The 230686-nt window shown below is 64.0% G+C and carries 210 protein-coding genes, 5 tRNA genes and 1 pseudogene (1 of these 216 cut by a window edge); 94 read left to right on the top strand and 122 right to left on the bottom strand.

What is annotated here, in order from left to right; translation table 11 throughout:
• On the bottom strand, nt 1-137 hold the start of the coding sequence (locus tag F0A17_RS04585; RefSeq protein WP_228716808.1) for a paraquat-inducible protein A. The gene continues 1210 nt to the left of window position 1, outside the view; the window shows 137 of its 1347 coding nt (coding positions 1-137); the start codon lies at nt 135-137; the stop codon falls past the left edge of the window.
• A 144-nt stretch (nt 138-281) separates the two neighbouring features.
• On the opposite strand from F0A17_RS04585, the gene F0A17_RS04580 reads away from it, so the two are divergent.
• The 6 genes from F0A17_RS04580 to F0A17_RS04555 all read left to right on the top strand — a co-directional run bounded on the left by F0A17_RS04580 (nt 282) and on the right by F0A17_RS04555 (nt 8404).
• Entirely contained in the window at nt 282-1268 is a 987-nt protein-coding gene (locus tag F0A17_RS04580) for a calcium/sodium antiporter (RefSeq protein WP_149327182.1), read from the top strand.
• Nucleotides 1269-1545: 277 nt separating this feature from the next.
• Nucleotides 1546-2958, top strand: a complete 1413-nt coding sequence (locus F0A17_RS04575; RefSeq protein WP_149327181.1) for a cytochrome ubiquinol oxidase subunit I — start codon at nt 1546-1548, stop codon at nt 2956-2958.
• Nucleotides 2959-2960: 2 nt separating this feature from the next.
• Nucleotides 2961-3971: a cytochrome d ubiquinol oxidase subunit II gene (cydB, locus tag F0A17_RS04570; protein WP_149327180.1), complete on the top strand. Its 1011-nt coding sequence runs from the start codon at nt 2961-2963 to the stop codon at nt 3969-3971.
• A gap of 3 nt (nt 3972-3974) precedes the next feature.
• Complete coding sequence (gene cydD, locus F0A17_RS04565) at nt 3975-5654, top strand: thiol reductant ABC exporter subunit CydD (RefSeq protein ID WP_149327179.1); 1680 nt, start codon at nt 3975-3977, stop codon at nt 5652-5654.
• A complete protein-coding gene (gene cydC, locus F0A17_RS04560; protein ID WP_149327178.1) occupies nt 5647-7380 on the top strand; it encodes a thiol reductant ABC exporter subunit CydC in 1734 nt (577 codons plus the stop codon). The genes cydD and cydC overlap by 8 nt, the downstream gene beginning before the upstream one ends.
• A 28-nt stretch (nt 7381-7408) precedes the next feature.
• Nucleotides 7409-8404: an adenosine deaminase gene (locus F0A17_RS04555; protein WP_149327177.1), complete on the top strand. Its 996-nt coding sequence runs from the start codon at nt 7409-7411 to the stop codon at nt 8402-8404.
• A gap of 39 nt (nt 8405-8443) precedes the next feature.
• Here the strand turns inward: F0A17_RS04555 and F0A17_RS04550 are convergent, their stop codons facing one another.
• On the bottom strand, nt 8444-9445 hold the full coding sequence (locus F0A17_RS04550) for a cytochrome-c peroxidase (protein ID WP_149327176.1): 1002 nt from the start codon (nt 9443-9445) through the stop codon (nt 8444-8446).
• Between the two features lie 220 nt (nt 9446-9665).
• On the opposite strand from F0A17_RS04550, the gene msrP reads away from it, so the two are divergent.
• Nucleotides 9666-10631 carry a protein-methionine-sulfoxide reductase catalytic subunit MsrP gene (msrP, locus tag F0A17_RS04545; protein WP_149327175.1) on the top strand — a complete coding sequence of 322 codons (966 nt, stop codon included), beginning with the start codon at nt 9666-9668 and terminating at the stop codon, nt 10629-10631.
• A gap of 40 nt (nt 10632-10671) precedes the next feature.
• A complete protein-coding gene (locus F0A17_RS04540) occupies nt 10672-11268 on the top strand; it encodes a protein-methionine-sulfoxide reductase heme-binding subunit MsrQ (protein WP_149327174.1) in 597 nt (198 codons plus the stop codon).
• A 48-nt stretch (nt 11269-11316) separates the two neighbouring features.
• On the opposite strand, the gene F0A17_RS04535 is transcribed toward F0A17_RS04540, so the two are convergent.
• Nucleotides 11317-12696 carry an NCS2 family permease gene (locus F0A17_RS04535; protein WP_149327173.1) on the bottom strand — a complete coding sequence of 460 codons (1380 nt, stop codon included), beginning with the start codon at nt 12694-12696 and terminating at the stop codon, nt 11317-11319.
• 287 nt (nt 12697-12983) lie between these two features.
• Between F0A17_RS04535 and F0A17_RS04530 the strand changes: the two genes are divergently transcribed.
• Nucleotides 12984-13121, top strand: a complete 138-nt coding sequence (locus F0A17_RS04530; protein ID WP_228716807.1) for a DUF1304 family protein — start codon at nt 12984-12986, stop codon at nt 13119-13121.
• Between the two features lie 125 nt (nt 13122-13246).
• Here F0A17_RS04530 and guaD read toward each other — a convergent pair whose 3' ends face one another.
• The 4 genes from guaD to xdhA all read right to left on the bottom strand — a co-directional run bounded on the left by guaD (nt 13247) and on the right by xdhA (nt 19581).
• Nucleotides 13247-14569 (bottom strand): guanine deaminase, encoded by a 1323-nt coding sequence (guaD, locus tag F0A17_RS04525; RefSeq protein WP_149327172.1) that lies wholly within the window; start codon nt 14567-14569, stop codon nt 13247-13249.
• A 176-nt stretch (nt 14570-14745) separates the two neighbouring features.
• Nucleotides 14746-15597, bottom strand: a complete 852-nt coding sequence (xdhC, locus tag F0A17_RS04520) for a xanthine dehydrogenase accessory protein XdhC (RefSeq protein WP_149327171.1) — start codon at nt 15595-15597, stop codon at nt 14746-14748.
• Complete coding sequence (xdhB, locus tag F0A17_RS04515) at nt 15597-18119, bottom strand: xanthine dehydrogenase molybdopterin binding subunit (protein WP_228716806.1); 2523 nt, start codon at nt 18117-18119, stop codon at nt 15597-15599. The genes xdhC and xdhB overlap by 1 nt, the downstream gene beginning before the upstream one ends.
• Nucleotides 18103-19581, bottom strand: a complete 1479-nt coding sequence (gene xdhA, locus F0A17_RS04510) for a xanthine dehydrogenase small subunit (RefSeq protein ID WP_149327170.1) — start codon at nt 19579-19581, stop codon at nt 18103-18105. Before xdhA ends, xdhB begins: the two co-directional genes overlap by 17 nt.
• A gap of 316 nt (nt 19582-19897) precedes the next feature.
• Between xdhA and F0A17_RS04505 the strand changes: the two genes are divergently transcribed.
• Nucleotides 19898-20566, top strand: a complete 669-nt coding sequence (locus F0A17_RS04505; protein WP_149327169.1) for a TetR/AcrR family transcriptional regulator — start codon at nt 19898-19900, stop codon at nt 20564-20566.
• Nucleotides 20567-20611: 45 nt separating this feature from the next.
• Here F0A17_RS04505 and arsJ read toward each other — a convergent pair whose 3' ends face one another.
• Together arsJ and F0A17_RS04495 are read right to left on the bottom strand one after the other, a co-directional pair.
• On the bottom strand, nt 20612-21817 hold the full coding sequence (gene arsJ / locus F0A17_RS04500; RefSeq protein ID WP_149327168.1) for an organoarsenical effux MFS transporter ArsJ: 1206 nt from the start codon (nt 21815-21817) through the stop codon (nt 20612-20614).
• Nucleotides 21814-22128 carry a glyceraldehyde 3-phosphate dehydrogenase NAD-binding domain-containing protein gene (locus F0A17_RS04495; RefSeq protein ID WP_149327167.1) on the bottom strand — a complete coding sequence of 105 codons (315 nt, stop codon included), beginning with the start codon at nt 22126-22128 and terminating at the stop codon, nt 21814-21816. Before F0A17_RS04495 ends, arsJ begins: the two co-directional genes overlap by 4 nt.
• Before the next feature lie 81 nt (nt 22129-22209).
• On the opposite strand from F0A17_RS04495, the gene hrpB reads away from it, so the two are divergent.
• Nucleotides 22210-24705 carry an ATP-dependent helicase HrpB gene (hrpB, locus tag F0A17_RS04490; RefSeq protein ID WP_149327166.1) on the top strand — a complete coding sequence of 832 codons (2496 nt, stop codon included), beginning with the start codon at nt 22210-22212 and terminating at the stop codon, nt 24703-24705.
• Here hrpB and F0A17_RS04485 read toward each other — a convergent pair whose 3' ends face one another.
• Both F0A17_RS04485 and F0A17_RS04480 read right to left on the bottom strand, forming a co-directional pair.
• Nucleotides 24706-27534, bottom strand: coding sequence for a cation-translocating P-type ATPase (locus F0A17_RS04485; RefSeq protein WP_149327165.1), 2829 nt, complete (start codon nt 27532-27534; stop codon nt 24706-24708).
• An 84-nt stretch (nt 27535-27618) separates the two neighbouring features.
• On the bottom strand, nt 27619-30378 hold the full coding sequence (locus F0A17_RS04480) for an HAD-IC family P-type ATPase (protein ID WP_149327164.1): 2760 nt from the start codon (nt 30376-30378) through the stop codon (nt 27619-27621).
• A gap of 163 nt (nt 30379-30541) precedes the next feature.
• On the opposite strand from F0A17_RS04480, the pseudogene F0A17_RS20985 reads away from it, so the two are divergent.
• A pseudogene (locus tag F0A17_RS20985) lies at nt 30542-30607 on the top strand (hypothetical protein); the annotation flags it as partial.
• A 60-nt stretch (nt 30608-30667) separates the two neighbouring features.
• Nucleotides 30668-31018: a YchJ family protein gene (locus tag F0A17_RS04475; RefSeq protein ID WP_422670426.1), complete on the top strand. Its 351-nt coding sequence runs from the start codon at nt 30668-30670 to the stop codon at nt 31016-31018.
• Between the two features lie 15 nt (nt 31019-31033).
• Here F0A17_RS04475 and F0A17_RS04470 read toward each other — a convergent pair whose 3' ends face one another.
• The 7 genes from F0A17_RS04470 to hutI all read right to left on the bottom strand — a co-directional run bounded on the left by F0A17_RS04470 (nt 31034) and on the right by hutI (nt 41226).
• Nucleotides 31034-32380, bottom strand: a complete 1347-nt coding sequence (locus F0A17_RS04470; protein ID WP_149327162.1) for a Na+/H+ antiporter family protein — start codon at nt 32378-32380, stop codon at nt 31034-31036.
• Nucleotides 32381-32487: 107 nt separating this feature from the next.
• Nucleotides 32488-34035: a histidine ammonia-lyase gene (hutH, locus tag F0A17_RS04465; RefSeq protein ID WP_149327161.1), complete on the bottom strand. Its 1548-nt coding sequence runs from the start codon at nt 34033-34035 to the stop codon at nt 32488-32490.
• On the bottom strand, nt 34002-35585 hold the full coding sequence (locus F0A17_RS04460; RefSeq protein ID WP_149327160.1) for an HAL/PAL/TAL family ammonia-lyase: 1584 nt from the start codon (nt 35583-35585) through the stop codon (nt 34002-34004). Before F0A17_RS04460 ends, hutH begins: the two co-directional genes overlap by 34 nt.
• Nucleotides 35578-37209, bottom strand: coding sequence for a BCCT family transporter (locus F0A17_RS04455; RefSeq protein ID WP_228716805.1), 1632 nt, complete (start codon nt 37207-37209; stop codon nt 35578-35580). The genes F0A17_RS04460 and F0A17_RS04455 overlap by 8 nt, the downstream gene beginning before the upstream one ends.
• A gap of 72 nt (nt 37210-37281) precedes the next feature.
• Nucleotides 37282-38973: a urocanate hydratase gene (hutU, locus tag F0A17_RS04450; RefSeq protein ID WP_149327159.1), complete on the bottom strand. Its 1692-nt coding sequence runs from the start codon at nt 38971-38973 to the stop codon at nt 37282-37284.
• 30 nt (nt 38974-39003) lie between these two features.
• Nucleotides 39004-39981: a formimidoylglutamase gene (hutG, locus tag F0A17_RS04445; protein ID WP_187774626.1), complete on the bottom strand. Its 978-nt coding sequence runs from the start codon at nt 39979-39981 to the stop codon at nt 39004-39006.
• A gap of 3 nt (nt 39982-39984) precedes the next feature.
• Complete coding sequence (hutI, locus tag F0A17_RS04440) at nt 39985-41226, bottom strand: imidazolonepropionase (RefSeq protein ID WP_149327158.1); 1242 nt, start codon at nt 41224-41226, stop codon at nt 39985-39987.
• A 306-nt stretch (nt 41227-41532) separates the two neighbouring features.
• Here hutI and F0A17_RS04435 point away from each other — a divergent pair, with 306 nt between their 5' ends.
• Nucleotides 41533-42864: a YjiH family protein gene (locus tag F0A17_RS04435; protein ID WP_149327157.1), complete on the top strand. Its 1332-nt coding sequence runs from the start codon at nt 41533-41535 to the stop codon at nt 42862-42864.
• 54 nt (nt 42865-42918) lie between these two features.
• On the opposite strand, the gene hutC is transcribed toward F0A17_RS04435, so the two are convergent.
• The 3 genes from hutC to F0A17_RS04420 form a co-directional block, all read right to left on the bottom strand.
• On the bottom strand, nt 42919-43635 hold the full coding sequence (gene hutC / locus F0A17_RS04430; protein WP_149327156.1) for a histidine utilization repressor: 717 nt from the start codon (nt 43633-43635) through the stop codon (nt 42919-42921).
• Nucleotides 43636-43742: 107 nt separating this feature from the next.
• On the bottom strand, nt 43743-45236 hold the full coding sequence (locus F0A17_RS04425) for a GGDEF domain-containing protein (RefSeq protein WP_149327155.1): 1494 nt from the start codon (nt 45234-45236) through the stop codon (nt 43743-43745).
• 359 nt (nt 45237-45595) lie between these two features.
• Nucleotides 45596-45847, bottom strand: coding sequence for a hypothetical protein (locus F0A17_RS04420; RefSeq protein ID WP_149327154.1), 252 nt, complete (start codon nt 45845-45847; stop codon nt 45596-45598).
• Nucleotides 45848-46004: 157 nt separating this feature from the next.
• Between F0A17_RS04420 and F0A17_RS20555 the strand changes: the two genes are divergently transcribed.
• Together F0A17_RS20555 and F0A17_RS04415 are read left to right on the top strand one after the other, a co-directional pair.
• Nucleotides 46005-46145, top strand: a complete 141-nt coding sequence (locus F0A17_RS20555; RefSeq protein ID WP_187774625.1) for a hypothetical protein — start codon at nt 46005-46007, stop codon at nt 46143-46145.
• A gap of 47 nt (nt 46146-46192) precedes the next feature.
• Complete coding sequence (locus F0A17_RS04415) at nt 46193-46804, top strand: DUF938 domain-containing protein (protein ID WP_223111499.1); 612 nt, start codon at nt 46193-46195, stop codon at nt 46802-46804.
• Nucleotides 46805-46811: 7 nt separating this feature from the next.
• Here F0A17_RS04415 and F0A17_RS04410 read toward each other — a convergent pair whose 3' ends face one another.
• The 9 genes from F0A17_RS04410 to speB form a co-directional block, all read right to left on the bottom strand.
• Nucleotides 46812-47024 (bottom strand): hypothetical protein, encoded by a 213-nt coding sequence (locus F0A17_RS04410; protein ID WP_149327152.1) that lies wholly within the window; start codon nt 47022-47024, stop codon nt 46812-46814.
• Nucleotides 47025-47112: 88 nt separating this feature from the next.
• On the bottom strand, nt 47113-48372 hold the full coding sequence (locus tag F0A17_RS04405) for a TRAP transporter large permease (protein WP_149327151.1): 1260 nt from the start codon (nt 48370-48372) through the stop codon (nt 47113-47115).
• A complete protein-coding gene (locus tag F0A17_RS04400) occupies nt 48369-48911 on the bottom strand; it encodes a TRAP transporter small permease (RefSeq protein WP_228716804.1) in 543 nt (180 codons plus the stop codon). Before F0A17_RS04400 ends, F0A17_RS04405 begins: the two co-directional genes overlap by 4 nt.
• Nucleotides 48912-49907: a TRAP transporter substrate-binding protein gene (locus F0A17_RS04395; RefSeq protein WP_149327150.1), complete on the bottom strand. Its 996-nt coding sequence runs from the start codon at nt 49905-49907 to the stop codon at nt 48912-48914. It abuts the gene before it with no gap.
• 152 nt (nt 49908-50059) lie between these two features.
• A complete protein-coding gene (locus F0A17_RS04390) occupies nt 50060-50548 on the bottom strand; it encodes a GNAT family N-acetyltransferase (protein ID WP_149327149.1) in 489 nt (162 codons plus the stop codon).
• 72 nt (nt 50549-50620) lie between these two features.
• A complete protein-coding gene (locus tag F0A17_RS04385; protein ID WP_149327148.1) occupies nt 50621-52066 on the bottom strand; it encodes an aldehyde dehydrogenase family protein in 1446 nt (481 codons plus the stop codon).
• 30 nt (nt 52067-52096) lie between these two features.
• Nucleotides 52097-53710, bottom strand: a complete 1614-nt coding sequence (locus F0A17_RS04380) for a 5-guanidino-2-oxopentanoate decarboxylase (RefSeq protein WP_149327147.1) — start codon at nt 53708-53710, stop codon at nt 52097-52099.
• A gap of 12 nt (nt 53711-53722) precedes the next feature.
• Complete coding sequence (locus F0A17_RS04375; RefSeq protein WP_149327146.1) at nt 53723-55105, bottom strand: YjiH family protein; 1383 nt, start codon at nt 55103-55105, stop codon at nt 53723-53725.
• A 53-nt stretch (nt 55106-55158) separates the two neighbouring features.
• Nucleotides 55159-56109, bottom strand: a complete 951-nt coding sequence (gene speB, locus F0A17_RS04370; protein ID WP_149327145.1) for an agmatinase — start codon at nt 56107-56109, stop codon at nt 55159-55161.
• A gap of 221 nt (nt 56110-56330) precedes the next feature.
• On the opposite strand from speB, the gene F0A17_RS04365 reads away from it, so the two are divergent.
• The gene (locus F0A17_RS04365; protein WP_149327144.1) at nt 56331-57746 is read left to right on the top strand and encodes a sigma-54 interaction domain-containing protein; all 1416 of its coding nucleotides are present in this window, start codon (nt 56331-56333) and stop codon (nt 57744-57746) included.
• On the opposite strand, the gene F0A17_RS04360 is transcribed toward F0A17_RS04365, so the two are convergent.
• The 7 genes from F0A17_RS04360 to F0A17_RS04330 all read right to left on the bottom strand — a co-directional run bounded on the left by F0A17_RS04360 (nt 57743) and on the right by F0A17_RS04330 (nt 66326).
• Entirely contained in the window at nt 57743-58855 is a 1113-nt protein-coding gene (locus F0A17_RS04360) for a pyridoxal phosphate-dependent aminotransferase (RefSeq protein ID WP_149327143.1), read from the bottom strand. The genes F0A17_RS04365 and F0A17_RS04360 overlap by 4 nt on opposite strands.
• 52 nt (nt 58856-58907) lie before the next feature.
• Nucleotides 58908-59831: a DMT family transporter gene (locus F0A17_RS04355; protein WP_149327142.1), complete on the bottom strand. Its 924-nt coding sequence runs from the start codon at nt 59829-59831 to the stop codon at nt 58908-58910.
• A gap of 5 nt (nt 59832-59836) precedes the next feature.
• Complete coding sequence (locus F0A17_RS04350; protein WP_149327141.1) at nt 59837-61228, bottom strand: FAD-binding oxidoreductase; 1392 nt, start codon at nt 61226-61228, stop codon at nt 59837-59839.
• Between the two features lie 25 nt (nt 61229-61253).
• A complete protein-coding gene (locus F0A17_RS04345) occupies nt 61254-62876 on the bottom strand; it encodes an ABC transporter ATP-binding protein (RefSeq protein ID WP_149327140.1) in 1623 nt (540 codons plus the stop codon).
• 11 nt (nt 62877-62887) lie between these two features.
• Nucleotides 62888-63724, bottom strand: coding sequence for an ABC transporter permease (locus F0A17_RS04340; RefSeq protein WP_149327139.1), 837 nt, complete (start codon nt 63722-63724; stop codon nt 62888-62890).
• Nucleotides 63721-64698, bottom strand: a complete 978-nt coding sequence (locus tag F0A17_RS04335; RefSeq protein ID WP_149327138.1) for an ABC transporter permease — start codon at nt 64696-64698, stop codon at nt 63721-63723. Before F0A17_RS04335 ends, F0A17_RS04340 begins: the two co-directional genes overlap by 4 nt.
• Before the next feature lie 71 nt (nt 64699-64769).
• Nucleotides 64770-66326 (bottom strand): ABC transporter substrate-binding protein, encoded by a 1557-nt coding sequence (locus F0A17_RS04330; RefSeq protein ID WP_149327137.1) that lies wholly within the window; start codon nt 66324-66326, stop codon nt 64770-64772.
• A gap of 173 nt (nt 66327-66499) precedes the next feature.
• Here F0A17_RS04330 and F0A17_RS04325 point away from each other — a divergent pair, with 173 nt between their 5' ends.
• The 3 genes from F0A17_RS04325 (at nt 66500) to F0A17_RS04315 (ending at nt 69120) form a co-directional block, all read left to right on the top strand.
• A complete protein-coding gene (locus tag F0A17_RS04325) occupies nt 66500-67186 on the top strand; it encodes a GntR family transcriptional regulator (RefSeq protein WP_228716803.1) in 687 nt (228 codons plus the stop codon).
• A 102-nt stretch (nt 67187-67288) separates the two neighbouring features.
• The gene (locus F0A17_RS04320; protein ID WP_149327135.1) at nt 67289-67744 is read left to right on the top strand and encodes a tellurite resistance TerB family protein; all 456 of its coding nucleotides are present in this window, start codon (nt 67289-67291) and stop codon (nt 67742-67744) included.
• 131 nt (nt 67745-67875) lie between these two features.
• Entirely contained in the window at nt 67876-69120 is a 1245-nt protein-coding gene (locus F0A17_RS04315; protein ID WP_149327134.1) for an NAD(P)/FAD-dependent oxidoreductase, read from the top strand.
• Between the two features lie 50 nt (nt 69121-69170).
• Here F0A17_RS04315 and F0A17_RS04310 read toward each other — a convergent pair whose 3' ends face one another.
• Nucleotides 69171-69599 carry a hypothetical protein gene (locus F0A17_RS04310; protein WP_149327133.1) on the bottom strand — a complete coding sequence of 143 codons (429 nt, stop codon included), beginning with the start codon at nt 69597-69599 and terminating at the stop codon, nt 69171-69173.
• A gap of 198 nt (nt 69600-69797) precedes the next feature.
• Between F0A17_RS04310 and pyrC the strand changes: the two genes are divergently transcribed.
• On the top strand, nt 69798-70844 hold the full coding sequence (gene pyrC, locus F0A17_RS04305; RefSeq protein ID WP_149327132.1) for a dihydroorotase: 1047 nt from the start codon (nt 69798-69800) through the stop codon (nt 70842-70844).
• Nucleotides 70845-70923: 79 nt separating this feature from the next.
• On the opposite strand, the gene mtnN is transcribed toward pyrC, so the two are convergent.
• The 3 genes from mtnN to folD form a co-directional block, all read right to left on the bottom strand.
• Nucleotides 70924-71664: a 5'-methylthioadenosine/S-adenosylhomocysteine nucleosidase gene (gene mtnN / locus F0A17_RS04300; protein ID WP_149327131.1), complete on the bottom strand. Its 741-nt coding sequence runs from the start codon at nt 71662-71664 to the stop codon at nt 70924-70926.
• A 46-nt stretch (nt 71665-71710) separates the two neighbouring features.
• Nucleotides 71711-72184, bottom strand: a complete 474-nt coding sequence (locus F0A17_RS04295) for an S-ribosylhomocysteine lyase (RefSeq protein WP_149327130.1) — start codon at nt 72182-72184, stop codon at nt 71711-71713.
• A gap of 76 nt (nt 72185-72260) precedes the next feature.
• Nucleotides 72261-73136 (bottom strand): bifunctional methylenetetrahydrofolate dehydrogenase/methenyltetrahydrofolate cyclohydrolase FolD, encoded by an 876-nt coding sequence (gene folD, locus F0A17_RS04290; RefSeq protein ID WP_149327129.1) that lies wholly within the window; start codon nt 73134-73136, stop codon nt 72261-72263.
• Between the two features lie 217 nt (nt 73137-73353).
• Here folD and F0A17_RS04285 point away from each other — a divergent pair.
• The 11 genes from F0A17_RS04285 (at nt 73354) to F0A17_RS04235 (ending at nt 83786) form a co-directional block, all read left to right on the top strand.
• A tRNA-Pro gene (locus tag F0A17_RS04285) sits at nt 73354-73430 on the top strand.
• Between the two features lie 67 nt (nt 73431-73497).
• Nucleotides 73498-73574, top strand: a tRNA-Arg gene (locus F0A17_RS04280).
• A 38-nt stretch (nt 73575-73612) separates the two neighbouring features.
• Nucleotides 73613-73687 (top strand) — tRNA-His (locus tag F0A17_RS04275).
• A gap of 61 nt (nt 73688-73748) precedes the next feature.
• Nucleotides 73749-73823, top strand: a tRNA-His gene (locus tag F0A17_RS04270).
• Nucleotides 73824-74106: 283 nt separating this feature from the next.
• Nucleotides 74107-75468 carry a trigger factor gene (tig, locus tag F0A17_RS04265; protein WP_149327128.1) on the top strand — a complete coding sequence of 454 codons (1362 nt, stop codon included), beginning with the start codon at nt 74107-74109 and terminating at the stop codon, nt 75466-75468.
• 88 nt (nt 75469-75556) lie between these two features.
• Complete coding sequence (clpP, locus tag F0A17_RS04260; RefSeq protein WP_149327127.1) at nt 75557-76177, top strand: ATP-dependent Clp endopeptidase proteolytic subunit ClpP; 621 nt, start codon at nt 75557-75559, stop codon at nt 76175-76177.
• 78 nt (nt 76178-76255) lie between these two features.
• On the top strand, nt 76256-77533 hold the full coding sequence (gene clpX / locus F0A17_RS04255; protein WP_149327126.1) for an ATP-dependent Clp protease ATP-binding subunit ClpX: 1278 nt from the start codon (nt 76256-76258) through the stop codon (nt 77531-77533).
• 151 nt (nt 77534-77684) lie between these two features.
• The gene (gene lon / locus F0A17_RS04250) at nt 77685-80090 is read left to right on the top strand and encodes an endopeptidase La (RefSeq protein WP_149327125.1); all 2406 of its coding nucleotides are present in this window, start codon (nt 77685-77687) and stop codon (nt 80088-80090) included.
• A 176-nt stretch (nt 80091-80266) separates the two neighbouring features.
• Nucleotides 80267-80539: an HU family DNA-binding protein gene (locus F0A17_RS04245; RefSeq protein ID WP_104203469.1), complete on the top strand. Its 273-nt coding sequence runs from the start codon at nt 80267-80269 to the stop codon at nt 80537-80539.
• A 208-nt stretch (nt 80540-80747) separates the two neighbouring features.
• The gene (locus F0A17_RS04240) at nt 80748-82568 is read left to right on the top strand and encodes a SurA N-terminal domain-containing protein (protein ID WP_149327124.1); all 1821 of its coding nucleotides are present in this window, start codon (nt 80748-80750) and stop codon (nt 82566-82568) included.
• A 165-nt stretch (nt 82569-82733) separates the two neighbouring features.
• The gene (locus F0A17_RS04235) at nt 82734-83786 is read left to right on the top strand and encodes a CobW family GTP-binding protein (RefSeq protein ID WP_149327123.1); all 1053 of its coding nucleotides are present in this window, start codon (nt 82734-82736) and stop codon (nt 83784-83786) included.
• 20 nt (nt 83787-83806) lie between these two features.
• On the opposite strand, the gene F0A17_RS04230 is transcribed toward F0A17_RS04235, so the two are convergent.
• Together F0A17_RS04230 and F0A17_RS04225 are read right to left on the bottom strand one after the other, a co-directional pair.
• Complete coding sequence (locus tag F0A17_RS04230) at nt 83807-84568, bottom strand: UDP-2,3-diacylglucosamine diphosphatase (protein ID WP_149327122.1); 762 nt, start codon at nt 84566-84568, stop codon at nt 83807-83809.
• A gap of 72 nt (nt 84569-84640) precedes the next feature.
• A complete protein-coding gene (locus F0A17_RS04225) occupies nt 84641-85150 on the bottom strand; it encodes a peptidylprolyl isomerase (protein ID WP_149327121.1) in 510 nt (169 codons plus the stop codon).
• Nucleotides 85151-85339: 189 nt separating this feature from the next.
• Here F0A17_RS04225 and F0A17_RS04215 point away from each other — a divergent pair, with 189 nt between their 5' ends.
• Nucleotides 85340-87034: a glutamine--tRNA ligase/YqeY domain fusion protein gene (locus tag F0A17_RS04215; RefSeq protein ID WP_149327119.1), complete on the top strand. Its 1695-nt coding sequence runs from the start codon at nt 85340-85342 to the stop codon at nt 87032-87034.
• 1 nt (nt 87035) lies between these two features.
• A complete protein-coding gene (cysS, locus tag F0A17_RS04210) occupies nt 87036-88445 on the top strand; it encodes a cysteine--tRNA ligase (protein WP_149327118.1) in 1410 nt (469 codons plus the stop codon).
• A gap of 60 nt (nt 88446-88505) precedes the next feature.
• Here the strand turns inward: cysS and F0A17_RS04205 are convergent, their stop codons facing one another.
• Nucleotides 88506-89489: a DUF1853 family protein gene (locus F0A17_RS04205; RefSeq protein ID WP_149327117.1), complete on the bottom strand. Its 984-nt coding sequence runs from the start codon at nt 89487-89489 to the stop codon at nt 88506-88508.
• 95 nt (nt 89490-89584) lie between these two features.
• Between F0A17_RS04205 and osmF the strand changes: the two genes are divergently transcribed.
• The 8 genes from osmF to F0A17_RS04165 all read left to right on the top strand — a co-directional run bounded on the left by osmF (nt 89585) and on the right by F0A17_RS04165 (nt 99340).
• Nucleotides 89585-90499, top strand: a complete 915-nt coding sequence (gene osmF / locus F0A17_RS04200) for a glycine betaine ABC transporter substrate-binding protein OsmF (protein ID WP_149327116.1) — start codon at nt 89585-89587, stop codon at nt 90497-90499.
• A 3-nt stretch (nt 90500-90502) separates the two neighbouring features.
• On the top strand, nt 90503-91669 hold the full coding sequence (locus F0A17_RS04195; protein WP_149327115.1) for an ABC transporter permease: 1167 nt from the start codon (nt 90503-90505) through the stop codon (nt 91667-91669).
• The gene (locus F0A17_RS04190) at nt 91666-92607 is read left to right on the top strand and encodes an ABC transporter ATP-binding protein (RefSeq protein ID WP_149327114.1); all 942 of its coding nucleotides are present in this window, start codon (nt 91666-91668) and stop codon (nt 92605-92607) included. Before F0A17_RS04195 ends, F0A17_RS04190 begins: the two co-directional genes overlap by 4 nt.
• Nucleotides 92604-93365 (top strand): ABC transporter permease, encoded by a 762-nt coding sequence (locus F0A17_RS04185; RefSeq protein WP_149327113.1) that lies wholly within the window; start codon nt 92604-92606, stop codon nt 93363-93365. The genes F0A17_RS04190 and F0A17_RS04185 overlap by 4 nt, the downstream gene beginning before the upstream one ends.
• A 263-nt stretch (nt 93366-93628) precedes the next feature.
• Nucleotides 93629-94855 (top strand): thiamine pyrophosphate-dependent dehydrogenase E1 component subunit alpha, encoded by a 1227-nt coding sequence (locus tag F0A17_RS04180; RefSeq protein WP_149327112.1) that lies wholly within the window; start codon nt 93629-93631, stop codon nt 94853-94855.
• A 1-nt stretch (nt 94856) separates the two neighbouring features.
• A complete protein-coding gene (locus F0A17_RS04175) occupies nt 94857-95834 on the top strand; it encodes an alpha-ketoacid dehydrogenase subunit beta (RefSeq protein WP_149327111.1) in 978 nt (325 codons plus the stop codon).
• A gap of 27 nt (nt 95835-95861) precedes the next feature.
• On the top strand, nt 95862-97490 hold the full coding sequence (locus F0A17_RS04170; protein ID WP_149327110.1) for a dihydrolipoyllysine-residue acetyltransferase: 1629 nt from the start codon (nt 95862-95864) through the stop codon (nt 97488-97490).
• Nucleotides 97491-97498: 8 nt separating this feature from the next.
• A complete protein-coding gene (locus tag F0A17_RS04165) occupies nt 97499-99340 on the top strand; it encodes a protein kinase domain-containing protein (protein ID WP_149327109.1) in 1842 nt (613 codons plus the stop codon).
• 17 nt (nt 99341-99357) lie between these two features.
• On the opposite strand, the gene F0A17_RS04160 is transcribed toward F0A17_RS04165, so the two are convergent.
• The 4 genes from F0A17_RS04160 to F0A17_RS04145 all read right to left on the bottom strand — a co-directional run bounded on the left by F0A17_RS04160 (nt 99358) and on the right by F0A17_RS04145 (nt 102792).
• Nucleotides 99358-100662, bottom strand: coding sequence for a TRAP transporter large permease (locus F0A17_RS04160; protein ID WP_149327108.1), 1305 nt, complete (start codon nt 100660-100662; stop codon nt 99358-99360).
• Between the two features lie 31 nt (nt 100663-100693).
• Nucleotides 100694-101257 (bottom strand): TRAP transporter small permease, encoded by a 564-nt coding sequence (locus F0A17_RS04155; RefSeq protein ID WP_149327107.1) that lies wholly within the window; start codon nt 101255-101257, stop codon nt 100694-100696.
• A gap of 67 nt (nt 101258-101324) precedes the next feature.
• Entirely contained in the window at nt 101325-102308 is a 984-nt protein-coding gene (locus F0A17_RS04150) for a TRAP transporter substrate-binding protein (RefSeq protein ID WP_149327106.1), read from the bottom strand.
• A gap of 46 nt (nt 102309-102354) precedes the next feature.
• Entirely contained in the window at nt 102355-102792 is a 438-nt protein-coding gene (locus tag F0A17_RS04145) for a VOC family protein (protein WP_149327105.1), read from the bottom strand.
• Nucleotides 102793-103002: 210 nt separating this feature from the next.
• On the opposite strand from F0A17_RS04145, the gene F0A17_RS04140 reads away from it, so the two are divergent.
• The 3 genes from F0A17_RS04140 to F0A17_RS04130 are packed head-to-tail and all read left to right on the top strand — an operon-like array spanning nt 103003 to nt 105403.
• Nucleotides 103003-103755, top strand: a complete 753-nt coding sequence (locus F0A17_RS04140; protein WP_149327104.1) for a 5-oxoprolinase subunit PxpA — start codon at nt 103003-103005, stop codon at nt 103753-103755.
• Complete coding sequence (gene pxpB / locus F0A17_RS04135) at nt 103752-104462, top strand: 5-oxoprolinase subunit PxpB (RefSeq protein WP_228716802.1); 711 nt, start codon at nt 103752-103754, stop codon at nt 104460-104462. The genes F0A17_RS04140 and pxpB overlap by 4 nt, the downstream gene beginning before the upstream one ends.
• A complete protein-coding gene (locus tag F0A17_RS04130; RefSeq protein ID WP_149327103.1) occupies nt 104459-105403 on the top strand; it encodes a 5-oxoprolinase subunit C family protein in 945 nt (314 codons plus the stop codon). The genes pxpB and F0A17_RS04130 overlap by 4 nt, the downstream gene beginning before the upstream one ends.
• A gap of 19 nt (nt 105404-105422) precedes the next feature.
• Here F0A17_RS04130 and F0A17_RS04125 read toward each other — a convergent pair whose 3' ends face one another.
• From F0A17_RS04125 to F0A17_RS04085, 9 genes are all read right to left on the bottom strand, one after another.
• Nucleotides 105423-105644: a dehydroquinate synthase/iron-containing alcohol dehydrogenase family protein gene (locus F0A17_RS04125; RefSeq protein WP_149327102.1), complete on the bottom strand. Its 222-nt coding sequence runs from the start codon at nt 105642-105644 to the stop codon at nt 105423-105425.
• Between the two features lie 139 nt (nt 105645-105783).
• The gene (gene csiR / locus F0A17_RS04120; protein WP_422670424.1) at nt 105784-106470 is read right to left on the bottom strand and encodes a DNA-binding transcriptional regulator CsiR; all 687 of its coding nucleotides are present in this window, start codon (nt 106468-106470) and stop codon (nt 105784-105786) included.
• 120 nt (nt 106471-106590) lie between these two features.
• Entirely contained in the window at nt 106591-107145 is a 555-nt protein-coding gene (locus tag F0A17_RS04115; protein ID WP_223111498.1) for an ABC-type transport auxiliary lipoprotein family protein, read from the bottom strand.
• A 68-nt stretch (nt 107146-107213) separates the two neighbouring features.
• Entirely contained in the window at nt 107214-108152 is a 939-nt protein-coding gene (locus tag F0A17_RS04110) for an MlaD family protein (RefSeq protein ID WP_149327099.1), read from the bottom strand.
• Nucleotides 108152-108958, bottom strand: coding sequence for an ABC transporter ATP-binding protein (locus F0A17_RS04105; protein ID WP_187774624.1), 807 nt, complete (start codon nt 108956-108958; stop codon nt 108152-108154). The genes F0A17_RS04110 and F0A17_RS04105 overlap by 1 nt, the downstream gene beginning before the upstream one ends.
• Complete coding sequence (locus F0A17_RS04100) at nt 108955-110076, bottom strand: MlaE family ABC transporter permease (protein ID WP_149327098.1); 1122 nt, start codon at nt 110074-110076, stop codon at nt 108955-108957. Before F0A17_RS04100 ends, F0A17_RS04105 begins: the two co-directional genes overlap by 4 nt.
• A 109-nt stretch (nt 110077-110185) precedes the next feature.
• On the bottom strand, nt 110186-110998 hold the full coding sequence (locus tag F0A17_RS04095) for an IclR family transcriptional regulator (protein ID WP_149327097.1): 813 nt from the start codon (nt 110996-110998) through the stop codon (nt 110186-110188).
• Between the two features lie 99 nt (nt 110999-111097).
• Entirely contained in the window at nt 111098-112306 is a 1209-nt protein-coding gene (locus F0A17_RS04090; RefSeq protein WP_149327096.1) for a 3-oxoadipyl-CoA thiolase, read from the bottom strand.
• Between the two features lie 20 nt (nt 112307-112326).
• Complete coding sequence (locus F0A17_RS04085; protein WP_149327095.1) at nt 112327-113862, bottom strand: 3-hydroxyacyl-CoA dehydrogenase; 1536 nt, start codon at nt 113860-113862, stop codon at nt 112327-112329.
• Between the two features lie 223 nt (nt 113863-114085).
• Here F0A17_RS04085 and F0A17_RS04080 point away from each other — a divergent pair, with 223 nt between their 5' ends.
• The 6 genes from F0A17_RS04080 (at nt 114086) to F0A17_RS04055 (ending at nt 120488) form a co-directional block, all read left to right on the top strand.
• Nucleotides 114086-115237 carry an acyl-CoA dehydrogenase family protein gene (locus F0A17_RS04080; RefSeq protein ID WP_149327094.1) on the top strand — a complete coding sequence of 384 codons (1152 nt, stop codon included), beginning with the start codon at nt 114086-114088 and terminating at the stop codon, nt 115235-115237.
• Nucleotides 115237-116838, top strand: a complete 1602-nt coding sequence (locus tag F0A17_RS04075) for a class I adenylate-forming enzyme family protein (protein ID WP_149327093.1) — start codon at nt 115237-115239, stop codon at nt 116836-116838. The genes F0A17_RS04080 and F0A17_RS04075 overlap by 1 nt, the downstream gene beginning before the upstream one ends.
• The gene (locus tag F0A17_RS04070) at nt 116835-117260 is read left to right on the top strand and encodes a PaaI family thioesterase (RefSeq protein ID WP_149327092.1); all 426 of its coding nucleotides are present in this window, start codon (nt 116835-116837) and stop codon (nt 117258-117260) included. Before F0A17_RS04075 ends, F0A17_RS04070 begins: the two co-directional genes overlap by 4 nt.
• Nucleotides 117260-118645: a hypothetical protein gene (locus F0A17_RS04065; RefSeq protein ID WP_149327091.1), complete on the top strand. Its 1386-nt coding sequence runs from the start codon at nt 117260-117262 to the stop codon at nt 118643-118645. Before F0A17_RS04070 ends, F0A17_RS04065 begins: the two co-directional genes overlap by 1 nt.
• Nucleotides 118646-118797: 152 nt before the next feature.
• A complete protein-coding gene (locus F0A17_RS04060; RefSeq protein ID WP_149327090.1) occupies nt 118798-119547 on the top strand; it encodes an electron transfer flavoprotein subunit beta/FixA family protein in 750 nt (249 codons plus the stop codon).
• A gap of 14 nt (nt 119548-119561) precedes the next feature.
• Nucleotides 119562-120488: an electron transfer flavoprotein subunit alpha/FixB family protein gene (locus F0A17_RS04055; protein ID WP_149327089.1), complete on the top strand. Its 927-nt coding sequence runs from the start codon at nt 119562-119564 to the stop codon at nt 120486-120488.
• A gap of 181 nt (nt 120489-120669) precedes the next feature.
• Here F0A17_RS04055 and F0A17_RS04050 read toward each other — a convergent pair whose 3' ends face one another.
• The 4 genes from F0A17_RS04050 to F0A17_RS04035 form a co-directional block, all read right to left on the bottom strand.
• Entirely contained in the window at nt 120670-122100 is a 1431-nt protein-coding gene (locus tag F0A17_RS04050) for an enoyl-CoA hydratase/isomerase family protein (protein WP_149327088.1), read from the bottom strand.
• A gap of 8 nt (nt 122101-122108) precedes the next feature.
• The gene (locus tag F0A17_RS04045) at nt 122109-124130 is read right to left on the bottom strand and encodes a TRAP transporter permease (protein WP_149327087.1); all 2022 of its coding nucleotides are present in this window, start codon (nt 124128-124130) and stop codon (nt 122109-122111) included.
• A 66-nt stretch (nt 124131-124196) separates the two neighbouring features.
• On the bottom strand, nt 124197-125354 hold the full coding sequence (locus F0A17_RS04040) for a TAXI family TRAP transporter solute-binding subunit (protein WP_149327086.1): 1158 nt from the start codon (nt 125352-125354) through the stop codon (nt 124197-124199).
• Nucleotides 125355-125618: 264 nt separating this feature from the next.
• Nucleotides 125619-127334, bottom strand: coding sequence for a SulP family inorganic anion transporter (locus F0A17_RS04035; RefSeq protein ID WP_149327085.1), 1716 nt, complete (start codon nt 127332-127334; stop codon nt 125619-125621).
• Nucleotides 127335-127453: 119 nt separating this feature from the next.
• Between F0A17_RS04035 and F0A17_RS04030 the strand changes: the two genes are divergently transcribed.
• Both F0A17_RS04030 and F0A17_RS04025 read left to right on the top strand, forming a co-directional pair.
• Nucleotides 127454-128728, top strand: a complete 1275-nt coding sequence (locus F0A17_RS04030) for an O-acetylhomoserine aminocarboxypropyltransferase/cysteine synthase family protein (RefSeq protein ID WP_149327084.1) — start codon at nt 127454-127456, stop codon at nt 128726-128728.
• Nucleotides 128729-128956: 228 nt separating this feature from the next.
• Nucleotides 128957-130549 (top strand): methyl-accepting chemotaxis protein, encoded by a 1593-nt coding sequence (locus F0A17_RS04025; protein WP_228716801.1) that lies wholly within the window; start codon nt 128957-128959, stop codon nt 130547-130549.
• Between the two features lie 59 nt (nt 130550-130608).
• Here the strand turns inward: F0A17_RS04025 and rarD are convergent, their stop codons facing one another.
• The gene (gene rarD, locus F0A17_RS04020; RefSeq protein ID WP_149327083.1) at nt 130609-131547 is read right to left on the bottom strand and encodes an EamA family transporter RarD; all 939 of its coding nucleotides are present in this window, start codon (nt 131545-131547) and stop codon (nt 130609-130611) included.
• Nucleotides 131548-131711: 164 nt separating this feature from the next.
• Here rarD and F0A17_RS04015 point away from each other — a divergent pair, with 164 nt between their 5' ends.
• Entirely contained in the window at nt 131712-132527 is an 816-nt protein-coding gene (locus tag F0A17_RS04015; RefSeq protein WP_149327082.1) for an amidohydrolase, read from the top strand.
• Nucleotides 132527-133228 carry a pseudouridine synthase gene (locus tag F0A17_RS04010; protein WP_149327081.1) on the top strand — a complete coding sequence of 234 codons (702 nt, stop codon included), beginning with the start codon at nt 132527-132529 and terminating at the stop codon, nt 133226-133228. Before F0A17_RS04015 ends, F0A17_RS04010 begins: the two co-directional genes overlap by 1 nt.
• A gap of 2 nt (nt 133229-133230) precedes the next feature.
• Here F0A17_RS04010 and F0A17_RS04005 read toward each other — a convergent pair whose 3' ends face one another.
• The 7 genes from F0A17_RS04005 to gloB form a co-directional block, all read right to left on the bottom strand.
• Entirely contained in the window at nt 133231-134997 is a 1767-nt protein-coding gene (locus tag F0A17_RS04005; protein WP_228716800.1) for a GGDEF domain-containing protein, read from the bottom strand.
• Between the two features lie 146 nt (nt 134998-135143).
• Nucleotides 135144-136742 carry an ABC transporter ATP-binding protein gene (locus F0A17_RS04000; protein WP_149327080.1) on the bottom strand — a complete coding sequence of 533 codons (1599 nt, stop codon included), beginning with the start codon at nt 136740-136742 and terminating at the stop codon, nt 135144-135146.
• A complete protein-coding gene (locus F0A17_RS03995) occupies nt 136735-137808 on the bottom strand; it encodes an ABC transporter permease (protein WP_149327079.1) in 1074 nt (357 codons plus the stop codon). The genes F0A17_RS04000 and F0A17_RS03995 overlap by 8 nt, the downstream gene beginning before the upstream one ends.
• Nucleotides 137809-137812: 4 nt before the next feature.
• Nucleotides 137813-138886: a microcin C ABC transporter permease YejB gene (locus F0A17_RS03990; protein ID WP_149327078.1), complete on the bottom strand. Its 1074-nt coding sequence runs from the start codon at nt 138884-138886 to the stop codon at nt 137813-137815.
• Nucleotides 138887-138926: 40 nt separating this feature from the next.
• Nucleotides 138927-140762: an extracellular solute-binding protein gene (locus F0A17_RS03985; RefSeq protein ID WP_149327077.1), complete on the bottom strand. Its 1836-nt coding sequence runs from the start codon at nt 140760-140762 to the stop codon at nt 138927-138929.
• A 110-nt stretch (nt 140763-140872) separates the two neighbouring features.
• Nucleotides 140873-142027, bottom strand: a complete 1155-nt coding sequence (locus tag F0A17_RS03980; protein WP_149327076.1) for a transglycosylase SLT domain-containing protein — start codon at nt 142025-142027, stop codon at nt 140873-140875.
• A gap of 56 nt (nt 142028-142083) precedes the next feature.
• The gene (gene gloB, locus F0A17_RS03975) at nt 142084-142851 is read right to left on the bottom strand and encodes a hydroxyacylglutathione hydrolase (RefSeq protein ID WP_149327075.1); all 768 of its coding nucleotides are present in this window, start codon (nt 142849-142851) and stop codon (nt 142084-142086) included.
• Nucleotides 142852-143017: 166 nt separating this feature from the next.
• Between gloB and F0A17_RS03970 the strand changes: the two genes are divergently transcribed.
• Genes F0A17_RS03970 through nudC form a run of 4 tightly spaced genes read left to right on the top strand, consistent with a single transcriptional unit; the run spans nt 143018 to nt 145836 of the window.
• A complete protein-coding gene (locus F0A17_RS03970) occupies nt 143018-143806 on the top strand; it encodes a class I SAM-dependent methyltransferase (protein ID WP_149327074.1) in 789 nt (262 codons plus the stop codon).
• A complete protein-coding gene (gene rnhA / locus F0A17_RS03965; protein ID WP_149327073.1) occupies nt 143796-144293 on the top strand; it encodes a ribonuclease HI in 498 nt (165 codons plus the stop codon). Before F0A17_RS03970 ends, rnhA begins: the two co-directional genes overlap by 11 nt.
• A 5-nt stretch (nt 144294-144298) precedes the next feature.
• The gene (gene dnaQ / locus F0A17_RS03960; RefSeq protein ID WP_149327072.1) at nt 144299-145060 is read left to right on the top strand and encodes a DNA polymerase III subunit epsilon; all 762 of its coding nucleotides are present in this window, start codon (nt 144299-144301) and stop codon (nt 145058-145060) included.
• On the top strand, nt 145060-145836 hold the full coding sequence (gene nudC, locus F0A17_RS03955) for an NAD(+) diphosphatase (protein ID WP_149327071.1): 777 nt from the start codon (nt 145060-145062) through the stop codon (nt 145834-145836). Before dnaQ ends, nudC begins: the two co-directional genes overlap by 1 nt.
• 66 nt (nt 145837-145902) lie before the next feature.
• On the opposite strand, the gene F0A17_RS03950 is transcribed toward nudC, so the two are convergent.
• Entirely contained in the window at nt 145903-146214 is a 312-nt protein-coding gene (locus F0A17_RS03950) for an SCP2 sterol-binding domain-containing protein (RefSeq protein WP_149327070.1), read from the bottom strand.
• A 159-nt stretch (nt 146215-146373) separates the two neighbouring features.
• Between F0A17_RS03950 and sohB the strand changes: the two genes are divergently transcribed.
• Nucleotides 146374-147414, top strand: coding sequence for a protease SohB (gene sohB / locus F0A17_RS03945; protein WP_149327069.1), 1041 nt, complete (start codon nt 146374-146376; stop codon nt 147412-147414).
• Nucleotides 147415-147436: 22 nt separating this feature from the next.
• On the opposite strand, the gene F0A17_RS03940 is transcribed toward sohB, so the two are convergent.
• Nucleotides 147437-147757, bottom strand: coding sequence for an ArsR/SmtB family transcription factor (locus tag F0A17_RS03940; RefSeq protein ID WP_149327068.1), 321 nt, complete (start codon nt 147755-147757; stop codon nt 147437-147439).
• Between the two features lie 366 nt (nt 147758-148123).
• On the opposite strand from F0A17_RS03940, the gene F0A17_RS03935 reads away from it, so the two are divergent.
• From F0A17_RS03935 to F0A17_RS03925, 3 genes are all read left to right on the top strand, one after another.
• Complete coding sequence (locus F0A17_RS03935; protein WP_149327067.1) at nt 148124-150034, top strand: propionyl-CoA synthetase; 1911 nt, start codon at nt 148124-148126, stop codon at nt 150032-150034.
• Nucleotides 150035-150248: 214 nt separating this feature from the next.
• Complete coding sequence (locus F0A17_RS03930; protein WP_149327066.1) at nt 150249-150920, top strand: 7-cyano-7-deazaguanine/7-aminomethyl-7-deazaguanine transporter; 672 nt, start codon at nt 150249-150251, stop codon at nt 150918-150920.
• Between the two features lie 25 nt (nt 150921-150945).
• Nucleotides 150946-151728 (top strand): alpha/beta fold hydrolase, encoded by a 783-nt coding sequence (locus F0A17_RS03925; RefSeq protein ID WP_149327065.1) that lies wholly within the window; start codon nt 150946-150948, stop codon nt 151726-151728.
• A gap of 16 nt (nt 151729-151744) precedes the next feature.
• Here F0A17_RS03925 and F0A17_RS03920 read toward each other — a convergent pair whose 3' ends face one another.
• Nucleotides 151745-153022 carry an ABC transporter substrate-binding protein gene (locus tag F0A17_RS03920; RefSeq protein ID WP_187774623.1) on the bottom strand — a complete coding sequence of 426 codons (1278 nt, stop codon included), beginning with the start codon at nt 153020-153022 and terminating at the stop codon, nt 151745-151747.
• 144 nt (nt 153023-153166) lie between these two features.
• On the opposite strand from F0A17_RS03920, the gene F0A17_RS03915 reads away from it, so the two are divergent.
• The 4 genes from F0A17_RS03915 to F0A17_RS03905 all read left to right on the top strand — a co-directional run bounded on the left by F0A17_RS03915 (nt 153167) and on the right by F0A17_RS03905 (nt 155889).
• A complete protein-coding gene (locus tag F0A17_RS03915; RefSeq protein ID WP_149327063.1) occupies nt 153167-154873 on the top strand; it encodes a potassium/proton antiporter in 1707 nt (568 codons plus the stop codon).
• A 194-nt stretch (nt 154874-155067) separates the two neighbouring features.
• Nucleotides 155068-155274 (top strand): DUF2795 domain-containing protein, encoded by a 207-nt coding sequence (locus F0A17_RS03910; RefSeq protein WP_149327062.1) that lies wholly within the window; start codon nt 155068-155070, stop codon nt 155272-155274.
• A 65-nt stretch (nt 155275-155339) separates the two neighbouring features.
• Nucleotides 155340-155426, top strand: a complete 87-nt coding sequence (locus F0A17_RS21055; protein ID WP_459076708.1) for a small membrane protein YohP — start codon at nt 155340-155342, stop codon at nt 155424-155426.
• A gap of 202 nt (nt 155427-155628) precedes the next feature.
• Nucleotides 155629-155889 (top strand): hypothetical protein, encoded by a 261-nt coding sequence (locus F0A17_RS03905; RefSeq protein WP_149327061.1) that lies wholly within the window; start codon nt 155629-155631, stop codon nt 155887-155889.
• Nucleotides 155890-155943: 54 nt separating this feature from the next.
• Here the strand turns inward: F0A17_RS03905 and nhaD are convergent, their stop codons facing one another.
• Nucleotides 155944-157428 carry a sodium:proton antiporter NhaD gene (nhaD, locus tag F0A17_RS03900; protein WP_149327060.1) on the bottom strand — a complete coding sequence of 495 codons (1485 nt, stop codon included), beginning with the start codon at nt 157426-157428 and terminating at the stop codon, nt 155944-155946.
• A 173-nt stretch (nt 157429-157601) separates the two neighbouring features.
• Nucleotides 157602-157691, bottom strand: a tRNA-Ser gene (locus F0A17_RS03895).
• Between the two features lie 76 nt (nt 157692-157767).
• On the opposite strand from F0A17_RS03895, the gene F0A17_RS03890 reads away from it, so the two are divergent.
• The 7 genes from F0A17_RS03890 to F0A17_RS03860 all read left to right on the top strand — a co-directional run bounded on the left by F0A17_RS03890 (nt 157768) and on the right by F0A17_RS03860 (nt 161103).
• Nucleotides 157768-158205 (top strand): NUDIX hydrolase, encoded by a 438-nt coding sequence (locus F0A17_RS03890; protein WP_149327059.1) that lies wholly within the window; start codon nt 157768-157770, stop codon nt 158203-158205.
• Nucleotides 158206-158314: 109 nt separating this feature from the next.
• On the top strand, nt 158315-158986 hold the full coding sequence (locus F0A17_RS03885; RefSeq protein WP_149327058.1) for a Bax inhibitor-1/YccA family protein: 672 nt from the start codon (nt 158315-158317) through the stop codon (nt 158984-158986).
• Nucleotides 158987-159054: 68 nt separating this feature from the next.
• Nucleotides 159055-159447, top strand: coding sequence for a sulfurtransferase complex subunit TusD (tusD, locus tag F0A17_RS03880; RefSeq protein WP_149327057.1), 393 nt, complete (start codon nt 159055-159057; stop codon nt 159445-159447).
• A gap of 23 nt (nt 159448-159470) precedes the next feature.
• Nucleotides 159471-159848 carry a sulfurtransferase complex subunit TusC gene (tusC, locus tag F0A17_RS03875; RefSeq protein WP_149327056.1) on the top strand — a complete coding sequence of 126 codons (378 nt, stop codon included), beginning with the start codon at nt 159471-159473 and terminating at the stop codon, nt 159846-159848.
• A gap of 28 nt (nt 159849-159876) precedes the next feature.
• Complete coding sequence (tusB, locus tag F0A17_RS03870; protein ID WP_149327055.1) at nt 159877-160167, top strand: sulfurtransferase complex subunit TusB; 291 nt, start codon at nt 159877-159879, stop codon at nt 160165-160167.
• Entirely contained in the window at nt 160167-160520 is a 354-nt protein-coding gene (locus F0A17_RS03865) for a TusE/DsrC/DsvC family sulfur relay protein (RefSeq protein ID WP_149327054.1), read from the top strand. The genes tusB and F0A17_RS03865 overlap by 1 nt, the downstream gene beginning before the upstream one ends.
• A 10-nt stretch (nt 160521-160530) precedes the next feature.
• Nucleotides 160531-161103 (top strand): acyl carrier protein phosphodiesterase, encoded by a 573-nt coding sequence (locus F0A17_RS03860; protein WP_149327053.1) that lies wholly within the window; start codon nt 160531-160533, stop codon nt 161101-161103.
• A gap of 15 nt (nt 161104-161118) precedes the next feature.
• Here F0A17_RS03860 and F0A17_RS03855 read toward each other — a convergent pair whose 3' ends face one another.
• From F0A17_RS03855 to F0A17_RS03835, 5 genes are all read right to left on the bottom strand, one after another.
• On the bottom strand, nt 161119-162327 hold the full coding sequence (locus F0A17_RS03855) for a molybdopterin molybdotransferase MoeA (RefSeq protein ID WP_149327052.1): 1209 nt from the start codon (nt 162325-162327) through the stop codon (nt 161119-161121).
• Nucleotides 162320-162841: a molybdenum cofactor biosynthesis protein B gene (gene moaB, locus F0A17_RS03850; RefSeq protein ID WP_149327051.1), complete on the bottom strand. Its 522-nt coding sequence runs from the start codon at nt 162839-162841 to the stop codon at nt 162320-162322. The genes F0A17_RS03855 and moaB overlap by 8 nt, the downstream gene beginning before the upstream one ends.
• On the bottom strand, nt 162838-163158 hold the full coding sequence (locus F0A17_RS03845) for a DUF1244 domain-containing protein (RefSeq protein ID WP_149327050.1): 321 nt from the start codon (nt 163156-163158) through the stop codon (nt 162838-162840). Before F0A17_RS03845 ends, moaB begins: the two co-directional genes overlap by 4 nt.
• 75 nt (nt 163159-163233) lie before the next feature.
• On the bottom strand, nt 163234-163866 hold the full coding sequence (locus tag F0A17_RS03840) for a helix-turn-helix domain-containing protein (protein ID WP_149327049.1): 633 nt from the start codon (nt 163864-163866) through the stop codon (nt 163234-163236).
• A 114-nt stretch (nt 163867-163980) separates the two neighbouring features.
• On the bottom strand, nt 163981-164916 hold the full coding sequence (locus F0A17_RS03835) for a histone deacetylase family protein (RefSeq protein WP_149327048.1): 936 nt from the start codon (nt 164914-164916) through the stop codon (nt 163981-163983).
• Nucleotides 164917-165020: 104 nt separating this feature from the next.
• Between F0A17_RS03835 and F0A17_RS03830 the strand changes: the two genes are divergently transcribed.
• Entirely contained in the window at nt 165021-167768 is a 2748-nt protein-coding gene (locus tag F0A17_RS03830; RefSeq protein WP_149327047.1) for a bifunctional acetate--CoA ligase family protein/GNAT family N-acetyltransferase, read from the top strand.
• A gap of 45 nt (nt 167769-167813) precedes the next feature.
• Here the strand turns inward: F0A17_RS03830 and pdxH are convergent, their stop codons facing one another.
• The 5 genes from pdxH to F0A17_RS03805 all read right to left on the bottom strand — a co-directional run bounded on the left by pdxH (nt 167814) and on the right by F0A17_RS03805 (nt 170493).
• The gene (gene pdxH / locus F0A17_RS03825; protein WP_149327046.1) at nt 167814-168455 is read right to left on the bottom strand and encodes a pyridoxamine 5'-phosphate oxidase; all 642 of its coding nucleotides are present in this window, start codon (nt 168453-168455) and stop codon (nt 167814-167816) included.
• 93 nt (nt 168456-168548) lie between these two features.
• Nucleotides 168549-168947, bottom strand: a complete 399-nt coding sequence (locus F0A17_RS03820; protein ID WP_149327045.1) for a DUF2069 domain-containing protein — start codon at nt 168945-168947, stop codon at nt 168549-168551.
• Nucleotides 168944-169564: an NAD(P)H:quinone oxidoreductase gene (gene wrbA, locus F0A17_RS03815; protein WP_149327044.1), complete on the bottom strand. Its 621-nt coding sequence runs from the start codon at nt 169562-169564 to the stop codon at nt 168944-168946. The genes F0A17_RS03820 and wrbA overlap by 4 nt, the downstream gene beginning before the upstream one ends.
• A gap of 35 nt (nt 169565-169599) precedes the next feature.
• Nucleotides 169600-169953, bottom strand: coding sequence for an arsenate reductase (glutaredoxin) (gene arsC, locus F0A17_RS03810; RefSeq protein ID WP_149327043.1), 354 nt, complete (start codon nt 169951-169953; stop codon nt 169600-169602).
• 90 nt (nt 169954-170043) lie between these two features.
• Nucleotides 170044-170493: a gamma-glutamylcyclotransferase family protein gene (locus tag F0A17_RS03805; protein WP_149327042.1), complete on the bottom strand. Its 450-nt coding sequence runs from the start codon at nt 170491-170493 to the stop codon at nt 170044-170046.
• A 140-nt stretch (nt 170494-170633) separates the two neighbouring features.
• On the opposite strand from F0A17_RS03805, the gene smrA reads away from it, so the two are divergent.
• On the top strand, nt 170634-171227 hold the full coding sequence (smrA, locus tag F0A17_RS03800) for a DNA endonuclease SmrA (protein ID WP_149327041.1): 594 nt from the start codon (nt 170634-170636) through the stop codon (nt 171225-171227).
• Nucleotides 171228-171317: 90 nt separating this feature from the next.
• Here smrA and F0A17_RS03795 read toward each other — a convergent pair whose 3' ends face one another.
• From F0A17_RS03795 to metH, 4 genes are all read right to left on the bottom strand, one after another.
• Entirely contained in the window at nt 171318-171851 is a 534-nt protein-coding gene (locus F0A17_RS03795; RefSeq protein ID WP_149327040.1) for a DUF934 domain-containing protein, read from the bottom strand.
• Nucleotides 171844-173496: a nitrite/sulfite reductase gene (locus F0A17_RS03790; protein WP_149327039.1), complete on the bottom strand. Its 1653-nt coding sequence runs from the start codon at nt 173494-173496 to the stop codon at nt 171844-171846. The genes F0A17_RS03795 and F0A17_RS03790 overlap by 8 nt, the downstream gene beginning before the upstream one ends.
• Nucleotides 173497-173632: 136 nt before the next feature.
• Nucleotides 173633-174961, bottom strand: coding sequence for an MATE family efflux transporter (locus tag F0A17_RS03785; RefSeq protein ID WP_149327038.1), 1329 nt, complete (start codon nt 174959-174961; stop codon nt 173633-173635).
• A gap of 68 nt (nt 174962-175029) precedes the next feature.
• Complete coding sequence (gene metH, locus F0A17_RS03780) at nt 175030-178743, bottom strand: methionine synthase (RefSeq protein WP_149327037.1); 3714 nt, start codon at nt 178741-178743, stop codon at nt 175030-175032.
• A gap of 239 nt (nt 178744-178982) precedes the next feature.
• Between metH and nfuA the strand changes: the two genes are divergently transcribed.
• On the top strand, nt 178983-179573 hold the full coding sequence (gene nfuA / locus F0A17_RS03775; protein WP_149327036.1) for a Fe-S biogenesis protein NfuA: 591 nt from the start codon (nt 178983-178985) through the stop codon (nt 179571-179573).
• 51 nt (nt 179574-179624) lie between these two features.
• On the opposite strand, the gene F0A17_RS03770 is transcribed toward nfuA, so the two are convergent.
• Nucleotides 179625-180668, bottom strand: a complete 1044-nt coding sequence (locus F0A17_RS03770; RefSeq protein WP_149327035.1) for a DNA-binding protein — start codon at nt 180666-180668, stop codon at nt 179625-179627.
• Between the two features lie 377 nt (nt 180669-181045).
• Between F0A17_RS03770 and F0A17_RS03765 the strand changes: the two genes are divergently transcribed.
• Both F0A17_RS03765 and F0A17_RS03760 read left to right on the top strand, forming a co-directional pair.
• Entirely contained in the window at nt 181046-182134 is a 1089-nt protein-coding gene (locus F0A17_RS03765; protein ID WP_149327034.1) for a tyrosine-type recombinase/integrase, read from the top strand.
• Between the two features lie 39 nt (nt 182135-182173).
• Nucleotides 182174-182605, top strand: coding sequence for a SufE family protein (locus F0A17_RS03760; protein WP_149327033.1), 432 nt, complete (start codon nt 182174-182176; stop codon nt 182603-182605).
• Here the strand turns inward: F0A17_RS03760 and F0A17_RS03755 are convergent.
• The 12 genes from F0A17_RS03755 to gorA form a co-directional block, all read right to left on the bottom strand.
• Nucleotides 182569-182970: a ribbon-helix-helix domain-containing protein gene (locus tag F0A17_RS03755; RefSeq protein WP_149327032.1), complete on the bottom strand. Its 402-nt coding sequence runs from the start codon at nt 182968-182970 to the stop codon at nt 182569-182571. The two genes, F0A17_RS03760 and F0A17_RS03755, sit on opposite strands and share 37 nt — an antisense overlap.
• 69 nt (nt 182971-183039) lie before the next feature.
• Nucleotides 183040-183621: a DJ-1/PfpI family protein gene (locus F0A17_RS03750; protein ID WP_149327031.1), complete on the bottom strand. Its 582-nt coding sequence runs from the start codon at nt 183619-183621 to the stop codon at nt 183040-183042.
• Between the two features lie 84 nt (nt 183622-183705).
• Nucleotides 183706-184068, bottom strand: coding sequence for a membrane protein insertion efficiency factor YidD (gene yidD, locus F0A17_RS03745; protein ID WP_149327030.1), 363 nt, complete (start codon nt 184066-184068; stop codon nt 183706-183708).
• Between the two features lie 3 nt (nt 184069-184071).
• Nucleotides 184072-184524 (bottom strand): phosphoribosyl-AMP cyclohydrolase, encoded by a 453-nt coding sequence (gene hisI, locus F0A17_RS03740; protein WP_149327029.1) that lies wholly within the window; start codon nt 184522-184524, stop codon nt 184072-184074.
• Between the two features lie 27 nt (nt 184525-184551).
• Nucleotides 184552-185004, bottom strand: a complete 453-nt coding sequence (locus F0A17_RS03735; protein ID WP_149327028.1) for a transcriptional repressor — start codon at nt 185002-185004, stop codon at nt 184552-184554.
• A gap of 45 nt (nt 185005-185049) precedes the next feature.
• Entirely contained in the window at nt 185050-186036 is a 987-nt protein-coding gene (locus F0A17_RS03730) for an alpha-L-glutamate ligase-like protein (RefSeq protein WP_149327027.1), read from the bottom strand.
• Between the two features lie 4 nt (nt 186037-186040).
• Nucleotides 186041-187546 (bottom strand): inactive transglutaminase family protein, encoded by a 1506-nt coding sequence (locus F0A17_RS03725; protein ID WP_149327026.1) that lies wholly within the window; start codon nt 187544-187546, stop codon nt 186041-186043.
• 39 nt (nt 187547-187585) lie between these two features.
• Nucleotides 187586-188440, bottom strand: a complete 855-nt coding sequence (locus tag F0A17_RS03720) for an ATP-dependent zinc protease family protein (protein ID WP_149327025.1) — start codon at nt 188438-188440, stop codon at nt 187586-187588.
• Between the two features lie 369 nt (nt 188441-188809).
• Nucleotides 188810-189205, bottom strand: coding sequence for an ectoine synthase (locus tag F0A17_RS03715; RefSeq protein ID WP_149327024.1), 396 nt, complete (start codon nt 189203-189205; stop codon nt 188810-188812).
• Nucleotides 189206-189281: 76 nt separating this feature from the next.
• A complete protein-coding gene (ectB, locus tag F0A17_RS03710; RefSeq protein WP_149327023.1) occupies nt 189282-190547 on the bottom strand; it encodes a diaminobutyrate--2-oxoglutarate transaminase in 1266 nt (421 codons plus the stop codon).
• Between the two features lie 141 nt (nt 190548-190688).
• Nucleotides 190689-191267 carry a diaminobutyrate acetyltransferase gene (ectA, locus tag F0A17_RS03705; RefSeq protein WP_149327022.1) on the bottom strand — a complete coding sequence of 193 codons (579 nt, stop codon included), beginning with the start codon at nt 191265-191267 and terminating at the stop codon, nt 190689-190691.
• Between the two features lie 265 nt (nt 191268-191532).
• The gene (gene gorA / locus F0A17_RS03700) at nt 191533-192894 is read right to left on the bottom strand and encodes a glutathione-disulfide reductase (protein WP_149327021.1); all 1362 of its coding nucleotides are present in this window, start codon (nt 192892-192894) and stop codon (nt 191533-191535) included.
• Between the two features lie 165 nt (nt 192895-193059).
• On the opposite strand from gorA, the gene can reads away from it, so the two are divergent.
• The 9 genes from can (at nt 193060) to F0A17_RS03655 (ending at nt 203003) form a co-directional block, all read left to right on the top strand.
• Nucleotides 193060-193713 (top strand): carbonate dehydratase, encoded by a 654-nt coding sequence (gene can / locus F0A17_RS03695; protein WP_149327020.1) that lies wholly within the window; start codon nt 193060-193062, stop codon nt 193711-193713.
• 158 nt (nt 193714-193871) lie between these two features.
• Nucleotides 193872-195449: an ABC transporter substrate-binding protein gene (locus tag F0A17_RS03690; RefSeq protein WP_149327019.1), complete on the top strand. Its 1578-nt coding sequence runs from the start codon at nt 193872-193874 to the stop codon at nt 195447-195449.
• A gap of 98 nt (nt 195450-195547) precedes the next feature.
• Nucleotides 195548-196594, top strand: a complete 1047-nt coding sequence (locus tag F0A17_RS03685) for an ABC transporter permease (RefSeq protein ID WP_149327018.1) — start codon at nt 195548-195550, stop codon at nt 196592-196594.
• Nucleotides 196591-197547, top strand: coding sequence for an ABC transporter permease (locus tag F0A17_RS03680; protein ID WP_149327017.1), 957 nt, complete (start codon nt 196591-196593; stop codon nt 197545-197547). Before F0A17_RS03685 ends, F0A17_RS03680 begins: the two co-directional genes overlap by 4 nt.
• A 21-nt stretch (nt 197548-197568) precedes the next feature.
• Nucleotides 197569-198591, top strand: coding sequence for an ABC transporter ATP-binding protein (locus tag F0A17_RS03675; protein WP_149327016.1), 1023 nt, complete (start codon nt 197569-197571; stop codon nt 198589-198591).
• The gene (locus tag F0A17_RS03670; protein ID WP_149327015.1) at nt 198588-199649 is read left to right on the top strand and encodes an ABC transporter ATP-binding protein; all 1062 of its coding nucleotides are present in this window, start codon (nt 198588-198590) and stop codon (nt 199647-199649) included. Before F0A17_RS03675 ends, F0A17_RS03670 begins: the two co-directional genes overlap by 4 nt.
• 64 nt (nt 199650-199713) lie before the next feature.
• The gene (locus F0A17_RS03665) at nt 199714-200622 is read left to right on the top strand and encodes a LysR family transcriptional regulator (RefSeq protein WP_149327014.1); all 909 of its coding nucleotides are present in this window, start codon (nt 199714-199716) and stop codon (nt 200620-200622) included.
• A gap of 22 nt (nt 200623-200644) precedes the next feature.
• Nucleotides 200645-201955 carry a Xaa-Pro dipeptidase gene (pepQ, locus tag F0A17_RS03660; RefSeq protein ID WP_149327013.1) on the top strand — a complete coding sequence of 437 codons (1311 nt, stop codon included), beginning with the start codon at nt 200645-200647 and terminating at the stop codon, nt 201953-201955.
• Between the two features lie 7 nt (nt 201956-201962).
• Nucleotides 201963-203003 carry a hydrolase gene (locus tag F0A17_RS03655; protein ID WP_149327012.1) on the top strand — a complete coding sequence of 347 codons (1041 nt, stop codon included), beginning with the start codon at nt 201963-201965 and terminating at the stop codon, nt 203001-203003.
• On the opposite strand, the gene msrA is transcribed toward F0A17_RS03655, so the two are convergent.
• The 6 genes from msrA to galU all read right to left on the bottom strand — a co-directional run bounded on the left by msrA (nt 202984) and on the right by galU (nt 212975).
• Nucleotides 202984-203598: a peptide-methionine (S)-S-oxide reductase MsrA gene (gene msrA / locus F0A17_RS03650; RefSeq protein WP_149327011.1), complete on the bottom strand. Its 615-nt coding sequence runs from the start codon at nt 203596-203598 to the stop codon at nt 202984-202986. The two genes, F0A17_RS03655 and msrA, sit on opposite strands and share 20 nt — an antisense overlap.
• Nucleotides 203599-203626: 28 nt before the next feature.
• The gene (gene tamB, locus F0A17_RS03645; RefSeq protein WP_228716799.1) at nt 203627-207907 is read right to left on the bottom strand and encodes an autotransporter assembly complex protein TamB; all 4281 of its coding nucleotides are present in this window, start codon (nt 207905-207907) and stop codon (nt 203627-203629) included.
• The gene (gene tamA, locus F0A17_RS03640) at nt 207871-209742 is read right to left on the bottom strand and encodes an autotransporter assembly complex protein TamA (RefSeq protein WP_149327010.1); all 1872 of its coding nucleotides are present in this window, start codon (nt 209740-209742) and stop codon (nt 207871-207873) included. Before tamA ends, tamB begins: the two co-directional genes overlap by 37 nt.
• Before the next feature lie 64 nt (nt 209743-209806).
• On the bottom strand, nt 209807-210700 hold the full coding sequence (locus tag F0A17_RS03635) for a coiled-coil domain-containing protein (RefSeq protein WP_149327009.1): 894 nt from the start codon (nt 210698-210700) through the stop codon (nt 209807-209809).
• Between the two features lie 77 nt (nt 210701-210777).
• Nucleotides 210778-212079, bottom strand: coding sequence for a UDP binding domain-containing protein (locus F0A17_RS03630; RefSeq protein ID WP_149327008.1), 1302 nt, complete (start codon nt 212077-212079; stop codon nt 210778-210780).
• A 5-nt stretch (nt 212080-212084) separates the two neighbouring features.
• Nucleotides 212085-212975, bottom strand: a complete 891-nt coding sequence (gene galU / locus F0A17_RS03625; protein WP_149327007.1) for a UTP--glucose-1-phosphate uridylyltransferase GalU — start codon at nt 212973-212975, stop codon at nt 212085-212087.
• Nucleotides 212976-213128: 153 nt separating this feature from the next.
• Here galU and ubiG point away from each other — a divergent pair, with 153 nt between their 5' ends.
• On the top strand, nt 213129-213848 hold the full coding sequence (ubiG, locus tag F0A17_RS03620) for a bifunctional 2-polyprenyl-6-hydroxyphenol methylase/3-demethylubiquinol 3-O-methyltransferase UbiG (RefSeq protein WP_149327006.1): 720 nt from the start codon (nt 213129-213131) through the stop codon (nt 213846-213848).
• Nucleotides 213845-214507 (top strand): HAD-IA family hydrolase, encoded by a 663-nt coding sequence (locus F0A17_RS03615; RefSeq protein ID WP_149327005.1) that lies wholly within the window; start codon nt 213845-213847, stop codon nt 214505-214507. The genes ubiG and F0A17_RS03615 overlap by 4 nt, the downstream gene beginning before the upstream one ends.
• 17 nt (nt 214508-214524) lie before the next feature.
• On the opposite strand, the gene F0A17_RS03610 is transcribed toward F0A17_RS03615, so the two are convergent.
• The 14 genes from F0A17_RS03610 to F0A17_RS03545 form a co-directional block, all read right to left on the bottom strand.
• Nucleotides 214525-215283 (bottom strand): YciK family oxidoreductase, encoded by a 759-nt coding sequence (locus tag F0A17_RS03610; RefSeq protein WP_149327004.1) that lies wholly within the window; start codon nt 215281-215283, stop codon nt 214525-214527.
• Nucleotides 215284-215308: 25 nt separating this feature from the next.
• Nucleotides 215309-216079, bottom strand: a complete 771-nt coding sequence (gene ybgF / locus F0A17_RS03605) for a tol-pal system protein YbgF (protein WP_149327003.1) — start codon at nt 216077-216079, stop codon at nt 215309-215311.
• A gap of 34 nt (nt 216080-216113) precedes the next feature.
• Nucleotides 216114-216650, bottom strand: a complete 537-nt coding sequence (gene pal, locus F0A17_RS03600; RefSeq protein WP_149327002.1) for a peptidoglycan-associated lipoprotein Pal — start codon at nt 216648-216650, stop codon at nt 216114-216116.
• Nucleotides 216651-216687: 37 nt separating this feature from the next.
• Nucleotides 216688-217977, bottom strand: coding sequence for a Tol-Pal system beta propeller repeat protein TolB (gene tolB, locus F0A17_RS03595; RefSeq protein WP_149327001.1), 1290 nt, complete (start codon nt 217975-217977; stop codon nt 216688-216690).
• Complete coding sequence (tolA, locus tag F0A17_RS03590; RefSeq protein WP_149327000.1) at nt 217977-219131, bottom strand: cell envelope integrity protein TolA; 1155 nt, start codon at nt 219129-219131, stop codon at nt 217977-217979. The genes tolB and tolA overlap by 1 nt, the downstream gene beginning before the upstream one ends.
• 16 nt (nt 219132-219147) lie before the next feature.
• The gene (gene tolR / locus F0A17_RS03585) at nt 219148-219585 is read right to left on the bottom strand and encodes a protein TolR (protein WP_149326999.1); all 438 of its coding nucleotides are present in this window, start codon (nt 219583-219585) and stop codon (nt 219148-219150) included.
• Nucleotides 219586-219597: 12 nt separating this feature from the next.
• Entirely contained in the window at nt 219598-220275 is a 678-nt protein-coding gene (gene tolQ / locus F0A17_RS03580) for a protein TolQ (protein ID WP_187774622.1), read from the bottom strand.
• Between the two features lie 34 nt (nt 220276-220309).
• Nucleotides 220310-220705, bottom strand: coding sequence for a tol-pal system-associated acyl-CoA thioesterase (gene ybgC, locus F0A17_RS03575; RefSeq protein WP_187774621.1), 396 nt, complete (start codon nt 220703-220705; stop codon nt 220310-220312).
• On the bottom strand, nt 220702-221739 hold the full coding sequence (gene ruvB / locus F0A17_RS03570; protein WP_149326997.1) for a Holliday junction branch migration DNA helicase RuvB: 1038 nt from the start codon (nt 221737-221739) through the stop codon (nt 220702-220704). The genes ybgC and ruvB overlap by 4 nt, the downstream gene beginning before the upstream one ends.
• A 90-nt stretch (nt 221740-221829) precedes the next feature.
• The gene (gene ruvA / locus F0A17_RS03565) at nt 221830-222444 is read right to left on the bottom strand and encodes a Holliday junction branch migration protein RuvA (RefSeq protein WP_149326996.1); all 615 of its coding nucleotides are present in this window, start codon (nt 222442-222444) and stop codon (nt 221830-221832) included.
• A gap of 138 nt (nt 222445-222582) precedes the next feature.
• Nucleotides 222583-223122, bottom strand: a complete 540-nt coding sequence (ruvC, locus tag F0A17_RS03560; RefSeq protein WP_149326995.1) for a crossover junction endodeoxyribonuclease RuvC — start codon at nt 223120-223122, stop codon at nt 222583-222585.
• A gap of 9 nt (nt 223123-223131) precedes the next feature.
• Entirely contained in the window at nt 223132-223881 is a 750-nt protein-coding gene (locus tag F0A17_RS03555; protein WP_149326994.1) for a YebC/PmpR family DNA-binding transcriptional regulator, read from the bottom strand.
• An 89-nt stretch (nt 223882-223970) separates the two neighbouring features.
• Nucleotides 223971-225749: an aspartate--tRNA ligase gene (gene aspS / locus F0A17_RS03550; protein ID WP_149326993.1), complete on the bottom strand. Its 1779-nt coding sequence runs from the start codon at nt 225747-225749 to the stop codon at nt 223971-223973.
• Between the two features lie 58 nt (nt 225750-225807).
• The gene (locus F0A17_RS03545; protein WP_149326992.1) at nt 225808-226080 is read right to left on the bottom strand and encodes an FmdB family zinc ribbon protein; all 273 of its coding nucleotides are present in this window, start codon (nt 226078-226080) and stop codon (nt 225808-225810) included.
• A gap of 155 nt (nt 226081-226235) precedes the next feature.
• Between F0A17_RS03545 and F0A17_RS03540 the strand changes: the two genes are divergently transcribed.
• From F0A17_RS03540 to F0A17_RS03530, 3 genes are read left to right on the top strand one after another with little or no spacing between them, the layout of a single operon-like run.
• Entirely contained in the window at nt 226236-227183 is a 948-nt protein-coding gene (locus F0A17_RS03540; RefSeq protein WP_149326991.1) for a D-2-hydroxyacid dehydrogenase, read from the top strand.
• Between the two features lie 2 nt (nt 227184-227185).
• A complete protein-coding gene (locus F0A17_RS03535; protein ID WP_149326990.1) occupies nt 227186-228097 on the top strand; it encodes a ribokinase in 912 nt (303 codons plus the stop codon).
• Nucleotides 228098-228115: 18 nt separating this feature from the next.
• Nucleotides 228116-229057 (top strand): nucleoside hydrolase, encoded by a 942-nt coding sequence (locus F0A17_RS03530; protein WP_149326989.1) that lies wholly within the window; start codon nt 228116-228118, stop codon nt 229055-229057.
• A gap of 18 nt (nt 229058-229075) precedes the next feature.
• Here the strand turns inward: F0A17_RS03530 and yccX are convergent, their stop codons facing one another.
• Nucleotides 229076-229348, bottom strand: coding sequence for an acylphosphatase (gene yccX, locus F0A17_RS03525; protein ID WP_149326988.1), 273 nt, complete (start codon nt 229346-229348; stop codon nt 229076-229078).
• A 216-nt stretch (nt 229349-229564) separates the two neighbouring features.
• Here yccX and F0A17_RS03520 point away from each other — a divergent pair, with 216 nt between their 5' ends.
• Nucleotides 229565-230602: a Glu/Leu/Phe/Val family dehydrogenase gene (locus F0A17_RS03520; protein ID WP_149326987.1), complete on the top strand. Its 1038-nt coding sequence runs from the start codon at nt 229565-229567 to the stop codon at nt 230600-230602.
• Nucleotides 230603-230686 lie beyond the last annotated feature (84 nt).

Genomic DNA, 230686 nt, shown 5'->3' with positions numbered 1-230686 from the left:
AGCGGAGGCAGCGCCACCAGCCAGTCGCATTCGTGACAGGCACGCAGCCGGCGGCGCGAGGTGCGCGCCTCGGGAGGCGTCTGGTCGACCCGGGGTTCGCCCGGGGCGGCGGGTAGCCGCAGGATATGCTTGAGCACGAAACGATTGCCCCGGAAACTGTGTGACGCATGAGCGGCCGACCTGATGCTTCCAGGCCAGACGATTGCAGGAAAAGTGTGACACGTTGACGCTATACGTACCATATACAAACATTCGTTCCTGAATGTTCCCAAGGAGATGAAATGCTTTTTCCCCTACTGGCCGTGGCGGCGGGGCTCGTACTGCTTGTCTGGAGCGCCGAGCGCTTTGTGGATGGGGCGGCGGCGACGTCACGGCGTCTGGGCGTATCCCCGCTACTGGTCGGCATGCTGGTCATCGGCTTCGGCACCTCGGCCCCCGAGCTGATGGTTTCGTCATTGGCGGCGGCGCAGGGCAACCCCGGGCTGGCGCTGGGCAATGGCTACGGATCGAACATCGCCAACATCGGCCTGATCCTGGGGACGATGGCGCTGATCTCGCCGCTCGCCGTGCATTCCGGCGTGATCCGCCGTGAAGTCCCGGTGCTGGTGGTGGTGACATTGCTGTCGGCCGGGCTGATGTGGGGCGGGTTTGTGGGGCGCTTCGAAGGCATCGTGCTGCTCGTGCTGTTGGCGGGCATGATCACCTTCAGCATCTGGCAGGCCCGGCGCACCGGTTCCGACCCGCTGGCCGACGAGACCGAAGAGAGCCTCCAGGCGCATCCCATGTCGCTGCGCGCCGGCGTGATCTGGACATTCGTGGGGCTGGCGTTGCTGGTGCTCAGCTCGCGAGTGCTGGTGTGGGGGGCGGTCGAGATCGCGCAGGCCTTCGGCGTCAGCGATCTGATCATCGGCCTGACCGTTGTCGCCATCGGTACCTCGTTGCCTGAACTGGCCTCCTCCTTCAGTGCGCTGCGTCGAGGCGAGCACGATCTGGTGGTGGGCAATGTCGTCGGTTCCAATTTGTTCAACACGCTCGGTGTGGTGGGGTTGGCCGCGGTGATCGCCCCCATCGAGGTCGGCAGCGAAGTGCTGCTGCGCGACTGGAGCCTGATGACCGTCATGACGGTGCTGATGGCCGTCTTCGCCATTGGCTGGAAGGGGCGTCCGGGCCGCATCAACCGCCTTGAGGGTGCCATGTTGCTGGCGCTGTTCGTCGGTTATACCGCCTTCATGGTCCGCCTGGTGGTCACGGCCTCGGCAGGGGGATAGACGTGGCTGCGTCAACACGACACAGCCTTTTCCGCGGCGCGGACATGGCATGGTATGACCGTTCGCGCCACAATTTTTGTGCCTGGACTGAAACGGAATGTATGGGTTGCTCTGATCGGCTGCCCTTTCAGAGTGTCCTGATCTAGGCTCATCAGTGTGTCGAGGTGAAATGCGCCAAGGCAGGCCAGGATGGCATTGCCCAAGGCATAACAACGCACCGCGGTGCAATTCGCATCCCTTGAGACGTGAACTCTTACGCAGCCAAGAGGCAAACGTCATGGAGCTTGACCCGCTATTGCTGTCGCGACTGCAGTTCGCTTTCGTCGTCTCCTTTCACGCCATCTTTCCGGTCTTCACCATCGGCCTGGCGTCCTACATCGCCGTGCTGCAGGGACTTTTCTACAAAACGCAGAATCCGGCGTGGGATCGCCTGGCGCTGCTATGGACGAGAGTCTTTGCTGTCGCCTTTGGCATGGGGGTGGTCTCGGGGATCGTCATGTCCTTCCAGTTCGGTACCAACTGGAGCAACTTCTCCCAGGCGGCCGCCAACTTCATCGGACCGCTGCTGAGCTACGAGGTGGTGACCGCCTTCTTCCTCGAGGCGGCTTTCCTCGGCGTGCTGCTGTTCGGTCGAGGCAGGGTGCCCCAGGGGGTGCATCTGTTCGCCGCGATCATGGTGGCGCTGGGAACTTTCATTTCCACCTTCTGGATTCTGGCGGCCAATAGCTGGATGCACACCCCCGCAGGGGTCGAGCTGGTGGATGGCACGTTTCGGGTCACCTCATGGATCGACGCGATCTTCAACCCGTCCTTCCCGTTCCGCTTCGCCCACATGGCCATGGCGTCGTTCATCACCGGCGGCTTCGTGGTGGCGGGCGTCAGCGCCTGGTACCTGCTGATCGGGCGCGATGTCGAGGCCAACCGCAAGGCGCTCTCCATGTGCCTGTGGATGCTGCTGGTGCTGACGCCGACCCAGGCGCTGGTGGGCGACTTCCACGGGCTCAATACCTTCGAGCATCAGCCGGTCAAGCTCTCCGCCATGGAGGGGAACTGGGAAACCCGGCGCGGTGCGCCGTTCCTGATCTTCGCGCTGCCGGATCAGGAAGCGCAGCAGAATCGCTTCGAGATCGGCATTCCCTATGCCGCGAGCCTGATCCTGACCCATGAGCTGGATGGCGAGATCCCGGGCATCATCGAGGCGCCCCCCGAGGAGCAGCCGCCGGTGGCGATCATTTTCTGGTCGTTCCGTGTCATGGTCGGCCTCGGCCTGCTGATGATCGCGGTCTCGTTGGTGGGGCTCACCCTGCGCCGCGGCGGTCGCATCTATCATTCGCGCCCCTTCCTGCAGACGCTGCGGTTGATGTCCATCACCCCTTTCATCGCCGTGCTCGCCGGCTGGATCACCACCGAGTCCGGCCGGGCGCCGTGGCTGGTCTACGGCATGATGTCGCACGAGGAGGGCGTCACGCCATCGCTGACCGGTGGCATGGCGCTGTTCACCCTGCTCGGCTACATGGCGGTCTATGCGGTGATCTTCTATGCGGGGACTTACTACCTGACGCGGGTCATTCGCTACGGTATGCAGGAGAAGGAGGAGGACAAGGTGATCGACGACTTCGAGACCCCCAAGCGGCCGTGGTCGGCGACCCATACCCCGTTCGACGATGACCCATCCAAGGAGGGAGCCTGATCATGGAGATGTTCGATCTATCGCTCATCTGGGCGCTGATCATCGGCTTCGGCATCATGATGTACGTGCTGATGGATGGCTTCGACCTGGGGCTCGGTATCCTCTTCCCCTTCGCGCCCGACGAGGATGCCCGTGACGTGATGATGAACTCCGTCGCACCGGTATGGGATGGCAACGAAACCTGGCTAGTGCTGGGAGGCGCCGGGCTGCTGGCGGCGTTTCCATTGGTCTATTCGGTGTTCCTGCCGGCGCTCTACATCGGCGTGTTTCTGATGTTGGCGGGCCTGGTGTTTCGCGGCGTGGCCTTCGAGTTGCGCTTCAAGTCGCGTCGCGATCGGCGCGGTCGGCGATTATGGAATCTCGCCTTCAGCGGTGGCTCTGCCGTGGCGGCCTTCGCCCAGGGCGCCGTGGTGGGCACTTACATCCAGGGCTTCGAAACCGAGAACGGTGTCTACGTCGGCGGTCCGTTCGACTGGCTGACCCCGTTCACGCTGCTGACCGGCATCGGCATCATGATCGGCTACGCGCTGCTGGGGACCACCTGGCTGATTCTCAAGTCGGAAGGCTATATCCAGCAGTGGGCCTACCGGCTGACCACGCCACTGCTGCTGGCCGTGCTGGTCATCTTTGCCATCATCAGCATCTGGACGCCGCTGGTGAACGACGTGGTGTGGGAGCGGTGGTTCGGCAATCTCCATGTAATCTGGGTGCTGCCGGCACTGACCCTGCTGTGCATGTTCACGGTGTTTTGGGCGTCGCGCCGCGGCTACGAGGTGCTTCCGTTCATCGCGACACTGGGCACTTTCCTGTTCACCTACCTGGGGTTGGTGGTCAGCAAGTGGCCCTGGATCGTGCCGCCGAACTACACCATCTGGGATGCGGCCTCCGCACCGGAATCTCAGCTCTTCCTGCTGATCGGCGTGCTCTTCGTGCTGCCTTTCGTACTGGTCTATACCTTCTGGTCCTACTGGGTGTTTCGCGGCAAGGTGCGCGCCGGCGAAGGCTACCACTGACGCATGAACGACGACGCCCACCGACCGATACCCCGACGCTGGCTGGCAGCCCATGCCGCCGGCCAGCGGGGATGGTTGACGTTGGCTGCGCTGGCCGGCGTCAGCGTCGGCGTCGCCACCGTGGCGCAGATGGCGCTACTGGCCTGGATCGTCAGCCGCCTGATCATCGATGACGCCGCACCGGGCGAACTGGGGGGAGCCTTCGCGCTGCTGGCGGGCGTATTGGTCCTGCGCGCCCTGGCCCAGTGGGGACAGGAAGTGGCCGGCCAGGAGGCAAGCCTGCGCATCCGGCAACGGGTTCGTGCCGAGCTGCTCGACCATCTCGCCGCCCTGGGGCCGGTGCGTGCCGGCGACAGGCATAGCGGTGGGCTCGCCAATCAACTGGTGGAACAGGTCGAGGCGCTCGATGGCTATTTCGCTCGCTTCCTGCCGCAGCTGCGCTTGGCCGTGGCAGTGCCGCTGCTGATCCTTGGGGTGGTGCTGTGGCTCGACTGGCTGGCGGCACTCTTCCTGCTGCTCGCCGCGCCCCTCATCCCGCTTTTCATGGCACTGGTCGGCATGGGAGCGGCGCGGCTCAACAGTGAACAGTTCGCTGCGGTCAGCCGCCTTTCGGGACATTTTCTCGACCGCGTGCGCGGCATTGCCACCCTGCAGTTGTTCCATCGCACCGCCGAGGCTACCGCCGAGGTGCACCGGGCGGCGGATCGCTATCGGCAATTGAGCCTACGTACCCTGCGCGTGGCGTTCCTCTCTTCGGCGGTGCTCGAATTCTTCGCCTCGGTAGCCATCGCCGTGGTGGCGATCTACGTCGGTTTCGGCCTGCTGGGTTACATCGATTACGGTCCGGCCGGCGAGCTGACGCTTTTCAGCGGGCTGTTGATCCTGCTGCTGGCGCCGGAGTTCTTCCAGCCGCTACGCAGCCTGGCACAGCATTATCATGACCGTGCTGCCGCGCTGGGCGCGGCCGACGCCATGCTGGTACTGCTGGCCGAGCCGGTTCGAGGCGCCACCTCTCGACCCCTCGACAGCGAGAAGGATCTGGCCGTCCTGAAGATGGCGACGCTGTCACACCCGGGACGCGGCCGGGTAGTGGGACCGTTGAGCGTCTCCGTGCAGGCGGGGGAGGTCGTGGCCGTTATCGGCCCCTCGGGTGCCGGCAAATCGGCCCTGCTGCAACTACTGGCGGGTTTCGTCACCCCTGATACAGGCCAGCGGCTTGTCCGACCGGGGCTGGGCATTGCCTGGCTGGACCAGCGCCCGCTGTTGATCCATGGAAGTCTGGCCGACAACCTGCGCCTGGCCGCACCGGAAGCGAGCGACAGCGAATTGTGCCAGGCGCTCGAGCGCGCGCGATTGGGGGAGCTTCTCGTCGCCCTGCCCGAGGGGCTCGACACCCGTCTCGGCGAGGGCGGGGTGGGGCTGTCCGGAGGCCAGGCCCAGCGCCTGGCATTGGCGCGGGTTTTTCTTTCCCGCGCGTCACTGGTGCTGCTCGACGAGCCCACCGCAAGCCTGGACGAAGACACCGAGGCGCGGGTGGTCGAATCGCTACGCGCACTGGCCGCCGAGGGCAGGGCGCTGGTCATCGCCACCCATCATCCCGCGCTGATGGCCATGGCCGGACGACGCCTGAGCCTGACGGCGGCGGGACTTCCCAACGACGTGGAGGAGGGGGCCGATGCCTGAGCCTTCGCTACGGTCCTGTCTGGCGCCGTGGCTGCATCTGTTCGCGCGGCGACGGCGGCGGCTGGTGCTGGGCACGCTGCTACTGGCGATAACGCATGCCTCGGCGGTGGGGCTGTTGGCCCTGTCGGGCTGGTTCATCACCGCCAGCGCCCTGACCGGACTGGCCCTGGCGGCGGGGCTCGCCGCCAGTCTCGACGTGTACGTACCCGGTGGCGGCATTCGGTTCTTCGCCCTTAGCCGCACCGTGTCGCGCTACGGTGAGCGTCTCTACAATCACGACACGGTGCTGCGGTTCCTGGCGGACCTGCGTGGCCGCCTGTTCGCCGTAATGACACGGCTGGACGAGCGAAGCCTTGCGCGGCAGCGCGCCAGTGATTGGCTCAACCGGCTCACCGCCGACATCGATACCCTCGACAGCCTCTTCCTGCGCCTGTTGGCGCCACCGCTCGTGGCGCTATTGACGGTGCTGCTGGTTGCGGCTCTCTTGGCCGTGTGGTTGCCGTGGCTGGGCATCGTCGTGGCGGCGATGCTGCTGTTCGCCTGGGGCTGGTTGACGACAGGGCAGGCATGGCTCGGCATGGGCGCCAGCCGCCGTCTGGTGGCGCATCTCCAGCGCTTGCGGGGGCAGCTCATCGAGCACCTCCAGGGCCAGGCAGAGCTCGAGGCTTATGCCAGCCAGGGCTGGCATCGGCAGCGCATCGAGGCGCAGGAGGCGCGGCTGCAGTTCGACCAGAGGTTCCTGGCACGACTGGCGGGATTCGGCGTGGCGCTGGTCAACCTGACGGTAGGCCTTGCCATGCTGGCGGCACTGTGGCTGGCGGCGCTGGCTTGGCAGCAGGACGCCATCAGCGGTGCGGTGATGGTATTGATGCCGCTGGCGGTGCTGGCCTGTGGGGAGGCGCTGGCGCTGCTGCCCGTTGCCTTCACCCATCTCGGGGCGACTCGGGGCGCTGCCGAACGGCTTAATGCCTTGGTGCGTGCCGGCAAGACGAGGGGCATGGCCGGCAGCGAGCCGCTACCGGCGGGGCCGCTGTCGCTGAGCCTGTGCAATGTGAGTTTATCCTATCCCGGCGCGCTGCAGCCGGCGCTGCATGGGATCGACCTGACGCTTGCGCCGGGTCGGCGTCTCGCACTCATCGGTGCCTCGGGAGCGGGCAAGTCCAGCGTGGCGGCTCTCATAGCGCGCCGATTGCCGCCTAGCGAAGGCGAGATCGTGCTGGGTGGTGTGCCGCTGGCCCAGATAGAGGAGCGGGCGTTGCGGGAACGGCTAGCGCTGCTGGGCCAGCGGGTCGATCTGTTTCAGGGTAGTCTGGCGGCCAATCTACGCTTGGCCGCCCCGCAGGCCAGCGAGACGTCGTTGTGGCAGGCGCTGGCGTGGGTCGCGTTGGATGAGTGGGCAAGGCAACTGCCGCATGGGCTGGAGACGCCGGTTGGCGAAGGCGGACGGGCGCTCTCTGGCGGGCAGGCGCGTCGGGTGGCCCTGGCTCGGCTGTGGCTGCGCGATCCCGGGTTGGTCATTCTCGACGAGCCCTTCGCCGGGTTGGATGTCGACACGGTGACCAGGCTCAGGCCTCGGTTGGACGCCTGGCTGGAGGGGCGTAGCGCCATCTACCTGGTACACCAGCTCGACGGAGGCGACTTCGATCCGCCCGGTGTCAGCCACGTGGCGCATCTCGTTCAGGGTAAGCTGACCGTTTGCGCAAATCGTGGGCATCCATCAGGATAAGGAGATGAAACGGCGACCGAGGTGAACCATGCGTGACTTTCTCAAGCGCCTGCCCAAGGCCGAACTCCACCTTCACATCGAAGGATCGCTAGAGCCCGAACTCATGTTCGCCCTGGCCCGGCGAAACGGAGTCACGTTGCCGTACGACTCGGTCGAGGCGGTGCGGTCGGCCTATGAATTCGACGATCTTACGTCCTTTCTCGAACTGTACTATCAAGGCATGAGCGTGTTGCGCACGGCCGAGGACTTCCATGACCTGGCCATGGATTATTTTCGGCGAGCGCACGGCGAAGGCGTGGTGCACGTGGAGATGCACTTCGATCCGCAGGCCCACCTGGCGCGCGGCATTGAGCTTGATGCCGTCATGGAGGGGTTGAGCTTGGCCCGACGCGAGGCCGAGCGAGAGCTGGGCATGTCCACCGCACTGATCATGGCGTTTCTGCGCGACCGGCCTGCCGAGGAGGCGATGAAGGTACTGGAAAGTGCCGCGCCCTACTGGGAAATGCTCGATGCCGTGGGGCTCGACAGTGCCGAACGGGGTCATCCGCCCTCGAAGTTCATCGAGGTGTTCCAGCGCGCCAGGATGCTGGGCATACCGCGTGTCGCCCATGCCGGCGAGGAAGGACCGCCCGAGTACATTCGCGAGGCGCTGGATCTACTCGACGTCTGTCGCATCGACCATGGCGTACGCTGCCTGGAGAATCCTGAGTTGGTGGCAAGGCTGCGCGACGAGGGCGTGGTGCTTACCGTCTGCCCGCTCTCCAATGTAAGGCTGAAAGTGGTCGAGCGGATGACGGATCATCCGCTGCCGCAATTGCTTGGTGCCGGGCTGCGTCTGACCCTGAACTCTGACGATCCGGCTTATTTCGGTGGCGGCATGCTGGATAACTTCCTGGCCTGCCACGAAGCCTTCGGCTGGTCGCGGGAAACCTTCATCCAATTGGCCGGTACCGCTATCGAGTCCGCCTTCCTGAGCGATAAGCGGCGTCTCGAACTGCATCGGCAACTGGCCGACTGCGCCTGACCAAACGAGCCCCCCGGCGAGCCGGGGGAACTACGCCATTTACGGCAGGGCAGGTACTTCGAAGTCCGGCATTTCGCCGGTCAGGGTGTGCAGGAAGGCGGTGATGTCAGCAATGGTGGCGTCGTCGAACTCCCGGTTCAGCATCTCTCGGCCCATGATCGCCACGGCTTCCTCGAGGGTTTCGGTGGCTCCGTTATTCATGTACGGGTAGGTCACGCCGACGTTGCGCAGGGTGGGCGTGCGGAACTTGTACATGTCGGCTTCGTCGCCAGTGACGTCAAAGCGTCCGACGTCCTTGGAACCGGGCACCTGGATGGCGTAGAAGTGGCTGTCGGTGAATGCCGGGCCACGGTGGCAAGCGATGCAGCCGTTATCGACGAAAGCTACCATGCCATCCTTCTCCTGCTGATTCAGTGCATCCAGGTCGCCGCGAAGATAGCGATCGAAAGGTGAGTTCGGGGTGTTGAGGGTGCGCTCGAAGCTGGCGATGGCCATGGCCAGGTTCTGCTCGTTGATGGGGTTTTCGTCGTTGGGGAAGGCCTCGGCGAACTTTTCCTGATAGATGGCAAAACGGTCGAGACGCTCCAGTGCCACTTCGAGATCCATGGCCATCTCGATATCGGCCTGAATCGGCCCGAGCGCTTGACCTTCCAGATCGGGCTCGCGGCCGTCCCAGAACTGTGCCCCGAGGAAGCCCGAGTTGAGAACCGTCGGTGTATTGCGTTCGCCGATCTGGCCATCATGGCCAGTGGCACGAGGAATTCGGTCGCTCCAGCCCAGCGCCGGGTTGTGACAGGTAGCGCAGCTGATCACGCCGCTCGAAGAGATGCGCGGCTCGAAGAACAGCATGTTGCCGAGTTCGACCTTCTCCTTGGTGAGCGAGTTTTCCGCCGGGATCGGCGGCAGGTGGGGCAACGGCTCGAAGCGGTCGCGATAATTGCCGAGGCCGTCGTCGGCGGTGGCACCGGTAGCCGCCAGAGCGGCGCTCAGCGACACTGCGACGGCGAGACGGGCCGGCCGGACGAGAGCGTGATGTGTCATTGACGAATCCCCTTGGTTGCAAGCTAGAGACGGTTTTAGCCTGTTATGCGACATCAGGTTACGGTTGCGTCTTGAACGGTATCAACCAAGTGAAATGGTCGGAATGAGTGCCCCCTTGAGGTGGGTCAAGTTTTCTTCATCCCCGCGTTCCGGTAGGTGACAAACGCTTGTTTCGAAGGCGACGCTATGGTCTCTTCGGTCGCCTTCGGGAGGAGCCGAGATGACCCGTTACCGCTACCCATCGATACCGGAAGCTCAAGTAACACCCCGCGAGCTGTTCGAGTCGCGGCGACGCTTTCTCAACACCGGCCTCGCGCTGGGCGCCGCTGCCATTGCTCCTGGCCTGCTCTGGCCGCGCTCATCTTATGCCTGGCAGGGTGCGCTGGAGGCACGAATCGACTCGGAACTGCCCAGCCACGACCTGGCCGGGGGCGAGGCGCCGACCTCGCTGCGCGACATCACCACCTACAACAACTTCTACGAGCTGGGCACCGGCAAGCGCGACCCCGAGATCTACGGCCACCAGCTCGTCACCGATCCCTGGTCGCTGACCATCGATGGGGAAGTGGACAAGGCGGGCACCTTCGCCCTCGAGGACGTGCTCAGGCATCAGGAGCTGGAGGAACGCATCTACCGCCTGCGCTGTGTCGAGGCGTGGTCGAAGGTGGTGCCCTGGATCGGCTTTCCGTTGGCGAAACTGCTCGAGCGCCACGAGCCGACATCACGTGCCCGCTACGTGGTGTTCGAATCGATACACGACCCCGACAGCCTGCGCGGCCAACGCCGCAGTGTGCTCGACTGGCCCTACCGCGAGGTGCTGCGCATCGATGAGGCCATGCATCCGCTGACCTTGCTGGCAGTGGGGCTGTATGGCGAGATTCTGCCCAATCAAAGCGGCGCGCCCATTCGCCTGGTGGTGCCGTGGAAATACGGCTTCAAGAGCATCAAGTCGATCATACGCATTTCGCTGGTCGAGGAGCGCCTGCCGAGCTCCTGGGAGGAGCGCAACCCCGAGGAGTACGGCTTCTACGCCAACGTCAATCCCCAGGTGGATCACCCGCGCTGGTCCCAGGCGCGGGAGCGCAGGATCGGCGAGAGCGGCCGGCGCGAAACGCTGATGTTCAACGGCTATGCCGAGGAGGTGGCGCACCTCTACGCCGGCATGGATCTGCAGCGTCACTACTGAGTGGCAGGCTTTCGATTCGAACTGAGGGACGAAGGACGCAGTGAATCAATGTGCCGCCATCGATGCCTTTCGCCTGCTGGTACTGGTGGCTTGCAGTGCGCCGGCCGCCTGGCTTGGCTGGCAGTGGTTCTTCGGCGACCTGGGCGCCGTGCCCGGCGAGGCCGTGGTGCACGTCACCGGCAAGACGGGGCAGGTCCTGCTGCTGACGACCATTGCCTTCAGCCCGGCGTTTCGCTTCACCGGCTGGGTCGGGCTCATGGCGACCCGGCGTCAGATCGGTCTCTGGACGTTCTTCTGGCTGGTGGCCCACATGCTGGCCTGGATGGGGCTGGATCAATACTGGGACTGGCCGTGGATTCGCCGCGAGATGGTCGAGCTACCCTACATTCGCTACGGCGTGGCCGCGCTGCTGTTGCTGGTACCGTTGGCTATCACTTCCTTCGCACGCGTGCGTCAGGCCATGGGTTGGACGGCCTGGCACTGGCTGCACCGCCTGGTCTACGTCTCCGCGGCGCTGGGCGTGGCCCACTACTGGATCCTGACCCGTGCCGACTACCTGCTACCGAGCCTGTTCGCCGCCGTGCTGGCGGCACTGGTGCTGTTCCGCCTCATCGATGCTGCCATCCATCGCCAATGAGCGAGTGCGGGCAGTGCCCGCACTCTTCGTCTCTTAGGCTCTGTTCCTTTAGTGAGTCGTGACCAGCATTACGACGCTCAGCGCGGCCGAGACCCACATCGCCGGCTTGATGTCGTAGAGCTTGCCGGTGGCGAACTTGATCAGCACGAAGCTGAGGAAGCCGAAGGCGATGCCCAGGGTGATCGAGTAGGTCAGCGGCATCAGGATGATGGCGAGGAAGGCGGGGAAGGCCTGCTCGAACCGCGACCAGTCGATCTTGCTAATCGGCGCCAGCATGAACAGCCCGACCAACACCAGCGCCGGTGCGGTGGCGATGCCGGGCACCAGCGACAGCAGCGGCGAGAGGAACAGGAACGGCAGGAACAGCAGGGCGATGGTCACCGCCACCAGCCCGGTACGGCCGCCCTGGGCCACACCGGCGCCGGACTCGATGAAGGTCTGCGCGGCGCTGGTGCCCAGCGGCGCGGCGATCATCGAGGCGAAGGCATCCACGGTCATGGAGCGCTTGAGGTTACGCGGGTTGCCGTTCTTGTCCTTGAGGTCGGCCGACTCCGAGAGCGCCATGAAGCAGGAGAGCGCGTCGAAGAAGTTGGTGAACAGCATGACGAAGATGAACGGCAGGTAGGCGACCTTGAGCGCGCCCCAGATATCCACCTTCATTACCGCGCTGAAGTCCGGCCAGGCGGCCAGGCCGTTCCACTCCACCACCACATCGCCGCCCCACAGGCGCCCCATGGGCGTCGCCAGCAGGGTGGTCAGGGCGATGCCCAGGATCAGCGCGCCGTTGAAGCGCATGATCACCAGGATGGCGGTGGCCATCATGCCGATGAAGAAGGTGATCAGCGAGGCGTCCATGTTGCCCAGCGTGACCAGAGTGGCATCGCTGCCGACGATGAAACCGGCATTCTTGAAGCCGATGAAGGTGATGAACAGGCCGATGCCGCAGGTGATGGCGTAGCGCAGCGAGGGCGGAATCGCATCGATGATCGCCTCGCGCACGTTGAACATGGCCAGCGTGGCGAACAGCACGCCGGACCAGAACACGCAGCCCAGCGCCACTTCCCACGACAGCCCGGCGCCCAGCACCAGGGTATAGGTGAACAGCGCGTTCATGCCCATGCCCGGCGCCACCAGGATCGGGTTGCGGGCATAGAGCCCCATCGCCAGGCTGCTCATGAAGCTGATCAGCACGGTCGCCGAGAGCGCGGCGGAGAAGGGGATGCCGGCATCGGAGAGAATCGCCGGGTTGACCACGATGATGTACATCGAAGCCAGGAAGGTGGCGATACCCGCTAGAATCTCGGTCTTGACGGTCGAGCCACGTCGGCTCGCGCCGAAGTAGGTGTCCAGCCAGTTGCTTCCTTGACCCGTGGCTCGCGCGGTGGGGCGTCCATCTGCCTTGTCGGCTAGGGAGGAGGTCGGTTCCATATCTGTGTCCGTTGTTGTTGGATTGGCGTTGTCGAATAAGCGTTGTTGGTTGAGGCGGCGACAAGCCTGACCGTTTGGTCAAGCATGTCCGGCTACAGCCTAGACGTTATTTGACCGATTGGACAGGTGGGTTGCGACCAAGGTCGTAGTGAGGGATCGAAGAGAGGCGGAGACGTCAAGACTCAAGAGAGGGGAAAGACTTAGGTTCAGCTCACCGCGGTCGGGGCCAGCACGCTGCGGCAGGCCGATCCCTCACGTTACGGCTTCGCCCCATTACAAAACTGCCCGTGCTGGCAGCGTTATATTTTCAGGGAGTCAATTTGGTCGCTGGTCTCTACGGCAGGCTGACGGCGCACAAGAAAATTCTCCTCATTCAAGCCGCTCCCGCCGCGCTTGGTCTTGTTTTGCTGTTCATGGCTTCGTAGAAAACCTCGCTTAACCCTGTGCTCGAGCTATCGAGCGCTTTCCCATGGCGAGTGGTTCCTCATGAATTCTGTGCTTGAACAGTGGATTCATGGGAACCACTCGCCATTTCCGTTTCAGGCTTGACCTAGGCCTGGTCGCGCCGATGCTGGCAGTGCCCGCTGGCCCAGGTCTCGAGTATGCTGCGGTCGTCGCCCAGCATCATCAGGGAGAACAGTCGCTCGCCGAGGGTTTTGCACCGTGCGTGGCGGCGTGCCAGCAGGGGTGAGCCGTCGGGGTCGATCACGACGAAATCGGCCTCCATGCCGGGGGCGAAGCGGCCGATCTTGTCGTCCAGCGAGAGCGCCTTGGCGTTGCCCAGGGTGAGGCCGTAGAGGCCTTGCCAGGCGGTCAGCGGTTGGCCGCGCAATTGGCCTACCTGGTAGGCGGCCTTGAGCGTGGCGAGGCCGGAAAGGTCGGTGCCGCCGCCGATGTCGCTGGCGTAGGTGATGTTGAGGCCGACCTCGCGTGCCGCCAGGCGGTCGAACAGGCCGCTGCCGAGGAACATGTTGGAGCTGGGGCAGAAGGCCAGGTTGGCGCCGCGCTCGGCGAGCCGTGTGCGCATCTCCTGGTCGAGGTGAATGCCGTGGGCAAAGGTGCTGCGCGGCCCGACCAGGCCGGACTGTTCGTAGACCTCGAGGTAGTCGCGGCTCTCGGGGAACAGCTCGGCGACCCAGTCGAGCTCGCCGGGGTTCTCGGAGAGGTGGGTCTGCAGCCACAGGCTCGGGTCGTTGCGCAGTAGGCTGCCGGTGGCGTCGAGCTGTTCGCGGGTGGAGGTCGGCGCGAAGCGCGGGGTCAGGCTGTAGCCCAGGCGTGCGGTGCCGTGCCATTCGCCGATCAAGCGCTCGGTGTCGCGAATGCCGCCATAGGTGTCGTCGCACAGCGCCTCGGGAGCGTTGCGGTCCATCAGTACTTTGCCCGCCAGCATGCGCAGGTCGCGCTCGCGGCAGGCCGAGAAGAACGCCTCCACCGAGGTGGGGTGGCTGGAGCAGAACACCTGGGCGGTGGTGGTGCCGACCCGCAGCATCTCGTCGAGGAAGGCGTTGGAAATCACATCGGCGCGTTCGCGCTGGGCAAAGCTGCACTCTTCAGGGAAGGTGTACTCATTCAGCCAGTCGAGCAGTTGGCGCCCGTAGGAGGCCATGATCTCGAGCTGCACGTAGTGCACGTGGCTGTCGATGAAGCCGGGCATCACCAGCTTGCCGCGATGATCCACCGTCTCGATGCCTTCGGGCAGCCGTGGCGCCAGCGTCGCGTAGTCATCAATGGCCTTGATGCGGCCGTTCTCCAGCCACAGGGCGCCGTTTTCGATGTGGCGTACGCTGCCTTCGGCCGGGGTATCGCCTTCACCGGGGTCGGCGTCGAAGCTCAGCAGTTCGGCGCGTATCACGCGGGAGTCGTTGTTCGTCATGATTGGGGCTCGTTATCCATTGAAGCTTGAGCTTGTGTGAGCATGGCACATGAGCGGTCGGTGGCAGGTCGTAGCGAAGGTCATTTGCCATGGATGGCAAATGTAGCGCCCATGGATGGGTTCACAGCGCCTTCGCGAAGGCCTGACAGTGACATAGGTCCGGCCGGATAAAGTTACTAGTTAAATAATTGGCGTAGCTCTGCCGGTTCCAGGCCGCGCGGATCGGCGCGCTCGGCGTTACCCACCATCGGCAGCAGCTCGGCCATGGCGGCAATGGCAATGGCGTAGGGCGTCTTGTCGCCACCGGTGCCACCATTCGCCATACCGATGGGGCAGCGCACCCGGGCCAGGGCCATCTCGTCGTGTCCGGCATCCTTGAGCCGCGAGCGGAAGCTGGCCCACTTGCTCTTCGAGCCGATCAGGCCGATCGAGGCCATGTCGCTGCGTTTGAGCAGGGCGTCGACGAGTACCCGATCCTCGGCATGATCGTGCGTCAGTACCAGCGCATGGCTGCCGGCCGGGAGTGCCGTTACTGCGGCCTGCGGGTCGGCGGCGTGGCGGCAGGCCAGCCGTGGCTGATCCGTGGCCCAGGCCGGGAAGACGCCGTCGCGGCTGTCGTGCCACAGCACGCGCCAGGGCAGCGGGGCGGCCAGGCGCACCAGTTCGTTGCCGACATGGCCGGCACCGAAGATGGCCAGCGTCGCCGCGTTGCCGGGGAATACTTCCAGCAGCACGTTGACGAAGCCGCCGCAGCACTGGCCGCTGCGCCCACCCAGGGCAAAGGCCTCGAGGCTCATGCCGCTCTCGCCGCGGGCCAGCTTTTCCCGGGCCGCATCGATCACCTGGAACTCGAAGGTGCCGCCGCCGAGGGTGTCGCACACGGCATCTTCGGTGATTACCATGCGCGCGCCGGGCTCACGGGGCGTGGAGCCGGCGCTGGTCACCACGGTGGCCAGCGCATGGGGCAGCCCCTCGCGCTGCAGCCGATGCAGCGCCTCGTGCCAGGCCTGCGGGCGCGGCGCGTTCATCACACCGCTCCCTGCGCGGTGTCATAGCGGCTGCGCAGGGCCTCGGCGGCCATCAGCACCCGCTCCGGCGTGGCCGGGGTGTCGAGCCGCGGCGCTTCGGCGTAGTCGGTCAGGCTCGCCAGGGCGTCGCGCAGCGCCGACCACACCGCCATGCCGAGCATGAAGGGCGGCTCGCCGACGGCCTTGGAGCGGTAGATGCTGGCCATGGAGTTGGGGTGGCCCTCCATCAGCTTGACGTTGAACACCGGCGGCAGGTCGCCGTAGGTGGGGATCTTGTAGGTCGCCGGGCCGTCGGAGATCAGCCGGCCGGCGTCGTTCCACTTGAGCTCTTCACTGGTCATCCAGCCCATGCCCTGAATGAAGCCGCCTTCCACCTGGCCGAGGTCGATGGCCGGGTTCAGCGAGTCGCCCACGTCGTGCAGGATATCGACCCGGTCGACCTGGTACTCGCCGGTCAGGGTGTCGACGCTGACCTCCGCCACGGCGGCGCCGAAGGCGTAGTAGTAGAACGGGCGGCCCTGGCCGACGTTGCGGTCGTAGTGGATCAGCGGCGTGGCGTAGAAGCCCTTCTCGGAGAGCGAGATGCGGTTCAGGTAGGCGGACTGGACCAGCTCGCCCCAGGGGATGCGACGCTCGCTCTCGCCGTAACCGGCGACGAGGTGGCCGGCCTCCAGGCGCATGTCCTCGCGGTCGAGCCCCTGATCTTTGTAGAGATGCTCATGGGCGAAGTCGAACAGGCGCTGCTTGAGCTTCAGGCAGGCGTCACGCGCGGCCTGGCCGTTGAGGTCGGCACCGCTGGAGGCTGCCGTGGGTGAGGTGTTGGGTACCTTGTCGGTACGCGTGGCGGTAATGCGCACCTCGTCGGTATCCAGCCCCAGCTCGCGGGCCACCACCTGGCAGATCTTGGTGTGCAGCCCCTGGCCCATCTCGGTGCCGCCGTGGTTGATCATCACGCTGCCGTCGGTATAGACGTGCAACAGCGCGCCGGCCTGATTGAGGTGCTTGGCGGTGAAGGAGATGCCGAATTTCACCGGCGTCAGCGCCAGGCCGCGCTTGACGATCGGACTCTCGGCATTGAACTCGGTGATGGCGCGGCGCCGCACCCAGTAGTCGCTGCTGGTCTCGAGCTGCTCGACCAGTTCCTTGAGCAGGGCGATCTGATCCACCTGCTGGCCGTAATGGGTGGTCTGCCGGCCGGGGCGGTAGAAATTGCGCTTGCGCACCGTCAGCGGGTCTTCGCCGATGCGACGGGCGATGTCGTCCATCGCCGCCTCGATCACCATCATGCCCTGGGGGCCGCCGAAGCCGCGGAAGGCGGTGTTGGAGGCGGTATGGGTACGCGAACGATGGCCGGTCACGCGGGCTTCGCCCAGCGAGTAGGCGTTGTCGCTGTGGAACATGGCGCGGTCGACGATGGCGTCGGAGAGATCGGGGGAGTAGCCGCAGTCGCCGATCACGGTGATCTCGCCGCCCTGGATTACGCCCTGGTCGTCCACACCCAGCCGGTAGCGATTGTGGAACGGATGGCGCTTGCCGGTGACGCGCATGTCGTCGGCCCGCGGCAGGCGCAAGCGGGTAGTGCGGCCGGTGCGACGGGCGATCAGCGCGGCGATGCAGGCCCAGGGCGAGGCCTGGGTCTCCTTGCCGCCGAAGCCGCCGCCCATGCGGCGAACCTCCACGGTGACGGCGTGGAACGGAATGCCCAGCACCTCGGCGACCAGCTTCTGGGTCTCGCTGGGGTGCTGGTTGGAGGTGTGAACGATCACGCCCTCGTCCTCGGTGGGCTGCACCAGGCAGGCCTGGCCCTCCAGATAGAAGTGCTCCTGGCCGCCGACGAACTGCTCGGCTTCGACCACGTGGGCGGCATTGGCCAGTGCCTGCTCCCAGTCGCCGCTCTGCTGAACGTGGGTGGGGCGCACGAATTCGCCGCGCTCGGCGGCGGCGACCGGGTCGAGGCAGGCCGGCTGCTCGTCGATCTCCACGACTGCCGCCTGCACCGCCTCGCGCGCGGCGCGATGGCTCTCGGCGGCCACGGCGAACATCACCTGGCCGACGTAGCTGATCTCCTCCTCGACGAAGATGGGGTCGCCGGGGAACACGGGGCCGATATCGGTATGGCCCGGTACGTCATGGAAGCCGATGACGTCAACGACGCCCGGCATCGCGCGTACCTTGTCCAGGTCGAGCCGCGTCAGGCGGCCGTGGGCGACGGGGGACAGCCCCAGCGCCACGTGCAGGGTGTCGGCAGGCGCCTTGAGGTCGTCGATGTAGGCGGCACGGCCGGTCACATGCTTGATCGCGCTCTCGTGTGCCCGGGCGTGCGGATGCGGTGCCGCATGGACGGTATCCCGCGCCAGCGGGCTGGCGCCCTGGATACGGCCTTCGAGTTCGTGGCGGGCAGTTTCCGACTCCGGGCTCACATCGGCGGTGGTGTCTATATTCTCTGGCGCGGCTTCGTGCGCCTTAGACTCGGGCGCGGCTTCGGGCGCCTTAGAAGGCGAAAGCTTAGTGAGCGTACGCATGGAGCATCACCTCCCGGGGGCTGTCGGTCTCGGCCTGAGCGATCACGAGGCGCAGGCGCTCGAGCAGGTTGGCGGCGGAAAGCCGGCGGTATTCGGCGCTGCCGCGCACGTCGGACATAGGCTGGAAGTCCTCGGCCAAGGCTTCGCGAGCGGCAAGGAAGGCTGCCGCATCGGGGGCCTGGCCCTCCAGCGCCGCCTCGGCATGGGCGGCACGCTTGGGGATGGCTGCCATGCCGCCGAAGGCGAGTCGCACGTCACGCATCACACCGTTCTCCAAACGCCAGGCGAAGGCGCCCAGCACCGCGGAAATGTCATCCTCACGTCGTTTCGACAGTTTCCACACCTTGAGCGTTTGGCCCTCGGTGGGGCGGGGCAGGAAGATCGCGCGAATGGCCTCGCCCTCGCGCAGGGCGGTGCGCTTGTAGTCAAGAAAGAAGTCATCCAACGCCAGCTCACGCTCGCGCACTCCATGACCATCATTGGGGCCGACCAGACGCAGGCGCGAGCCCAGCGCCAGCAGCACCGGCGGAGTGTCGCCGATAGGCGAAGCGTTGGCGATGTTGCCGCCCAGGGTGCCGCGGTTGCGCACCTGCTGGGAGCCCAGGCGATGCAACAGGTGGGCGAAGGCGTCGTAGTATTCCTCGAGCAGCGGCTCCAGGCGCGAATAGCTGACGGCGGCGCCGATCCACCAGCCATCGCGACCGTCGTCCAGCGTGGCTTCCTCGATGAGGTTGAGCTCGGCCACTCGGGTCACGTCGATGACGCGCTCGAAGCGCGCCAGGCGCTGGGTGGTTTCGAGCCACAGGTCGGTAGCGCCGGCCACCAGGCGCGCCTGGGGATGCTGCGCGAGGCAGTCGCATAGCTCATCAAGGCTGGCTGGCTGGAGGAAGGTGGCGTCGGGGGCGAGGCGTTGCTCGCTCACTTCGCCGCCGCGGGGCGCCGCAGCATCGAGCCACAGGGGGCGATTGTCCGGGTGGACGTTCATGCTCAAGGCGGCATCGCGGATCGGCCGATAGCCGGTACAGCGGCACAGGTTGCCGCCCAGCACCGCTTCCAGCCGCTGAGGAGTCAGCGGGGCCGGCGCCTGGCGCTGTTGTTCGTGCAGGGTGAACAGGGACATGACGATACCCGGGGTGCAGAAGCCGCACTGGCTGCCGTGGCACTCGACCATGGCCGCCTGGGCCGGATGCAGCGCGTCGCTCTGGGCGAGGCCATCCACGGTGACCAGATGGCGTCCATTGAGCTGGTGGGCAGGGGTGATACAGGCATTGGCGCTGTGGTAGCGCAGTTCGCCGTCGGGCCCGGGCTCGCCGATAGCTACCGTGCACGCACCGCAGTCGCCGGAGGCACAGCCCTCCTTGGTGCCGGTGACGCCGAGCGTCTCGCGCAACAGCTCTAGCACGCTGGTTTCGGGGGACGCCTCGCATCGGCGCGGCTGCCCGTTGAGCATGAAGTCGATCATCGCCTTGTCTCTTGTGGACTCTCTTGTTGACAGACTCACGTCGATGTCTCGCGTTGGCCTTGTGTTCGCAGACCTGACGTAGTCGTTCGCACGGATCGGTGGGTTCGCCACCTGTTGACCAAGTGGTCAGGATGTATTGAGCATGGGCCAGAATGTCGCACTTTGCAAGCCTGGGAATCGCTCACGGCGAAGCCCGCCGCAGCGCTCCGGTAAGATCTTCCTCCTGCCGCGGCACGTCTGCCATGGCCGTATTTGCAGGAAACGTCCGCCTCGGGCACTCTCTTTGCTTCACAGAACCACCAGGCAGGGGCCGTCGATGACAGACGCGACCGAAACCGAGACCTTGCAACGCCCATCCCAGAGCAGTGAAAGCAACGGCGCCACCCGCGAGCGCAACGAGCGCTCCATTCTGTCGGCCGCTGAACGGGTCTTTGCCCAATACGGCTACCGCGGTGCCAGCGTCCAGGCCATCGCCGAGGCAGCGGGGTTGCCCAAGTCCAACGTGCTCTACTACATGGGCAACAAGCGCGGTCTCTACGTTCGCCTGCTCGAGCGAATGATGGCGCGCTGGAACGCGCTGCTTGACGACATCAGCGTGGAGGACGACCCGGCCGATGTGCTCGAGGCGTTCATCCGCAGCAAGATGCAGCTTTCCCGTCAGCACCCGGAGGGGTCGCGCCTGTTCGCCGCGGAGATACTTGGCGGTGCGCCTTTCCTGCAGGGCTATCTGCGTGGCGAGTTGCGCCAGTGGGTGCAGACCCGGGCACGAATCTTCGAGCAGTGGGCCGAGCGGGGTCTGATGGATCCGGTCGATCCGGTATGGCTGATCTTCCTGATCTGGTCGGCCACCCAGCACTACGCCGACTTCGAGGCCCAGGTGCTGGGGATCACCGGCAAGGACGAGATCTCGGACGACGACGTGGAGCGGATCACCCGGTTCCTGACCCAGGTGATACTCAAGGGTTGCGGTGTAAAGTCCCGCTAGCGTTGGAAGGTGGCTTGTCGTAGTTTCCACTGGCCTGAGAGCCAGTCATGCCTTCGGCAACGCCAGGCTGATCGCCACCGTGGCCACCAGCATGGCGCTCGACACCCATAGCGTGGCGGTGAGGCCGCCGGTCATGTAGAGCCAGCCGGAAAGCAGGGTGCCGACCAGCCGGCCCATGGCATTGGCCATGTAGTAGAAGCCTACGTCCAGCGAGACCCCATCCGAGCGCGCCATGCGCACGATCAGGAAGCTGTGCAGGCTGGAGTTCACCGCGAACACCGCGCCGAACAGCAGGAGCCCGCCCAGCAGCACCACATACGGTTGCCATTCCAACGTGAGGCCAAGCGCGATCAGCGCCGGCAGGGCTGCCAGCGCTGCGGCCCAGGCGATGGCGGCGCCGCGTCCCGCCGTGCGCCCGGTGATCCGTGGCGCCACCGCCTGCACCGCCCCATAGCCGATCACCCACAGCGCCAGGAACCCCCCCACCCGCCAGTGATCCCAGCCGAACTGGGTGGCGAGGAACACCGGCAGCGCCACCACGAACCAGACGTCGCGGGCGCCGAACAGGAACATCCGCGCCGCCGAGAGAATATTGATCGCCCGGCTCTTGGAGAGAATGTCGCGGAACTTGGGCTTGGCCTTGGCCCGGCCCAGGTCAGCGTCGAGGCGCAGCAGCGAAAGGCCGAGCACGCCGACGAGCATCAACGCCATGGCGAGTATCGCGCCCTGGAAGCCGATCAGGGTGAGCAGTAGCCCGCCGAGAAAGAAGCCCACCCCCTTGAGCGCGTTCTTCGAGCCCGTGAGCAGCGCCACCCAGCGGTAGAGCGAGGTGTGTCCCTCTTCGCCTGCCGGCACCAGGCCCTTGATCGCGCTCTTGGCGCTCATCTTGTTGAGGTCCTTGGCGATGCCCGAGAGCGCCTGGGCTGCCATCACCCAGGGCACCGTGAGCCAGACCGTGGGTACCAGCAGCATGGCCAGGGCGACGATCTGCAAGCCCAGGCCCAGATTCATGGTGCGATTGAGCCCCAGCCGCGCACCCAACCAGCCGCCCACCAGGTTGGTCACCACGCCGAAGAATTCGTAGAACAAGAACAGCAGCGCCACTTCCAGCGCGGAATAGCCGAGCTCATGGAAGTAAAGCACCACCAGCATGCGCAGGGCGCCGTCAGTGAGCGTGAAACCCCAGTAGTTGCCGGTCACCAACAGATACTGGCGAACCTCGTGGGGCAGGGCGGCAACGCGGGCGATCATGCGTCGACTATCCCTGCCTTGGCGGCCAGCTCCGAAACGCGACAGGCGTCGCCGTCCTCATTGTCGTGCCAGGCGTAGAGTTTCACCTGGGCGTCGGCCACCACGATGGCGTCCTCGGTCGACGTGATATCATCGCTGCCGCCGCTCCACTGGCCGTATACCGGGTCGAACTGGAGCAGGTGGGTGAAGGTGGCAGCACCGCCGCCCGGGTCGTTGATGCGTACAAAATCGAGGTCCGGGTTGGGCCGGCCGGTGCGCAGTACCAGGCGCTCGATGCGGCCGAAACCGTTGATGCCGATGCGGAGGGTCATGTCGGGGCTCTCGTGTTATAGGAAAGAACGTCGTGTGGCGAAATATATGGCAAATCGTATATGAGGCGAGATGACAGTTCGATGACGCCAGGCGACGAACTGCCCATCGACGCCCAATTGTCGGCGATCCGCCAGGCGCTGACCGCCCATTCCCGAGCGCTGCTCGTCGCCGAACCTGGGGCGGGCAAGACCACTCGGGTGCCGCTGGCGCTGCTCGACGAGGCCTGGTGCCTGGGTGAGCGCGGCGAAGGCCGCCTGCTGCTGCTGGAGCCACGACGGGTAGCCGCTCGCCTCGCCGCCGGCTTCATGGCGGAAAGCCTGGGCGAGCCAGTGGGACAGACCGTCGGCTACCGCATGCGTGGCGAGAGCCGGGTAGGGCCTGCCACGCGGCTCGAGGTGGTCACTCAGGGGGTACTGACGCGCATGTTGCAGGACGACCCGCTGCTTGAGGGGGTGAGCGGTATCGTCTTCGACGAGTTCCACGAGCGTAGCCTGGAGGCCGACCTGGGGCTGGCCTTGGCACTGGACGCCCAGTCGGTGCGCGATGATCTGCGTCTGTTGGTGATGTCGGCCACCCTCGATGTCGAGGCGCTGCTCGGCGTGCTCGGCGAGTCGACGCCGCGGGTCGAGAGTCAAGGGCGCAGCTTCCCGGTGGAGACCCGCTATCGTCCACTCAGCACTCATATCAATTCCAGGGACGACGCCGCAGGCCAACAAGCCAAGGCGGTAGGGGAAGCCCTTGCCCTGAGCGAAGGCGACATCCTGGTGTTCCTGCCCGGCGTGGCCGAGATCCGCCGCCTGGCGCGGGAGCTGGCGAGTCGTCAGCCCGAACTGGCGGTGCGCGAGCTGCACGGGGGCCTACCGCTGGAGGAACAGCGCCGCGCCTTGAGGCCCGAACCCGACGGTCGGCGACGCGTGGTGCTCTCCACCGCCATTGCCGAATCCAGCGTCACCGTGGACGGCGTACGCATCGTCGTCGATGCCGGCCAGGAGCGAGTGCCGGTGTTCCAGCCGCGCAGTGGGCTCAGCCGGCTGGAGACCCGCCGCGTCAATCGCGCCAGCGCCGATCAGCGCCGCGGCCGGGCCGGGCGTCAGGGGCCTGGGGTGTGCCTGCGGCTGTGGGCCGAAGAGCAGCCGCTGCCGGCCCACGGCGAGCCGGAAATGCTGCAGGCCGATCTCGCCCCGCTGGCCTTCGAACTGGCTCGCTGGGGCATCGTCGAGCCGGCCGGGCTGGCCTGGATCACGCCGCCGCCCGCCGGGGCGCTGGCCGCGGGGCGTCGCCTGTTGCAGCGGCTGGGTCTGATGGACGAGAGCTTCCTGCTCACCGAGCTGGGCCGTGCTTGCGTGCGCTGGCCCACGCACCCGCGCCTGGCGGCGATGCTGGCGCGTGCCGGCGAGCTCGGCGCCGTGCCGCTGGCCTGTGCCCTGGTGGCGACGCTGGAGGAACGGGATCTCGATGACGAACAGGATCTGGAGCGCACGCTCCAGGCCCGCCTGGCACAGCCCGCCGCCCACCGACGGTGGCAGCGCGAGGCCCAGCGCCTGGCCCGCATCGGCGGTGTGCGCCTGGAGGTCTCGAGTTTGGCCCCGCTGGGGGAGCTGCTGGCGCTGGCCTATCCGGACCGGGTGGCGCAGCGTATCCATCACGACGTCGGGCCGGGGCGCTTCCGTCTGGCATCCGGTGGGCTGGCGACGCTGCCTGAGCGCCATCCGCTGGCCCATGCCGAGCTGCTGGTGGCCGCCGATCTCGACGGTCAGGCCAGCGGGGCGAGAATCTTTCGTGGCGTGGCCATCGAGCGACCGCGGCTCGAGGCGCTGTTTCCCGAGTCCCGCGAGTGGCGGACGAGCCTAGCGTGGTCGGAGGAGCTGGGGCGTCTGGTCGGCGAGCAGGTGCGCGGCCTGGGGACGGTGGTGCTGGAGCGCAAGCCGCTGCAGTCGCTGCCACCCGACGCCGTGCGACAGGCGCTGCTCGAGGCCCTGCGCCGTCGCGGCGAGCTGCCCTTCGATGAAAGCGCCGAACAGCTGCGTGGCAGGGTGGCACTGCTGCGTCGCGAGCTGGGCACTCGCTGTGATCAGGAGGCCTGGCCCGACTGGTCGCCGCCGGCGCTGCTCGATGATCTCGAAGCCTGGCTGGGGCCGCACCTCGACGACATCAGAAGCCTCGACGCGCTGGCACGGCTGCCGCTGGGCCGTTTTCTGCTCGATAGCCTCGACTGGTCGCTGCGCAGCCGGCTCGATGCGCTGGCGCCGGAGCGCCTCGAGGTACCCAGCGGCTCGCAGATACGCCTCGACTACACGCCGTGCCTGGAGGGCCGGGCGCCGGTGCTGGCGGTGAAGCTGCAGGAGACCTTCGGCTGGCGGGAGTCGCCGCGAATCGCCGAGGGACGGATGGCGGTGCTGCTGCACCTGCTCTCGCCGGCCCGACGTCCGCTGCAGGTCACGGCGGATCTCGCCAGCTTCTGGACCAACGGCTACCCCGAGGTGCGTCGCGAGATGCGCGGCCGCTACCCCAAGCACCCCTGGCCGGAGGACCCGCTCACCGCCATGGCCACGGCGCGGACCAAACGACGCTCCTGATCAATGAGCGGTGGGAGCGGTCGCGACACGATCGGCATCGCTTTCCGTGTGTGCCTGACGTCGACGCAGCACCCATTTCTCGGCCTCCACGATCAGGTAGACGGCGACACTGGCGCCGACGATCGCCCCCCAATGGCTCAGCGTGAGGCCCTCGATGCCGAACACCGTCTGCATGAAGGGCAGGTAGGTCCAGCCCAGCTGTACCACGACGACCAGCGCGATCGCCAGCAACACCGGACGGCTGCCGAACAGCCCCGACAGCGAGAGCGTATTGTTGAGCAGGTAGCGGCTGTTGATGAGGTAGGCGATCTCGCCCGCCACCAGCATGTTCACCGCTCCACTGCGGGCCTGTTCGGCACTGCCGCCCTGGCCGTACAGGATCCAACTGAAGACGGCGAACACACACACGACCAGCAGTATCGAGACGAAGATGACCCGCCATAGCATGAACAAATCGAGCAGCGGGGCATGCGGATCGCGGGGCTTGCGCTGCATCACGTTGTCCTCGGCATGCTCGAAGACCAGGGCGATACCCAGGGTGACGGCCGTGATCATGTTGACCCACAGCACCTGAAGGCCGGTGATCGGTAGGGTGATGCCGGCGAGAATGGCAAGAAGAATGGCCAGGCTCTCGGCACCATTGGTCGGCAAAATGAAGGTGGTCGTCTTGCGGATATTGTCGTAGACCTTGCGGCCTTCGCCCACGGCGGCCACGATCGTGGCGAAATTGTCGTCGGTGAGCACCATCACGGCGGCCTCCTTGGCCGCCTCGGTGCCCTGGACGCCCATGGCCACGCCGACGTCGGCACGCTTGAGCGCCGGCCCGTCGTTGACCCCGTCGCCGGTCATGGCGCAGATACCGCCGCGCGCTTGCATGGCCTGCACCAGCCGCAGCTTGTGTTCGGGGGCGGCGCGGGCATAAACGTCGACCTCGGTGATCTCCCGCTCCAGCTCCTCGTCGCTCATGGCTTCGATCTCGTGGCCGCTCAGGGCGCGCTCCGTCCGTGCAAAACCCAGTTGATCGGCGATGGCGGTGGCCGTGACGGCGTGATCCCCGGTTACCATCACGGGGCGGATTCCGGCCTTCTGGCAGTTGGCGACCGCTTCGATGGCGGCTTCTCGCGGGGGATCGAGCAGACCCACCAGGCCGAGCAGGGTCAGGCCGTGCTCGACATCGTCGTCCTTGAGTTCACCCGAGACGTCTCCGGCATCCTTCTCGGCCAGGGCCAGCACGCGCAGGCCGCGTGATGAGAGTTCGTGTATCCGCGCTTCCCAGGTATCGTGGTCGAGTTCGACATCGCCCTCCGTGCCGCGCTCCTTTTCGCACATGTCGAGCAAGCGATCCGGTGCGCCCTTGAGCAGCAGGCGCTTGCCCTCCAGGTCGTTGAGGGTGGCCATGTACTTGCGCTCGGAGTCGAAGGGAATCCCGTCCTCGCGAGGGTGCTCGCCGTTGAGGTCGTGAGTATCGAACCCCGCCTTGGCGGCAGCGACGACCAGCGCGCCTTCGGTAGGGTCGCCTGCTATCGACCACGCCTCGTCCTCGTGGCATAGCTCGGCGTCGTTGCACAGCGCGCCCACTTGAAGGAAATGGGTGAGGGCGGAGTAGTCCTCCGAGGCGATTTCCTCGCCGTAGTCCTCCTCTTCGCCATGCCGTTCCTCTTTACCGTGCCGCTCCTGTTCGTCGTGCTCGCCCGGCGCGCCGTTTCGCGGGGCAAGATGGAACTTGCCCTCCGGGGCGAAGCCGATGCCGGAGAGGCGAAATTCACCCTCGGGCAGCCAGATGGCCTGGGCCGTCATCTCGTTGCGGGTGAGGGTGCCGGTCTTGTCGGAGAAGATGGTCGAGATCGAGCCCAGCGTCTCCACCGCGGGCAGACGGCGCACGATGGCGTTCTTGTGGGCCATCGACTGCACGCCCAAGGCCAACGAGATGGTGACGATGGCGGGCAGCCCTTCGGGAATGGCCGCCACGGCAAGCCCGACGCCGGCCATGAACATGTCGGCCCAGGGCTGGTCATGAATCAGTACGCCGAAGGCGCCGGTCAGAAACGCAGCGCCAACGATACAGAAGGCGAGGATGCGTCCCGCCCGGTCGAGCTGCTGTACCAGCGGTGTCTGGAGCTGTTCGACACCGCGTAGCATTTCCGAGATTCGTCCGATCTCGGTCTGCGAACCGGTCTGCACCACGACCCCCGTGGCGGTGCCCTTGGCCACGATGGTGCCGGCGAACAGCATCGAACTCCGCTCGGCGAGATCGGCCTCTTCGTCGACGGCCTCATCGGACTTGTCTACCGGGGTGGATTCGCCGGTCAGGGCGGCTTCCTCGGCCTCGAGGCGATTGCTCTCGAGCAGGCGGATGTCGGCGGGGACGCGGTCGCCGCCTTCGACCCTGACGATATCGCCGGGAACCAGCTCTTCGGCTTCGATCTCGCTCTGGTGACCGTCGCGCAGCGCCTTGGCCTTGGGCGAGAGCATGTCGCGAATGCTATCCAGCGCCTTCTCGGCTTTGCCCTCCTGGATGAAGCCGATCAGGGCGATGATGATCACCACGCCGAGAATCGCCGAGGCGTCGAGAAACTTGCCGAGAAAGAGGCTGGCCACCGCCGCCACGATCAGGATCAGCATCAGCACGTTGTTGAATTGACCCAGCAGCCGGCGCCACCATGGCGTTCCCTCGTCCTGCTGGAGCCGATTGGGGCCGTACCGCTCTAGCCGCTCTCGCGCATCTTCGGCTCCGAGGCCGTTCTGGCTGGCATCGAGGCGCTCAAGCACCTCGTCACCGCTCATGGCGTGCCAGAGCGTACGTTCTTCCTGATCGTCGCGGTCGGGCATGCGGCTCCTCCTGAGCTTGATCTCCCTAGTCCTTAGACGTAGCACAAGGGCGGCCTGGCTGCAGGTCGCCCAAGTAGCGAAATGTCAGTGAGGGCGAAGGTGAGGGAGATCGCCGCGCTGCCGCTGGGCACGACGTGCGTCAAAGCGCGCGCGCAGGATGCGCTTCTCCAGTTCCACAACGAGAAACACGGCGGTACTGCAGGCGAACATCATCAGCCAGTGACGCCACCCCAGGTTGGCGCTGCCGAACACGACTTGCATGAAGGGAAGGTAGGTCCAGGCGAGCTGCAACAGCAGCACGAGGCCGATGGCTAACCACACGGGACGACTGCCGAACAGACCCTGGAGGGACAGGTTGCTGCGCAGCAAGTACCGGCTGTTGATCAGGTAGGCGGCACTACCCATGACCAGCACGTTGACAGCGCCGGTGCGGGCCACGGCCTGATCTCCTTCCGCTTCCAGCAACCAGCTGAACGTTCCGAATACGGCGATGAGCAGCAGGATCGAGACGAAAACCACTCGCCACAGCAGGAACAGATCGAGTAGGCCGGCCGCGGGGTCTCGGGGACGGCGCCGCATCAAGTTCTCCTCGCCATTTTCGAAAGCGAGTGCCAATCCGAGGGTCACGGCAACGACCATGTTGATCCAAAGCGCCTGCAGCGGGCTGATGGGAAGCTGCGTACCCGCCAGCACTGCCAGCATGATCGAGAGGCCCTGTGCGCCGTTGGTAGGAAGGAGAAAGGTGATCGTCTTGCGGATGTTGTCGTAGACCTTCCGGCCTTCCTCGACAGCAGCCACGATGGTGGCGAAGTTATCGTCGGCCAACACCATCTCGGCAGCTTCCTTGGCCGCCTCCGTCCCTTGGATCCCCATCGCCACGCCGATGTCGGCCCGCTTGAGGGCCGGGCCGTCGTTGACCCCGTCACCGGTCATGGCGCAGATGCCGCCGCGTGCCTGCATGGCACTGACCAGGCGCAGCTTGTGCTCGGGTGCCACGCGTGCAAAGACGTCCACGTCGACAATGCACGTCTGAAGCTCGGCATCCGACATCGCCTCGATTTCACGGCCGGTGAGGGCGCGCTCGGTGTGGGTGAAGCCGAGCTGACGGGCAATGGCGAGCGCCGTCATGGCATGATCGCCGGTGATCATCACCGGACGAATGCCCGCCGAGAGGCACTGCTCGACGGCATGGATCGCTTCCTCCCGCGGCGGGTCGAGGAGCCCCACCAGCCCGAGCAGGAGCAGGCCACCCTCGGCATGTGCTTCAGCGAGTTCGTTCACGGCGTGGATCGGTTTCTCGGCCAATGCCAGTACGCGCAATCCCCGGCTGGAGAGGGAATGGATACGCTCTTCCCACAGCTGCCGGTCAAGCTCGAGCTCGCCTTCGGGATCGCGGACCCGATGACACATCTCCAGTAGACGATCCGGCGCTCCCTTCACCATCAAGGTGGGCTGCCCATCCACTTCATTAAGGGTGGCCATGTAGCGCCGTTCGGATTCGAAGGGAATGGCATCGTGACGGTCATGTGCTTCACGCAGCGCAACGGGATCCAGTCCCGCCTTGGCGGCGGCCACCACCAGTGCCGCTTCGGTGGGGTCGCCGTGAATCTTCCAGCGACCGATCTCCTGCGACAGTTCGGCGTCGTTGCACAGCAGTCCGACCCTGAGGAAGTGGCCAAGTCCGGGGTGGGTGTCGGGATCCACCGGCTCGGCCTCGGAATCGTCATCTTGCAGGCGGGAGAAATGTCCCTCGGGCGCGTAGCCGACGCCGGACACGACGATCTCGCCGTCGGGCAGCCATATGGCCTGGGCCGTCATCTCGTTGCGGGTCAACGTGCCGGTCTTGTCGGTGAAAATGGTGGATATCGAGCCTAGCGTCTCCACGGCGGGCAGGCGGCGAATGATGGCGTTGCGCCGGGCCATGGCCTGCACGCCGAGGGCCAAGCCGATGGTGACGATGGCCGGCAGACCTTCGGGGATCGCAGCCACGGCGAGACCGACGGCGGCCAGGAACATTTCATTGAGGGGCTGATCGTGGATCAGGGCACCGATCAGCGCCGTCACTATAGCGGCGACGAGAATGAAGATGGCCAATGCGCGGCCGGCGCGGTCGAGCTGACGCATCAGCGGCGTCTTGAGTTTCTCCACGCCACGCAGCATCTCGGAGATGCGTCCGATTTCGGTCCCGGCACCGGTTGCCACGACGAGGCCTAGTGCGGTGCCTTGGGCGACGATAGTGCTGGCATAGGCCATGCTGCTGCGTTCGGCCAGGTCGGTCAGTTCATCAACCGGTGCGGTCTGCTTGTCGACGGCAACCGATTCGCCTGTCAATGCGGCTTCCTCGGTGCGCAGACGGTTGGCCTGGAGCAGACGCAGGTCGGCGGGCACCCGATCGCCACTCTCGAGCAATACGATGTCACCCGGCACCAGTGCCTCGGCAGGGATGGTCTGGCGTCGCCCTTCACGCAGCACTTCGGCCTGTGGCGACAGCATCCCGCGAATACTCTCGAGTGCCTGCTCGGCCTTGCCCTCCTGGATGAATCCGATCAGCGCGATGATCGTGACCACGCCCACGATAGCCAGCGCATCGAGGCCATGGCCGAGTGCCAGGCTGGCGATACCGGCGGTGATAAGTATCAAGATCAGTAGATTGTTCAACTGCGCCAGCAAGCGCTTCCACCAAGGGCGCTGCGCCTGCTGTTGTAGACGGTTTGGGCCGTATTCGTGGTATCGAGCCGTGGCGGTTTCGTCACTCAAGCCATCGGCGCGGCTATCGAGCTGGGCCAAGGCTTCGTCGGCGGTCACGGCGTGCCAGCGGAGTTCTGGGGTGAGGGGGCGGGGCATGTCCATGTCTCCGCTAGAGAGGAGAGTCATGTTGTAGCATGGTAGATGCCGCGTTACCGTGATGCGGGACAAGTTTCGAGGCGCAAGCCGGCGGCAAGGGGAAAGATGCTTGACAGCCGCGTGCCGGGTATCCTGTCGCCAGACGCACTGACCGGAGATTTTCATGCCTTCCGCCGACGTCCTTTCGCCAAGCGCGAGGGAGCGCTGCCCATGCGGCAGTGGCATGCGCCTTGCGTCCTGTTGCGGTCCTTTTCACGGCGGCGAGCCGGCGCCCACTCCGGAAACGCTGATGCGCTCCCGCTACAGCGCCTTCGCCCTGGGCCTGCATGATTACCTGCGTGACACCTGGCACCCGAGCACACGCCCGACCGCGCTGGACCTCGACGCGTCGTCACGCTGGGTGCGATTGGAGGTGCTGGATCATGGGCAGGACGGAAACAAGGGCCGCGTGCACTTTCGTGCGACCTTTCGCGAGGGCAAGCGCTGGGGCGTGCTGGAGGAAAGCTCCCGCTTCGTGTACGAGGCGGGGCGCTGGGTTTATCTGGACGGCACGCCCAGCGTCACCCGCCTCAAGCCCGGCCGCAACGATGCCTGCCCCTGCGGCAGCGGGCGCAAGTTCAAGAGTTGCTGTGCATGCTAGGCCGCAGGTGCGAGCTCAGAGGATCATCGCCGCCAGCCAGCCGAAACCGATCAGCGGCACGTTGTAGTGCAGGAAGGTCGGCACCACGGTATCCCAGATGTGGTCGTGCTGGCCGTCGGCGTTGAGCCCGGCGGTGGGGCCGAGGGTCGAATCCGAGGCGGGGGAGCCGGCGTCGCCCAGCGCGGCGGCGGTGCCCACCAGGGCGATGGTGGCCATGGGCGAGAAGCCGAAGCCGAGCGCCAGCGGCACGTAGAGCGAGGCGATGATCGGCACGGTGGAGAATGACGAGCCGATGCCCATGGTGATGAACAGCCCCACCAGCAGCATGATCAATGCCGCCAGCCCCTTGTTGTCACCGATCAGCTCCGCCGAACCCTCCACCAGTGCGGACACCTCCCCGGTGGCCTGCATCACCCCGGCGAAACCCGCCGCGCTGATCATGATAAAGCCTACCTGCGCCATCATGCGCATGCCTTCGGTGAAGATACCGTCCTGTTCGTGCCAGCGGAACACGCCGCTCACCGAGAGCAGGGCGAAGCCGAACAGCCCGCCGAGCACCATGGAGCCGGAGAGCAGTTGGGTCGCTACCGTGCCCACCAACGCCGCGGCGAGGACGGCCATCTGCCAGGGTGCGAGATGCCGGGCGGCCTGGGCCGGCGTCTCGTCGCCGTGGGCCAGGTCGCGGTCTTCGTAGCGGCGCGGGCGGCGATAGCTCAGCAGAGCCGCCACGACGAGACCCAATGCCATGCCGCCGATGGGAATCAGCATGGCCATGGGCACCATGCCGCGCGTCACCTCGAGGCCCAGTTCGGCGCCGCTCGCGTTGAGGTTGGTGAGTAAGATGTCGTTGAGGAAGATGGCACCGAAACCTACCGGCAGCAACATGTAGGGCGCCGTAATACCGAAGGTGATCACACAGGCGGCGAGACGGCGATCCAGCCGCAGATGATTCATCAGCTTGAGCAGCGGCGGCACCAGTACGGGTATGAACGCGATGTGCACGGGAATCAGGTTCTGCGAGCTGACGGCTGCGGCCAGCAGGGCGCCCAGCAGAGTGAAGGCGACCCAGCGCCGGCTTGTTGGCTGGTCGTCGAGGTGCAGCCCGCGAATGGCGCGCTCGGCCAACAGCTCGGTGACCCCGGAGCGCGACAGGGCTACGGCAAAGGCGCCTAGCACGGCGTAGGCCAGGGCGACGGTAGCGCCGCTGCCCAGGCCCTCGTTGAACGCACTCATGATGTCGCCGATCGGTAGGCCTGCCATCAGACCCCCTACCAGGCTGGCGGCGATCAGGGCAAAGACGACGGAAACGCGGGCAAGACTGAGGGTGACCATGACCAGGATGGCCAGAACGATGGCATTCATGTGTGGCTCTTGGCTGAATGAACGGGGTCGAGATAAGGGGTGAGTTAGAAGAAAACCCCGGGCCGAAGCGCCGGGGCAGCGTATCTTACCTTAAACGGCCCGCCGGGTCAGTGGCTTGGCAGCAGTGCCCACGGCATCAGCCCGTTGAGCGCCCGCGAGGCGAGCAGCCGGTTGGCCCGTTCGATGTCGGGGGCGAAGAAGCGGTCGCGGTCGTAGTAGGCGACCTCGTTCCGCAGCGCCTGTCTGGCCTGTTCCAGACGCGGCGTGCTTTCCAGCCGATGCCCGTTCGCATCGAGTCGAAAGTCGAGGCCCTGGCAAGCGGCCAGCCATTCGATGGCGAGAATGTTCCTGACATTGTCGGCCATCTCCCATAATCGCCTGCCGGCGGCCGGGGCCATGGAGACGTGATCCTCCTGGTTGGCCGAGGTGGGCAGGCTGTCGACGCTGTGGGGGTGGGCCAGTGCCTTGTTCTCGCTGGCCAGCGCCGCGGCGGTGACCTGGGCGATCATGAAGCCGGAGTTGACGCCGCCGTTCTCCACCAGGAACGGGGGCAATTGCGACATGTGGGTATCCATCATCAGCGAGACGCGGCGCTCGGTGAGTGAGCCGATCTCGGCCAGGGCCAAGGCCAGGTTGTCGGCGGCCATGGCCACCGGCTCGGCATGGAAGTTGCCGCCGGAGAGGATGTCGCCTTCGCCGCTGAACACCAGCGGGTTGTCCGATACCGCATTCACCTCGATGGCCAGCACGTCGGCGGCCTGGCGGATCTGGGTCAGCACTGTGCCCATCACCTGGGGTTGGCAGCGTAGCGAGTAGGGGTCCTGCACCTTGTCGCAGTGGGCGTGGGAGTCGCTGATCTCGCTGCGTTCACCCAGCAGGTGGCGATAGGCCGCGGCGGCGTCGATCTGGCCGCGCTGACCGCGGGCGTCGTGGATGCGGGCATCGAAGGGCGCGCGGGAGCTGAGCGTGGCCTCCACCGTCAGCGCGCCGCAAACCGTGGCGGCCGCGTACAGGTCTTCAGCCTCGAACAGCCCTTTCAGGGCGTAGGCGGTGGAAACCTGGGTGCCGTTGAGCAGCGCCAGGCCCTCCTTGGGGGCGAGCCTGAGCGGCTCGAGCCCGGCGATCTCGAGGGCCTGACGAGCGGGGATCCATTCGCCGCGATGGCGTGCCTTGCCTTCGCCGAGCAGCACCACGCTCATATGAGCGAGCGGTGCCAAGTCGCCGGAAGCGCCAACGGAGCCCTTGAGCGGAATGTGCGGGTAGACCTCGGCGTTGACCAGGGCGAGCAGGGCGTCGAGCACCTCGCGGCGGATGCCGGAGAAGCCGCGGGCCAGGCTGTTGACCTTGAGTACCATGATCAGCCGTACCAGGGCATCTTCCATGGGCTCGCCGACCCCGGTGGCGTGAGACAGCACCAGCGAGCGCTGGAGGTCCTCCAGGTGGTCATGGTCGATGCGGGTCTGGGCCAGCAGGCCGAAGCCGGTGTTGATGCCGTAGACGGTGCGATCCTCGGCGACGACGCGATTGACGCAGTCGACGCCGCGCCGGATGGCGGCGTCGGCGCTGTCGGGCAGCATCACGCGCAGCGGCGCCTCGAAGACCTGGCGCGCCTGGGCCAGGGTCATGCTGCCGGGATTGATACTGAAATTAGACATGTCTGCCTCTTTCCAGGGTACAGGTGGGGGGCAATTTTAATGAAGGCGGCCTGTCGAGACGTATCCTGAAACAAGTGTCGAGCGGTCTGCAGATCCCGATGTAGGGGATGCTCTTCATCATAAAAGGGGATCGCCTCTCGCAAAGTTTTCCAGGCCAACACAGTGCCTGGGGCGAAGGCCTGGTCATCGATCAGGTCGAAGGCCTGGGCAGCCAGCAGGTATTCGATGGCCAGTACCTGGAAAGCATTGTCGAGGGCCTGGTCCAGCTTCAGGGCAGCGCTTTCCCCAAGGCTCAGGTGATCTTCTTGCAATCCTGAGGTCAGGAAATTATCGATGACTGCGGGCTGGGCCAGGCGCTTGTTGTCGGCAACCAACGAGGCTGCCGTGTACTGGGCAATCATCATGCCCGACTTGACTCCGACGTCGTGGGTGAGGAACGGCGGCAGCCGACTGGCCTGCGGCGTAACGAGACGATAGGTACGGCGTTCGGAAATCGAACTCCACTCGCACACGGCGATTGCCAGCAGATCGCATGCCATGGCCACCGAGGCACCATGCGGGTTGGCGTTCGAGACGACGCGATAGCCATCCCCCATCGCAATTACCAGAGGATTGTCAGTCGCCGAATTCAACTCATTGTCGACATGCTTTTCGGCATGCGCGAATTGATCGCGGCAGGCGCCATGCACCTGGGGTATCGAGCGCAAGCTGAGCGCGTCCTGGAGGTGTTGGCCCTGACAGCGTGCAAGGCGCCTGCTGCCCTGCAGCAATCGGTGCAGGTTGTCCCCGGCGTGCTGGACGCCTTCATGCCGCTTGAGGCCCGTCACTTGAGGTAGCAGCGCATCCAACTGGCCACCCAAGGCCTCGAAGCTCATGGCACCGACAATATCGGCCCAAGCAGCCAGTCGGGCGGTATCCTCTAGGGCGAGGCAAGCCAGGCCGGTCATGGCCGGAGTGCCATTGACCAGGCTTAGACCATCCTTGGGACCGAGGGTCAATGGGGCCATCCCGATGGCATCCAGCGCCTGTCTGGCCGATATTCGCTGGCCGCGGAACTCGACCTCCCCGTGGCCAATCAGCGCCAGGCCGATGTGTGCCATATGGGTAAGGTAGCCGACCGAGCCACGTGAGGGCACGATCGGTGTGATCTGCTCGTTCAGCAGCTGTAGCAGCCCTTTTACGATTACAGGGCTGATACCGGAATAGCCGTGGCTGTAATTGATGACGGCGCAGCAGATGATCGCCCGGACCTGCTCCGTCCGAAGTGGCGTACCCACACCACAAGCATGGCTCATCAGCGTATGGTAGGAGAGCCGCTGCAGCTCGTCTCGCCCGAGTACGACATCGCAGAGGGCGCCCAGGCCGGTATTGATGCCATAGTACGGTACCGGGGAAGATGCTATTTCCTCTACGGCCTGGCGCGCCTTGGCGATCCTCTCCCATGCGCCCTGCGATAGCGACAGGAGCGCGCCGTGGCGAGCCACCCGGACCACTTGCTGCCATTCAACCGGCGTTGCGCCGAGCTCAACGCATTCGGCATGCTCATTCATGGGCAGTTTCCACCAATTGGCCCAGTGCGTCTGGCTGAGACTGTTCATGAGCCCCCCGCACAATGAAAGTTTTTACTGCCGCGGCCACGATCAGCGCAAACAGGAACAGCACGGTGAATCCTCCTGCTGCGGCCAGGAACTTAATGCCATCCACGCCCTGGGCGCCGCCGCCGAAGGCCACCATGATGTAGGCGATGACACCGATAGAGAGGCCCCACAGGATCTTCTGCTTGCGGGGGGCCTCTTCCTCCGCCGTCATGTTCTTGGTGCAGATGGTGGCGATGGTCGATGACATCGAGTCCGCGGCGGTGGAGAAGGAGATGATCAGGGTCAGGATGGCCAGCGGAATCAGTAGGATGGACAGCGGCAGGTGCTGCAGGAAGCCCCATAGCCCCGATACCGCGCCGCTCTCGGTTACGACCGCGATCAGGTCCAGGGTGCCGTCCATTTGCCACTTGATCGCCGACCCTCCCCAGATGGCGAACCAGGCGATGCCGAACGCCGAGGGCAAGATCCAGTTGATGACGAGGAATTCGCGTAGTGTTCTACCGTAGGAGATGCGTGCGAGGAACAGCCCCATCAGCGGTGCATAGGCGATCCAAATCGACCAGTCATACATGGTCCACCAGGTGACTAGAGCCTCGCCTCCCGACTCCTTTGTATCGAACGACCATAGGAAGACGTTGTCGAGCCAATAACCCAGGCTGGTCACCGATAGGCTGAGAATGTAGTTTAGCGGGCCGATTATCAGCAGGATGACAACGAAGGCATAGAAGATGTAGGCATTGACCGATGACAAGAAGCGGATGCCGCGCTTGAGTCCGGAGACTGCCGAAGTGATGAAGATGGCCGAGATGATCAGCGTCAGGATCAACCAGGTGGTGGGGTTCGAGGCAATGCCGTATTCGACCTCGAGGCCGGAACTGATCAGGGCCAGGCCGGCGCCCAGCGACGAGGCGAGCCCCAGGGCGATCGCCAGGATGGAAATGATATCAACCACCGCACGAACCAAGGGCTTGCGTTCGGTATTGCCAAGAATGGGTAACAGCGTCGACGAGATCGAAAAGCGCTGTTGGCGGTTGAAGTGCATGTAGCCGATCATCAAACCGACGATGGAATACATGGCATAAGGAATGAAGCTCCAATTGTGGAAGCTCCTGGCCAATGCAAATATGGCGGCTTCGGCACTGCCGGGCTCAAAGGTTTGATTCCCGATTTCGCCATAAACATTGCCTAGATAGATGATCGGCTCGTTGACCGAGTAAGTCACTACACCCGTGGCGATGCCGCCGGTTAGCGCCATGGCGAATGTTGTTGCCATTGAAAATGTCGGCTTGGCGTTCTCTCCGCCTAGCCGAATGTTGCCGACCTTGGAAAAGAATATGTAGACGGTGACGCCAAGCGCTGCCACAGCCAACAGTTGGTAGAGCCAGCCGAAATCGGAGAGAGATAGGTAGAACAGCTGTCTGGCGACGCTGACTAGTAGCTCGTTATTGGCAAGACCAATGGTGACGGCCAGCAAGATAATGGCAAAGGACGGAATGAATACGCTTCGATTCAGACTTTTCTTGATTGGAGCTGACATTGGAAGAGGCCTTATGGAATTGTTGTCCGGGTGCAGCAAGCGTTACCGACATGTCGATGACATGACGGTAACGTCAGGTCTCGTGTCAACGAGCAGACATGCGTGTGAGGTTTACTCGAGCATCGGCAGGTCCAACCCATTTTCCCGGGCACACTGCTTGGCGATATCGTACCCGGCATCGGCGTGACGCATCACCCCGGTGGCCGGGTCGTTGCGTAGCACCCGGCCCAGGCGGGCGTGGGCGTCGTCCGTGCCGTCGGCGACGATCACCACCCCGGCGTGCTGGGAATAGCCCATGCCCACGCCGCCGCCGTGGTGCAGCGAGACCCAGGTGGCGCCGCCAGCGGTGTTGAGCAGGGCGTTGAGCAGCGGCCAGTCGGAGACGGCGTCGGAGCCGTCCAGCATGGCTTCGGTCTCGCGGTTGGGGCTCGCCACCGAGCCGGAGTCGAGGTGGTCGCGGCCGATGACCACGGGGGCCTTGAGTTCGCCGTTCTTCACCATCTCGTTGAAGGCCTGGCCGAGGCGGGCGCGATCCTTGAGGCCCACCCAGCAGATGCGCGCCGGCAGCCCCTGGAAGCTGATGCGCTCCTGGGCCATGTCGAGCCAGCGGTGCAGGTGCGGGTCGTCGGGGATCAGCTCCTTGACCTTGGCATCGGTCTTGACGATATCCTCCGGGTCGCCGGAAAGCGCCGCCCAGCGGAAGGGGCCGATGCCCTGGCAGAACAGCGGGCGGATGTAGGCCGGTACGAAGCCGGGGAAGTCGAAGGCGTTGGCGACGCCTTCTTCCTTGGCCATCTGACGAATATTGTTGCCGTAGTCGAAGGTGGGCACGCCCATCTTCTGGAAGTCGAGCATGGCCTGCACGTGCACCGCCATGGACTGCTTGGCGGCCTTGACCACGGCGTCGGGCTCGGCCTTGCCGCGCTCGACGTACTCGTCCCAGTTCCAGCCGGCAGGCAGGTAGCCGTGCAGCGGGTCGTGGGCGCTGGTCTGGTCGGTGACCATGTCCGGCTTGACGCCACGCTTGACCAGTGCCGGCAGCACCTCGGCAGCGTTGCCGCACAGGCCGATGGAGACCGCCTTGCCCTCGGCGGTGTAGCGCTCGAGTCGTGCCAGGGCATCGTCCAGATCCTTGGCCTGCTCGTCCAGGTAGCGGGTGCGCAGGCGGAAGTCGATGCGCGACTGCTGGCACTCGACGTTGAGCGAGCAGGCGCCGGCCAGGCTCGCCGCCAGCGGCTGGGCGCCGCCCATGCCGCCGAGCCCGGCGGTAAGAATCCAGCGGCCGGTGAGATCGCCGTCGTAGTGCTGGCGCCCGGCCTCGACGAAGGTTTCATAGGTGCCCTGGACGATGCCCTGGGAGCCGATGTAGATCCACGACCCCGCCGTCATCTGGCCGTACATCATCAGGCCCTTGCGATCCAGCTCGTTGAAATGCTCCCAGTTGGCCCAGGCCGGGACCAGGTTGGAGTTGGCCAGCAGCACCCGAGGGGCGTCCTTGTGGGTCTCGAACACGCCCACTGGCTTGCCGGACTGGATCAGCAGAGTCTGGTTGTCCTCCAGGCGCTTGAGTGTCGCGACGATGGTGTCGAAGCACTGCCAGTCGCGAGCCGCGCGGCCAATGCCGCCGTAGACCACCAGGTCTTCTGGACGCTCGGCCACGTCCGGGTGGAGGTTGTTCATCAGCATGCGCAGCGGCGCTTCGGTCAGCCAGCTCTTGCAGCTGAGCGTGCTGCCGGTGGGGGCGGCGATGCGCCGATTGGGGTCGTGGCGCGGGTCGGTGGCGATCGGGGAGTGGCGGTTCATGGGCGTGTCGTCTCTCGTTACGTGTCGTTTTCAGCTATCCAGCGTGAGCTGGTGGATCAGGCGCGCCGCCGCGCGGGCGGTGCGGGTGTCGATGTCGAAACCGGGGTTGAGTTCGGCGATGTCGGCCAGGCGCAGCTTGCCGCTGTCGCGCACCGCTTCGAGCAGCGGTTCGAGCAGGGCCAGCGATACGCCACGGGCGGCGGGCGCGCTGACGCCAGGCGCCTCGGCGGCCGGTAGGACGTCGAGGTCGGCCGTCAGGTAGAGGTGGTCGCAGTGCGCCATGAAGCGCTGCAGGTCGCGAACGATAGCGTCCAGGTGCTGCGCCGTGAACTCGCGGTCTTCACGTACCAGCACGCCGAATTCGCGAGCGCGGGCGAACAGGGCCCGGGTATTGCTGGCTCGGCTGACTCCCAGGCAGGCGTAGCGGAACGGCCAGCCGCGGGCGTGGCACTCGGCGGCGATCTGGGCGAAGGGCGTGCCGGAGGAGCGCGTCTGACTCGGGTCGCGCAGGTCGAAATGGGCGTCGAGGTTGATGATGCCGACCCGTGGCCGCGCCTCGCCCTGAGCTTCGAGATGGCGGGCCAGGCCCGACCAACTGCCGAAGGCGACTTCATGACCGCCGCCGAAAATCAGCGGCAGGTGCGACGCCGACAGCAGGGCGGCGACCCGTTCGGCCAGGCGCTGCTGCGCCGCTTCGAGATCGTCGTTGCCATGGCAGTTCACGTCGCCGGCGTCGAAGACGGGGGCGGTCCGATGCCAGGCCAGCGGAGCCAGCGCGCGGCGAATGGCGCGGGGCCCTTCGGCGGCGCCGATACGACCCTGATTGCGCGCCACTCCGGCGTCGCAGGCGAAGCCGAGCAGGGCAAGGCCCGGGCTGGCCCCCCGCTTCAGCGGGGTGATGACCTGGTGCCAGCGCAGGCTGTCGGGTTCCGGGTCCTCGCGCCCCGCCCAGGGCGACATGTCGATGGCCGGATCGGCCAGATGCGAATCAGTGCTGGCGTTGGTCATGGGTCAGCTCTCCAAGAATGATGCGTTGTCCCTGGTCCATTGGCCCTGGAAGATACGTTGGCGAAGCCGGCCAGGCTGCACGGCATAGGCCAGCTCGGCAGGCGTCTCGACGTCCCACAGGCACAGGTCTGCCGGGGCACCCTCGACAATGCGCCCGAGCGATTGCCGATGCAGGCCGAGGGCGCGCGCGCCGTGAGCCGTCATGCCGGTCAGGGCCTCACGCGGTGTCAGGCGGAACAGGGTGCAAGCGAAGTTGAGCATCAGCGTCGGCATGAACAGCGGCGAGCTGCCGGGGTTGGCATCGGTGGCGACGGCCATGGGCACGCCGGCCTCGCGTAGCGCGGCAATGGGTGGCAGCTGTGTCTCGCGCAAGGTATGGAAAGCGCCGGGCAGCAGCACCGCGACGCTACCGGCCTCACGCAGGGCGGCAACGCCGGTCTCGTCGAGGTACTCGATATGGTCGGCGGAAAGTGCACCGTGGCGAGCCGCCATGGCGCTGCCGCCCAGGTTCGAGAGTTGCTCGGCATGGGCCTTGATCGGCAGGCCATGGGCTTCGGCGGCCTCGAAGACGCGTTCGCACTGCGCGACGGAAAAGGCAATCTTCTCGCAGAACACGTCCACGGCATCGGCCAGGCCTTGATCGGCGGCGGCCGGAATCATGTCGCGGCATACCAGGTCGATGTAGCCGTCGCTGTCATCCTTGAACTCCGGCGGCAGGGCATGGGCGCCCAGCAGCGTGGTCACCACCCGCACCGGCAATGCCTCGCCGAGTCGACGTGCCACGCGCAGCATCTTCAACTCGTCCGTCACGCTCAGCCCGTAGCCGGACTTGATCTCTACGGTCGTCACACCTTCGCGCATCAAGGCTTCGAGCCTGGATTTCGCCGCGTGGAAGAGGGCTTCCTCGCTGGCGGCCCGTGTGGCATGCACGGTGCTGAGGATGCCCCCTCCGCGTCGGGCAATTTCCTCGTAGCTGACACCCTCCAGGCGGCTCTCGAACTCATCGGCCCGCGAGCCGCCGAACACCAGGTGGGTATGGCAGTCGACGAGGCCGGGGGTCAGCACTCCGCCAGTCCCTTGTAGCGTGCAGTTGACGGCTTCATCGTCGGCGAGCCGAGCGGAAGGCACGACACGCAAGATGCGCTCACCCTCGACGATGATCGCCATCGGCTCGGGTAGGGTATCCAAGCCATCGAACAGCGTGACGTCGCGCCAGAGTCGGCGAATCGGTGAAGGCGTGGTCATGGAGGCTCCTGTCATTCGTATTGTATATACATTTAAGTCGTCACAGCCGCGAGGTCAAGTCGCTTCCGGCACGATAGTGCTGGCGAGCCGTGGTCAGCTCACCAATAGGCTCATTAAGCTCAATAAAAACATAGCATTGCTAATGAGATATAGCGCCGGTAGAACGATCTTTAGACCAAAGCATGAGGGGGGGCGGCGAATCGTGTTTGGTGCCTGGGCGAGCTTTATTGTATATACAAATAGGCGTACCCCTGCCAACCCGCAGGACGAGCCGCACGACCACAATCACAACGTGAGGAAGCGACCATGGCGATACCGGAACCGGCCACTCGCAATTTGCTCGGCGGCGCCTGGATCACGGCAGCCAAGTTGTTCGTACCCAGTTCGCTGGGCATCCTGATCTTCTTCGTTCCCGTCACTCTCGGCGGGCGCCAGACCATTCTGCTCGACCACATGGTCACCGCGGCCCGGGGCTTGCTGGGCGAAGCCGCCGGCCTGTATGCGCTGGCGCTGATCCTGGCCGGCGCGGCTTACCCATTGTGGAAAGGCACCTGGAAGCACAACCTGACCGAGTGCATCTTCACCGTGCTGAAACTCGCCGGCGTGGCGGTAGCCGTGATGGCACTGACGGGCTGGGGGCCGGCACTGCTGCATGAGCCGGACATGCTGCCGTTCCTGTTCGACAAACTGGTGATACCGGTCGGGTTGATCGTGCCGATCGGTGCGGTATTCCTGGCGCTGCTGATCGGCTACGGGCTGCTGGAGCTGGTCGGTGTATTGCTGCAGCCGGTCATGCGGCCGATCTGGCGCACGCCGGGTCGCAGCGCCATCGATGCGGTGGCTTCATTCGTGGGCAGTTACTCGATCGGCCTGCTGATCACTAACCGGGTCTACCAGGCGGGGCAGTACTCGGCACGGGAAGCGGCGATTATCGCCACCGGTTTCTCCACGGTCTCGGCGACATTCATGATCATCGTGGCACGTACCTTGGAGCTGATGAGCGTATGGAATCTCTACTTCTGGTTGACGCTGGCGATCACCTTCGTGGTGACCGCCATCACCGTTCGCCTGCCGCCGCTCGCTCGAATGGACGATGCCAGGAGCGATGGCGAGCCCGAGGCGATACCCGGCAAGCGGCTGGCCACCGCGTGGAAGACCGGCCTGGCTGTGGCGGACAGGGCGCCGGGATTGCATCGAAGCGTGGCGTTGAACGTGCGGGAAGGAGTGCTGATGGCGATCAGCATCCTGCCCTCGATCATGTCGGTGGGATTGTTCGGGCTGCTCGTGGCCAAGTACACCCCGCTGTTCGAGTGGCTGGGGTTGCTGTTCTACCCCTTCGTGGCGATCTGGGGGCTCGAGGACGGCATGGCCCTGGCCCAGGCATCCGCGGCGGGGCTTGCCGAGATGTTCCTGCCCGCACTGCTGATGACCGAGGCCGAGTTCGTCGCCCGCTTCGCCGCCGGCGTGGTATCGGTCTCGGCGGTGCTGTTCTTCTCCGCGTCGATTCCCTGCATCCTGGCGACCCGCATTCCGCTCACGGTAGGGCGCATCGTGGCGGTGTGGTTCCTGCGCGTGGCGTTGAGCCTGATGTTATCGGTGCCGGCGGGTTACCTGGTGCAGACGGTCGCTGGCGGCTAGTCCGGATATAAGCGAGGCCGGGCATATGGCCGGTCTCGCTGCACCAATGCCCGTTTATGAGCCGTTACGATGCATAGACGAGCGCAGCTTGTAGCGCTCGCCGGGATGTATCAACCGGGCGTAGCTAATCAAGTGTTCCCCCGACCAGGTGCGTCGGGTCATGCTCAGGCACGGCAGTTCGGGTGCCATTTCGAGCCGTTCGGCGATGGTCATGTCGACCAGAATCGCCTCGACCACGTGTTCGATGTCGGTGATGGGGCAGGTGGCCACCAGCACTTCATTGGGAGTACGGCGGCTGAAATCGGTATCGAGGTAATCGGGTACCCAGCGAGGATTGACGAAGCGATCCTCGAGCTGGATCGGCACGCCATTCTCGCGATGGACGATCCGGGTATGGAATACCCGCGTGCCGAGCCGTACGCCGAGGCGCAGCGCGATCTCATCGTCGGCGGCGATGGCTTCCGCGACCAGTAAGTCGCTGCTGTAGGCATGACCGCGTCCGCGTACTTCCTCAGCGATGTTATGCACCTCGACCAGCGAGGACTCCGCCTTGCGATCGGTAACGAAAGTGCCGAGTCCCGGCTGGCGGCTCAGGTAGCCTTGGTGAACCAGATCGCGTATCGCCTTGTTGGCCGTCATGCGACTGACGCCGAAATCTCGGGCCAACTGCTCTTCGGGAGGGATCTGGTGATGTGCCGGCCACTCGCCACCCTGGATCTTCTCGAGCAGGTGCTGTTGGATCTGCAGGTAGCGCGGGGGGGAGCTGCCCATGAGCGATGCGTTCCTTCTGGCCTGAGGCGAATGACTTGGCACAAGTCTACTCACCTCGTTTGCTCATGGCACCTTCCAACGTACCGGTTCGTTACCGTGCCGTTGCGTCAAACCGCCGAGATCCGATCGCGCCCGTCGTGCTTGGAGCGATACATGCAGCGATCGGCGGCTCTGATCAGCGATTCCACGTTCTGGTAGGGTGTGCTGCGTTCTATCGTGGCCAGGCCGAAGGAGGCAGTGATCTGCAATCGATCGCTCGCCGATGTGACCCAGGGAAGGGTTCCGATCTTGGCGCGCAGCACTTCAGCAAAGGTTCTGGCTTGCTCCATGTCGTAACCCGGCAGGATCAGGATGAACTCGTCACCACCGTAGCGGCCGGCATGAATCTCCTGGTCGTTGATGGCCTGACGCATGAGCGAGGAGAGTTTGATGAGAACCTCGTCGCCGACATCGTGGCCGAAGCGATCGTTGACCTCCTTGAAATGATCCAAGTCGACGAAGACGATCGATAGCGGATCACCGGTACGACGTGTCTCGTCGAACTGCTGTCGCAGCGTCTTCTCCAGATGCTCGCGATTGTAGAGCTCGGTCAGGGAATCCAGCCGCGCCCTCAGGGCGAGCTCCTCCTGCTCGAGGCGCAGCAATTCCAGCTCCTGCTGCTTCTGTTGTAGATCCTGCTGCAGGCGTGCCGTACGCTCGAGCAGCAGCATCTTGGCTTCATGCATGATCTGGTTGGGATCGAGACGCTCGGGCGGGGACACGTTGTAGAGCATCGCGACCGAGGGAAGCTGTTCCTGCAGCGAGATCAGGTGAGCGATCATCTCGCTGGACTCCAGCCCGAAGAAACCTGCAAGCTGTGTCGCATGCCTGCTGGTGGCGGCCTCGCCTTGCAGCCAGGCATCGGCGATCAAGCCGGAGGCGACGATACAGTTCTTTGCCCGCTGCTCGGGTGTCTCGGCGATGATCATGGTCTGATGGCTGTCGCGAATCCATTCCGCGGTGCGCTCCGAGAGCTTCCACTTGCGTGCCAGCCACGCGCCCACTTCGGCATGGTCGGTGCCATAGGTGTCCTGCTCGAGAGCTACCAGAGAGCGATGCTTCGATGCCTGCGCCAGCAGGGTGAGATAACGTTGGGTATCCACGGCATGCAGGCCGAGCATGCCGACGTCCTGAAGCAGTGCGGCGGTGAAGAGGGCGCTGCTGTCGGCGGACAGGCCAATGTTGTTCGCCAGCAGGCGCGCACTCATGGCGCTGACCAGTGAGCGCTGCCAGTAACGCTCCAGGTTCAGGTTTGCCGCCTTTCGGGTATCGGTGGTGGCGACCAGGCTGCAGCTCAGTGCCAGCGAAAGCGTGCGTTCGATGCCCAGTCGGCTGACGGCCTGCTGCAGGTCTTCCACAGGACGCTGATTGGCATAAAAAACGGTATTGGCCAGGGAGAGCAGTTGAACCGAGAGGGCCGGGTCGTTGCCAATGGCCGCGACCATGTCTCGCATGTTTACGTTGGGATCGCGTGCCAGCTCGATGACGTTAAGAAGCACTTGGGGGAGAGAAGGAAGCTGGGTGCACCCTTCGAGCGAATGGCTTAGCGAATCAGGAAGCACAACCCATCTCCTTTACCATGACAATATCCTTATCGGGCAGTGAGCATTAGAAAAGTGTGGGTGCTTGTAGCGATAGGTCTTGAGTCTTGTTAACTATTCTTTAATGTCTTTTAACTCAGCGTTACATGAGAGTCAATTACATGACGTGAGGGGGCCGTTTCGGCACATTGCGGCTGAATTAATCGTGTGTGTTCAAAACTGACAAGAGAAGGCGAGGCGGCGTGTGGCGATACCCGGGGAGGTAAGCGAGAAGTGCATCATCAGGACACCGGAGTCGCAGCGATACGAGGCTCATGACGAGTTATGCGACGTGGCGCTGCGCCGACGCGTCGCGAACTCGTGACGCGTCAGCACCCGGCTCAGGGAAGCTCTTTGCCGCCTTGCGGGTCGGAGGCGTCGTAGTCCTGGGTATCGTCGGGGGCGGACCCGGGTTGCAGCGAAGTTTCGTGCTCGAAATCGCGGGCGGCGCGAATGGCGTCGGGCTCCGTCTCGTGGCGCGAGATCTCCTGCGGCAGGTTGGGGTCGGTGACGTCGACCACTCGCCAGCCTGAGACGACGGTCGCTTCCTGGCGCTCTTCCCTGATCGGTTCGACACGTGCCGTGCGCGTCATGGCTTCCTCCTTGGTTGTCGATTCTCCTTAACCATGGCAGAGGTTGATGGGCTTTTCGACCCGTCCTTGTCGGTGGGAACCGCTCCCGCTTATGCTTGACCCGGTGACGTGCGACGTCCATAAGAAAGAAGGACACGCCCGACAGCAAGGAGTCAGGATGAAACGCTTGGTAGGACTCGCCGCCGCCTGGTGGCTTCGCAAGCCCGAAAACCGGGCAAGGCTGAAGCGTAAGGGCAAGCAGATGCTCGACGGATTTCGCGGCAGACCGTCGCGCTCGACCCCATCCCACCATCGTTGATGAGTGGCCCCGGTCAAGCGCGGGGGCCGAATACCGACGGAAACGCCATGCAAGACGCCTCGTGTCGACGAATGCAGAGTCCAGCCGCTGCGCGCAATCGCCAGCCGATCCTCGACGTGCTTTCACGGGTCCTGCCGGAGCAGGCCCGGGTGCTCGAAGTGGCCAGTGGCAGTGGAGAGCACGGTGTGCATTTCGCCCGGGCCAAGCCGGGATGGATTTGGCAGCCCAGCGACCCCAACCCGGAGGCGCGCGGCTCCATCGCCGCCTGGCGCGAGCATGCCGAACTCGGCAACCTGCTCGAGCCGATGCCGCTGGACGTCGGCGGCGTTTGGCCCGCTGGGCCATTCGAAGGCATCGTGGCGATCAACCTGATACATATTTCGCCGTGGGAAGTCACCGAGGCGCTGGTCGCCCAGGCCGCCGAGAGACTGGTAGAGGGCGGCGTGCTGTTTCTGTACGGCCCCTATCGCCGAGACGGACGACATACCGCGAAGAGCAATGCCGCGTTCGATGTCGACCTCAGGGCGCGCGACCCGCGTTGGGGAGTACGTGATCTCGAAAGCGTCGTGGCCGAGGCTCAGCCGCACGGATTTATGCTTGAGCAAACTATCGAAATGCCGGCCAACAATCTTAGCGTGGTGTTTCGGCGGCATGGCTGAACGGAGCTTACTCTGTACCTTCCGCGCTTCTCTCTTCGATTGTTCCCGGTACCCGGTAGCGTACGCCTTCGGCCTGGCGGTCGTCCTCGTAGCGCCGGGTTTCCTCTTCGGCCGGTACGCCCCACAGTGTCCTGCGACTGCCATCCTCGTAGGTATAGGTCGTACAGCCAGCGATCAGGGCGAGGCTCAGGGGGACGGCGATGCGCAGCAAGAGAGTCACGTAAAACCCCTTCGACAGATAACGGAGACAGATAACGGACATGCGGCCAGCCTGACGTCAGGCCGCATGGTGGTCAAGCGGAACCTGCTCAGCCGGAGAGACCGAGCAGGATGGGTCCGTAAACCACTAGCAGCAGCACGGTGATCAGCCCAAGCAGGTAAGGCAGGATGGCATGGGTGATGCGCTCCAGTGGCAGTTGTGTCACCGATGAAGCGACATAGAGGTTGATCGCCACCGGAGGCGTGATCATGCCGATTGCCAAGCCCATCACAATGATGATGCCGAAGTGGATCGGATCGATACCGAGCTGGGACACTAGCGGCAGCAGCACCGGCGTGAGAATGATCAGGGCGCTGGCGGTCTCGATGAACACGCCGGTCAGCAGGATCACCGCCACGACCAGCAGCATGATCACGTAGGGATCGGTGGAGAGCGACAGCACGGCCTGGGCGATGGCGCCCGGTACTTGCCAGCTCGAGAGCGTCCAGCTCAGTACCGCCGAGGTGGCGATGACCAGCATGATCACGGAAGTGGTGATTGCCGAGCGAATCAGGATGCGGTAGACATCGGCGAGCGAGAGGTCGCGATAGACGAACAGCGAGACGAGCAATGCGTAGTTGACCGCCACCACGGCTGCTTCGCTCGGCGTGAAGACGCCGGAAAAAATACCGCCAAGAATGATCACTGGGGTCATCAGGCCCCAACTGGCGCTCTTGAGGGTGCGCCAAATCGTGGCCGTGGAAAGCGCGGTCCCCCGCGGGTAGTCACGGCGGTAGGCCTGGACGATGGCGATGGCCGCCAGGCCGATGCCCATCAGCACCCCCGGAACGATGCCGTTCAGGAACAGTTTCGAGACCGACTGCTGGGCGATGACGGCGTAGATGATCATCGGCACCGAAGGCGGTATCACCACGCCGATGGTGCCGCTGGCGGCGATCAGGCTGGCCGCCGACGCCGGATCGTAGCCCTTGCGCTTGAGCTCCGGCACGAGGCTCGAGCCCACCGCGGCGGTGGTGGCGGCGCCGGAGCCGGAAATGGCGGCGAAGAACATGCCGGCACCGACCGAGACGATGGAAAGACCGCCCTTAAGGAAGCCGAACAGTGAATCGGCGAAGTCGACCAGCTTTTCGCTCACCTTGCCCTGAGCCATCAGGTCACCGGCGAGAATGAACATGGGCACAGCCACCAGAGCGAAGGAATTGATGCCCTGAAACATCTGCTGGGTCACCACCATCAGCGGCACGCCCTGGGCATTGAGGGCGAGCAGGGTGCTGGCGCCGATGGCGAGCGCAATCGGCACCCCCAGCAGCATGAAGGCGAAGAACAGGAGAAAAAGCAAGCTCGTCATGCCGGTGGCTCCTCGGCATTGTCGCTTCCTGTATCAGCCGACCGGGGGGGCTTGATGACGAGTTCGATCGCATCGATCAGCGCGTACCAGGCCATGATCGCGGCGGAGAGCGGGATCACGGCGTAGACGTAGGTCATCGACAGCCGCAGCGAGGCAGAGCGCTGGAAGCTCTGCACTTGCATGTAGCGGTAACCGATCACGATCAGGGCGACCAGGAAGCCCAGTGCCACCAGTACCGCGGTGATGCGTGCCAGCTGAGCCAGGCGCGGGGGCAGGGCATCGACGACGAAGGTCACGGCAATATGCCTGCCGCGCTGGAAAGCCAGAGTAGCGCCGAGGAAGGTGATCCAGATCAGCAGGAAGCGGGCGACCTCCTCGGTCCAGCCCACCGCGGTAAAAAGGACGCGAGAGACGATCTGCAGCGTGATCACACCGATCAACGCCGCCATGCCCAGGAATACGATGGGCTGAATGACGGCGTCGAGGGCGCGTTCGCTACGCTGCAGCAAGCTCGTGAGAGGGTGCAGCGGGACGCTCACTTACTGCAGTGCCTCGCGGATGCGGGTGAGATAATCGCCGAACTGGTCGCCGTACTTCTCGTAAACCGGCTCGACGGCAGCCTGGAAGGCCGCAAGGTCGGGCTCTTCGACGATCTCCATGCCGGCGGCGCGCAGCTCGTCGAGCTGCTCGGCCTCCATCTCGGCGTTCATGCGGCGCTCGTGCTCGGCGGCCTCCCGAGCGGCTTCCACCAGCACCTCCTGGGCGGCCTCGGGGAGCTGGTTCCATGCCGGCATGCCCATGACAAAGATCGCCGGCGCGTAGGTGTGGCGCGACAGCGTCATGTGATCCTGGGTCTCGTAGAGCTTGAACGAGTGGATGACGTTGACCGGGTTCTCCTGGCCGTCGATGGTGCCCTGCTGCATGGCGGTGAGGGCTTCGGTCCAGGCCATGGGAATGGCGTTGGCACCGAGTTCACGGAAGGTGTCGGTGTAGACCGGGTTCTCCATCACGCGGATTCGCAGACCGTCGATGTCTTCCGGACTGCGCACGGGGCGTTCGCTGTTGGTCAGGTTGCGAAAGCCGCGCTCGGCATAAGCCAGCCCCTTGAGATTGACGTCGGCGAGCTTGTCGAGAAGCTCCTGGCCGATGTCGCCATCGAGCACCTCATAGGCGGCTTCCGGCGAGGGGAACAGGAACGGCAGTTCGAAAACCGCCATCTCCTCGACGAAGTTGGCCACCGGCCCGTTGGTGATCACGCCCATGTCGACGGTGCCGATCTGCATGCCCTCGAGCAGGGTGCGTTCATCTCCCAGCGAGGCATTGGGGTAGAGATCGATGGAAACGGCACCTTCGGTACGCTCGGCGACCAGCTCCTGGAACTTGACCGCGGCGATGTGAAAGCCATCCTGTTCGTTGACCACGTGGGCCAGGCGCAAGGTGACGGGATCCATGCCTTCGAAATCGGAGGCCTGAACAGCCGAAACCAGGGCGAGGGAGATGCCAAGTGCCAGCGTGCTGCGTGCAAACGTTTTCATTTTAATTTTCCTTTGTCGGGTCAAACCGTTGAGAGAATGCCCCAGCGGCCCCGACAGGGTCAATCGTCGTGCTGACATTGAGTGACACATCGCCGGAGGGTTCGCCGAGCGACTGGAAGCGCAACACTGCAGCTTCTCGCTTAGTCATCTTCCTATAACAGGCGGTACATGACGTAGGCGTCGACCAATCCCTGCTGTGGATGACGAAAGGCGCAGGGCAGGGTGCCGACGATCTCGAAGCCGTGCTTCTGCCACTGGCGGATCGCCACTTCGTTGGTCGAGACGACCATGTTGAACTGCATGGCGGTGAAACCCAGCTCGCGCGCGACGCGCAGTGAATCCTCGCACAGCTTGTTGGCGATGCCTTGCCCCCTGGCATGCGCGGCCACCAGGTAACCGCAATTGCACACGTGGTCGCCGGGACCCGGCTGGTTGGGCTTGAGGAAGTAAGTGCCCAGGACATTTCCGCGGGCGTCCTCGGCCACGCGCACGGCGCGAGGCAGCTCCACCCACATGCGGTAGGCATCCGATTCGCCGATGTCGCACGGCATGGCATAAGTGTCGCCGGCATGCAGTACCGGGGCGATGAAATCCCACATGGCGGGCCAGTCGTCCGGCTGATAGGGACGAACGCGAATCATCGGTGTCCTCCTTGAGACCTGATATTGGCCCACGATTCTAAGGCATGTCAGCGTGGAAAGGTGAGCCAATCCTCAAGCCGGGCCAACGAGATGCTTCACCGCCAGGTAGGCGGAAATCCCCCAGGGGCCAAGCTCGCGTCCGATGCCGCTGCGCTTGAAGCCGCCCCAACCGGTCTCGGGCAGCACCAACTGCTCGCTGTTGAGCCAGACGCTGCCGGCCTGCAGCTGGCGTCCGACGCGTCGGGCTCGCTCGCCATCGCCGCTCACGACGGTCGCTGCCAGGCCGAAGTCGCTGTCGTTGGCCAGCTCGATCGCCTCCTCTTCGCTCGCGACGCTGCGCGCGCACAGCACCGGGCCGAAGATCTCCTCGCGCCACAGTCGGCTGTGTGTCGGCACGTCGCGGTAGAGTGTCGGGGCGACGAAGTAACCCCGCTGTGGGAGTGTACGGTGGCTGGCATCACGCACGGCCCTGAGCCGCTCTCCTTCAGCGATGGCGAGATAGGCCTGGACGTTCTCGCGCTGGCGGGCGCTGGTCAACGGCCCCATGTCAGTCATGTCTTCCAGGGGGTTGCCCAGTACCAGGGCGTCGATGCGAACCGCCAAGGCGTCGTACAGTCTGTCGGCAATGGCTTCATGGGCGATCAGTCGCGAGGTGGCCGAGCAGATCTGGCCGGCATTGAAATAAATACCGGCCATGACCCAGTCGGCCGCTTGCTCGGGATCGGCATCCTCCATCACCAGGATCGGCGACTTGCCGCCCAGCTCCAGCGAGACATCGGCGGTGCGCTCGGCGGCGGCGCGCATCACCGCCTCGCCGACCCGGTTGCTGCCGGTGAAGGAAACCTTGTCAACGCCAGGGTGGGCCGCCAGTGGAGCGCCGATACCCTCACCGTCGCCAAACAACAGGTTGAGTACCCCGGCGGGCAGGTCGACCTCGAGGGCGATTTCCGCCAAGGCGCGCTCCGGCAGGGGCGTGACTTCGGAGGGCTTGAGCACAACGGTGCAACCGGCGGCAAGCGCCGGGGCGAGCTTCCAGGCGCTGGTCACCAGAGGAAAGTTCCACGGTGTGATCAGCCCGACCACGCCCACCGGATCGTGATAGCAGCGCGCCTCGACGCCATCCCTCTCGAGTTCGACGAGGCGCCCCTGGCGCTGGTCGAGCTCGCGGGCCTGACGCGCATAATAGCGATAGCAGGCGATGGCATCGTCGAGGTCGATGCCGGCCTCGGCCAGCACCTTGCCGTTGTTGGTGGAAGAGAGCCGGATCAATTCGTCGCGCCGACGCGTCAACGCCTCGGCGAAACCCTCCAGGTATACTGCCCGCTCGGCGCCGGAGCTCGCCCGCCAGGCGGGTAGGGCGCGCCGTGCCGCTGCCACCGCACTGTCGACATCGGCCGGGTCGCCGACGGTGACCTCGGCAATCACCTCCTCGCGATAAGGGTTCGTCACCGGCAGCCGACGCTGCCCGGCCGATGGGACCCAACGGTTGCCGATGAACTGCTTGTCGAGACGTTGCATGGTGTCTTTTCCCGTGAGAAGGCAGGTGGGCTATGTCTGGGGCATTGCGATGGCTTTCTGCCAGGCCGCTGCATCGATCTCGATCAGATAGGGTGCCGAGGCCGGCCGCGAGGCAAGCGCCCGGGCCAATTCTTCAGGCGTTTCGATACGTCGCGAGGCGCAACCGAATCCGGCGACGACCTGCTGGAAATCGGGCGCGCGGAGATCGACGCCGACGCGCTCGACGCCATTGGCGTCCATGAAGCGGCGGATCTCCTCGTAGCCCAGGTTGTGCCACAAGAGAATTACCACCGGCAGGTTCTCCTCGACCGCCGTGGCCAGCTCCGAAAGGGTGAACATTACGCCGCCGTCGCCGACCAGCGCCACCACCGGGAGATCGGGCTGGCCCAGTTGGGCGCCCAGCGCCGCGGGCAGGCCATAGCCCAGGGTGCCGTAGCCGGTGGAGGCGTTGAAATAGCGGCGTGGCTCGGGCTGTGAGACCAAGTGGTTGCCGGCATAGACCGGTACGGTGGAGTCGCCGACCAGGATCGCCTCGGGCAGCGCTTCGCGCAGGGCGGCATAAAGCGGCACGAAGGGCGCGAAGGCCGGGTCGTCTTCGAGCCCCAGTGCCGCCAGCGTGGTGGCGGTGCGTTCGGCGCCGTCGCGCGCAAGCGGCACGGGAAAGCGCTCGGCCAGCAGCGCCAGGCTGCGTCCGGCGTCGCCCACCAGGCCGAGGGACACTGGCTGGTTGCGCACCAACTGCTGGGCGTCGATATCGATGCGGATCAGGCGTCCGCGCAGCTCGAAGCCATCGTCGAAGACCACGTCGTAGTCGGTCTCACCGAGCTCGGTACCCACGGCCAGGATGACGTCGGCCTCGCGGGCGAGCTTGCGCACGGCAGGCAACGCCGCGTTGGCGCCCAGGTCGAGGCGATGGTCTCGCCCCAGCACGCCCTTGGCGTTGATGGTGGTGACGGTGGGCGCATCGAGGCGCTCCACCAATGTGCATGCCGCTTGCGGTGCCTCGACGCACCCACCGCCGAGCAGCACCAGCGGACGCTCGGCTGCGTGCAGCCACTCGGCGGCCAGGGCCAGCCCCTCGGGATCGGGCGCGGGGCGGAACAGGCGGACGGGCGGCGGCAGCTCGGTCAACACGACGGGAGCATCGAACAGGTCGATGGGAATCTCGATGTGCACGGGGCCGGGGCGTTCGCCCTGGAAGATGGCGAAGGCGCGTGCCAAGGTCTCGGCAAGCGCGGCGGGGTCGAGCAGAGTGTGGCTGAAGCGCGCCAACCCAGCCAGCAGTTGCTGCTGGCTGGGCAGCTCGTGCAGGCGGCCCTGGCCGCGGCCCAGGGTATCACGGCGATTGACGCTCGAGATCACCAGCATCGGCACCGAGTCGGCCAGCGCCTGGCCCATGGCGGTGGCGATGTTGGTCATGCCCGGCCCGGTGATGATAAAGCATACCCCGGGGCGTCCGGTAGCCCGAGCATAGCCGTCGGCCATGAAGCCGGCGCCCTGCTCGTGGCGCGGGGTGACGTGACGCAGGCCGCCTTCCTCGAGGCCGCGGTACAGCGCCACGGTATGCACCCCGGGAATACCGAACACGGTATCCACGCCATGGGTGTCGCGTAGCAGGCGAATCAGCAGTTCGGCACAGGTCATGGCGTTCCCACCTCAGAAGAAGAATACATGGGCCATGAAGGCGATGACCGGCAGCGTGATGGCGGTGCGCAGCAAGAAGATGGCCAGCAACTCCCACAGTTTGAGCGGGATCTTCGACTTCATCAGCAGCGCGCCGATCTCCGACATGTAGATCAACTGCGTCAGCGACAGACAGGCGATCACGAAACGGGTCAGTTCGCTCTCGATACCGTTGGCCAGCACCGCCGGCAGGAACATGTCGGCGAACCCGACCAGGGTGGCCGGAGCGGCGGCTTCGGCCTCGGGAATACGCAACAACTCGAGTACCGGCACCATGGGATAGGAGAGCCAGGTGAACAACGGCGTGAACTCGGCGAGAATCAGCGCCACGGTACCGATCGCCATGACCAGCGGCAACAGGGCCAGGAAGATGTCCGCCACGTTGAATAACGCGTTGCGTGCCAGCTCGCGCGGGCCGGGCGCCTTGTCGGCACGGTTCACCGCCTGCATCAGGCTGAAGCGGAAGATACCGAGTTCGCCGGTGCTCTCCTCGACCAGGCGGCAGCCGACCGGTTCGTAGTAGGTATCGGGTTTGCGCGACAACGGGGGCAGGCGCGGCACGATGACGGCTGCGATCAAGCCGGCGACGACCACGGTCAGATAGAACGGCACGAACAGATGGTTGATGCCGATGAAGCTGGTTACCAGCAGGGCAAAGGCGATCGACACGATGGAGAAGTTGGTGGCGATCACCGACGCTTCGCGACGGTTGTAGTAACCGCGCTCGTACTGCTGAGTGGTGATCAGCACACCCACCGTGCCCGAGCCCATCCACGAGGCGGTGGCATCGATGGCGCTGCGACCGGGCAGACCGAAGATCAGGCGAAACGGCTTGCGTACCAGGCTGCCGATGAATTCCATGAAGCCGAAGTCGACCAGAAAGGGCAGCAGCAGCGCGGCGAAGAAGAAAAAGGTCAGCAGCACCGGGGCGAGGTCGTTGAGCATCACGCCGCCGGTGAAGTCGGCGGTGACCACGGTCGGGCCAAATTGGAAATAGGTCATCAGGGCGAAGGCGGCCCCAAGCACGCGCATGGCGAACCAGAGCGGGCCGACATCGAACATTTCGTTCAGCGCGCCCTTGCTGGCCCATTGCGGCTTGGCCAGCTTGGCCCAGGCAGTCAGCAACACCGATAGACACAGCACCGCGACCGCGATGGCCGGCAGGGCGTCGCCGAGCAGCGCCTTGAGCCCGTCGGCCATCAGCCCCATGCCGATATTGATGGTGTCGCCGACCTGAAACGGGATCAGGAACAGGCTGACCCCGATCAGGGAGGGAATCAGGAACTTGAGAAGATTGCGTGTACTCATCGAGCCATTGCTCGCCGGGCTCTCCGGTGTCGTGTCGATGGCGGACATGCAGGTGACCTCACAGGTTATTGTCGTTGGGTAACGTAGACAAAGAGCGGAGTTCAGCTACGCCGTTTCACGCCAGGCAGGACGCAGAGCATCTCGTGGAGCAGCGTGGCGCCCATCAGTGCCGTGTTGCCGCTGGGGTCGTAGGGGGGGGAAACCTCGACCAGATCGCCGCCGACGACGTTGAGGCCGGCGGCACCGCGAACGATCTCGAGCCCCTGGGCCGAGGTCAGGCCGCCCATTTCGACGGTGCCGGTGCCGGGGGCCACCGAAGGGTCCAGCCCGTCGATGTCGAACGTGATATAGACCGGCGTGTCGCCCATCATCTCGCGCACCTCGGCCATCAGGGGCTCGAGCGACCGATACCAGCACTCCTCGGCCGTGACCACGCGGAAGCCCTGCTGGCGGCACCAGTCGAAGTCCTCGGCGGCATAGCCGGTCCCGCGCAGGCCGATCTGCACGACCTTGCCCTGTGCCAGGAGCCCTTCTTCCTGGGCGCGACGAAACGGTGTGCCATGGGCGATGGGCTCGCCGAACATGTGCTCGTTGACATCGGCGTGCGCGTCGATGTGGATCAGGCCCACCGGCCCGTGCCTGGTGGCCATGGCACGCAGGATCGGCAACGTGATCAGGTGGTCCCCCCCGAGGGTGAGCGGGATGCAGTCGTGAGCGAGCACCTCGTCATAGAAGCCGTTGATGATGTCGACCGTCTTGGGCAGATGAAAGGTGTTGATCGGTACGTCGCCGATGTCGGCCACTTGGAGGCTGTCGAACGGTGCGGCACGGGTGGCCATGTTGTAAGGGCGCAGCATGCGCGATTCGTCGCGGATCTGGCGCGGCCCCAGGCGCGTGCCGGGGCGGTTGGAGGTGGCGATGTCCAGCGGTACGCCGACAAAGGCCACGTCCAGCCCTTCCGCCGTGGGCTGGGTCGGCAGGCGCATCATCGTGACGGGGCCGGCGAAACGGGGCATTTCATTGCCACCGAGCGGCTGGTTGAAATCGGCCATGGGTTTTTCCTCTCCTGTCGCATTCGTCGAAGGCCTCGCCAGCTTGCCGGCAGGGCTATATCCCCTATCTAGCAGGTTCCATGCCAACTTTTTTCGCGCCGGATGGCGGTAGGCGCAGGGAAGGACTGATTCATCAATGAATCAATCGAGGGCAAACTTCGATACCATGGTGCATCACGATTCATTATTGAATCTTTGCAGTTCCATGGCGGGTAAGAGCGATGAGCGATATCGAGCGCAAGGTTCTGGAAGTTATCGTCGAGACGGCCAACGACCATTTCTTCATTGTCGACGGGAAAGGGCGCGTGCTGGATGTCAGTCCCGGGGCGGCGGCCGTCTACGGCATGTCGCGGGAACGCCTGACGGCGACCACCGTGCAGCAGCTCCAGGCGGATGGCGTGCTCAAGCCTTCCATCACGCTGGAGGTGATCCGCACCGGCAGGCCGGCCCAACTGATGCAGATCACGGGCACGGGAAGGCGAGTGATTGCCGAGGCGCATCCCGTCTACGTCGGTGGGCGGCTCGAACGTATCGTCAGCCGTTCGCGCGATCTCACCGACCTGCAGCTGCTGCAGGACGAATACACGCTACTGCAGAAGCGCTTCAGCGAGCATCTGCGTCGCAGCCAGGGCGGGGTATCCGACGAGGACGGCCAGCTCGACGATGCGCTCGACGAACTCAGGGTGCGCAGCGGTGTGATGCGTGAGTTGACGCTGTTGCTAAAGCGCGTGGCACCGTCCGACGCCACGGTGCTGATGCTGGGCGAGTCCGGCGTCGGCAAGACCGCCTTCGCCCGGCAACTGCATCGCTGGAGTCGACGCCGACAAGGGCCCTTCGTCGAGGTCAACTGCGCAGCGATTCCCGAGAACCTGTTCGAATCGGAAATGTTCGGCTACCAGCCCGGTGCATTCAGCGGTGCGGCCCGGCAAGGCAAGGCCGGGCTGCTCGAGCAAGCGCAGGGCGGAACGCTGTTCCTCGACGAGATCGGCGAGTTGCCGCTGCCGATGCAAACCAAGCTGCTCAAGGTGATACAGGACGGCAGCGTCACGCGCCTGGGCGATACCCGCTCTCGCCGGGTCGATTTCCGCTTGGTGGTGGCGACCAATCAGGATCTGGCCCGGCGCGTGGAGACGGGTGCCTTCCGCCTCGACCTCTACTACCGGCTCAACGTCATTCCGGTGACGCTGCCGCCGCTACGCGAGCGTCGCGAGGACATCCCGGTGCTGGCGGAAGCCTGTCTCGAACAGCTCAACCAGCGCTATGGCCAGCGCAAGTTGCTGCATGGCAGCGTGTGGTCGGAACTAATGGGCGGCGACTGGCCGGGCAACGTGCGCGAACTGGAGAACTGGCTGGAACGCGCCTGGCTATCGAGTCAAGGGGACCTGATTCATTCGCCGACCCTGGGCGGGAACGGCGAGACGGCGCCCAGCCTGACGCCTCCCGGCGAAGCCGCCACTGGGCCCAGGCTGGGTGACGACGAGGGCCTGAGCGCCTACCTGGCGCGTGCCGAGCACGGCGTGCTGGAAGCGCTCTGCCGTACGCTGCCCAGCACCTATGCCATCGCCGAGCGACTCGGTATCAGCCAACCCAGCGTGGTGCGCAAGTTGCGCCGTCACGGATTGCAGATCCAGCGCTAAACCGGATTTTCCACGATGGCGCGCTCGAGAATCTCGAAGCGCCCGGGGACGAGGGCATCCTCGACAGCCGTGATGCGCAGGACGTGACCGAGGTCGGGATGCGCGGGCCGGGCGATCAGGCGTCCGGCCTCCAGCAGTTCCTGATTGAGCCGTCCTGCCAGCTCGGCGCTGGGCAGGCGTAGGGCGATGAAGTTGGTCGCGCTCGGCAGTACCTCGGCTCCCAGTGCCGAGAAGTGCTCGGCCAGTCGCGCCCGGCGCGCCTTGACCTCCCGTACGTGCCGCTCCACTTCACTGTGATGATCGAGTACCGTCTCGGCGGCGGCCTGGGTCAGGGTCGAGACCGCATAGTGGATGCGTACCTTCATCATCATGGCGAGAGTGTCCGGCTCGGCAATGGCGTAGCCGATACGCAGCCCGGCCAGTCCATGAGCCTTCGATAGGGTTCGCAGCCGGATCACTCCCGGCAGCACCTCGCGACTGAAGGCGGAATCCGCGTCATCGCGAAAGTCGTGATAGGCCTCGTCGAGCAGCAACCAGCAATCCGCCGGCAATTCGGTGCGCAGCCGTCGAATTTCCTCGTCACTGTGCAGGTGGCCGCTGGGGTTGTCGGGATTGGCCACATAGACCAGGCGTGCCTGGTGTTCATGGGCGGAGGCGAGCAGCACGTCAAGATCGGGTGCCAGCAGCCCCGGCGCTTCGCGATAGGGTCGCTCGATCAGGCGACAGCCCTGCCCCAGGGCGAAGTAGCCGAAGGTGGGGTAGGTGCCGCTGGCGCTGACGACGGCACAGCCCGGAGTGGCCACCGTGCGCAGGGCCAGGGCGATCAAGCTGTCCGCGCCGGCATCCACCAGTGTTGCCTCCAGCGGCAGGGCGTAGAGCGAGGCGAGGCGTCGGCGTATGCCCAGCGCCTCGGCGTCGCCATAGCAGTAGACATGCTCGACCATGGCGTCGCCGAAGCGCTCGCGCAGCGCCCGATGCGGCATGTCGAGCCCTTCGTTGGAACCCAGGCGATGGGGAATTTCGCGACCGATTCGTCGCTCCAGCACCTTGATGCCGGGAAAGGGGTTGTTGGGGCCGGGGCCGGTCAAATGATGGGGAAAGCGAGGCATGGGGAACTCCAGTGACACGTTATGACGATCGTTCCAGAGCGGGGCGGATGTCTCAAGCCGTGGGGCGACGCCGGGCCATGACACTGACCACCGCCGCCAGAATCAGACACAGCGCCAACATGACTTGTAGGGTCCAGGGCTCGCCGAGTAGGACGATGGCACTGGTGACGCCGACCACGGGGATGATCAGGGTACTGATGGTGGCCTGGCCGACGGTAAGCCGGTTGACGTTGCGAAACCACAGCATTTGCGCCAGGCAGATGGCGAAAACCAGGTGATAGCCGAGTCCCAGCCAGGTGGTCGTGCGCCAGGTGCTGATCGCGGCGGGCGACTCATGGGCGGCGGCCAGCATCGCCACCGGCAGGGAGCACAGGGCGAACTGCCAGCCGGTGATCACAACCGGGTGCGCCTGCCACTCGCCGCGGCGCTTGATCAGCACGGTGCCCAGCGCCCAGGAGAGCGCCGCACCCAGCATCAGGAATGGGCCGACAAGGCCGTCGAAGCCGGCTTGCCAGGCCGCCGGGCCAAGCAGCATCAGCAAGCCGGTCTGACCCAGAGCGAGACCTAGCCACTGACGTGTCGTAACCCGCTCGTCGAGCAAGCCCTTTGCCATGAGTAGCGCCCAACAAGGCATGGTGAAGGCGACGATGGCGGCCTGGGAGGTGGGCATGTGCAACTGACCGAAGGCGGTGCCTACATTGAAGCCGAGGATGGTGAAGAGACCGGTGACGATCAGCCAACAGCGCTCGCCACGCCCGATGCCGAGCGGCAGTCCGCGCAGCCATGCCCAGCCGAGCAGCATTAGCGCGCCGGTACCGAAGCCGATGGCTCGCAGGGTGAAAGGGGGGATGTCCATCAGGCTGAAGCGTACCGCCGGCCAGTTGCCGCCCCAGAACAGACCGATGGCACCGATCAGCAGCAGCGTGCCGGCGGTGCCTCCGGTCCGAAGGGGAGTGGGCGTGGCCTGGGCCGGCATGCGCTTCAGCGCTCCAGGGACAGGATCTTGTGCCGGTTGAGTAGCCCCTGGGGATCCAGCGCTCGCTTGAGGGTGCGCATCAGCGCAATCTCCTCGGGCGTGCGCGAGATCGCCAGGTAATCCCGCTTCTCCAGCCCGATCCCATGCTCGGCGGATACCGACCCGCCCAGCTTGGCCAGCGGGGCGTAGACGAGGCGCTCCACGGCGCGCCGAGTGTCGGGATCATCGCTGCCGACGCTGACCGAGACATGCAGGTTGCCGTCACCCAGATGGCCGAACACCACCAGGCGTCCCGAGGGCCAGCGCTCGTGCAGAGCCGTCTCCAGGCTTTCGGCGTAGTCGGGCATGTCGGGGATGGGCAGGCTGACATCGAAGGTGAACAGTGGCGCCAGATGCTGGATGAGCCCTTCGATGTCTTCGCGAATCGCCCAGATGCCGCGGCGCTGGGTATCGGACTGGGCCAGCACCGCGTCCTCGATCAAGCCGGCATCGAGCGCCGACTCGAGGGTCGCCTCGAAGCGAGCGGCGTTCTCGTCGTCGTCGCCGCCCAGGGATTCGATGATGGCGTAGTAGGGCCAGCGGGTCGGCAAGGGCGGAGTGTGACGGCCGCTCTCCTCGGTGAGCAGGGCGTAGTGATTGCGCCACATCACCTCGAAGGTTCCCAGGCTGCCGCCCAGCTCGCGACCCATGTGCCCGAGCAGACCGGCGACGCCATCGAAACTGGGACAGGCCACCAGCGCGGTGCGCTCGCTGCCCGGCTTGGGCTGCAGCCGCAGCACGGCGCGGGTGACGATACCCAGGGTACCTTCGCTACCGATGAAGAGCTGCTTGAGGTCGTAACCGGCATTGTTCTTGAGCATCCGGTTCATCGAGGTGACCACGGTGCCGTCGGCCAGCACGGCCTCGAGACCCAGCACCTGCTGGCGCATCATGCCGTAGCGGATCACTCGAACGCCGCCGGCGTTAGTGGCGATGTTGCCGCCGATGGTGCATGAGCCGCGTGCGCCCAGGTCGAGCGGGAAGACGAGGTCTTCGGCATCGGCGGCCTCCTGGACCGTCTGGAGCGGCGTACCGGCCTGTACCGTCACGGTGCCACCGATGGTATCGATCGCCTCGATGGCGTCCATGCGCTCCAGCGAGATGGCGAGCTCGTCCGGGCCGGCCTCGCCGCCATGCACCAGCCCGGTGAGGCCGCCGTGGGTCACGACCGGTTGGCCGGCGAGATGACACAAGCGCATCACCGCAGCCAGTTCGTCGGTGCTGCCGGGACGCACGATGGCGCCGGCCCGGCAGCTCGCCCCGGTCATCCAGTCCACGCGGCGCTGGGCGACGTCGGCGCCGGTGAGTACATTGCCGGCGCCGACGATGGCGGCGATCTCCTCGAGTCTTGCGTGCATGGTATGTCCTTAGCGTAGGCGGTCGTCAGGCAATGGCCGGTTCGTGCGCACGACCGGGTATGGCGTCCAGCAATTGTCGGGTATAGGCCTCGTGGGGGGTCAGGAACACTTCCGGGGCCGTGCCCTGCTCGACGATACGGCCCTGCTGCATGACGATAATGGTGTCGCAAATCTGGGCCGCGACGCGCAGGTCGTGCGTGATGAACAGGAGCGATAGCGACAGCTTGTGCTTGAGCTCATCGAGCAGTTCGAGTACCTGAGCTTGGATCGACACGTCGAGTGCCGACACCGCCTCGTCGGCCACGATCAGCTCCGGATTCAGCGCCAGTGCGCGGGCAATGCCGATTCGCTGGCGCTGTCCTCCGGAGAACTCATGGGGGAAGCGGTCCACGGCCACGGCGCCGAGTCCGACCAGCTCCAGCAACTCTTCCGCCCGACGCATGGCCTGGGCGCGCGGCATGCCGTTGGCCATGGGCCCTTGGGCGATGGCGTAGCCGACCCGGTGCCTGGGGTTGAGCGAGGCGTAGGGATCCTGGAAGATCATCTGCACGCGATGGCGCTCGCGGCGCAGCGCGTTCCCCTTCAGCGACGAGTAGTCGGTGCCGGAGAGCAGGATTGAGCCGCTATCGGGATGTTCGAGCCGGACCACGCAGCGACCCAGGGTCGACTTTCCGGAACCCGACTCGCCGACGATGCCCACGGTCTCGCCGGGGGCCAGGGTGAAACTGATGTCATCCAACGCGCGCACTTCGCGAGCGGGCTTGAATAGCCCGCCACGTGAGCGGAACACCTTGCGCAGGTGCTTCACCTCGAGCAGTGGGGCCTGTCGTTCGGCGTCTCGCGCCTGCGGCACCACATTGCTCGGAATGGCATCGAGCAGGGCGCGGGTATACGCGTGCTGCGGATTGTCGAGTACCTCGCCGACCGTGCCCAGTTCGACGATCCGGCCATGGCGCATCACGCACACACGCGTGGCGATCTCCGCCACCACGCCGAAGTCATGGGTAATGAACATCACCGCCATGCCGTGTCGCCGCTGCAGGTTGCGGATCAGCTCGAGGATCTGCGCCTGGGTGGTCACGTCGAGTGCCGTGGTGGGCTCGTCGGCGATAAGCAGTTCGGGTTCCAGCGCCAGCGCCATGGCGATCATCACACGTTGACGCTGCCCGCCGGAGAGTTGGAAGGGGTAGGCGCGAATGGCTCGCTCGGGCTGGGGAATGCCGACCTCCTCGAGCAGCGCCAGGGCGCGACCCTGGCGCTCGCGGGCGTGGTATCTACCATGAGCCTCGAACACTTCGGCGATCTGGGCGCCGACCCGCATCAGCGGGTTGAGCGCCGTCATCGGCTCCTGGAAGATCATGCCGATGCGAAGACCACGCAACTGACGATGTTGCTTCTCGTCCAGCGTCAGGAGATCCTGCCCGTTGAAGATCACTTCGCCGGCGGTGGGTCGTACCCCCTTGGGCAGCAGGCCCATGACCGCGTTGGCGGCCATCGATTTGCCGGAGCCGGACTCGCCGACCACGCACATGATCTCGCCTCGGGCCACGTTGTAGCTGACGTCCTCCACCGCGTTGTCGCGATCCGCCCCCTCGGGCAGCGCCAGCGTCAGGCCGCGAATGCTCAGTACCGGAGTGGTGTCGTTCATGCGGTGTCTCCTTACGAGCGCTCGCGGGCGAGCTTGGGGTTCAGGGCGTCGTCGAGCCCTTCGCCGACCAGGTTGAGCGCCAACACGGTGAGCAGGATCGCCACGCCGGGGAAGAAGCTCAGCCACCAGGCCTGGCGGATCACCGTGCGCGCCGCACCGATCATGTAGCCCCAGGACATCACGTTGGGATCGCCCAGGCCCAGGAAGGAGAGCGCCGATTCGAGCAGGATGGCGGTGGCCACCATCAGCGAAGCCAGCACGATGATCGGCGACAGGGTGTTGGGCAGGATCTGGCGCAGGATGATGGTGCCGTGGGTCTGGCCCACGAGCCGCGCGGCTTCCACGTACTCGCGATGCCGCAGCGACATGAATTCGGCGCGTACCAGGCGCGCCACCGGCGGCCAACTGACGATGGCGATGGCCAGCACGATCGAAACCACGCTGGGTTGCATGATGGCGACCAGGACGATGGCCAGGGCAAAGTTGGGAATGGTCTGGAAGAATTCGGTGAAACGCATCAGGCCGTCGTCGACCAGGCCGCCGTAGTAACCCGCGACGGCACCCAGCGGTACGCCGATGAGCAGCGCTACGGTGGTCGAAACCAATCCGATGAGCAGGGATACCCAGGCGCCGTGCATCAAGCCGGCGGCGACGTCGCGGCCCATGGTATCGGTGCCCAGCCAGAAGCCCTCGACTTCCATTGGCGCCAGAAACGGCCGCTGCACCATGCGCCATGGCGATTCGGGATAGAGGAGCGGGGCCAGGAGGGCCATGCCGATGATGGCGATCAGAATGAACAGGCCGACCAGGGCCCCCCGGTTCTGGGCGAAGCGGGCGAAGAAGCTCATGACGCCCCCTTGATGCGCGGATCCGCCAAGCGGTAGACCAGGTCGGTGATGATGTTGAAGACGATCACCAGGGCGGCGGAAAAGAAGAAGATGCCGAGCAACAGATTGTAGTCGCGCTGCTGTAGCGCCTCGAACATCAACCGGCCGATGCCGGGCCAGGCGAAGACGGTTTCCGTGAGGATCGCGCCGCCCACCATCTGACCCGCCTGAAGGCCGGCCAGGGTGATGATTGGCAGCAGGGCGTTACGCAGGATATGACGGCGCTGGATGACCCGGGGGGCGAGTCCCTTGGCACGGGCGGTCTTGACGTAGTCTTGCTGGCTCGCTTCCAGCATCGAGGCGCGCGTCATGCGGGTGTAGATGGCCATGAAGAACAGTGCCAGGGTGGTTGCCGGCAGCACGAGATGCTTGGCGATATCGAGTACGAGAGCCAGCCCGGTATGGCCCGCACCCACCGTGTACATGCCGTAGGCAGGCAACCAGTCGAGATAGACGGAAAACAATACCACGGCCATCAGCGCCACCCAGAACAGTGGGGTGGCATAGAAGATCAGCGCCAGCGCCATGATCAGCGAGCCGGAGGGTTTCTTGACCCGTGCCGCCGCCATGGAGCCGGCGAGAATGCCCAGTGCCAGCGATAGCACGAAAGCGGTGCCGGTGAGCAGCAGTGTCGCCGGCAGGCGCGCCAGAATGAGGTCGAGCACCGGCATGCCCTGGCGATAGGACCAGCCGAAGTCGAGCATGGCGATGCCAGAGACGTAGCGCCACAGCTGGACGTAGAGGGGCTGGTCGAGGCCGAAGCGTTCACGTAGCTGGCGCAGGAATTCTTCGTCGGTGGCACCGGCTTCGCCGGCCATGATGGCGGCCGGATCTCCTGGTGCGAGCTGGATCAGCACGAAGTTGAGAATGACGATCAGAAACAGCACGACGACGGCCTTGAGCAGCCGCATCACGATCAAGCGGGCGTAGAGCATGCAGCAAGCCTCTGAGGTCGGAGGGACGGGGTGGAGCGGCCGATGTGGCCGCTCCCGTCATGCGTGCGCGATCAGCGGTCGAGCCAGGCATCCCGGAAAGCATCGTTGATGCCGACGCTCGACGTGATCAGGTCCTTCACGTCGCAGCGATAGATCGTCGGGAAGCCGAGTTCCAGCAACCAACCCACCGGCACGTCCTCGTGGAGGATCTCCTGTGCCTCGTGGTAAAGCGCCTCGCGTTCTTCCTCGGGGTAGGCGGTGGCGGCCTCGTCGAAAAGTTCGTCGATACGCGCATTCTCGTAGCCTTCGACATTGTTCCAGGGCGAGCCCTTCTCGATATTGTCCGATCGGTAGGAGCGGGTGATCCCCAACGCCGGGTCGCCATATTGGTAGAGGTAGGTGAAGGCCAGATCGAAATCCCAATCGCCCAGTCGCTGGTTCCAGCCGCCCACATCGGTGGCCACGGTGCGCACGTTCACCCCTACCTCGCGCAGGTTCTGCTGGACGGCCTCGGCCCAGCGGTTCCATGTCTCGCCATAGGGCAGCGGCAGCAGGCGCACTTCCTCACCGTCGTAGCCCATCTCGTCGAGCAACTGGCGTGCGCGGTCCGGATCGTAATCGTAGGGTTCGAGGCCGTCGTGGCGGAACTTGGCGTTCGAGCCGAACGCGGAGAGCGGTACCTGGCCCATGCCGTTCCACAGCACATCCCGGGCGAACTCACGATTCATGGCGTACATCACCGCCTGGCGGAAGCGCTTGTCCGCGGTGGGACCTTCGCGGTTGTTCATCCACAGCATGGCGAAGGGGCTGAAGTACTCGTTGCCCTCATCGGTGATGCAGGCGTTCTCCATGGCGGAGAGGCGGGGGATGTCGAAGTTCTCCACCGTGCCGTTGGGTAGCACGTCGACGGTGCCGTTCTCGAAGGCCACCGCGCGGGAGGCGCCATCGGGAATGATGTGCCAGTTGACCCCGTCCAGGTAGGGCAGGCCTTCCTCGTAGTAATCTTCATTGCGTACCAGCTGGATCACGGTGCCGCGATCCCAACTGCCGAATTTGAAGGGGCCGGTTCCGATGGGATGGTTGTTGGCCTCATTGTCGCGGAAGTCGGTGCCCTCGTAGATGTGCTTCGGCACCATGGTGAAGGTACCGGCTTCGAACGAGATCAGGAACGGCCCGAAGGGCTCGGCAAGGGTGAAGACCACGGTGTGGTCGTCAGTGGCTTCGATGCTTTCGACATGCTGCAGCACGGCGCGAGCGCTGGGGTTGAGTTCGCGGTGGAAGACGTCGGCCGAGAACACCACATCGTCGGCAGTGAAGGGTTCGCCATCGTGCCACAGCACGCCTTCGCGAAGATGGAAGGTGTAGGTCAGGCCGTCGTCGCTGACTTCCCAGGATTCGGCCAGTTGCGGGATTGGCTCCAGGTCGGTGCTGTAGCGCAGCAGTCCCTCGTAGATATTGCCGGCGACCTTGCGGGTCGGGTCGTTCTGCACCATGCCCAGCACGAGGCCAGGCGGTTCCGGTTGGATGATGGTGTCGATAGTGCCGCCGCGCTTGGGTTCGTCGGCAAGTGCGAAGGTGGTGGTGAAGGCCAGGGCAGCGATAGTAGCGGCCAAGGGCGTTTTTCTCATTGTCGCGTTCCTTCTTGTTGTCTCGGCATTTGTCTGTTTTGTGGTGCGCCGTGTCAGCAGCCTTTTTGACCATAGCAGTGGGGTTTCAAGCTGTCGACAGTCGGCAATCGACGGTCGACAGAATGTCGGAAGCACCTTACTGTACCTTTCAAACCCTATCCCTGAGTGAAGCCGTGAGCACGACGCCTTCAAAATTCCTCGGTGGGGCTACCGTCATCCAGCAGCGCAATCTGGTCGAACAGGTTGCCGACTACCTGACGCAGGCCATCATCAGCCAGCGATTTGCACCGGGCGAGCGCCTGTCCGAGATGCAGCTGGCGCGCGATCTGGGCGTGAGCCGTGCTCCGGTCCGCGAAGCGGCGCGTCTGCTCGAAAGCCGTGGACTCCTGGTGTCGCAGCCGCGACGTGGATTCTTCGTGCGGGCACTGGACGCCGGTGAACTCAACGACGTCTTCGATTTGCGGCTATGCCTCGAACGTCATGCGCTGGCGCGCCTGGTCACGGTTTTCGATGCCGAAAAGGAGCGAGCGCTGCGCCGGCAGATCGACATCATCTGCAATGCGGCGACCGGCGACAGCGACAGTCGCAAGATCGAGGAAGATCTCGCGTTCCACCGCATGGTCATCGCGTATGCCGATAATCGCCGGCTGCTCAAGGCTTTCGATGATATCTCCCATGAGCTGCGGCTGTGTATCGCACTGATCGGCAAGACCCATGCCGATCCGGACTCCATCGCCACCTCCCATTGGGCACTGCTCGATGCCTTGGCCAGTGGCGATCCGGCACGCTGTCGCGAAGCGATCGACTACCACATCGGCGTCGCCCGGGACTACGTGGTGAAGGGAATCGGAGAGGCTTGAACCGTTTCCGTAACACCCTGCGTATGACGGCGGACCGTGAGACGGCGCGGAACGCCGGCATGCGTCACGGGGTCAGAAGCGATAGACGGCCAGGGGACGATCATGCTTGACACTATCCAGCGCTTCTTCCAACAGGCCCTGTCCGAGCCCGAGGGATCGGACCGGAGCGAACCGACGCTTGAACGTGCCACCGCTGCCCTGCTGTGCGAGGTGGTGCGTGCCGATTATCACACCGATGAAGCGGAGCTCGATGCCCTGCGCCAAATGCTCCAGCGTCACTTCAGCCTATCCGACGCCGAAGTCGAGGAGTTGATGGCAATGGCCCGCGAGGAGGTCGAAACCTCCGTCGATCATTACCAGTTCGTCAGCCTCATCAAGCAGCACTACGATTATGCGCAGCGCTGCGAGCTGGTGCGCATGATGTGGGCCCTGGCGCACGCCGACGGTGAGTCGCATCACCTGGAGGAACATCGCATTCGCCGATTGGCCGATCTGTTGCATGTCAGCCACTCCGATTTCATTCGCGCCAAACTCCAAGTCCAGGGCGAGGCCGACTAGCCGGCGCCGGGTTCACCGATTCCAGCCGACGCATGAGCCGCGTCGCCTCGGCGCTTATCGCTCCACGCTGATAGACTAGAGGCTCGTTCCGGCAGGGGCCGGATGCCGTCTGCGCAAGCTGGAGGAGTCACATGTCTCGTGAAACCATCGTTCTGGGGGCCGGTATGGTCGGTGTCTCCATCGCCTGGCACCTGGCCCGTCGCGGCCGCGCGGTGTTGCTGATGGATCGGCGTCCGCCGGGGCGGGAAACCTCCTACGGCAACGGCGGTTTGATCCAGCGCGAGGCGGTGCGGCCATACCCCTTCCCACGTGAACTGAGCAAGCTGCTGAGTGCGGTACCCAATCGCCGAGTCGATATTCGTTACCGCCTTCAGGACATGCTGCGCTCCGCTGGGCCGTTGTACGGTTACTGGCGCAATTCGGCGCCGCAGCGCCATGCCGACATCATTCCCGAGTACGCTTCTCTCATTGCTCTGTCGACCCAGGAGCATGCGCCCATGATCGAGGCGGCGGAGGCGAATCATCTGGTGCGCAAGGAAGGCTGGCTGGAAGTCTATCGGCGTCCCGCCGGACTCGAGAAGCGGGCAGGGGAGGCGCGCGATGCGGCCGAACGCTTCGGGGTCACGCACGACCTTCTGGATGCGGCCCAACTGAAGCAGCGCGAACCGCAGCTCAGCGATGGGCTGGCGGGCGCCATTCACTGGACCAACTCCTGGGGCGTGGCCGATCCGGGAGCGCTGGTTGCCGCCTACGCGTCCCAGTTCGAACGCGAGGGTGGGCGTTTCCTCCAGGCCGAGGTACGCGATGTATCACGTCATGGGTGGAGCTGGCGAGTGGCGACCGAGAAGGGGATCCAGGAGGCGCAAGAGGTCGTCGTGGCGCTAGGGCCATGGGCCGGCGATTGGCTTAGATCGCTGGGCTATCGTCTGCCGACTTTCGTCAAGCGCGGCTACCATATGCACTACGCCGCTCCCGAAGAGCGTCGCCTGCGTCACTGGCTGCTGGATGCCGACGTCGGCTATATCCTGGCGCCCATGCGCCCCGGCATTCGCCTGACCACCGGGGCGGAGCTGGCTGCGTTAGGCGCGCCACCGCAGTACGGCCAGTTGGAGGCGGCGGAGCGCAAGGCCCGGGAACTCTATGCGGGGCTGGGAGAACGGCTGGAGGAGACCCCTTGGCGGGGAGCCCGTCCGTGTCTCCCCGACATGAAGCCAGTGATCGGTCCGGCACCGCGCCATCCGGGACTGTGGCTGGCCTTTGGCCACGGCCATCAGGGATTCACGATGGGGCCGGTCACGGGGCGAGTGGTGGCGGAGATGATGGAGGGAGAGCCGACGGCAGTGGACATGCGCCCCTTCCGCGCCGACCGATTCTGAACTCGCGGCAGTCGCTGCGCCGAGCCCAACGTGGCACAGGGCGCGCCGGATCAGCGTTCGCCACGCGAGCGGCGCCGGCGCCACTGGTGATGAATGAACTTGATCACCAAGGTCATGACGTAGACCACCCAGCCGGCGGTGGCCAGGATATTGAACAGCAACATCTTCTGCTGACCGCTGAGCGGCGCGATCAGCTGCTCGATGATCACGCCGAGCAGCAGCGCCAGGGCCATGGGCAGGGCGAGAATATGCATCCACATCTCGGTACGCCGCTTGCGCACATGGAAACGGCTGAGATGGATGCGAAACGGGCGATGCACGAAACTGACCACAATCATCGCGCCGAGGCCGAGCATGGCGGCCAAGGTGGGCTCGACACTGTCCAGACGCGCCGAAATGCTGATCGACCAGAAGAAGATCACCCACATCAGTCCCGCCAGGATGGCGACGATATCGGCGTAATGGCGGACCCTGGGCATCGGTGACGTCTCTCTTGCTGAAAACGGCGTCGATGATACGGCAAAAACGCCGCTCTTGCCGCCTTCATCCCTGCGCTGTCTGATGCCGCAACCCGAGCGCTATCGGATCCGCGCCGACACGGTCTTCGGAGCGGCAAGGCCGGGGCCGCATCCGGTATACTGTGGCCCCTCACTTCAAGCCGAACGACAGGATACGCCGTGAATGCTATCACCCTGACCCGCCCCGACGACTGGCACCTGCACGTACGTGACGGCGCGGCCTTGGCGGCCGTCGTACCCGCCACCGCTCGCCAGATGGGGCGGGCGATCATCATGCCCAACCTCAAGCCTCCGGTGACGACCACGGAGCAGGCGCTGGCCTACCGCGAGCGTATCCTGGCCGCGCGACCCCAGGGCTCGGTCTTCGAACCGCTGATGACGCTTTATCTCACGGATGACACCCCGGCCGAGGAGATCGAGCGCGCCGTGGCTTGCGGACAGGTGCATGCGGTGAAACTCTATCCCGCGGGGGCGACGACCAACTCCGCCTCCGGCGTCACCGACCTGGCTCACTGCGAAGCAGCCATTGCCGCTATGGCACGCCTAGGGCTTCCGCTGCTGGTTCATGGCGAAGTCACCGACGCCGAGATCGACATCTACGATCGCGAGGCGGTCTTCATCGAGCGCGTGATGAAGCCGCTGCTGGAGCGGCACCCCGATCTCAAGGTAGTCTTCGAGCACATCACCACCGCCGATGCGGCGGATTTCGTCACCCAGGCGCCCGGCAACGTCGCCGCCACCATCACCGCGCATCACCTGTTGTTCAACCGCAACCACATGCTGGTGGGCGGTATTCGACCGCACTACTACTGTCTGCCGATCCTCAAGCGGGAGCGACATCGCCAGGCGCTGCTGGCGGCGGCAGTGTCGGGTAACGGCAAGTTCTTTCTCGGCACCGACAGCGCCCCCCATGCCCAGGGCGACAAGGAGTCGGCCTGCGGCTGTGCGGGGGCTTACACGGCACCCGCCGCGATCGAACTCTATGCCACTGCCTTCGACGAGGCAGGAGCGCTGGATCGTCTCGAAGGCTTTGCCAGTCACTACGGTCCCGATTTCTACGGTCTCCCGCGCAACACCGACACTATCACCCTGGTGCGCGAGACATGGGAGTTACCGGCGTCGCTGCCGTACGCCGGTGACCAGCGCATCGTGCCCTTGAAGGCGGGGGAGGTGCTTTCCTGGAGACTACGGGACGAAACCCGTTAATCCAGAGTCGTATGGCCACAACCGCACCGACAACGCCGCCCAAGGGCGGTCGTTGTCGCCAGCCGTCGACCTGACGGGATCAGCCGGCGACCGGTTCGGCGTCGGTCCGCGGTGAGGCGTGGGCCAGCCGAGCGACCATGCGCTCGACCATGCGTGCCGAGTGGGCGGCGGCACGCTCCAGGAACTGCTCGAAGGAGAGGTGGTTGTCGCCGCCGCCGGCAATGTCGGAAAGCGAGCGGATGACAACGAACGGGCAGCCATAGAGATGGCAGGTCTGGGCGATGGCGGCGGCCTCCATTTCGGCGGCCAACATGGTGGGGAAGCGGCTGCGCGTCTTCGCCACGAGCTCGGGGCAGGCCATGAACACATCGCCAGTGGCGATCAAACCCTCCACCACGCGCACCTCGCCGAGCGCTTCGACGCTCTCGCGAGCCAGCGCCACCAGGCGCGGGTCGGGCAGATAGGCGGCCGGCATGGCCGGCACTTGACCATGCTCGTAGCCGAAGACCACAGCATCGACGTCATGATGTCGAACCTCGCTCGAAACCACGACATCGCCGATCTCAAGACCTTCGCCGAAGCCTCCCGCCGAGCCGGTGTTGATGATGGCCTCGGGATGATAGACGTCGAGTAGCAGGGTGGTACCGATGGCGGCGTTGACCTTGCCGATGCCGGACTGCAGGATCACCGCATCGACGCCGTTCAGAGTCCCGTGATGGAAGGTGCAACCGACGTGGGTGCGAGTGCGACGACCCTCGAGCTGTGAAGCGAGGTATTCCACCTCTTGCGCCATGGCGCCGATGATGCCGATGCGTTTCATCTTGCGATGCGTTCTCCGTGGGGGCGTGGGAGTGCCGACGGTGTCGTCATGCCTCGCTGGCGAAAACCTGGGTCCACTCGTCACGCTTGGCCAGGAAGCCGCGTGCGATCCGCTTGGCCCCCTCGAGGCTGTGACTGGCGGCCCAGCCGCACTGCATCTCGTTGCAGGCGGGCACTTCGTTCGCCTCGAGCACATCTTCCAGCGTCTTCTGCAGCAGGTTGAGCACGTCGTCGTAGTCGTCGTGGTTGATCAGCGCCACGTAGAAGCCGGTCTGGCAGCCCATCGGGCTGATGTCGACGATGCGGTCGGAGTGGTTGCGCGACAGCTCGGCCATGAGGTGCTCGAGCGAATGCAAGGCCGGCATCTCCATATGCTCGCGATTGGGTTGGCAGATGCGCATGTCGTACTTGTGAATGCGGTCGCCGTTGAGGCCGGTCTTGATGTCGGCCAGGCGCACGTAAGGGGACTGCACCTTGGTGTGGTCGAGATTGAAGCTTTCGACGTTCATCTTGTCGCTCATGGACGGCCTCCCGCTGGCGGTGAGAAAACGAAAGCGCGCATTCTATCCGAGACGCGCGGTCGTGTCAGGGATGGCGTTAGCGGGAGGCGGCCGTCGCCATGGCGTCGTGCTGTTCGGCCGCGCTGAGCGTATTCTCCAGCAGCGAGGCGACCGTCATCGGACCTACGCCGCCGGGCACCGGAGTGATCCATCCCGCCCGCTCGGCAGCGGGGGCGAACTCGACGTCACCCACCAGGCGACCGTCCTGCTCGCGATTGATGCCTACATCGATGACAATGGCTCCGTCGCGCACCCATTCGCCCTTGACGAGGCCCGGCTTGCCCACCGCCACGACCAGCAACTCGGCACGGCGTACATGCTCCTCAAGGTTGCGGGTGAAGCGGTGACAGACAGTGGCGGTGCAGCCGGCCAGCATCAGCTCGAGCGCCATGGGGCGGCCGACGATATTGGATGCCCCGACGACCGTGGCGTCGAGGCCGCGCACCTTGAGCCCGCTGGCCTGGAGTAGCGTCATGATTCCCTTGGGCGTGCATGGGCGCAGCATCGGGAGACGCTGGGCCAGGCGGCCGAGATTGTAGGGATGGAAACCGTCAACGTCCTTGTGCGGCAGGATGCGCTCGAGGATCGGGCGAGCGTCAAGATGCTCGGGCAGCGGTAGCTGCAGCAGGATGCCGTCGATCCTTGGATCGGCATTGAGGTCGTCGACCAGCCGTTCCAGCGCCTCCTGGGAAGTGTCGGCGGGCAGGGTATGTCGGAACGACAGGATGCCGGCTTGTTCGCAGGCTCGATGCTTGTTGCTGACATAGACATGGGAGGCCGGATCTTCGCCCACCAGGATGACGGCCAGGCCAGGAATGCGTTTGCCCTCGGTGCGGCGTGCCTCGACCTGGCGGGCAACCTGTTCGCGGACCTGAGTGGCAATGGCCTTGCCATCGATGAGTTGGGCGGTCATCGTGTTCCCCCGTGGATGGATGGTCTGGGTTGGGCGCTGTGGCGGCCTGGGGCCGGCGGAAGCGATGCGAAGGGTGCCGATTTTCGCATGACGCGCCCTTCAGGCAAAGCGCAAAGCCCCGTCGTGTCAGGCTGCTATTGACGATGTTCGATTCTCGCGTAGAATACGCAGCGCTCGACGAGGCCCTGCGGCGTGTCGAGGGCCGTGCATAGGCCGGCGGGGTGTAGCGCAGTCTGGTAGCGCGCCTGCTTTGGGAGCAGGATGTCGGGGGTTCGAATCCCTCCACCCCGACCACAACTTGCTGTTTACGCTGAGAAAAAAGCGGAGCGGGGTTGCGGTCAGACGCCATGGAACGTAGAATGCGCCCATAGCTCAACCGGATAGAGCAACGGCCTTCTAAGCCGTAGGTTGCAGGTTCGAATCCTGCTGGGCGTGCCAGTTCGGCGTGCAAGGCGGCTCGATCGATTGTCGATATGGTGGATGTAGCTCAGTGGTAGAGCCCCGGATTGTGGCTCCGGTGGTCGTGGGTTCGATCCCCATCATCCACCCCATTTCGACGCCTCATGCGGTGCCAGTGGTGCTAGCAGTTCTTGCGGTGAATCTTTTGCAATGGTGGATGTAGCTCAGTGGTAGAGCCCCGGATTGTGGCTCCGGTGGTCGTGGGTTCGATCCCCATCATCCACCCCATTGCAACCCTTCCTTTTCTACGTTTGTCATCCCATGCCATCAGTTGCCCGATTTTCTTGGGACACAATGCCTCGTGCCGCATGTGTGGCTGGCTTGACGTGGTGAAGCGACACGTTCCTGTGTCAGGCGCCTTCGGTTTCGCTCGCCACGGCGGCCCTTGCAATCCGCCTTGTCGCCCCCATCCTGTAGGCATAACGCTTGCCAGCGTAGGGCGGGATTCTTAGAATCTCTCTTTTACATTCCACGCTTTCCATAGAACGCCCCAGTCGGTAGAGGACCATTCATGCAAGTTTCCGTCGAAACGACCTCCCAGATCGAGCGCCGCGTCACGTTTCAGGTGCCGGCCGCCGAGGTCGACGAAGCCGTCGAGGCTCGCCTCAAGGACACGGCGAAGAACATTCGCCTCAACGGCTTCCGCAAGGGCCGGGTGCCCATGTCCGTGGTGCGCCAGCGGTACGGTCGAGGTGTGCGCGACGAGGTGGTCGGCGAGCTGATGCGTGAGCGCTATGTGAAGGCTATCACCGAAGAGAATCTCAATCCGGCAGGCTTCCCCAGCATCGAGCCGAAAGTCAATGAGTCCGGTCGCGACCTGGAATTCGTGGCGTCTCTCGAGGTCTACCCGGAAATCGAGCTGGCGCCGATCGACGGTGCCGAGGTCGAGCGCCCCGTGGTCGAGGTGAACGACGCCGACCTGGAGGAAATGGTCGAGACCCTGCGCAAGCAGAATGCTTCCTGGGAAGAGGTGGAGCGCCCTGCGGAGGAAGGCGATCAGGTCAAGATCGACTTCCAGGGCTTCCTGGGCGACGAGCCGTTCGAGGGCGGTAGTGCCGAAGGGCATGAGCTTGTGCTGGGGTCCGGAAATTTCATTCCCGGCTTCGAAGAGCAGTTGATTGGCGCCCAGGCCGGCGAGGAGAAGGAGATCAAGGTCACCTTCCCCGAGGATTATCAGGCCGAGCATCTGGCCGGGCAGGAGGCGACGTTCCAGGTCAAGGTCCATGCCGTCAAGGCCCAGGCGCTGCCCGAAGTCGACGAGACGTTTATCAAACGCTTTGGCGTCGAGGACGGTGACGTCGAGAAGTTCCACGCCGAAGTGAAGAAGAACATGACGCGCGAGGCCAAACAGGCGGTCGACAACCGCATCAAGCAGCAGGTGCTCGAGGTGCTGAAGGAGGCCAACGACGTGCCGGTGCCCCAGGCGCTGGTCCAGCAGGAAACCGATGCACTCAAGCGTCAGGCGGCGCAACAATTCGGTCTGGGCGAGGACTTCGACGTCTCGCAGTTGCCCAACGAGCTGTTCTCCGAACAGGCCAAGAGCCGCGTTCAGATCGGTCTGTTGCTGGCCGAGGTGATCAAGGCGAACGAGCTCGACGCCAGTGACGACGAGATTCGCGCTAAGGTCGAGGAGCTCGCCGAGCAGTATCAGGAGCCTCAGCAGGTCATCGACTACTACATGAGCAATGAGCAGCTCAAGACCCAGGTCAAGTCGGCTATCCTTGAGGAAAAGGCGGTCGACAAGCTGCTCGAGCAGGCCACCGTCAAGGACGTGGCGATGAGCTATCAGCAGGCCCTGGCCGCCGTCCAGCAGGGTGAGCAATCGTCCGAGCAGGATGAGGCCGAGGAAAATCAGGAAGAAGCCAAGGGCTGATCCTGCGCCTGTACCTTCTCGCTGGCGGTCTGGCCGCCAGCGGGCGGCATCATTTTCTTCATTCATCGGATGCAAGGACTTCACACTGATGAGCAACGAGTTCGAGACCCGAAACGCCGGCGGCCTAGTGCCGATGGTGGTAGAGCAGAGCGCACGCGGCGAGCGGGCCTACGATATCTACTCCCGGCTGCTGAAGGAACGTGTGATCTTCCTGGTGGGTCCGGTGGAGGATCATATGGCCAACCTGGTGGTTGCCCAGCTACTGTTTCTCGAATCCGAGAACCCGGACAAGGACATCCACCTCTATATCAATTCGCCGGGTGGCGCCGTCACGGCAGGCATGGCGATCTATGACACCATGCAATTCGTCAAGCCCGACGTTTCCACCGTGTGCATCGGTCAGGCCGCCAGCATGGGGGCCCTGCTGCTGGCCGGCGGTGCGGCGGGCAAGCGTTACAGCCTGCCGCATTCGCGAATGATGATTCACCAGCCCCTGGGCGGCTACCAGGGGCAGGCGGCGGACATCGAGATCCACACCCGAGAGATTCTCGGTATTCGCGACAAGCTGAACCGCATCCTGGCTCACCATACCGGCCAGGACATCGAAACCATCGCCCGCGATACCGACCGCGACAACTTCATGAGCGGCAACCAGGCGGTGGAGTACGGGCTGATCGACGCCGTACTGGATAAGCGACCCACATCCTGATAGCGTGAAATCAGACCACGCTTCTTATACGTGATTAGCGGCGGCCGGCGTGGCCGCCGAAGTGACAGAGGTACGCGAATGGCCGACGGCAAAGGCAAGGACGAGGGCGGCAAGCTGCTCTACTGCTCGTTCTGCGGCAAGAACCAGAACGAAGTGCGCAAGCTGATTGCAGGCCCGTCCGTGTATATCTGCGACGAGTGTGTCGATCTGTGCAACGACATCATTCGCGAGGAAGTTCTCGATGCCGATGCCGAGAGCGATGAGGAGCGCCTGCCCGTTCCCCGCGAGATTCGTCGCACCCTGGATGAATACGTGATTGGTCAGGATCGCGCCAAGACGGTGCTGTCCGTGGCCGTCTACAATCACTACAAGCGTCTTCGCGCCGGCATCAAGGGCGACGACGTGGAACTCGGCAAGTCCAACATCCTGCTCATTGGTCCCACCGGCAGCGGCAAGACCCTGCTGGCCGAGACCATGGCGAGGCTGCTCAACGTTCCGTTCACCATCGCCGACGCCACCACGCTCACCGAGGCCGGCTACGTGGGCGAGGATGTCGAGAACATCATCCAGAAGTTGCTGCAGAAGTGCGACTACGATGTCGAGAAGGCCCAGCGCGGCATCGTCTACATCGACGAGATCGACAAGATTTCACGCAAATCGGACAACCCTTCGATCACCCGTGACGTGTCGGGCGAGGGCGTGCAGCAGGCCCTGCTCAAGCTGATCGAGGGCACCACAGCCTCCGTGCCGCCGCAAGGTGGGCGCAAGCATCCGCAGCAAGAGTTCTTGCAGGTTGACACCGGCAATATCCTGTTCATCGTGGGTGGCGCCTTCGCCGGTCTCGACAAGGTCATCCGTGATCGTGCCGAGAAGGGTGGTATCGGCTTTAGCGCCGTGGTGAAGAGCAAGGACGAGACCAAGGGGGTGGGCGACCTGCTCGCCGACGTCGAGCCGGAAGACCTGGTCAAATTCGGCCTGATTCCCGAGTTTGTCGGTCGCCTGCCGGTCATCGCCACGCTGACGGAGCTCAACGAGGATGCGCTGATTCAGATCCTCACCGAGCCGAAGAATTCGCTGGTCAAGCAGTACGCGCGCCTGTTCGACATGGAAGGCGTGGAGCTCGAGTTCCGCGAAGACGCCTTGCGGGCCGTAGCGGCCAAGGCCATGGCGCGCAAGACCGGTGCCCGCGGGTTGCGCTCGATTCTTGAGTCGGTACTGCTGGACACCATGTACGAGATTCCTTCCATGGAGGGGGTGACCAAGGTGGTCATCGACGCATCGGTGATTGCCGGCGAGAGCGAGCCGCTGCTCATCTACTCGCAGCAGGAGCAGCGGGTCGACGGCACCGATGGCTGAAGCGGGGCGGCCGACGCTGCCACGCCCATGACGGTGAAAGGGGTCGCTTGGGCGGCCCCTTTTCGCGTTCGACCTCGTACCCCTTGCAATGGGGGCGGCGCGCCCCCATCCCTCCCCGTATTCACCGATTCGACTTTGAGGAACGTCTGCGATGCAGCAGAACGCCGTTCAGACCTTGAGTCTGCCTCTCTTGCCACTGCGCGACGTGGTCGTCTATCCGCAGATGGTCATTCCCCTTTTCGTCGGCCGCGAGAAATCGATCCAGGCGCTGGACGCCGCGATGGCCGCCGACAAGCGCGTACTGTTGGTAGCGCAGCGCGAAGCCGGGCAGGACGACCCGGGCACCGACGACCTGTTCACGATCGGTACCGTCGCGGAGATCATGCAGCTGCTGAAGTTGCCCGATGGTACCGTCAAGGTGCTGATCGAGGGCGTATCCCGTGCCGACCTGCGCGAGGTGCATCATGCCGATCGAGGCCACAGCATGGCCGACGCCGTTCTGCGAGACAGCGAGCCGCTGACAGAACGTGAGCAGGAGGCGCTGGTGCGCGTGTTGCTCAATCAGTTCGAACAGTACGTCAAGCTATCGAAGAAGGTACCCAACGAGGTGCTCAACTCGCTCTCGGGTATCGAGGATCCGAGCCGTCTGGTGGATACCATCTGCGCGCACCTCTCGCTCAAGATCCAGGACAAGCAGCGGCTGCTGGAGATGGATCGGGTTCGGGATCGCATCGAACACCTGATGGCGCTGATCGAGTCGGAAATCGATCTGTTGCAGGTGGAGAAGCGCATCCGCTCACGGGTCAAGGATCAGATGGAAAAGTCTCAGCGCGAGTACTATCTGAACGAGCAGATGAAGGCCATCCAGAAGGAAATGGGTGAGCTCGAGAACGTGCCCAACGAGGCCGAGAAGTACGAGACGGCGATCGAGGAGTCGGGCATGCCCAAGGAGGCGCGCGACAAGGCGCTGCAGGAACTGGGCAAGCTCAAGATGATGTCGCCGAGTTCGGCGGAGGCCACGGTGGTGCGCTCCTACCTGGATTGGCTGGTCGCTGTGCCCTGGAAGAAGCGCACTCGGGTCAAGCATGATCTGGTGCACGCCCACAGGGTGCTGGACGAGGACCACTATGGCCTGGAGGAGGTCAAGGAGCGGATCCTCGAGTACCTGGCCGTACAGAAGCGGGTCAAGAAACTCAAGGGGCCGGTACTGTGCCTGGTGGGCCCGCCCGGGGTGGGCAAGACTTCCCTCGGCCAATCGATCGCACGCGCCACCAACCGCAAGTACGTGCGCCTGGCGCTCGGCGGTGTGCGCGATGAGTCCGAAATCCGAGGTCATCGCCGCACCTACATCGGCTCGCTGCCAGGCAAGCTGATCCAGCGCATGAGCAAGGCTGAGGTCAAGAATCCACTGTTCCTGCTCGACGAGGTCGATAAGATCGGCATGGACCACCGTGGCGATCCCGCCTCGGCATTGCTCGAGGTGCTCGATCCGGAGCAAAACGACAAGTTCAACGACCATTATCTCGAGCTCGATTATGACCTCTCCGAGGTGATGTTCATCTGTACCGCCAACTCGATGAACATTCCCGGCCCCTTGCTGGATCGCATGGAAGTGATTCGTCTGCCCGGCTATACGGAGGACGAAAAACTCGCCATCGCCCGCCGCTACCTGGTACCCAAGCAATTGAACTCGAACGGGTTCAAGGACGAGGAGTTGAGCTTCTCCGACGAGTCGCTACTGGAACTGATCCGCTATTACACCCGGGAAGCCGGCGTGCGAGAACTCGAACGGCAGATTGCCAAGGTATGCCGCAAGGTCCTGCGCGAGCGTCTCGAGCACGAGGACAAGGGCGCCCAGGCGCCGGTGATGCTGGCCGGGGCCGACATCGAGGCCTATGCCGGCGTGCGCCGCTACAGCTACGGCTTGGCCGACAAGGAGGATCAGGTGGGGCGGGTGACCGGCCTGGCCTGGACGTCGGTGGGCGGCGAGTTGCTCAATATTGAGTCGGTGGTGACACCAGGCAAGGGCAGGATCAACAAAACCGGTTCGCTTGGCGATGTCATGAAGGAGTCGGTCAGTGCCGCCCATACCGTGGTGCGTGCAAGGGCCACTGCCCTGGGTATCGATCCGGAGCGTTTCGAAAAAGAAGACCTGCATATCCACGTGCCGGAAGGAGCGACGCCCAAGGATGGCCCCAGCGCTGGCATTGCCATGGTCACCGCCATGGTATCGGCCTATACCGGTCGACCGATACGTTGTGATCTGGCCATGACCGGCGAGGTCAACCTGCGCGGCGAAGTCATGCCGATCGGTGGGCTGAAGGAGAAATTGCTGGCGGCCCGGCGCGGTGGTATAAAGACCGTGCTCATTCCAGAAGAGAACCGCCGTGACCTCAAGGAGGTACCGGATAATATCAAGGGCGCGCTGGATATCCGGCCTGTCCGCTGGATCGATGAGGTACTGGAGGCTGCGCTCGCTGAAAGAGCAGGCTCCGGTGGGGAGGAGTCAAGAGCCGAGGAAACCGCTTCTTCGACCTCCATGATCAATACACATTAACGATAATTTAAGTGTTATGCCGGGGTTGAAATCCCGGCATGACGCGGTTTGGCGCCACAGTTGCTTGACACCTCTTTTGCAGCATTGCTATAAACTGCCAGCCATGCTGTGATCGTGTTGCCGGGCGAAAGGCACGCCGATTAGAGCCATTTTCTGAAACAGTCAAGGGGTGAAGTGTGAACAAATCCGAGCTGATCGAAGCCATCGCCGCGTCTGCCGATATTCCCAAGGCCGCTGCGTCTCGTGCACTGGATGCCATGGTCGACACCGTCACCGAAAGCCTCAAGAAGGGCGATACGGTCTCTCTTGTCGGTTTTGGCACTTTTACGGTGAAGGAGCGCGCCGCGCGTACCGGGCGCAACCCGCAGACCGGCGAGCCGATCCAGATCAGCGCAGCCAAGGTGCCGACTTTCAAAGCCGGAAAGGCACTCAAGGACTCCGTGAACTGAGCCACGGACCATTTGCGCCGCTGTCCCCGGTTGGGACGATTCTCGTAACGGCAGCAAACAATCAGGCGCATCGCTACGGCGATGCGCCTTCTTTTTTCGCTGCAAATGTCGCCGCAGGGCGGGGTGACGGAGCGGCGATGGCCGGGGGCGGCGAGCCACCGTATAATACGGCTCCACAGCCAGCCAATAATCAGCAACCGAGGCCTGCATGCTGCAAAGTATTCGTGACCGCTCCAGGAGCTGGGGCGCCAAGATCATCGTGGGTGCCGTGGTGGTGACCATGGCGCTGTTCGGGATCGAGTCCCTGGTGGGGCTGTTCGGTGGCAGTGGCGATGAAGTCGCCAAGGTCAACGGCGAGACGATCACGCGTCAGGAACTGGAGATGGAGGTGCAGCGCGCCATTCGTTCCGGACAGGTGCCGCCCGAGCAGGAGCGTGCGCTGCGTGGCCAGGTGCTCGAGGAGATGATCGGTGAGCGCCTGCTGACAGATTTCGCCGACGACGGTGATCTCTACCTGTCGGACGAGCAGCTCGATCAGGTCATCGTGACATTGCCGGAGTTTCATGATCCCGATGGGCGCTTCGATGCCGATCTGTTTCGCAACCGTTTGGCCAGCGCCGGTTTCACGCCACTCTCGTTTCGCAACGCCCTGCGCGTCGACCTCAAGCGTCAGCAACTGCAGCAAGGGTTGACACTCAGCGAGTTCACGCTCCCCAGTGAACGCGAGCGCCTGGCCGCGCTACAGCGTCAGACGCGCAGCTTCCGCTACCACGTGCTTGACGAGGCAGATCTCGCCGAGCCCGTGGAGGTCAGCGACGAGGAGCTGAGCGCCTTCTACGAGCAGAACAGGGACCGGTACCGGCGTCCTGAGCAAGTGCGGCTCGAGTATGTTGTCGTCGATAAGCAGGAAATGGCCGAGCAGGTCGATATCGATGAAGCGTCGATTCGCCAGGCATGGGAGGAACGCGGCCAAGACGCGGACCGTCGCGTATCGCATATCATGGCGACCTTCGGCAACGACCGCAGCCGGGAAGAGGCCATGGCACGCCTCGAGGAGGTGCGTGAGCGCCTCGATGACGGGGAGGATTTCGCCGATCTCGCCCTCGCGTATTCCGACGATCCTTCGACGGCCGAGCAAGGCGGGGACCTGGGTGTCATCAGCCGCGGTTTCTTCGGCGATGACTTCGACGAAGCCGCCTTTTCCCTGTCGCCGGGCCAAGTGTCGGATATCGTCGAGACCAGTAACGGCCTGCATTTGATACAAGTGACCGAGCTGGACCAGCCATCTCTAGAGGAGATGCGTGATGAGCTGGCCCGTGAGCTGGCGCTCGAGCGGATTACCGATGACTTCAACCAGCGGGTGCAGGCCCTGATCGATGAAAGCTTTGCCGCCGACGACCTGGCCAGTGTGGCCGAAAGCCTCGGTCTGGAACTGCAGGAAAGTGATTGGCTGTCCCGGGAAGGCAGTGAGCAGGGCGTGCTATCCGAGCCGGGCGTCATGAGTGAGGCCTTCAGCGAGGAGGTGCTGATCGAAGGGTTCAACAGCGAAGTCATCGAACTCGATGCGGATCGTCGCATGGTGCTGCGAGTCGCCGATCACCGTGAGGCAACCGTGCTGCCGCTGGAAGACGTTCGAGACCAGGTGGCGCAGGCGGTGGAGCGTCAAAAGCGGCGTGACGTGCTCGTGGATGTGGCGCGCGAACGGGTTGAGGCCCTGCGTGCCGGTGCCGAGCTCGATCTCGAATGGCAGCGGGTCGAGGCGGCGACACGGCAACAGGACGGAGTGCCTCGCCAAGCGCTGCAGATGGCCTTTCGGTTGCCGAATCCCGACGGGGATGAAGCCGTCTTCGGGCATGTCATCGACGGCGACCGTGTCATCCTGATCGCGTTGGACGATGTGGGGCAGGGCGATGTCGACGAGCAAGTAGAGGAATTCGTCGCGCGTATGACCGAGCAGCTGCGCAGCCAGAGCGTGGTACAAGGACTGCGCGTGCATCTGCGCGAGACTGCCGAGATCACTCGACGCTGAGCGTGTCCGATCGCTTGCAGGGGCGGCATGGCGCCGCCCTTTTCTCATTGGTAGATTTATACCGTTATCTATTGAATGATACTGAAGCTATTCCAAGCCAAGATCGCCGCCGAACTTGTTTTGTTATATAATAACTTTTTTCCTCGGTAACTCTTCGAGCATGCCATGAAGAACGCCTCAGCCGCGCCGATCCCCGTCCATGTCGTCACCGGTTTTCTGGGTAGCGGCAAGAGCACGTTGATTCGCTCCTTGATCGAGCAGAAACCCGAGCAGGAGCGTTGGGCGATTCTGATCAATGAGTTCGGTCGGATCGGCATCGACCAGACCATGTTCGGGACTCGCAACGATGTCATGGTGAAAGGGCTGCCCGGCGGTTGCCTTTGCTGTCAGCTGGCTTTCGTCATGCAGGCGACGTTGGTGAATCTGTTGCATCGCCATCGGCCCGAGCGGCTCATCATCGAGCCATCGGGGCTGGGCCATCCGGCGGGGTTGCTCGATGTGCTGCGTGGGGAAGCCTTCTCCGATGTGCTCGAGATCCGGGACATTCTGGTGCTGCTCGACCCTGCGCGGCTCGACGATCCACGTTCCCGGGAGCACGACACCTTCCGCGATCAGTTGACCATGGCCGATGCAGTGGTGCTGACGATGACCGACCGGGTCAGTACGGCGCAGCTCGACGTGGCATGGCGTCACGTGGAGTCGCTATGGCCAGCGAAGAAATGGATAGCCGAGGCGCCGCATGGGGCATTGTCCATCGAGCGGCTGCTTGGCAGCGGGACATATCGCGGCGAGGCGGGTGAGCCGGCCAGTGTGGATCACGACAGGCTGCGCCATACAGGCGGGGTAAGCGTCGTGCTCGATGACGTTGGCTTGGCGCAGCCTCTACCGGGTCGCCCGTTACAAGAGAGCGACGAGGCGCTCGGTTACGCCACCTTGGGCTGGCGCTGGCATCCCGCCGATGTCTTCTGCCTCGATCGGCTGACCCGAGCGCTGGATCGGTTGCCCGTCGGGTTGCGTGTCAAAGGCGTACTGCATACCGATGACGGCTGGAAACTCTTCAATCGGACTGAAGGAAGCGCCAGCCTCACCGATAGCGCCTGGCGTCAGGATTCGAGGCTGGAGCTCATCGGCGAGCGCGAGTGGCTCCCCGCAGCGGAGGGCATTCTGAACTCTCTGCAGGACTGTCGCCTGGAGAAGGGCGCGGGAACCACCGGTTGAGCGTGCCGCTTCGGCCGTCGCTACAGGCTGAAGTCACGCAACTGTGGATCGCCGTCGGCGCCGATCGCGACTTCCCAGCCTCGGTCAGATCGCCAGTCGCCCAGCACGATGCGCCTGGCCGGTTGGTCGTCGATTTCCAATTCATGCACCGCAGGACGGTGGGTGTGTCCATGAATCAGCGTGGTGACCCCGTGATCGCGCATGGTGCGGACCACCTCATCGGGAGTGACGTCCATGATGTCCTCGGCCTTGTTGGTGGTTGCCTCGCCCGACTGCTGGCGAAGCGAATCGGCCAGTTGGAGGCGCTCGGCGATCGGCATCGAAAGGACCTGTTGTTGCCATGCGGTGTTGCGGGCCTGGCCGCGAAACGCCATGTACGCCTCATCACGAGTGCATAGGCTGTCGCCATGCATCAGCAGCATCGGCTCGTCGGCGATGCGCAGCACGGCGGGGTCGGACAGCAGCTTGGCTCCGGCGGCAGTGGCAAAGCGTTGGCCGAGCAAGAAGTCGCGGTTGCCATGCATCAGATAGATCGCCGTGCCCTCATCGGCCAGATGTCGCAGGGCAGTGGCAATGCGCACGGCGAGTTCGGCGTTGCCGGTAGGATCCTGTTCGACGTGATCGAGCAGATCGTCGCCGATCCAGGCTTCGAAGAAATCACCGAGGATGTATAACGCTCCGGCGCCGCGGGCTCGCTCACCGAGCCAGGAGAGAAAGCCTTCCGTGACCTCGGGGGCGCCGGGGTGCAGGTGCAGGTCGGAGATCAGCAGGGTAGTGGTCATGGCCATGTCTCGCGGCGCGTCGAAAGACGGAGCGGGTTGCGCCCCATGGGAACGGGCGCAACGAGGAAAGTGTCACGCGTTTTCAGGCGCTTCCTTGACGTAGGCACGCTGAATTACCACGTCTTCTACCGGGACGTCGGCGTGCATGCCGCGGCGAGTGGTTTCCACCTCGGTGATGCGTTTGACCACATCCAGGCCCTCGACCACTTCGCCGAACACGCAGTAGCCCCAGCCCTGGATCGATTTGCCGCTGTGATTCAGGAAGTCGTTGTCAGCGACGTTGATGAAGAATTGGGCCGTAGCGGAGTGCGGATCCTGGGTCCTGGCCATAGCCAGTGTGCCGGTCTGGTTCTTTAGCCCATTGTCGGCCTCGTTCTCGATCGGCTCACGGGTGGGCTTCTGGTTGAAATCCTGGTCGAAGCCGCCGCCCTGAATCATGAAGCCGGGGATGACGCGGTGGAAGAGGGTGCCGTCATAATGGCCGTCGCGAACGTATTGTTCGAAGTTGGCTGCGGTTTTCGGAGCTTGTTCGTAGTTCAGTGCAATGGCAACGTCACCGAAATTGGTTTCGAGAATGATCATCAAACTGTTCCTGTCCAAAAAGTGCACGCCTTGGCGCCGTGCATGGGCGTGGCGTTATAATAACGGTTTTGTATCGACGCGCGAAGCGCGTCGGGCTCATCGACACCCACAGACTGACGGCGGCGCTGCCGTTTACCGGTTCGCCAGCGTTCCCGATTTGCATCCAATTCAGAGGGTTGCCGCATCAACATGACCACCGAGACCGCCAGTGCGCCGAACTTCATCCGTAACCAGATCTATGACGAGATCGAGACCGGTCGCGTCGACAAGGTCGTGACCCGCTTTCCACCGGAGCCCAACGGCTTCCTGCACATCGGGCATGCCAAGTCGATCTGCCTTAACTTCGGTCTGGCCGACATGTTTGGCGGGGATTGTCATCTGCGCTTCGATGACACCAACCCGACGAAGGAAGAGCAGGCCTACATCGATGCGATCAAGGAGGACGTCAGCTGGCTCGGCTTCGAGTGGGCCGGCGAGGTGCGCTATGCCTCCGATTACTTCGACCAGCTCTACGCCTGGGCGCAGCATTTGATTCGCGAGGGCAAGGCCTACGTCGACGATCTGTCACCCGACGAGATCCGCGAGTACCGAGGCACCCTGACCGAGCCCGGCAGGCCGAGCCCTTATCGCGACCGTAGCGTTGAGGAGAACCTGGATCTGCTGGCGCGCATGCGCGCCGGGGAATTCGGCGAAGGCGAGAAAGTCTTGCGAGCCAGGATCGACATGGCATCGCCGAATATCAACCTTCGCGATCCGATTCTCTACCGGATTCGTCATGCCTCTCATCATCAGACCGGGGAGGCGTGGAAGATCTATCCTTCCTACGATTTCGCCCACGGCCAGTCGGATGCTGTAGAGGGCGTGACGCATTCCCTCTGCACGCTGGAATTCGAAGACCATCGGCCGCTCTACGAATGGTTTCTCGACAACCTGCCGGTGCCCTGCAGGCCGCGCCAGATCGAATTTGCGCGGCTGAACATGAACTATACGCTCACTTCCAAGCGCAAGCTGAAGCTGCTGGTCGACGAGGGTATCGTCGATGGTTGGGACGATCCGCGCATGCCGACCATCTCCGGCATGCGGCGCCGCGGCTATACCCCGGCATCGATCCGCAAGTTCTGCGAGATGATCGGCGTGACCCGGGCCGATGGCGGGCTGGTCGATATCGCCATGCTCTATCATGCCATCCGTTCGGACCTCGAGGACAATGCGCCGCGCGCCATGTGCGTGCTCAACCCGCTCAAGGTGGTGTTGACCAACGTAGCCGAGGGCCACGAAGAAGTGTACGAGGTGCCTGGTCATCCCGCTCGGGAGGACAAGGGGCTGCGCCGGGTGCCGTTCACCCGCGAGCTATACATCGATCAGGAAGACTTCATGGAGGAGCCGCCGAAGAAGTTCTTCCGTCTGGCGCCCGGTCAAGAGGTGCGCTTGCGCAACTCCTACGTGATCCGCTGCGACGAGGCGATCAAGGACGACACCGGCGAGGTCGTGGAGCTGCGCTGCTCGGTGGATTTCGACACCTTGGGCAAGAACCCCGAGGGGCGCAAGGTAAAGGGCGTGATCCATTGGGTCAGTGCCACCCATGCGGTACCCATGGAGGTGCGCCTGTACGACAACTTGTTCCTGGTCGAGCAACCCGACAAGGACAAGGACGCCGATTTCCTCGAGCATCTCAATCCCGAGTCGCTGAAGGTCTGTCAGGCCATGGGTGAGCCTAGCCTGGCCGAAGCCGCGCCCGAGTCTCGCTTCCAGTTCGAGCGCGTGGGCTACTTCTGTGCCGATCGTCATTCGTGTCGCGACGACAAGCTGGTATTCAACCGCACCGTCGGGCTCAAGGATAGTTGGGCGCGTATCCAGAAGAAAGATGGCCAGAAGAAGGGCTGACATGCAGATCTACAACACGCTGACGCGGCGCAAGGAGACGTTCACCCCCATCGAGCCGGGCAAGGTGCGCATGTACGTCTGCGGCATGACCGTCTACGACTACTGCCACCTGGGCCATGCCCGGGTGATGGTGACCTTCGACGTGGTGACCCGCTACTTGCGCTGGCGCGGCTTCGACGTTACCTACGTGCGCAACATCACCGATATCGACGACAAGATCCTCAAGCGTGCCGAGGAGAACGGCGAGAGCATCACGGCGCTGACCGAGCGCATGATCGAGGCCATGCACGAAGACGAGGCGCGTCTTGGCGTGCTGCGTCCCGATTCCGAGCCGCGTGCCACGGGCCACGTGGCCGAGATCATCGCCATGGTCGAGACCCTGATCGACAAGGGCTACGCCTATCCGGCCGACAACGGCGACGTCTACTACCGGGTGCGTAAGTTCGAAGGCTACGGCAAGCTCAACAACCGCAACCTGGACGAGATGCGTGCCGGCGCCCGGGTCGAGGTCGACGAGTACAAGGAGGATCCGCTCGATTTCGTGCTGTGGAAGGCGGCCAAGCCGGGCGAGGCGAGCTGGCCCTCTCCCTGGGGCGAAGGACGCCCCGGCTGGCATATCGAGTGCTCGGCAATGTCGACCTGCTGCCTGGGCGATACCTTCGACATCCACGGCGGTGGCCCCGATTTGACATTCCCGCATCACGAGAACGAGATCGCTCAGTCCGAGGCCGCCACGGGCAAGCCCTACGTCCATACCTGGATGCATGCCGGTGCGGTACGGGTGCACCAGGAGAAGATGTCCAAGTCGTTGGGCAATTTCTTCACCATCCGCGAGGTGCTCGAAGCTCACGACCCCGAAGTGGTCCGCTACCTGCTGGTGGCCAGCCACTATCGCAGCCCGATCAACTATGCCCCCGAGGCGCTGGCCGAGGCACGCCGGTCGCTGGAGCGTTTCTACACGGCTCTCGACGGGCTATCCCTCGGCAATGATGACGGAGTCACCGACGGTAAAGTCGATACTCGCTTCGGTGAGCGTTTCGTCGCCGCCATGAACGATGATTTCAACACGCCCGAGGCACTCTCGGTATTGTTCGATCTGGTTCGAGAACTGAATCGGGCCGGAAAGGATGCGCCGGAAAGGGTGCCTGCGTTGGCCCAGGAGCTGCGCCGCCTGGGCGGTGTGCTCGGACTGTTCGGCCAGGATCCGCAGCGCTTCCTCAAGGGCGGGCAGGCAGCGTTGCCGCTCCCAGAAGACGAGATCGAAGCGCGTATTCGCCGCCGCACCGAGGCCAAACAGGCCAGGGACTTCGCCACGGCCGATGCCATCCGCGATGAGCTCGCGGTGCTCGGCATCGTGCTCAAGGACTCGCGAGAAGGGACGCGCTGGGTCTACGAGACGCCGCAGGCGTAGTACCCGAGCGCAACGCAGCACGCCCGGCTCTGGCCGGGCGTGCTGCGTCGAGCCGGTGCCCTAGCGGGGATGAGGCGGCAGGGGAACCAGGCGCGGCCAATCGTCGCCGACCACGAACAGGCGGCGGTGGATGCTTGAGTTTCGCGAGGGTGTCAGCAAGGCGATTTGCACAGGTGGCGCGGGACGACTGAAATGCTGCGCCAGGCGCGCCTCGAATTGACGCAGCGGTACGAACGCCTCATCCCGTGGCAGCGCCAGCCAGTGTGGCTTGGCCAGCCAGGCGGCTCGGGTATTGCATGGTAGACCATCGCGCAGGTACCGCCAGTCGCGCCAGGACAGCCAATGCCCTCGAAGATGGTTCGCCGTCGCCTCGCGCGGTTCGGGTAGCGATGTCTGCCATGGATAGAAGAATACGCCCGGCATCGCCAGTTGGCGCTGAATGCGAGTTGCCGAGGCCGGACCGACATCGCGCGGTTGCGTATGCAGCTGAATGGTCAGGCGCGTTTCGGCCCGTTCCGTGAGGCGCAGTTGATGGCGATCGAGATGCTCCCGCTTCATAGCCAGGCTATCGGCACCCCCCGGCCCGATCCAGCGCGCCTGGTCGTGAATGTCGCCGGGGCCAGAAACAAGACCGAGGTAGAACTTGATGGCGACTTCGAGGTGAATCGGCGTCGGATCGTCACGCCGCCGATAGAGCAGGTCGAGCTCGCCCAGTGTGCGCTTGCCCTGATGGATGCGAAGATTGCTGGCCAGCAGGCACGTGGTCGGCGCCGCATCGAGCAGATATTGCCAGAGGCGTTCATGATAATGACCCATGCGGCCCTCGACGGTGCGACTGACGCGGCGTTCCAGGGCCTGGGGGTGGGCTTCCAGTTCGTCGAGGAGCGCGGCCAGTTGCCGATCGTCGTCCAGACCCAGCGCTGTGCGCCCGGGACGCCCGCCCCAGGGGGTGTCAATCAAGTCCGGGGCCAGCATGATCCACGCCAGATCTCTCACCAACGGGTGATGACAACGGGAAAGCAGGCGGTGGTCGTCCTCGTGCATGATCGGCCAGGTCTCCGCGTTGAGGTGGGGTCTGACAGGCAAACTGTACACGCCTTATACTCTGGGGACATTCACAATGATGGGTGTTTGTCCCTATGAATCGCTCCCTGAGAAATCTTGCGGCGCTCGCTACCGGCTCCTTGCTGCTGTTCGCCGCCAGTACCCACGCCAAAGAACCGGTCGTCGTGGCGTCCAAGATCGATACCGAAGGGTCAGTATTGGGTCAGTTGATCATTCAGCGCCTGGAGCAGGGGGGAATCGAGACCGAGGACCGGCTGCAGCTCGGCGCGACCAGCATCGTGCGTGAAGCGTTGCTGGCCGGCGAGATCGATCTCTACCCGGAGTACACCGGTAATGGCGCGTTCTTCTTCGACATGGGCGACACCGATGTCTGGAACGATGCTGAGCGAGCCTTCGAAACGGTACGTCAACGGGATGCCGACAATGGCCTGCGCTGGTTGACGCCGGCCCCGGCCAACAACACCTGGGCGATGAGCGTACGCGGCGACTTGGCTCGAGAGCACGATCTGAAGACGCTTGAAGACCTGGCGGACTACCTGGCAGAGGGGGGGGAGTTCAAGTTTGCGGCGAGCGCCGAGTTCGTCGAATCCGACCAGGCGCTCCCGGCATTCCAGGAAGCCTATGGCTTCGAGCTGACGTCAGACCAATTGCTCGTTCTCTCGGGGGGCAATACCGCCGCCACCATGCGGGCCGCCGCCCAGCAGACCAGCGGGGTCAACGGCGCCATGACGTACGGAACCGACGGCGGTCTCGCTGCGTTGGATCTGGTGATTCTGGAAGATACGAAGAACGTGCAGCCGATCTATCAACCGGCACCGGTGGTGCGTCAGGAAGTGCTTGATGAGCACCCCGAGATCGAGGAACTGCTGGCTCCGGTCTTCCGCGCGCTCGATCTGGAGACGCTTCAGGCGCTCAACGGCAAGGTCGCGGTCGAGGGTATCGATCCTCGCCAAGTGGCCGAGGACTTTCTAGAAGAGCTGCCGGAATAAGCCATGGAGAGCGGTAGATGCGAACCCAATAGGGTCCTGCTGGTTCTGATGCTGGCCGGATTGTTCGCGTGGCTGTCGCTGGATGCCGTCAGCCTGGCTCCCAATCGAATCGTGTCCGGCACTCCGTATCGTGCCTTCCAGATACTGGGCGGTTGGCCGGCATTGGCCTTGGCATTGCCGATGCTGATCGTGGCGGGACTGGCCTGGCGCTCCTCACGGCAAGCGCTACGGGCGGCGCTCTGGGGGGTTCTGGCACTGTTGACGCTGCTTCCCTGGTGGCTTGTCGCGGCGAGCGTCGACCTGGTGGAGCCCGGCATGGCACAGGCGCGAGTCGGCATAGGTGCTTCGATCTGGCTGTTGCTCTTCGTCTGGCTGCTCGCCTTGATCGAGCTGCGTACCCGACTCGAGCTGTCGCGTCCGCTCGGCTGGTTGCTGCTGCTGCCGGTGTTGACCAGTTGGTGGCTGGCGCTGACATGGGGGCAGGCACCGCTTTCGCTATATCGTGAGTACCAGGCGCGTAGCGACCAGTTTCTTACCGCCGTCTCGACCCATCTGGCGCTGGTTGGTGCCGCGGTGGGCACAAGTCTGGTTCTGGGCGCCTTGCTGGCGCTTGCGATGCGGCGTCACCCCGGAGTGCGCCGTGCGAGCTTCGGGCTGCTCAGCTTCCTGCAGACGGTCCCCAGCCTGGCGCTGTTCGGCCTGTTGCTCGCGCCGCTTGCCTGGCTCGGGGCTCGGGTCGACATGTTGGCGGCCATCGGCGTCAGTGGTATCGGTTGGGCGCCGGCATTTCTTGCGCTGCTCGGCTACAGCCTGTTGCCGATGGTGCGCAACATCTACGTGGCGCTGGAGGAGGTCGACCCGGCGGTAATCGAGTCGGCGCGTGGCATGGGAATGAGTCGGCGCCAGGTACTGCTGCAGGTGCGTCTGCCGCTGGCATTGCCGATCGTGCTCGAAGGTATACGCATCACTACCGTGCAGGCGATCGGGCTCACGGCGGTGGCGGCGCTGATCGGGGCCGGTGGGCTCGGCACCTTCGTCTTCCAGGGGCTGGGGCAGGCCGCCATGGATATGGTACTGCTCGGTGCCTTGCCAATATTGGGCCTTGCGCTGATTGCCGACGCCACGATCAGCGCTCTGAGTGAACGTCTTCGCCCGGGAGGGGCCCCATGATTGAGCTGTTCGGCGTCACCAAGCGCTTCGGAGCCGAGACCGCCGTCGACGCTCTTTCTCTTCGCGTCGAGAAGGGGCAGGTGTGCGTGCTGGTGGGCACCTCGGGCTGTGGCAAGTCGACGACACTGCGCATGATCAATCGCCTGATCGAGCATGACGCGGGCGAGATCCATCTCGAGGGGGCTCCGGTGCGCAGCTTCGACGAGGTGACGCTGCGCCGACGCATCGGTTACGTGATTCAGAGCACCGGGCTGTTTCCGCACTGGACGGTAGCACGCAACATCGGTCTGGTGCCGCGCTTGCTCAAGTGGCCGCGTGGGCGCATTCATGAGCGGGTCGAAGAGTTGATGGCGCTGTTGGGCCTGCCGGTACAGGAGTTCGCCGACAAGTACCCTCGCCAGCTCTCGGGCGGACAGGCACAACGCGTCGGGGTGGCGCGGGCGCTGGCCGCCGATCCCGACATCCTGCTGATGGACGAGCCGTTCGGCGCCCTCGACCCCCTCACTCGCCAAGCATTGCAAAAACAGTTGCAGGAACTCCAAGCCCGCCTGCACAAGACCGTGGTCTTCGTGACACACGACATGGACGAGGCGCTGGCACTGGCCGACCGCCTGGTGGTGATGCGCAAAGGACGGATCGTCCAGCAGGGGCGTCCCATCGATCTGTTGCACGAGCCGGCCGACGAATTCGTCGAATCGCTGCTAGGGGGGATGGATCGTGGGCTCAAGGAGGCGGCGTTGACACGGGTCAGCGAGCGGATGCTGCCGCTGGGGCCACGTCTGCTCGCCAGCGAACGGATTCCCTATGACGCGTCGCTGAGCCAAGCGCTGTCATTGATGCTGTGGCATCGCGTGGAACGCTTGACGGTGGTCGACGGAGAGGACATTCCCGTCGGTGAGCTGTCGCTTCGTCGGCTGCTGGGGGGCAAATCCTCATGAGTCGTCAGTGGCTCACGGTCGGTTCCGCGGCGTTGACGCCGGGGTTACGCCATTGGCTGGCCCCCCTGGTTTGGCTGTCGCTGTTGGTGCTGTTCGCCACGGGCATGGCTCACCTCGAAGGCGCGTTTCGCTGGCTCGAGCCCGATAGCCGGGAGGTCATTTATCGGCGTGCCGGATTCATCGCACTGCTGGGCCAGCATGCGATGGTGGTGGGCATCGCTTCTCTAGTGGCCGTGGTGCTGGGCGTGGGGTCGGCGATCGCCGTCACGCGGCCGGTCGGACGCGATTTCCTGCCTCTGGTATCCCAGCTCGCATCGATCGGCCAGACCTTTCCGCCCGTCGCCGTACTTGCGCTGGCGGTGCCGGCGCTGGGCTTCGGTACGCTCCCCATTATCGTCGCCCTGTTGCTCTACGGCCTATTGCCCATCGTGCGCAATACGCTGACGGGACTCGATGGCATCGACCCCGACGTGCGCGAGGCGGCGCGGGGCATGGGCATGACCCGTGGCCAGCTTCTTCGCCAAGTCGAGCTGCCCTTGGCGGCGCCGGTGATCCTGGCCGGCATTCGTACCTCCGTCACCGTCAATATCGCGACCGCGGCGCTGGGAGCGACGGTCGGGGCCAGCAATCTCGGCGATCCGATCATCGCGGGCATCATCAATGGAAACACCGCCTACATTGTACAGGGCGCGCTGCTGATCGGGCTGCTCGCCCTCGCCGTCGATAGCGTCTTCGAGCGCCTGCTGCGCCGCGGTTAACATCGCGGCAGACCCCGGCAACGGTTGGCCGACTCTCTGCATGCTCCGTGCTGCTCTACGAAGGCTCCCCAAGGCAGTCGACTCCTTATACGAAAGACCAATAGGCCAGCCAAATAGGTGCGCTAGGATCCATCTTACGTTAACGTCAACTGCTCCAACGTTGGCGGGTCGCTGGAGTGACCCTCTGGCGGCCGGCTACATTAGAGACAACACTGCCCTCACAAGGGGCGGTTTCCTCCTGCCACTACCCAAGGACCAGGAAGATGACAACAACATACGACGTCCATGCGCCGGCGTTCATGACCGGCGATGAGTTCCAGATTCCCACGTTCCGGCTACTGCAGCAGGACGGCACCCTGTTCGAGGGCGCCGAGGCACCGGCACTCGAAAGGGAGAAGGCGCTCAGGATCTATCGCGCCATGCTCGTCACGCGCGTGCTCGACGAGCGCATGATGGCGGCACAGCGCCAGGGGCGGCTCTCCTTCTACATGCAGTGCACCGGCGAAGAGGCCGCCGTGATCGGCGCGACCGCGGCTCTCGACGATGCCGATATGATCATGGCGCAGTATCGGGAGCAGGGGGCGCTGGTCTATCGCGGCTTCAGTTACGACGAGTTCATGAACCAGCTGTTCGGTAATGAGCTCGATTACGGCAAGGGGCGTCAGATGCCGATCCACTACGGGTCGCGCAAGCTGCACTACATGACCATCTCCTCGCCGCTGGCGACTCAGATCCCCCAAGCCACCGGCTATGCCTACGGCCAGAAGCTGGCCGGCGAAGGACATTGCACCATCACCTTCTTTGGCGAGGGCGCGGCCTCTGAGGGCGATTTCCATGCCGCTTTGAACATGGCCTCGGTGCATAAGGTGCCGGTGATCTTCTTCTGTCGCAACAACGGTTATGCGATCTCCACGCCAGCCAGTGAGCAGTTCGCCGCCGACGGCATTGCACCGCGCGCCTTCGGGTATCGCATGCATGTCATTCGCGTCGACGGCAACGACGTGCTCGCCGTTTATCGGGCCACCCAGGAAGCACGCAAGATCGCGGTGGAGATGAACCAGCCTGTCCTGATCGAGGCGATGACCTATCGACTCGCGGCCCACTCATCTTCGGACGATCCCTCGGGCTATCGCTCGCGCAAGGAGGAGGAAGCCTGGCGCGAAAAAGATCCCATCCTGCGGATGCAGCGCTGGATGACCGATCGAGACTGGTGGAGCGAGGAGCAGGAAAAGAGCCTGCAGGAGAGCTTGCGTCGCGAGGTGCTCGAAACCATGAAGCGCGCCGAGAAGCGCCCGCCGCCTCCCCTGGACAGCCTGGTGACCGACGTCTACGCCGACGTCACACCGGCATTGCAGCGTCAGCTCGATGCGCTCAAGACGCATATCCGCAAGCACCCGGATGCCTACCCCAGGGGGGCGAGGTCGCTCGACCCCGACGTCAGCATCGCCACCACCGATACCAAGGCCGGCGAAGTGCGGGGGGGAGCCTGAGATGCCCAAGATGAATATGCTTCAGGCGATCAACAACGCCCTCGACATCGCCATGGCAGAGGACGAGAAGGTGCTCTGCTTCGGTGAGGATGTCGGTGTGTTCGGCGGTGTGTTCCGCGCCACCAGTCATCTGCAGGAAAAGTACGGCCGTGATCGCTGCTTCAATACGCCGCTGGTGGAGCAGGGCATCATCGGTTTCGCCAACGGCCTGGCGGCCCAAGGCTCGGTGCCGGTGGCCGAGATCCAGTTCGCCGACTACATTTTTCCGGCCTTCGACCAGATCGTCAACGAAACGGCCAAGTTCCGCTATCGCTCCGGCGATCTGTTCAATGTCGGTGGGCTGACGATACGAGCGCCGTACGGTGGCGGTATCTCCGGCGGTCACTACCACTCCCAGTCGCCCGAGGCCTACTTCGCGCACACGCCTGGACTCAAGGTCGTGATGCCGCGCAACCCCTATCAGGCGAAGGGGCTTCTGCTCTCGGCCATCCGCGACCCGGATCCGGTGGTCTTCTTCGAACCCAAGCGGCTCTATCGTGCCTCGGTCGGCGAGGTGCCCGAGGAGGATTTTCAGTTGCCCATCGGCGAGGCCGAGGTAACCAAGGAGGGCAGCGATATCACCGTGTTGGGCTGGGGCGCGCAGATGGAGGTGATCGACCGCGCCGTGGAGCTGGCCGAGAAGGAGGGCATCTCCTGCGAGGTGATCGACCTGCGCACCATCCTGCCCTGGGACGAGGACACTGTGGCCGAGTCGGTGCTCAAGACCGGCCGCCTGGTAATTACCCACGAGGCGCCGCGCACCGGTGGCTTCGCCGGCGAAATTGCCGCTGTCATCCAGGAGCGCTGCTTCCTGTACCTGGAGTCGCCGATCGAAAGGGTGACGGGCCTGGATACGCCTTTCCCGCTGACATTGGAGAAGGAGTATCTGCCCGATCACCTCAAGATCTTCGAAGCGATCAAGGCATCCGTGGCGTTCTGACGCCCGATATCAGGACAGGAGACAACGATGAGCGACTTTATGCTGCCCGATATCGGCGAAGGTATCGTGGAATGCGAAATTGTGGAGTGGCGCGTCGGCGAGGGCGACGTCATCGAAGAAGACCAGCCGGTGGTCGAGGTAATGACCGACAAGGCGCTGGTCGAGATTACCGCTCCCGAGGCGGGGCGCGTCACCAGGCTCTACGTGCCCAAGGGCGAGATCGCCAAGGTGCATGCGCCGTTGTTTGCCTACGAGGCGGAGGCTAGTGGCCAGAGCGGGGTGCCAGAACCGCCGCGCCCCGTAGCGCGGCCGGAAGACGAGGTGGCGAGCCCGGTCGAGGAGGCGCCCACCCCCGGGCTTGAGTCCGGCGGTTTGGTGTTTTCCGCCGGCGGCGCCCCCCGTGACTTCATCCTGCCCGATATCGGCGAAGGCATCGTCGAATGCGAGGTGGTGGAGTGGCGCGTGGCCGAGGGCGAACATGTCGAGGAGGATCAACCGCTGGTCGATGTCATGACTGACAAGGCGATGGTCGAGATCACGGCCCCCGAGGCGGGCACGGTGAGTCATCTCTACGTGCCCAAGGGAGAGATCGCCAAGGTGCATGCGCCGCTGTTCGCCTATGTGCCGGACCATGTCGACGCGACCGATGCCGCCCCCGCGAGCAGTGCGACCTCGCGCAGGGAGACACGCAGCGACGCACCGGCCATGTCGCCGGTTGCCTCCGGCGGCCGTGGCCCCTACGGGCGCATCCCGGCGAGTCCGGCGGTGCGTCGCCTGGTACGCGAGCACGGGCTTTCGCTCGAGGCGATACCCGGTTCCGGAAAGGAGGGGCGCGTGCTCAAGGAAGACGTGCTGCGCTACCTAGAAGACGATCGGCTCGAGCAGAACGAAGCGCAGCCAGCCCGGGAAGCTTTGCAATCGACAACCATGATCCCGGCTCAAGCCGAGGGCGAGGTGCGTGTCGAACCGATTCGCGGTGTGCGCGCGGTAATGGCGCGACGCATGGTCGAGTCGGCCAGCACCGTTCCGCACTTCCAATATGGCGAGGAAATCGATGTCACCGAGCTGTTGGCACTGCGTGAGCGGTTGAAGCCCGTAGCGGAGGCGCAGCAGACCCGCCTGACCCTGATGCCGTTCTTCATGAAAGCGCTGGCATTGGCGATCCGGGACTACCCGATCCTCAACGCCCGGCTCAATCCCGAGGTGACCGAGATTCACTACCTGCCCTCGGTCAACATCGGCATGGCGGTGGACAGCCAGTCGGGCCTGATCGTGCCCAACGTTAAACGTGTGGAACGACGCTCGCTGCTCGACGTGGCTCGTGAGATACAACGTCTCACCGCTGACGCCCGCGACGGAAGGGTGGCGCAGGAGGACCTCAAGGGAGGCACCATCAGCATCTCCAATATCGGCGCGTTTGGCGGAACCTATGCGGCGCCTATCATCAATGCCCCGGAGCTGGCCATCGTCGCCATTGGCAAGAGCCAATGGCTGCCGCGCTTCGACGAACGCGGTGAGGTGACGCGGCGCGCGATCATGACCGCCACTTGGGCGGGCGACCATCGGGTGATCGACGGCGGCACCATTGCCCGCTTCTGCAATGCCTGGAAGGGATATCTCGAAGCGCCGGAGACCATGCTTCTTCACCTAGGCTGAGGCCGGTCATGTCCCAGGTGACGCTACAGCAGTTTTACATCCCGGAAGAGCAGTCGATCTACCTGCTTAGCCACGACGACGCGCGCAAGCTCAAGGAGTGGGTGGCGCTGTGTCAGGCCCAGCTCGAGCAACTGGGCTACCGGAACATCGAACTGATCGGCAAGGGCGCTTACGGCTTCGTCTTTGCCGGCATCGCCGGCCACGACGAGGAGTACGTCTTCAAGTTCACCCGGGTCAACCTGCCCCAGCAACTGCAGGATCGCCTCGAGGAGGAGGCGTTCATGCTGGAGCAGGTCGAGCACTCCCGTGTCCCCCGATTGATCGCCTTCCAGCGCGTGCGCAACCAGTCGATCCTGGTGATGCAACGCGCGCCGGGCATCAACCTGGAAGAGGTCTCGCTGCGCGAGGGTCGCTTGTCGCCGCGCCTGGTGGTACGCATCGCCGATCAGCTCGCCGATATTCTGCGCAGCCTGCGGCGTGAGTCGGGGCCGGCGGGGCGCCCCATCGTGCATGGCGACATCAAGCCGTCGAACCTGGTCTTTGATGCCGGTCGCGAAGCGGTGGCGCTGATCGACTGGGGCTCCTCGGTGTTCGCCCAGCTCGATGCCAACCGGCAATTCGTGTCAGCCAACGTGATGGAACTGATGTCGGACAACCTGCAGCAGACCAACGCTCGACTTGGCGACGTCTATTTTATCGGTGAAGAGCAACTCAACGGCGCGTTGTCGTCGCCTCGCTTCGACGAGCAGGGGGCGGCCGGGACCCTGTATGCGCTGGCCTCGGCGCAGTCGTGCCGCTTCGGCCATCGCGCGATTCCGGCGACGTCGTTGGGCCTGCCCATGGAGTTCGCCCGCATGCTCGACGGCATGCTCGATCCCGACCCGGGGGTGCGGATGCGCGCCGGCGATCACTTCATCCGCGAAATGCCGCGGCTGGCCCGGGTAGTGATGCTCGACCTGCCGGAAACGCCGGAAACCGCGCTGGTGCCTACCTGGGTGAGGCCTTCGCCGCGCGAGATCGATACGGTGGTCTACAGCTCGCGCAAGGCCTTTTTGCGCGAAGAGGGCGGACGCGAGACGCTCAACGACGTCAACGACGTGCAGCTCGACCGCTATTACAAGAACTTCATGCAGGGCATGGGCGAGACCGAGAAGGCCTTCTTGGCCGCGGTGAGCCGCCTGGGCAGATACCCAGTGGTGGGGGGGCTTGCGGTGCGTTGGGAAGCCGACGGTGTCTATATCGACACGTCGCTGAACCTGCACGTTTCGCGCTTGCGCCCGGCCTTCGTCGCCGCCGTCAACAACATGGTCAACCTGGCGCGGGCCATCTATCGCCAGGGCATCTTCAAGAGCTGTCTGTTCAACGCCCGCGATACGCTGCACCTGGATCGCGAGAGTCCGACGCACCCCTTCGTCATCGAACCCGGCATGCGGCTGCGCTACGAGGTCAGCGCGGTACCCGAACTGGAGGATCGCAGCCGTCTGCACAGCTACTTCGAGGACGGACCCGACCCCGAGGAGTTCCTGGTCCTGCCGGAACCGATCATCACCTCGCTGGAGGCGCTCAACGAAATCCACCACACCGGCATGATCATCTTCGAGGCGTTGCCGCAGCACCTCAAGATCCACAGCTACTACCGCCTGCTCGATCCGTCACGGGAAGCGGAATTCCGCCGTCGTCTCGAGGACATTCTCGATGCCGTCGGGTTGATCGAAGGGCTCGGCGTGTCGGGCTTCATGAAGATGCCCTACAAGGACACGCGTTTCTTCGCCCATGTCGAACGCCAGCCCGAGCGCTACTACCCGCGCAATCCGAGGGAAGAACGCCGGCATGACGACGCCCGAGGCTAGCCTCGGGCGTCGTCGTTTCAACGGGTCATGGTCTGCGGTAGGTAGAGGGCGATTTCCGGGAACAGGTGCATTAGCGCGATCGCAACCAGCATCAACAGGAAGAAGGGCAGCGTGGCCTTGGTGATGGTGACAATATCCTTACCCGTCAGGCCCTGGATCACGAACAGATTGAAACCTACCGGCGGCGTGATCTGCGACATCTCCACCACGATGACCAAGTAGATGCCGAACCAGATGAGATCGAAGCCGGCGGCGCTCACCAGTGGCATGATGATGGCCGTCACCAGCAGGATCAGCGAGATCCCGTCGAGGAAGCAGCCCATGATCAGCAGCATCAAGGTAAGGGCGACCAGCAGCATGGTGGGCGACAAGCCCATTTCACCGATGGCACGGGCCAATTGCATCGGTACCTGGGTGAAGCCCATGGCCGAGGTCAGAAACGAGGCCGCGGCGATGATGAAGGCGATCATGCAGGCGGTGCGCACGGCGGCGAACAGCGAATCCCGGAAGATGGCGGCATTGAAGCTGCCGTTCCAGCGGGCGATCAGCATCGACAGCACCACGCCGACCGCGGCCGCCTCGGTGGGAGAAGCCAGCCCGCCGTAGATCGACGCAATGATACCGCCGATCAGCAGCAGAATCGGAATGAGTTCCAGCGTCTGGCGCAACTTCTGCGCCAGCGGCAGGTCGGACTCGTCTCGCCCGGTGAGGCCGCGACGGTCGCCGCTGACCAGCGACCAGACGATCAGGTAGCCCATAAACAGCGCCAGGATCATCAGGCCCGGACCGATTCCCGCCATGAACAGGCGCGAGATCGACTGTTCGGTCACCACGCCATACACGATCAGTACGATCGAAGGGGGAATCAGCAGCCCCAGGGTGGCGGCGCTGGCCAGGGTGCCGATGGCCATGTTGGCGTCGTACCCGCGTCGTTCGAGCTCCGGCAGGGTCATCTTGCCCACCGTGGCGCAGGTGGCGGCCGAAGAACCGCATACCGCGGCGAACATGCCGCTGCCGACGATGTTGGTGTGCAGCAGTCGGCCGGGCACGCGATTGAGCCACGGCGAGAGGCCGCGGAACATATTATCCGCAAGGCCGGAGCGAAACAGAATTTCGCCCATCCAGATGAACATGGGCAGGGCGGTCAGATCCCAGCCATAGCTGGCGCCCCAGAAATCGGAAGCCAGAATCGGGCCCGGGTCGAAGGAGCTGAAAAAGGCCAGGGCAATCCAGGCGGTACCCATCAATGCGAAGGCGATCCATACCCCGCTGCCGAGCAGGATCGCCAGCGTGGCGATGGTGGCCAGACTCAATATCAACACGTGGGTCTACTCCGTATGAGCAAGAAGCGCCTCATGGCATCTCGTTGTCATCGGTTGCCGTCGCTTCGCGAAAGCGGCCGGGCTCTCGAATGGCGATGCGCAGCGTCGCCGCCAGCGTTTCCAGCAGCGCCAGGCACAGCAGGCCGACACCGGTGGCCAATACGGTCTGGGGGATCCATAGGGGAAACGACAGGAAGCCCGAGGAGACGTCGTTGAAGTCGCGACTTTCGCGGGCGAGTTCGACCAGTCCATAGCCGAGTAGCAAGCTGATGATGAGCGCCACCAGCAGGCAGAAGACCTCGAACCAGGCGCGCGCCGCCGACGGCAGACGGGAGATCAGCAGCGTGACGCGAATGTGCGCATGATGCACAAAGGTGTAGGCAAGACCCAGGAAGGCCGCCCCGACCAGCAGGTAGGCGGCGATCTCGGACAATCCGGTGACGCTCAGCCCAAGGCGAGCGAAGCCCATCAGCGATAGCAGGGCATCGACCAGACGGAAGGTAACCTGCAATGCCACCAGCGCGCAAATCAATACCATGCAGGTCGCGGCGCCCCAAGCGCCCAGGCGGTAGAGAAAGTGAAACTTGTAGATCATGGGTGCCCTCGCGACGAGCGGTAGAGGCGATGCGCGGCAGATGCCCGCCGCGCATCGCGGACATGGCTCAGTTGCCGCGCGCTTCGCGGTACTCCTCGAGCACCTGCTTGGCATCCTCGTCGGCGCGTTCCTGCCAGTCGGCAAACAACTGATCACCGGCTTCCTGCAGCGCTGCCGCCACCGCGTCGTTGGGCTTCGACACGGTAATGCCGTTTTCCTGCAGTGCTTCGAGGCTGGCCTCGTTGTCCTCGCGGCTCCTCTGCCAGCCGCGCTCTTCGGCGCGTGCCGCCGCCTCCACCAGCGCCTCCTGAGTGGTCTCGTCGAGGCGGTCGAAGGCGCGCTGGTTGACGAACACGATATTCTTCGGCAACCACAGGTTGGCGTCGGTATAGTGCGAGACGTAGTCCCACGCGGTCATTGAATTGCCGGTCGAGCTCGAGGTGATCATGGCATCGACCCGACCGGTGCTGAAGGCGGTGGGAATGTCGGATTCCTCGGTTTCGGTCGGATTGCCGCCGAGGTAGTCGACGAAGCGCTGGGTGTTGATGTTCGGCGCACGGACGCGCAGGCCCTCGAACTGCTCCGGATCGGTCAGCTCGAAATCGGTATAGATGCCCTGAGCCGGCCAGGCCACCGCGTACAAGGGCTTGAGCCCTTGGTTGGCGAACAGCTCCTCGATAACCGGACGCGTGGTCTCCCACAGCGTATACGCTTCGTCATAACTGCCGGCAACGCCCGGCAGGGTATCGACCTCGAAGATCGGATCGTCGTTTGAGAGCACCGACAGGAAGACTTCACCCGCCTCGATGGTGCCACGGCGTACCGAAGATTTGATCTCGCCGTGAGCGACCAGCGAGCCGCCGCTGTGTACGTTGATGGTCAGTTCGCCGTCGGTGGCCTCGGCCACGTCCTCGGCGAACTGCTTGACGTTCTGGGTGTGGAAACTGGCATCGCCATAGGGGGTGGCCATGGTCCACTCGGCGGCCTGGGCGGTGGCGGTGAGGCCGCAGGCGGCGGCCAGCAGCAGGGGGCAGGAAAGCGCCTTTTGCATGATCTCGTCTCTCTTGTTGGTCTTGTTGTATGGTAGCTTTAGCCGTTTACGCCTTTTTGAACAGCTGTTCTTCGCGATTCCTGAATGCCTTGAACTCCAGGGCGTTACCGGATGGATCGTAGAAGAACATGGTTGCCTGTTCGCCCGGTTCGCCCTTGAAGCGGATGTAAGGCTCGATTTCGAATTCGACACCATGGTCGCGCAATTTCTGGGCCAGTGCTTCCCACGCGGCCATGTCCAGCACGACGCCGAAGTGGGGCACCGGCACGCCATGGCCATCGACCGGGTTCTTGTGGCTGGAAACGGCATTGTCTTTGAGGGCGGGATTCAAGTGACAGACGAATTGATGCCCATACAAGTTGAAATCGACCCAGCTGTCCGACGAGCGGCCCTCGGGGCAGCCCAGGAAATCGCCGTAGAAGCGGCGCGCCTCGTCGATGTCACGAACCTGTACGGCCAGATGGAAGGGATCTTTCACGGTCATGGAGGACTCCGTCAATTGGCGTTATGTGCTTGCGCTGTTCTGTTAGTGATAATCGCCGCACCAGCCGGCGTCAACCGTTTTTCCACTCATAACAATATGATAGCTGGCGATGGCGCCGGTTATCGCGAAAAGTGATTGGCACGCGCAGAGCTGCTTCATATAGTGAAAAGCCGTAAAAACAAACGTCAACAAGCTGGTAAAGGAGGCGCCATGGCCGTTCCCCTGCTCAACTGCGACATGGGCGAGAGCTTCGGCAACTGGTCGCTGGGCATGGATGACGACGTCATGCCTTACGTCGATTGTGCCAACATCGCGTGTGGTTACCACGCCTCCGATCCCCATGTGATGCGCCGCACGGTGGCGCTGGCGAGCCGGCATGGCGTGCGGATCGGAGCCCACCCCGCCTATCCCGACCTGATGGGGTTCGGCCGCCGCTCCATGGCCTGCTCTCCTGCTGAGGTCGAGGACATGGTGCTGTATCAGGTCGGTGCTCTTTCCGGCATCTGCCAGGCGGAGGGCACCGCCATTCGCTACGTGAAGCCTCATGGCGCCCTGTACAACGACATGGCCCGAGACCCCGAGTTGCTGCGCGCGGTGATGCGCGCGGTCCAGGCTTTCGATGCGAACCTGCCGTTGATGCTGATGGCAACGGCCGATCCCGAGCCGAGTCGTCGTCTGGCTGCCGAGATGGGCGTCACGGTCTGGTTCGAAACCTTCGCCGACCGGGCCTACGACGCCAAGGGTCATCTCGTTTCCCGCCGTTTGCCGGGAGCCGTGCACCACGACCAGGCGGTCATCGTCGAGCAGGCGGTACGCCTGGCCAGGGGGGAGCCGCTGCGATCGGCGGAAGGGACCGAACTGGAGCTGCCCTGCGACACTCTCTGCGTGCATGGCGACAACCCCGAGTCGATTGCCGCCGTCCGCGCCATACGCGAGGCCTTCCAGGCGCTGGAGACGACGTGAAGGGACGGTTCCGTATCGAACTCACGGCCATGGATGTGTTCATGGTCCGACTGTTCGATACCATCGACGAAGGCAACATGCCATGGCTGCTGGCCGCCGAGCGGGGACTGCGCGAGGCTTTTGGCGGGGATCTGATCGACCTGGTGCCGTCCTACACCACGTTGATGCTGCATTACGACTGCCTGAGGCTGGAACACGGGCAGGCCCGGGAGCGTATCGAGCGAGCGCTGGATCGGCTGGAACCAGCCGGTACGGAACTTGGCGAGCGGCATGAGATCCCCGTCTGGTACGATCCGAGCGTCGGCCCGGAACTGAGCCGCATCGCCGAGCGTGCCGGAACCACCGTTGGGGAGGTCGTGCGGCAGCACTGCGCTCGCGACTACCATGTCTTTGCGCTTGGCTTCGCGCCTGGCTACGGCTTCATGGGGCTGGTTGAGGAAGCGTTGGCCACGCCGCGCCTGACCACGCCCCGCCGACGCGTGCCTGCTGGCAGCGTCGGCATCGCCGATCGGCAGACCGCCATCTACCCGCTGCTCTCACCGGGTGGCTGGAACATACTCGGACGTACCGCAGTGCCATTGTTCGAGCATGCCCGCCGGGGCGAGCCGCTGTTGCGTCCCGGTGATCGCGTTCGCTTCGTGTCGATCCCTCGCGACGAGTTCGTGCGGCAGGGCGGCGATACCACGTCGCTGGAGGAAGCCCGATGAAGGAAGCGACAGCGCAAGTTGCCAGCCTGCGTGTCGTTCAGGCCGGCCCCCTGGCGCTGGTCGAGGATGGCGGCCGCTTCGGCGTCCGTCACCTGGGAGTGACCCAGAGCGGCGCTGCCGACTGGGTGTCGCTCCGCTGGGCCAATTGGCTATTGGGCAACACGCTGAACAGCGCGGCGCTGGAGATCGTGATCGGGGGAGGGCTCACCCTGGAGGCCGAGAGCGACACCACACTGGCCCTGGCCGGCGCGGATCTTTGCGCCGAACTCGACGGCGAACCGCTCGAACCGGGGGGCGGTTTTCGCGTCAAGGCCGGCCAGCGTCTCGTTTTTCGTCAACCGCGCAACGGGTTGCGTGCCTACTTGGCGGTTCCCGGCGGCATCGACATTCCCGAGGTGTTGGGGAGCCGCAGCGCCACGCCGCGTGAGCGGCTCGGTGGCCATGCCGGCGACGGCAGGCCCTTGCAGGCGGGCGATCGCCTTAGCTGGCGAGGCAGTGCCGATACCGTACGGCGACTACCGCCCAGCGCGGGCGCGAGCGATACCTTGTGGGGCGATCGGCTCGCGCTGGTGCCAGGTGCGCAGATCGGCCATTTCTCCGGCCCGAGTCTTTACCGGGCCTTCAACGCACCCTGGCGTGTCGACGACCGCGCCGACCGCATGGGCGTTCGACTGGTGGGGCCCACGTTGCAGTGTCAATTGGGAAGCATGGTGTCTGAGGGTATACCGTTGGGGGCGGTCCAGGTGCCGCCCGATGGTCAGCCGATCGTGCTGATGAGCGATCGCCAGACCATTGGCGGCTATCCGCGCCTCGGGGCGTTGACGCCCTTCGCCGCTGCGCGGCTTGCCCAGTGCCTGCCGGGACAGGTGGTGCGACTGGAGGCGACATCCCGCGCGCATGCCCTCGAGACACATCGGCGTTGTCTGGCGTCGTTTTGCTGAAAAGAGGCAGGGCTCGGTGTCAGGCACCCAGACCACTCTCCCTTAGCACTTGATCGAGTGCCGGCGGCTCTACCACGAAAGAGGCGCTGGAGGCGTCCTCGAGCAGCAGTTGGGTTTCCAGATCGCTCATGCCCACGGCAAGGCAGCGCTCGATGAGCTCGCCCTTGGGAAGGCCGGTCCGCTGGGCGAGGCGCTGAAGGCGGGTTTCGATGTCACGGGAAAAACGCAGCAGGTGTGGCATGACGCCCTCTCTCGGCCCCTGACGGCAGCCTGCCGTACGCGGCCATGGTCGTGTTGTGGTGCCTTCCAACATAAGGCGACGGTTGGCTTCTGTCACCTGCGATTGTGCCTCGCACAGATGACGAGCCCATGACGGTGCATCAGGCCAATCCGCGACGGGTCATCACTTCGGTGATGATCGGTACCGGCGTCATCAGGTGCTCGCGCATCATATCGGCGGCATGCTCGGCCTGACGGGCAAGGATCACCTCGACCAGGGCGGCATGTTCCTGGCGCTTGCGTTCAAGCGCCTCCTCGGAGAAGACCGTCTCGCGCAACCATAGGTGGCGATAGCGCTCCACTTGGTCGAACAAGCCTTGTCGCACCTGGAGCAGGTGGGGCGAACGGCAGCCACTGGCGATGGCGGTATGGAAGGCCTTATGGCGGGTGTCCCAGATATCGAGCAGCTCATCGGGGCTATTGACCTCCATGACCTTGGATAACGTATGGGCCTTGGCCAGGATATCGGCCTCCCAGCCATCGTCGCCACGCTCGATGGCCAGCTTGAGCATCAGGGCCTCCAACTGGGCGCGGGCATCATAGAGGTCGGCGAGCTCGGCCAGCGACATGGGCGCGACGCGATAGCCGCGCTGGCTGATGGCCACCACCAGCCGTTCCGCGACGAGCTGGGACAGGGCTTCGCGCAGCGGGCCGATGCCCAGTTCATAGCGTTCCTTCAACCGGCTCATCAGCAGCTTTTCACCCGGCTGGAAAACGCCGCGAATGATGTCGCGCTTGAGCCAACTGTAGGCGCTGATGCCCAGGTTCTGGCGAGGCGGGCTATCCATCGTCATTGTCGCATTTTCCTTGCTTTTGCCGAGCATGATACCCAAACGTTACCGTTATCGATAATCAAGCGACATGAATATCGAATGTCGGCGTTCATCGTGGGGCTGCGTACGGTGCCTTCAGCGCTTGTCCAGAGCCGTCGCCGTCCAGTCGACCAATTCGCGGGAGAGCCTGTCCATTGCCAGGCCAAACGCGCCGACGACGTCGTCGATCGCCTCGCTCGAGGCCCGTTGACGCTGGACGAAGCGATGGCTGGCCAGCAGCCGCTGCGAGCGGACCTCGATCAGCCTGACGTCGAGGCGAACGATCGCTTCGGGGACATCGTCACGGTACTCGCTGCGAAATGTCCTGAGATCGCTGTGCAGTGCCACGTCCGCCGATAAGGCGCCATCGTCGTGAATGAGCCGAGGAATGCGGCCGTCGTCGTGGAAGGCATCGAGCAGGCGGTCGCGAATCAGTCGCGGCAGGGCATCGGCCCAGCGGGCCCCGCGATAGGTCTGGGGTTGGTGAGGCCTGGGCATGACCACGATGCGCGCGCCGTCGAGCAGGCCGCTGGCCTCGGGCGTCGCCAGACGCAGAAGGGTATCGATGGGCGCTACCGTCTGCGGTGCGGATGGCGCCAGTGAACCGGCCGGGAGTTCGTAGAGCGTTACCGGGGTGCGTTCCGGCGGCATTATTCCGCAGCCCCCGACCAAGAGAGCGATCGCGAGCGCGCATGAGCGCCCGCCTCGACGGTTCGCTTTCATGGGCTGAATTCCTCGACACGATCGCGGCCCAGCAGGAAGTCGGTGGGGTTCTCCTCGATACGGCGAACCAGCCTGTCGAGAGCGGACAGGGTATTGCGCAACTCCAGCGTGACGGGGCCGAGCCCCTGCACCCCGCGCAAGCCGCTTTCGAGTGCCCCCTGGTTATCTTCGAGCAGGCGCTCGATCTGCCGCGCCGTACGCGCCAGGCTGGCGGTGGTCTCGCGGGCGTCGAGCAGCGCCTCTTCGGCATGTCCTTCCAGCATGCCGCCGGTGCGGTCGGCCAGGGTGCGCAACTCGGCGAAGGCGCGCATGGCTTCCCGTGAGATATCGCCCATGCGATCCGTCAGCCGTCCAGGAGCGTCAGCCAGAGTGGCAAGATTGGCGGTGGTGCGCTCCACGTTGGCCAGGATCCGCTCGACGCTCTCTACGTTTTCCTCCGATAGCAAGCTTTCGAGGCGAGACAGCACGCGATTGACGCTAGCGAGCAGTTCCTCGCTGTCGTTGAGCATGGCGCTGAGAGGCGACGGGTCGGCAACGATGCGCGGAGGCGTCTCGTCCTGCGCTACCAGCAGGGGGCTGTCGGGAGAGCCGCCATGCAACTGGATCGTCATGCTGCCGGTAATATTGGCGAGGGCCAGGCGGGCGCGCGTGTCGTGGCGGATGGGAACATGGCTCTGCACCTGGATCCGGGCGATCACGTCGCGCGGATCGTTGGGGTCGAGATTCACGTCGATCACTTCGCCTACGCGTACGCCGCTGTATTCCACGGCGTTGCCCTCCGACAGGCCGCTGACACTGCGGTGAAACAACACTTCGTAGTGCGTGTAGGCCTCTTCCCGCGTGCTCTGGTTCAGCCACAGGGCGAACAGCGCCCCGCCAATGACGGCCAGTACGACGAACAGCCCTATCACGACATGATGCGCACGTGTCTCCATCACCGCTCCTCCCTGGATGGGCCCATGCGAGGGCGTGCCGCGTCGGCGGCAGCCCGGCCTCGGGGGCCGTGAAAATAGTCGCGCACCCAAGGGTCATCGATGGATGCCACGACCTCGAGCGTATCGGCGGCCAGCACACGTCGATCGGCGATCACGGCGACCCGGTCACAGCATGAATAGAGCGTATCGAGATCATGCGTCACCAGGAAGACACTGAAGCCCAAGGCGTCCCGCAGCGTCGTCAGCAGCCGATCGAAGGCCGCCGCGCCAATCGGGTCGAGGCCGGCGGTAGGCTCATCGAGAAACAGCACCTCGGGATCAAGCGCCAGGGCCCGGGCGAGCGCGGCACGCTTGACCATGCCGCCGGAGAGCGCGTCGGGGCGCAATCCGGCGGACGACGGCGGCAGCCCCGTCAGGGCCAGTTTGACCCGGGCGATGCGCTCGGCGTCGGGGCGGGACAAGCCGACATGCTCTATCAACGGCAAGGCGACATTTTCCTGCAGGTTTAAAGAGGTAAACAGCGCACCGCGCTGGAACAGTACGCCGAAGCGGCGCTCCAGACGCGTTCGATGAGCCGGCGTTAGACGCTGTAGATCTTCACCGAAGACGCGAACGGTGCCGCCATCCGGGCGCTTGAGTCCGACGATGCTGCGCAATAGAACCGACTTGCCGGTGCCCGATCCGCCCACCACACCGAGGATCTCGCCACGCCGAATGTCCAGGTCAAGCTCCTCGTGCACCACGAAATCGCCAAAGCGATTGGTCAGTGCGCGGACCTCGATGATGGCATTGCTTGCGTCGGTCACCAGCCCATCTCCAGGAAGAACAAGGCGGCCAAGGCGTCGAACAGGATCACCATGAAGATCGATTGCACGACGCTCGAGGTGGTGTGTTCGCCCACGGATTGTGCGCTGGCGCCCGCCTTCATGCCTTCGAGACAGCCGATCACGGCAATGACGAAGGCGAACAGCGGCGCCTTGCCCAGGCCCACCAGAAAATGGCGTAGGGGAATGTCGCGCTGGAGAATGGTGAGAAACTGCGTGATGGGGATATCCAGGGCCAGTGAACAGACCAGGGCACCGCCGAACATGCCGCTGAGCATGCCGATCAGGGCCAGGATCGGCAAGCTGATCATCATCGCGAGGACTCTGGGTAGCACCAGCATTTCCATGGGGTCGAGCCCTTGAGCGCGCAGGGCATCGAGTTCCTCGTTCGCCTTCATCGAGCCGATCTGGGCGGTGAAGGCGCTGGCCGTACGGCCGGCCAGCAGGATGGCGGCGAGCAACACACCGAACTCGCGAAGAAACGAATAGGCCACGAGGTTGACGGTATAGACGGTGGCACCAAAGTCGCGCAGTACCGTGGCTCCCAGAAAGGCGACCACCGCGCCTACGAGGAACGTGAGCAGGGCGACGATGGGGATGGCGTTGAGCCCCGTTTGCTGCATGTGCGCCACCAGTGAGGTGAAGCGCCAGCGCCAAGGACGCAGCAGGTTGCCCAGCAAGCGGCTCAAGGTGAGCCCGATGAATCCCAGCAGTGTGAGCTGTTGGCGGCCAAGCCGCTCGACAGCCAGCCCCAACCCGGCCAGAGCGGTCAGCGGTGTCGTGCGCGGCGTGGGAGGGGGGAGAAGGGAGACGCGCATGGCATCGGCCACCGCGATCAGCATGGCTCGGCGCTCTCGCGTCAGGCGGTGCGAGGCTTCGGCGATTTCGCGAGTGGTGTCCGGCCCCAGCAGGTCGACCAACAATGCCGCGCCGGCCGTGTCCAGGTCACCGAGTCGTTCGAGGTCGATCGTTCGCGCCTCGTGTACGCGAATCACGTCGCTTCTCAGGCGCGCATAGTGGGGCAGCGTCCAGTCACCGACGGCACGCAGACGATGAGCCTCCTGCTCCAGCATGCCGGGACGCGAGGCGGTGTCAGGCATCGCGTATCGTCCCTCTCTCCTGAAATGACCACCGTGGCGTTCAGGACATCACTATATCGGCATATGCCGTGAGACGACAGCGAACCGTGAGGATATGCCCTGCTACGGGTCAGCGTTCGCCGTGCTGCAGTTCGCCGAGAATACGCTTGGCCACGTCCTTGAGCCGCGGCCCCAGGTTCTCGACCATGATCTCATGGCTCAGGCGATGCGAGGCACCGCCGCAATTGATCGCCATCACCTCGGCGCCATCCTCAAGGATCAGCGGCGTGGCGACGGCGCTGATCTGTGATTGCCAGTCGCCTTCCGAGAGGCAGAAACCGTAGCGTGCGTAGTCCTCCTGGCTGCGGCGTATGCCCGCTTCCAGCGGCGGCCATTCGTCGCCATGCGCTTCTGCCAATGCCTCTAGCATCGCTTCCCGGCGTGCTTCGCCAAGTCCACAGAGCCAGGCGCGACCAATGGCCGTCGTCGCCATGGGCAGTCGGGAGCCGACATCGAGACGGAGAATGAGCGGGCCGCTGCCATGGCAGCTCTCGAGGTAGACCATCGAGGTCTTGTCCGCCGCGCCCAGGCTGACGTTGCAGTCGGTAGCCTCGGCAAATTGCTGCATGAAAGGCCGGGCGATCTCGCGGATGCCCTGGTTGGCGAGGAAGCGGTAGCCCAGTGCCAGAATGCCGGGACCCAGGCGGTACTTCTCCAGCCGGGTATTATGGCGCAGATAACCGAGCTGCGTCAGTGTATAGGTCAGCCGCGATACCGTGGGCCGTGGAATTCCGGTGCGACTGGAGAGTTCGGCGTTGCCCAGGTACTCCTCGCCGGTGCCGAAGGCGCGCAGCAGCTCCAACCCGCGCGCCAGGGCGGTGACGAAGTTGCGATCCTTGGCGGGCGATGCCGGGTTGTCTTCCAGGGGAGCAGGCTTGTTCATCGTTGATTCCCTGTGGCGAGAGCGTTGCGGGAGAAGTATTGCATATCGCCCCCGCCGGGTCCGTCAGGCGTGGCTAGGGGCGATGGCGATGATGTCGCGCTAGGCATCGAAGCGCTCGAGAATGCAGGCGATGCCCTGGCCGACGCCGATGCACATGGTCACCAGGGCGTAGCGGCCACCGCTGGCCTCCAACTGGCGCAGCGCCGTCAACGCCAGGCGAGCGCCGGAGGCACCGAGAGGGTGACCGATGGCAATGGCGCCGCCATTGGCATTGAGTCGGCTGTCATCGGCATCGAGCCCGAGCTGCTGGAGGCAGCCCAGCACCTGGACGGCGAAGGCCTCGTTGACCTCGATCACGTCCATCTGTTCCAGACTGAGCCCGGCACGTTCCAGTGCCTTGCGACTGGCAGGCACCGGGCCCAGCCCCATCACGCGGGGCGGTACGCCGGCCACGGCACTGGCCACGATGCGCGCCCGAGGGGAGATGCCGGCACGTTCGCCTGCGGCACGGCTGCCGACGATCAGGGCGGCAGCACCGTCGTTGAGCCCGGAGGCGTTGCCCGCGGTGACCACGCCGCCCTCGAACAGCGGGCCGAGTTGCGCCAGCTTGTCGACGTCGGTGCCCGGTCGCGGATGCTCGTCGCGCGTTACCGTCAACGGCGGCTGCTTGCGTCCCTGAGGTACCTCGACGGCGAGCAGTTCGTCGTCATAGAACCCGCGAGCCTGGGCCTCGGCGTAGCGTGCCTGTGAGCGGGCGGCGAAGACGTCGCTGGCATCGCGGCCGATACCGAGGTCGTGGGCCACGTTGTCGGCGGTCTCGGGCATACTATGGCTGCCGTACTCACGGGCGATCCAGGGATTGGGAAAGCGCGAGCCGATGACCGTATCGAACAGCGGCTGGTTGCGGGCAAAGGGCGTTTCGGCCTTGCCCAGCACGTAGGGCGCACGAGACATCGACTCCACGCCGCCGGCCAGGAACAACGCGCCCTCGCCAAGCCGCGTGGCGCGTGCGGCGTCGATCACCGCCGCCAGGCCACTACCACACAAGCGGTTGACGGTCTGGCCGGCCACTTGCACCGGCAGGCCTGCGACCAGTCCGGCATGGCGAGCGACGTTGCGTGAATCCTCGCCAGCCTGGTTGGTACAGCCGGCCAGCACCTCCTCATAGGCGTCGATGACAAAAGCGTTACGCGCGACCAGAGCCCTGAGCACATGGCCGAGCAGGTCATCGGGGCGCACCGCGGCGAGACTGCCACCGTGGCGGCCGAAAGGGGTGCGTAGGCCGTCATAGAGGTAAGCGTCTTGCATGGGTATCTCCTGGAGAAGGCTCAAGCGGCATTCAGCGGCAGACCGAGGGTGGCGCGACGGCGCAGCCATGGGCTCGCGCGGTAGCGCGGATCGCCAGTGGCGGCCAGCATGTTGTCGAGGACGGCGAGGATCCTGCGACTGCCGTAATGGTCGCCCATGGCCAGCGGGCCACGGGGATAGCCCAGGCCCAACTCCACAGCACGATCGATGACCTGCGGCTCGGCCACGCCCTGCTGGGCGATCTCACTGCCCACGTTGACGATGCATGCCACGACCCGCTGGAGCACGAAGCCGTTGCTGTCTCGAAAGGCGCTGACAGGCGTACCGCCGTGGCCGAACAAGGCCATTGCAGCGTCACGAATCTCGTCGCGAGTCGCCGGGGTGGTCATCACGCTGCGGCGCTTGTCGAGACCGGCCAGCATGTCAACGGCCACGCAACGCTCGGCCGGAAGGCCCAGGCGAAGGGCGCAGGCGGTAGCGTCCTCTCCCAGCGGCGCCAGCAGGCATAGTGCTTCCGAGGAGGGCGCGTCGCCATTCTCCAGCGGCCAGCCCGCCCTGCGCACCAGCTCGGCGAGCCGCTGCCGGTCGTCCGCCGCCTCGGCTCCGATCCATACCGGGCGCGGCTCGGCCTCGGGCAGCGGTGGTTCCTCGGGCAGCTGCGGTTTGCCTTCGACATAACGATAGAACCCCTCGCCGCTCTTGCGGCCGAGCAAGCCGGCCGTCAGCCGCTGGCGGGTCAATGGGGAGGGACGGAAGCGCGGCTCCTCGTAGAACTGGTGATAGATCGACTCCATCACCGCATGAGATACGTCGAGACCCGTGAGATCAAGGAGCGCGAACGGCCCCATACGGAAGCCTCCCTGATCGACCAGGATACGATCGACGGTGGCGTGGTCGGTGACGCTCTCGCCGAGAATGCGCAGTGCCTCGGTGCCGAAGGCGCGCCCCGCATGATTGACCAGGAAGCCGGGGGTGTCGGTCGTCCTGGCAGTGAAGTGGCCCATTGCCTGGCCCAGTGCCTCGACCCGATCGACGGTGTCGCCATCGGTACGGAGCCCCGGGATCACCTCGACGATCTTCATCAATGGCACGGGATTGAAGAAATGGAAGCCGATGATGCGCTCTGGGCGACGGCAGGCCGAGGCGATGGCAGTGACCGAGAGCGAGGAGGTATTGGTGGCCAACACCGTCTGGTCGTCGACGATCTTCTCGAGTTCGGTGAACAAAGCCTGCTTTGCGTCGAGCTTTTCGATGATAGCTTCGACGATGATATCGCACTCGGACAGGTCGGCGAGGGTCGCGGCCTCCTTGAGTCTAGTGCGATAGCGCTCACCGTCGGCTTCGCTGAGTCGCTGTTTCTGTATGCCGCGCGACCACATGCCGGTGATGAATGCCGTTGCTTCGGCCACGGCTCCTTCGCGAAGGTCGTGCAGGTAGACGGTTAAACCGGCCTGGGCGGCGATCTGGGCAATGCCACGTCCCATGGCGCCGGTGCCGACGATGCCCAGCGTTCGAAAGGGGGGCGGAGCGTGGTGGGAAGAGGGAGCGGTCGACATGGGCGCGAAATCCTCCTGGGGGCGAATAACGGTTTATCTTGCTCTTGTTTCGCAAAGCGAAATAGCGTTTCGTTTATTGACTGCCATCCTAGGCTATGCAACAGTGCCTGACAACCAAATGCGGGCCTTCATTCTGCCAAGCGAAATAAGGGCAGATGGCGCCCGTCATTTCAAGGCCCGTCTTTGCATTAGGGTCAGACGCCACCATCCGTGAGGAACCGCCATGATTCGAGATCCCGAACTGCTCGATCAACTTATCGATACCATTTCCCGCTTCGTGCGCGAGCGCCTGATTCCCAATGAGGCGCGGCTGGCGGAAGAGGATGCCGTACCGGTCGAGCTGCTTCAGGAGATGAAGGAGATGGGGCTTTTCGGCCTGTCGATTCCCGAAGAGTACGGTGGCCTGGGGCTGACCATGGAAGAGGAGGCGCTGGTGGCGATGGAGATCGGCAAGACATCGCCGGCGTTTCGTTCGGTGTTCGGCACCAATAACGGCATCGGTGCCCAGGGCATTCTGATCGACGGCACGCCCGAGCAGAAGGCCAGGTACGTGCCGCGTCTGGCCACCGGCGAGCTGCTCAGCTCCTTCTGCCTGACCGAACCGGACTCCGGCTCCGACGCCGCCAGCCTGCGTACCACCGCGGTGCGCGACGGGGACCATTATGTGCTTAACGGCACCAAGCGTTTCATTACCAACGGCCCGGAGGCCGACGTCTTCACGGTGATGGCGCGCACCGACCCTAACCATAAGGGCGCTGGAGGCATCACCGCTTTCATCGTCGAAGGCGATACCCCCGGGCTCAAGCGCGGGCCGTCGGACAACAAGATGGGACAGAAGGGGGCACATACCTGCGACATCATCTTCGAGGATTGTCGGGTGCCGGCCGAGAACATCATTGGCGGCCAGGAAGGGCAGGGCTTCAAAACCGCGATGAAGGTGCTGGATCGCGGCCGCCTGCACATTTCGGCGGTGTGCGTGGGCGTGGCCGAGCGGCTGGTCGAGGAGTCGCTCAACTACGCCATCGAACGCAAGCAATTCGGCGTGCCGTTGGCCGATCACCAGTTGGTGCAGGCGATGCTCGCCGACAGCAAGACGGAGGCCTACGCCGGCCGCAGCATGGTACTCGATGCCGCACGGCGCAAGGATGCGGGGGAGAACGTGTCGACGCTGGCTTCCTGCTGCAAACTATTCTGTGCCGAGATGGTGGGGCGTGTGGCCGACCGCGCGGTCCAGGTCCACGGCGGTGCCGGCTACATGGCCGAGTATGCGGTGGAGCGTTTCTATCGCGACGTGCGCCTGTTCCGCATCTACGAAGGCACGACCCAAATCCAACAACTGGTGATCGCGCGCAACATGGTGCGGGAGGTTTCCTGATGCCCCTCTCGGTGACGCACCGAGCGCCCGACGAAGAGATATTCGGCCGCCTGGCGAGCGACTTGGTGGCCGAGTTGCCCGAGCGCCTCAGCACTCGCGTGCTCGAGAACGCCGATCGCTTGAGCAACCGTCCGGCGCTGGTCGACGGCGAGGTCCGCTGGAGTTACGCCGAATTGGGGCGGGAGATTCACGCCGCGGCGGCATGGCTCGATACCCTGGAGCTTCGCCCCGGTGACCGTATCATGACCGTCAGCGAGAATTGCCGGGCGTTGGTCGTGTTGCTGTTGGCAGCCAGCGAACGCGATGTCTGGGTGGCCATCGTCAATTCCCGACTCTCCGCCCAAGAGATCGATGCCATCCGCGACAACTGCCAGCCGCGACGGGTTTTCTATACCAGCGAGGCCTCGCCCGATGCCGAAGCCCATGGGGAGCGTCATGGTGCCATGCGATACGAGCATCCCTCGCTCGGCGCGATGAGGCTTTCGCCACCGGTCGAGGTCGAACCGGAGCCCATCGCTTCCCGTGGCGCCGAGCAGGTCGCGGCAATGATCTATACCTCCGGCACCACCGGCACCCCCAAGGGGGTGATGCTGACTCACCGCGGCATTCTCTACATCGCCACCCTCTCGGGCGGCATGCGCCATCTCTGCGAGGGCGAGCGGGTTTACGGCGTGCTGCCGATATCCCACGTATTCGGGCTGTCATCGGTGTGCATGGGGTCGCTCTACAACGGTGCCTGCCTCTATACCGTGCCGCGTTTCGATGCTGCGGCCATGCTGGAGGCACTGGAACGTGAGCGCATCACCGTTCTTCAGGGCGTGCCGGCCATGTTCGCGCGCACACTGGAGTTCCTGCGCCGCGAGGAGCGTTCCCTCGTTGCCCCGGAACTGCGATATATCTCTGCCGGCGGCTCGCCCTTGGATGGCGATCTCAAGCGCCGCGTGCAGGGACTTTTCGGCCTGACGCTGCATAACGGCTATGGCCTTACCGAGGCGAGTCCGACCATCAGCCAGACCCGTATCGACGATCGTTTCGATCACAATACCGTAGGGAGAGTACTGCCGCTTCTGGAGTACCGTCTCGAGCCGCTGGGCGAGGCCGGTGAGGACGAGCCGGACCACAAGGGCGTCGGTGAGCTCTGGGTGCGTGGCCCCAACGTGATGAAGGGGTACTTCCGCCAGCCGGTTGCCACGCGAGCCTGTCTCACCGAGGACGGCTGGCTCAACACCGGGGACATTGCCCGCTTCGATGAGAACGACCAGCTCTATATCGTAGGGCGCAGCAAGGAGCTGATCATCCGCTCCGGTTTCAACATCTATCCGCCCGACGTCGAGGCGGTGATCAACGAACACCCGGACGTCACCCTGTCGGCGGTGGTGGGGCGTCAAGTGGACGGGAACGAAGAAGTGGTCGCCTTCATCCAGTGCGAGCCTGATGCTAGGGTCGAAGAGAGCGAACTCAAGGCCTTCATCGCCGAACGTCTGGCTCCGTACAAGCGACCCTCTCAGCTGGTGCTGATGGATGCCCTGCCGGCCACGGCCAGCGGCAAGATACTCAAGGGCCGCCTGCGCGACTTGGCCAGCCGGGGGGGCGCGGCATGAGCGACGTGACACAGCCGCCGCTGATGGGATATTTCGAACTGCTCGGCATGCGCATCGTGGAATGGTCGGAGGGGAGCGCCGTGGTCGAACTGGTGGCGGACGAACGCCATCTCAACCGCAGCGGTATCGTGCATGGCGGCGTGCTGACCTCGATGCTCGATAGCGCCCTGAGCCTCGCCGGGCTCTACTGCGAGGTTCCCGGGCGGGTGCGCCGCGGCATGACCCTGTCCCTGACGACGACTTTCGTCAGTCCTGCCGGTGCCGGCGTGCTGCGAGCCACCGGCAGGGTACGCGGCGGCGGACGCAAGGTCTACATGGCCAGCGGCGAGGTCACCGACGCCCAGGATAGGCTGCTGGCCATCGCCGAAGGGGCGTTCCGCCGGCGCAGCGGCAGCGAATCGCCGGAGGGCATGGCCGAGTGATGACGGCGCGGCAACGCGCCGGCCTGCTGGCGTTGGTCATGTTGACCACGCTGGGTCACCTCGTCTTCGGCAGCACCGTCCTGCAGGGTGTCGGTGTGGTGGCTCTGGCGGGCTATCTGTTATCGCTGCGTGGCAGGCTGATGCCAATGGCACGCGGCCTTCTCGTCGCGGCCGCCGTGTTCACGCTGGCCGCGCTATGGCGCGTCGAGGCTCCCGGCCGGTTGCTGTTCGAGGCGGCCGGTCGCTTCGCGTTCTTCGCCACGTTCGTGGTGGCATTGAGCCTGCTGCGCCTACCGGCCTACGGCTCACGACTCGTGCGTCGTTGCGGCCAGGCCATGCTGCTGCAGCCCCCGGGGCGGCGCTATCCCATACTTTCCATCGGCTCCGCATTGTTCGGCATCATCCTCAACATCGGTGTCCTCAACCTGTTCGCTGCGATGATCGAGAAGAGCAATACGCTGACGGCCGCCCAGGGGCGTGCCTGGGTCCGGCAGGCGCGGCAGCGGCGGATGATGCTCGCGCTGCTGCGCGGCTTCGCCCTGGCGCCGCTGATTTCGCCGATGGGCATCGGCGTGGCAGTGGTGCTCTCTAACCTGCCGCAGTTGCGCTGGCTCGATCTGGCCCCTTACGTGATCGGGGCGGCACTGGTCATTTTCCTGGTGGGGTGGGGCGTCGACCATCTCACCGGCCCGCATCCCGTGGATCGCAAGGCAACGCTGCCAACGCCTTCCTTGGCACCGCTCGGACGGTTTTGCCTGCTGCTGTTGGCAATCGTTTCGCTGGTCTTCCTGCTCGCCTGGACGCTAGAGGTTCGCCTCCCCATTGCGGCTTTGCTCGGTGCGCCGCTTGGCGCACTGGCCTGGTTGGCCTGGCAGCGCCGCCGCCTGGGCGCGCTGGGCATTCCCGCGGCATTTGCCAGCCTGCAGCGCCAACTGCCCTGGCTGTTGACGCCCAGTGCCAACGAGGTGGTGGTGCTGGGGGCGGCGGGGTATCTGGGCCACCTGTGCGTGGCCCTGATCGATGGGGAGAGTCTGGGGCCGCTCATGACGATATTGGAACCTCTGGGAGCGGCGAACGCCGTGTTGGCTATGCTGAGCGTGGTCGCGCTCGCCCAGGTGGGGATCAATCCTATCGTTATCGTCACGCTGTTGGTCGGGTTGCTTCCCACGTTACCCATTGATGAATTGACGCCCGCCATGACCGGAGCCTCCTTGATGGTGGGCTGGGCACTGGCGCTGATGTCGTCCCCGATGACGGCTTCGATGTTGATCCTGTCGCGCTTCACCGGCGTGACCTCGGCCCGCATCGGTTATCGCTGGAATGCTCGCTTTCTGCTGGCCTGTATCCCGCTGTTGTCCGCTTGGTTCCTGTTCTCACCGTGGTGAAGAGCATGCCAAGGCTTGACCCCGGCGCTGCGGTTTTTCTATCGTAGTGAAATAAAATGAAATGATATTTCGCCATACGAAATGAATGTTGCGAAACATCAAGACACGTATCGACCTGCCGACAGGTCGTTGGGTGAACCGGGAGAGAACTCATGAAAATCCTCGTCGCGGTTAAACGCGTCATCGACTACAACGTCAAGATCCGGGTCAAGGCGGATCACTCCGACGTCGACCTCACCAACGTCAAGATGGCCATGAACCCCTTCTGCGAGATCGCCGTGGAAGAGGCCGTGCGGCTGAAGGAGCGCGGGGTGGCCACCGAGGTCGTCGCCGTGACCATCGGCCCCAAGGCCGCCCAGGAGCAGCTGCGCACCGCGCTGGCGCTGGGTGCCGATCGTGCCGTGCATGTCGAGACCGAAGAGCGCGTCGAGTCGCTGGCCGCAGCCAAGCTGCTGGCCAAGGTGGTGGAAGCCGAGCAGCCGGGTCTGGTCATCCTCGGCAAGCAGGCCATCGACACCGACAACAACCAGACCGGCCAGATGCTCGCCGCGCTCGCCGGCCTGCCCCAGGGCACCTTCGCCTCTGAAGTGCAGGTGGACGGGGACAAGGTCCAGGTCACGCGCGAGATCGACGGCGGCCTGCAGACCGTCGAACTGACCCTGCCGGCCATCGTCACCACCGACCTGCGCCTCAACGAGCCGCGCTATGCCAAGCTGCCCGACATCATGAAGGCCAAGAAGAAGCCGCTCGAGGTCAAGAGCCCGGCGGACCTCGGCGTCGAGGTGGCCAGCCGGCTCACGCTGCTCAAGGTCGAATCACCGGCCGAGCGCAAGGGCGGCATCAAGGTGGGCTCCGTCGACGAGCTCGTGGACAAACTCAAGAACGAAGCCAAAGTACTTTAACAGGAGCTGATCTGATGAGCGTACTGGTTCTAGCCGAACATCACGACGGCGTCCTGGTTGGCGCCACCGCCCACGTGGTTGCCGCCGCCAAGGCCATCGGCGGCGACATCGACGTGCTGGTCGCCGGTGAGAACGTCGGTGCCGTCGCGGAAGCCGCCGCCAAGCTCGACGGCGTGAGCAAGGTTCGTGTGGCCGATAATGGCGTCTATGCCCACCAGCTGGCCGAACCCCTGGGCGCGCTGCTGGTCGAGCTCGCCGGCGACTACAGCCATGTACTCGCCGCCGCCTCCACCACCGGCAAGAACGTGCTGCCGCGGGTCGCCGCGCTGAAGGACGTCAGCCAGATTTCCGAGATCGTCGAAGTGGTCGACGCCGACACCTTCAAGCGCCCGATCTACGCCGGCAACGCCATCGCCACGGTCAAGAGCGCCGACAGCCTCAAGGTCATCACCGTGCGCAGCACCGGCTTCGATGCGGTAGGTGAGAGCGGTAACGCCGCCATCGAGAGCGTCGACACGATCGTCGAGAACAGCCAGTCCACCTTCCTCAAGCAGGAACTGGCCCAGAGCGACCGCCCCGAGCTGGCCGCGGCCAAGGTGGTGATCTCCGGCGGTCGCGGCATGGGCAGCGGCGAGAACTTCACGCTGCTCGAGGGCATCGCCGACAAGCTGGGTGCCGCCATCGGCGCCTCGCGCGCCGCGGTGGACGCCGGTTTCGTGCCCAACGACATGCAGGTGGGACAGACCGGCAAGATCGTCGCACCGGAGCTCTACATTGCGGTGGGCATTTCCGGCGCCATCCAGCACCTGGCCGGCATGAAGGACGCCAAGGTGATCGTGGCCATCAACAAGGACGAGGAGGCGCCGATCTTCCAGGTGGCCGACTACGGCCTCGTCGGCGACCTGTTCGAGCTCCTGCCGGAGCTGGAAAGCAAGCTGTAAGAAGATCGCGATCCTCCGGGGGGCAAGCCCGAGCTCGATCAATAGAAAGGCCCCCTCGGGGGCCTTTCTCGTGGCGGCGGAAATGCGACGAACGGTCAGGCGGCGGCCGAGGCGTACGCGTTCGCGAGTGTGATCGGGACCTGCCGGCGTAGCGCCGACGCCTCGGGAGTGAAGCCGAGACTCATGTGGCGTGCCCTCCGGCTGCGGCCTGGTTGGCTTGGCGGTGGGGGCCACCCAGGTGGCGCGGGTAGCCGAGCACCTCGATGGCGAGCAGATCGATATCGCTCTCGCGGTAGGCCCAGCCGCGCTCGGCCAGCATCAGACTCGCTGCTTCCATCGCCGCGTGTGGGTTGACACCGTCGTCGCGGGCCGCGCTGCTCAGAGTGCACAACAGGCTGCCTTGGCGGCTCACCACGACCGCCTGGCGCAGCGCCTTGAGCGCGTTGGCCGCGGCCTGCTGCTGCTCGGCATCGGCGCGTAGCGCCACCAGTTCGGCCAGGCTGCCCGCGGTCGGCACGACCAGCGCCAGGTCGGCGTCGATGGTGTCGAGATCGGCCACCTCCTCGGCCGTAAGCAGGTTGATGCGAAGACAGTGCGCGGGGCACGCCGTATCGGCACCCGAAGCGACGAGGCAGGCCTGGGTATCTTCGCTGGGGCGATGGGTGAGCTCGATACCGGCGCGATCGGCCGCGCCCCGAAGCCGGTCAAACAACGAATGCTCGCCGAGCAGGGCAAGGCGGGCCATGATAGGCGCCTCGCCGGCGTCGGGTACCTTGTGCGGGGCACGGGCCGCGAAGAAGGCATGGATCAGCCCGGCGCGCTGGGGCGAGTCCATGCAGGCAAGGAACAGCTCGCGTTCGCGACGCAGGCCGTCGGTGAGGCTTCCCTCACTGCTGGCGGCGATGGCCTCGATGCAGCGGAAGGGAGAGAAGAGCTCAGGCGCTTCGGCCTCGAGACGGGCACGGTAGCGGGCGATGGCCTCGGGGTCGGCCGCGGGCGGTGGCAGCTCCCCCGTGACGCGCGGCGTTCGCCTGCCATCGAGCACGTCACGTGCCGCTGCCAGTCCCGCCTCGAGCGGGTCGTCGCATGCGAGTACGGCATCGACGATGCCGAGCTCAAGCGCCTCGTCGGCAGGGGCAAAGCGTCCACTGGTAATCAGGTCCAGCGCCGCCTTGATGCCGGCGAGCCGCGGCAGGCGCTGGGTGCCGCCGGCACCGGGCAACAGCCCCAGCTTGACTTCCGGCAGGCCGACTTTGGTTCCTGGCAACGCCACGCGTAGCTGGCAGCCCAGCGCCACTTCGAGCCCACCGCCGAGCGCCGTGCCATGAAGGACGGCGATGATGGGCTTGGCGCTGGCTTCGAGGTGACCGATTACCTCGGGCAGGATCGGCGCCTGGGGGGGCTTGCCGAACTCGCGGATGTCGGCGCCGGCAATGAAGGTGCGTCCGCAGGCGACGAGCACCAGGGCGCGGACCTCGGTGTCCTCGTTGCCCTGCGCGACGGCCTCCATCAGGCCTTGGCGTACGGCTTGGCCGAGGGCGTTGACCGGTGGGTTGTCGATGGTGATCACGCCGATATCGTCGTGGCGATGGTAGTTGATCGGAGACGTCATGCGAAACCTCATGAATCGAGTGGGGGCGTCATGCTTGCCGTGCGCGGCCTGGCTTGATGCTGGCTCCACCGCGCAAGCACGACGGCGGGGACCAGGGCGGCAAGGGCGATGGCAAACAGCTCGAGCTGGGAGAGCGGCACCATGTCGCCGCCCGGCAAGGCGAGCATCAGGCCGGCCAACAGCACCAATGCGCGCGCCATGCACTCCGACACGATGCCAATGCCGAGGCGACCCACACCGATCAGGTAACCCTGCATGGCGGAGGCGAACAGCACGATGCCGACCACCGCCTGCAAGAAGACCAGACCGATCTGCCACGGCTCGCCCTGCATGATCAACGCTGGATTGAGCACGAACAGGAAGGGAATGAAGTAGATCACGCTGCCCAGGCGCATGGCCTGCAGACCGGTGGCCATGGGGCGCGCGCCGGCCACGGTGGCGGCGGCGAAGGCGCCCAGGGCCACCGGCGGAGTGATGAAACTCAGCATGCCCCAGTAGAGGATGAACATGTGTACCGCCATGGGATCGAGTCCGCCGCCCTGGATCAGGGCGGGCGCCAGCGCTACGGCGAGGAAGATATAGGCGGCGGTGACCGTCATGCCGATGCCGAGCACGAAGCTGGTCAGGGCGCCCATGATCAGCAGCAGCGGCACGCTGCCTCCGGCGATGTGGATGAAGTCGTTGGCGATGGTGCCGGAAAGCCCGGTCATCGATAGCGCGCCGACCAGCATGCCGACGCCGGCCAGGATGGCGATCAGTTCGGCGAACAGCTTGGCCGCCGATGAGAGCGACTCGCCCAGCTCGCGCAGGCCCCAGCGGTTGCGCGGTGAGAACTGGTTGAGCACCAGCAGCAGGGCGGTGGCGTAGAACGGTGCCACCGCTTCACGCTGCATGATCAGCAGCATCCACACCAGCAGGGCGAAGACGAAGATGAAATACCAACCCTGCTTCAGTGTCTGCCACAGGGAAGGCAGCTCCTCGGCGGGCAGGCCCTTGATGGCGTGGCGTGCGGCATAGGCATCGATCTGGATGAACAGACCGAGGAAGTAGAGAATCGAGGGGATGACCGCGGCAAGCGCCACGGCGGCGTAGGGCACGTCGAGGAACATTGCCATGACGAAGGCGGTGGCCCCCATCACCGGTGGCATCAATACCCCGCCGGTGGAGGCGCAGGCCTCGACGCCGCCGGAGAAGGCGCGGCCCATGCCGATGCGGCGCATGGCGGGTATCGACAGCACGCCGGTGGTCAGCACGTTGCTGATCACGCTGCCGCTCATCGACCCCATTAATCCGCTGGAGAAGATCGAGACCTTGGCGGGCCCGCCGCGCACGTGGCCCAGCAGGGCGAAGGCCAGGTCGATGAAGAACTTGCCGCCGCCGCTCTTCTGCAACACCACGCCGAAGACCAGAAAGCCGATGACCAGGCCGGCAAAGGCCTGTAGCGGTACGCCCATGATGCTCTCGGTGCTCATGGTGTGGTACATGGCCGTCTCCTCCAGGGTGGAGGGGAACGCCTGTATCGGCCCGGGGACGATGTCAGCGACCAGCGGGTAAAGCGAGAACGTCGCGGCGATCACGGCGATGGTCCAGCCACCGGCGCGACGAGCCGCCTCGATGATCAGCAGCCACCAGGCATAGCTGGCGATGATCGCGGTGTCGGGAGCGGCAAAGGCCCAGCCGCGCTCGAGGATAGACTCGGCGTGATAGACGAAATAGCCGCCGACGATCAGTGTCACGAGACTCAGCGCATAGTCGTACCACGGTACCGGACGATACTGCAGCGACGCCTTGATCGGCCACAACAGGTAGACCAGTGGCAGCAACAGGGCTACCACGGCGTAATAGAACTGGGTTTCGAGCCCGGTGACGAAGCGCAGCCAGCCCAGGTTGAACAGGTAATCCAAGGTCATCAGCATCAGCAGTACCGTCGCGGCGCCGGGAATCCAGCGAAGGGCGGCGGGCAGCGGGCGGACGTGGGTGACCTTTTCCTTGAGCTGATGTGGCGATTCGGTCGAAGTGGCGGTGGTCATGGCGGCGTCCGTGAATCGGGAAAGGGGCGGCGCGGCCGCCCCGGGATCAGGCTGGCTAACGGCGTATCATTCGAAGACCGGATCGAAGCCGGCATCGGTAAGCGCCTTCGCCCGAGCCACCATCCAGGCGTCGCGGAACTCATCCTCGTCGGAAGGGGCGTCCTCGAGGAAGGCGTCCCAGGTTTCGAGCAGCAACTCCTGCCGCTCGACCAGGGAATCCTGGTGCGCCTGCATCTCGTCGGTCCACTCCCCGATCTCCTTGTAGTACTCGACCACGGCATCGTGGAAGGGCAGCACCCAGGTCAGGTCCTGGTACTCGAAGGCATAGCCCACGGCGCCCGGCGCGGCATCCTTGTACTCGTCGTAGTTTTCCTGCAGCGCATTGATCAGGCCGTAGGCCACCTTGTCGTCCAGATCCCGGTTGGCGACCACGATGGGATAGGGGTAGCTGGCGCTGGGTACGGGGCTATCGGCGCTGACGTTACCCGCTCCGGCAGTCACTTCGTGGGGCTGGAAATACGGCGCCACTGCCAGCATGCGCTCCCAGCCCTCGGTGTCGTCGGGGTCCAGCACCGGCCAGCTAATGCCGCGGGGGCTGCTGGCGAGCTGCTGCGCTGGCGGCGTGACGGTGGTAGTGAAAGAGGCGTCAACGTCCCCGGCGATGATGCCGTCGAACGAGCGTGCATAGCCGGGGTAGTCGACGCGCTCGACATCGTCCCAGGTCAGCCCGCCGAAGGCGAGGTAGGCCTCGGTGCCTTTGTTCAAAGCGTCATCGCCGCGAATGTAGGCGATGCGCTTGCCGGCGAGGTCCGCCGGCCTCTCCACACCAAGATCACCGGCCACGGCCAATGACAGGCCGAAGGAGGCGGTGGAGGTGGTAAGCACGCGGATGGGTTGAGGCCCCCATTCACGGTCGGCGAACATCATCACGCCCTCGGCGCCGTAGTAACTGGCGATACCGCAGGCGCAGAGATCGACTCGCCCCTGCTTGAGCGGGGTCATGCGCGACACATCGTTATCGCCGGGCAGGATGCGCACCGAGGTACCGTACTGATTCTGCAGCATGTTGCCGATAGCCACCGCCTGGGCATAGCCGCTGGAATTGGTGCCGTAAGCGGTCCAGGCCATGGTGCGTGGCAGTTCTACCTCGGCCGCTTGGCTGCCGGCGGCCAGCAGTGCAAGCGGCAGGGCGGCGTAGACGAAAGGGCGGGCGAGCTGTCGCATAGGATGACTCCTGTGGTGGGATAAGGTTATTGTTTTGCTATGCGGTATTTGATTCCGAAACTGTGATCGATACTAGGAAGGCGTCGACTCAGTGTCAACGCATGCTCGCGGGACTTGTCGCAACGAGCCGTCCGCCTGGCGGAACATGGAAAACAATGTCTTGATAAAACGGAAAAAGAGGGGCTGAAGAGGCGATCATGGCGAGGGTGTAAACGCACGGAATGCGACCAAGGTATAGGCATGCATCGCGATCGAGGGTCACGATCATCCATTCGGAGGGCGGGCGAGCTCGCGCCAGGCGGCGTAGGAGCTGAGAAAGACGCGTCCGGTCATGTCATCGAGAAAGTCGCTGCGCTTGAGCTGGTCCATCACCGGGCCCTTCACTTCGGCCAGGTGCAGGGTGACAAGCGAATCCTTGAGGCGAGCGTTGATCGCATCGAGACTCTCCAGCGCCGAAGCGTCGATCAGATTGACGGCCGAGCAGATCAGCACGACATGCTCAAGCTCGGGCCGCGTTGCCACCAGGTCGTAGACGGTATCCTCCAGGTAGCGTGCGTTGGCAAAGTAGAGGCTCTCGTCGATACGCAGCAGTGCCAGGTGACTGGCGGTCTCGGTATCGTGCCGTTCAACGTTGCGGAAGTGTTCGGTGCCGGGGATGCGTCCGACCAGCGCGCTATGGGGGCGGCTGGTACGGTAGAGAAACAGGCCGATGGAGAGCGCCACGCCGCTGATGATGCCGGCTTCGACGCCTTCGACCAGAGTCAGGAAGATGGTGACGGCCATGGCCGAGAAATCGCTGCGCGAGTAACGCCAGGTCTGGCGAATCATCGGCAGGTCGATCAGGGTGATGATCGACACGGTGATGGTGGCCGCCAGGGTGGCGATGGGCAGGTGATAAAGCGCAGGCGTGAGGAACAGGGTCACCGCGCCGATGCCCAGCGCGGCGAAGAAGCCTGCGAGCGGGGTCTGCGCTCCCGCGTCGAAATTGATGACCGTGCGCGTCAGCCCGCCGGTGACCGGCATGCCGGCGGTAAAGGCCGCGGCCAGGTTGGCGCCGCCCAGCCCGATCAGCTCCTGGTTGGGCGAGATGCGCTCCCGTCGACGGGCGGCAAGCATTTGCCCCATGGACACGGATTCGACGAAGCCGACCACACTGATCAACAGGGCCGGAACCAGCAGAGTCTGCCACAGCGAGGCGTCGAATCCGGGCAGGGTCAGCGGTGGCAGGCCCCGGGGAACGTCTCCGATCACGGCCACGCCCCGTTCGGCGAGATCCAGGTGCCAAGTGATCAGCGTAGTCGCCAGTACGGCGAAGACGGGGCCGGCCCGCGTCAGCAGGTCGGCCAATGGCCGTGACAGTCCGAGCCGGCGCAGCGTTTCTCTGCCGTACTGACGCATCAGCAGCAGGAAGAAGAGGCTTCCCAGGCCGATGGCCAGAGTGGGGGGGTGGAATCGGGGAAGGTGCCGTACCAGCTCCGCCGCGCGCGGCAGCAGGTCTCGGGCGGACAGTTCGATGCCGAGCAGGTAACCGATCTGACTGGCCGCGATGAGAATGCCCGATGCCGACAGGAAGCCGGCGATCACCGGGTGACTGAGAAAATTCGCCACGAAGCCCATGCGCAGCAATCCCATGAGAACCAGGATCGCACCCGACAGCAGCGAAAGCACCAGCGCGGCCTGCAGGTAGTCGCTCGTGCCTGGAGTGGCAACGCCGGAGAGTGCCGCACCGGTCATCAGCGCCACGATGGCCACCGGCCCCACGGCCAGGGTGCGGCTGGTGCCAAGCAAAGCGTAGGCCAGCGCCGGAAGCAGGCTGGCATACAGCCCGACCACGGCCGGCAGTCCTGCCAGCACGGCGTAGGCCAGGGACTGGGGAATCACCATGACGGTGACGATGAGTCCTGCCAGCAGATCGGCGCCGCACAGGCGACGATGATAGTGCGGTAGCCAGGTGAGTATCGGCAGGTAGCGTCTGAGCATCCCGTCTCTGCGCATCAAGGGTCTGGGTCCCCCAGACTAAACGATATTGGTGGTGGGGTTGAGTGTTGGTTAGCATCAGGTGAAATAACCCCCTTATTCTCCTTCACCAAGGACACGCCATGAAACCCGAAACCATTGCCCTGCATCACGGCTACGCTCCCAACGACCAGCACGCCGTGGCGGTGCCGATCCATCAGACCACCTCGTTCGCCTTCGACAACGCCCGGCATGCTGCGGATCTCTTCGACCTCAAGGTTGAGGGCAACATCTATTCGCGCATCATGAATCCCACCTGTGCGGTGCTGGAACAGCGTATTGCCGCGCTGGAGGGGGGCATCGCCGGGCTGGCGGTGGCTTCCGGCATGGCCGCGATCACCTATGCGATCCAGACCATCGCCGAAGCCGGCGACAACATCGTTTCGATCAGCGAGTTATACGGCGGTACGTACAACCTCTTCGCTCATACTCTGCCGCGCCAGGGCATCGAGGTTCGTTTCGCCGATAAGGACGATATCGACGGCATCGAATCGCTGATCGACGCGCGGACCAAGGCGGTATTCTGCGAGAGTGTCGGCAATCCCTCAGGCAGCGTGGTCGACATGGCAAGGCTGACCGAGGCCGCTCATCGCCACGGCGTACCGGTCATCGTCGACAATACGGTACCCACACCGTTCCTGTGGCGGCCAATCGAGCACGGGGCCGATATCGTCATACACTCCGCCACCAAGTACATTGGCGGCCACGGCACCACCGTGGGCGGGGTCATCGTCGATTCGGGCAAGTTTCCCTGGGCCGATCATCCGCAGCGCTTCCCGCTGCTGAACGAACCGGACGTTTCTTATCACGGAGTCAGCTATACCCGCGACGTGGGTGAGGCGGCCTTTATCGCCCGGGCGCGGGTGGTGCCGCTGCGCAACATGGGCGCGGCACTCTCCGCCCAGGCGGCGTGGAACCTGCTGCAGGGACTTGAGACGCTGTCGCTGCGCATCGAACGGATCTGTGCCAATACGCAGCGGGTGGCCGACTACCTGGAGGGGCATCCGGCCGTGACCTGGGTGCAATACGCCGGGCTGTCGAGCCACAAGGACCATACGCTGGCCCAGCGCTACATGAACGGGCACGCCTCGGGGATTCTCAGCTTCGGCATCCAGGGCGGCAGGGACGCGGGGGCCCGCTTCTACGATGCACTGGGCATGATCCTGCGCCTGGTCAATATCGGCGACGCCAAGACATGTTCCTCGATTCCCGCCGCCACCACGCACCGGCAACTCAGCGACGAGGAACTCGCTGCTGCGGGAGTGACACCGGACATGGTGCGCCTGTCGATCGGCATCGAGCATATCGACGACATCGTGGCCGACCTGGAGCAGGCGCTGGCCGCCAGCCAGGGCTGAGCATGGTGCCGGGCGTCTCGCGTCGCGAGCCTTCCGGCATCGGCTGGTAACGACGGCAAGCCGGAGCGTTGCCGCAGAAGAAGGTGTCGTTCAATCGAAAAGAGCGGCTATCGACCTTGGGCGGTAAGTCTTGAATAGCGCTTTCGTCTGTCAGGCGAAAGTGGTGATGCCTAAGTCGCTGGCATAGCGTTAATCTCCAATAACACCGATAACAAAGAGACGACACGCATGCGGATATTGATGCTCCTGCTGGCCGTGGTGGCCCTTGCCGCCGGCCTTGCGGTTGGCTACCGCAACGGCGCCGAATGGCAGGCGCTTCTCTCCGTGGGACTGGCCACGCTCTCTGGCGCCATGCTCGCTCTGAGTGGTCTGGCCGCGATCTATCGCGCGGGCGCTGATTCGCTGGCCAACGACCGTTTCCATGTCTGGCTGTTCGTTTCCCGCGACTTTCTCTCGCTGCGGCGCATGGCGCATGGCCTGATCCAGCAGGCCAGCACCACGGCGATCGCTTCTGCCGAAGTGTCGCATCACGCCGATCGAATGGATCAGCGCCTGGACCGTCAACAGCAGACCGTGCGAGAGGCGTCGTCGAGCATGGCTGCGATCACATCGGCCATCGAGCAGGTCGCTGCCAGCGCTGCCAACGTAGCCACGCTTGCCAGCCGCTCCCGCGACGCCAGCCATGTCAGTCGTGAGTCGCTGGGGCAGGTGATCGAGGAGATGCAGGCGCTCGCCGAACGCTCGGAAGACGCGTTGGAGCTGCTCAACCTGTTGAGCGAGAAGACCGATAGCGTGCGTCACGTGACCTCCTTGATCGAGGAGATCGCCGAGCAGACCAACCTGCTATCGCTCAACGCCTCGATCGAGGCGGCGCGTGCCGGGGAACATGGACGGGGCTTCGCGGTGGTGGCTGGCGAAGTGAGGCAGTTGGCCGGGCGAACCGCTGACGCCACGCGAAACGTCGAGGCGCTGGTCGGCGATATCGGCGACAGCAGCCACCGGGTGGTCGACACCATCGGTCACCTGATGCAGCGTGTCGGCGATCGTGCCAAGGAGATGGGCAAGGTGGGCGAGCAGCTCACCGAGATGACCGGTCATTTCGACCAGGTGGAAGGCGAGATTCGCTCTATCGCCAATGCCATGGACGATACCAACCGACATTCGCAGCGGGTGGCGAAGACGCTCTCAACGCTGGAGGAAGACGCCGATCAGGGCAACCGCGACATGCACGGACTGGCGAGTCAGGCGCGTGCATTGATGGCGGGGGCCGAAGCCGTCGACGCGGCGCTTGCCCAGCAACGCCTCGAGGGGCGCCATCGACAGGTCTTCGAAGCTGCGCGCGAGGCCGCGGCTAGGATCGGTACACTGCTCGAATCGGCGCTCAAGCATGGCGAACTGGACGAGCAAACCCTGTTCCATGCTCAGTACACGCCGATCCCCGGCACCCATCCGCAGCAGTACGAAACCGGTTTCGTTCACTACACCGATGAGCATTTCCCTGAGATTCAGGAACCGCTGCTGGAGCGACTGGGCGTTGCCTACGCCATCGGTATTGATCGTCGTGGCTACATTCCCACGCATAATGCACAGAGCAGCCGTCCGCCCACCGGTGATTACGCGCATGATCTCAAATTCTGTCGTAACCGAAGGATCTACGAGGACACCACCGGCCAACGCTGCGGTACTCACGAGGAAGCACTGCTGCTACAGACCTACAAGCGCGATACCGGAGAGGTGATGCACGACCTGTCGGTGCCGATCTACGTGGATGGAAAACATTGGGGTGGTTTCCGCGTTGGCTACAAGCCGGAAGGCGCCTAAGTTCCATCGGCGTGGTTAGCCGTTCGGCAACGATTGCGGCGCCGGTTCCCTGCTCAGGATCAGTTCCGCTGTTGTTGCGGCGCTGCGCCGGCGGGCGCCAGCGGCGAGCGCTTTCGCTCGTTCCAGGCCGACCAGGAGTACAGTGCCAGGCCGAGCCAGATCAGGAGAAATGTGGCCAATTGGATCGAAGATAGCGGCTCGCGAAAGACCAGCAGCGCGATGAAGAACTGAATGCTGGGGTTGAGATACATCAGAAAGCCCAGCGTTGCCAGGCGCAGGCGGCGCGCTGCACCGGCAAAGGCCAGCAGCGGCAATGCCGTGATGATACCGCTGGCGACCAGCAGCAGAGTGGCGCGGAGCTCGGCGAGGAAATGGGAAAGCTCCGCGAGGCTCAGCCAACTGAGAGCGAGCAGCCCGAGTGGCAACAATAACAGTGTTTCCACGAACAGTCCCGACAACCCATCGAGGGGAACTTGCTTGCGCAGTAGGCCGTAGGTGCCGAATGAGAGCGCCAGGCTCAGGCTGATCCAGGGCAGTTCCCCGAGTAACAGCAGCTGAATGGCGATGGCGCTCCCCGCCAACAGTACCGCCACGCGCTGCAGGGCGGCCATGCGTTCCCGCAGCACCAGCATGCCCAGGGCGACGTTGACCAGCGGGGTGAGGAAGTAGCCGAGGCTGGCCTGAAAGACCTGGCGCGTCTCGACGGCATAGATGTAGAGCCCCCAATTGACAGCGATCAGCAGGGCGCAGCCCAGCACCCGACCTAGCCGTCGGGGCTCGGCCAGCGCCGAGCGTATGGGTCCCCAGCGCTTGAGGATCGTCACCAACGCGACCAGAAACAGGCACGACCAGATGATGCGATGAATCAGCACCTCATAGGCGGGAATGCCCTGGAAAAGCGCGAAGAACAGCGGGAAGCAGCCCCACATGCCATAAGCGGCCAGGCCAAAAGCCACGCCACGTGTGGCCTCACGATCGGTCAAGGACTGCGCGGTCATGCCAGGTTCTCGTGTGTGTTGGTTCGGATGTTTCTATTAGCAGCCTATCCGAGTCGTGGGGCTCACCGCCAGCGCCGTCTCGGGCTTATTCGTTGGCAGGCTGACGTCCGTGCCGAGCTGGGTTAGGCTGATGCGAGAGGGAGCCCATTGCAAGGAAAACCGAGATGAGTGAGCTGCGTACGACCCTGGTGCAGTGCGACCTGCGCTGGGAAGACCCCGAAGCCAACTGCCGAATGCTCGAGGAACAGTTGGGCGGGCTCGATGTTAGCCAGACCGATTTGATCGTGTTGCCCGAAATGTTCTCCACCGGCTTTACGATGAACTCTCGCGAGATGGCCGAACCGATGGAAGCGAGTTCGGCCGTGGCTTGGCTGCGTGAACAGGCCATCCAGCGCCAGTGCGTCGTCACCGGCAGCGTGGCGGTGGTCGAAGACGGCAACTACTACAACCGGTTGGTGTGGGCCCGCCCGGATGGTAGCCGAGTCTGTTACGACAAGCGACACCTGTTCCGCATGGCCGGTGAGCATGAGCGCTATGCCATGGGTCACGATCGTGTCATCGTCACGCTCAAGGGCTTTCGCATACTGCTCAGCGTCTGCTACGACCTGCGCTTTCCGGTCTGGCTGCGGCAGAGTCCGGGACCCGGCGAGCACTTCGAGTATGACGCTCTGCTCTGCGTCGCCAACTGGCCGGCGCCGCGGCGACACCCCTGGCGTATCCTGCTGCAGGCGCGTGCCATTGAGAATCTATGCCCGGTGATCGGCGTCAACCGAGTCGGTGAGGATGCCAATGGCATGCGCTACGCCGGCGATTCCATGCTGGTCGACTTCAAGGGCGAGGCGGTTATCGACCCGCCGCGCGATACCGCCTTCATCGAGACCGCTACGCTGTCACGGGACGATCTCGACGCCTTCCGCGAGAAGTTCCCCGCCTGGCGCGACGCCGACCACTTTACGCTTTCCGACGGAGTCGGTTTCTGATGCGTCTCGATCGCTTCCTGGCGGAGACCACGGACCTGACGCGCAGTCTGGCGAAGAAGGCGCTGCATCGTGGCGAGGTGAGCGTCAACGGGGAGGTGACCAAGCAGGCAGCGCTCCACGTCGCCCCGGCCGATCGCGTGGTGTGGAACGGTCGACCGCTGTCGCTGGTGGGGCTGCGTTATGTGATGCTCCATAAGCCGACCGAAGTCGAATGCAGCGCGCGTCGCGGCCTCTATCCGCGCGCAGTGGACCTGATCGACCTGCCGAAGGCGGAACGTCTCCAGACGGTGGGGCGCCTCGATGTCGATACCACGGGGCTGGTGCTGCTCACCGATGATGGTCAGTGGTCCCATCGTGTCACCTCGCCGCGCCGTCGTTGCGGCAAGGTCTATCGTGCGACCCTGGCGGAACCGCTCGAGGGGGAGGCGATGGAAGCGGCCAGGGCTCGTGTTGCGGAGGGTATCCTGCTCGAGGGCGAGGACAAGCCAACGCTACCGGCCGAATTGATCATGCATGGCTCACGCGACGCCGAACTGACTCTGTACGAGGGACGCTATCATCAAGTCAGACGCATGTTCGCGGCCCTCGGCAATCGCGTCATCGCCCTGCACCGAGAATCGATCGGACCGTTGTCGTTGGGTTCGCTTGGCGAAGGTGAGTGGCGAGAGCTGTCACAGGCCGAGATCGAGGCTTTTCGCTGATTTCAGTTCACTGGTGCCGAGATCTCGCTCCGGTCGCGTCCACGGCGCTTGGCACGGTAGAGCGCCATGTCAGCCAAGTGGATCAGTTCCAACGGGTCGGCGGCGTGCTCCGGGTAGGTGGCGATGCCACAGGAGAGGCTGACGGCCCCCAGCTCACGTTCACCGTGAGCGAAGCGCTGCCGGCGCATCGCTTGCAGGAAGCTTTCGATCCTCTCGGCAGCCTGGCTCGCCGAGGCCCCGGGCAGTATCACCACGAACTCCTCTCCGCCGAGGCGACAAACGACGTCGGCATCGCGAAAGTGCTGACTGAGCAGTTGGCTCGTCGCCACCAGCACCGCATCGCCTGCCTCGTGTCCATGCAGATCGTTCAATTTCTTGAAGTGATCGATATCGAGCATGACCAGCGTGAGCGGTTTCCCACGCCTGGCTTTCGCTGCCTCGTGGGCGTAGATCTCGTCGAAATGGCGGCGATTCTTCAGCCCGGTCAGCGGGTCCTGGTAGGAGAAGGCGTGCAGTCGCTCGACCATGCACTGCAATGCGTGGGTGCGCTCCTCCACCTGCTTTTCCAGATGTTGGTTGAGCTGGAGCAGCGCGCGTTGCGTACGCGTGTAATGGCGTAGAGAGATTGCCACGATGGCAAGACTGAAGATCAGTGCGCCTGCGCTGACGGGTACCCGTCTCCAAGGGAGCAGGCTGTGCGCCACGGCCATGTCGCCCAGCAACAAGAGCGCGAACAATCCATAGGCGGCAATGATCAGCTTCTGCTCGCCGTTCAGGCGCCTTAGTCGAGCGACCACCAAGGTGAACAGCACAGGCAGGGTGACGGCCAGCAGCACGTCGTATACCGGGAAAGTGCTCGACAGGTTGATGGCGCCGCTAGCCGCCAACCCCAGTGCACCGAGCAGGTAAGCCAGATGGCCCTGCCACAGAAGGCGAATACAGCGCGAATGGCGCGACTCGAACCAAGGCTCCAGCAACAGGCCAATGCCGACCGGAAGGGCGTAATAGCCTGCTGCAGCCAGGTAATCCCACACAAGAGGCGCCGCAATGAGTAGTTGGCTGGCCTGGCTCTCGGCGAGGATCATGATGCCGGAAGCCAGCGAGAAGAGCGTGATGCCGACGAAGCTTCGGCGCTCGGTCTGTATCAACGAGAAGATGCCTGCCAGCAAGGCAAGCAGCAGACAGAAGGCGCTGACGATCAGATCATTGGCCGAACGCTTGAGAATCCCGCTGAGCAGCTCAGGGCGATCCGCCAGCTTGACCTCTCCCCATAGGCCGATATCGGTATAGTCGGAGAAGACGCGAAAGAAGAGCTCACGGCCGGCAAAGTCCTCAGGCAGGCTGATCATGTGCCAGGGCCAACCGGCGAAACGTCCCTTGCCATTGGCATCGAAGCGTCCGTGCTGGTAGATCAGTTCGGTATCTAGATAGACCTGGGCAATGAGATCGATGCTATAGACATACAGCACCGGATCACGCCATTCGCCGTCGGGTAGGGCGATGCGGAACCAGACATGGCGGTTCCCGTTGCGCCCCGACGGGTTGGAAGGAAAATCAATGTCGCGCCATTCACCGGCGGAGGGTTCCAGAAGCCAGGCGAGCCGACCGTCCGGCAGCCGAGGGGAATCGCCCCAGCGATACTTCCAGCCCGCGTCGAGATCCAGAGCGGTCGCTGAGCCCTGTACGACGGGAGAGTACAAGAAAATCAGCAGCCATAACCACCACAGGCTGGCAAGAAGACGCATAGGCAGGGTTACCAGGCGAAACACAAGGTCACCAGTATAAGGCAAGGTTAGGAACGGATATGCCTCCTTCGTCATGTACGGATCATGCTGTATAAACGTTACAGGTTTATACCGTTATCTTTATTTATGGATTACATGAATGCCTTGCCTCTGAGACGATCCGTTTACCGTCAAAAACGGTGGGGCAGGCCAGCCGCCTTGACCAAAGCTCGTGTGTAAGCACTCGATGGCTCCGCTAGCAGAGCCTGACAGTCACCCTGTTCCACCAGGGCGCCTTCCTTGAGCACCATCACACGATGCGCCATGGCACGCACCACGGCCAGATCATGGCTGATGAACAAGTAGCTCAGGCCACGTCGTGCTTGCAACTCGCGCAGAAGCTCGACCAACTGCTTCTGTACGGTGCGGTCGAGGGCCGAGGTGGGCTCGTCGAGCACCACCAGTTCGGGCTCCAGAATCAGGGCTCGCGCGACGGCGATGCGCTGACGCTGACCGCCGGAAAATTCGTGGGGATAACGGGCTGCACAGTCAACCGGCAGGCCGACCTCCTCGAGCGCCGTTCTCACTCGCTGCGTCACTTCGCAATTCGATAGGTCGGGATAATGGAAGCGCAGCCCCTCGCTGACGATATCGGAAACCGGTAGGCGAGGAGACAATGAGCCGTAGGGATCCTGGAACACGACTTGGAAGCGTCGCCGTCTTCGGCGCAGGGCATTACCCGAGAGGCGATCGAGCCGTTCGCCGTCGAAGTCGATCTCGCCGCGACTCTCCACCAGCCGTAGCAGTGCCATGGCCAGCGTTGTCTTGCCCGACCCCGACTCCCCGACAATACCGAGGGTTTCACCGGGAGCCAGGTGAAGATCGATCGGCTTGACCGCTTCGAAGGCGGGCGGGCGCGACGCAAAGAGTCGCCGGGGTCGTTGAAAACTGACCGACACGCCGCGTGCCTCGAGTAGCGGCTGGCGTGAAGCCGGTGGCGATGGCCGGCCTGTGGGCTCGGCATCGAGCAGGGTTTGCGTGTATGCGCTGCGCGGTGATTGAAACACTTCGCCCACCGGCCCCGTCTCCTGCTCGACACCATCGTAGAGAACGCAGACGCGATCGGCGTGACGCTTCACCAGATTGAGGTCATGAGTGATGAACAGCATACCCATGCCATGGCGGTCACGAAGTTCGGCGAGCAGGCCGAGAATCTCCTGCTGCACGGTGACATCGAGTGCCGTCGTCGGCTCGTCGGCGATCAACAGCTCGGGATCGTTGGCAATGGCCATGGCAATCATGACTCGCTGGCGCTGCCCGCCCGATAGCTGGTGAGGCCAGGCATCGAGCAGTTCGTCGGGGCGTGGCAACCGTACCTGTTCGAACAGCATTCGAGTGCGCTCGCGAGCGGCGCGCCCCGATAACCCTTGGTGCAGGCGCAGCGTCTCGCCAATTTGCTTGCCCACCGTATGCAGAGGATTGAGCGAGGTCATCGGTTCTTGAAAGACGAACCCCACGCGCCCACCGCGAAGCGCCTGCCAATCGCGCTGGCGCAGCCTGGTCAGGTCCGTATCGCCCAGCCAACGTTCGCCGCTGATCGCGGCATTGTCCGGGAGCAGTTCCATGGCACCCAACGCTGAGACCGACTTGCCGGAGCCGGATTCACCGACCAGTGCCAGCGTCTCGCCACGGTGAACCTCGAGCGAGAGTTCCTTGAGCACCGGCTTGCCGTCGAAGGCAATCGACAACCTCTCGAGACGCAGCAGGGAAGAGGCATGAGAATCAGGCATTGGGTTGGGTCCTGGTCAGCGGGGTGGCACTCAGTGCGTGCTGGATGTGACGCGGGTCGAAGGCGTCGCGCAGGCCTTCGCCAATGAAGACCAGCAGCGAGAGCATCAGCGACAGGCTGACGAAGGCAGTGATGCCGAGCCAGGGCGCATGCAGGTTGTTCTTTCCCTGGGCCACCAGTTCCCCAAGCGAGGGGGAGCCCGGTGGCAGCCCAAAGCCGAGGAAATCGAGCGCCGTCAGCGTAGTGATGGCACCGGTGAACAGGAAGGGAATGAAGGTCAGCGTGGCGACCATGGCGTTGGGTAGAACGTGGCGCCACATGATCAGGCGCGAAGGCAACCCCATCGCTCTGGCCGCGCGCACGTACTCGAGATTGCGCGCACGCAGAAATTCGGCACGCACCACATCCACCAGGCCGAGCCACGAGAACAGCAACATGATGCCGAGCAACCACCAGAAGCCGGGTTGCACCAGGCTGGCCAAGATGATCAGGAGAAACAGTACCGGCAGCCCCGACCAGATCTCGGTGAGGCGTTGTCCGATCAGGTCGGTCTTGCCACCAAAGTAGCCTTGGATACCGCCGATGAGCACGCCCATGACCAACGAGCCGGCCGTCAGCACCAGGGCGAAGGCCACCGACAAGCGGAAACCGTAGATGACCCGGGCCAGAACGTCGCGCCCCTGGTCGTCGGTGCCCAGCCAATGTCGGCCATCCGGTGGCGAGGGCGAAGGACGCATCATCTGCATGTCCAGGGTCTGGTAGGAGTAGGGGATCGGTGGCCATAGCGCCCAGCCGTGTTCCGCGATCTGCCCGCGTATGAAGGGGTCGTGATAGTCAGTGCGGGTAGGCAGGAAACCGCCGAACGTGGTCTCGGGATAATCCACGAGCAGTGGCACATACCACTGGCCGTCGTAGCGCATGATCAGTGGCTTGTCGTTGGCGATCAACTCGGCCCCCAGGCTCACGACAAACAGGATGAGAAAGATCCACAGCGAGACGCGAGCGCGTCGATTCCGCCGGAAGACACCGATGCGGCGCCGGGCGATGGGGGAGAGCGCAAGAGGCATCGTGTCAGGACTCCCGTGTCTCGAAGTCGATACGTGGATCCACCCAGACATACGTCAGGTCGGATATCAGCTTCAGGATCAACCCGATCAAGGTATACAGGAACAGCGTGCCGAAGATCACCGGGTAGTCACGCTGCATCACCGCCTCGAAGCCGAGCAGCCCCAGCCCTTCCAGCGAGAAGATCACCTCGATCAAGAGCGAGCCGGTGAAGAAGATGGTTACCAGCGCGCCGGGCAGGCCGGCGATGATGATCAGCATGGCATTTCGGAACACATGCCCGTAGAGGGTGCGTCGGTCGCTCGCGCCCTTCGCCCGGGCGGTGAGCACGTACTGCTTGTGTATCTCATCGAGGAAACTGTTCTTGGTCAGCATGGTCAAGGTGGCGAAACTGCCGATGGTCATGGCCGTGACCGGTAGGGCGATATGCCAGAAATAATCCTTGATCTTGCCCCACGTGGATAGCTCCTCGAAGTCCGGCGAAGTGAGACCGCGAAGTGGAAATAGATCCCAATAACTGCCGCCCGCGAATAGAACGATCAGCAGGATGGCAAACAGGAAACCGGGAATGGCATAGCCGACGATAACGAAGCCCGAGGTCCAGACGTCAAAGCGTGAGCCATGCCTTAATGCCTTGCGGATACCGAGCGGAATCGAAATCAAATAGACTAGCAGGGTGGTCCATAGCCCCAATGAGATCGATACCGGCAGGCGCTCGACCATCAGTTCGACCACCGGTCGGTCACGAAAGAAGCTGTTGCCGAAATCAAAGGTGAGGTAGTCACGCATCATGCCCAGAAAGCGCTCGTGAGCCGGCTTGTCGAAGCCGAACTGCTGTTCCAGCTGTTCGATGAAGCGCGGATCGACACCGCGGGCTCCCCGTGACTCGTCACGCACCACCACGTCGCCACCGCCGGCGTCGAGACGTGTGCTCGACATGCTGTCGAGTCCTTCGAAGCGCGCCATCATTTGATCGATCGGCCCGCCTGGCGCGGCTTGAACAATAATAAAATTGAGCAGCATGATGCCAATAAGGGTCGGAATCATCAGCAGCAAGCGGCGAAGAATGTAGCGGCTCACGTCAAAGGCACCCTCGTGTCAGCGGTAACGGCCTGGCAGCCTATCGGCCCCGCAGGCGCCGGTTGATCTCGCTCTCGCGCTCGGCGTCGATCCACCAGGTAGTCAGATCGAAGCCATACTTGGGAAAAGTCTCGGGATAGCCGAACTTGTCCCAGATCGCAATGCGCGTCTCGCCGGAATGGTAGTGAGGGATCACAATGAAGCTCCACAACAGCACTCGGTCCAGGGCGCGTGCTGCCGTGTTGAGCTCCTCTCGGCTGTCGGCGCGTATCAGCCGCTCGACCAGCGCATCAACGGCGGGGTGCTCCAGCCCCATTAGGTTGCGGCTCTGCGGGCTATTGGCGAACTCGCTGGTCCAATATTCGCGCTGCTCATTGCCGGGATTGTTGGATTGAGGGAACTGGCCGGTCACGATATCGAAGTCGAAACTGCGCAGGCGATTAAGATATTGGTTGATATCAACGATGCGCAACCTACCCTGAATGCCAAGACGCGACATGTTGCGCAACATGGGTTGCACCACCCGCTCCATGCCGCTGTCGAAGAGCATCACCTCCACGCTGAGCGGCTGCCCGCTCTCCCTGTCCACCAACTTGTCGCCACGCACCTCGTAACCCGCCTCGAGCAGCAGGTCGTAGGCGAGTCGCAGGCGCTCGCGAAGGTCTTCGGGATGCTCGATGGGAAGCGGGGTGTCGAAGACGCGCTCCGGCAACATGTCGCGATACGGCTCCAGCAACTTGAGCTCCGCTTCGCTGGGCAACCCCTTGGCCGCCATCTCAGAATTCTGAAAGAAACTCTCGGTACGCTTGTAGGTATCGTAGAACAGGTTGGCATTGAGCCAGGGGAAATCGAACGTGAGGTTGAGCGCCTCGCGCACGCGCGAATCCTGGAACTTGTCACGCCGAAGATTGAAGACGAAGGCCTGCATGCGCGAAGGCTGCCCGTCGGGCACGGTCAGACGCTTGACCAGGCCATCACGATAGGCGGGAAAGTCGTAACCGATAGCCCAGGTCGCCGCGCGTGCATCGGTGCGATAATCCAGCACGCCGGCCTTGAAAGCCTCCCAGGCAATATCGCGGTCTCGATAATAGTCGTAGATCAACTGGTCGATATTGTGCCGCCCCACATTGACCGGCAGGTCGCGCCCCCAATAGTCCTCGACTCGCTCATAGACGATCCGGCGTCCGGGCTCCACTTCAGCGATGCGATAGGGGCCGGAGCCGGGATGTCGGTCGAGCGTCGGCGAGCTGAAGTCGCGCTCCTCCCAATAATGTTGGGGCAGAATGGGCAGCTGACCGACGATCAATGGCAGCTCGCGCGAGTGGTTGGACGCGAACTCGAAACGCACGGTGTGCGCATCGAGCGCTTCGACCCGCTCCACGTCGGCATAGTAGCCGCGGTAGAACGGATTGCCTTCTTCCATCAGCAGGTTGAAGCTGAATACCACGTCGTCGGCCGTGACGGGCTCGCCGTCGTGAAAGCGAGCTTCGGGGCGCAGATCGAACTCGATCCAGAGGCGCTCCGGATCCAGGCGTATGCCTTCGGCCAGCAGCCCATAAACGCTGAACGGCTCGTCGAGGTTGTTCGTCAGCAACGTGTCGTAGATCTCGCCGATGCCGATTGCCGGTGTGCCCCGGATGATGAAAGGATTGGTCGAGTCGAAGCTGCTGCCGACCGCGGCCTGGGTCATGCTGCCGCCTTTGGGCGCTGCGGGGTCGACATAGGGGAAATGGGGGAAATCGGCGGATAATGCCGGCTCGTCGTAGAGCGCCAGGCCGTGAACGGTGGGAACCGTATCGTGGTCGTCAGTCAATGCCGAAGACGACCAGGCGAGCACCAGGCAACAGGCGAGAACGCAACGCAAGACGAACCGCATCAATGACATCCTTGGTAGTTCGGGTCCGATTGGGCCGGGCATTACCGCCATAAGGTGTCAGGCTGTCCGTCGCTTGTAAACCTTCGCCTGGCCTCAAGCATCGCTGTCCATCAACGCGATGCCAGGCTGCGCCGCGGAATGTCCAATACCTGACCTGCATGGATGATGTCGCCACGCAGCCCGTTGTGCTGCCTCAGTTCGGCCACCGTGATGCCGTGCCGGGAGGCGATGGCGGACAGGCTGTCGCCGCGCTGAACGAGGTGGCGGGAATCATCGGTGCCTGTGGCAGCCGGGGCACTGAGCTCGGCCAGCACGGTTTCTTCGTGATCGATGGGTACCAGTACCACTTCAACCGCAGCGGGGGAGGCGCTCTTGTTGGTCAGGCCCGGATTGAGCGCAGCCAGCTCATCCGGCGCAAGCCCGGTGACATTGGCGAGCTGCGAGAGGTGAAAGTGCGTTTCCACCGGAACCGTAGCGAAAGCTGGAGCATCGTCAATGGCGGGCAGGGCGACGCCGTATTGCTCAGGGTCATCGATGATGGCGGCAATGGCATTGAGCTTGGGCAGGTACTGCATGGTCTCGCTCGGCAACTGGAGGTTCCAGTAATCGCTTGGTGCGCTGCGTGCCGCTGCCGCATGTCGGGCCCGGTTGACGGTGCCCGCCCCTGCGTTGTAAGCCGCCAAGGACAGCTCGATGTCACCGTCATACCACTGCTCGGCCTGCAGTTCGATATAGTCGAGAGCGGCCTGGGTGGAGGCGACGACGTCAAGACGTCCGTCATAGCCTTGCTGTCGTCTCAGGCCTAGAGCATCCGCCGTGCCGGGCATGAACTGCCAGAGGCCGGCAGCGCCGCGATGACTGCGCGCGCGAGGGTCGTAGGCGCTTTCGACGAAAGGGATTAGGGCGATCTCGCCCGGCAAGCCGCGCCGTTCCACCTGCTCGGTAATCCAGGCGATCCAAGGGCGGGCGCGCTCCATGATGTCGACCACGTTGCCGGGGTTGGCGCGGTAATACTCGATCCATTGCTGTACGCGCGGATCATGACGCCGTTCATGCCAGGCCAGGCTGTCGCGCAAGCGCTCCCAGGCGCTACCGGGCATGGCTTCGAGCTGGAGATCGTCCCAGAAATGGTGGAGCGGAAGGGCGGGCGCGGAGGCGGGATGGGGCGATGCGCGAAGCTCGGGCCCGGCCGTTGCCAGGGCGCTGACCAGGGCGACTCCGCCAGCCAGACGCAAGGTCCACTGCCTCGTCGTTCGGTAGGTCATTCTTCCTCCTTCTGGGCGCGCATCGTCGCAGCGGCGCCCTTGGGATGTGTCGATGCTCAAAAACGGTCTTTCCAGGCGCGCAGGGTGGCAAAGGTCGCCTGGTCGCTTTCGGTATTGCCGTGTTGCGAGGCGGAAGCACGCACGTCCGGCGCAGCGCAGCGCAAGAACGGATTGATGGCTTTCTCACGCCCCAGGCGACTGGGCAGGGTAGGGCGGTCGAGGTCGCGCGCCCGACGGGTCTCGTCCAGCGCTGCAGTCACGTCGGAATTATGCGGATCGACAGCCTGAGCGAAGGTCAAGTTGGCCAGGGTGTACTCATGGGCGGCGAAAATCAGCGTGTCGTCCGGCAGGGCAGCGAGCCGTTGCAGCGAACGGAACATCTGTTCGGGAGACCCCTCGAACAGGCGTCCGCAGCCGCCCGAGAAGAGCGTATCGCCACAGAACAGCAGAGGGGGGATGCCGGGAGTGAAGAAGGCGATATGATCGAGGGTATGGCCCGGCACGTCGAAGACATCGAAACGTCGCCCCATGACTCGACACGTGTCGCCATCGCCGACGCGCTCGTCGATCCCTTCGATCTTGGGATTGTGCGGTCCGATCACCTTCGGCGAGTAGCGTCGGATGAGTTCCGCAAGCCCGCCCACATGGTCCGGATGATGATGCGTAACGAGGATGCTGCCGAGGGTCAGACCCTCTCGCTCGAGAACGTGAATGACGGGGGCTGCTTCACCAGGGTCTACCACACAGGCTTCAGGGCTCGTATCCTGACGAAGTAGCCAGATATAGTTGTCGCTCAAAGCGGGAATCGGTGTCACGCTCAGCATGGGCAGTCCGTCCTTGTTGCGTCGTCAACCGGATGCGCTGCAGGTCGCGGCCCTTTCCATTGTCTTCGCTGGAAGAGTGCCGCGAGCCATCGACTTGACGGTCATGCGCCGCCAAGTTCGTGAAAGTTGCCTGCAAAACCGGTGATCATGGAGGTATTGGCAAGCCATGTCAAATTCGCAGGAGACGGTAGCATTGGCCCAGCTATATCGCGAAGGGCAGCGCTACTGGTCGAGCGAGAACGGGCAGGCCCATTGGCGCGCTGAACGAGCCTGCCTGGGGCCGGTATGCGAGCGGCTGCATGGCGGCCACAGTCTGGAGTTAGGCATGGCTCCGGCGCTGAGCGACATGTCGCCGATCCAGCACGGCATGCGCTGGGCTCCCACGAGGGAGTTGACGAACACCTCCTCCACACTGGTCTGTCCGCTGGATGCGATCCCCCTGCCCGATGAATGCCTGCATCTGGTCATCGTGCATCATCTGCTGGAGGTGATCGCCGATCCGCACAGGCTTCTGCGAGAGGCGGCCAGAATCACCGCCGACGATGGCTGTCTCATCGTGCTGGGCTGGATGCCCCTCGGCTTGTCGGGGCTGTCCAGGCTGACGCCGGGTCGCCGGCAGCGCCTGCCATGGCGGGGTCAGTGGCGCACACCGGCCAAACTGAGCGACTGGCTGGCCATTGTCGATTTTCGCGTCGAGCAGGTAGACTACTGCGGCTTTCATCTTCCCGGCAGCTTGCCGGGGAATGCAACGCTGGAAACGCTCGGCCGTCGCCACAACATGCCTTTCGGTGACAGTTACGTCATTCAGGCACGGCGGCGCACCCGGCTGGCCCAGATTCAGCGCCCTCGGCTGCGACTGCAGGGCTCACTGGGCGGCGGTGCGCTGGGACACGCCATCCGTATCGGCAGCTCTGCGCCAGAGCCAACCAGAAGGACCACTGAAGTTGAGCGATAGCGATAACGACAAGCCGGCTCCCGGCGTCACCATCTATACCGACGGCGCTTGTCGCGGCAATCCGGGGCCGGGAGGCTGGGGCGCGGTGCTGGTGAGCGGCCGCCATGAAAAGACGCTCAACGGCTTCGAGGCGAATACCACCAACAATCGCATGGAGTTGATGGCAGCCATCATGGCGCTGCGCGCGCTCAAGCGCCCCTGCGAGATCGAGCTGTGGACCGACTCCGAATACCTGCGGCGCGGTATCACCGAGTGGATCCATAACTGGATGAAGCGTGGCTGGAAAACCGCCGGTCGCCAACCGGTAAAGAACGCCGAGCTGTGGCGCGAGTTGCATGAGGAGACCCAGCGACATCGCATCCATTGGCACTGGGTAAAGGGTCATAACGGCCACCCGGGCAACGAGCGGGCCGACGCACTGGCCAACGCTGCCATCGACGCTCACTGGACCCGTAGCAAGTCTCTCGCCATCCAACCTGAGTCCTAGACCCAATGCGTCAAATCGTTCTGGATACCGAAACCACAGGCATCGACCCCCGCGAAGGCCACCGGCTGATCGAAATCGGGGCCATCGAACTCGTCAATCGACGCTTCACGGGACGTACCTACCACCAATATATCAATCCCGAGCGCGAGGTCGAAGCCGAGGCCATCGGCGTGCATGGCATCACCAACGAATTTCTCGTCGACAAGCCGGTTTTCGCCGCGGTCGCCGACGCCTTCTGGGAGTTCGTGCGTGGGGCCGAGCTAGTGATTCACAATGCGGCGTTCGACGTAGGCTTCATCGACCATGAGTTCAAGCTTCTGCTCGCGGCACGCGGCGAGCCTCGCCTGGGTCCGGTAGCCGGACATTGCCGGATCCTCGATACGCTGCAGCTTGCGCGTGAACGTCACCCGGGACAGCGCAACAACCTCGATGCCTTGTGCAAACGCTACGAGATCGACAATGGGCACCGGGTTCTGCACGGTGCGTTGCTCGACGCCGAGATCCTGGCGGAAGTCTATCTGGCCATGACCGGCGGCCAGACGGCCCTCACGCTCGATGCCGATGAGAGCAGCAGCAGCGAAGCCATGGCCAGCGGTCTTTCGATCAGGCGCCTCTCGCTGAAGGCCGGCAGCCTGCGCGTGCTTCGACCCAACGCCACGGAACAGGCAGCACATCAAGCCAAGCTGGAGCAGATTCGCCAGGCAGCAGGCAGCTGTCAGTGGGATGCTCTGGGTGTGGTCGAAGGCGCGCGGGAAGCGGCTCACTGATGCTGCGGCGTGAACTGCCTCATGACGTCGCTGCGGGACGCCTGATTCGCCTGGCGGCAGGGCGGATCGCACCGGGCCCTGACGGAACGCCCTTGCAGGCGCCACAGCCCTGGCCCGAGGCTGCCCAACCCATAGGGTATTGGCACGACGAGCCGGTCGCCTTGTCGATTGAGGAGTCGGCCGACGGGGATTGGCCGGACGGGCGTGACTGGCTGGCACAGTTGCCGGAATCCTGGTTCCCGCTGATTTCCACCGCGCTGCAGGTCGCCGCGTGGCTACGCGACCACCGCTACTGCGGCCGCTGCGGTGCGCCAGCGGCCAAGCTCGATAGTGAATTCGCCATGCACTGCGAGCGCTGCGGCCATCGCAACTATCCGCGTATCTCGCCTTGTATCATCACCCTGGTCACGCATGGGAATGCCATGTTGCTGGCACGCAGCCCACGCTTTCCGCCGGGGCGTTATTCGACGTTGGCAGGCTTCATCGAGCCGGGCGAGTCGGCAGAGGATGCCGTGCGTCGCGAAATCCACGAGGAGGTCGGGGTAGCGGTAGGGCGAGTGCGCTACTTCCGTAGCCAAGCCTGGCCCTTTCCGCATGCCCTGATGCTGGGCTTCTTTGCCGAAGCCGCCAGCCGGCATATCCGCATCGATGGCGTCGAGATCGCCGATGCTGCCTGGTTCCTGCCCGGCAAGTTGCCCCAGCTACCGCCGCTCTACTCGATCTCGCGAGCGCTGATCGAGACGCATCTCGCCGAGGTGGCAAGCGGCGCACGTTAAGCCAAGGCATGCGAATGGGCTGCGTTTGGAAGGGCGGGCCCGTTCGCTCTTGCCGATGCAACGCGGTCAGCGGTTGGGGAATAGGCTCGTCAGCTTGGTCGCCAGCATCACGTTGCCCGTCGCCTTGAGCTTGCCCGTCATGAAAGCCGTCATGCCGTTGATCTCCCCGTTCATGATGCCCTTGAGCGTATCGCTGCTCATGGACAACGAAACCGACGGATCGTCGTGCTCGCCCTCCTCGATCGACAGGGTGCCGTCCTTCACAATCAGATAGTGGCTGCCGTTGTCGCTGAAGTGAAACTGAAAGACGTCGTCCATGCCTTGGGCGGCCTGGGGGTCGAAGCGGTCTTGCAGCTTGTTGAAAGTCGAGGTGGACATTGCGGGGCGTTCCTTTCTCGGTGGTTCCGGGCTGGAGAAGCGATGACGAAGAGTCATCGTCAGAGAGTATTTCAAACGATTGTTTCAATCAAGCCCATTGTCTCTGCCGCCGTGCAGGGTCAGGATTGAGACATCGATCCGAGCAAGCGGAGTGACAACGTGAACGAATGGCTGATGGACTTGGGGCGCTTCGCGGTGCAAGTCACGATTCTCACCCTTCTGGTCCTGGCGGCCGTCGCCCTGATAGCGCGTGCCAGGAGTGAATCGGGAGAGCGGCTGCGCCTAAGAGTCGACGAGCTGAACCGTCAGCGCGAATACCGGCGCCGGCGCTTGGCACTTGCCGCCACCGAGCCCAGCGCGCGCAAGCGATTGGTCAAGGCGTTCCGCCGCGACGACAAGCGCCTCATCCGTACCGCTCGCAAGTCACCGGATGAAAGTCGCAGCACGGTCTGGGTGCTGGATTTTCGAGGCGATATCAAGGCCACCGGCGTGGGACGCCTGGCCGAAGAGATCTCAGCCGTCATTGCGGCAGCGGGGGAGGACGATGAAGTGATGATTCGCCTCGAATCCGCCGGTGGTCTCGTGCATGCCTACGGCCTGGGTGCCGCCCAGATCGATCGCCTGCGCGAGGCCGGCTTGCCTATCACTGTCTGCGTCGACAAGGTCGCCGCCAGCGGCGGTTACTTGATGGCCTGTGCCGCCGATCGCCTGCGGGCCGCACCGTTCGCCGTGCTGGGATCGATCGGGGTGGTGGCCCAACTGCCCAACGTGCACCGCTTGCTCAAGCGCCACGATATCGATATCGAGCTACTCACCGCCGGCGAGTACAAGCGCACCCTGACCGTCTTCGGCGAGAACACCGAGGAGGGTCGTGAGAAGTTCCAGTCCGACCTGGAACATATTCACGCGTTGTTCAAGCGACACGTGACGGCGCGCCGCCCGGATCTGGATATCGAGGCGGTGGCCACCGGAGAGGTCTGGTACGGTCAGGATGCCATGGAAAAGGGGTTGATTGACGAGTTGGGAACCAGCGAGGCTTACCTGATGGCGCGTATGGAGGAGGCCCGAGTGGTGAGGGTGCGCCTCGAAGCCCGTCCATCGCTCGGGGAGCGCTTCGGCAAGACCATTGGCCACGGGGTGGAAAACGGCATAACGCGCCTGCTCGAGAGACTCGACGCAAGCCGTTGGGAGAAGCGGTGAACAGGCGGCCCGCCGCCATCCCTCATGCCTCCTGCACTCGCACCAACGCCTCAATCATCTGACGGGCCTGTTCTCCCTGCAGCGAATAATAGATGGTCTGCGACGCCCGCCGAGTCGAGACCAGGCCTTCGCGCCTCAGGATCGCCAAATGTTGCGATAGTGCCGACTGGCTTAGCGAAAGCCGCTGGTTGAGTTCGGTGACCGATAGCTCGGTGTCGTCCAGCAGACAGAGAATGCGCAGTCGATTGTCGTTGGCCAAGGCCTTCAACAAGGCGGTGGACTGATCGATAGCCGGTGTGCCGGCCTTCAGGAGGCGGGTTGCAGCGCGTTGCGAGGTGCTCATGATGATCTCCCCGTGTGGCTCACCGGCCGCTGTCACGGCGCGGAGCTGGCGGCTTCGACGGCTACCTCGCTCCATGGCCGCGCGAGACGACGAGGCGCCGCGGGCAATGCGATTCGCCAGAGCCAGTTTGTGTTATAGCTTTACTGATTTAGTCATCATTGATAGTGACCTGGCGGCTGTCAAACGAAGAATCAACCGAAGCGGTGGTAGGTCGCGGCGTGATGGAAGAGTTGTCAACAATAATTCTCTTTTCTCTTGACGCTTGTCGCTTGCCTCGCGTTCTTTAGTCGATGGTATGAGAGAAAAACCTACCGTTTTCTCTAAAGTGTCAACAATGTGCTTCTCTCTGCTGCCGGACAAGACACCATGACAACTTACAAGGCCGAGTTCCAACGCTCCATTAACCAACCGGAAGCCTTCTGGGCCGAGCAGGCCCATCGAATCCCCTGGTTCATGCCTCCAAGACAGATTCTCGAGTACGATGAACAGGGCCACGCGCGCTGGTATGTCGACGGTGAGCTGAACATCTGCCACGCGGCGCTGGATCACCACGTCGAGCAGGGCCGGGGCGATCAACCGGCCATTTACTGGGATTCTCCCGTGACCGGCCGCCGGCGCACGCTGACCTTCGGGGAGTTGCGCGATCACGTGGCGCGGTTCGCCGGAGCGCTCGCGGGGCTGGGCGTGGCAAAGGGCGACCGGGTGGTCATCTACATGCCGATGGTGCCGGAGGCGCTCGTCGCCATGTATGCCTGCGCACGCCTGGGTGCCGTGCACTCCGTGGTGTTTGGCGGTTTCGCCCCGCATGAGCTGGCGGTTCGCATCGACGATGCGCGGCCCAAGGTGGTAGTGGCGGCCTCATGCGGGGTGGAGATCGATCGCGTCATTCCCTACAAGCCCAATATCGATGCGGCAATCGAGCTGAGCGAACACAAGCCTGACGCTTGCGTTTATCTACAGCGCGAGGAGCAGGCCATCGAATTCGGCGAGCGCGACCACGACTGGCGGGCACTGTTGTCCCGTGCCGAGCCGGCCGATTGCGTGCCGGTGAAGGGTAGCGATCCGCTCTACGTGCTCTATACGTCGGGTACGACCGGCAAGCCCAAGGGCGTCGTTCGCGACACCGGCGGCTACGCGGTGGCCCTGCACTACTCAATGGAAGCGATCTACGACGTGGCGCCGGGCGATGTCTTCTTTTCCGCTTCCGATGTCGGGTGGGTGGTAGGGCACTCCTACATCGTCTATGCCCCGTTGCTGCGTGGCTGTACCACCGTCGTCTACGAAGGCAAGCCGGTCAAGACGCCGGATGCCGGCGTCTTCTGGCGATTGGTCAGCCAGTACCGGGTCAAGAGCTTCTTTACCGCACCGACGGCCTTCCGTGCGATAAAGAAAGAGGACCCGGACGGCAAGTGGCTGCAGCAGTACGATATCTCATGCTTGAAGGCGCTGTTCCTGGCCGGCGAGCGGCTCGACCCGCCGACCTTCCATTGGCTCGACGATTTGCTCGAGGTGCCGGTGATCGATCACTGGTGGCAGACCGAGACCGGCTGGCCGATCGCCGCCAACTTGCAGGGACTGGAGCCGCTGCCGACCAAGGCCGGCAGCGCCACAGTGCCGGTCCCGGGCTTCAACGTGCAGGTGCTCGACCGGGAAGGCCAGGTCGCCAAGCCGATGGAGCAGGGCAGCGTGGTGATCCGGCAGCCGATGCCACCCGGCTGCCTGGTGGGCGTCTGGGGCGACCCGCAGCGCTTCCATAGCGCCTACATGGCGGCGTTTCCGGGTTACTACCTGACCGGGGACGGCGGTTACTTCGATGAGGAGGGATACCTCTTCGTCATGGGCCGCACCGATGACGTCATCAATATCGCCGGCCATCGCCTCTCCACGGGAGAAATGGAGGAGGTGGTCGGCGCCCATCCGGCCGTTGCCGAGTGCGCGGTGATCGGTATTCACGATGCGCTCAAGGGACAGGTTCCGGTCGGGTTGGTAATCCCCAAGGATGGCTTCGATGGCGATGAGGTGGCACTCGAGGAGGCGTTGATCGCGCTGGTACGCGACAGGATCGGCCCGATCGCCTGCTTCAAGCAGGTGTTGGTGGTGAGCCGCCTGCCCAAGACCCGATCCGGCAAGATTCTGCGCAAGCTGCTGCGCAACATTGCGGATGGCAAGGAGTATGGCATCCCCTCGACCATCGATGACCCGGCCAGCCTGCAGGACGTCCATGACGCCATGATCCAGCGTGACGTGGGCGCAGCACACGAGGCGCGTCAGGTCTGAAGGCTGCCTGCCGCCCAGACGACGAACGCCGCCCCGGAGAGCGGCGTTCGTCGTTTCGGCCCCGCCCCACTGGCTATGGCTGGCCCACGCACGGTACAGCACGTATAATGCCCGCCGCATTTCGGGTGCCCCGCACCCGGGGCTCATCGAGGGTTCCCTCACCCCTCTTTTCACCGGCCGAGCACCGGATCAGGCCGAGCAAAAAGGATTCAACATGTTCGTACTCACCGAGACGCAGCAGCGACGCTGCCTTGTCCTTCTGGTCGCCTTCCACATCTTCGTGATCGCCGCCAGCAATTACCTGGTTCAATTGCCGTTCACCCTGTTCGGCTTCCATACCACCTGGGGTGCGTTCAGCTTTCCCTTCATTTTCCTGGCCACCGACCTCACCGTCAGGCTCTTCGGCAAAGAGCCGGCACGCGCCATTATCATGCGTGTCATGTGGCCGGCGCTGCTGATCTCCTATGTCGTCTCGGTCGCCTTCCCTCGCGGCAGCTTTGCCGGCCTGGAGGCGTTGGGCGAAGGAAACTTATTCGTCGCCCGCATCGCGCTGGCGAGCTTCATGGCCTACGTGCTCGGCCAGTTGCTCGACGTCCAGGTCTTCGATCGTCTGCGTCGGCTGAAGGCGTGGTGGATCGCGCCCGCCGTTTCGACCGTGCTGGGCAACCTGGCCGATACGGCGGCTTTCTTTGCCATGGCCTTTCATCGCAGTCCCGATCCCTTCATGGCGGCCCATTGGGTGGAAATTGCCGCAGTGGATTACATCATCAAGCTCGGCATCAGCCTGCTATTCTTCTTGCCGCTGTACGGCGTGCTGCTGGCGTGGCTGAGCCGCCGCATGGTGGCGCTGACCGGCCAGCAGGACCTGTCACCGCAGCGCCCCTGACCGACCCCATGAGAGCGGAGATGAAATGAGCGTCGAACTCAACTACCAGGATACGGGTGGCGAAGGCACGCCATTGTTCGTGATTCACGGCCTGATGGGCAGCGCGGATAATTGGCGTTCCCATGTCAAGCAATGGCAGGCGCATCATCGCGTAGTGGCCGTGGATCTTCGCAATCATGGCCGTTCGCCGCATGCCGAAGGCATGAGCTACGGCGAAATGGCGCAGGACCTGCTGGCGTTGATGGATCGACTGGCAGTGGAGCGTGCCCACCTTCTGGGCCACTCGATGGGCGGCAAGGTCGTGATCAGCGCCGCACGATTTACGCCCGAGCGTGTCGCCTCCTTGATCGTGGCCGATATCGCCCCGCAGGCCTACGGACACGGGCACGATGCCGTCTTCGCCGGTCTGCGCCGAGTCGAGGCAGGGAGCCCTACCAATCGCCGCGAAGCGGATGAGATGCTGGCGGAGCACGTCGACGAACGCGCTACGCGGCTGTTTCTCGCGACCAATCTCGTGCGAGGCGACGATGGCGTCTTGAGGTGGCGCATCGGGTTGGACCAGATCGAGCGCGACTACGATTCGATCATGCAGGCACCGGCCGGAGAGGGCGCTTACGAGGGTCCCACGCTGGTGCTGCGCGGCGGGCGTTCTCACTACGTACCGGATGAAGCGCTGCCGACACTGCGCAACGTGTTGCCGAATGCGCAAGTCGTCACCCTCGAGCAAGCGGGGCATTGGCTACACGCCGAACAGCCCGACGCGTTTCAGACCGCCGTCAACGACTTCCTGGCATCGCTCGCATCCTGAAGGCCGACCCTGAGGGCTATGGAGCGACACCCAGGTCAACGGCGATCCGCTCCAGCGGGGTGCCGTTGTCAATCACGCCCTGCTCAAGCAAGTACCGGTCGAAGCGCAGGTAACGACCTTGGTCGAGTGCAGCGGGCCGCAGCGACAGGCGGGGCAGGATATCGGTCCAGGCATCCCGAATCGTCAGATCGTTGAGGGCAGGTTCAGCGGCTACGAGTAACTCCCAGGCTTCCTGGGGGTGATCGAGACTCCATAGCGCCGCCTCTTCCAGCGCCGCCACCAACTGGCGCACCGCATCGCGCTTGCCATTGAGCCGGTCGCGATTCGCCATCAGGATGAGCCCATCGTGTGGCGGCAATCCGTGGTTCTCGATCGGCAGGACACGCATGGCAATGCCCTCGTCGGCGAGCTGTCGCGGCAGCAGGTGGCGTTGATGCACCAGAACGCCGTCGACCCTCTCCTCGCGCAGCGCATCGAGCACAGCGTAATTGACATCGACCGGCTCTATCAGGGCCAGCCCATCGCGCATCGACATCAGCTCCGCCAGCAGCCGCGCAAGCAGGATGTCGCGACCGTCCTGGTCGGTGTAGCCGATGCGCAATCCCTCGAGCTCATATGCCAGTGCCTCTTCTTCCGCTTGCGTATTCACGTCCGCACGCAGCATGAGTCCCGCGAGCGGCGTATCGATGAGCGTGGCGACACGCATCAACGGCAACCCCTTGTCGGCCAACAGGTGCAGCTGCGTTTGGCGTCCCACCGCCAGGTCCGTTCTACCGGCCGCCAGTAGTTTCGCCGGTACATTGGGATCGGCCGGAACCGATAGCCGGACCTCCAGCCCACGGCGCCGGAACATGCCTTTTTCACGGGCCACCAATAGAGCGGTGTGCTGCGGGTTGAGGTACCAGTCGAGCGTCACTTCCAACTGGACCATGGGGGGCGGGACGAGCGGGGCGGCCGGCTCGGTGACGACGGACGGCACCTCGTCCGGCGACTCGAGAAAGGGAGAAGGCACGGCGAACGGATCGATCGATAACAATCTCTTGAAAACACCCGGCCCCTTGACCGCTGGCGGGACCTCGACGATCGGGGACGCTTCCCGCTCGGCCAAGGTTTCGGTCTCCGGGAGGCGAGGGGGTACCACGATTCGTGTTTCCCGCTCCATCGGGGGAGCCACGAGCGCTTCGGCCTTGGCCCCGTCAGCACCGGCGAAGGCAACCGCCAGCCACAGCAAGGCCAGGGCAGCGAATGCCCATGACAGTGGGCGGTCCAGCAACCTGCGATAGGGTATGAGCATCCAGGGAAGCGTCTCCATCGGACTATGTAAGCTTCGGTAAGCGCGCAGTTTATCGCTGTCGCGATGGCGATGGCCAGGCGAACCGTACTCTGCCAGTCGCTGATGTCCATGTCATAATGGCGACTTCCCACCAAGAGGTCATGCATGGATACCATCAACACCCTGTTTCTTCTGACCGGTTTCCTGATTGCTCTGAGCGTCGTCGCCAGCCGCCTCTCTTCGATGGTCGGGCTGCCATTGCTATTGATCTTCCTGGGGCTCGGGATGCTGGCAGGGGAAGAGGGCGTTCTCGGCATTGAATTCGACGATTACTCTCTCGCCTTCCTTATCGGCCACCTGGCGCTGGCGATGATTCTGCTGGACGGTGGCCTGCGCACACGGCTCAAGACCTTCCGCGTCGGCTTCAAGCCGGCGTTGTCGCTTGCCACCCTGGGCGTTTTCATGACCAGTGGGCTCGTCGGCGTCTTCGCCATGTGGGTCTTCGACCTTACGCTAGTCCAGGGGCTGTTGGTGGGAGCCATCGTCGGGTCCACCGATGCCGCCGCGGTCTTTTCGATGCTCAGCGGTCGCGGCGTTCATCTCAACGAGCGGGTCAGCGCCACCCTCGAGATCGAATCCGGTACCAACGACCCGATGGCGATCTTTCTCACCGTCCTGCTGGTCGAGTTTCTGGTAGGGGACATACGCGATCCGTTATCGACGCTGCTGTTTCTGGTCTTCCAGTTCGGCCTGGCCCTGCTCATCGGCCTCGGTGGCGGTTGGCTCAGTGCCAAGTTGCTGCGCTGGCTCGACTTGGCTCCCGGCCTCTATTCGCTGCTGGCACTGGCGCTTGGCTTCTGCGTTTTCGGCGCCACCAGCTTTCTCGGCGGAAGCGGTTTCCTGGCGATCTATCTTACCGGTCTGATGATTGGCAATCAGCCCGGCCGGCACCTCAACTTCATTCTTCCCGTCCACGATGGCTTGGCGTGGCTGAGTCAGATCGGCCTGTTTCTCATTCTCGGATTGCTGGTCAATCCATCGGGATTGCTCGAGTATGCTCTCCCGGCCTCGCTGGTGGCGCTGGTACTGATCTTCGTGGCTCGCCCATTGGCGGTGTTGATCACCGTCAAGCCGTTCTTTCGCTTCCGCTGGCGAGAAATCACCTTCATTTCCTGGGTCGGGCTGCGGGGAGCGGTTCCCATCGTGCTCGCCATCTTTCCGGTCATCGGCGGCGTGGAGAATGCCGCGCTTTACTTCAATGTGGCCTTTGCCGTGGTCTTGCTGTCATTGCTGGTCCAGGGCGGCACATTACCCTTAATGGCCCGCTGGACTCGGGTGGAGATTCCTTCGAGCGTGGCGCCCAACCATCGGGGGCCGCTGGGGATCCTGCCGGAAAACGATTATGAAATGTTCGTCTACCAAGTCGACAATCAAGACCTCGACGATGTGCCGATTCGCCTTTTACGATTCCCCTCCGGCGCCATCATCTCGGCCCTTTTCCGGCAGCATGCCATGCTTCATCCCAAAGGCAGTACCCGGCTCAAGTTCGGTGACGTCATCTGCGTTATCGGTCGCAGCGGCGACCTGCCGGCGCTCAATCGACTATTCAGCGGAGAGGCCAAGCTCAAGCGCGAACGGGCATTCTTCGGCACCTTTACCTTTGACGGTGATGCTCAAATGAAGGATATCGCCAGTGTCTACGGCCTGACGCTGAGTCCCGGGGAGAGCGACATGACTCTGGGCGAGTTCGTCTCGCTGCGGGTCGGGGGGCACCCCGTGGTCGGGGACGATGTCGATTGGCATGGTATCCACTGGGTCGTCAGTGAAATGGATGGCAACCGGGTCACACGGGTCGGCCTACGTCTTTATTGAGATCAGCGGTTTGCGTTCAACCTTCATGAAGAGTACGCAAGAGCGGATGGACCTTGCGCCTCTTGTCGACTTGCCATCGAGGGTAACATTGTGTGTCGAGTTGTAGGCCGCGATTTGCATGGCTTGAACCCGCCTCGTGCAGTGCCTATCTTCCTACTTACCCTGACAGCTTCACAGCCAAGGAGGTGTTGCTCATGACACGCGGACTAGGAGGTCATTCACCGGCCAACATCGCTTATCATCTCAAGGGAGTGGATTTTCCGGCTCGACGTGATGATCTCGAGAAGCAGGCGAAAGCCAACGGAGCCGAGGATGAAGTGCTGGAGGTCATACGTCGCTTGCCGGACCAAGAATATGACAGCATGGCTGACGTCACCAAAGGCATTGGTGACGTGGAATAACGGCTCTTGAGAAATACCGATCAGGCTCAAGCGCACTCAAGGACGAGAACCAGAGAGGTGTGGTAATGCTCAAATTCCTGGCAAGCACGGTAGGGGTCATATTTCTAATAGGCTTGGTCGTGGTTATCGGCCTGCTGATGCTCATATTCTGATAGGTGATCAGACGCCGGTACCGGTAAAAGGAGCAGAAGTTCGCTCGATGGACTTGTTCCCTGAATAGCGCACCTTCCGAGAAGTCAGCAAAGGGCCAGGTAAATCGCTTGGCCCTTTTTTCTGCCGTTGAAATCAGCAGCTATCGCCGACACAGTGCAGACTTGGTTAGACTCAATGGCATAAGGATAACCGGAGCCTGCGATGTTGCTTTCTCGTTATCATTGGATGGTGCTGCTTTCCGGCCAACTAATGGGAACTTTCCTTTTCCAGATTCTGGAGTGGCCACCGGATGACAACCATGATCTGTTCCTCTCATTCGGTGCCATGCTGGTGCCTACGACCCTGGCACTTGCCTGCGCTCTGTTGGGACGCATCCGCGGCCGGCAGGGGGCCACGACCGGCCTGATAGTCGGTTACGTCATTTTTTTCGCGCCTGCCAGCGTTGTCATATTCGCTAACTGACACAACGACATGCGCCCGGCCAAAGCCGGGCGCCAAGTGGAGGCTACGATCGGGTTAACCGGAAATGGCGAAACTTCCGGCATTGAGCCAGAGATGGGTGGCAACGCTGGCAGCGTAGCCAAGCGCAATGGCAGGCGCCCAACGCAAGTGCCCCAGGAAGGTATAGTTGCCACGTGCCTGACCCATCAGGGCGACACCCGCTGCGGAGCCGATCGATAGCAGGCTGCCGCCGACACCGGCAGTCAGCGTGATCAGCAGCCAATGCCCATGCGACATGTCGGGCGCCATGGTCAGCACGGCAAACATCACGGGGATGTTGTCGACCACGGCGGATACCACCCCCAGCACGATATTGGCCCAAGTGGCATCCCAACCGGCATAAAGCGTTTCGGAAAGCATGCCGAGATACCCCAGGAAACCCAGGCCGCCAACCGCCACCACCACGCCATAGAAGAAGAGCAGGGTATCCCACTCGGAGCGGGCCACGCGATTGAAGACATCGAAGGGAACCACGCTACCTAACTGGCGTAGCTTGCGCTCGTCGCCGCGTCGGGTATAGCGGATCCGCTTCTTCTCCAGCGAGCGCGGCAGGGTCATACGCAAGAAGTAGCCGAAGAACTGCAGATAGCCAAGGCCGGTCATCATCCCCAGTACCGGTGGCAGGTGCAGCAGGGTATGGCAGGCCACGGCAGTGGCGATCGTCAGCAGAAACAGAAGGACGATACGCCGAGCACCGCGCTTGAGCCAGACGTCTTCGTAGACCCCCTCCGGTTTGCGGTTGTTGATGAAGAAGGTCATCAGAATGGCAGGGATCAGGAAGTTGACGAGCGCGGGGACCAGCAGGGTGAAGAATTCGTAGAACTGCACGATGCCGGCCTGCCAGACCATTAGGGTGGTGATGTCGCCGAAAGGGCTGAAGGCGCCGCCGGCGTTGGCCGCCACGACGATATTGATACAGGCCAGGTTGATGAAGCGCTTGTCGCCTTCGGCCACCTTGGTGACCACGGCGCACATCAGCATGGCCGTCGTGAGGTTATCGGCGATCGGCGAGATCACGAAGGAGAGGCCGCCGGTCAACCAGAATAGCTGCTTGTAACTGAATCCCTTGCGAATCATCCAGGAGCGAAGCGCATCGAAGACACGCCGCTCGTCCATGGCGTTTATATACGTCATCGCCACCAGCAGAAAGAGCATCAGCTCGGCGAATTCGAGCAACGTCTCGCGAAACGCGTGCTCGGCTTCGTCGGGCATGCCTGACTGCACGTAGACCCAACCGATCATGAACCAGATCAAACCGGCCGCCACCAGTACCGGCTTCGATTTACGCATGTGCAATTTTTCCTCACCCATGACAAGCGCATAGGCGAGAACGAAGATGGCAACGGCAATGTAGCCGACGGTCGAATCAGTCAAATCCAAACTGCCCGTCGCCGCCAGCACGACAGGGCTGAACGGCAGAAGGCAGAAAACCAGCAATAGGGCATTCGGCCATCGGGGAATTCCCCGTAGCCTGGGTTTTGAACTACAGCCGATTGGCATGGAGGCAAGTCCTGTGTGTTAAGGTTCTCAGGAAGAGGTGAAGAAAGCGCCTGAATTTTACCATGCCCTATTGCGGTGCAACAGTTAGCCGGAAGAGGTAGAGCGGTTTTGCTGCTAGACTTTGGTCAATAAAAAACCCCTGCTTTTGCAGGGGTTTTCTACGAAAGAGGAAGTGGCGGAGGGACAGGGATTCGAACCCTGGGAGGGCGTTAACCCTCGCCGGTTTTCAAGACCGGTGCATTCAACCGCTCTGCCATCCCTCCGGCTCACGGAGGCGAATATTACCAGCTATCCTCATGAGGTCAAGGGCTTCCAGACATCATCGATCGGAGAGTCTGCATGTCCGGTAACCAACATTCTGAAGTGAGTCCTGTTCCAGCCGTATCGGTGGCATTGAGGCGTCGCGGCAGGATTCTGACGATCCGGCGCCGCAACCCACCCAATGCCGGCATGCTGGCACTGCCTGGAGGTCGTATCGAAGCCGGTGAACCTTTGCTGGAAGCCGCCATTCGCGAGCTGCGTGAGGAGACCGGCATCGAGGCATCAGCCGTAGGCATCCTTACCGCCTTCGATCAGCTCGACCATGACGACACGGGGCGACTGTCGAGCCATTTCGTCATCGTGGTGGTATTGTGTCGTTGGCAGCGGGGCGAGGGAGTGGCCAGCGACGACGCCAGCGAGATCAAATGGCTGGAGGCGGGCCAGGTGCGCACCGAACCGAGCCTGTGCGCCAGCGCACGGCGGATCGCTGGCGAATTTCTCGATACGGTGCGCTGAAGAGCCGTTGAGACTTGAAGAACTAAGGACTTGCGTCGGGAACCAACCGACGGCATTCTTGGTCCACTGCCAAGATCAATTACGATCAACCACAGGGAGCTTTGGATCAATGGCCTATCACGACACTCACGTGGCCCAGCGCTCGTCGGCATCCGTCACTTCCAGCAGCAAGGTGCTGCGCAACACCTACGCGCTGCTGGCCATGACACTGCTGTTCTCCGCTGTGACAGCGGGTGCCGCCGTGGCAATGGGCGTCGAACGAATGAATATCTTCGTCTTCTTCGTTGGCGCTTACGGGCTGATGTTCCTGGTGCACAAGACGGCCAACTCGGCCGCCGGCCTGCTGGCCACTTTCGCTTTTACCGGTTTCATGGGCTTTACCCTTGGCCCGATCCTCAACGCCTATCTGGCATTGCCCAATGGCGCTGCGCTGATCATGAACGCGCTGGCAATGACAGGCCTGACCTTCATCGGCTTGTCCGCCGTGGCGCTAGTGACCAAGAAGGACTTCAGCTTCCTAGGCAATTTCCTGATGGCGGGCGCTATCGTGCTGATCCTGGCCATGGTGGCGGGGCTGATCTTTCAGATTCCGACCCTGATGCTGATGGTGTCGGCCGGCTTCGTGCTGTTCGCCTCGGCGGCCATCCTCTACCAGACCAGCGAGATCGTACATCGCGCCGGCGAGACCAACTATATCCTCGCCACCATTACGCTCTACGTTTCAATCTACAACCTCTTCGTCAGCCTGCTCTCGCTGCTCGGCATCATGAGCAACGACTGAGACACCGTTACCGGTGAGCGAGGGCCTCGCGCGAGCGAGGCCTTTGCGTTTGAGAACGGAAGCAGCCAATGCGCTACGGCCTACTCGTCCAGGGGGCGCCCTACAGCAGCCAGGCGTCCCATTCCGCACTTCGCTTCGCCAGGGCGCTGATCGCGCGCGGTCATCGCCTGGAGAGCGTCTTCTTCTATCATGATGGGGTATACAATGCGGCGAGGCTGGCAGCCCCGCCTCAGGACGAACCGCACCTCATCGACGCCTGGAACGGACTCAATGCTGAGCATGGCACTCAGTTGCAGGTCTGCATTGCCGCCGCCCTGCGACGTGGCTTGCTCGACGAACTAGAGTCCGCCCGGCATGGAAAGAGGGGGCACGCCGTCGAATCGCCTTTTGAGCTTACCGGACTTGGCCAGTTGATCGATCTGGGGCATGAGGTCGATCGTCTCGTCACGTTTGCGCCTTGAAGCAATGCCCGAGGAGAGCGCTGATGTCCTCCCCCTCCGATGCCAATGGCGATCTGTTGATCATCCTGCGTCACGCTCCCCATGGGAGCAGTTGGCTGCGTGAAGGCCTAGACGCCGCCTTGGTCGCCGCCGCCTTCGGCAAGAGCGTCAGCCTGCTGTTTCAGGGAGACGGCATCATGGCCCTGATCCCGGGGCAGGGCGCCGGTGCCCTGGGACAGAAGGGAACCGCAGCGACGCTGGATATGCTGGCCATGTACGATATCGAATCGCTCTATGTGGATGCCTCGGCGTTGGATCGATTCGGCATGACACCCGACGATCTACAGCTTCCGGCACTGCCCGTCGATGATGCGACAATCTCGCGGCTGATTGCCGTTCATCGGCTCATACTGACTTTTTGACGGTAGTGTCAACGCGACGAGGCCGCTCATGATCCTGCATATTCTCAATCGCTCTCCCGGCACCAGTCTGGTATATCGGGACACCCTGTCCGCCATGGGACCAGAGGATCGACTGCTCTTGACCGAGGATGGCGTGCTGGGTGCGCTGACATCGCAAGTGCGCCACTTCCAGGCGGTTCAAGGCCGCCTTTTTGCCCTGCGCGAGGATCTGGTAGCCCGCGGGCTCATAGGGCGCTGTGACGAAACCGTCCAGGTCGTCGATGTGGATGGCTTCGTCACCCTGACCGAAGAGGCGGACAAGACAGTGAGCTGGTTCTGATGGCTTCCACCGAGATCGATCGCTATCTGACGGTGGTGGAACGCGACGTGGCTCTCGACCCAGAGGGCTACCTGGTGAACCTCGCCGACTGGTCGCCGGAGGTGGCCCAAGCCATGGCGAGGGAAGAGGGGCGTGAGCTAACCGACGAGCATTGGGAAGTCATCACGGTGATCCGCGATTTCTACGCCCGCTACGAGACGTCTCCTGCAATGCGGCCATTGGTCAAGGCGGTCGCTCAAGCGCTGGGGGCGGAAAAGGGACGTTCGCTACATCTGATGAAGCTTTTTCCCGACAGCCCGGCCAAGGAGGCCGCGCGACTCGCCGGCCTGCCCAAGCCCGCCAACTGCCTCTGACGGTGGCGACATGAACTTCCTGGCCCATGCTTGGCTGGCCCGCGGTGGCAGCGACGATTTCCTTTACGGCAACCTGATCGCCGACGGGGTCAAGGGAAGCGATCTCTCGGCCTGGCCCGGCGCAGTGGCCGGCGGGATTCGCCATCATCGTCGGGTCGATGCCTATGTCGATACGCATCCGATCGTGCGCGAGGCACGCAGCCGGGCTCCTCGTCCGCAGCGTCGCTATGCGGGCATCGCCCTTGATCTGGTCTGGGATCATTTCGTTGCCCGCGAGCTGGGCCTGCATCGTCGTCGCTCGGCGCTGGTGCTGCGAAGCTACGACGTGCTTAGGCACCGTCCCGCCCCGACGCGCCTGGAGCACATGGTTCCCGCTTTGGTGGCGCAGGATTGGCTGCACCGCTACGCCGACTTCGACTTCACCTGCGGCGCGGTACGCGGCATTGGGCAGCGTCTGTCGGGGCCGAATCGCCTGGCCGAGCTGGTGCCGTGGCTCCAGGAGGACTATGTCTGGCTGGAGCGGGACTTTCGGCGTCTCTGGCCGATGCTCCTCGATGAACTCGAAATCATACCGTACGACTGATGCCTAGGAGGCGTCTCAGTCGACTCGCAGCCACAGGCAGTCGATCCTGTCGCCCTCATCGATAGTCGCGTCGGCGGGTATCACTGCTAGCGCATCGGCACCGACACAGGAAGAAAGCACGCCGGAGCCTTGATCCGGGAAAGCGTGCGCGGTGATGTCTCTGCCATCCATCGTCAGGGTGACGCGCATATAATGTCGGCGCGCTCCGGTGCGGGCCGCGAAGGCGGCGCGAGCAGGCAAGACAGGCAGGCTGCCCATCGCTGGGCAATCGAGCAGGGCGCCCATCAGCGGACGCAGAAAGAGCCAGGCAGCAACGAAGCTGGAGACGGGATTGCCGGGCAGTCCGATGAAGCGAACCGTACGCGTATCGCTGCCGGCGAGCCGCCCCAACGCGAGAGGTTTGCCTGGCTTGAGCGCCAGGCGCCAGAGGTCGAGTTGGCCGACTGCCTCGATGGCTGCCTTGACATGGTCCTCCTCGCCCACACTGACCCCACCCGTCGACACCACCACATCGGCCTGCTCGGCAGCGAGCGCCAATATGGCCCGAGTTCCCTCGGCATCATCGGGCATCGAGGCGATGAAAGTCACCTCGGCCCCGAAACTTTCCAGCAGGTTCCGCAGCATGGCGCGGTTGGAATTGTAGATTTGGCCGGGTCCGAGCGCCTGGCCGGGTTCGACGATCTCGTCGCCACTGTTGAGCAGGGCGCAGCGTGGGCGGCGGCGCACCGACACCTCGACGATCCCTTGGCTCGCCAGATACCCCAGCGCCGCGGCATCCAGACGCTCGCCGCGCTCGAGCAACACGGCGCCGGCCGTCACGTCGCTTCCGCGATGGCGCACGTTGTTGTTCACTGTCACCGGGGCCGGGATTATCGCTTCGCCGCCGTCGAGTTCGACCTTTTCTTGCATTACCACGCAGTCGGCACCGGGCGGCAGCGCTGCGCCGGTGAAGATCCGGGCGCAGGTGCCACGGGCCAAAGGTTGCGGGGCCATGCCGGCCGCGATGCGCTGGGAAATGGGCAACCGTGCACCGGCGTCGGCATGGTGCAGGGCGTAGCCATCCATCGCGCTGTTGTCGAATGGCGGCACATCGAGACGAGCGATGACCTCTTCGGCCAGGACGCGGCGCTTTGCCACCTCACAGGCCACGATTTCCGAATCGACGGGTGTCACGCCTCTGAGCAGCGCAGCTAACGCCGCTTCGACGCTCTGCAGTTCAGCCATGCTGGCCTCGTTCCGGAATGACCAGGTTGGCGAAATTGCAGGGTTGGTGGCGACTATCGAGCTGTTCGACGAGCAGGCCGTCCCACGCCGTGCGACATGCGCCGCTCGAGCCCGGCAGGCAGAATACCGCGGTGGCGTTGGCCAATCCGCCTAGGCAGCGGCTCTGAATGGTTGAACTGCCGATTTCCCCATAAGAGAGCTGGCGGAACTGCTCGCCAAACCCCTCGATTCGCTTGTCGAGAAGCACCGAGACCGCCTCTGGCGTTGAGTCGCGCCCGGTGAAGCCGGTTCCGCCGGTGGTCAGAACGACCTGAATCCCCGGCTCGGCGATCCATTCGGAGACCACCGCCCGGATACGGTAGACGTCATCGGCGACGATGCGTCGCTCGGCGAGACGATGCCCGGCCTCGGCGAGGCGCTCGGCGAGCAGGGCGCCGCTGCGGTCGTTGCTGAAATCGCGCGTATCGGAGATGGTAAGCACCGCAATATTGAGCGGAATCATCGCCTCGCTCATGTATCCCGTTCCCGCTTTTGGGCCTGGCGTACCTCGAGCGCAGCTAGCTGCTCCGGGGTCGCCGGCAGCTGATGATTCGCCTTCCACACCTCGTAAGGCATGCCGTAGACGTATTCGCGTGCAGCCTCGTAATCGAGTTCGGCGCCCTCGTCCTCGGCGGCTGCGACCAGCCATTTCGAGAGACAGTTGCGGCAGAAGTCGGCAAGGATCATCAGATCGATGTTCTGCACATCCCTGTTGGCGTCCAGGTGGCGCATCAGGCGGCGAAAGGCGGCCGCCTCCAGCCGGGTACGTGTCGCGTCGTCGAGATGCTTCATGAGAAGGCTCCTTGTTGAGATTGCCTCAGGATAACAAATCACGGCGGAGTCACGTGACAGGCTCGACGGACTCGATTAGGCGGCGTCACCTCTCGTACACACCGAGAGCACCACGGCATCCTCTTCGCTCACCGAAACCAGCGCATGGCCCATGTCGCTATCGAAGTAGATACTGTCGCCTTGGGCGAGCTGCAGCGGTTCGTAGAATTCGGTATATAGCTGTATCTCGCCCGTCAGCACCATCAAGAACTCCTCGCCATCATGGCGGACCCATTCGCTGAACTCGTCGAAGCTACGCGCACGCACGATAGTCTTGAACGGTATCATGCGTTTCTGGGCCAGTTCGCAACTGAGCAGTTCATGCTCGTAGGTCGGGGTGGGGTGGTGCTGACCTTCGCCCTGCCGGGTCAGGTCACGCCGGCCCATGGTTCGCGCCTGCACCCGGGGCGGTGTCAGCAGTTGGGGCAGATCGATGCCAAGGCCGTTGATCAGTTTCTGGACCGCGGTAAACGTGGGCGAAATCTGGTTGTTCTCGATCTTGGACAAGGTGGAGCGCGCCAGGCCGGTACGCTGGCTTACGTCCTCTAGTGTCCAGTGATTAGCGAGACGGATTTCCTTGAGTCTCTCGCCCAGGCGCAGTGGCTCGACGAAGGGCTTGCGCCCGGAAGCGATGCGCAGGGCGGCCTGCTGGTCGGTATTGGCGGGCATCGATGAATTCACTATTGGAAACAGAATTTCCCGAAGCGTACCACAGAAGATGCCTTGTGCATCGGCCAGGCGTCGCCATCGCGATGTCTGCCACCGACACTCGCGGTGCCCGGTTCAATCCTTGAAGGGTAGGCCGAGCAGCGCCTTGACATGGGCTTCGGCGCTGCGTCCAAGCGCATCCAGGTCGTAACCGCCTTCAAGTACCGACACCAGACGGTTGTCGGCGTATAACGCGGCGATATCCAGCGCCAGCCGGGTGACCCAGTAGTAGTCCTCGTCTTCCAGGCAGAGCTCCGCCATGGGATCCGCGCGATGGGCGTCGAAGCCGGCCGACACCAGCACCAGCTCGGGCTTGAAGGCGTGCAAGGCGGGTAGCCAGTCGTCCTCTATCGCACGGCGGAAAACGGGGCCATCGGTACCGGCCTCCAGCGGGGTATTGATCACGTTCTGCCACTCGCTGCGCAGGTAACGCCAAGGGTAGAAGGGGAACTGATAACTCGTGCAAATCAAGGTATCGGGGTCATCCTTGAAGATATCGATAGTGCCGTTGCACTGGTGAACATCGAAATCGAGAATGGCGATGCGCTTCACCCCGTAACGGGCTCTGGCGTGGGCGGCCCCCACGGCAATGTTGTTGTAGAAGCAGAAGCCCATGGCATCGGTGGTTTCGGCATGATGCCCCGGCGGGCGCACGGCACAGAAGACATTGTCCGCCTGGCTGCGATAGACCTGATCGATGCCACGAATCACCGCGCCGGCCGCGATTCGAGCGGCTTCCAGGCTATCGGGGTTCATCAGCGTATCGCTATCGAGGGCGACGATGCCCGATTCGGGAACGCACTTGTCCAGCGCGCGCAGGTGGCGAAGAGGGTGGACGCGACTCAGCTCTTCCTCGGTGGCGGGGCGGGCTTCCGATTGCATGGTCTGCTGCAGCAATCCGGAAAGCGCCAGACGAGCACGAATGGCTTCCAGACGCAGGGGGCTTTCGGGATGCTCCGGGCCCATATGGTGGAGATCGCAGTTAGGGTGCGAGATGAACGCCGTGATCATATGAACTCCAGAGTAACTGACGTCACCTTAATGCGCGCGAACCCTTGCACAACAGTGTCAATAAGTCGTACACAGGGAAGAAATCTTGTGGCGGAGGTGACCTCTTGAGCACCCGATTCCTGCGGCATTTTTTCGAACCCCGCACCATTGCAGTGATCGGCGCCTCGGAAAAAACCCACTCCATCGGCGGCATTGTGATTCGCAACCTGCAGGAAGCCGGCTTTGCGGGTACCGTCTGGGCGGTCAACCTGAAGGGGTACGAGACGGTGTTCGGCCAGCCCTGCGTGGCGCGGATCGGCGAGTTGCCCGAGGCACCGGATCTCGCCGTCGTCTGCACTCCCGCCGCTACTTTGCCGAAGGTGATCTCGCGACTGGGCCGTATCGGCGTCAGGGCCGCCCTGGTGCTCTCCGGCGGGGCACACCTCGACGAGCCCGAAGGGGGCAAGGGGTCGATTCGCGAACGCATGCTGGCCTCCGCACGTGAATCGGGCATCCGGGTGCTGGGTCCGGAGTGCATGGGTCTGATCGTTCCGGGGCGCAACATCAACGCCTCATATGCCAGCCAGCCGGTCAAGGCGGGCAAGGTCGCTTACTTGGGCCAATCGGGCATGCTCGGCAACGCCATGATCGATTGGGCCGCGGGGCGCGGCATCGGCTTCTCCCATCTGATCACGGTGGGCGATAGCGTTGACGTGATGCTTCCCGACCTCATCGACTACATCAATCAGTATGCACCTACCCAGGCCATCCTGCTTCATCTGGAGCGTATCCAGGACGCCCTGCATTTCATGACCGCCCTGCGCGACGCCTCGCGCAACCGGCTGGTACTGGCGATCAAAAGCGGCCGCACACCGCAGTCGGACCTCTCCAACATGCCTCCGACGCCGGGCATCGCCAATCGCGACGTGGTGTTCGATGCCGCCTTCTCACGCGCCGGCGTGGTACGGGTCAACGACTCCGACGAGCTGTTCGATGCGTTGATGACCCTGTCACAGATGAAACCGCTCAAGGGCGACCGCCTGGCCATCGTCTCCAACGGGCTCGGCCCGGCCATGCTGGCCATCGACAAGCTGGTCAGCGCTGGCGGCCGGCTAGCCGGTTTCAACGAAGAGACTCGGAGGGCGCTGCGTAAAGGTGAGTTCGACATGAGCAAGCCCGGCGAGAACCCGGTCGATCTGGGGGGCAACGCCACGCCGGTAAAGCTGGTCGAGGCGCTGGAAATCGTGGCATCCGATCCCGGTGTCGACGCTGTGCTCGTGGTCCACGCTCCGACCCGCCTGGCGCCGTCGAAAACCACCGCGCAAGCGATCATCGCCAATCGCAAGCGCTTCCGACGCAATCTGCTGACCAGTTGGATGGGGCTGGAAGGTGCGCTCTATGCCCGTCACGAATGCAGCATGGCCGGCATTCCCACCTACGTATCGCCGGAAAAAGCGGTCAAGGCGTTCATGCACATGGTCGACTATCAGCGGGTCCAGGCACTGCTGCAGGAGACCCCGCCGAGCCTGCCGTTTGCCACGACTCCCGATATCCGTGCGCAGTGCCGCACCCTGATCGAAAAGGCCAAGGAAGAGGGGCGCGAAACCCTTTCGCATTCGGAGACGGCCCAGGTCCTCCAGGCCTATGGCATCCCTGTGGCGCCCAGTCGATACGTTCGTACGGCGGATGAGGCGGCAAGCGCCGCCGCCGAGCTGGAGGGTCCCTGGGCGCTGAAGGTCGTGCATGACGGAAACTGCCGTCCGTTCCGTTATCGCAAGCACCCGCACAAGCTATCGGCGGGATTGCTCCAGGACCTGCGGGATCCGCAGCAGGTCGCCGAGGGCATCACCCGGCTCGGAGAGAAGGTCCACGAGAAATTCCCGCCGGTAAGAATCCACGAGTACTGTTTACAACCGATGCAGCGCGGCAAGCAATCGATGCAGATCTGTGCCGGTATCACCCGCGATCCGGTATTCGGACCGCTGATCGTATTCGGCATCGGCGGCTACAAGGTCAATATCCTGGCCGATCGTCAGGTCGCGCTGCCACCGCTGAACATGACGTTGGCTGCCGATGTGGTAGGGCGGACCCACGCCGCACGCTTGATACGTGAACATTCCACGCATGCCGAGCGGGACCTGGAGCGGCTCTGCCAGCTACTGGTCAAGCTGTCGCAGATGGCCTCCGACCTGCTCGAACTGCGTGGCCTGGAGCTCAATCCGCTGCTGCTCAACCGGGATGGCATGCTGGCCGTGGATTTCGCCCTCGACCTCGGAGCGCCTGCTCGCTTCGCGATCATTCCCTATCCTGAAGAGCTGCGCGAGTGGGTCACTCTCAACAACGGCATGCGAGTCGAGGTGCGCCCCATCCGCGCCGAGGACGCTCCGCTGATCACCCGCTTTCACAGCCAGCTGTCGGAGGAGAGCATTCGTTTTCGCTACTTCCACAACAAGTCCGACCTGAGTCAGCGCGATCTATCGATTCTGTCGCACATCAATTACGACCGCCAGATGGCTTTCATCGCCGAGCATCAGCACGAACAGGGCGACAAGGAAATGCTTGGCGTGGTGCGGGTATGGAACGATCCGGACAACATACGTACCGAGTTCTCGATCATCGTGCGCGACGACATGGCGGGGCAGGGGCTCGGCAGTCTGTTAATGAAGAAGATGATCAGCTACTGCAAGAGCGTGGGCACGCTGGAAATGGTCGGCAAGGTCATGGTCGACAACCATCCCATGCGGGCGCTGATGAAATACCTGGGCTTCCGCTGCCGATACAACATGGAGGAGCAGGTGATCGATGCGGTAATGCGTCTCAACGAGCCGGAAAGCGAATGGCAGCGTCATCGCCTGGAGAGCCTGCCGGAGTGAAGACGGCGAACGCCCCGCCGTGTGGCGGGACGCATCGGCATGGCGTCAGGGCGCCATACGGAACGAGTGCCAGGTGCCGTCTCGCAGCTCGTAGCGGATACGGTCGTGCAGGCGGCTCGGTTGTCCCTGCCAGAATTCGATCATCTGGGGCACGACACGATAGCCGCCCCAGTGCCCTGGCCGGGGGATAGTCTGGCCCTCGTACGCCTGTTCGAAGCGATGCTGGCGTTCCTCAATCCAGTTGCGGTCGGGAATTACCACGCTCTGGGTCGCCACCCATGCGCCCAGTTGGCTGGCCCGCGGACGACTATCGAAATAGGCGTTCGATTCCTCTTCGCTGACCTGCTCGACGCCCCCCTCGACACGGACTTGCCGACCCAGCGAGGGCCACCAGAACACCAGCGCTGCATGGGGCACGTTGGTCAGCTCGCTGCCCTTGTGGCTGTGGTAATTGGTATAAAAGACCAGCCCCCGGTCATCATAGCCCTTGAGCAGCACGATACGTGCATGCGGCAGGCCCTGGCTGTCAGCCGTGGCGAGCGTCATCGTATTGCCGTCGTCACCTTCGGCATCCAGCGCGAGAATCAGCCACTCGTCGAACAGCATCATGGGGTCCTCGGGGACCATGCCCTCATCCAGCCTGCCGCCTTCGTAGTCGCGTCGAATCTCGGCAATGTTGCGTGTCATGGCGTTCTCCTCATCGTTTTTCTACATGGTCGCCGCTGGTGTCGGACTGCATAACACTCGCGCGAACCATGGCGTCGTTCATCCCTGCGCACGTTACCCGTGATAGGTCTTGAGCTGGCGGCTGCGAAAGCGGGCGTAGAACATGCACCCTGTGAACAGCGCCAGCGAGGCCAGGGCTTCCAGCCCTCCCAGCAGGGCCTGGCCCGGCAGGGTGGCCACCATGACTCCCTGGATGAAATAGAGCAGGCTGACGAAGGCCAGCCAGGCATGCCCGCGCGGTCGCCGGCCGAGAATCGACGGCAGGAACAGTGCCAGGGGCAGGATGCGTACGATGATAGGGGTCAAGGGATGGGTACCGGCCTCCATCGCCAGCCCGCTCCATACCAGCAGAAGAAAGAGGATGCCGTAGCTCCCCAGAACCAGGCGACGGCTGCGCTCGGTCAACAGGGCCAGTCCATGGCGCGCCTCGAGCTCCTCGACCCAGCGCCTCATGGTGCTTCCCGCATGCCATCTAGCGCCAGGGCCAGACGGGCCAACCGCCGACCCTGCGCACGCACCAGGCGGCGCTCGGCGTCGGCGAGCGGTTGATCGCTGCGCTGGCCGGCCACGTGACTCGATCCGTAGGGCGTGCCGCCGGCAGTGGTAGTCATCAGGTCGGTCTCGCTATAGGGCAGCCCCGCATATACCATGCCGTGGTGCAGCAACGGCAACAGCATGGAAACCAGGGTGGTTTCCTGTCCGCCATGCAGGCTCGATGTCGAGGTAAAGGCGGTCGCCGGTTTGTCCACGAGCGCACCGTTCACCCATAGCGCGCTGGTCGAATCGATGAAGTACTTGAGCGGTGCAGCCATGTTGCCGAAACGGGTCGGACTGCCCAGTGCCAGCGCGGCGCAGTGGCGCAGATCGTCGAGATCGGCATAGATGGCGCCTTCGGCGGGGATCTCGGGATCGACGGCTTCGCAGGTGGGAGACACCGGCGGCACGGTACGCAGGCGCGCCTCGATGCCGGGGCAGGATTCGACACCGACGGCAAACTGTTCAGCCATGGTTCGTGTGGCACCGTGGCGGGAGTAATACAGGATCAGCACGTAGGGCAGGGGTTCGCGCATCGTGTTTCCCGATAGAAGTGGACGAGGGGAGCGTATCAGTCGGCGGCATGAACCAGGGCGAGCACATCCTCTGGCGGACGCCCGATCACGGCTCGCTTGCCATCGTCGGCGATGGGCCGCTCCATCAGCTTGGGATGGGTGACGATGGCACGGATCACCTGCTCCTGGTCCTCCAGGTTGATTTCGACTTCTTGCCACTCGGGCTCCTGGGTACGCACCAGTCGCTCGCCGTCGGCATCCAGGCGCGACATCAGGTCACGCAACTCCTCCTCGCTCAGCGGATCGTCGAGGTAGCGGCGCACCGTGACCTCGGCGCCGTGCTCCTCGAGCAGTGCCAGCGCCTGACGGGACTTGGAACAGCGAGGATTGTGATAGAGCGTGATGGCCATGGCGAGACTCCTCGATCCTTGAAAGAGACCCGTATTGTAGAAGGGCCGCCATGCCGGCCACAACCGCAGTCTGCCCCGACGCTTCGCCCATCAGGTTCCATCGATGGCCGGATGCGGCTGCGCGGCTTCGTCGCGGCGACGATAGACCCAGGCCAGCTGACCGTCCGCCAGGCGCATGGGAACTCTTTCATAGCGAATGCCGAGGCGCTCATAGCGATCCAGGCGTCTCAACTCCTCGGCATTGACGATAATCACCTCGCCCCGGACCCGGTCTTCGGGAGACGCCTCCAAGTCGAGTGCCTCACGGCGATAGCCCTCGATAACCGCTGGCTGCGTCTCTCCCGCCCGCCCCATCACCACCCAACGCACCGGGGCGAGACGCAGGGTGCCGTAGACGAAGACGCGATGCCGCCCTGGCTCGATATCGGGCAGGTGCGCAGGCCGCTCATAGGTGAAGGGGCTGAGCAGGGTGAGCCACAGCCAGCCTAGTGGAGCGAAGATCAGCATCAGCAGACCAACGGCGACATGGGGAGGACGCATGCGTTTACCTCGTAGCAGAAGCGGCGACAGGTAGCGGGAGCAGCGCTATGCTGCCATGGCAGATAGGGGGCTGTCCGGTTCTAACCCTACTTGGCACTCTGCTAGCATGAGGGCAAGGCTCGAACACAGCGGAGGATGCCATGACCCAGTCGGCACACGAGGATCACGATTTCAGGGCGCTGATGGGAGATGTGAAGCCGCTGCGCAGAAGCGACAATCGAGCCAACCCCGGGCCGCGTCGCCGCCATCCCACCGAGGCACAATTGGCCCGGCGCGAGAGCGCCCAGGCAGAGATCGCCCAGGATAGCTTCCTCTCGGATGATTTCGTCGAGCTGCTGCCGCCGTTCGATCCCATTGAAGTCAGGCGCGACGGCATCCAGCAAGGGGTGGTCGACCGGCTACGGCATGGGGGGTATCCGGCCCAGACGCGCCTGCACCTGCTGCGTCGTCCCTTGGGGGAATGTCGTCGCATGCTGCCATCCTTCATTCGCGACGCCTACGCCCATGATCTTCGCTCCGTGCTCATCGTGCACGGCCGTGGCCAAGAGATCGACAGCCCCGCCAATGTCCTTCGCTCTTACCTGGCCAAGTGGCTGATTCAATTCGAGGAGGTGCAGGCCTATGTATCGGCGCAGCAAGCCGATGGCGGCCTTGGGGCCACCTGGGTAATGCTGCGCAAGAGTGAACGGGCAAGAGCGGACAACCGCGAACGTCAGCAGAAGCGTCGCGGCTAATGTCGCGCACAACGCGTCAAGCCGGCCCGGGGGCCGGCTTGACGGTAAAGCGGTTTCGCTGAAACAGCGAAGATCAGCCTGGTGAGCGCCTCAGACCAGCGCCGGTTCTGCCCGCTTCACGGCTTCACGCAGACGGTGACGGAACAGCGGCTCCGGTTCGTCGACGGCGGGCTGATAGGCGCGGCTGAATGCGTTGAGCGCACGCAGCGCGTCTTCGAGCCACTGGTCCTCGCGTAGTGATAACGCGTCGAAGCCGCAGCGAGAGAGGAAGAAGACCTGGTCGACCAGTACGTCGCCGATGGCACGCACCTCGCCATCGTAGCCGTAGCGCTCGCGCAGCAGGCGTGCCAGGCTGTAGCCGCGCCCATCGGTGAACTTGGGAAAGTCGATGGCGATCAGCGGCGCGACGACCAACGCGTCAGCCAGCTCCGGCGTCAGTTCGGTATCGCTCGACAGCCATGGCGCCAGTTCGCTGCCTGCTTCCCGCTCCAGCCAGCGCGCCAGCGGCACGATCGCGGGGGAGTCGGGCAGGGCCGCATCCTCTTCACGAACCAGCACCCAGCGGTCTTCGGCCGGCTGACCGGCGCGAATGAAGGGGCGCACGGAAGTCTCTTGATCAGGCATATACCCGCTCCTTGAAAGGCTTGAGGCCGATGCGGCGATAGGTCTCGATGAAGGTTTCACCTTCGATGCGCTGGCCGACATAGACCTGCAGCACCTTGTCGATGACGTCCGGAACGCTCTCGCGGTCGAACGAGGGGCCGAGAATCTTGCCCAGCGATGATTCGTTGCCCTGGGCGCCGCCGAGCGAGATCTGGTACCACTCCTCGCCCTTCTTGTCGACGCCGAGGATGCCGATATGACCGACGTGGTGGTGTCCGCAAGCGTTCATGCAACCGGAGATATTGAGATCCAGCGGCCCCAGGTCATAGAGGAAATCGAAATCCTCGAAGCGCTCCTGAATCGCCTGGGCGACCGGAATCGACTTGGCGTTGGCCAGGGCGCAATAGTCACCGCCGGGGCAGCAGATCAGGTCGGCCAGGGTACCCACGGTGGGATTTGCCAGACCGAGCTCCTCGAGTCGATGCCAAAGCTCCTCGAGCCGATCGAGCGGCACGTCGGCCAGCACTAGATTCTGCTCGTGGGTGACGCGAATCTCACCGTAGCTGTATTCGTCTGCCAGGTCCGCGACCTGATGCATCTGCTCCCAGGTGAGATCGCCGGGCGAGTGGCCGCGGCGCTTGAGCGCCAGGGTCACGGCCTTGTAGCCGGGCACCTTGTGCCCCTGCACGTTGTTGGTGACGAAGCGGGCAAAGGCGCGGTTCTCGCCGCGCAAGCGCTCGAAGTCGGCAACCGCCTCGTCGCTGACGGGGCGCCGTTCGGGGTCGACGAAGTGCGACTGCATCGCCTCGACGGCCTCGCGCGTCAGCGTCTGTGGCCCGTCCTTGAGGTGCGCCCATTCGGCGTCGACGCGCCGGCGGAACTCCTCGACGCCCAGCGCCTTGACCAGAATCTTGATGCGGGCCTTGAACTTGTTGTCGCGGCGGCCGAACTGGTTGTAGACCCGGACCAGGGCCTCGAGATACGTCAGCAGGTGCTGCCAGGGGAGGTCGTCGCGTACGATCTCGCCGATCATCGGCGTACGCCCCAGTCCACCGCCGGCGAGCACCCGCACGCGCACCTCGCCCTCCTCGTCGCGCCACAGGCGCAGACCGACGTCATGCACCTGTATCGCTGCACGGTCCTCGGCGGCACCGGTCACGGCGATCTTGAACTTGCGCGGTAGGTAGGTGAACTCGGGGTGAAAGGTGGACCATTGACGAATCAGCTCGCACCAGGGCCGCGGATCGACCTCTTCGTCCTCGGCAACGCCGGCAAACTGGTCGGTGGAGGTGTTGCGGATGTCGTTGCCGCTGGTCTGGATCGCGTGCATCTGCACGCTGGCCAGCTCGGCCAGCATGTCCGGTACCGTTTCCAGCTTCGGCCAGTTGAGCTGAAGATTGGTGCGCGTGGTGAAATGGCCATAGCCGCGGTCGTAGTCGCGCGCCAGATCGCCCAGCTTGCGCAACTGATAGGACGCCAGCATGCCGTAGGGAATGGCGATGCGCAGCATCGGCGCATGCCGCTGGACATAGAGCCCGTTCTGCACGCGCAGCGGCAGAAACTCCTCGTCGCTGATGCGCCCGGCCAGATAGCGGCTCATCTGGTCGCGAAACTGGGCGACGCGTTCATTGACCAGGGTCTGATCATGGGTGTCGTAGCGATACATTCAGCCGGTCCTGCTGCTAGGGGAATGGCGAAGCGTCAAGGAGGCACCTTAACGCCTCGGGCATTATTCTATGAAAGAATAAATATTCATATTTTTTATACGAAAAGTCATATAAGACGTCAAGCCACTCATCTCGCTATACCTGTAGCTGCAGCCATTGTCGCCGCTGCCAGATCAAGGCGAACCAAGCCGAGTTGAGAGCCCGGTAGCCCAGTTGCACCCACCAGATGCCCACCAGCCCATGCCCGAGTTCCACCCCGACCCACCAGGCGAGCGGCAGGAACACCAGCCACTGCAGCGTCAGCGTCGTGGTCATCACGGTGCGATTGGCGCCGGCACCGAGCAGGGCTTGGCCCAGCACCAAAGCGGCGGCATCGAGCACGATCATGACGGCGGTCAGCTGTAGCGGCACCCGGGCGAAGGCTATCAGGTTCGGGTCATGCAGGAACAGCCCCAGCACCTGATCGGGAAGCAGCATCATGGGCAGCGCCAGCGCCGCCAGGCAGAGCCAGGCCAGGCGCACCACGTCCCAGCCCCAGCGGTGGGCTTCCCCGGGTGCCTGTCGGCCAAGCGACTGTCCCACCAGGCTCATGGCGGCCATGCCGAGACCGACGCCGGGCAGAATCAGCAACAGCGAAAGGTTCACCAGCACATGGCCCACCGCGACGCTGGCTGTGTCGATCCGTCCCAGAATCCAGAATAACGCCGCGTAGCCGGCGGCGAACCAGAGCTGCTGGAAAGAGTGCGGGGTAGCCAGGCGCAGCGTCGCGGCCAGAGTCGTTCGGCACGGCAGGGCGGCCAGGAAGCCGCTGGGCACGGCATGGCGCACGCTGATCCGGGCCCAGAGCAATAGCCCGGCGAAAAGAGAAAGGCTGGTACCGGCGCCCGCACCGGCGGCCGCCATCCTAGGCAACCCCAGGTAGCCGAATATCAGGCAGACGCTCGTCGCCACGTTGACGACGTGCATCACCAGCATGATGCGCAGGTAGTGGCCGCTCTGCTGGATACCGTTCCAGTAGCCGCGAAAGCAGAAGATCATCGCCACGGCAACGAGCGACAGCACCCGCCAGCGGAAGTAATCCACTGCCACGGCATTCACCTCCCTATCGGGATTGAGTAGCTCCATCAGCCGTGGCGCCTGCCACAGGCAGAGCAGGGTGACGGGCAGCGATATCAACAGCGCAATGACCAACCCCGCATTGAGCGGCAGGGCACGCAACTGCCAAGCTTGCTCGCCGTGGCGCCGTGCGGTTTGCGCCTGCACGCCCGAAGAGAGCCCGAACACCAGCGCGGTAATCAGGAACATGGCATAGCCGCCGATACCCACGCCGGCCAGGGGGACTTCGCCGAGCGAGCCGACCAGTGCGGCGTCGACCAGGTTGATCAAGCTCTGGGTCACCATGGCCGCGATGATCGGCACGGCGAGGCGCAGGATTCTCTGGCGGCGGATCGAGTCGGGCAGCATCCGTCAGGTTTCATGAAGGAAAGGAAGCCCGCACCAGCGGCACGAGCGTTTGCACATGGCCAAGCGAGTCAGCTTGGATCGTAGGAGAGCACCGGCGACAGCCAGCGTTCCATCTCTCCGAGGCTCATGCCTTTGCGCTCGGCCAGTGCCTCGACCTGATCGCGCGTGATCTTGCCGGTCGAGAAGTACTTCGACTGGGGATGGGAGAAATACCAACCCGACACCGCCGCGGCCGGCCACATGGCGAAGCTCTCAGTCAGCTCGATACCGGCATTCTCAGTGGCCGCCAGCAGCCGGAACAGCGTGCGCTTCTCGGTATGGTCGGGGCACGCGGGGTAGCCCGGTGCCGGTCGGATACCCTGGTACTTCTCCGCGATCAACGCATCGTTGTCGAGCGTTTCGTCGGGAACGTAGCCCCAGAACTCCTTGCGCACGCGCTCGTGCATGCGCTCGGCGAATGCTTCCGCCAACCGGTCAGTCAAGGCCTGGACCATGATGGCGCTGTAGTCGTCGCCGGCAGCCTTGTAGCGCTCGGCCAAGGCCTCGACACCGTGCCCGGTGGTTACGGCAAAACCACCGATCCAGTCGGGCTTGCCGCTCTCCTTGGGCGCAATGAAATCCGCCAGGCTATAGCACACGCCGTCGCGGTTCTTGGTGGTCTGCTGACGAATGTGGTGCAGCCGCTCAATGACCTGGGCGCGCGCTTCGTCGGCATACACCTCGATGACATCGTCGTCGACGCTGTTGGCCGGCCACAGGCCGATCACACCGCGCGCCTCGACGTGCTTCTCGTCGATCAGCTTGCGCAGCATCTGCTGGGCATCGTCGAACAGGTTGCGCGCCGCCTCGCCGACCACCGCATCGTCGAGGATCTTGGGATATTTACCCGCCAGTTCCCAGCTCATGAAGAAGGGCGTCCAGTCGATGCGCTCGACCAGCTCCTCGATATCGTAGCCGTCGAATATCTTGAGTCCGGCGAGGGTGGGCCTGGGTGGGGTATAGCCGTCCCAATCGATGGGCAGCTTGCGCTGGCGGGCTTCGGCGTAGCTCAGGTCGGCGGCCTTGGGTCGACGCTTGGCATTACGGTCCCGCACCTGCTCGTATTCGGTCTTGATCTCGGCCACATAAGCGGACTTGAGCGTGGGCGATAGAAGCTTTCCCGCCACGCCCACCGCGCGCGAGGCATCGGCGACATAGATTACCGGCTCATTGTACTGCGGTTCGACTTTCACCGCCGTGTGCGCTTTGGATGTGGTCGCGCCGCCGATCAGCAGCGGCAGGGAGAAGCCCTGGCGTTGCATCTCCTTGGCCACGTGGACCATCTCATCCAGCGAGGGTGTGATCAGACCCGAAAGGCCGATGATATCGGCCTTCTCCGCGCGCGCGGTCTGCAGGATCTTCTCGGCAGGCACCATCACGCCGAGGTCGACCACGTCATAGTTATTGCACTGCAGGACCACGCCGACGATGTTCTTGCCGATGTCATGCACGTCGCCCTTGACCGTGGCCATGACGATCTTGCCCTTGGCTTGACTCTCGCCCTGGGAAAGCTCGCGCTTTTCCGCCTCGATGTAGGGGATGAGGTAAGCCACCGCCTGCTTCATGACACGGGCCGACTTCACCACCTGGGGGAGAAACATCTTGCCGGCACCAAACAGATCGCCGACGACGTTCATGCCGTCCATCAGCGGGCCCTCAATCACTTCGATGGGGCGCGTGGCGCGTTGGCGGGCAAGTTCGGTATCTTCCTCGATGAAGGCGGTGATGCCCTTGACCAGGGCATGCTCGATGCGCTTTTCCACCTCCCAGCTGCGCCATTCCAGATCTTCCTTGCGCGCCGTGCCGCTGCCATCGCCCTTGTACTTCTCGGCCAGATCGACCAGGCGTTCGGTGGCGTCACGGCGACGGTTGAGCACCACATCCTCGACCGCTTCGCGCAGCTCCGCCGGCAAATCATCGTAGACCGCCAGCTGGCCGGCGTTGACGATGCCCATGGTCAGACCGGCTCGGATCGCGTGGTATAGGAAAACCGAGTGAATCGCCTCGCGCACAGGGTTGTTGCCGCGGAAGGAGAACGAGACGTTGGAGACGCCGCCCGACACCATGGCGTGGGGCAGGTGCTCGCGAATCCAGCGGGTGGCTTCGATGAAGTCCACCGCGTAGTTGTCGTGCTCCTCGATGCCGGTGGCGATGGCGAAGATATTGGGGTCGAAGATGATGTCTTCCGGTGGGAAGCCGATCTCCTCCACCAACAGGGTATAGGCGCGCTGACAAATCTCGGTCTTGCGTGCGAAGGTATCGGCCTGACCGGCTTCATCGAAGGCCATGACCACCACGGCGGCGCCGTAGCGTCGGCACAATGTCGCCTGCTCGCGGAAGGCCGCTTCGCCCTCCTTGAGCGAGATGGAGTTGACCACCGCCTTGCCCTGCACGCATTTGAGCCCGGCCTCGATGATTTCCCATTTGGAGGAATCGATCATGATCGGCACGCGGGCGATGTCGGGTTCGCCGGCGATCAGGTTGAGGAAGCGCACCATCGCCTCCTCGGACTCGAGCATGCCTTCATCCATGTTGATGTCGATGACTTGAGCGCCGTTCTCCACTTGCTCGAGCGCCACTTCGAGCGCCGTGGTGTAGTCTTCCTCCACGATCAGCCTCTTGAAACGCGCGGATCCGGTGACGTTGGTGCGCTCGCCGACGTTGACGAACAGCGAATCCTTCTCGATGTTGAACGGCTCGAGCCCGGAAAGACGGCAGGCGCGCGGCCGCTCGGGAACCTGTCGCGGCGGCAGGCCCTGGATGGCGGCATGGATCGCGGCGATGTGTTCGGGCGTCGAGCCGCAGCAGCCGCCGATGATATTGACCAGGCCGCTCGAGGCAAACTCCGCGACGATGGCGGCCATCTCTTCCGGGGTCTGGTCGTACTCGCCGAATTCGTTGGGAAGCCCGGCGTTGGGATGGGCGGAGACGAAGGTATCGGCCTTGGTGGCAAGCTCTTCGAGATAGGGGCGCAGCTCCTCAGCACCCAACGCACAGTTGAGGCCGATGGAGAGCGGCTTGGCGTGTCGCACCGAGTTCCAGAACGCCTCCGAGGTCTGGCCGGAAAGGGTGCGTCCGGAGGCGTCGGTGATGGTACCCGAGATCATTACCGGCAACCGCTCCCCGCGCGCTTCGAACAAGGTCTCGAGGGCGAAGATCGCTGCCTTGGCATTGAGCGTGTCGAAGATCGTCTCGATCAGGATCAGGTCGGCGCCACCCTCGATCAGCGCCTCGGCCGCCTCGTAGTAGTTATCACGCAGCTGATCGAAGGTAACGTTGCGTCTGGCCGGATCGTTGACGTCGGGGGATAGCGAAGCGGTGCGTGAGGTGGGCCCCAGCACGCCGGCCACATAGCGCGGCATGCCGGTCTCGGCCGCCACCGCATCGCACACTTCGCGCGCCAGACGCGCCGATTCGCGATTGAGCTCGGGAACCAGCGCCTCCATGCCATAATCGGCCTGGGAGAGCCGGGTGCTGTTGAAGGTGTTGGTCTCGACGATATCCGCGCCGGCCTCGAGATATTGGCGATGAATGCGCGAGACGAGGGCGGGGCAGGTCAGGGCCAGCAGGTCGTTGTTGCCCTTGAGCTCGGAGGGCCAGTCCCGAAAGCGTTCGCCGCGAAAGTCGGCCTCGTCGAGCCGGGCATTCTGCAACATGGTGCCCATGCCGCCATCCAGCATCAGGATGCGCTCGCCAAGACGCTCGGAGAGAGTGGCGGTCAGTGCAGAGGGTAGGGCGGCCATGGGTCGGGTCGGTCTCCAGCGAAGTCACGTCCAAGGTATAACCGCAGCGGTGCCTTGTGGCACCTTGTCGGGCGGTCGTTTGGGCCGACCATGGTAGCAAAAGCAAGCGCTTGAGGGCAGGGGCGATCAAAAGCCGACCAAAACAGTCGGGATTGTCTCGCGCCTTGGATTTGCTTACCATAACGGCATGTCACTTATGGCCAGCCCGGCGGGGCGACGGCCCGACCAGCGAGAACACCATGAGCGAGATCATCCGGATTACCGACAGCGCCCAGGAATACCTTGCCGAGCTGCTCGAGAAGCAGAACGTCGAGGGTATCGCGGTGCGTATCTTCATTACCCAGCCCGGCACGCCGTATGCCGAGACCTGCCTGGCCTACTGCCGGCCCGGCGAGGAAGAGCCGAGCGACGAAAAGCTGGAGCTGCAGAAGATCGCCGTCTTCGTCGACAAGCACAGCATTCCCTTCCTCGAGGAGGCGATCGTCGACTTCAACGCCGACCGCATGGGGGGGCAGCTCACCATCAAAGCGCCCAACGCCAAGATGCCCAAGGTCAATGCCGACAGCCCGATCGAGGACCGGGTCAACTATATCCTCTACAGTGAAATCAACCCAGGGTTGGCGGCTCATGGCGGCGAGATCAAACTGGTCGAGCTGACCGCGGAGCAGGTGGCGGTGTTGGCCTTCGGCGGCGGCTGCCAGGGCTGTGCCGCGGTCGATCTCACGCTCAAGGAAGGGGTCGAGAAGACACTGATGGAACGCATCCCCGAGTTGGCCGGCATCCGCGACGTGACCGATCACACCGACACCACCAACGCCTATTATCGCTGAGTCCTGCCGACCATGAGCCCGCTCGCTACGACAGGCAGCGAGCGGGCCCGCTCAGCCATGATCCTCGGAGGGCTCCAGTTGGGAGCCCTCCTTCGTTCCGCCCCCCTCTTCGCTACGACGCACCGCCCGAGCTTCGTCTTCGGTCATCCAGGTGCGGCGCAACAGCTCCGACTCAAGCGTGCGCAGGCGGGCGGCCTGCTCGTCGAGATGGCGCTTCTGATCCTCGATGCGCGCCTGCAAGAGCGACTGCTCGTGACGCAGGGTATCGATGCGCTCCTCGGCGCGGCTCCGTGCCCATTGGGTCTCGCGATGCTGCTTTTCTTCCCGAGACAGCGCATTCTGGGTCTCGCGCAACTGGAGCTGCAGGTTTTCCTGACGCTTCTCCTGCTGCTGCAGGGTCGCGGCATGGCGCTTCTCCGCCGTTAGCCGCTCTTGCCGTGCCTCATCGAGCAGGCCCATGAGACGCGCTTCGGCGGCTTCGTGGCGCTGCTCCTCCTGGTTGAGTCGCGCCAAGTGCTGGGCATCACGATCAGCCAGCGCTTGATGATGCGCCTGGGCCTGCCGCTCGTTCTCCTTCTGCAATTTGTCGAGCTGCTGCAGGCTGCGCGCCAGGCGCTCCTCGAACTGACGCGCTCGCTCGAGCGCCTGGTCGCGCTCACTTTCGACCTTGGCCAATGCCGCACTGCGAGACTCCAGGCGCTGCTCAGTGCCTGCCAGGTGGGCGGAAAGGGCGGCTTCACGCTGCTCGGCATCCTCGACCTGACGCTGGGCCTCCTGCATGGCGGCTTGAGCCTCGGCGATGCGACGATCGGCTTCTTCCCGGTAGCCGGTCAATGTCTCGGCGGCCGACTCCTGGGCCCGCTGCCATAGGCTCTCCGCCAGCTGCAGCACCGGCTCGGGCATGGCCTGGGACGCAGGAAGGTCGCGATTGCGCTCGCGCTGGCAGCGCCACTCTCTCAGGTGGTCGCCGATGGTGGTGAAGCTGCCGGTACCCAATATTTCACGAATTTTTTGGACGCTAGGCGCTTCTCCCTTGGCCAGCAGGGCGTCGATTGCCTGCTGAACATCCTCGTACTGCACACCGCTGCGTGCCATGACGGTCTCCTTGTGTGATGTGGCGATTTGCTCCTTGCCTCACGCGACAGGCCTTGCTGGTTGTACCTGTTTCCATGCGCCCCGCTGACTTGCCAAGGATAGCGGCTTTCCCGGATGGGCGAAAGAAATTACGTAATCTGTAATTACGTAATATACATAACGAAAAAGACAATTAATTCAAGATTACCCGTCTTATCTTGAATTTTAATGGCCAAGCGACGACACTGCCACGAGCAGAGCAGAGGGTGACGGTGCCAAACTTCATGATGAACGCCAGCGACACGGACACAGGCAGGGCGGCGCCGCACGCCTTAGCGTCAGAAGGGGCGCCCGTCGCGGCGCAACCGCTCAACCCGTTGCCGACGTCATCCCATGCAATGTCACGCCTTCGGGCAACGAGCGACGCCGAGGCCGTCGCACGCTGGCTCGGTGAATACCGGGCCAGCCCCAGGACCCTGCGTAGCTATCGGCGAGAGGCCGAGCGCCTCTTGCTATGGCTGGAAGTGCAGGGCAAGGGACTCGCAACACTTCGCCGAGAGGATCTGGATGCCTTCGAGGCGTTTCTGGCCGCACCGACACCACGCCATGCCTGGATAGGGCCGGCGCGACCACGAAGCTCACCGGATTGGCGTCCGTTCCGCGGACCGTTGTCGCCGGCCAGTCGCCGGCAGAGCCTGGTGATCCTGCAAGGCATGTTCGCCTGGCTGGTGGAGGCGGGTTGGGTAGAGCACAACCCCTTCCGCCTGATGCGCGACAAGCGCCGGCGCCTCGACAATCGCCAGCCCGGCATCGATCGCTATCTGGAGCGGCCGCTCTGGGAATGGCTATGGCAGTGGCTCGAGCGGCCTCCCGCTGCGGGAGCCAGCCGCCGCGAACGGTATCTGTGGCAACGTCGCCGCCTGCTCTTCGCTTTCGCCTATCTAGTGGCGCCACGTCTCGGGGAAATGGCCAACGCACGAATGGGCGACTTTCATCAGCGGGAAAACCGCTGGTGGTGGCAAGTGATAGGGAAGGGCGGCAAAGCGGCTCGCGTGCCGGCTCCCGCGGACTTGATGCACCTGCTGCGAGAATGGCGCCTGGCACTGGACCTGCCGCCCGAGCCACGGCACGGTGAAACGGGCGCTCTGCTGCGTCGCCTCGATGGCCAGAGCGCCCTGGGGGATAACCAGCTTTACCGGTTGATTCGCGAGACCTTCCGCCAGGCGGCGGCAGCCCTGGAAGCCGAGGCAGGAGAGGCGGCAGCCGCCCAGGTCGCGCGACTGCGTGCCGCCACGCCTCATTGGCTGCGCCATACCGCCCTCACGCACCAGGCCCAGGCCGGCATCGAACTACGCTATCTCGCCAGCACGGCGCGGCATGCGCGACTGGACACGACGGCGCGCTACCTGCATACCGAAGATGAGGAGTGGCATCGCCAGTTGTCGCTACATGGCTTGCCGCTTCGGGGCGGACGCCGCCCCGGATGAGTCGGTATAATGAACAATCTGCCCAATAACGGAGGCCTCATGACGACCGAAGCCACGGCCGAGCAAGCGCAGCAGGCGCTGCAGGAAGAGTTCGAGATGTTCGATAACTGGATGGATCGCTACCAGTACATCATCGACATGGGCAAGCAACTGCCACCGTTTCCCGATGCGTGGAAGACGCCCGAGCACAAGATCCAGGGCTGCCAGTCGAATGTCTGGATGCACCATCGGCGCGATGGCGAGACGCTGCACTTCGATGCGGTGTCGGATGCCGCCATCGTTTCGGGGCTGATCGCCGTGCTGATGCGCATCTACAATGACCGTCCGGCCCAGGAGATTCGCGACACCAGCCCGCACTTCCTGAAAAACCTCGGCCTCGACAAGCACCTCTCGCCGACACGCAGCAACGGGCTGCACGCCATGCTCGGCAGGATCTATGAAGTCGCCGAGCAGGAAGCGGCCTCGGCCTGACCGGAGGCGCGGTTGCGGGCACGACGGCGGCGCTCGCGCAGCAGGATGCCTTCGGCATCCAACCCGGCGATGGGGGCGTCCCGAGCGGCCGGGATCTCGCCCACCCGTTGCAGTGCCAGATAGCGCCCACAGCAGACACGCAGGAAGGAGGCGAAGTTTTCCCCGTCATGGCCCGCCTCGGCACATTCGCGTGATAGCTTGGCCACCAATCGGCTGAGGCAGAGACCATCTCGCCGACCGATTTCTTCGAGTACCTCCCAGAAGAATCGCTCCAGACGAACGCTGGTCGAGACACCATCCAGGCGCATGGAGCGCGTCTGGGGCTCCCAGAGATCCGGATCGGCACCGATGAAGAGCCTGCACATCTCGTTCCCTCCTTGCTGGCCTGCCGGCGCCTTAATCATGGCGCCGGACAGGCGGCGGGGCAAGGCGGCTCAAAGCTCGATGCGAGTGCCCAGTACGGCCAGGAATTGCGCGAGCCAGGTTGGATGAGCCGGCCAGGCAGGTGCCGTGACCAGGTTGCCGTCGGTCACGGCGTCGTCCACGGCGATATCGGCATAGCGACCGCCGGCCAGCTCCACTTCGGGGCGACAGGCGGGATAGGCCGAACAACGGCGCCCTTCCAGCACGCGAGCGGCGGCCAGCAGCTGTGCGCCGTGACAGATCGCCGCCACCGGCTTATCGGCGGAGAAGAAGTGGCGCACCAATTCGATGACGCGCTCGTTGAGTCGCAGGTATTCCGGGGCGCGCCCACCGACCACCACCAATCCATCGTATTCGACCGGATCCACATCGGCGAAATCGGCATTGAGCGTGAAACGGTGACCAGGCTTTTCGCTGTAGGTCTGGTCGCCCTCGAAATCATGGATGGCGGTCGCGATGGTATCGCCAGCCCGCTTGTCGGGACAGACGGCGTCGACGCGATGGCCCACGGCCTGAAGGGCTTGAAAGGGCACCATGGTTTCGTAATCTTCGGCGAAATCGCCACACAGCAAGAGCAGTCGCTTGGCGGGCATGGCATGTCTCCTCATCGGCTTGTTGTGATTGGCTGCCAGCGTCAGTCTGGCATGGCACGAGCCGAGGAGGGTGGTAGCGGGCTACTACAGAAGAGGACGCTTGTCCCCGCATTCGGTACGCTGGCAGCCAAAATGCTCGTCGAGCTCGGGGTCCTCGCGGCAAAGCGCCTCGCTAGGCCCACCCGGCACGGGATCGATGCCGCCATGATTGCCCGGATGACAACGCACGATCCGCCTGGCACCCAACCAGCCGCCACGTAGCGGGCCGTGTACACGGATCGCCTCGGCGGTATAGTGGGAACAGCTGGGCCAGAAACGACAGCGCGGGCCCAGCAGCGGGCTCAGCGTGAACTGATAGAGCTTGACCAGGCCGATCAATACCAGCCCCAGGCCGCAGCCGGCCCAACGACCGATGGCGGCAAGCCAGGAGGGCTGTCGGCGGGCCATGGCTCAGGCCCCGCCCGAGGGCCGGTGGTAGAGAATGTCGGGGTCGATCAGCGGTTCGCTGACGATACGCGCCGCATTGCCTTCCAGTGCGATGTAGAAACAGCTTCGCCGGCCGGTATGACATGCCGGCCCGGTCTGCTCCACCTGCAGCAGAAGAGTATCGCCATCGCAATCGAGGCTTGCCGTGCGCAGGTGCTGCTGCTGGCCGGATGACTCGCCCTTGCGCCACAGTTTACCCCGCGAACGCGACCAGTAGCAGACGCGCCCGGTCGTCAAGGTCTCTTCCAGTGCCTCGCGGTTCATCCAGGCCATCATCAAAACCTCGCCACTGTCATGCTGCTGGGCGATGGCGGGAATCAGGCCGTCGCCATTGAAGCGCACGGCAGCGAGAATTTCGCCAAGAGGCACGCGAGTATCCTGCTGCGCCCCTTCGAGGTCCTTCAGGGTATCGGCCATTGTCGGCTCCATCGGTCCGTTGCGGTATCAGGTCTGAGCGGCGGCGCCCAGACAAACATCGCAGCTCCCCAGCAGTTCGATGGTCTGGCGCTCGACGCGAAAACCCAGCTCGCGCGCCCGCGTGATGAGCTGTGCATCGACGTCATCGAGGTGGAGCTCCTCGACACGGCCGCAGTGACGGCAGATCAGCAGTTGAAAGCCATGGGCGTGCTCGGGGCAGGGGCAGGCGACATAGGCGTTGAGCGACTCGATGCGATGCACCAGCCCCTGCTCGATCAAAAAATCCAGCGCACGATAGACGGTTGGCGGTCGCGCCGCTGCGTGCTCGACGGCAAGACGATCAAGCAGGTCGTAGGCCTTCAGACCGCCACTTGCCGTAGCGATCATTTCGAGAACGCGACGTCGGATCGGGGTGAAGCGCACCCCGCGTCGCTGGCATTGTCTTTCGGCCTGCGCAAGCAGGACGCTTGAATCGGTCATGATCGACCCGGCGTGGCTGAAATAGCGCTCATTCTACGCACTGGGTCAGGTAGCGGCCAGTGCCGGCTGTTCGTCGAGTGTCCGGAGCTCTCCGCGCCGCGCGAAGTGGTGCTGGGAGAAGGCGACTCGCTTCTCCACGTCGAGGCCATGCGGCTGCTTTTCCACGAGATCAAGCCGACGGCGCAGCCCTTCGCCGTTCGCCATCTGGATCGCCAAGCCGGGCCGAGCGTTGAGCTCCAATAGCATGGGACCGCGGTGGCGATCAATCACCATGTCGGTCCCCAGATAGCCGAGCCCGGTCATCTCGTAGCAACCGGCGGCCAGCATGAGTAGGTTGGTCCAGTCAGGAATGCGCAGGCTGGCGAGCTCATGTCCCGTATCGGGGTGGTCATGCCGTGAGCGATCGAACTGAACGCCACGCACCGCCGTGCCGGTGGCGATATCGAGCCCCACGCCAACGGCCCCCTGGTGCAGGTTGGCCTTGCCGTCGGAAGCTGCCGTGGAGAGGCGCATCATGGCCATGACCGGGTAGCCGCGAAAGATGATCACGCGAATGTCCGGCACACCTTCGTAGGTATACTCGGAGAGCTTCTCGTCGAAGTTGATGAGCGCCTCGACCATGGCCACATCCGCCGCCCCTCCCAGCGAGTAGAGCCCCGACAGGATATTCGAGACATGACGATGCAGATCCTCCAGGCTTAGGCGGGCGCCGCTGGGCTTGTGGTAGCCATCCTGATCGACGCGCTCGATCACCAGGATGCCCTTGCCGCCGCTGCCCTTGGCCGGCTTAATGGCGAAGCCGTCATGCCCCGCGATCATGTCACCGAGCCCCTTGACCTCGAATTGGGTGGACACCGTGCCGATCAGCGCCGGCGACGTAATGCCGTGCTTCTCGGCAAGCAGCTTGGTCTTCAGCTTGTCATCGACCAGCGGATAGAGCTTGCGGCTGTTGTAGCGACCGATGTAGCGAATGTTGCGCCGGTTCATGCCGATGATGCCGCGCTGCTTGAGCTGGCTTGGCCGTACCCACATGTGTTCAGTCCTCGGTGACCGGTTTGAAGCGCCTCAGTTCGAGCAGGCGATACCCCGTGTAGTTGCCCAGCAACATGATCAGCGCCATGATGATGAGCTGCACGCCCAGGAAGTTGAAGGTGATGTGACGAATCCAGGGATTGTTCATGGCAAGGTACGCCAGTACCGCCGTTATGAGGCTGCCGCCACCTTGAATCACGACCTGCTTGGGACCTTCCTCTTCCCATAGGATCGACATGCGCTCGATGGTCCAGGCCAGTATGATCATCGGAAAGAAGGTGATCGTCAGCCCGGCATTGAGTCCGACCCGATACGATAGCACCGAGAAGATCGAGATGATGGCAATCACCGTGATGATGACCGCCGAGACTCGCGCCACCAGCAGAAGATTGAGATAGGAAAGGTAGTTGCGGATCACCAGGCCAACGGAGACGACCAGAAGGAAGCCGATCAACCCCGTCGGCAGGCTGGTCTGGATAAAGGCCAGGGCGATCAGTACCGGCATGAAGGTACCGGACGTCTTGAGACCCACCATGATGCGCAGGAATACCACGACCAGGGCGCCGATGGGTATCAGCAGGATGGTCTGGAACAGCGCCTGTTCCTCGAGCGGCAGGCTGTGGATCGAGAAGTTGAGCAGGGTGTCGTCGGCCAGTTGGCTGCGCACCGCGGCGGCGGCAGGCTGGCTGCGTGATAGCATCGAGAAGGTGACCCGCGAGTTGGTCCCGCCCTGAACCTCGAGCACGGCACGTCCACCGGATTCCCAAAGCAGCAGATTCTCGGGCTGCCCCTGCGTGCCTGTCCGCGGATCGAACAGCGCCCAGTTCTCCTCATCCTCGAAGACCTGGATCCACGGCGCCAGGGTCTGGCGACGACGGCCATCTTCCAATAGCAGGCCGCTTACCTCGCGCGCATGCACGCCGGCCTGATTGAGCAGCCGGACGAGCAGGGGAGTGCGCTCGAATTGGGTAAGCAAAAGGCGCGTGTTCTCGCTTTGACGCTCCTCGTTGAAGTCGCGGATCAGCTCACGGGCGAAGGTATAGGGATCGGCGCTGCGCGCCCAGGCTCGCTCGATGACCTGGGCGGCAGCGGTATCATAGGGACGTTCCCAAGAGACTTCTCGCAGTTCCGGACGGTTGGCCTGCTGCCGACGCGTATCCTCGGTGACCTGCAGCCGAACGGAGTAGTAGAGCTGCTGACTGCCCGTCGCCCGTCGGATCGACCATTGTGCGCGACGACCGGACTCATCCTGCAGGAACGAGAGACCATAGCCGGGCGAGGCCGTGTTTTCGGTCAGAATGCGATAGCCGAGCTGATGCGACGGCAGTGCGAAGTCGACCCGTACGGGCTCACCCAGCGCGGCGAAGTCGATGATCGCTTCGACTTCCCAGACCTGCCGCTGCTCGCCTGGTGTCCAGGGAACCTCGAGCTGGATGTGCCGGTAGAGGCTCGTACCGATACCCAGCACCAACAACAAACCCACGATGATATAGAAGGGCAGACGCGACATGAATCATCCTTGCAAAGGAATAGCGGGGGACGCCAAGCGTTAGCCTTCCTCTTCGTCCCGGTCGTTGATTTCGTCCTGCGCCGCTTCCGCGGCGGGCCGGCCGCCAGGAAACTCCGGGCGAGGATGAAGATAGTCCTCGGCGACATCGATCAAGGCGATATCCATCAAAAAGCGACGTCCCAGTAACACGGGATAGTTGAGATGCGTGCGATCGTTGAGAGTGAATTCGACCGGTTCGCGAATCGGCCCCAAGGTCATCAGCAGGCTGACCACCGGGCGCGATTCGCTGCCCGCCGCCTGGAGGATGCGGACCCGGCGTTCGATGGGGCGTTCGATCCACTCGTCGCGCACGTCTTCGACGACCACGTCATCTTCGTTCAGGCCCAGCTTGAAGCGCACCCAATCCTCACCGTCACGCTCGAAGCGGGTGATGTCGGTGGCCGACAACGAGGAGGTATTGGCGCCGGAATCGACCCGAGCCCGAAGATACGTGCCGACATTCGGCAAGCCGATCCACTCGGCGCGACCGACCATCGCCTTGTTCGACAGGTTCTCGGCGAGCTGCTCGTTGCACTCGGCCGCTATCACTTCCGGCCCTTCGCTGCGCTGCTCGAGCCGCTCGATATCGGCGCGCAGATGACGCAGCGTAGCCCCGGCGTCGCGGAATTCCGCCAGCAGGGTTTCCTGGCGCTGCGACTGCTCATCGAGGCGAGCATTCGTACGATCACAGCGCATGACAAGCTGCTGCTCGAGCTGGTCGATGCGCGTCTCGAAAGCATCGGGGTCGAGCGTGGGCTCCGCTTCACGGTCGACCCCAGGACTAAGGGCGCATCCGCTGAGGAGCAGGGAGGTCAGCAACCAGGGGAAGGGAGCGGATAACGTTCTCGATCGCATGATGGGTCGACGGTCTCCGGTCGGACATTGGACAGCAGGAGCTGGACAGGATGCAGCGCAGTCGGAAGTGCCGCGCAAAATATGACGTGAGATGATAAGGAGTCGAAGCCACGCTTGTCCAACGCCGTGACGAAGTATCGATTTAACATAATATACATTATGCGAACTCATGACGGTTCCATGGATCACACGATCCGGCCCTCGAATCTACCGTGCACCTGTCAGGATACCTCCGTGCACTGCGTGACCACACCTACGCCACTGAGCCAGTACGACCGGTTGGCTTGGCGCGTTCCTGCATACGTAAACGAACCCCGGCTTTTGCCGGGGTTCGTTGCATGAAATACCGATTGCCGGATCCTCTCCGGATCAGGCCTCATCGGGCGGCGCATACGAGCCATCTTCCCGGTGGACTTCATTACCGGTGATCGGCGGCGTGAACACACACGCCAGATGCATGGTCTTGTGGGCGCGCAGCAGATGCTCGTCATGCTGGTCGAGCACATAGATGTCACCCGGCTTGATGGGCCAGATCTTACCGTCGGCCAGCGTCTCCACTTCGCCTTCACCCTCGATGCAGTACACCGACTCGTAGTGATGCTTGTAGTGGATATGTGTCTCGGTGCCTTCGTAGATCCGCGTGATGTGGAAGGAGAAGCCGCCACCGTCGTTGGCCAGCACCAAACGGGTGCTGTCCCAGGTGCCGCTCTCCGACTTGACCAGGCGATCCGTCTTGCGTGCTTCCTCGAGATTGCGAACGATCATGTCTTACGTCACTCCACTTGATCCATAGTCTAGCCGGCTGCCATGGCAACCGGCCGTTGCCTTCGTCACCGTTCCGTCAGGCGACGACTTCCTTGACGCTGTCCTCAAGGATGTCCAAGCCCTGGAGCAGATCCTCATCGGGAATGGTCAGCGGGCACAGGCACTTGACGACCTCGCTCGCCTGTCCGCTGGTCTCGATCACCAACCCCTTCTCGAAGGCCTTGGCGGTGATCTTGTCGGCCAGCTCGCCGCTGCCCACGTCGATGCCCCGCATCAGGCCGCGGCCCCGCTCGGACGCAGGCGTGCCCCGCTCGTTGATCCAGGCAGCGATCTTCTTGAAGCGATCTTCCACCACCCTGCCCTTGCGCTGGACATCGCGCTCGAAGGTATCGTCCCGCCAGTACTGTCGCATGGCGGCAGCGGCAGTGGCAAAGGCCAGGTTGAACCCGCGGAAGGTGCCGTTGTACTGACCCGGCTTCCATTTGTCGAGTTCGGGGCGCATCAGCACGTGCGCGAACGGCAGGCCGAAGCCCGACAGCGACTTGGAATTGGTGACGATGTCCGGCGTGATACCGGCGTGTTCGAAGCTGAAGAACTTGCCGGTACGGCCGCAACCCGCCTGGATGTCATCGACGATCAGCAACATGTCGTTGTCGCGGCAGATCCCTTCCAGGCGTTTCAGCCATTCGAGACCGGCCACGTTGATGCCGCCCTCGCCCTGAACGGTCTCGACGATGACGGCGGCCGGCAGGTCGAGACCGCTGGAATTGTCGCCCAGCAGCTTCTCGAAATAATCGAGGCTGTCGACATCTTTACCGAGATAACCGTCATAGGGCATGAAGGCCGAGCCTTGCAGCGGGATCCCCCCAGTGGCTTCGCGGAATTTGCGGTTGCCGGTGGCCGCCAGGGCCCCCATGGTGACGCCATGAAAGCCGTTGGTGAAGCTCACGATGGTATGCCGGCCCGTGGCCACACGCGCCAGGCGAATGGCGGCCTCGACGGCATTGGTTCCGGTCGGCCCCGGCAGATGTACCTTGTACTCGAGCCCACGCGGCTTGAGGATCAGCGCTTCGAGGGTTTCCAGATAGTCCCGCTTGGCGGCGGTCCAGAAATCCAGCCCGTGGACGATACCGTCACTTTCGAGGTAATCGAGCAGCGCCTGCTTCAGGTGCGGATTGTTATGGCCATAATTGAGGGTGCCGGCGCCGGCCAGGAAGTCAATGTATTCGCGACCGTCTTCGTCGGTCAGGCGCGCATTTTTGGCCTGGGTGAAGACCACCGGGAAGGAGCGTGAATAGGTACGGACATTGGATTCCAAGCGTTCAAGCGTCTGGGTCTGCATCGCGACCTCCTGTCGTGCTGTCGGAAATATGAAGCGTAGGGCGGGTGAGGATGGCCGACGCTGTCGTCCACCCCATCATTCGGATGGGTTCTGGGCGCATGGCCCCGCAAATGCTCATCGAGACGGCTTCGGCGCGAAACCCTAGAGACGGCGGGTGTCGAAGGGACCGATGCGCACGAGGTTCTCGGGATCGTGCTCGCCACCGAGCTGATCCGTCGAGAAGTATTCGCGACTGTTGAGAGGAGCCTGCCAGCGATCTGCCAGCCGGCGGAAAAGCCCCCAGGACGCCTGATTGTCAGGCGTGATGGTGGTTTCGAGATGATGGACCTCGTCGAGCTCGGGGCGGGTCATGACGGCTTCCACCAGGCGACGGGCCAGACCGGTGCCGCGGGCTTTCTCCCCGACCGCCACCTGCCAGAGGAAATAGGTGTCCTGCGCATTGCTTTTAACGTATCCGGAAACGAAACCAACGATTTCGCCCTCCTCGTTGGTCGCCACGGCGCAGGTGTCGCGAAACTGCGTGGCCAGCAGTAGGTAGGCATAGGCGGAGTTGACATCCAGCGGCGGACAGGACTTTACCAATTCGTAGATGCCCCAGCCGTCATCCGGGTTGGGCTTGCGGATGAAAAGCGGCGAGGCATCACTGCCGACCACGGCATCGGCTACGCTGGGTCGGGCCAGATCGGCGGAAGGGGTAAAAGGCTGCGGTGTCACGTTCATGGTAAGGCTTCGCTGTAGCGATGTTGCTCAGAATGATAACAGGGCTTGCGAGTAAATCAAAATGGGCATTATGACTACGCCACAATTGCATAACAAAAAATTATGCTTCGTAGCTTCCCTGCCACTCGATACGCGCATACCAGACAGCGGGCCATGCCCGCCAGCGCCTTTCACAAGTCTAGACCAGGCAAACGGTAACGTGGGGCGAAACATTAGCGGGCCGCCTATCAGGCGGCCCGCTGAGCGATGGTGAACGCGATCCGGCTCAAGTGCGAGATGGGGTGCGCATGGTGACGAACTCTTCCGCACCGGTCGGGTGAATCCCGATGGTGGCATCGAAGTCCGCCTTGGTCAGGCCGGCCTTCACGGCAATGGCAATCCCCTGGATCAGTTCCCCCGCCTCTTCGCCGACCATGTGAGCGCCCACCACGACGTCGCTCGCGTCATCGACGACCAGCTTCATCAGGCAGCGCTCGGCGCTGCCCGACAGCGTGTGCTTCATGGGCCGGAAGTCGGTGCGATAGACGCGGATCGCTTCGCATTGCTCGCGCGCCTGCTCCTCGGAAAGTCCTACAGTGCCGATATTGGGGTGGCAGAACACCGCCGTGGCGATGTTGCGGTAATCCATTGCGGTCGAGGGAGCGTCGTCGAAGTGCTGCCGAACCAGATGCATGGCCTCGGCCAACGCCACAGGCGTCAGCTCCGGCCCGCCCGTGACGTCGCCAATGGCGAGGATGGAGGGTACGGATGTCTCGAAGCGCTCGTTCACCTTTAGGGTGCCGTCGGGATTGAGCGCCACGTCCAGCACGTCGAGCCCCAACCCCGTCAGGTTGGGCCGGCGCCCAGTCGCCGCCAGGACAGCGTCCACTTCCAGCGTTTCACCGTTGGTCAGCGACACCTGCAGGCCGCCGGCCACCTTGTCGATGCGCTCGACATTGGTCTCGAAGTGCAGGTTGACGCCTTTTGCCGCCATCTGCTCACGTGTGAACTCGCGTACTTCGCGATCGAACCCCCGCAGGAACAGCTCACCCCGATAGACCAGATGAGTCTCGCAGCCGAGCCCATTGAAAATGCTGGCGAACTCCACCGCGATATAGCCGCCACCGAGGACCAGAAAGCGTTCCGGAAACCGTTCGAGATCGAACACTTCGTTGGACGTCACCGTATGCTCGCGCCCCGGAAACTCCGGCACCCAGGGCCAGCCGCCCACCGCGACCAGAATCTTCGCGGCACGATAGCGCTCGCCATCCACTTCGATGCAGTGCGCATCGACCACCCTCGCCCGCCCGTGAATCAGCCGTACGCCGGCGTTTTCCAGCAACCGACCATAGATATCGTTGAGCCGCTTGATCTCGCGAATCTTGTTGTCGCGCAGGGTCGGCCAATCGAAACGCGGCGGTTGCGGCAGCTGCCAGCCGAAACCGCTTGCGTCCTCGAAGGCATCATGGAAATGGGCGGCGTAGGAGTAGAGCTTCTTGGGTACGCAGCCAACGTTGACGCAAGTTCCCCCCAGGTAGCGATCTTCGGCAACGGCCACCCGGGCCCCGGTTGCCGCCGCGGTGCGCGCTGCACGCACCCCGCCGGAGCCGGCGCCGATGACGAAAAGGTCATAATCGAAATCTGACACGCAGTTCTCCTTGTCTCGCCGAGCTATGCGAGTCGGCCTGATCGGAATGGCACGATACTACCAGTGCCGGGGGCGAGCGTGCAGGTCCGCCAGTCCGCTACGGTTGACCACAACGCCTGGGCTAGGTACAAGGAGCTGGCCCTGACTGACTAAGCGAATTATCCCATGGACAAGGAAATCAACGCCCTGCTCGACAACAACCGCGCCTGGGCCGAGCGTATGCAGCAGGAAGACCCCGACTTCTTCGCCCGGCTATCCAGCCAGCAGAACCCCGATTATCTCTGGATTGGCTGCTCCGACAGCCGTGTACCGGCCAACCAGATCATCTCGCTGCCCCCCGGCGAAGTCTTCGTACATCGCAACGTCGCCAATCTTGTCCACCACAACGACCTCAACGCGCTGTCGGTACTGCAGTACGCCGTCGATGTGCTCGAGGTTCGGCACATCATGGTCGTCGGCCACTACGGCTGCGGTGGCGTGCGGGCCGCGGTTGCCGGCGGCGACAACGGCATGGTCGACCTCTGGCTGCATTCGGTGCGCGAACTCTACCACCAGCACCGCCAAGGACTGGCCGAGCTGTCGCTTGACGAGCAGGTGGACCGCATGTGCGAGCTGAACGTCAGAGCCCAGATCAAGAACTTGTGTCATAACAAGACCATCCAGCACGCTTGGCAGCGCGGCCAGCCCTTGGCCATTCATGGCTGGATCTACGGTCTAGACAATGGTCGTATTCGCGACCTCGATTGCAGCGTCCTGGGACTCGATCAGGTGGCCACGCTGTATCGCATAGACCGCCTGGCGGCACCGCCCGGCGACTGATCTTTCCTTCCTAGCGTCACGGCACTATTCGCCTTGCGCATGGCGCCTGTCGGAATTTCGATTGTCCTCTTCTCGGGCAGATCACTACATTGGCTTGCGTACCACGCAGGCGCGGCCGATAGGGCGCGCACAACAAAAACCCGAGAAGGGAACGACACATGACGTTTAAAAAGACCTTGCTGGCCGGAATGATCGGTGCCGTCATGACCGGTACGGCGCTGCTGCCGGCCATCGCCAATGCCGAGAACACCCTGCGCATGGCCTACGACGCCGACCCGGTCTCGCTCGACATCCATGAGCAGCTCTCCGGTGGTATACTGCAGCTCTCCCACATGACCTTCGACCCGCTGGTGCGTTGGTCACAAGATTTCGACTTCGAGCCGCGCCTGGCCACCGATTGGGAACAGGTCGACGACACCACTATGCGCATGACCCTGCGCGAGGGTGTCAAGTTTCACAGCGGCAACGACTTCACCGCAGATGATGTGGTGTGGACCGTGGAGCGCCTCAAGCGCAGCCCGGACTTCAAGGCGATCTTCGAACCCGTCGCAAGCGTGACCGCTCTCGACGATTACACCGTCGAGTTCAAGACAGAGAAGCCCTATCCGCTGCTGCTCAACCTGGCTACCTATGTCTTCCCGATGGATAGCCAATATTACAGCGGCACCGCCGAGGACGGCGATCCCAAGGACGAAATCGTCAAGAACGGCAACTCCTTCGCCTCGTCCCATCTCTCCGGCACCGGCCCGTTCACCGTGATCGAACACCAGAAAGGCAACCGGATGGAGTTTCAGCGGTTCGCCGACTACTGGGATGAGGAGTCTCCCGGCAACGTCGACAGAATCGTGCTCACCCCGATCAGCGAGAACGCCACGCGCGTGGCCGCCCTGCTCTCCGGCGACGTCGACTTCATCGCCCCGGTGCCGCCTAACGACCTGGACCGCGTTCGCGAGAGCCACAATGCCGAACTGGTCACCATGTCAGGTACTCGCATCATTCTCTTGCACATGAATCAGGAGCGCGTCGAGGCCTTCCAGGACGAGCGGGTACGCCAAGCCTTCGCCTACGCCATCAACCAGGACGCCATCGCCGAACGCCTGATGAAGGGCTTCGCCACCCCGGCAGCGCAATTCTCTCCCGAGGGCTACGCGGGGCATATTGAGTCGCTCGAGCGGCGCCATGACCTGGAAAGAGCCCAGGAACTGATGGAGGAAGCCGGCTACGCCGATGGTTTCCAGATCACCATGATGGCGCCCAATAACCGCTACGTGAACGATGCCAGGATCGCCCAGGCGGTGGCCACCATGCTGGCACGCATCAACGTCGAAGTGGATCTCAAGACTTTGCCCAAGGCGCAGTACTGGGGTGAATACGACGATCGCGCCGCGGACGTGATGTTGATCGGTTGGCACGCCGACACCGAGGACAGCGCCAACTTCCACGAGTACCTCACCGCCTGTCCGGACCCGGATACCGGTGCCGGCCAGTATAACGCTGGCAATTATTGCAACCCGGAACTCGACAAGCTGGTCGCCGAGGCGAACCTCGAGGTCGACCTGGAGAAGCGCGCCGAAATGCTCCAGCAGGTCGAGCAGACGCTCTACGACGAGGCCGCTTTCGTGCCGCTGCATTGGCAAGATCTCGCCTGGGCCGCCGCGCCGAACGTCGACATCGAGCCGATCCTCAACGTGATGAACTTCCCCTATCTCGGGGATTTGGTCATCGAGGCCGAGTGACCCACCCTGCCGGCCCGCGGGCCGGCATTCCGTGAACCCGACACGGTGGCACGTCCCAGGCGGGCGTGCCGCCCCGCGTTGCCCACAGGACGCCATCCATGATCGCCTTTCTGGTAAAGCGCCTCTTCCATGCGCTGCTGGTGATGTTCGTCATCAGCGTGATCGCCTTCGCCATCCAGGAGAGTCTCGGCGACCCCATCCAGCAGATGGTCGGTCAGTCGGTGCCCGAGAGCGAGCGCGAGGAGCTGCGCGAGCGGCTCGGGCTCAACGATCCCTTCCTGGTCCAGTACCTGCGCTTCGCCGTCAATGCCGCCCAGCTCGATTTCGGCTACTCCTATATCTTCAACCAGCCGACCACCGAGGTGATCCTTCGTCACTTGCCGGCCACCCTGGAGTTGGTAGCGGCCTCCACCTTCCTGATCATCGTGCTGTCGGTGCCCATCGGCGTGTACAGCGCCATCAAGCCGCGAGCCTGGCTGTCGCGCTTCTTCATGGGTGTCTCCATCGTCGGCATTTCGATTCCGGTATTCCTCACGGCTATCGTACTGATTCAGCTGTTTGCCATCGGCATGACCTGGGCGCCCTTCCCCGCCGATACCACCTGGGGTAGCTGGCTCAATGATCTGATCACCACCGAAGGCGGCATGCCGGCCTACGGCCGTGGCGACCCGTTGCATGTCTTCGGCACCTGGTACACCAACTTTGCCTCGCTGAAGGGGCTGACCTACCTGGTTCTGCCAGCTATCTCGCTGGCCTCGATCATGCTGCCGCTGTTCATCCGGCTGATTCGCGCCGAGATGCTCGAGGTGCTGCAGTCGGAATACGTCAAGTTCGCTCGCGCCAAGGGCATCCGCCTGCGCCGCATCTATTTTCTGCATGCGCTCAAGAACACCATGCTGCCGGTAATCACTGTGGGCGGGGTACAGATCGGCACCCTGGTGGCCTATACCATCCTCACCGAGACGGTCTTTCAGTGGCCGGGGATGGGGCTGATGTTCCTCAATGCCATCAACCGCTCCGACATTCCTTTGATCATCACTTACCTGATGATCGTGGGGCTGATCTTCGTGATCACCAACACTCTGGTCGATCTGATCTATGGCCTTGTCAACCCCACCGTCAAGCTGACAGGTAATCCCGCATGAACACCACGACCTCTTCCATCGAGGGCCCTCCCACAGCGAGCCGCTGGGAGCGCTTTCGCGATTCATACCTCCTCTACAGCTTCAAGCGCGACCTGATCGCCCAGATCAGCCTGCTGGTCTTCGTACTGATGGTGGTGGCCGCCGTGCTGGCGCCGTGGCTGGCGCCGATGAACCCTTATGATCTGGCGCAGATCGATATTCTCGCCTCGGAACTGCCGCCGTTCTGGATCTCCGGCAGCGAGGATGCCTACGTTCTCGGCACGGATGCCCAAGGCCGCGACATGCTCTCCACCATCCTCTACGGTGCGCGGGTATCGCTGATCATCGGCTTCGGGGCCGTGGCCCTGCAGGCGATTCTGGGGGTCAGCTTCGGACTGCTGGCCGGCTACCTGGGTGGGCGTATCGACGCCTTCCTGATGCGTCTGGCCGACATCCAGCTCTCCTTTTCCACCCTGATGGTGGCCATCGTGGTGGGAGCCCTGGTCAAGGCAATCTTCGGCGGCGCCACCTTCAGCGCCTACGCCGTGCCGCTGCTGGTGCTGATCATCGGCCTCGCCGAATGGCCGCAGTACGCCCGTACCGTTCGCGCTTCGGTGCTTGCCGAGAAGAACAAGGAATACGTCGATGCGGCACGCACCATGGGCCTCTCCAGCCGGCGCATCATGTTCCGCCATATCTTGCCCAACACCCTGTCGCCGATCTTCGTCATCTCCACGGTGCAGGTGGCCAACGCCATCATCTCCGAGGCGGCACTCTCCTTCCTGGGGCTGGGCATGCCGGAGACCCACCCATCGCTGGGCTCGCTGATCAAGTCGGGCTTCGACTACCTACAGTCGGGCTCCTGGTGGATCACTCTGATGCCCGGGGCGGTGCTGGTGCTGCTGGTATTGGTGATCAACCTGCTCGGCGACTGGCTGCGCGACGTGCTCAACCCGCGCCTATACAAGGGCTGACGACGGATTCTGGAGACTCCCATGTCACTTCTCGAAGTCAACTACCTCGACGTGCGCTTCGCCCTGCGCCGCGGCGAAGTCCAGGCGCTGCGCGACGTCTGCTTCAGCCTGGATCGCGGCGAGCGGCTGGGCATCGTTGGCGAATCCGGCGCCGGGAAGTCGGTGGCGGCGTTCAGTCTGCTCAACCTAATTTCCAAACCCGGCTACATCGCCGGCGGCAGCATTCGCTTCGACGGTCAGGAACTCACCGGACTCAGCGATCGTGCGCTACGCCGGATTCGTGGGCACCGCATCTCGATGATCTTTCAGGATCCGATGATGACGCTCAACCCGGTGCTTACCATCGGCGAGCAAATGATCGAATGTCTCAAGGCGCATCGCCGCATCGCCCGGCGCGAGGCGCGAGCCATCGCCCTGCGCAAGCTCGAGCAGGTGCAGATCCCCTCGCCCGAGGCACGCCTCGACCAGTACCCCCACGAACTCTCCGGCGGCATGCGGCAGCGGGTGATCATCGCTATCGCCTTGCTCCTCGATCCGGACATCATCGTCGCCGACGAGCCCACCACGGCGCTCGACGTCACCATCCAGGCCGAGATTATGGCGCTTCTGCTGGAGCTATGCGAGAAGCACAACGTCGGCCTGATCCTGATCACACATGACTTGGGAGTCGTCAGCCAGGTGACCCAGCGTATGCTGGTGATGTACGCCGGCCGGGTGATCGAGCAGGGCCCGACCCGCGAGATCATCAACGACCCACAGCATCCCTACACGCAGGGGCTGATGAATGCGCTGCCGCAGATGGCCACGCCGGGCGAGCGACTCAACCAGATTCCCGGCAGCATGCCATCGCTCGACAACTTGCCGAGCGGCTGCGCCTTCCATCCACGCTGCGCCTTCACTCGACACCCCGACGGCAGCGAGCGTCCCAGCTGTCGCTGCCAAGTGCCCGAGTTCGTCGCCTCCGGTAACTGCCAAGTGGCCTGCCACATGGTCGCCGAGATGATCGAACGCGAACGCATACCGGCCGAGGAGACAACCCGATGACAGCGACGGCAATCGCGCCTTCTCACAAGGCGCCGGCCACCGACGCCGATCGAACATTGCTGGAGATCCGTGGCCTGGAAAAGCGCTTCTCGCTCTCCGGCGATTTCCTCGAACAGCTCAAGTTCAAGGGCGGCAGGCTGGTGCGCGAGCAGAAATTCGTGCACGCCATCAACGGCATCGACCTGGACATCCGCCGCGGCGAGGCACTTTGCGTGGTCGGCGAATCCGGGTGTGGCAAGTCCACCGTGGCACGCATCGTGATGGGCCTGATTCACCCTTCCGGTGGCGAGATCCATTACGACGGCACGCGCATCGACGACCTGTCGACCAAGTCGTTGATGCCTTACCGCCGACGTATGCAGATGATCTTTCAGAACCCCTATGCATCACTCAACCCGCGCATGACCATTCAACAGACACTGGAGGAGCCGATCCGCCTGCACCATCCCGACTGGAATCGCCAGCAGGTGGCTGACAAGGTCGCCGAGGTGATGCATTCGGTAGGCGTCGCGCCCGACTGGGGCAAACGCTACGGTCACGAGTTCTCCGGCGGCCAGCGGCAGCGCATCGCCATCGCCCGGGCGCTGGCCGTGGACCCGGAATTCATCGTCGCCGACGAGCCGATCTCGGCGCTCGATGTCTCCATCCAGGCCCAGGTGCTCAACCTGCTGATGGATGCGCAGCAGCAACGCAACCTGACCTACCTGTTCATTACCCACGACCTCGCCGTGGTGGAGCACTTCGGTACCCGCGTAGCCGTGATGTACCTGGGCCGGGTGTGCGAGGTGGCGCCCACGGCGACGCTGTTCGCCACGCCGCGCCATCCCTACACCCGTGCGCTGCTCTCGGCGATTCCGCGGCTCGAGGATGACCGCCCCCAGCACATCCGTCTCAAGGGGGAAGTGCCCACGCCGGTCAACCTGCCCTCGGGGTGCGTCTTTCACGCCCGCTGCCCGCATGCCAACGCTCGCTGCCGCGAAGAGGTGCCGACGCTGATCGCCCACGATGGCGGCGGCCGCGTGGCCTGCCACGCCATCGAAGAGGGACGTCTCGTCTGAGACGATGCGATGATGCCTCTGGCTACAATGTGAGTGCGGTACTCGTCCTGTCTCGGGAGACAACATGGAACTACGTTGGCTGGAAGACTTCATCGCCCTGGCCCGCACACGTCATTTTTCACGTGCCGCCGAGCAACAGAACGTCACCCAGCCGACCTTCTCGCGACGCATCAAACTGCTGGAGGAGGAGATGGGCACGACGCTGATCAACCGTCAGACGCTGCCGCTGTCGCTGACACCCGCCGGTGAGGAGTTCCTAGGGCTTTGCCACGATATCACCCAGCGGATCGCCGAGAGCCGTCGGCGCCTGATCCAGCTCGCTGAACAGCAGGCGGGGCGTATTCGCCTGGCGGCACCACAGAGCCTGCTCGCCCACTTCGTGCCAGAGTGGCTCGGCCAGTGGCCGGTACCGCCATCGGTGACGCCCTACCTGCGCGCCACCAGTTGGCTGGTCGACGACTACTTTCGGGCGTTATCCCGCGAGGAGTGCGACCTGGTGCTGTGCTACTGGCCGCGCACGCCTTGCGGCATCGAGCCCGACACGGAAGGGTTCGTCTCCTGTCGGCTCGGGGAGGAGCGCCTGATTCCCGTCTCGCTGCCGGAAGCGGATGGGCAGCCGCGCTTTTCACTGGACGATGGCGCCCGGCTGCCACTGATCGCCTATCACCCGCGCGGCTTGTTCGACGCCATGATTCGCAGCCACCTGGCCCATCTCGGCGAAACGCCAGACTTCAGCATCCTCAACGAAAGCATCCAGAGCAATAATATTCGCGAACTGGTTAGCCTGGGTTATGGCCTGGGCTGGCTACCCGGGCGCAGCGTGCGCGAGGCGCTCACCGCAGGCACCCTGGTCGCGGCCGGTGGCGAACGCTGGCAGGTCCCGTTGGAGATCCGCCTCTACCGCCGCGCCGAAAGCAGGCACTCAGCGGTGGCCACCTTCTGGGAGAGCCTCTCGCCGGGCGTGTCCGCCTGATCTTCCGAACCGGAGTTAAATCATGACCCTCGACCTCGATGCCCTGCAGACGCGTCACTTCGACGCGCTCGAGAATCGCTACGCCGAAGTGCTCGCTGCCCAGGGCTACGACCGGCTATTGATCTACAGCGGTCGACCCGCCCGCCACTTCGGTGACGACCAGGACGCCAGCTTTCAGGGCTACGGCCACTTCCAGCACTGGACGGGACAGGCCGAACTGACGCACAGCTGGCTGCTGGTACACCCCGGCCGGCGGCCCGTCTGCTACCTGCATGCTCCCGACGACTTCTGGCATTTGCCGGCGCAGCTTCCCGACGAGGCCTGGACCGAAAGGCTCGAGGTGACTCCCGGACACTACGACGAGGCGCCACCCAGTGTCGCAGGCGGTCGCCTTGCCGTGATCGGCGATGTCTCCGCCGCGACGTCTGCCGCGCTCGGTGCGGAACTCAACCCGCCCGCCCTGCTCACCGCGCTGGACGAAGGCCGCGTACGCAAGTCCGAGTATGAGATCGCCTGTCTGAGCGAGGCCAATCGCATGGCCATTTTCGGCCATCGTGCCGCCCGGGAAGCCTTTCTGGCCGGAGGAAGCGAACTCGACATTCACCTGGCCTATCTCCAGGCCTCGCGTCAGCGTGAAAGCGTACTACCTTACGGCAACATCGTCGGCATCGGTTCGCATGCCGCGGTACTGCATTATCAGCATTACGACACGCAAGCGCCCCGCGAGCGATACAGCCTGCTGGTGGATGCGGGCCACCGCTATCGCGGCTATTGTGCCGACATTACCCGAACCTGGGCGGGAGCCGAAGCCGACCCGCTCTTCGCAGACCTGATCGCACGCATGCACGACATCAAGCAGCGCCTGATCGCAGCGGTCGCTCCCGGCGTTGGCTTTGTCGAGCTGCACGAGCGAATGCATCGCCTGCTCGGCGAGCTGCTGGTGGTGAGCGAACTGGTCAGCGGCTCCGCGGAGGCCGCCGTCGAAAGCGGCATTACGCGCGCCTTCTGCCCCCATGGTCTCGGTCATCTTCTCGGCGTTCAGGTTCACGACGTGGCCGGCCGCACCGCGTGCAATGGCATTCCCCTACCACCGCCTGTCGAGCATCCCGCGCTGCGCCTGACGCGTGAACTGGAAGCGGGGATGGTGGTCACCATAGAACCGGGCTTCTACTTTATCCCCCTGCTCCTCGCACCGCTGCGGCAAGGAACGGCGGGCCATGAGGTGAACTGGCCGCTGGTGGAGCGCTTGGCTCCGCACGGCGGTATCCGGATCGAAGACAATGTCAGGATTACGGCGCAGGGAGCCGAGAACCTGACGCCCCGCATCGAGTGACGGCGACATGAGCGCAGCACGACATTGGGCCGACTTCGTTCCCCCCCGTGGGCTTGCCAACGCCCACATCCAGACGCTGTTGCCACGCATGCTGCCTCGTCCGCGCCTGTCGCGGAGCGTTGAAATACTCGAGCTCCCCGACGGCGACTTTGTCGAACTGAACTGGGCACAGCCCGCCCCGAACGATCCACAAGCCCCTCTCTTCGTACTGTTCCACGGACTCGAGGGTTCCTTCGCTTCCCCCTATGCCCGTTGGCTGCTGGCTACCGCCAGCCTATCGGGATGGCGCGCCGTACTGATGCATTTCCGCGGCTGCGGCAGCCAGCCCAACCGTTTGCCCCGGGCCTACCACAGCGGTGACACCGCCGACGCCTACTGGTTGTTCGCTGAACTTTCGCGCCGCTACCCCAAGGCACTCAAGGTCGCGGCGGGCGTTTCGCTGGGAGGCAACATGCTGCTCAAGCTGGTCGCCGAGCAGGGAGGCGATGGGCTCGATCTGGCCGGCGCCATCGTCGTCAGTGCCCCGCTTGATCTAGCCGCAAGTGCCGACAGCCTGAGCCGGGGGTTCGCCCGTCTCTACGAACGTCATCTGCTCAAAGCGCTCAGGTGCAAGGTGCGTGACAGGTTGATGCGCGACGAGCTCCCGCTGGCGCTCGACGTCGCCGCTCTGATGCGGCTCGACAGCCTGCGCGCCTATGACGACTTCGTCACCGCCCCCCTGCATGGGTTTCGCAACGCCGCCGACTATTATCGACGCGCCTCGGCCGGTCATCTGTTGGGCAGCATCGAACTCCCTACCCTGATCGTGCACGCCAACGACGATCCCTTCATGCCGGCGAATCTCTTCGACAACCTGCCGCCACCTTCCGACGCGGTGCGCCTCGAGATTGCCCGGCATGGCGGTCACGTCGGTTTCATGGAATGGCGAGACGGGCGTCTTCGGCCGTGGCTGGCACGGCGCCTGGCGCACGAGCTGAGCGCTTGGTCCGTCTCGAACGCCTCCTGGCGCTTGCCGGCGGGACGTCGCCTCAGCCGATCGGGCAGCTGACCCCGGTCCCCTGCAGCCCGCAGTAGCCACCGGGATTCTTGTGCAGATACTGCTGGTGGTACTCCTCGGCAAGGTAGAACGCCGCGAGGGGCGCGATCTCCGTGGTAATCCTGCCGCGCCCGGCCTGGGCCAGCGAATACTGGTAGGCATCGCGGCTGCGTTTCGCGGTCACCAACTGGTCGTTGTGCGTCGCGAAGATCGCCGAGCGGTACTGGCTTCCGACATCGTTGCCCTGGCGCATACCCTGGGTCGGATCGTGGGCTTCCCAGAAGACCCTCAGTAGCCATTCGACATCGACCTCACGCGGATCGAATACGACCTTGACGACCTCGGCATGTCCCGTACGACCGGTACAGGTCTCCTCGTAGGTCGGATTGGGCGTCACGCCTCCCGCATAGCCCACCGCAGTCACATGGACCCCAGGCAACTGCCAGAAGAGTCGCTCGGCGCCCCAGAAGCAGCCCAGCCCCAAGACGAGTTCCTCGTACTCCGCCGGGTACGGCGGCAACATCGAGCGACCGTTGACGGCATGAATCCCGGACACGCGCATCGGTTCATCGCGCCCAGGCAGAGCATCGGCGGGATCGAGGATCATGGCACTCTCCTGTTCAAGGCCCACTGTTTCATGGCTCACTCTCGAGCCGCGGCGGATTGCCCGGCCGAGTGAAGATATAGACCAGATCCACGGCCTGAGCGGCGCCGGAAACGGCCTGTACGTAGAAGTCGCGCCACAGGGTGTAGCGCAACGTCAGCTCAGCGATCGGGGAGAAGATACCGACACCATAGCTGATGCGCAGATCCTCTGTCAGGTAGCCACTGACCACGACCTGGCTCTCGTCGCCGGACCCGGCTGTCTCAAGTGCCAGGTCGTCGATGCCGAACGCTTGGCCGATCGCTCCCACGGCGCCACCGGTGCGCCCCAGCGTAAGGCCTACCAGCGCCGAAGTCAGGGCGCCATCGGCGTCGCCGTCCCTCGGTGCTCGGCCCCGCAGCAGGTAAGAGAGCGCTCTCGCCTCGTCCATCGCCGGCTCCGAGAAAATCGTAAGAGTCGGTTCGGCGGCAAAGCCGGTGACACGCAGTCCCGCGATCACCCCGTCCTCGGTGACGTCGGGATTACGAATGGCCTCGAAGTCGAGCAGCGGCTGGTCGGGCGCGCCGCTGAACAGCAGTTGTCCTTGACGAATCAGCAGGTCCTGGCCGAAGGCGCGGAAACGGCCATCCGTCAGGTTGACGTCACCGAACAGCTGCACCGGCCCATCCTGCTGACGCACCTCCAGCGTTCCGGTGAGCCCGGTCTCCAGCCCTCGGGTGTCGAGCAGCATGTCGGGACCCAGGTTGAGATTGATGAGCACATCCAGTCGCATCCCCGCTTCACGCAGGGCCACCGCGGCGGCTTCGTCGTTGCCTGCTGCGTCGTCAAGCGCCGCATTGCGCCTGGCGCGCTCCTCGTCGCGCCGCGTAATGACGACTTCGTCGGGACTAGGGCTTACCGCCGCCGGCGGCGCCTCGCCGAGTTCGAGCCTCGCCCAGGGCACCTGCACGTCACCACGCACGCTCAGCAGTTGCGGATCGATGCGCACCTCGATATCGGGGGCGACGCGCAGGCGGCCGAATTGCGGCAGTGTGACCAGCAGGGGGCGGCGCGTGCCGTCCAGGTCGACCTCGATGCGCCATTCATCGAGCGAAGGCCACTCGGCATTGCCATCGATCACCAGCCGCCCTTCATCACTGGCGACATAACCCATGATCCGCGCGGAGTCGCCGTTGAGTTCGATGCGAATGCGGCCGTCCTCGACGATCAGCGGAACGTCCAGACCGCTGGCACGCAGCCCGTTCAGCTCGAGCGCCCCATCCAACTGCGGATTGTCACGCGTACCGTCGATCCTGACGCGCCCAGCGACGATTCCCTCGAGCATATCCAGGCCGGAAGCCAGCGTGCGATAGCGCGACAGATCGAGGCCGTCGAGGGTCAAGGCACCGTCCAGCTCACCGCGGCCGGTGGGGTCATTCAAGCCGATATCGAGTTCGAGACGGCCGGCATCGGCAAGCGCCACATCGAGGTTCATCGCCGTGCGATCCTGGCTGGCGTCAATCGTCACGTTCAGTCGGGTATCCGGCATCGACCAGGGCTGGCCGTAGATATCCAGCCCTTCCAGATCCAGTTCGCTGCTCAGGTCACCCGCCACGCTCCACTGGCTTCCTCCTTGCCGCCACTGCAACTGCAGCTCGGCTTCGGTGGTGCCACTGGCCTGCCAGTCCTGAGGTAGCCATGGATCGAGAATATCCAGCGGCAGGCCCTGCACCGACAATGCTCCCCGCCCCTGTTGTGCGCCCGCTTCGAGGGTATCGTCGAGGCAGATGCGCCCGCCCTGCTCGCGGTGCAGACAGAACGGCTGTACCCGGGCATTGCCGGCGGCAACATCGGCGCGGAAAACGATCGGTTCGTCGAGACGCAGCTCGCCAAACTCCGTGTCCACCTCGAGCGGTGTGATGCGCCCCTCATAGCGCTGTCGATCGTCCGACAACCCACCTTCGAGCACCAGTAAGGCACGTGACAACGGCATGTCATGACCGGCCGTGGCTTCCAGTGTGGCCCGATGCGAGGATAATCGGCCCTCGAGATCGAGCGTCATCTCGTGGAAGCGCTGACCGCCGGCGCCGAGCCCGGTAACCTCGAGCGATACATCCAGCACGGGGTCATCGATCCCCTGGACGTTGCCTCTCAACCGCAGCGCTTCGGCACGATTGTCGGCGAAGGCCAGCCCGCGACCCTCGAGATCGAGTTCCAGGCGCGGACGCTCGGGGCTACCCCCCGTACCGAAGCGCCCGGTCAGCCTGCCGCTCAGCGCGTCGTGTAAGCTGTCCAGCTCGAGCAGGCGGACCTCGCCGCTCAGGTCCATGCGCTGTTCGGAGATCGCCCCGCTGGCGGTGACACGGTTATCGCCCTGGCGGAAATCGAATCGCTCCACCTGCCATTGCATCTCGCTGTCGCCCGCCAGGCTCGCTTCGAGCGATAGCGGCAGATCCTGTAGCTCGCCGTCGATATCCAGCCGCGGCAAACGTAACTGCCAGCCTTCGTCATTCTGGATAAAGGACACGTCCACATTACCGCTCAGCCGACCCGCCACGGCATCGGTGAACTGGCCCGGATCGACGTTGTCGAGTCGTGCCGTAGCCTCGACATCCAGTCCATCCCGCCACTCGATCCGGCCACGGCTGACGATCGAGGCGTCGCCCAGGCTCAGCGATAGCGGTGTCCAGGCGAAGTGCCCGACGTCACCGCTGCCCGACAGGGCGACGCGCACCAGAGGAATCTCGGGGCCTTCCAGACGCATCGACAGCGCCGCCCGATAATCCACTAGGCTTCCCGCCAGTCGCAGCTCGAGGTCTTCGATGACGTAGGGGTCGGTAGGGGTGTCGTCGTCGGATTCGGCCCCCTCGGTCATGGAGCGCATCGGCAATGGCCACTGAACCAGCTCACTGCTCGCCGAGGCGGTAAACGGCACGGTCGGATCCAGCACGTCCGCCTGGGCGCTCAGCGTGGCATCGACCGGGCCTCGCGCACTCAGCTCGGCGTGCAGCTCGCCCAGGCTGCCATTGAGTCTGAGATCGAGTCGCTGCCCCGCGAGCTCAGGCATGATCTCCGGCAACCAGAGCGCAGCCGTTAGCCGTGCCTCGAGCGGGTAATCGTCACGCAGCTCGACTCGGGCTGTCAGGTTCGCATCGGCATCCAGACTGGCGATGTCGAGCGAGGCGATCTCCACTACCTGGTCGCTCGCCTCGAGAGCCAGCGTCACTGTACGCAGCGAATAATCGAAGGGACCGCTTACCTCGATGCTCTCGAGGCGTATCTCCGGCGCCGAGACGGCCAGCGGAAGAGACACCTCGGGTAGCGCCAAACGCTCGCGTTCCTGTCGCGCCACCTCCGGCTCGCCGGGATCGCTTCCCCGCGTCACGGTGGCAACGGCGGCTAGGGCCTCCTCGCTCAGCACAGCACCATCCGTACTCTGCTCCAGAGCCAACCCGGCGGAGCCGGCTGGCAGCTCCACCGTCAGTTCGACGAAGCGCGTCGGCAGCAGGGTCAGCTCGTCCTCCTCGGCTTCGAGCCCGCTATCGAGCCGCTCCCAGGCGATCCTTGTCCCATCCGCCAAGCGCACGTCGACATCACTCAATTCGATCTGCGGCGCCTCGATTGCCATGGGAAAGCGGAAAGAAGGCGTCGAAGCCGGCGGCGGTGCGCTCTCTTCAGCTGCTTCCGTGCTTGGATCGGGGGTGGGCGTCGGTTTCTCGTCGTTGGTCGCGGCGGGTAGGACCACCCGCAGCCCTTCGGCGCGCGTCGCTCCCAGGCGAAGCTGGGAATGTTCGGCCTCTGCAGCCGAACGAAGCGTGTCGAGCGCGATATGCGTGCCGTCGGCCAAGCGCATCTCGATGTCGTCGAGAGCGAGCTCTCGTACCGCAACCGGCAATGGCAGCTGAATCGAGCGAGTGCCGCCGGTGCCTTCCTCGGTGGGCTCGTCAACGGCAGCTTCACCGGCAGCCAAGTGCACCTGCCCTCCTTCCAGCGCCAGGCGATCGAGACATAGCCGGCCGCGCAGTAGGCAGTCCTCCGCCCAGGCGAGCTCGATACGGTCGGCGGCCACCGCAGTAGCGCCGGCCTCGAGACGAAAGCCATGCAGCACGAGGCGATCCAGCGGCGCGCCTTCGACGCGTTCCAACTCATAGAAGCCGCGCTTGGCCCCTTCCTCGAGCAGAAGCCCAGCTCCCCAAGGCGACAGCGCCAGGCCGAGCATCAGCGCAACGACGCCGAGAGCCAGCAGGAAAAGTACGATGACCAACCGCAGCAGTGACCAGAACAGCCGGCGAGCTCTCAAAACTCCGGACCGATGGCGAAGTGAAGACGCCACGAATTCTCCTCGTCGTCGAAGGGATGAGCGATATCGAAGCGTACCGGACCGACGGGAGATACCCAGCGGACGCCCAGGCCGGCGCCGGTGTTCAACGTTTCCGGCCACCAGTCGTCGAATGCGTCGCCGCTATCGACGAAGGCGGCTCCCCACCAGTCGCCGACCATGCGACGCTGCAGCTCGACGCTGCCGGCCAGCAACTGCTGGCCGCCACGCAACCGGCCCTCCTCATTGCGGGGAGCCAGGGTCTCGTAACCATAGCCGCGCACAGAGCGATCCCCACCGGCGAAGAACCGCAGCGAAGGGGGAATCTTGGAGAAATCGCTGGTTTCGATGGCGCCAAGGTCCAGGCGCGTCACGAAGCGGAGGTCGTCTCCGAACATGCGAATCCACTGGGTATCGCCGGTCATGCGCAAAAACTCGGCGTCAGATCCCCAGGCGTCATTGGAATATTCGAAAGCGATGCGCTGGCGATCGCCCCATGTGGGAAATCGCGGGTTGCGTGTGCGCGTGCGCGACCAGCTGACACCGGGATAATAGATGAAGACCTTCTCGGCTTCGCCCCCCTGAGTGAAGTCCTCATAGGTGGCTCGCACGAACAGCGTCTGTACCCAGAGGTTATCGAATTCCCAGCGTCGCGCGAACTCCACCGTCGCCTCGTTGGTACGCGTATCCTCGTTGTCCTGGTGGCGAAGCCCATACTGAAGCCGGTACTGGTCACGCAGCGGGTCGTCGAGCGGCATCAGATAGGTGCCGGTCAAACGCTGATCCGGCTGCGAGATGAAGAAGTCGTGCTCCAGGCTGTGCCCGTAGCGGTTGACCCAAGGCTGGTTCCAGCCAAAATGCAGTCGCGGTCCCACATCGGTGGCATAGCCGATGCCGGTCTCGAATTGATGGCGATCGGCGGGCGTCACCGAGACATCCACCGGCATCACGGGACGCTCGGCGGCGTGCAAGCCGGTGACGGCGGACAAGGCTTCTGCGGAAAGGCGTGGTCGTTCGGCCTGTCGTGCTCGCTCGGCCATGTCGCGGGGCAGCATGGCCTCGCCCTGGGTACCGACTTCGTTCCACCAGCCCAAGGTGGGTGGCGCGAGTGCAAGCTCGCGACGGGCATCCAGACGGGGGCGCACGCTGACCGAGCTGAACCAGTTCGTCTGACCCAGTCGTTGGGCGTAGAGCGCCACCTGACCGGCGAGATACGGCTCGCCCGGCTCGAACGGCGCCAACCGGCGCAAGCGATCCTCGACAATGTGGCTACCACGGATCGTTACGTCTCCGAAGTCGTAGCGACGACCGCTATCCAGCGCCAGGTAGAGACGCGCGCTCTCATCGAATGGCCGGACTTCCATACGCCGATCGGTGAAGGACCAATCGAAATAACCGCGCTCCAGCGCAAGACTGGCCAGGCGTCCACGCAGCCGATCCCAGGGGGCATGCACCAGAGGGTCCCCTTCGTCCAACGGAAAGGCGTCTATCGCTTCCTCGAAGGGAGTGTCACGGGCGGCATCGCCCGCGAGACGAATGTCCACCAATTCGACGATCACCTGCGGCCCCGAGTCGATCGCCAGCTCGACATGACGAGGCGGGTCCCGCTCATCCAGCCGTGGCCGCACTCGCGGCTCATAGTAGCCGTAGACGCGCATGGCCTCTCGGGCACGACGCACCACCTCGCCCTCCAGGCGTCGACGATCGTACTGTGCGGCGTCCAGATCACTCAGGTAGTAGCGAACGTTATCCGCCACATCCCCTTCCAGCCCCTCGATGCGCGCCTCCAGGGCCATGGCGGCGTGTGCCATGCCGAAGCACAGACAGAGAACCGCTATTCGTGAAATCATGCGCCTTCCCTTGCGTCGACTTCTTTACTCGACTCCATGTCTGACGTATCTCATGCTCGGTCCGCTACTGCAAGGCCTCAAGGCCGGCACTCAACGTCAGCTGCTCCTGGCGCAGTTCACGCAGCTCGGTCTCCATGGACGACAGTCTCGCTTGGATCTGGCCGACGGTCTGCTCGCCTGCCTCTCGTCCGGCCAGTGCTTCCATCTCGCTGGACATGCCCTCGAGGCCCTCCGACAGACCCTGTATACGCGTTCCCAGCTCGTCATGTCGCGTCTGCATGCGCTCACCCAACGTTGCCAGGCGTGCCTCGAACCCGGCCTCCGCTTCCTGTAGCGCCTCGGCCAGTTCCTCCTGGCGCTGCTGCAACGCCTCGAGCCGGGCAGTCTGGCGCTGATTGGCGGCATCCAGGGCAGCGACCCGCTCCGCCAGCGCCTCGCGCCCCTCCACGCCCGCCCGCTCAAGCGAGTCCAAGGAGGTTCGCACGGCGCTGATCAACGCGTCGCGGGTGTCGGCCTCCTCGATCAGAGTATCGAGTCGCGCGACGGTATCGTCGAGGCGTTCGTCGATCGCCTCGAAGCGTGAGGTGTCACGTTCCACAACCTGGCGCACTTCGACCTCCTGGCTCGCCAGCCGGGCGACCATGGATTCGGCGTGATCCTCAACGGAAGCGAGTCGCGATTCGATGTTCTCCAGGCGGTCGCCGCGCCCCTCCTCGGCATCGAAGCGGGCATGCACGTTCGACATTGCCGACGAAATCTGCTGCACCTGGGCCTCGAGCCGCATCCGCTCGTGCCAACCGAGCCATACCACGACGATCAGCGACGCCAGCAACAGCAGGACCGCGAACTTCAACGGCCACAGACGGGGGCTCGGTGAAGCGTGACGGCGCGACCGGGTCAGGCTGGAATCGGGGTCGGGCACGATGGGACGTCGCTCGGAGGAACGCGCTTCAGGCATGGCAAACTCCTTGTCGGCAGGTGCGGCGGGCGCCCACGCATTGTAAGCGTATCAGGCACCTGCCGCACTCCACGACCTCAACGCGTCGAGCGTGGATCAGCGCGGCGACCGATGCCGCGGTAGACGAGGCCCCAGCCAGCCACATGGAAAGGATCGTAGATGTTACGCCCGTCAAGCAGCAGGCGCTCACGTAGCAGTTCGGCCAGGCGTGGCCAGTCGGGGTTCCAGTAGTGCTTCCACTCGGTCACGAGCATCAGCGCATCGGCCCCATCGCAGGCAGCGTAAGGATCGCCATCGAACAACGTGAGCAAGGGATGCTCGCCAACCTCTTCCCGCACTGCCGGGGTGGCGGCCGGGTCGTGCAGCCGTACGTGCACGCCTTGCGCCCACAACGCTCTGAGCAGGGTCAGCACCGGCGCATGATCGATGCGCGCGGAGCCTGGCTTGAACGCCGCCCCCCAGATGGCCAGGGTACGACCCTCGAGCTGACCGTGGAAGTGAGTCCACAGTTTGCGGAACAATGTTTCCTTCTTCTGCTCGTTGATGTCGAGCACCTGCTCGAGGAGCGCCGAGTGGCGCCCGCTGGCTTCTTGCACATCCGCCAGGCGCATCAGGTCGCGAGAGAAGTGGGGGCCGCCGAAGCCGCAGCCGGGGTAGAGATATTCGTAGCCGATGCGCGAGTCGGCCCCCATCCCCTGGCGCACGTACTCGACATCGACGCCGAGGCTGTCGGCGAGCCCGGCAATCTCGTTCATGTAGCTGATGCGGGTGGCGAGCATACCAATGGTGGCCAGCTTGGTCAGTTCGGCTGCTCGCCGGGGCATCAGTTGTATGACATCGCGACGTCGATTAAAGGCACGCAGAAGTTCACGTACCTGCGCCTCGGCACCCTCGTCGTCGCAGCCGAGAAGCCAGCGTCCCGGTCGGGTGAAGCTGGCCCATGCCCGCCCCTCCTCGATCATGTCGACGAGGGCCACCGCTCGGCGATCGCCGTCCTTCAGTCGCGCCTCCAGGCGCTCGGTCTCGCCGACGGGAAACGTCGAGTTGTTGATCAGCGTCAGCGGCCCCTCCTGCCGCTCGGCAACGCGTGCCGCCAACTCGCCCGCCTCTTCGCGCTGTTCCGGTGACAGGGCCAGCCAGAGGATGTCCACTCGCTGCGGTGCGATATCCTTACCGTTGGCCACGGTCAGGGTGCCCTGCTCCAGCCCATCCTCCAGGCGGGCCAGCAGATCCGGCTCGCGGCGCAGCCAGTCGGCGGCTCGCAGAGCCGGCCAGCGCATCGTCTCGTGGGGCACCCAATGCACTTGGTGTCCCACCCAGGAGAGCGCTGCAGCGGCCGTGGCCGCTGCGAGCTCGCTTCCGTGTAGCTCGATTCGCATAGTGCTCACTCCGCTTTGCTGTAGCGAGCGAGAAGCTCACGGAAACCCTCGCCGAAGCGCGGATGGCGACGGGCATAAGCGAGCGTGGCCTCGAGATAGCCGAGCTGATGACCACAGTCGTAGGTCTTGCCGCGCATGCGCCAGGCATCGACGCCGGCATCGCGGCGCAGCGTCTCGATGGCATCGGTCAACTGGATCTCGTTACCGGCACCGGGCGGTGTTTCGGCCAACAGGGCGAAGATGCTGCCCGGCAGTACGTAGCGCCCTATCACGGCCAGATTGGACGGTGCCTCTTCGCGCGCCGGCTTCTCCACCACACCGGCCAGGGGGCACGACTCCCCGGCGGACGGCGGGTCGCTCTCCGGTTTGACGATACCGTACTTATGCACTTGCTCCCACGGTACCTCCTCGACCATCAACTGCGAGCGACCGCTGGCTTCATAGGCATCGAGCATCCCCGCCAGATCGTTGCGCGGCAGGCCTTCATCGTCGACCAGCACATCGGGCAACAGCACGGCGAAGGGCGCGTCGTCGCCGATCACGGGACGCGCGCAGAGCACGGCGTGTCCGAGACCCAGCGGTTCATGCTGGCGCACGCTGATGATATTGACGTCGTCGGGTACGATTGCGTGCAACTCGTCCAGCAGTTCCTGCTTGTTCTTCGCCGCGAGCGTCGCTTCGAGCTCATAATGCGTGTCGAAGTGGTTCTCGATGGCGCTCTTGCTGGCATGGGTCACCAGCACGATATCGCGAATGCCGGCCGCCACCGCTTCGTTGACCACGTACTGGATCACGGGGCGGTCGACGATGGTGATCATCTCCTTGGGAATCGCCTTGGAAGCCGGCAGGCAGCGGGTTCCGAAACCGGCTACAGGCAATACGGCCTTGCGAATCATGGTGCCTTCCTTGTCAATGGATGAATGACTCCGCCCGGACCCGTCACCCTTTCCGTCATGGGAAAGCCCGGGCAGCTACGGGTAGAATAGAGCATGATACCGAAGGTAAATAATGTTGCCAGGGCGACAGACCAATTCACACGGAGAGACCACATGAGCGCAAGCCTCCATCCCAATGTCGATCAGGGCGAGATCGCCAAGTTCGAGGCGCTGGCCAGTCGCTGGTGGGATCCGCACAGCGAATTCAAGCCGCTGCACGACATCAATCCGCTACGCCTGGATTTCATCGATGCGCGCTGTGGATTGGCGGGGCGCAAGGTACTCGACGTTGGCTGCGGGGGCGGTATCCTGGCCGAGGCCATGGCCCATCGCGGTGCGCACGTAACGGGCATCGACATGGGCGAGGCACCGCTCGGCGTGGCCCGCTTGCATGCGCTGGAAAGCGGCGTGGATGTCGAATATCGCCAGGTCAGCGCCGAAGCGTTGGCCATGGAGCAGCCCGGCCACTACGATGTGGTGACCTGCATGGAAATGCTGGAGCACGTGCCCGATCCCGGCTCGGTCATTCACGCCTGCGCCGCCTTGGTCAAGCCCGGCGGTCACCTGTTCTTTTCGACGATCAATCGCAACCCCAAGGCCTATGCCCTAGCCATCGTCGGCGCCGAGTACCTGCTCCAGATGCTGCCTCGCGGCACGCATGAATATCGCAAATTCATCCGCCCCTCGGAGCTGGCAGGATGGTGTCGCGAGCAGGGGCTCGACGTGCGCGAGCAGAGCGGCCTCACCTACAATCCGCTTACGCGCCGCTACCGGCTCGCACCTCGCGACGTCTCGGTCAACTACCTGATGCATTGCCGCCGGGAGACGGCATGACGAAGTCACCGCGCGCCCTGCTGTTCGATCTCGACGGCACCTTGGTCGATACCGCCCCCGACTTGGCACGGGCCACCAATGCTCTGCGAGCCCACCATGGCCTTGCGCCGCTGCCCTATGCGGCGATCCGTCCCCAGGTATCGAATGGTGGCAGTGCCCTGGTGACACTGGCGCTCGGCCTGGATAAGCGCCACCCGGAACATGACACAGCACGACAGTTTCTGTTGGACGCCTACGGCGAAGCCGTGGCCGTGGAGAGCTGCCTTTTCCCCCACCTGGACCGCCTGCTGGCGGACTGCGAGGCGCGCCGTCGTCCTTGGGGAATCGTCACCAACAAGCCGCGCGCCTACGCCGAGCCGCTGGTCGATGCGCTGGGATTACGGCCCGGCGCCCTGCTCTGTGCCGATGATCTTCCGGTCAGGAAACCTTCGCCCGAGCCGCTGCTGGCGGCGGCATGCCAACTGGATGTGCCTCCCGGCAGTTGCTGGTACATCGGCGACCACGTGCGCGACATGCAGGCGGCGCGCGCCGCCTGCATGACCGCCGTGGCCGTCGGTTACGGCTATATCGAAGAAGGCGACGACTATCGCAGCTGGCCGGCCGATCTCTGGTTCGAAACCTGCGACTCATTGGTGGAAGCGCTGCTCAAGTCAGCCTGAACCCGTGCAGCCATGGGTCACCGGGGCGGCTGCGCGTCGAACCGCTCGCCATTGTGACCCCGGCTATCCGGCCCCATCAGCCACAGGTAGGTGGGCATGATCTCCTCGGGAGTGCGGAGGGTATCGGCATCCTCGCCAGGGTAGGCGGTAGCGCGCATCTTCGTACGGGTAGCACCGGGGTTTAGCGTGTTAACGCGAATCGTCCCCAGGTGCTCGAGCTCCTCGGCCAGAACTTCCATGAAGCCTTCGGTAGCGAACTTCGAGACGGCATAGGCTCCCCAGTAGGCACGTCCGCGGCGCCCCACGCTGGACGACGTGAAAATCAGCGAGGCATCGTCGGAGGCTTTCAGCAGCGGCAGCAGCGCCTGGGTCATCCAGATCGGACCGTTGATATTGACCTGCATGACCTGTGACCAGAGTTCGGGGTTGTACTGCTCGAAGGGAGTGATACGCCCCAACATTCCGGCGTTGTGCAGGATACCGTCGAGCCGGCCGAACTCCTTGTCGAGCGTCTCGGTCATGTCGTGGTAATCCTTGAGCGTCGCCCCCTCGAAATTGAGCGGGAAGATGGCCGGCTGAGGGCCACCCGTAGCCTCGATCTCGTCGTAGACGCGCTCCAGCTTATCGATGGTACGACCCAGCAGGATCACCGTGGCGCCATGGGCGGCGAAGGCCAGAGCGGCGGCGCGACCGATGCCGTCACCTGCCCCCGTCACCAGAATGACGCGGTCGCGTAGCAGATCGGCAGGCGCCGCGTAATCGATCTTGCAGCTCATCTTGGCTCCTTTTCACGAGGCCGGCCTAGAGGGACTGGCGCAGGAAGTCATTGGCAAGCCCGGCGGCGCTACTATCAGGATAGTCGTCACGGACCCGCTCCAGCAGCTCCCGGCTCTCGTCGATACGACCCTGGCGCGCCTTGATCAGACCGAGCTTGTAGAGTGCATCGGGAAGCTTGCTGCTCTGGGCGTGATTGTCGATGACCTGGCGGAAGGCTGTTTCCGCCTCTTCCAGGTTACCTTCTGCCGAATGCAGCTCGCCCAGCCAGTAATAGCCATTGGCGGTCAAACTGGTGTCGGGATATTGGGCGACGAAGCCTTCGAAGGCGGCGATCGCCTCGTCGAATTCACGGGCCTGGACCTTGGCGAATGCTGCCTGATAGGCCTCCTGCGCTTCCGCGCTGTTACCGCTGGGGGACGGAGTTTGCGCTACCTGGCGGGCCGACTCCTCATCCACTTCCGGACGCGACTCGATGCCGGCGCTGCCGGCCATCAACCGCTCGTCCAGGTCGAGGTATTGTTGCCGAGTCTGGCTACGTAGTTGCTCGAGCTGATGTCGCAGCTCTTCGATCTGGCCACGTAGGCGCTGGATTTCCTGCTGGTTTTCCTGCACTTGATTGAACAGCACCAGACTGCCACCCGCCTCCTCGCGCACCTCGGCCTGATCGAGGAAACCGCGCGGCTGAGCCGTACGGTCTTCCACGATGGGGCGCTGCTGGGCTTCGGCTAGGCTTATCACGGACAGCGGGAGCACCAGGGCTCCCGCGCCGCACAGCCTTTTCAGACTGTGTCTCATGCATCACTCCATCGGCGCATGCGCGCCGTTCGATTCAGTAGGCAAAGACGACGCGACGGTTCTGGGCATGCGCGTCATCGCTGCTGCCCCGCGCCGCCGGACGCTCCTCGCCGTAGCTGACGATTTCGAGCTGCGACGGAGAAACCCCCTGCACCTCGAGGAACCGCTGCACCGACTTGGCGCGACGCTCGCCAAGCGCCAGGTTGTATTCGCGAGTGCCTCGCTCGTCGGTATGGCCCTGCAGCACGACTCGAACGCTCGGGTTGGAGCGCAGATAGCGTGAATGCGCCACCAGCACCGATTCGAATTCCGGCCGAATATTGTCGCGGTCGTAATCGAAATAAATCGTACGAACTTCGGGGATACGCCCGTCGGCCTGCTGACCGGCGCGGTCACCACTGACGCCGGAGCCGCTGACTTGTCCGCTGCCAGCGGCGCCGCTACCGGCGGCCCCGCCGGTACCCGTGCCATCCATGGATCCATCACGGCTGCCACCGGTGCTGGAGCAGCCGGCCACGAGGGCCAGAGACAGGGCGATCGCCAGGGTCCTGGCATGCGACTTGAATTGCATCGTCAACTCCTCAAAGGATTCGAATGACACATTACGTTCAGTTCAGAAACGGTGACCACGCGGGTTCGCGTACGTCACCCTGCGCCGATGGCAGCCGGTAGGACGCTCGTCCATCGGCCGATACGGCCCCCAACACCCCGCTGTTTCCTTGCTGGGTGGCGAAGATTACCATGGTCCCGTTGGGCGCAACACTAGGCGACTCATCCAGGCGTGAGTCACTCAGCACGACCAGCCGGTCGGAATCCAGATCCTGACGTGCGACTTGGAAGCCGTTGTTGCCGCGATGGATCATGAAGATCGCTTCGCCGTCCGGAGAGAAGCGCCCCCGGGCGTTGTAATTGCCGGTGAACGTCAAGCGCTCCGCCTCCCCACTGCCGAAGCGATAGCGATAAAGCTGCGGGCCGCCGCTACGATCGGAGGTAAAGAGCAGGCTACGCCCATCCGGTGCCCAGGAAGGCTCGGTATCGATGCTCGAGCTGTTGGTGATGCGCTCGAGATTGCGCGATGCGATATCCATCACATAAATATCAGGCTGGCCGTCCTTGGACAGCGTCATGGCCAGGCGACGTCCGTCGGGCGACCAGGACGGTGCGCCGTTGAGCCCCTCGAAGTTGGTCAACTGCACACGCTGTCCGCTGACCACCTCCTGCACGTAGATGGCCGGCCGGCCGGATTCGAACGAGACATAGGCCAGCTTGCGCCCATCCGGCGACCAGGCCGGCGACAGAATCGGCTCGCGCGAGTTCAGAATCTGCTGGCTATTATGACCGTCCGCATCGGCCACATAGAGCGTGAATTGACGGTCATTCTCGGCACCTTGGGCGGTGACGTAGGCAATGCGCGTGGAGAAGGCTCCGCGAATGCCCGTGACCGCCTCGAAAATCTGGTCGCTGATGTAGTGCGCCGCGCCGCGTAGCTCGCTGTCACCGGCGGTAACGTTCTCGCCCAACATGCGACGCTGGCCACTGACGTCCAGCAGCTCATAGCGGATACGGTAACCATTCCCTTCGCGGCTGACCCGACCGACAACCATGTAGCGAACGTCCAGTGCGCTCCACTGACCATAGCGCACCTCGTCGCCGCTGCTGGGGCGATCGTACATCGCTTCCCGGTCGAGAGGATCGAAAAATCCGCTACGCTCCAGGTCGTCGCTGACGATCTGCGCCACATCCTCGGACAGGCTTTCGCCATCGGCGGCGAAGGGCACGATGGCGATAGGCGTGGCGCGATCGCTGCCTCGCGTGATCTCGATGGTGAGGTCGGCCTGGGCCAGCGTGCTGAGCATCAGCAACATGGCACTCAGCCAGGCGGTCATCAGAGCTTTCATCAGCGTACATCTCCTGGTGTGAATCGCAGATTGAACCGGCGGAAGTCACGTTGCGCCATTGCGGGTAGCTGGCGCAGCTCGCTGAACGGTGCGGCGGCTTCCACTGCCTGTACCGCGGAGCGATCGAAACTGCCATCTCCGCTACTCTGGGTAATGGTAGCGCCAAACAACTCACCCGAGGGACCCAGCTGCACCTGGACAGTGGCGGCCATGTCATTGCCCGCTCCCGGCGGAATGACCCACGCCTGCTCCACCGCTCGGCGCACCAGGTTGATGAAGCTGTTAGCCGCCTCCTGCGCCTGGCGTGCGTTGGCCACGGCATCCGACTCACCTTCGATGGCGCGCTCGAGGCCTTGGCTGGCGGCTTCCGCAGCACGCCTGGCTTCCTCCTCGCGGCGGCGTTGCTCCTCGGCCTCCTGCTGGCGGCGGGCCTCTTCCTCCTCGCGGCGGCGCTGCTCCTCGGCCTCCTGCTGGCGGCGGGCCTCTTCCTCCTCGCGGCGGCGCTGCTCTTCGGCCTCCTGCTGGCGGCGGGCCTCTTCCTCCTCGCGGCGGCGCTGCTCCTCGGCCTCCTGCTGGCGGCGGGCCTCTTCCTCCTCGCGGCGGCGCTGCTCCTCCAGTTGGCGCTGGCGCTCGGCCTCTGCCGCCGCCTCCTGTTGTCGCTGTCTCTCGGCTTCCTGCTCCTGACGCAGTTGGGCCTGCCGCTCGGCCTCCTCGGCGCGTCGCCGGGCTTCCTCCTCGGCGGCTTCACGGGCCTCTCGAAGCCGGCGAGCCTCCTCCTCGCGTGCCGCACGCTCCTGCTCTTCCGCCGCTTCGCGCTCGGCACGAGACGCTTCCTCGGCCTGACGGGCCCGTTCCTCTTCCTGCTGCCGGGCCTCTTCTTCCCGCTCCTGCTGAGCCTCTTCCTCAGCCTGGCGTTCGGCGGCGCGTGAACGCGCCTCCTCGGCACGCTGTGCCTGGTCGGTTGCCGTTTCGGTACTGACGAGCGTGGCCTGAACGATGGACGAAGTTTCCGGTTCGTCCGGCTGCCGCTGAGGTAACGTCACCACGCTGAGCACCAGAATCAGCACATGCAGGCCGATGGCGAGCAGCGTCGGCAGGCCGTAGCCGACGGGTCTTTGCCGTCGCCTGCCCACGCCCCGTTGCTTTCGAGCCATCACGTCTCCTCGTCTCTCAGTCACGCGGCGGCGGCTCGGAAATCAGCCCGACGTTACCCACTCCTGCCACTTGCAGGGTGCTCATCAGGGATACGATCTCGCCATAGGGCACGAAACGATCCCCTCGCACCATGACCGGGGTTCCCGGCTGGCGCTCCAGCAAGATGATCACTCGATCGGCGAGCTCATCGAGGTCCACCGTCATCTCCTCGCCGCCAATCGACAGGAAGTACTCGCCTTCGCGATCCACCGAGACGATGATCGGTTCGCGATCCTCCTGTGCGTCGATCGGCTCGGAGGTGACCTGGGGGAGCTCGACCTGTACGCCCTGAGTCAGCATGGGCGCGGTGATCATGAAGATCACCAGCAGTACCAGCATGACATCGATGAAGGGGACGACATTGATCTCCCCCATCGGCTTGCGGCGTCCGCCGCGATTGAACGGTCCATGCATCGTGCGATCCCCTCAGGCGCCGACGGCTTCGCCACGACCCTGCAGATTGCGATGCAGGATGGAGTGGAACTCTTCGGCGAAGTCCTCGTACTTGCCCAGCAGCCTTCCCGATTCAGACGACAGCCGATTGTAGAAAATGACGGCGGGAATGGCGGCGAACAGGCCCATGGCCGTGGCGATCAGCGCCTCGGCGATCCACGGCGCCACGGTGGCGAGGGTGGCCTGCTGTGCCATGGAGAGCGACTGGAAGGAGCCCATAATGCCCCATACGGTGCCGAACAGACCAATGTAGGGGCTCGCCGAGGCCACGGTGGCGAGGAACACCAGGTGTAGCGTCAGGCGTTCCTCCTCGCGCGACCACGCCACCCGCATGCTGCGCTGGACGCCGTCGAGAATGGCATCGGGGCTCTTGGTCTTGGGCACCAGGCGGTTGAACTCACGAAAACCGGCGCGGAAGACGTGCTCGGCGCCCTGAGTTTCCTGCTCGGAGGGCGTTTCGCGATACAGCTCGTTGAGGTCGACACCCGACCAGAAGCGCTCCTCGAAGTTCTGGTGTGCCTGACGTGCGCGGCGTAGCACGAAGGTGCGCTGGAAGATCACGATCCAGGAGAGGATCGAGCCGATCACCAGGATCAACATGACCAACTGCACCATGGTGCTGGCACTCATGATCAAATGGGGTATGGACATGGAGTCGTTCACGGGCATCCTCGTTGATCTTGGGTTAACCGTTGAGGACCGAGGCGATCGCCTGCGGCCATGATGTGGGTCTGAGGCGAGCGGCATCCAGACAGGCGATGTCGACTCGGGCCTCGCACAAGGGTTCCCCGCCACGCCACACTGCTTGAGCGAAACGCATTCGGCAGCGTCCGTGCGATGCGACGACGGCGCTGACACTCAGCTCGTCGTCAAGTCGGGCGGGCTTGGCATAGCGGCACTCCAGGCGATGCACCACCAGCTGAATGCCGGCGTCGAGCAGCTCACGCTGAGTCATGCCGTGGTGGCGCAGCCATTCACTGCGCGCCCGCTCCATATACTTGAAATAATTGACGTAGTAGACGATGCCGCCGGCATCGGTATCCTCGATGTAGACACGTATCGGCAATCGGAACTCGCTCACGGACGCACCTCGCCGCCAGCCTCAACGGACTGTTCGTGCGGCACCAGACCGAAGTGCTGCCAGGCCTGGCGAGTCACCACCCGCCCACGTGCCGTACGCATCATCAGACCTTGCTGGATCAGGTAGGGCTCGATGACGTCCTCGATGGTGTCGCGCTCCTCGCCGATCGCTGCCGCCAGTGAATCGATTCCGACCGGACCACCGTCGAACTTCTCGATCATGGCCAGCAGCAGGCGCCGGTCCATGTGATCCAAACCGTGGTGATCGACGTGCAACATGTTCAGCGCCTGGTCGGCGATGCCTGCATCGACTCGCCCATCGGCACGCACCTGAGCGAAATCGCGAACTCGACGCAGGAGCCGGTTGGCGATACGCGGCGTGCCCCGCGAACGGCGTGCCACCTCGTGAGCGCCTTCACGATCGGCCTCGACGCCGAGCAGGCGCGCCGAGCGCGCGACGATCTCGGTAAGTTCGTCGATGGCATAGAATTCGAGACGTTGCACGATACCGAAGCGATCGCGCAGCGGCGAGGTCAGCAAGCCCGCGCGCGTGGTCGCTCCCACCAGCGTGAAGCGGGGCAGGTCAAGCTTGATCGAGCGCGCCGCCGGCCCTTCGCCGATGACGATATCGAGCTGGAAGTCCTCCATGGCGGGATAGAGGATCTCCTCCACCACCGGTGACAACCGATGAATCTCGTCGATGAACAGTACGTCGCCCGGCTGTAGATTGGTGAGCATGGCCGCCAAGTCCCCGGCACGTTCCAACACCGGCCCGGAGGTGGACTTGAGCCCTACCCCCATCTCGGTGGCGATGATATTGGCCAGGGTCGTCTTGCCAAGCCCCGGCGGGCCGAACACCAGCGTATGATCGAGACTCTCGTCGCGACCCCGCGCGGCGGTGATGAATATTTCGAGCTGCTCGCGCACGCGCGGCTGACCGATATATTCGGCCAGGCGCTTGGGCCGGATCGCATGGTCGACGCGATTCTCGCCCTCACGCTCGTCGGCGGCGATCAAACGGTCATTGTGCATCATGTCGTACACTCGCGATCACGCTGGTGATCCTTGGGACGCCGCCCGGCTGCGTGGCGCATTCCGGCGGCAGCGCTAGATACGTTGCTCCGTTCATCCGGCCAGGCGCTTGGTCAGCGCCGCCTTGATCATGGCCTCGGTGGACAGTCCCTCGTCGAGCCCCGAGAGCATTCTAGTGGCCTCGGCGGGCTTGTACCCCAGGCTGACCAGAGCCGCTTCCGCATCGGCCAGCGGGTCCTGGCGCAACGTTTCGCCCTGCCCCGTGGCAATGCCGGGAAGCCCGCCCCCTTCCGTTGCGTGCTCCCAGTGAGGGAAGCGGTCGCGCATCTCGACGATCAACCGTTCGGCGGTCTTCTTGCCCACACCGGGTAGGCGCGTCAGCGACTTGACGTCGTCCTCCATCACGCAGCGTATGAAGGCTGTCTCATCCATGCCCGAGAGAATCGCCAGTGCCAGCTTGGGTCCGATCCCGTTGACGCGTATCAGCGCGCGAAACAGCGACCGCTCCTGCTCGCGGGCGAAGCCGTACAACAGATGGGCGTCCTCACGTACGGTGAGATGCGTATAGAGAGAGACGGGCTCGCCCACGCCGGGCAGGGCCACCAGCGTGGTCATCGAGGCTTCGAGTTCATAGCCGACACCGGCCACGTCCACCACCAGCCAAGGCGGTTGCTTGTCGAGAAGAGTGCCACGCAGGCGTCCGATCATGGGGCTTCGCTATCCCGATCCGAAGGTCGTTCAAGGCCGTAAGGCCTTCCTGGCGCCACTATACTGGTCGCTCAAGCGGCTGACCAGCCTGGCATCAAACGCTGTTCGGAAATAATTCCAGCACCTCGACGGTAAGGCTCAAGGCTGATAATCGCGCCAGGAGACGCCACGCCGGCGCGTTCGATGACCGCCGAAGCTACCGCGCTGTACCAGCCCGAGACGGGCATGGGCATGGGTCAGGGCGATGGCCAAGGCATCGGCGGCATCCGCTTGGGGCACGCCGTCGAGACCCAGGACGGAGACGATCATGTGCTGGACCTGGGTCTTGGTCGCCCCGCCGCTGCCGGTGACCGCCTGCTTGATCTGGCGCGGTCCGTATTCATGAACCGGCAGTCCGTGATTGGCGGCACAGACGATCGCCGCGCCGCGCGCCTGGCCGAGCTTGAGCGCCGAATCGGGATTCTTCGCCATGAAGACCTGCTCGATGGCCAGCTCCCCCGGCCCATGCAGAGAGACCAGCTCGGCGATACCGGCATAGATCCGCGCCAGGCGCTGGGGTAGCGCAACGTCCTGAAGCCGAATGCAGCCGCTGGCCACATAGCGCGGCGAAGGGGTACTGACGTCGAGCACTCCGTACCCCGTGGTGCGTGACCCCGGGTCGATGCCGAGGATCAGCATGCGACCCGGTCAGTCCAGCAGTTCGAGCACAGCGTCGCTGAACTCCGCATTGGTGTAGACGTTCTGTACATCGTCCAGATCCTCCAGCCTATCGATCAAGCGAATTACCCTGCGCGCGAGCTCAGCATCCTGGATAGGCGTGGTGGTGTCGGGAAACAGCCCCACTTCACTGTGCTCGGGTTCGATGCCGGCCTCGATCAATGCATCCTTCACCTCACCGAAAACCTTGGGCGAAGTGATCACCTCCAGAGAGCCGTCATCCGCGGTGATCACATCCTCGGGCTCGGCTTCGAGCGTTGCCTCGATCACTGCCTCCTCCGGGATTCCCGGCGGCAGCGTCAACCGACCCTGCTGATGGAACATGAACGCCACCGAGCCGGAGGTGCCGAGGTTACCGCCCGACTTGCTGAAGGCATGTCGCACGTCGGAAACAGTGCGATTGCGGTTGTCCGTCATGCACTCCACCAGCACCGCAACCCCCTCGGGGCCGTACCCCTCGTAGGTCACCTCCTCCATCGTCTCGGCATCCTGGTGACCGGCACCACGGTCGATGGCCCGCTGGATGGTGTCCTTGGTCATGTTATTGCCCAGCGCCTTGTCGATAGCGGCACGCAGGCGCGGGTTGTCGCCGGGCTCGGGGCCGCCCTGGCGCGCGGCAACGGTGAGCTCGCGGATCAGCTTGGTGAAGATCTTGCCTCGCCTGGCGTCCTGCGCCGCCTTGCGGTGCTTGATGTTGGCCCATTTACTGTGGCCGGCCATGGCGCGTCTCCTGGTTTGCTGCAACGTATCGACCATGCGATACCGGCGCCAGAAGGCGCCGGTACCGGAATTGAAGGTCGGCGCCCGAGTTACTCGCCGCTTTCCGGTTTCGGCTTCTGGCGCAGCCGGATATGGAGGTCCTTGAGCTGCTCGGCGCCCACTTCGCCGGGTGCATCGGTCATCAGGCAGGCGGCACTCTGGGTCTTGGGGAAGGCGATCACTTCGCGGATGGTGCGCGCGTCTGCCATCAGCATCACCAGACGATCGAGGCCGAAGGCCAGACCGCCATGAGGCGGTGCACCGAACTGCAGGGCGTCGAGCAGGAAGCCGAACTTCTCGCGGGCCTCCTCTTCACCGATGCCGAGGATATCAAACACGGTGCTCTGCATCTGGGGGTCATGGATACGGATCGAACCGCCGCCCAGCTCGGTGCCGTTGAGCACCATGTCATAGGCGCGCGACAACGCCTCGGCCGGGTTGGCCTTGAGCGCCTCGGGGCTGCATGAGGGCGAGGTGAATGGGTGATGCAGCGGACTCAGGCGGCCGCTGTCGTCGGCTTCGAACATCGGGAAGTCGACGACCCACAAGGGCGCCCAGTCGCGGGTATAGAGGTTGAGGTCCTCACCCAGCTTGACGCGCAGCGCACCGAGCGCCTCGTTGACGATGCGCGCCTTGTCGGCACCGAAGAAGACGATGTCGCCATCCTCGGCGCCGATGCGGTCGAGCAGCTCCTCGATCACGTTCTCCATGAACTTGACGATCGGCGACTGCAGGCCCTCGAGACCCTTGGCGCGCTCGTTGACCTTGATCCAGGCCAGCCCTTTGGCGCCGTAGATACCGACGAACTTGGTGTAGTCGTCGATCACCTTGCGCGACATGCTGGCCCCGCCCGGCACCTTGAGTGCCGCCACGCGGCCGTCGGCGGCATTGGCCGGGCCGGAGAAGACCTGGAAATCGACCTGCTTCATCAGGTCGTCGACATCGACCAGCATCAGCGGAATGCGCAGGTCGGGCTTGTCGGAGCCGTAACGATCCATGGCCTCGGCCCAGGTCATGCGCGGGAATGGCGCCAGCTCGACGTCCAGCACGTCCTGGAACAGCTCACGAATCATGGTTTCGGTCACACCCATGATGTCTTCCTCCTCGACGAAGGAGGCCTCGATGTCGATCTGGGTGAATTCCGGCTGGCGATCGGCACGCAGGTCCTCGTCGCGGAAGCACTTGGCGATTTGGTAGTAGCGGTCGAAGCCGGCCACCATCAGCAGTTGCTTGAATAGCTGGGGCGACTGCGGCAGGGCGAAGAAACTGCCCGGATGGGTACGGCTCGGCACCAGATAATCGCGAGCGCCTTCAGGTGTGGCGCGGGTCAGCACCGGCGTCTCGATATCGAGGAAGCCCTGACCTTCCAGGAAAGCGCGGACATGGTGCGAGATGCGCGAACGCAGACGCAGCTTCTCGATCATCTCGGGACGACGCAGATCGATGTAGCGGTGCTTGAGACGCACCTCCTCGCCGACCTTGCCATGCTCATCGAGCTGGAACGGCGGTGTGACCGCCGTGTTGAGCACTTCGACGTCCTTGGCCAGCACCTCGATCATGCCGGTGGGCATCTTGGGGTTCTGGGTGCCTTCAGGGCGCAGCCGTACACGGCCGGAAATACGCAGCACGAACTCGCTGCGAGCACGGTCGGCATTGGCGAAGGCCTCGGCAGTGTCGGGGTCAACCACGACCTGGGCGATGCCATCGCGATCGCGCAGGTCGAGGAAGATTACCCCCCCGTGGTCACGACGGCGGTGCACCCAGCCGCACAGGGTGACCGTCTGGTCCACCAGGGTTTCGTTGAGCTGGCCGCAATAATGGCTGCGCATGTCGTATCCTGTTCCGTTAAGCGTTATCGATAAGGTTGTTGAATCGGCTTGCTGGGGGTCAGGCCGCGGCGCCGTCCTTCGCCGGCGCCTTGCTCTCCTGGCCTTCTCCGCCACCACTCGCCGAGTCGCCGGCCAGGTTCTTCTTGCTGCCGGACTTGAAATCGGTCTCGTACCAGCCGCCGCCCGCCAGCCGGAAACCCGCGGCGGAGACCAGGCGGCCGAGTTCCGCGGCATGGCAGGCAGGACAATCGGTCAACGGAGCGGCGCTCAGCTTCTGAAGCTTCTCCAGACGGTGGCCGCAGGCCTTGCACTGATATTCATAGATGGGCATGGTTCAATTCACTCCTGATTCGACAGCGCGCAACCAACGGCGATATAAGGCCGAGCGACGCACTTTCCAAGCCTGCCGCGAGAGCCGGACATTATAACGTGCCCGGCAAGGCCTGTCCCGGCCTTGCGTGGCGGATCCACAAAAGGAAACCCCGCATGAAAGCCGTGATACTCGATGCCGCAAGCCTCGGCCCCGATGTCGACCTGGCCCCCATACGCGAGCAGGTCGACACGCTAGAGGTCCACGAACAGAGCTCCACCGAGCAGAGCCGCGAGCGCCTGGCCGGCGCCGACGTCGCGATCGTCAACAAGGTGGTGCTGGACGGCGCCACCCTCGAGGCGCTGCCCTCGCTGCAGCTGATATGCGTGCTGGCCACCGGCACCAACAACATCGACATGGCCACTGCCGAGCGCCTGGGCATCGCCGTGCGCAACGTCACGGCTTACGGTACCGCCAGCGTGGCTCAGCATACGCTGATGCTGATCCTGGCCCTGGCCAATCGTCTGCCGCTCTACCAGCGCGACGTGAACGCGGGCCGCTGGAGCGAGAGCCCTTTTTTCTGCCTGATGGGTCACGGCACGCTGCAACTCGAGGACAAGCGCCTGATGATCGTCGGCCAGGGCGAGCTGGGCAGCCGGGTGGCCGCCCTGGCAGAAGCGTTCGGCATGCGCGTCAGCTTCGCCGCTCGCCCGGGCAACGAGGTGAACGATAGCCGTCCGGGCATCGCCGAGCTCGCTCCCGAGGCCGACGTCATCAGCCTGCACTGCCCGCTTACGGACGCGACGCGCCATCTGATCGACGCCGACCTGCTCGCCACCGTCAAACCGGGCGCCTTGCTGGTGAACTGTGCCCGCGGCGGAATCATCGATGAAGAGGCCGCGCTGGACGCGCTACGCGAGGGCCGGCTCGGCGGTCTCGGCGTAGACGTACTGCCGAAGGAACCCCCTCACCAGGGGCACCCATTGCTCGATGCCCTGGCCGAGCCGCTCAACCTGATCGTCACCCCGCACAACGCCTGGATCACGCCCGAGGCACGACAGCGTATCGTCGCACTGACGGGAAACAACCTGAGCGACTGGCAGGCTCAGCGGGACGGAGCCTGAGCATGTTGCATAATCTGGGTTCCATCAATCTCGACCACTTCTACCGTGTATCGCATTTGGTCCATCCCGGCGAAACGCTGGCCAGCCACGGCTACCACGTCGGTCTGGGCGGCAAAGGGGCCAACCAGTCGCTGGCCATGGCCCTGGCGGGCGGTCAGGTCAGCCACTGGGGACGGTTGGGCCGGCAGGACGCCTGGGCTCGCGACCGCTTGGCGCGCGCCGGCGTCGACGTCAGCCACGTCGAACTCGTCGACGAGCCCAGCGGACACGCCATCATTCAGGTCGACGAGCGCGGCGAGAACGCCATCATTCTGCACCCCGGCGCTAACCATGGCTTCAGCCGACGCCACCGCGACACCTTGTGCAAGGCAGCCAAGCCCGGCGACTGGCTGCTGGTGCAGAACGAATGCAATGCCCTGCCCGAGCTGCTCGAATGCGCACGGCGGCATGACCTGGCGATTGCCTTCAATCCGGCGCCGATGAGCGACGCCGTGCTGTCGCTGCCACTGGAGGCCTGCCGCCTGCTGTTCGTCAACCGCGGCGAAGCCGCCTGGCTCACCGGGCTACCCGAAGCCAGCGATGCTCGAGTGCTGCTGGAAGCGCTGCACGAACGGCTGCCGCACACGGCGACGGTCGTTACCCTGGGGAGCGAAGGCGCCTGGTACCAGTCGGGCGACGAGCGGCACTTCCAGCCTGCCCTGCCGGTCGAGCCGGCGGACACCACCGGTGCCGGCGACACCTTCATCGGTTACTTCCTGGCCGCCCTCCAGGAAGGCCAACCGATAACCGGCTGCCTGGCGTTCGCCGCCCAGGCCGCCGCCCTGGGTGTCCAGCGCCCCGGCGCGGCCGATAGCATTCCCTCGCGGGACGAGGTCGAGCGGCTCGTTTCTCATCCCCCCTACCCCAGCCCCTGACACCACCAAGGAGGTCACGTGTCCCATTCGATCATTTTCGATACCGACCCCGGCGTCGACGACGCTCAGGCCATCGCCATCGCCCTGCGCCATCCCGAGATCGAACTACTCGGTATGACGACCACCTACGGCAACGTGGATGTGGAAACCGCGACCCACAATGCGCTGCTGCTCAGCGAATTGGCGGAACGCGATATCCCTGTCGCTCAAGGGGCCGCCGGCCCGATGGTCAAGCCGCGTCATCCCGCACCGGCCCACATCCACGGCGCCAACGGGCTGGGTAACATCGAACTGCCTGGGGTGAAAGGGGCAAAGGATCCGCGCTGCGCGGCCCAGTTCATCGTCGACACGGTCAACGCGCATCCGGGCGAGGTCACCCTAGTGGCGGTGGGCCCGGTGGGCAATCTCGCCGCCGCCCTGCAGCTCGACCCCACCCTGACCGAGAAGGTCCGGCAGGTAGTGATCATGGGCGGGTCGATCCGCGAAGGCGGCAACGTCACGCCGGTCGCCGAGGCCAATATGTTCAACGACCCGCATGCCGCCCGGCGGGTGCTGACCGCCGGCTGGCCGCTGACGCTGGTAGGGCTCGACGTCACCCATCGCTGCGTACTGAGCCAGGCACACATGGCGCGCATCGAAGCCGGCCAGGGCGCGCTGGGCAAGGTGTTGGCCGGCAGTTACGCCTTCTATCGTGACTTCTATCGCGAATTCCTCGGCATCGACGGCTGCTGCCCCCACGACAGCTGCGCACTGGCCTGGCTGCTGCGCCCGGAGCTGTTCACCACCGCCCCGGGGCATCTATCGGTCGTCACCGACGGCATCGCCGAAGGTCAGACCCTGTTCGCTCCCGAGGGACGCGGCTTCATCCAGGAGCGCTGGTCGCAAACACCTCTGGCGGAAGTGTGCCTCGAAGTGGATGGAGAGGCCGTGGTGGAGTGGATTACCGAGACCCTGAGCTAAGGGGACGCTGCGCCCCCATCAGAGGCAAACGAAACAGTCCGGGTCACGACACTCGATCGACTCCAGCTCGACGTGCGTGACCCGGGCATTCGGCGGTCCCTGCCACAACCAGTTCGCCACCTGGTTGACCGCCTCGCCATTGCCACAGAGCAGCACTTCCACTTGCCCGTCCGGCAGATTCTTGGCGTAGCCGGTCAGGCCGTGTTGCAGGGCCTGCTCCTGCACACCCCGGCGATACCATACGCCCTGCACTTTCCCGCCGACGCGCGCCTTCACACAGCGTTTGCTCATAATGCCTCCACGTCTCGCCAAACCCACAAGGCGCACCGAAATCAACGCTCGTTCGGCTCGTCCACAATCCGGCCACCTGCAGAATGCTCTAATCTTACAGTAGGACCAAGCCGTCGCCACAAGCAACGGCCATCCCGACGAAGGACGCTCGTCTCGGCGAGCCTCTAGGCCTCACCCGGCACTACAACAAGCCATCCTCACAAGGGAGACAGCACCATGCAGGTCTTTGACCACCCCGAGTTCGATCACCATGAGCAGATCGTCTTCGGCTGTGACGAGGCGAGCGGCCTGCGCGCCATCATCGCCATCCACGATACCCGCCGCGGCCCCGCCCTGGGTGGCTTGCGAATCTATCCCTATGCCAGCGAAGACGATGCCCTGACCGACGTGCTGCGGCTGTCGCGAGGCATGACCTACAAGTCGGCCCTGGCCGACTTGCCGTTAGGCGGCGGCAAGGCAGTCATCATCGCCGACCCTCGCCTCGACAAGACACCCGAATTGCTGCGTGCCATGGGGCGCTTGGTCGATTCACTGGGAGGACGCTACATCACCGCCGAGGATTCCGGCACCAGCGAGGCGGACATGCGCCTCATTCGCCAGGAGACTCGTCACGTCAGCGGCCTGGGACGCGCCGGAGAATCGGGCGATCCATCTCCTTACACCGCGCATGGCGTGTTCTGCGCCCTGCGCAGCGCCGTACGCCATCGCCTGGGACGCAACGACCTGCTCGGGCTGCGTGTGGCCATCCAGGGTGTCGGCCATGTGGGGGCACACCTCGCGCGCGAACTGCATGCGAACGGGGCGCAGCTGGTCCTGACCGATCTCGACCGCGACGCGCTGGGCATTCTGGTCGACGAAGTCGGCGCCGTCACGGTATCGCCTCAGGCGATCTTCGATGCCGAAGTGGACGTCTTCGCCCCCTGCGCCCTGGGTGCGGTACTGACCGCGGACGTGGCCGACCGGCTCAAGGCCAGGGTGGTGTGCGGCGCGGCGAACAATCAACTGGCCACGCCGGAGATCGCCGAGCGCCTGCATGCTCGCGGCATCCTCTATGCGCCGGATTACGTGGCCAATGCCGGCGGGGTGATCGACGTCGAATGGCAGCGACGCAGTGACTATTCTCACGCGGCCGTGATGGCCCATGTCGAGCGTATCTCCGCCACGATCGACGAGATATTCACCCGCGCCCACCGCGAGGACACCCATCCGGCCCAGGTTGCCGATCGGCTGGCACGTGAACGCCTCGACGGCTGACGTAGCGCCGTGGCGGGGGCGCGCCCGGCCCCACGGCACACACACCCCAAAAACAGCACGCCCCACGCTGACCGCGCGGTGCCG

The sequence above is a fragment of the Billgrantia pellis genome (assembly GCF_008297955.1).
Lineage (GTDB): Bacteria > Pseudomonadota > Gammaproteobacteria > Pseudomonadales > Halomonadaceae > Halomonas > Halomonas pellis.
Note: the sequence above shows the minus strand (reverse complement) of the source record. Positions and strands in the feature narration are given on the sequence as shown.

Coding starts and splice junctions, on each gene's coding strand:
- F0A17_RS04580 (WP_149327182.1), top strand. CDS start 282: ATGCTTTTTCCCCTACTGGCCGTGGCGGCGGGGCTCGTACTGCTTGTC.
- F0A17_RS04575 (WP_149327181.1), top strand. CDS start 1,546: ATGGAGCTTGACCCGCTATTGCTGTCGCGACTGCAGTTCGCTTTCGTC.
- cydB (WP_149327180.1), top strand. CDS start 2,961: ATGGAGATGTTCGATCTATCGCTCATCTGGGCGCTGATCATCGGCTTC.
- cydD (WP_149327179.1), top strand. CDS start 3,975: ATGAACGACGACGCCCACCGACCGATACCCCGACGCTGGCTGGCAGCC.
- cydC (WP_149327178.1), top strand. CDS start 5,647: ATGCCTGAGCCTTCGCTACGGTCCTGTCTGGCGCCGTGGCTGCATCTG.
- F0A17_RS04555 (WP_149327177.1), top strand. CDS start 7,409: ATGCGTGACTTTCTCAAGCGCCTGCCCAAGGCCGAACTCCACCTTCAC.
- F0A17_RS04550 (WP_149327176.1), bottom strand. CDS start 9,445: ATGACACATCACGCTCTCGTCCGGCCGGCCCGTCTCGCCGTCGCAGTG.
- msrP (WP_149327175.1), top strand. CDS start 9,666: ATGACCCGTTACCGCTACCCATCGATACCGGAAGCTCAAGTAACACCC.
- F0A17_RS04535 (WP_149327173.1), bottom strand. CDS start 12,696: ATGGAACCGACCTCCTCCCTAGCCGACAAGGCAGATGGACGCCCCACC.
- guaD (WP_149327172.1), bottom strand. CDS start 14,569: ATGACGAACAACGACTCCCGCGTGATACGCGCCGAACTGCTGAGCTTC.
- xdhC (WP_149327171.1), bottom strand. CDS start 15,597: ATGAACGCGCCGCGCCCGCAGGCCTGGCACGAGGCGCTGCATCGGCTG.
- xdhB (WP_228716806.1), bottom strand. CDS start 18,119: ATGCGTACGCTCACTAAGCTTTCGCCTTCTAAGGCGCCCGAAGCCGCG.
- xdhA (WP_149327170.1), bottom strand. CDS start 19,581: ATGATCGACTTCATGCTCAACGGGCAGCCGCGCCGATGCGAGGCGTCC.
- F0A17_RS04505 (WP_149327169.1), top strand. CDS start 19,898: ATGACAGACGCGACCGAAACCGAGACCTTGCAACGCCCATCCCAGAGC.
- arsJ (WP_149327168.1), bottom strand. CDS start 21,817: ATGATCGCCCGCGTTGCCGCCCTGCCCCACGAGGTTCGCCAGTATCTG.
- F0A17_RS04495 (WP_149327167.1), bottom strand. CDS start 22,128: ATGACCCTCCGCATCGGCATCAACGGTTTCGGCCGCATCGAGCGCCTG.
- hrpB (WP_149327166.1), top strand. CDS start 22,210: ATGACGCCAGGCGACGAACTGCCCATCGACGCCCAATTGTCGGCGATC.
- F0A17_RS04485 (WP_149327165.1), bottom strand. CDS start 27,534: ATGCCCGACCGCGACGATCAGGAAGAACGTACGCTCTGGCACGCCATG.
- F0A17_RS04480 (WP_149327164.1), bottom strand. CDS start 30,378: ATGCCCCGCCCCCTCACCCCAGAACTCCGCTGGCACGCCGTGACCGCC.
- F0A17_RS04475 (WP_422670426.1), top strand. CDS start 30,668: ATGCGCTCCCGCTACAGCGCCTTCGCCCTGGGCCTGCATGATTACCTG.
- F0A17_RS04470 (WP_149327162.1), bottom strand. CDS start 32,380: ATGAATGCCATCGTTCTGGCCATCCTGGTCATGGTCACCCTCAGTCTT.
- hutH (WP_149327161.1), bottom strand. CDS start 34,035: ATGTCTAATTTCAGTATCAATCCCGGCAGCATGACCCTGGCCCAGGCG.
- F0A17_RS04460 (WP_149327160.1), bottom strand. CDS start 35,585: ATGAATGAGCATGCCGAATGCGTTGAGCTCGGCGCAACGCCGGTTGAA.
- hutU (WP_149327159.1), bottom strand. CDS start 38,973: ATGAACCGCCACTCCCCGATCGCCACCGACCCGCGCCACGACCCCAAT.
- hutG (WP_187774626.1), bottom strand. CDS start 39,981: ATGACCAACGCCAGCACTGATTCGCATCTGGCCGATCCGGCCATCGAC.
- hutI (WP_149327158.1), bottom strand. CDS start 41,226: ATGACCACGCCTTCACCGATTCGCCGACTCTGGCGCGACGTCACGCTG.
- F0A17_RS04435 (WP_149327157.1), top strand. CDS start 41,533: ATGGCGATACCGGAACCGGCCACTCGCAATTTGCTCGGCGGCGCCTGG.
- hutC (WP_149327156.1), bottom strand. CDS start 43,635: ATGGGCAGCTCCCCCCCGCGCTACCTGCAGATCCAACAGCACCTGCTC.
- F0A17_RS04420 (WP_149327154.1), bottom strand. CDS start 45,847: ATGACGCGCACGGCACGTGTCGAACCGATCAGGGAAGAGCGCCAGGAA.
- F0A17_RS20555 (WP_187774625.1), top strand. CDS start 46,005: ATGAAACGCTTGGTAGGACTCGCCGCCGCCTGGTGGCTTCGCAAGCCC.
- F0A17_RS04415 (WP_223111499.1), top strand. CDS start 46,193: ATGCAAGACGCCTCGTGTCGACGAATGCAGAGTCCAGCCGCTGCGCGC.
- F0A17_RS04405 (WP_149327151.1), bottom strand. CDS start 48,372: ATGACGAGCTTGCTTTTTCTCCTGTTCTTCGCCTTCATGCTGCTGGGG.
- F0A17_RS04395 (WP_149327150.1), bottom strand. CDS start 49,907: ATGAAAACGTTTGCACGCAGCACGCTGGCACTTGGCATCTCCCTCGCC.
- F0A17_RS04390 (WP_149327149.1), bottom strand. CDS start 50,548: ATGATTCGCGTTCGTCCCTATCAGCCGGACGACTGGCCCGCCATGTGG.
- F0A17_RS04385 (WP_149327148.1), bottom strand. CDS start 52,066: ATGCAACGTCTCGACAAGCAGTTCATCGGCAACCGTTGGGTCCCATCG.
- F0A17_RS04380 (WP_149327147.1), bottom strand. CDS start 53,710: ATGACCTGTGCCGAACTGCTGATTCGCCTGCTACGCGACACCCATGGC.
- F0A17_RS04375 (WP_149327146.1), bottom strand. CDS start 55,105: ATGTCCGCCATCGACACGACACCGGAGAGCCCGGCGAGCAATGGCTCG.
- speB (WP_149327145.1), bottom strand. CDS start 56,109: ATGGCCGATTTCAACCAGCCGCTCGGTGGCAATGAAATGCCCCGTTTC.
- F0A17_RS04365 (WP_149327144.1), top strand. CDS start 56,331: ATGAGCGATATCGAGCGCAAGGTTCTGGAAGTTATCGTCGAGACGGCC.
- F0A17_RS04360 (WP_149327143.1), bottom strand. CDS start 58,855: ATGCCTCGCTTTCCCCATCATTTGACCGGCCCCGGCCCCAACAACCCC.
- F0A17_RS04355 (WP_149327142.1), bottom strand. CDS start 59,831: ATGCCGGCCCAGGCCACGCCCACTCCCCTTCGGACCGGAGGCACCGCC.
- F0A17_RS04350 (WP_149327141.1), bottom strand. CDS start 61,228: ATGCACGCAAGACTCGAGGAGATCGCCGCCATCGTCGGCGCCGGCAAT.
- F0A17_RS04345 (WP_149327140.1), bottom strand. CDS start 62,876: ATGAACGACACCACTCCGGTACTGAGCATTCGCGGCCTGACGCTGGCG.
- F0A17_RS04340 (WP_149327139.1), bottom strand. CDS start 63,724: ATGAGCTTCTTCGCCCGCTTCGCCCAGAACCGGGGGGCCCTGGTCGGC.
- F0A17_RS04335 (WP_149327138.1), bottom strand. CDS start 64,698: ATGCTCTACGCCCGCTTGATCGTGATGCGGCTGCTCAAGGCCGTCGTC.
- F0A17_RS04330 (WP_149327137.1), bottom strand. CDS start 66,326: ATGAGAAAAACGCCCTTGGCCGCTACTATCGCTGCCCTGGCCTTCACC.
- F0A17_RS04320 (WP_149327135.1), top strand. CDS start 67,289: ATGCTTGACACTATCCAGCGCTTCTTCCAACAGGCCCTGTCCGAGCCC.
- F0A17_RS04315 (WP_149327134.1), top strand. CDS start 67,876: ATGTCTCGTGAAACCATCGTTCTGGGGGCCGGTATGGTCGGTGTCTCC.
- F0A17_RS04310 (WP_149327133.1), bottom strand. CDS start 69,599: ATGCCCAGGGTCCGCCATTACGCCGATATCGTCGCCATCCTGGCGGGA.
- mtnN (WP_149327131.1), bottom strand. CDS start 71,664: ATGAAACGCATCGGCATCATCGGCGCCATGGCGCAAGAGGTGGAATAC.
- F0A17_RS04295 (WP_149327130.1), bottom strand. CDS start 72,184: ATGAGCGACAAGATGAACGTCGAAAGCTTCAATCTCGACCACACCAAG.
- folD (WP_149327129.1), bottom strand. CDS start 73,136: ATGACCGCCCAACTCATCGATGGCAAGGCCATTGCCACTCAGGTCCGC.
- tig (WP_149327128.1), top strand. CDS start 74,107: ATGCAAGTTTCCGTCGAAACGACCTCCCAGATCGAGCGCCGCGTCACG.
- clpP (WP_149327127.1), top strand. CDS start 75,557: ATGAGCAACGAGTTCGAGACCCGAAACGCCGGCGGCCTAGTGCCGATG.
- clpX (WP_149327126.1), top strand. CDS start 76,256: ATGGCCGACGGCAAAGGCAAGGACGAGGGCGGCAAGCTGCTCTACTGC.
- lon (WP_149327125.1), top strand. CDS start 77,685: ATGCAGCAGAACGCCGTTCAGACCTTGAGTCTGCCTCTCTTGCCACTG.
- F0A17_RS04240 (WP_149327124.1), top strand. CDS start 80,748: ATGCTGCAAAGTATTCGTGACCGCTCCAGGAGCTGGGGCGCCAAGATC.
- F0A17_RS04235 (WP_149327123.1), top strand. CDS start 82,734: ATGAAGAACGCCTCAGCCGCGCCGATCCCCGTCCATGTCGTCACCGGT.
- F0A17_RS04230 (WP_149327122.1), bottom strand. CDS start 84,568: ATGACCACTACCCTGCTGATCTCCGACCTGCACCTGCACCCCGGCGCC.
- F0A17_RS04225 (WP_149327121.1), bottom strand. CDS start 85,150: ATGATCATTCTCGAAACCAATTTCGGTGACGTTGCCATTGCACTGAAC.
- F0A17_RS04215 (WP_149327119.1), top strand. CDS start 85,340: ATGACCACCGAGACCGCCAGTGCGCCGAACTTCATCCGTAACCAGATC.
- cysS (WP_149327118.1), top strand. CDS start 87,036: ATGCAGATCTACAACACGCTGACGCGGCGCAAGGAGACGTTCACCCCC.
- F0A17_RS04205 (WP_149327117.1), bottom strand. CDS start 89,489: ATGCACGAGGACGACCACCGCCTGCTTTCCCGTTGTCATCACCCGTTG.
- osmF (WP_149327116.1), top strand. CDS start 89,585: ATGAATCGCTCCCTGAGAAATCTTGCGGCGCTCGCTACCGGCTCCTTG.
- F0A17_RS04195 (WP_149327115.1), top strand. CDS start 90,503: ATGGAGAGCGGTAGATGCGAACCCAATAGGGTCCTGCTGGTTCTGATG.
- F0A17_RS04190 (WP_149327114.1), top strand. CDS start 91,666: ATGATTGAGCTGTTCGGCGTCACCAAGCGCTTCGGAGCCGAGACCGCC.
- F0A17_RS04185 (WP_149327113.1), top strand. CDS start 92,604: ATGAGTCGTCAGTGGCTCACGGTCGGTTCCGCGGCGTTGACGCCGGGG.
- F0A17_RS04180 (WP_149327112.1), top strand. CDS start 93,629: ATGACAACAACATACGACGTCCATGCGCCGGCGTTCATGACCGGCGAT.
- F0A17_RS04175 (WP_149327111.1), top strand. CDS start 94,857: ATGCCCAAGATGAATATGCTTCAGGCGATCAACAACGCCCTCGACATC.
- F0A17_RS04170 (WP_149327110.1), top strand. CDS start 95,862: ATGAGCGACTTTATGCTGCCCGATATCGGCGAAGGTATCGTGGAATGC.
- F0A17_RS04165 (WP_149327109.1), top strand. CDS start 97,499: ATGTCCCAGGTGACGCTACAGCAGTTTTACATCCCGGAAGAGCAGTCG.
- F0A17_RS04155 (WP_149327107.1), bottom strand. CDS start 101,257: ATGATCTACAAGTTTCACTTTCTCTACCGCCTGGGCGCTTGGGGCGCC.
- F0A17_RS04150 (WP_149327106.1), bottom strand. CDS start 102,308: ATGCAAAAGGCGCTTTCCTGCCCCCTGCTGCTGGCCGCCGCCTGCGGC.
- F0A17_RS04145 (WP_149327105.1), bottom strand. CDS start 102,792: ATGACCGTGAAAGATCCCTTCCATCTGGCCGTACAGGTTCGTGACATC.
- F0A17_RS04140 (WP_149327104.1), top strand. CDS start 103,003: ATGGCCGTTCCCCTGCTCAACTGCGACATGGGCGAGAGCTTCGGCAAC.
- F0A17_RS04130 (WP_149327103.1), top strand. CDS start 104,459: ATGAAGGAAGCGACAGCGCAAGTTGCCAGCCTGCGTGTCGTTCAGGCC.
- F0A17_RS04125 (WP_149327102.1), bottom strand. CDS start 105,644: ATGCCACACCTGCTGCGTTTTTCCCGTGACATCGAAACCCGCCTTCAG.
- csiR (WP_422670424.1), bottom strand. CDS start 106,470: ATGGATAGCCCGCCTCGCCAGAACCTGGGCATCAGCGCCTACAGTTGG.
- F0A17_RS04115 (WP_223111498.1), bottom strand. CDS start 107,145: ATGCCGCCGGAACGCACCCCGGTAACGCTCTACGAACTCCCGGCCGGT.
- F0A17_RS04110 (WP_149327099.1), bottom strand. CDS start 108,152: ATGGAGACACGTGCGCATCATGTCGTGATAGGGCTGTTCGTCGTACTG.
- F0A17_RS04100 (WP_149327098.1), bottom strand. CDS start 110,076: ATGCCTGACACCGCCTCGCGTCCCGGCATGCTGGAGCAGGAGGCTCAT.
- F0A17_RS04095 (WP_149327097.1), bottom strand. CDS start 110,998: ATGAACAAGCCTGCTCCCCTGGAAGACAACCCGGCATCGCCCGCCAAG.
- F0A17_RS04090 (WP_149327096.1), bottom strand. CDS start 112,306: ATGCAAGACGCTTACCTCTATGACGGCCTACGCACCCCTTTCGGCCGC.
- F0A17_RS04085 (WP_149327095.1), bottom strand. CDS start 113,862: ATGTCGACCGCTCCCTCTTCCCACCACGCTCCGCCCCCCTTTCGAACG.
- F0A17_RS04080 (WP_149327094.1), top strand. CDS start 114,086: ATGATTCGAGATCCCGAACTGCTCGATCAACTTATCGATACCATTTCC.
- F0A17_RS04075 (WP_149327093.1), top strand. CDS start 115,237: ATGCCCCTCTCGGTGACGCACCGAGCGCCCGACGAAGAGATATTCGGC.
- F0A17_RS04070 (WP_149327092.1), top strand. CDS start 116,835: ATGAGCGACGTGACACAGCCGCCGCTGATGGGATATTTCGAACTGCTC.
- F0A17_RS04065 (WP_149327091.1), top strand. CDS start 117,260: ATGACGGCGCGGCAACGCGCCGGCCTGCTGGCGTTGGTCATGTTGACC.
- F0A17_RS04060 (WP_149327090.1), top strand. CDS start 118,798: ATGAAAATCCTCGTCGCGGTTAAACGCGTCATCGACTACAACGTCAAG.
- F0A17_RS04055 (WP_149327089.1), top strand. CDS start 119,562: ATGAGCGTACTGGTTCTAGCCGAACATCACGACGGCGTCCTGGTTGGC.
- F0A17_RS04050 (WP_149327088.1), bottom strand. CDS start 122,100: ATGACGTCTCCGATCAACTACCATCGCCACGACGATATCGGCGTGATC.
- F0A17_RS04045 (WP_149327087.1), bottom strand. CDS start 124,130: ATGACCACCGCCACTTCGACCGAATCGCCACATCAGCTCAAGGAAAAG.
- F0A17_RS04040 (WP_149327086.1), bottom strand. CDS start 125,354: ATGCGACAGCTCGCCCGCCCTTTCGTCTACGCCGCCCTGCCGCTTGCA.
- F0A17_RS04035 (WP_149327085.1), bottom strand. CDS start 127,334: ATGCTCAGACGCTACCTGCCGATACTCACCTGGCTACCGCACTATCAT.
- F0A17_RS04030 (WP_149327084.1), top strand. CDS start 127,454: ATGAAACCCGAAACCATTGCCCTGCATCACGGCTACGCTCCCAACGAC.
- F0A17_RS04025 (WP_228716801.1), top strand. CDS start 128,957: ATGCGGATATTGATGCTCCTGCTGGCCGTGGTGGCCCTTGCCGCCGGC.
- rarD (WP_149327083.1), bottom strand. CDS start 131,547: ATGACCGCGCAGTCCTTGACCGATCGTGAGGCCACACGTGGCGTGGCT.
- F0A17_RS04015 (WP_149327082.1), top strand. CDS start 131,712: ATGAGTGAGCTGCGTACGACCCTGGTGCAGTGCGACCTGCGCTGGGAA.
- F0A17_RS04010 (WP_149327081.1), top strand. CDS start 132,527: ATGCGTCTCGATCGCTTCCTGGCGGAGACCACGGACCTGACGCGCAGT.
- F0A17_RS04000 (WP_149327080.1), bottom strand. CDS start 136,742: ATGCCTGATTCTCATGCCTCTTCCCTGCTGCGTCTCGAGAGGTTGTCG.
- F0A17_RS03995 (WP_149327079.1), bottom strand. CDS start 137,808: ATGCCTCTTGCGCTCTCCCCCATCGCCCGGCGCCGCATCGGTGTCTTC.
- F0A17_RS03985 (WP_149327077.1), bottom strand. CDS start 140,762: ATGCGGTTCGTCTTGCGTTGCGTTCTCGCCTGTTGCCTGGTGCTCGCC.
- F0A17_RS03980 (WP_149327076.1), bottom strand. CDS start 142,027: ATGACCTACCGAACGACGAGGCAGTGGACCTTGCGTCTGGCTGGCGGA.
- gloB (WP_149327075.1), bottom strand. CDS start 142,851: ATGCTGAGCGTGACACCGATTCCCGCTTTGAGCGACAACTATATCTGG.
- F0A17_RS03970 (WP_149327074.1), top strand. CDS start 143,018: ATGTCAAATTCGCAGGAGACGGTAGCATTGGCCCAGCTATATCGCGAA.
- dnaQ (WP_149327072.1), top strand. CDS start 144,299: ATGCGTCAAATCGTTCTGGATACCGAAACCACAGGCATCGACCCCCGC.
- nudC (WP_149327071.1), top strand. CDS start 145,060: ATGCTGCGGCGTGAACTGCCTCATGACGTCGCTGCGGGACGCCTGATT.
- F0A17_RS03950 (WP_149327070.1), bottom strand. CDS start 146,214: ATGTCCACCTCGACTTTCAACAAGCTGCAAGACCGCTTCGACCCCCAG.
- F0A17_RS03940 (WP_149327068.1), bottom strand. CDS start 147,757: ATGAGCACCTCGCAACGCGCTGCAACCCGCCTCCTGAAGGCCGGCACA.
- F0A17_RS03935 (WP_149327067.1), top strand. CDS start 148,124: ATGACAACTTACAAGGCCGAGTTCCAACGCTCCATTAACCAACCGGAA.
- F0A17_RS03930 (WP_149327066.1), top strand. CDS start 150,249: ATGTTCGTACTCACCGAGACGCAGCAGCGACGCTGCCTTGTCCTTCTG.
- F0A17_RS03925 (WP_149327065.1), top strand. CDS start 150,946: ATGAGCGTCGAACTCAACTACCAGGATACGGGTGGCGAAGGCACGCCA.
- F0A17_RS03920 (WP_187774623.1), bottom strand. CDS start 153,022: ATGCTCATACCCTATCGCAGGTTGCTGGACCGCCCACTGTCATGGGCA.
- F0A17_RS03915 (WP_149327063.1), top strand. CDS start 153,167: ATGGATACCATCAACACCCTGTTTCTTCTGACCGGTTTCCTGATTGCT.
- F0A17_RS03910 (WP_149327062.1), top strand. CDS start 155,068: ATGACACGCGGACTAGGAGGTCATTCACCGGCCAACATCGCTTATCAT.
- F0A17_RS21055 (WP_459076708.1), top strand. CDS start 155,340: ATGCTCAAATTCCTGGCAAGCACGGTAGGGGTCATATTTCTAATAGGC.
- F0A17_RS03905 (WP_149327061.1), top strand. CDS start 155,629: ATGTTGCTTTCTCGTTATCATTGGATGGTGCTGCTTTCCGGCCAACTA.
- nhaD (WP_149327060.1), bottom strand. CDS start 157,428: ATGCCAATCGGCTGTAGTTCAAAACCCAGGCTACGGGGAATTCCCCGA.
- F0A17_RS03890 (WP_149327059.1), top strand. CDS start 157,768: ATGTCCGGTAACCAACATTCTGAAGTGAGTCCTGTTCCAGCCGTATCG.
- F0A17_RS03885 (WP_149327058.1), top strand. CDS start 158,315: ATGGCCTATCACGACACTCACGTGGCCCAGCGCTCGTCGGCATCCGTC.
- tusD (WP_149327057.1), top strand. CDS start 159,055: ATGCGCTACGGCCTACTCGTCCAGGGGGCGCCCTACAGCAGCCAGGCG.
- tusC (WP_149327056.1), top strand. CDS start 159,471: ATGTCCTCCCCCTCCGATGCCAATGGCGATCTGTTGATCATCCTGCGT.
- tusB (WP_149327055.1), top strand. CDS start 159,877: ATGATCCTGCATATTCTCAATCGCTCTCCCGGCACCAGTCTGGTATAT.
- F0A17_RS03865 (WP_149327054.1), top strand. CDS start 160,167: ATGGCTTCCACCGAGATCGATCGCTATCTGACGGTGGTGGAACGCGAC.
- F0A17_RS03860 (WP_149327053.1), top strand. CDS start 160,531: ATGAACTTCCTGGCCCATGCTTGGCTGGCCCGCGGTGGCAGCGACGAT.
- F0A17_RS03855 (WP_149327052.1), bottom strand. CDS start 162,327: ATGGCTGAACTGCAGAGCGTCGAAGCGGCGTTAGCTGCGCTGCTCAGA.
- moaB (WP_149327051.1), bottom strand. CDS start 162,841: ATGAGCGAGGCGATGATTCCGCTCAATATTGCGGTGCTTACCATCTCC.
- F0A17_RS03845 (WP_149327050.1), bottom strand. CDS start 163,158: ATGAAGCATCTCGACGACGCGACACGTACCCGGCTGGAGGCGGCCGCC.
- F0A17_RS03840 (WP_149327049.1), bottom strand. CDS start 163,866: ATGCCCGCCAATACCGACCAGCAGGCCGCCCTGCGCATCGCTTCCGGG.
- F0A17_RS03835 (WP_149327048.1), bottom strand. CDS start 164,916: ATGATCACGGCGTTCATCTCGCACCCTAACTGCGATCTCCACCATATG.
- pdxH (WP_149327046.1), bottom strand. CDS start 168,455: ATGACACGCAACATTGCCGAGATTCGACGCGACTACGAAGGCGGCAGG.
- F0A17_RS03820 (WP_149327045.1), bottom strand. CDS start 168,947: ATGAGGCGCTGGGTCGAGGAGCTCGAGGCGCGCCATGGACTGGCCCTG.
- wrbA (WP_149327044.1), bottom strand. CDS start 169,564: ATGCGCGAACCCCTGCCCTACGTGCTGATCCTGTATTACTCCCGCCAC.
- arsC (WP_149327043.1), bottom strand. CDS start 169,953: ATGGCCATCACGCTCTATCACAATCCTCGCTGTTCCAAGTCCCGTCAG.
- F0A17_RS03805 (WP_149327042.1), bottom strand. CDS start 170,493: ATGCGTCCTCCCCATGTCGCCGTTGGTCTGCTGATGCTGATCTTCGCT.
- smrA (WP_149327041.1), top strand. CDS start 170,634: ATGACCCAGTCGGCACACGAGGATCACGATTTCAGGGCGCTGATGGGA.
- F0A17_RS03795 (WP_149327040.1), bottom strand. CDS start 171,851: ATGCCTGATCAAGAGACTTCCGTGCGCCCCTTCATTCGCGCCGGTCAG.
- F0A17_RS03790 (WP_149327039.1), bottom strand. CDS start 173,496: ATGTATCGCTACGACACCCATGATCAGACCCTGGTCAATGAACGCGTC.
- F0A17_RS03785 (WP_149327038.1), bottom strand. CDS start 174,961: ATGCTGCCCGACTCGATCCGCCGCCAGAGAATCCTGCGCCTCGCCGTG.
- metH (WP_149327037.1), bottom strand. CDS start 178,743: ATGGCCGCCCTACCCTCTGCACTGACCGCCACTCTCTCCGAGCGTCTT.
- nfuA (WP_149327036.1), top strand. CDS start 178,983: ATGAGCGAGATCATCCGGATTACCGACAGCGCCCAGGAATACCTTGCC.
- F0A17_RS03770 (WP_149327035.1), bottom strand. CDS start 180,668: ATGGCACGCAGCGGTGTGCAGTACGAGGATGTTCAGCAGGCAATCGAC.
- F0A17_RS03765 (WP_149327034.1), top strand. CDS start 181,046: ATGTCACGCCTTCGGGCAACGAGCGACGCCGAGGCCGTCGCACGCTGG.
- F0A17_RS03760 (WP_149327033.1), top strand. CDS start 182,174: ATGACGACCGAAGCCACGGCCGAGCAAGCGCAGCAGGCGCTGCAGGAA.
- F0A17_RS03755 (WP_149327032.1), bottom strand. CDS start 182,970: ATGTGCAGGCTCTTCATCGGTGCCGATCCGGATCTCTGGGAGCCCCAG.
- F0A17_RS03750 (WP_149327031.1), bottom strand. CDS start 183,621: ATGCCCGCCAAGCGACTGCTCTTGCTGTGTGGCGATTTCGCCGAAGAT.
- yidD (WP_149327030.1), bottom strand. CDS start 184,068: ATGGCCCGCCGACAGCCCTCCTGGCTTGCCGCCATCGGTCGTTGGGCC.
- hisI (WP_149327029.1), bottom strand. CDS start 184,524: ATGGCCGATACCCTGAAGGACCTCGAAGGGGCGCAGCAGGATACTCGC.
- F0A17_RS03735 (WP_149327028.1), bottom strand. CDS start 185,004: ATGACCGATTCAAGCGTCCTGCTTGCGCAGGCCGAAAGACAATGCCAG.
- F0A17_RS03730 (WP_149327027.1), bottom strand. CDS start 186,036: ATGTGGGTACGGCCAAGCCAGCTCAAGCAGCGCGGCATCATCGGCATG.
- F0A17_RS03725 (WP_149327026.1), bottom strand. CDS start 187,546: ATGTCGCGTCTGCCCTTCTATATCATCGTGGGTTTGTTGTTGGTGCTG.
- F0A17_RS03720 (WP_149327025.1), bottom strand. CDS start 188,440: ATGCGATCGAGAACGTTATCCGCTCCCTTCCCCTGGTTGCTGACCTCC.
- F0A17_RS03715 (WP_149327024.1), bottom strand. CDS start 189,205: ATGATCGTTCGCAATCTCGAGGAAGCACGCAAGACGGATCGCCTGGTC.
- ectB (WP_149327023.1), bottom strand. CDS start 190,547: ATGCAGACCCAGACGCTTGAACGCTTGGAATCCAATGTCCGTACCTAT.
- ectA (WP_149327022.1), bottom strand. CDS start 191,267: ATGAACGTGACACCGCAGCCTTTTACCCCTTCCGCCGATCTGGCCCGA.
- can (WP_149327020.1), top strand. CDS start 193,060: ATGGACAAGGAAATCAACGCCCTGCTCGACAACAACCGCGCCTGGGCC.
- F0A17_RS03690 (WP_149327019.1), top strand. CDS start 193,872: ATGACGTTTAAAAAGACCTTGCTGGCCGGAATGATCGGTGCCGTCATG.
- F0A17_RS03685 (WP_149327018.1), top strand. CDS start 195,548: ATGATCGCCTTTCTGGTAAAGCGCCTCTTCCATGCGCTGCTGGTGATG.
- F0A17_RS03680 (WP_149327017.1), top strand. CDS start 196,591: ATGAACACCACGACCTCTTCCATCGAGGGCCCTCCCACAGCGAGCCGC.
- F0A17_RS03675 (WP_149327016.1), top strand. CDS start 197,569: ATGTCACTTCTCGAAGTCAACTACCTCGACGTGCGCTTCGCCCTGCGC.
- F0A17_RS03670 (WP_149327015.1), top strand. CDS start 198,588: ATGACAGCGACGGCAATCGCGCCTTCTCACAAGGCGCCGGCCACCGAC.
- F0A17_RS03665 (WP_149327014.1), top strand. CDS start 199,714: ATGGAACTACGTTGGCTGGAAGACTTCATCGCCCTGGCCCGCACACGT.
- pepQ (WP_149327013.1), top strand. CDS start 200,645: ATGACCCTCGACCTCGATGCCCTGCAGACGCGTCACTTCGACGCGCTC.
- F0A17_RS03655 (WP_149327012.1), top strand. CDS start 201,963: ATGAGCGCAGCACGACATTGGGCCGACTTCGTTCCCCCCCGTGGGCTT.
- msrA (WP_149327011.1), bottom strand. CDS start 203,598: ATGATCCTCGATCCCGCCGATGCTCTGCCTGGGCGCGATGAACCGATG.
- tamA (WP_149327010.1), bottom strand. CDS start 209,742: ATGATTTCACGAATAGCGGTTCTCTGTCTGTGCTTCGGCATGGCACAC.
- F0A17_RS03635 (WP_149327009.1), bottom strand. CDS start 210,700: ATGCCTGAAGCGCGTTCCTCCGAGCGACGTCCCATCGTGCCCGACCCC.
- F0A17_RS03630 (WP_149327008.1), bottom strand. CDS start 212,079: ATGCGAATCGAGCTACACGGAAGCGAGCTCGCAGCGGCCACGGCCGCT.
- galU (WP_149327007.1), bottom strand. CDS start 212,975: ATGATTCGCAAGGCCGTATTGCCTGTAGCCGGTTTCGGAACCCGCTGC.
- ubiG (WP_149327006.1), top strand. CDS start 213,129: ATGAGCGCAAGCCTCCATCCCAATGTCGATCAGGGCGAGATCGCCAAG.
- F0A17_RS03615 (WP_149327005.1), top strand. CDS start 213,845: ATGACGAAGTCACCGCGCGCCCTGCTGTTCGATCTCGACGGCACCTTG.
- F0A17_RS03610 (WP_149327004.1), bottom strand. CDS start 215,283: ATGAGCTGCAAGATCGATTACGCGGCGCCTGCCGATCTGCTACGCGAC.
- ybgF (WP_149327003.1), bottom strand. CDS start 216,079: ATGAGACACAGTCTGAAAAGGCTGTGCGGCGCGGGAGCCCTGGTGCTC.
- pal (WP_149327002.1), bottom strand. CDS start 216,650: ATGCAATTCAAGTCGCATGCCAGGACCCTGGCGATCGCCCTGTCTCTG.
- tolB (WP_149327001.1), bottom strand. CDS start 217,977: ATGAAAGCTCTGATGACCGCCTGGCTGAGTGCCATGTTGCTGATGCTC.
- tolA (WP_149327000.1), bottom strand. CDS start 219,131: ATGGCTCGAAAGCAACGGGGCGTGGGCAGGCGACGGCAAAGACCCGTC.
- tolR (WP_149326999.1), bottom strand. CDS start 219,585: ATGCATGGACCGTTCAATCGCGGCGGACGCCGCAAGCCGATGGGGGAG.
- tolQ (WP_187774622.1), bottom strand. CDS start 220,275: ATGTCCATACCCCATTTGATCATGAGTGCCAGCACCATGGTGCAGTTG.
- ruvB (WP_149326997.1), bottom strand. CDS start 221,739: ATGATGCACAATGACCGTTTGATCGCCGCCGACGAGCGTGAGGGCGAG.
- ruvA (WP_149326996.1), bottom strand. CDS start 222,444: ATGATCGGACGCCTGCGTGGCACTCTTCTCGACAAGCAACCGCCTTGG.
- ruvC (WP_149326995.1), bottom strand. CDS start 223,122: ATGCTGATCCTCGGCATCGACCCGGGGTCACGCACCACGGGGTACGGA.
- F0A17_RS03555 (WP_149326994.1), bottom strand. CDS start 223,881: ATGGCCGGCCACAGTAAATGGGCCAACATCAAGCACCGCAAGGCGGCG.
- aspS (WP_149326993.1), bottom strand. CDS start 225,749: ATGCGCAGCCATTATTGCGGCCAGCTCAACGAAACCCTGGTGGACCAG.
- F0A17_RS03545 (WP_149326992.1), bottom strand. CDS start 226,080: ATGCCCATCTATGAATATCAGTGCAAGGCCTGCGGCCACCGTCTGGAG.
- F0A17_RS03540 (WP_149326991.1), top strand. CDS start 226,236: ATGAAAGCCGTGATACTCGATGCCGCAAGCCTCGGCCCCGATGTCGAC.
- F0A17_RS03535 (WP_149326990.1), top strand. CDS start 227,186: ATGTTGCATAATCTGGGTTCCATCAATCTCGACCACTTCTACCGTGTA.
- yccX (WP_149326988.1), bottom strand. CDS start 229,348: ATGAGCAAACGCTGTGTGAAGGCGCGCGTCGGCGGGAAAGTGCAGGGC.
- F0A17_RS03520 (WP_149326987.1), top strand. CDS start 229,565: ATGCAGGTCTTTGACCACCCCGAGTTCGATCACCATGAGCAGATCGTC.